This is a genomic window from Duganella sp. AC917 (assembly GCF_979258245.1).
Genome location: NZ_OZ409848.1, coordinates 4913317 through 5144002, shown reverse-complemented (window position 1 = coordinate 5144002; position 230686 = coordinate 4913317). Strand labels below are relative to the sequence as shown.

At 63.9% G+C, this 230686-nt stretch carries 186 protein-coding genes, 2 tRNA genes and 1 pseudogene (2 of these 189 running past the window's edge); 111 read left to right on the top strand and 78 right to left on the bottom strand.

The features are described 5' to 3' along the window. The 6 genes in view from bioF to ACZ0BA_RS22395 are tightly spaced (at most 42 nt apart) and all read right to left on the bottom strand, a layout consistent with a single transcriptional unit that may run on beyond the window. On the bottom strand, positions 1-403 hold the 5' end (the start) of the coding sequence (gene bioF, locus ACZ0BA_RS22420) for an 8-amino-7-oxononanoate synthase (RefSeq protein WP_463453374.1). The gene continues 836 nt to the left of window position 1, outside the view; only the first 403 of its 1239 coding nucleotides appear in the window; its start codon is at positions 401-403; its stop codon lies beyond the left edge, outside the window. Positions 404-405: 2 nt separating this feature from the next. Beyond that, the gene (gene bioA, locus ACZ0BA_RS22415; protein WP_463453373.1) at positions 406-1740 is read right to left on the bottom strand and encodes an adenosylmethionine--8-amino-7-oxononanoate transaminase; all 1335 of its coding nucleotides are present in this window, start codon (positions 1738-1740) and stop codon (positions 406-408) included. A 15-nt stretch (positions 1741-1755) separates the two neighbouring features. Beyond that, positions 1756-2544 (bottom strand): enoyl-CoA hydratase/isomerase family protein, encoded by a 789-nt coding sequence (locus ACZ0BA_RS22410; protein ID WP_463453372.1) that lies wholly within the window; start codon positions 2542-2544, stop codon positions 1756-1758. A gap of 2 nt (positions 2545-2546) precedes the next feature. Then, on the bottom strand, positions 2547-3485 hold the full coding sequence (locus ACZ0BA_RS22405) for a dienelactone hydrolase family protein (protein WP_463453371.1): 939 nt from the start codon (positions 3483-3485) through the stop codon (positions 2547-2549). Between the two features lie 8 nt (positions 3486-3493). Then, a complete protein-coding gene (locus ACZ0BA_RS22400) occupies positions 3494-5116 on the bottom strand; it encodes a carboxyl transferase domain-containing protein (protein WP_463453370.1) in 1623 nt (540 codons plus the stop codon). 42 nt (positions 5117-5158) lie between these two features. Further along, positions 5159-5617 carry a YchJ family protein gene (locus tag ACZ0BA_RS22395; RefSeq protein WP_463453369.1) on the bottom strand — a complete coding sequence of 153 codons (459 nt, stop codon included), beginning with the start codon at positions 5615-5617 and terminating at the stop codon, positions 5159-5161. A gap of 161 nt (positions 5618-5778) precedes the next feature. On the opposite strand from ACZ0BA_RS22395, the gene ACZ0BA_RS22390 reads away from it, so the two are divergent. Both ACZ0BA_RS22390 and ACZ0BA_RS22385 read left to right on the top strand, forming a co-directional pair. Further along, entirely contained in the window at positions 5779-6519 is a 741-nt protein-coding gene (locus tag ACZ0BA_RS22390; protein ID WP_463453368.1) for a GntR family transcriptional regulator, read from the top strand. Positions 6520-6581: 62 nt separating this feature from the next. Next, positions 6582-7475, top strand: coding sequence for an AraC family transcriptional regulator (locus tag ACZ0BA_RS22385; RefSeq protein WP_463453367.1), 894 nt, complete (start codon positions 6582-6584; stop codon positions 7473-7475). 31 nt (positions 7476-7506) lie between these two features. On the opposite strand, the gene ACZ0BA_RS22380 is transcribed toward ACZ0BA_RS22385, so the two are convergent. Then, positions 7507-7746, bottom strand: coding sequence for a hypothetical protein (locus tag ACZ0BA_RS22380; RefSeq protein ID WP_463453366.1), 240 nt, complete (start codon positions 7744-7746; stop codon positions 7507-7509). A 90-nt stretch (positions 7747-7836) separates the two neighbouring features. On the opposite strand from ACZ0BA_RS22380, the gene ACZ0BA_RS22375 reads away from it, so the two are divergent. From ACZ0BA_RS22375 to ACZ0BA_RS22355, 5 genes and pseudogenes are all read left to right on the top strand, one after another. Continuing rightward, complete coding sequence (locus tag ACZ0BA_RS22375) at positions 7837-9105, top strand: MFS transporter (RefSeq protein ID WP_463453365.1); 1269 nt, start codon at positions 7837-7839, stop codon at positions 9103-9105. 56 nt (positions 9106-9161) lie between these two features. Beyond that, a complete protein-coding gene (locus ACZ0BA_RS22370; RefSeq protein WP_463453364.1) occupies positions 9162-10838 on the top strand; it encodes a glycoside hydrolase family 10 protein in 1677 nt (558 codons plus the stop codon). Then, positions 10838-11770 (top strand): N-acetylglucosamine kinase, encoded by a 933-nt coding sequence (locus ACZ0BA_RS22365; RefSeq protein WP_463453363.1) that lies wholly within the window; start codon positions 10838-10840, stop codon positions 11768-11770. Before ACZ0BA_RS22370 ends, ACZ0BA_RS22365 begins: the two co-directional genes overlap by 1 nt. Before the next feature lie 19 nt (positions 11771-11789). Further along, positions 11790-12566 (top strand): annotated as a pseudogene (locus ACZ0BA_RS22360) (N-acetylmuramoyl-L-alanine amidase); the annotation flags it as partial. Between the two features lie 223 nt (positions 12567-12789). Beyond that, on the top strand, positions 12790-13401 hold the full coding sequence (locus ACZ0BA_RS22355) for a M15 family metallopeptidase (protein ID WP_463453362.1): 612 nt from the start codon (positions 12790-12792) through the stop codon (positions 13399-13401). A 93-nt stretch (positions 13402-13494) separates the two neighbouring features. On the opposite strand, the gene ACZ0BA_RS22350 is transcribed toward ACZ0BA_RS22355, so the two are convergent. Then, positions 13495-14472, bottom strand: a complete 978-nt coding sequence (locus ACZ0BA_RS22350) for an aldo/keto reductase (RefSeq protein WP_463453361.1) — start codon at positions 14470-14472, stop codon at positions 13495-13497. A 110-nt stretch (positions 14473-14582) separates the two neighbouring features. Here ACZ0BA_RS22350 and ACZ0BA_RS22345 point away from each other — a divergent pair, with 110 nt between their 5' ends. After that, positions 14583-15494, top strand: coding sequence for a LysR family transcriptional regulator (locus tag ACZ0BA_RS22345; protein WP_463453360.1), 912 nt, complete (start codon positions 14583-14585; stop codon positions 15492-15494). Here ACZ0BA_RS22345 and ACZ0BA_RS22340 read toward each other — a convergent pair. Together ACZ0BA_RS22340 and ACZ0BA_RS22335 are read right to left on the bottom strand one after the other, a co-directional pair. Then, positions 15461-17107, bottom strand: a complete 1647-nt coding sequence (locus ACZ0BA_RS22340; RefSeq protein WP_463453359.1) for a D-alanyl-D-alanine carboxypeptidase/D-alanyl-D-alanine-endopeptidase — start codon at positions 17105-17107, stop codon at positions 15461-15463. The genes ACZ0BA_RS22345 and ACZ0BA_RS22340 overlap by 34 nt on opposite strands. Before the next feature lie 28 nt (positions 17108-17135). Then, entirely contained in the window at positions 17136-18374 is a 1239-nt protein-coding gene (locus ACZ0BA_RS22335) for a nucleoside recognition domain-containing protein (RefSeq protein WP_463453358.1), read from the bottom strand. 107 nt (positions 18375-18481) lie between these two features. On the opposite strand from ACZ0BA_RS22335, the gene ACZ0BA_RS22330 reads away from it, so the two are divergent. Continuing rightward, a complete protein-coding gene (locus ACZ0BA_RS22330) occupies positions 18482-20239 on the top strand; it encodes an ABC transporter substrate-binding protein (protein ID WP_463453357.1) in 1758 nt (585 codons plus the stop codon). 21 nt (positions 20240-20260) lie between these two features. After that, entirely contained in the window at positions 20261-21178 is a 918-nt protein-coding gene (locus ACZ0BA_RS22325; RefSeq protein WP_463453356.1) for a YihY/virulence factor BrkB family protein, read from the top strand. Between the two features lie 420 nt (positions 21179-21598). Here the strand turns inward: ACZ0BA_RS22325 and ACZ0BA_RS22320 are convergent, their stop codons facing one another. The 6 genes from ACZ0BA_RS22320 to ACZ0BA_RS22295 all read right to left on the bottom strand — a co-directional run bounded on the left by ACZ0BA_RS22320 (position 21599) and on the right by ACZ0BA_RS22295 (position 28253). Then, on the bottom strand, positions 21599-22726 hold the full coding sequence (locus ACZ0BA_RS22320) for an acyl-CoA dehydrogenase family protein (RefSeq protein WP_463453355.1): 1128 nt from the start codon (positions 22724-22726) through the stop codon (positions 21599-21601). Positions 22727-22789: 63 nt separating this feature from the next. Continuing rightward, positions 22790-23458: an SDR family oxidoreductase gene (locus ACZ0BA_RS22315; RefSeq protein ID WP_463453354.1), complete on the bottom strand. Its 669-nt coding sequence runs from the start codon at positions 23456-23458 to the stop codon at positions 22790-22792. 1 nt (position 23459) lies between these two features. Continuing rightward, positions 23460-24680 carry an acetyl-CoA C-acyltransferase gene (locus ACZ0BA_RS22310; RefSeq protein WP_463453353.1) on the bottom strand — a complete coding sequence of 407 codons (1221 nt, stop codon included), beginning with the start codon at positions 24678-24680 and terminating at the stop codon, positions 23460-23462. Then, positions 24673-26508, bottom strand: coding sequence for a bifunctional isocitrate dehydrogenase kinase/phosphatase (gene aceK, locus ACZ0BA_RS22305; protein ID WP_463453352.1), 1836 nt, complete (start codon positions 26506-26508; stop codon positions 24673-24675). The genes ACZ0BA_RS22310 and aceK overlap by 8 nt, the downstream gene beginning before the upstream one ends. Positions 26509-26573: 65 nt before the next feature. After that, complete coding sequence (locus ACZ0BA_RS22300) at positions 26574-27758, bottom strand: isovaleryl-CoA dehydrogenase (protein WP_463453351.1); 1185 nt, start codon at positions 27756-27758, stop codon at positions 26574-26576. Positions 27759-27854: 96 nt separating this feature from the next. Beyond that, positions 27855-28253, bottom strand: coding sequence for a MerR family transcriptional regulator (locus ACZ0BA_RS22295; RefSeq protein WP_463453350.1), 399 nt, complete (start codon positions 28251-28253; stop codon positions 27855-27857). Positions 28254-28650: 397 nt separating this feature from the next. Between ACZ0BA_RS22295 and ACZ0BA_RS22290 the strand changes: the two genes are divergently transcribed. Together ACZ0BA_RS22290 and ACZ0BA_RS22285 are read left to right on the top strand one after the other, a co-directional pair. Continuing rightward, positions 28651-29058 carry a hypothetical protein gene (locus ACZ0BA_RS22290; RefSeq protein ID WP_463453349.1) on the top strand — a complete coding sequence of 136 codons (408 nt, stop codon included), beginning with the start codon at positions 28651-28653 and terminating at the stop codon, positions 29056-29058. A gap of 246 nt (positions 29059-29304) precedes the next feature. Next, complete coding sequence (locus ACZ0BA_RS22285) at positions 29305-29478, top strand: hypothetical protein (protein ID WP_463453348.1); 174 nt, start codon at positions 29305-29307, stop codon at positions 29476-29478. Between the two features lie 54 nt (positions 29479-29532). Here ACZ0BA_RS22285 and ACZ0BA_RS22280 read toward each other — a convergent pair whose 3' ends face one another. The 3 genes from ACZ0BA_RS22280 to ACZ0BA_RS22270 form a co-directional block, all read right to left on the bottom strand. Then, a complete protein-coding gene (locus tag ACZ0BA_RS22280) occupies positions 29533-30123 on the bottom strand; it encodes a UbiX family flavin prenyltransferase (protein ID WP_463453347.1) in 591 nt (196 codons plus the stop codon). Continuing rightward, positions 30116-30427, bottom strand: coding sequence for a Grx4 family monothiol glutaredoxin (gene grxD / locus ACZ0BA_RS22275; protein WP_463453346.1), 312 nt, complete (start codon positions 30425-30427; stop codon positions 30116-30118). The genes ACZ0BA_RS22280 and grxD overlap by 8 nt, the downstream gene beginning before the upstream one ends. Positions 30428-30646: 219 nt before the next feature. Continuing rightward, entirely contained in the window at positions 30647-32995 is a 2349-nt protein-coding gene (locus ACZ0BA_RS22270) for a Tex family protein (protein WP_463453345.1), read from the bottom strand. Between the two features lie 248 nt (positions 32996-33243). Between ACZ0BA_RS22270 and ACZ0BA_RS22265 the strand changes: the two genes are divergently transcribed. The 30 genes from ACZ0BA_RS22265 (at position 33244) to tatC (ending at position 63252) form a co-directional block, all read left to right on the top strand. Beyond that, a complete protein-coding gene (locus ACZ0BA_RS22265) occupies positions 33244-36408 on the top strand; it encodes a DEAD/DEAH box helicase (RefSeq protein WP_463453344.1) in 3165 nt (1054 codons plus the stop codon). A gap of 2 nt (positions 36409-36410) precedes the next feature. Further along, on the top strand, positions 36411-37505 hold the full coding sequence (locus ACZ0BA_RS22260; RefSeq protein ID WP_463453343.1) for a PAS domain-containing sensor histidine kinase: 1095 nt from the start codon (positions 36411-36413) through the stop codon (positions 37503-37505). An 84-nt stretch (positions 37506-37589) separates the two neighbouring features. Beyond that, positions 37590-38270 (top strand): response regulator transcription factor, encoded by a 681-nt coding sequence (locus tag ACZ0BA_RS22255; protein ID WP_463453342.1) that lies wholly within the window; start codon positions 37590-37592, stop codon positions 38268-38270. Positions 38271-38372: 102 nt separating this feature from the next. Then, positions 38373-39074, top strand: coding sequence for a transposase (locus ACZ0BA_RS22250; RefSeq protein ID WP_463453341.1), 702 nt, complete (start codon positions 38373-38375; stop codon positions 39072-39074). Positions 39075-39269: 195 nt separating this feature from the next. Then, positions 39270-43994 (top strand): glutamate synthase-related protein, encoded by a 4725-nt coding sequence (locus ACZ0BA_RS22245; protein ID WP_463453340.1) that lies wholly within the window; start codon positions 39270-39272, stop codon positions 43992-43994. Positions 43995-44040: 46 nt separating this feature from the next. Further along, positions 44041-45504 carry a glutamate synthase subunit beta gene (locus ACZ0BA_RS22240; protein WP_463453339.1) on the top strand — a complete coding sequence of 488 codons (1464 nt, stop codon included), beginning with the start codon at positions 44041-44043 and terminating at the stop codon, positions 45502-45504. 499 nt (positions 45505-46003) lie between these two features. Beyond that, positions 46004-46807, top strand: a complete 804-nt coding sequence (locus ACZ0BA_RS22235) for an ABC transporter ATP-binding protein (protein WP_463453338.1) — start codon at positions 46004-46006, stop codon at positions 46805-46807. Then, the gene (mlaE, locus tag ACZ0BA_RS22230) at positions 46804-47589 is read left to right on the top strand and encodes a lipid asymmetry maintenance ABC transporter permease subunit MlaE (protein ID WP_463453337.1); all 786 of its coding nucleotides are present in this window, start codon (positions 46804-46806) and stop codon (positions 47587-47589) included. Before ACZ0BA_RS22235 ends, mlaE begins: the two co-directional genes overlap by 4 nt. Positions 47590-47632: 43 nt before the next feature. Then, a complete protein-coding gene (gene mlaD, locus ACZ0BA_RS22225) occupies positions 47633-48103 on the top strand; it encodes an outer membrane lipid asymmetry maintenance protein MlaD (RefSeq protein WP_090324479.1) in 471 nt (156 codons plus the stop codon). Continuing rightward, the gene (locus ACZ0BA_RS22220; RefSeq protein ID WP_463453336.1) at positions 48104-49039 is read left to right on the top strand and encodes an MlaA family lipoprotein; all 936 of its coding nucleotides are present in this window, start codon (positions 48104-48106) and stop codon (positions 49037-49039) included. Positions 49040-49069: 30 nt separating this feature from the next. After that, complete coding sequence (locus tag ACZ0BA_RS22215; protein ID WP_463453335.1) at positions 49070-49711, top strand: MlaC/ttg2D family ABC transporter substrate-binding protein; 642 nt, start codon at positions 49070-49072, stop codon at positions 49709-49711. 33 nt (positions 49712-49744) lie between these two features. Then, positions 49745-50089 (top strand): STAS domain-containing protein, encoded by a 345-nt coding sequence (locus ACZ0BA_RS22210; protein WP_315216043.1) that lies wholly within the window; start codon positions 49745-49747, stop codon positions 50087-50089. Between the two features lie 221 nt (positions 50090-50310). Beyond that, the gene (locus ACZ0BA_RS22205; protein ID WP_463453334.1) at positions 50311-51225 is read left to right on the top strand and encodes an ABC transporter ATP-binding protein; all 915 of its coding nucleotides are present in this window, start codon (positions 50311-50313) and stop codon (positions 51223-51225) included. Next, positions 51222-51989, top strand: coding sequence for an ABC transporter permease (locus ACZ0BA_RS22200; protein ID WP_463453333.1), 768 nt, complete (start codon positions 51222-51224; stop codon positions 51987-51989). Before ACZ0BA_RS22205 ends, ACZ0BA_RS22200 begins: the two co-directional genes overlap by 4 nt. A 16-nt stretch (positions 51990-52005) precedes the next feature. Continuing rightward, positions 52006-52242 (top strand): BolA family protein, encoded by a 237-nt coding sequence (locus ACZ0BA_RS22195; RefSeq protein WP_090324494.1) that lies wholly within the window; start codon positions 52006-52008, stop codon positions 52240-52242. 2 nt (positions 52243-52244) lie between these two features. After that, positions 52245-53495, top strand: a complete 1251-nt coding sequence (murA, locus tag ACZ0BA_RS22190; RefSeq protein ID WP_463453332.1) for a UDP-N-acetylglucosamine 1-carboxyvinyltransferase — start codon at positions 52245-52247, stop codon at positions 53493-53495. A 17-nt stretch (positions 53496-53512) separates the two neighbouring features. Continuing rightward, positions 53513-54187, top strand: a complete 675-nt coding sequence (gene hisG, locus ACZ0BA_RS22185; RefSeq protein WP_463453331.1) for an ATP phosphoribosyltransferase — start codon at positions 53513-53515, stop codon at positions 54185-54187. Positions 54188-54201: 14 nt separating this feature from the next. Further along, positions 54202-55527: a histidinol dehydrogenase gene (gene hisD, locus ACZ0BA_RS22180; protein WP_463453330.1), complete on the top strand. Its 1326-nt coding sequence runs from the start codon at positions 54202-54204 to the stop codon at positions 55525-55527. Then, entirely contained in the window at positions 55524-56378 is an 855-nt protein-coding gene (locus ACZ0BA_RS22175; RefSeq protein ID WP_463453329.1) for a DNA-methyltransferase, read from the top strand. The genes hisD and ACZ0BA_RS22175 overlap by 4 nt, the downstream gene beginning before the upstream one ends. Positions 56379-56391: 13 nt before the next feature. Beyond that, on the top strand, positions 56392-57495 hold the full coding sequence (gene hisC, locus ACZ0BA_RS22170; protein WP_463453328.1) for a histidinol-phosphate transaminase: 1104 nt from the start codon (positions 56392-56394) through the stop codon (positions 57493-57495). Positions 57496-57515: 20 nt separating this feature from the next. Beyond that, on the top strand, positions 57516-58106 hold the full coding sequence (gene hisB, locus ACZ0BA_RS22165) for an imidazoleglycerol-phosphate dehydratase HisB (protein ID WP_090324507.1): 591 nt from the start codon (positions 57516-57518) through the stop codon (positions 58104-58106). A 19-nt stretch (positions 58107-58125) separates the two neighbouring features. Beyond that, positions 58126-58764, top strand: a complete 639-nt coding sequence (gene hisH, locus ACZ0BA_RS22160; RefSeq protein WP_463453327.1) for an imidazole glycerol phosphate synthase subunit HisH — start codon at positions 58126-58128, stop codon at positions 58762-58764. A gap of 52 nt (positions 58765-58816) precedes the next feature. Then, positions 58817-59605: a 1-(5-phosphoribosyl)-5-[(5-phosphoribosylamino)methylideneamino] imidazole-4-carboxamide isomerase gene (gene hisA, locus ACZ0BA_RS22155; protein ID WP_463453326.1), complete on the top strand. Its 789-nt coding sequence runs from the start codon at positions 58817-58819 to the stop codon at positions 59603-59605. Positions 59606-59612: 7 nt separating this feature from the next. Next, a complete protein-coding gene (gene hisF, locus ACZ0BA_RS22150) occupies positions 59613-60377 on the top strand; it encodes an imidazole glycerol phosphate synthase subunit HisF (RefSeq protein WP_463453325.1) in 765 nt (254 codons plus the stop codon). A gap of 20 nt (positions 60378-60397) precedes the next feature. Next, positions 60398-60841 (top strand): phosphoribosyl-AMP cyclohydrolase, encoded by a 444-nt coding sequence (hisI, locus tag ACZ0BA_RS22145; RefSeq protein ID WP_463453324.1) that lies wholly within the window; start codon positions 60398-60400, stop codon positions 60839-60841. Then, complete coding sequence (locus ACZ0BA_RS22140) at positions 60838-61179, top strand: phosphoribosyl-ATP diphosphatase (RefSeq protein WP_315399966.1); 342 nt, start codon at positions 60838-60840, stop codon at positions 61177-61179. The genes hisI and ACZ0BA_RS22140 overlap by 4 nt, the downstream gene beginning before the upstream one ends. Positions 61180-61212: 33 nt before the next feature. Beyond that, on the top strand, positions 61213-61584 hold the full coding sequence (locus ACZ0BA_RS22135; RefSeq protein WP_463453323.1) for a histidine triad nucleotide-binding protein: 372 nt from the start codon (positions 61213-61215) through the stop codon (positions 61582-61584). 144 nt (positions 61585-61728) lie between these two features. Continuing rightward, complete coding sequence (gene tatA / locus ACZ0BA_RS22130; RefSeq protein ID WP_463453322.1) at positions 61729-61938, top strand: Sec-independent protein translocase subunit TatA; 210 nt, start codon at positions 61729-61731, stop codon at positions 61936-61938. Positions 61939-61993: 55 nt separating this feature from the next. Then, a complete protein-coding gene (gene tatB, locus ACZ0BA_RS22125; RefSeq protein ID WP_463453321.1) occupies positions 61994-62494 on the top strand; it encodes a Sec-independent protein translocase protein TatB in 501 nt (166 codons plus the stop codon). Then, a complete protein-coding gene (tatC, locus tag ACZ0BA_RS22120) occupies positions 62494-63252 on the top strand; it encodes a twin-arginine translocase subunit TatC (protein ID WP_463453320.1) in 759 nt (252 codons plus the stop codon). The genes tatB and tatC overlap by 1 nt, the downstream gene beginning before the upstream one ends. Here the strand turns inward: tatC and ACZ0BA_RS22115 are convergent, their stop codons facing one another. The 5 genes from ACZ0BA_RS22115 to ACZ0BA_RS22095 form a co-directional block, all read right to left on the bottom strand. After that, positions 63253-63609: a CCDC90 family protein gene (locus ACZ0BA_RS22115; RefSeq protein WP_463453319.1), complete on the bottom strand. Its 357-nt coding sequence runs from the start codon at positions 63607-63609 to the stop codon at positions 63253-63255. Between the two features lie 175 nt (positions 63610-63784). Next, complete coding sequence (locus tag ACZ0BA_RS22110; RefSeq protein ID WP_463453318.1) at positions 63785-65746, bottom strand: DUF885 domain-containing protein; 1962 nt, start codon at positions 65744-65746, stop codon at positions 63785-63787. 161 nt (positions 65747-65907) lie between these two features. After that, entirely contained in the window at positions 65908-66366 is a 459-nt protein-coding gene (locus ACZ0BA_RS22105; RefSeq protein WP_463453317.1) for a CBS domain-containing protein, read from the bottom strand. A gap of 89 nt (positions 66367-66455) precedes the next feature. Next, positions 66456-70619 (bottom strand): SNF2-related protein, encoded by a 4164-nt coding sequence (locus ACZ0BA_RS22100; protein WP_463453316.1) that lies wholly within the window; start codon positions 70617-70619, stop codon positions 66456-66458. A 7-nt stretch (positions 70620-70626) separates the two neighbouring features. Continuing rightward, on the bottom strand, positions 70627-72609 hold the full coding sequence (locus ACZ0BA_RS22095) for a S9 family peptidase (protein WP_463453315.1): 1983 nt from the start codon (positions 72607-72609) through the stop codon (positions 70627-70629). 141 nt (positions 72610-72750) lie between these two features. Between ACZ0BA_RS22095 and hemE the strand changes: the two genes are divergently transcribed. Together hemE and ACZ0BA_RS22085 are read left to right on the top strand one after the other, a co-directional pair. Next, entirely contained in the window at positions 72751-73833 is a 1083-nt protein-coding gene (gene hemE, locus ACZ0BA_RS22090; protein WP_463453314.1) for a uroporphyrinogen decarboxylase, read from the top strand. A 744-nt stretch (positions 73834-74577) separates the two neighbouring features. Further along, positions 74578-76611 (top strand): primosomal protein N', encoded by a 2034-nt coding sequence (locus tag ACZ0BA_RS22085; RefSeq protein WP_463453313.1) that lies wholly within the window; start codon positions 74578-74580, stop codon positions 76609-76611. Positions 76612-76626: 15 nt separating this feature from the next. Here ACZ0BA_RS22085 and ACZ0BA_RS22080 read toward each other — a convergent pair whose 3' ends face one another. Continuing rightward, positions 76627-77520 carry an ArgP/LysG family DNA-binding transcriptional regulator gene (locus ACZ0BA_RS22080; RefSeq protein ID WP_463453312.1) on the bottom strand — a complete coding sequence of 298 codons (894 nt, stop codon included), beginning with the start codon at positions 77518-77520 and terminating at the stop codon, positions 76627-76629. 89 nt (positions 77521-77609) lie between these two features. Between ACZ0BA_RS22080 and ACZ0BA_RS22075 the strand changes: the two genes are divergently transcribed. Beyond that, the gene (locus ACZ0BA_RS22075) at positions 77610-79052 is read left to right on the top strand and encodes a dihydrolipoyl dehydrogenase (protein WP_463453311.1); all 1443 of its coding nucleotides are present in this window, start codon (positions 77610-77612) and stop codon (positions 79050-79052) included. Positions 79053-79142: 90 nt separating this feature from the next. Further along, entirely contained in the window at positions 79143-80279 is a 1137-nt protein-coding gene (locus tag ACZ0BA_RS22070; RefSeq protein WP_463453310.1) for an HD-GYP domain-containing protein, read from the top strand. 4 nt (positions 80280-80283) lie between these two features. Here the strand turns inward: ACZ0BA_RS22070 and ACZ0BA_RS22065 are convergent, their stop codons facing one another. After that, complete coding sequence (locus ACZ0BA_RS22065; protein ID WP_463453309.1) at positions 80284-80766, bottom strand: AtaL-like protein; 483 nt, start codon at positions 80764-80766, stop codon at positions 80284-80286. Positions 80767-80907: 141 nt separating this feature from the next. Here ACZ0BA_RS22065 and ACZ0BA_RS22060 point away from each other — a divergent pair, with 141 nt between their 5' ends. The 3 genes from ACZ0BA_RS22060 to ACZ0BA_RS22050 all read left to right on the top strand — a co-directional run bounded on the left by ACZ0BA_RS22060 (position 80908) and on the right by ACZ0BA_RS22050 (position 83789). Further along, entirely contained in the window at positions 80908-82980 is a 2073-nt protein-coding gene (locus tag ACZ0BA_RS22060) for a UvrD-helicase domain-containing protein (protein WP_463453308.1), read from the top strand. A gap of 89 nt (positions 82981-83069) precedes the next feature. Then, positions 83070-83525: a cache domain-containing protein gene (locus ACZ0BA_RS22055; RefSeq protein ID WP_463453307.1), complete on the top strand. Its 456-nt coding sequence runs from the start codon at positions 83070-83072 to the stop codon at positions 83523-83525. 51 nt (positions 83526-83576) lie between these two features. Beyond that, positions 83577-83789: a SlyX family protein gene (locus ACZ0BA_RS22050; protein ID WP_090324563.1), complete on the top strand. Its 213-nt coding sequence runs from the start codon at positions 83577-83579 to the stop codon at positions 83787-83789. A 2-nt stretch (positions 83790-83791) separates the two neighbouring features. Here the strand turns inward: ACZ0BA_RS22050 and ACZ0BA_RS22045 are convergent, their stop codons facing one another. Beyond that, positions 83792-84259, bottom strand: coding sequence for a heme-degrading domain-containing protein (locus ACZ0BA_RS22045; protein ID WP_463453306.1), 468 nt, complete (start codon positions 84257-84259; stop codon positions 83792-83794). 182 nt (positions 84260-84441) lie between these two features. Between ACZ0BA_RS22045 and ACZ0BA_RS22040 the strand changes: the two genes are divergently transcribed. The 6 genes from ACZ0BA_RS22040 (at position 84442) to ACZ0BA_RS22015 (ending at position 92836) form a co-directional block, all read left to right on the top strand. Next, positions 84442-85587 carry a GGDEF domain-containing protein gene (locus tag ACZ0BA_RS22040; RefSeq protein ID WP_463453305.1) on the top strand — a complete coding sequence of 382 codons (1146 nt, stop codon included), beginning with the start codon at positions 84442-84444 and terminating at the stop codon, positions 85585-85587. An 83-nt stretch (positions 85588-85670) separates the two neighbouring features. Then, positions 85671-86741, top strand: a complete 1071-nt coding sequence (locus tag ACZ0BA_RS22035; RefSeq protein ID WP_463453304.1) for an SMP-30/gluconolactonase/LRE family protein — start codon at positions 85671-85673, stop codon at positions 86739-86741. Positions 86742-86833: 92 nt separating this feature from the next. Next, positions 86834-87280 carry an SRPBCC family protein gene (locus ACZ0BA_RS22030; RefSeq protein ID WP_463453303.1) on the top strand — a complete coding sequence of 149 codons (447 nt, stop codon included), beginning with the start codon at positions 86834-86836 and terminating at the stop codon, positions 87278-87280. Between the two features lie 418 nt (positions 87281-87698). Next, positions 87699-88274: a TMEM175 family protein gene (locus ACZ0BA_RS22025; protein ID WP_463453302.1), complete on the top strand. Its 576-nt coding sequence runs from the start codon at positions 87699-87701 to the stop codon at positions 88272-88274. A 243-nt stretch (positions 88275-88517) separates the two neighbouring features. Next, positions 88518-90632 (top strand): M3 family metallopeptidase, encoded by a 2115-nt coding sequence (locus tag ACZ0BA_RS22020; RefSeq protein WP_463454809.1) that lies wholly within the window; start codon positions 88518-88520, stop codon positions 90630-90632. Positions 90633-90706: 74 nt separating this feature from the next. Continuing rightward, positions 90707-92836, top strand: coding sequence for a M3 family metallopeptidase (locus ACZ0BA_RS22015; protein WP_463453301.1), 2130 nt, complete (start codon positions 90707-90709; stop codon positions 92834-92836). 18 nt (positions 92837-92854) lie between these two features. On the opposite strand, the gene ACZ0BA_RS22010 is transcribed toward ACZ0BA_RS22015, so the two are convergent. The 8 genes from ACZ0BA_RS22010 to ACZ0BA_RS21975 all read right to left on the bottom strand — a co-directional run bounded on the left by ACZ0BA_RS22010 (position 92855) and on the right by ACZ0BA_RS21975 (position 98951). Next, positions 92855-93736 (bottom strand): hypothetical protein, encoded by an 882-nt coding sequence (locus ACZ0BA_RS22010; protein ID WP_463453300.1) that lies wholly within the window; start codon positions 93734-93736, stop codon positions 92855-92857. Continuing rightward, complete coding sequence (locus ACZ0BA_RS22005; RefSeq protein WP_463453299.1) at positions 93733-94551, bottom strand: hypothetical protein; 819 nt, start codon at positions 94549-94551, stop codon at positions 93733-93735. The genes ACZ0BA_RS22010 and ACZ0BA_RS22005 overlap by 4 nt, the downstream gene beginning before the upstream one ends. Further along, positions 94548-95426: a hypothetical protein gene (locus tag ACZ0BA_RS22000; RefSeq protein ID WP_463453298.1), complete on the bottom strand. Its 879-nt coding sequence runs from the start codon at positions 95424-95426 to the stop codon at positions 94548-94550. The genes ACZ0BA_RS22005 and ACZ0BA_RS22000 overlap by 4 nt, the downstream gene beginning before the upstream one ends. Continuing rightward, a complete protein-coding gene (locus ACZ0BA_RS21995) occupies positions 95423-95896 on the bottom strand; it encodes a hypothetical protein (RefSeq protein WP_463453297.1) in 474 nt (157 codons plus the stop codon). The genes ACZ0BA_RS22000 and ACZ0BA_RS21995 overlap by 4 nt, the downstream gene beginning before the upstream one ends. Before the next feature lie 336 nt (positions 95897-96232). Continuing rightward, positions 96233-97102, bottom strand: coding sequence for a hypothetical protein (locus tag ACZ0BA_RS21990; RefSeq protein ID WP_463453296.1), 870 nt, complete (start codon positions 97100-97102; stop codon positions 96233-96235). Continuing rightward, the gene (locus tag ACZ0BA_RS21985; RefSeq protein ID WP_463453295.1) at positions 97099-97821 is read right to left on the bottom strand and encodes a hypothetical protein; all 723 of its coding nucleotides are present in this window, start codon (positions 97819-97821) and stop codon (positions 97099-97101) included. Before ACZ0BA_RS21985 ends, ACZ0BA_RS21990 begins: the two co-directional genes overlap by 4 nt. A gap of 96 nt (positions 97822-97917) precedes the next feature. Further along, entirely contained in the window at positions 97918-98364 is a 447-nt protein-coding gene (locus ACZ0BA_RS21980) for a hypothetical protein (protein WP_463453294.1), read from the bottom strand. Continuing rightward, the gene (locus ACZ0BA_RS21975) at positions 98361-98951 is read right to left on the bottom strand and encodes a PAAR domain-containing protein (RefSeq protein ID WP_463453293.1); all 591 of its coding nucleotides are present in this window, start codon (positions 98949-98951) and stop codon (positions 98361-98363) included. The genes ACZ0BA_RS21980 and ACZ0BA_RS21975 overlap by 4 nt, the downstream gene beginning before the upstream one ends. 157 nt (positions 98952-99108) lie before the next feature. On the opposite strand from ACZ0BA_RS21975, the gene ACZ0BA_RS21970 reads away from it, so the two are divergent. The 13 genes from ACZ0BA_RS21970 to ahpF all read left to right on the top strand — a co-directional run bounded on the left by ACZ0BA_RS21970 (position 99109) and on the right by ahpF (position 115315). After that, positions 99109-99318 carry a VF530 family protein gene (locus ACZ0BA_RS21970; RefSeq protein ID WP_463453292.1) on the top strand — a complete coding sequence of 70 codons (210 nt, stop codon included), beginning with the start codon at positions 99109-99111 and terminating at the stop codon, positions 99316-99318. 19 nt (positions 99319-99337) lie between these two features. Beyond that, positions 99338-99616 (top strand): DUF4404 family protein, encoded by a 279-nt coding sequence (locus tag ACZ0BA_RS21965; RefSeq protein ID WP_463453291.1) that lies wholly within the window; start codon positions 99338-99340, stop codon positions 99614-99616. Positions 99617-99851: 235 nt separating this feature from the next. After that, positions 99852-102233, top strand: a complete 2382-nt coding sequence (locus tag ACZ0BA_RS21960) for a YgiQ family radical SAM protein (protein WP_463453290.1) — start codon at positions 99852-99854, stop codon at positions 102231-102233. Positions 102234-102454: 221 nt separating this feature from the next. Further along, positions 102455-103903 carry an RCC1 domain-containing protein gene (locus tag ACZ0BA_RS21955; protein WP_463453289.1) on the top strand — a complete coding sequence of 483 codons (1449 nt, stop codon included), beginning with the start codon at positions 102455-102457 and terminating at the stop codon, positions 103901-103903. A gap of 187 nt (positions 103904-104090) precedes the next feature. After that, positions 104091-106862 (top strand): EAL domain-containing protein, encoded by a 2772-nt coding sequence (locus ACZ0BA_RS21950; RefSeq protein WP_463453288.1) that lies wholly within the window; start codon positions 104091-104093, stop codon positions 106860-106862. 223 nt (positions 106863-107085) lie between these two features. Continuing rightward, on the top strand, positions 107086-108012 hold the full coding sequence (locus ACZ0BA_RS21945; RefSeq protein ID WP_463453287.1) for a DUF4123 domain-containing protein: 927 nt from the start codon (positions 107086-107088) through the stop codon (positions 108010-108012). 18 nt (positions 108013-108030) lie between these two features. Beyond that, positions 108031-110802, top strand: coding sequence for a T6SS effector BTH_I2691 family protein (locus ACZ0BA_RS21940; protein WP_463453286.1), 2772 nt, complete (start codon positions 108031-108033; stop codon positions 110800-110802). Further along, entirely contained in the window at positions 110799-111521 is a 723-nt protein-coding gene (locus ACZ0BA_RS21935; protein ID WP_463453285.1) for a putative type VI secretion system effector, read from the top strand. The genes ACZ0BA_RS21940 and ACZ0BA_RS21935 overlap by 4 nt, the downstream gene beginning before the upstream one ends. 46 nt (positions 111522-111567) lie before the next feature. Continuing rightward, positions 111568-112281, top strand: coding sequence for a putative type VI secretion system effector (locus ACZ0BA_RS21930; RefSeq protein WP_463453284.1), 714 nt, complete (start codon positions 111568-111570; stop codon positions 112279-112281). A 56-nt stretch (positions 112282-112337) separates the two neighbouring features. Then, complete coding sequence (locus tag ACZ0BA_RS21925) at positions 112338-112529, top strand: TreTu family toxin (protein WP_463453283.1); 192 nt, start codon at positions 112338-112340, stop codon at positions 112527-112529. Positions 112530-112542: 13 nt separating this feature from the next. Further along, entirely contained in the window at positions 112543-112854 is a 312-nt protein-coding gene (locus ACZ0BA_RS21920) for an immunity protein TriTu family protein (protein ID WP_463453282.1), read from the top strand. Between the two features lie 191 nt (positions 112855-113045). Beyond that, complete coding sequence (ahpC, locus tag ACZ0BA_RS21915) at positions 113046-113609, top strand: alkyl hydroperoxide reductase subunit C (RefSeq protein ID WP_463453281.1); 564 nt, start codon at positions 113046-113048, stop codon at positions 113607-113609. Between the two features lie 110 nt (positions 113610-113719). Continuing rightward, positions 113720-115315, top strand: a complete 1596-nt coding sequence (ahpF, locus tag ACZ0BA_RS21910; protein ID WP_463453280.1) for an alkyl hydroperoxide reductase subunit F — start codon at positions 113720-113722, stop codon at positions 115313-115315. A 63-nt stretch (positions 115316-115378) separates the two neighbouring features. Here ahpF and ACZ0BA_RS21905 read toward each other — a convergent pair whose 3' ends face one another. The 8 genes from ACZ0BA_RS21905 to ACZ0BA_RS21870 all read right to left on the bottom strand — a co-directional run bounded on the left by ACZ0BA_RS21905 (position 115379) and on the right by ACZ0BA_RS21870 (position 122928). Next, positions 115379-116680: a PepSY-associated TM helix domain-containing protein gene (locus tag ACZ0BA_RS21905; protein WP_463453279.1), complete on the bottom strand. Its 1302-nt coding sequence runs from the start codon at positions 116678-116680 to the stop codon at positions 115379-115381. A 74-nt stretch (positions 116681-116754) separates the two neighbouring features. Continuing rightward, entirely contained in the window at positions 116755-118956 is a 2202-nt protein-coding gene (gene fhuE / locus ACZ0BA_RS21900; RefSeq protein WP_463453278.1) for a ferric-rhodotorulic acid/ferric-coprogen receptor FhuE, read from the bottom strand. A 223-nt stretch (positions 118957-119179) separates the two neighbouring features. Further along, complete coding sequence (locus ACZ0BA_RS21895; RefSeq protein ID WP_463453277.1) at positions 119180-120307, bottom strand: AI-2E family transporter; 1128 nt, start codon at positions 120305-120307, stop codon at positions 119180-119182. Beyond that, on the bottom strand, positions 120304-120783 hold the full coding sequence (locus tag ACZ0BA_RS21890; protein WP_463453276.1) for a cyclic nucleotide-binding domain-containing protein: 480 nt from the start codon (positions 120781-120783) through the stop codon (positions 120304-120306). Before ACZ0BA_RS21890 ends, ACZ0BA_RS21895 begins: the two co-directional genes overlap by 4 nt. Positions 120784-120965: 182 nt before the next feature. Then, a complete protein-coding gene (locus ACZ0BA_RS21885) occupies positions 120966-121583 on the bottom strand; it encodes an ABC transporter ATP-binding protein (protein ID WP_463453275.1) in 618 nt (205 codons plus the stop codon). Next, positions 121574-122677 carry a hypothetical protein gene (locus ACZ0BA_RS21880; protein WP_463453274.1) on the bottom strand — a complete coding sequence of 368 codons (1104 nt, stop codon included), beginning with the start codon at positions 122675-122677 and terminating at the stop codon, positions 121574-121576. Before ACZ0BA_RS21880 ends, ACZ0BA_RS21885 begins: the two co-directional genes overlap by 10 nt. 76 nt (positions 122678-122753) lie before the next feature. Then, positions 122754-122830: transfer RNA gene (locus ACZ0BA_RS21875), tRNA-Asp, on the bottom strand. Positions 122831-122852: 22 nt separating this feature from the next. After that, positions 122853-122928: transfer RNA gene (locus tag ACZ0BA_RS21870), tRNA-Val, on the bottom strand. A 175-nt stretch (positions 122929-123103) separates the two neighbouring features. On the opposite strand from ACZ0BA_RS21870, the gene ACZ0BA_RS21865 reads away from it, so the two are divergent. Continuing rightward, entirely contained in the window at positions 123104-124381 is a 1278-nt protein-coding gene (locus tag ACZ0BA_RS21865; protein WP_463453273.1) for an MFS transporter, read from the top strand. Positions 124382-124414: 33 nt separating this feature from the next. On the opposite strand, the gene ACZ0BA_RS21860 is transcribed toward ACZ0BA_RS21865, so the two are convergent. After that, positions 124415-124747: a type II toxin-antitoxin system RelE/ParE family toxin gene (locus ACZ0BA_RS21860; RefSeq protein ID WP_463453272.1), complete on the bottom strand. Its 333-nt coding sequence runs from the start codon at positions 124745-124747 to the stop codon at positions 124415-124417. Next, positions 124744-125019, bottom strand: a complete 276-nt coding sequence (locus tag ACZ0BA_RS21855; protein ID WP_463453271.1) for a type II toxin-antitoxin system Phd/YefM family antitoxin — start codon at positions 125017-125019, stop codon at positions 124744-124746. Before ACZ0BA_RS21855 ends, ACZ0BA_RS21860 begins: the two co-directional genes overlap by 4 nt. Positions 125020-125202: 183 nt before the next feature. On the opposite strand from ACZ0BA_RS21855, the gene ACZ0BA_RS21850 reads away from it, so the two are divergent. From ACZ0BA_RS21850 to ACZ0BA_RS21830, 5 genes are all read left to right on the top strand, one after another. Next, entirely contained in the window at positions 125203-125589 is a 387-nt protein-coding gene (locus ACZ0BA_RS21850; RefSeq protein ID WP_463453270.1) for a hypothetical protein, read from the top strand. Between the two features lie 19 nt (positions 125590-125608). After that, positions 125609-126760, top strand: a complete 1152-nt coding sequence (gene dinB / locus ACZ0BA_RS21845) for a DNA polymerase IV (protein ID WP_463453269.1) — start codon at positions 125609-125611, stop codon at positions 126758-126760. Positions 126761-126960: 200 nt separating this feature from the next. Further along, positions 126961-128412 (top strand): NF038120 family PEP-CTERM protein, encoded by a 1452-nt coding sequence (locus ACZ0BA_RS21840; RefSeq protein ID WP_463453268.1) that lies wholly within the window; start codon positions 126961-126963, stop codon positions 128410-128412. 22 nt (positions 128413-128434) lie between these two features. Continuing rightward, positions 128435-131569 (top strand): S8 family serine peptidase, encoded by a 3135-nt coding sequence (locus ACZ0BA_RS21835; protein WP_463453267.1) that lies wholly within the window; start codon positions 128435-128437, stop codon positions 131567-131569. 105 nt (positions 131570-131674) lie between these two features. Further along, the gene (locus ACZ0BA_RS21830; protein WP_315216218.1) at positions 131675-132571 is read left to right on the top strand and encodes a recombination-associated protein RdgC; all 897 of its coding nucleotides are present in this window, start codon (positions 131675-131677) and stop codon (positions 132569-132571) included. A gap of 63 nt (positions 132572-132634) precedes the next feature. On the opposite strand, the gene ACZ0BA_RS21825 is transcribed toward ACZ0BA_RS21830, so the two are convergent. Next, a complete protein-coding gene (locus ACZ0BA_RS21825; RefSeq protein ID WP_463453266.1) occupies positions 132635-133120 on the bottom strand; it encodes an asparaginase domain-containing protein in 486 nt (161 codons plus the stop codon). Between the two features lie 141 nt (positions 133121-133261). On the opposite strand from ACZ0BA_RS21825, the gene ACZ0BA_RS21820 reads away from it, so the two are divergent. Next, complete coding sequence (locus ACZ0BA_RS21820; RefSeq protein WP_463453265.1) at positions 133262-134029, top strand: L-asparaginase; 768 nt, start codon at positions 133262-133264, stop codon at positions 134027-134029. A gap of 17 nt (positions 134030-134046) precedes the next feature. Here the strand turns inward: ACZ0BA_RS21820 and ACZ0BA_RS21815 are convergent, their stop codons facing one another. Continuing rightward, entirely contained in the window at positions 134047-135045 is a 999-nt protein-coding gene (locus ACZ0BA_RS21815) for a D-2-hydroxyacid dehydrogenase family protein (protein WP_463453264.1), read from the bottom strand. A gap of 319 nt (positions 135046-135364) precedes the next feature. Here ACZ0BA_RS21815 and ACZ0BA_RS21810 point away from each other — a divergent pair, with 319 nt between their 5' ends. Continuing rightward, positions 135365-137230: a phosphoenolpyruvate carboxykinase (GTP) gene (locus ACZ0BA_RS21810; RefSeq protein ID WP_463453263.1), complete on the top strand. Its 1866-nt coding sequence runs from the start codon at positions 135365-135367 to the stop codon at positions 137228-137230. 108 nt (positions 137231-137338) lie between these two features. Continuing rightward, positions 137339-137989 (top strand): HAD hydrolase-like protein, encoded by a 651-nt coding sequence (locus tag ACZ0BA_RS21805; RefSeq protein ID WP_463453262.1) that lies wholly within the window; start codon positions 137339-137341, stop codon positions 137987-137989. On the opposite strand, the gene ACZ0BA_RS21800 is transcribed toward ACZ0BA_RS21805, so the two are convergent. After that, positions 137955-139391, bottom strand: a complete 1437-nt coding sequence (locus ACZ0BA_RS21800) for an aldehyde dehydrogenase family protein (RefSeq protein WP_463453261.1) — start codon at positions 139389-139391, stop codon at positions 137955-137957. The two genes, ACZ0BA_RS21805 and ACZ0BA_RS21800, sit on opposite strands and share 35 nt — an antisense overlap. Before the next feature lie 219 nt (positions 139392-139610). On the opposite strand from ACZ0BA_RS21800, the gene ACZ0BA_RS21795 reads away from it, so the two are divergent. Next, positions 139611-141416 (top strand): DUF885 domain-containing protein, encoded by a 1806-nt coding sequence (locus ACZ0BA_RS21795; RefSeq protein ID WP_463453260.1) that lies wholly within the window; start codon positions 139611-139613, stop codon positions 141414-141416. On the opposite strand, the gene ACZ0BA_RS21790 is transcribed toward ACZ0BA_RS21795, so the two are convergent. Then, a complete protein-coding gene (locus tag ACZ0BA_RS21790; protein ID WP_463453259.1) occupies positions 141413-142312 on the bottom strand; it encodes an AraC family transcriptional regulator in 900 nt (299 codons plus the stop codon). The two genes, ACZ0BA_RS21795 and ACZ0BA_RS21790, sit on opposite strands and share 4 nt — an antisense overlap. Before the next feature lie 7 nt (positions 142313-142319). Next, positions 142320-145166, bottom strand: a complete 2847-nt coding sequence (gene uvrA, locus ACZ0BA_RS21785) for an excinuclease ABC subunit UvrA (RefSeq protein WP_463453258.1) — start codon at positions 145164-145166, stop codon at positions 142320-142322. 243 nt (positions 145167-145409) lie between these two features. Here uvrA and ssb point away from each other — a divergent pair, with 243 nt between their 5' ends. Then, positions 145410-145910 (top strand): single-stranded DNA-binding protein, encoded by a 501-nt coding sequence (ssb, locus tag ACZ0BA_RS21780; protein ID WP_315216250.1) that lies wholly within the window; start codon positions 145410-145412, stop codon positions 145908-145910. Between the two features lie 428 nt (positions 145911-146338). Here ssb and ACZ0BA_RS21775 read toward each other — a convergent pair whose 3' ends face one another. The 3 genes from ACZ0BA_RS21775 to ACZ0BA_RS21765 all read right to left on the bottom strand — a co-directional run bounded on the left by ACZ0BA_RS21775 (position 146339) and on the right by ACZ0BA_RS21765 (position 149685). Next, positions 146339-146533: a helix-turn-helix domain-containing protein gene (locus tag ACZ0BA_RS21775; RefSeq protein ID WP_463453257.1), complete on the bottom strand. Its 195-nt coding sequence runs from the start codon at positions 146531-146533 to the stop codon at positions 146339-146341. 358 nt (positions 146534-146891) lie between these two features. Then, the gene (locus tag ACZ0BA_RS21770) at positions 146892-148817 is read right to left on the bottom strand and encodes a hypothetical protein (RefSeq protein ID WP_463453256.1); all 1926 of its coding nucleotides are present in this window, start codon (positions 148815-148817) and stop codon (positions 146892-146894) included. Positions 148818-148869: 52 nt separating this feature from the next. After that, positions 148870-149685, bottom strand: coding sequence for an NAD-dependent epimerase/dehydratase family protein (locus tag ACZ0BA_RS21765; protein ID WP_463454808.1), 816 nt, complete (start codon positions 149683-149685; stop codon positions 148870-148872). Between the two features lie 174 nt (positions 149686-149859). Here ACZ0BA_RS21765 and ACZ0BA_RS21760 point away from each other — a divergent pair, with 174 nt between their 5' ends. From ACZ0BA_RS21760 to ACZ0BA_RS21745, 4 genes are all read left to right on the top strand, one after another. Beyond that, positions 149860-150864, top strand: coding sequence for a LacI family DNA-binding transcriptional regulator (locus ACZ0BA_RS21760; RefSeq protein ID WP_463453255.1), 1005 nt, complete (start codon positions 149860-149862; stop codon positions 150862-150864). Positions 150865-151100: 236 nt separating this feature from the next. Next, positions 151101-152321, top strand: coding sequence for a glycoside hydrolase family 88 protein (locus ACZ0BA_RS21755; RefSeq protein WP_463453254.1), 1221 nt, complete (start codon positions 151101-151103; stop codon positions 152319-152321). A 44-nt stretch (positions 152322-152365) separates the two neighbouring features. Further along, on the top strand, positions 152366-154885 hold the full coding sequence (locus ACZ0BA_RS21750) for a TonB-dependent receptor (RefSeq protein ID WP_463453253.1): 2520 nt from the start codon (positions 152366-152368) through the stop codon (positions 154883-154885). A 221-nt stretch (positions 154886-155106) separates the two neighbouring features. Next, complete coding sequence (locus tag ACZ0BA_RS21745) at positions 155107-155652, top strand: hypothetical protein (RefSeq protein ID WP_463453252.1); 546 nt, start codon at positions 155107-155109, stop codon at positions 155650-155652. A 242-nt stretch (positions 155653-155894) separates the two neighbouring features. Here ACZ0BA_RS21745 and ACZ0BA_RS21740 read toward each other — a convergent pair whose 3' ends face one another. The 5 genes from ACZ0BA_RS21740 to ACZ0BA_RS21720 form a co-directional block, all read right to left on the bottom strand. Further along, on the bottom strand, positions 155895-156308 hold the full coding sequence (locus tag ACZ0BA_RS21740) for a BLUF domain-containing protein (RefSeq protein ID WP_463453251.1): 414 nt from the start codon (positions 156306-156308) through the stop codon (positions 155895-155897). 61 nt (positions 156309-156369) lie between these two features. Next, positions 156370-157317, bottom strand: a complete 948-nt coding sequence (locus ACZ0BA_RS21735; RefSeq protein ID WP_463453250.1) for a MerR family transcriptional regulator — start codon at positions 157315-157317, stop codon at positions 156370-156372. A gap of 174 nt (positions 157318-157491) precedes the next feature. Next, positions 157492-159288 carry a YbhB/YbcL family Raf kinase inhibitor-like protein gene (locus tag ACZ0BA_RS21730; protein ID WP_463453249.1) on the bottom strand — a complete coding sequence of 599 codons (1797 nt, stop codon included), beginning with the start codon at positions 159286-159288 and terminating at the stop codon, positions 157492-157494. Positions 159289-159413: 125 nt separating this feature from the next. Continuing rightward, entirely contained in the window at positions 159414-160835 is a 1422-nt protein-coding gene (locus ACZ0BA_RS21725) for a nitrilase-related carbon-nitrogen hydrolase (RefSeq protein ID WP_463453248.1), read from the bottom strand. After that, the gene (locus ACZ0BA_RS21720) at positions 160819-161400 is read right to left on the bottom strand and encodes a TetR/AcrR family transcriptional regulator (RefSeq protein WP_463453247.1); all 582 of its coding nucleotides are present in this window, start codon (positions 161398-161400) and stop codon (positions 160819-160821) included. The genes ACZ0BA_RS21725 and ACZ0BA_RS21720 overlap by 17 nt, the downstream gene beginning before the upstream one ends. 118 nt (positions 161401-161518) lie before the next feature. Between ACZ0BA_RS21720 and ACZ0BA_RS21715 the strand changes: the two genes are divergently transcribed. From ACZ0BA_RS21715 to ACZ0BA_RS21690, 6 genes are all read left to right on the top strand, one after another. Beyond that, complete coding sequence (locus ACZ0BA_RS21715) at positions 161519-162595, top strand: hypothetical protein (protein WP_463453246.1); 1077 nt, start codon at positions 161519-161521, stop codon at positions 162593-162595. A 62-nt stretch (positions 162596-162657) separates the two neighbouring features. Continuing rightward, on the top strand, positions 162658-163827 hold the full coding sequence (locus ACZ0BA_RS21710; protein ID WP_463453245.1) for a hypothetical protein: 1170 nt from the start codon (positions 162658-162660) through the stop codon (positions 163825-163827). A gap of 188 nt (positions 163828-164015) precedes the next feature. Further along, positions 164016-164909 (top strand): glyoxalase, encoded by an 894-nt coding sequence (locus tag ACZ0BA_RS21705; RefSeq protein ID WP_463453244.1) that lies wholly within the window; start codon positions 164016-164018, stop codon positions 164907-164909. Then, complete coding sequence (locus tag ACZ0BA_RS21700; protein ID WP_463453243.1) at positions 164896-166332, top strand: alginate export family protein; 1437 nt, start codon at positions 164896-164898, stop codon at positions 166330-166332. Before ACZ0BA_RS21705 ends, ACZ0BA_RS21700 begins: the two co-directional genes overlap by 14 nt. Before the next feature lie 87 nt (positions 166333-166419). Then, entirely contained in the window at positions 166420-166995 is a 576-nt protein-coding gene (locus ACZ0BA_RS21695) for a LysR family transcriptional regulator (RefSeq protein WP_463453242.1), read from the top strand. Positions 166996-167030: 35 nt separating this feature from the next. Next, the gene (locus tag ACZ0BA_RS21690; RefSeq protein ID WP_463453241.1) at positions 167031-169169 is read left to right on the top strand and encodes a phosphocholine-specific phospholipase C; all 2139 of its coding nucleotides are present in this window, start codon (positions 167031-167033) and stop codon (positions 169167-169169) included. Here ACZ0BA_RS21690 and ACZ0BA_RS21685 read toward each other — a convergent pair. Both ACZ0BA_RS21685 and ACZ0BA_RS21680 read right to left on the bottom strand, forming a co-directional pair. Then, the gene (locus tag ACZ0BA_RS21685; protein ID WP_463453240.1) at positions 169153-169359 is read right to left on the bottom strand and encodes a hypothetical protein; all 207 of its coding nucleotides are present in this window, start codon (positions 169357-169359) and stop codon (positions 169153-169155) included. The genes ACZ0BA_RS21690 and ACZ0BA_RS21685 overlap by 17 nt on opposite strands. Before the next feature lie 225 nt (positions 169360-169584). Then, a complete protein-coding gene (locus ACZ0BA_RS21680) occupies positions 169585-173988 on the bottom strand; it encodes a DEAD/DEAH box helicase (protein ID WP_463453239.1) in 4404 nt (1467 codons plus the stop codon). Positions 173989-174188: 200 nt separating this feature from the next. On the opposite strand from ACZ0BA_RS21680, the gene ACZ0BA_RS21675 reads away from it, so the two are divergent. The 3 genes from ACZ0BA_RS21675 (at position 174189) to ACZ0BA_RS21665 (ending at position 179079) form a co-directional block, all read left to right on the top strand. Next, positions 174189-174827, top strand: a complete 639-nt coding sequence (locus ACZ0BA_RS21675; RefSeq protein ID WP_463453238.1) for a class I SAM-dependent DNA methyltransferase — start codon at positions 174189-174191, stop codon at positions 174825-174827. A gap of 114 nt (positions 174828-174941) precedes the next feature. Continuing rightward, a complete protein-coding gene (locus ACZ0BA_RS21670; RefSeq protein WP_463453237.1) occupies positions 174942-176999 on the top strand; it encodes an AsmA family protein in 2058 nt (685 codons plus the stop codon). A gap of 124 nt (positions 177000-177123) precedes the next feature. Further along, the gene (locus ACZ0BA_RS21665) at positions 177124-179079 is read left to right on the top strand and encodes an ATP-binding protein (protein ID WP_463453236.1); all 1956 of its coding nucleotides are present in this window, start codon (positions 177124-177126) and stop codon (positions 179077-179079) included. Positions 179080-179142: 63 nt separating this feature from the next. On the opposite strand, the gene ACZ0BA_RS21660 is transcribed toward ACZ0BA_RS21665, so the two are convergent. After that, positions 179143-180132, bottom strand: coding sequence for an amidohydrolase family protein (locus ACZ0BA_RS21660; RefSeq protein ID WP_463453235.1), 990 nt, complete (start codon positions 180130-180132; stop codon positions 179143-179145). Positions 180133-180304: 172 nt separating this feature from the next. Between ACZ0BA_RS21660 and ACZ0BA_RS21655 the strand changes: the two genes are divergently transcribed. Further along, positions 180305-181225 carry a LysR family transcriptional regulator gene (locus tag ACZ0BA_RS21655; RefSeq protein WP_463453234.1) on the top strand — a complete coding sequence of 307 codons (921 nt, stop codon included), beginning with the start codon at positions 180305-180307 and terminating at the stop codon, positions 181223-181225. Positions 181226-181251: 26 nt separating this feature from the next. On the opposite strand, the gene ACZ0BA_RS21650 is transcribed toward ACZ0BA_RS21655, so the two are convergent. The 3 genes from ACZ0BA_RS21650 to ACZ0BA_RS21640 are packed head-to-tail and all read right to left on the bottom strand — an operon-like array spanning position 181252 to position 186192. Further along, positions 181252-183111 carry a glycoside hydrolase family 15 protein gene (locus ACZ0BA_RS21650; RefSeq protein WP_463453233.1) on the bottom strand — a complete coding sequence of 620 codons (1860 nt, stop codon included), beginning with the start codon at positions 183109-183111 and terminating at the stop codon, positions 181252-181254. Next, positions 183108-183902: a trehalose-phosphatase gene (otsB, locus tag ACZ0BA_RS21645; protein ID WP_463453232.1), complete on the bottom strand. Its 795-nt coding sequence runs from the start codon at positions 183900-183902 to the stop codon at positions 183108-183110. The genes ACZ0BA_RS21650 and otsB overlap by 4 nt, the downstream gene beginning before the upstream one ends. Positions 183903-183909: 7 nt before the next feature. Next, positions 183910-186192 carry an alpha,alpha-trehalose-phosphate synthase (UDP-forming) gene (locus ACZ0BA_RS21640; RefSeq protein ID WP_463453231.1) on the bottom strand — a complete coding sequence of 761 codons (2283 nt, stop codon included), beginning with the start codon at positions 186190-186192 and terminating at the stop codon, positions 183910-183912. Between the two features lie 185 nt (positions 186193-186377). Between ACZ0BA_RS21640 and ACZ0BA_RS21635 the strand changes: the two genes are divergently transcribed. Continuing rightward, positions 186378-187502: a mechanosensitive ion channel family protein gene (locus tag ACZ0BA_RS21635; RefSeq protein WP_463453230.1), complete on the top strand. Its 1125-nt coding sequence runs from the start codon at positions 186378-186380 to the stop codon at positions 187500-187502. 42 nt (positions 187503-187544) lie between these two features. Here the strand turns inward: ACZ0BA_RS21635 and ACZ0BA_RS21630 are convergent, their stop codons facing one another. After that, complete coding sequence (locus ACZ0BA_RS21630; RefSeq protein ID WP_463453229.1) at positions 187545-187967, bottom strand: winged helix-turn-helix transcriptional regulator; 423 nt, start codon at positions 187965-187967, stop codon at positions 187545-187547. Positions 187968-188082: 115 nt separating this feature from the next. Here ACZ0BA_RS21630 and ACZ0BA_RS21625 point away from each other — a divergent pair, with 115 nt between their 5' ends. The 3 genes from ACZ0BA_RS21625 (at position 188083) to ACZ0BA_RS21615 (ending at position 189731) form a co-directional block, all read left to right on the top strand. Beyond that, complete coding sequence (locus ACZ0BA_RS21625; RefSeq protein WP_463453228.1) at positions 188083-188817, top strand: SDR family NAD(P)-dependent oxidoreductase; 735 nt, start codon at positions 188083-188085, stop codon at positions 188815-188817. A gap of 32 nt (positions 188818-188849) precedes the next feature. Then, positions 188850-189449 (top strand): NADPH-dependent F420 reductase, encoded by a 600-nt coding sequence (locus ACZ0BA_RS21620; protein WP_463453227.1) that lies wholly within the window; start codon positions 188850-188852, stop codon positions 189447-189449. 111 nt (positions 189450-189560) lie between these two features. Then, positions 189561-189731, top strand: a complete 171-nt coding sequence (locus tag ACZ0BA_RS21615; protein ID WP_463453226.1) for a hypothetical protein — start codon at positions 189561-189563, stop codon at positions 189729-189731. A 42-nt stretch (positions 189732-189773) separates the two neighbouring features. Here the strand turns inward: ACZ0BA_RS21615 and ACZ0BA_RS21610 are convergent, their stop codons facing one another. Then, on the bottom strand, positions 189774-190337 hold the full coding sequence (locus tag ACZ0BA_RS21610; RefSeq protein ID WP_463453225.1) for a hypothetical protein: 564 nt from the start codon (positions 190335-190337) through the stop codon (positions 189774-189776). Positions 190338-190408: 71 nt separating this feature from the next. Continuing rightward, on the bottom strand, positions 190409-192346 hold the full coding sequence (locus ACZ0BA_RS21605) for a phosphatase PAP2 family protein (RefSeq protein WP_463453224.1): 1938 nt from the start codon (positions 192344-192346) through the stop codon (positions 190409-190411). A 184-nt stretch (positions 192347-192530) separates the two neighbouring features. On the opposite strand from ACZ0BA_RS21605, the gene ACZ0BA_RS21600 reads away from it, so the two are divergent. From ACZ0BA_RS21600 to ACZ0BA_RS21575, 6 genes are all read left to right on the top strand, one after another. After that, on the top strand, positions 192531-193001 hold the full coding sequence (locus ACZ0BA_RS21600; protein WP_463453223.1) for a (2Fe-2S)-binding protein: 471 nt from the start codon (positions 192531-192533) through the stop codon (positions 192999-193001). A 1-nt stretch (position 193002) separates the two neighbouring features. Then, entirely contained in the window at positions 193003-195192 is a 2190-nt protein-coding gene (locus ACZ0BA_RS21595; RefSeq protein WP_463453222.1) for a xanthine dehydrogenase family protein molybdopterin-binding subunit, read from the top strand. 37 nt (positions 195193-195229) lie between these two features. After that, a complete protein-coding gene (locus ACZ0BA_RS21590) occupies positions 195230-195574 on the top strand; it encodes a hypothetical protein (protein ID WP_463453221.1) in 345 nt (114 codons plus the stop codon). An 86-nt stretch (positions 195575-195660) separates the two neighbouring features. Then, positions 195661-196899 carry a TolC family protein gene (locus ACZ0BA_RS21585; RefSeq protein ID WP_463453220.1) on the top strand — a complete coding sequence of 413 codons (1239 nt, stop codon included), beginning with the start codon at positions 195661-195663 and terminating at the stop codon, positions 196897-196899. Between the two features lie 22 nt (positions 196900-196921). Continuing rightward, positions 196922-198133 carry an efflux RND transporter periplasmic adaptor subunit gene (locus ACZ0BA_RS21580; RefSeq protein ID WP_463454807.1) on the top strand — a complete coding sequence of 404 codons (1212 nt, stop codon included), beginning with the start codon at positions 196922-196924 and terminating at the stop codon, positions 198131-198133. Positions 198134-198149: 16 nt separating this feature from the next. Further along, a complete protein-coding gene (locus tag ACZ0BA_RS21575; protein WP_463453219.1) occupies positions 198150-201281 on the top strand; it encodes a CusA/CzcA family heavy metal efflux RND transporter in 3132 nt (1043 codons plus the stop codon). Here the strand turns inward: ACZ0BA_RS21575 and ACZ0BA_RS21570 are convergent. Together ACZ0BA_RS21570 and ACZ0BA_RS21565 are read right to left on the bottom strand one after the other, a co-directional pair. Further along, entirely contained in the window at positions 201278-201589 is a 312-nt protein-coding gene (locus ACZ0BA_RS21570) for a cupin domain-containing protein (RefSeq protein WP_463453218.1), read from the bottom strand. The genes ACZ0BA_RS21575 and ACZ0BA_RS21570 overlap by 4 nt on opposite strands. A 10-nt stretch (positions 201590-201599) precedes the next feature. After that, a complete protein-coding gene (locus ACZ0BA_RS21565; RefSeq protein ID WP_463453217.1) occupies positions 201600-202202 on the bottom strand; it encodes a DJ-1/PfpI family protein in 603 nt (200 codons plus the stop codon). A gap of 83 nt (positions 202203-202285) precedes the next feature. On the opposite strand from ACZ0BA_RS21565, the gene ACZ0BA_RS21560 reads away from it, so the two are divergent. From ACZ0BA_RS21560 to ACZ0BA_RS21540, 5 genes are all read left to right on the top strand, one after another. Continuing rightward, a complete protein-coding gene (locus ACZ0BA_RS21560; protein WP_463453216.1) occupies positions 202286-203305 on the top strand; it encodes a GlxA family transcriptional regulator in 1020 nt (339 codons plus the stop codon). Between the two features lie 44 nt (positions 203306-203349). Further along, positions 203350-203742 (top strand): hypothetical protein, encoded by a 393-nt coding sequence (locus ACZ0BA_RS21555; protein ID WP_463453215.1) that lies wholly within the window; start codon positions 203350-203352, stop codon positions 203740-203742. Positions 203743-204543: 801 nt separating this feature from the next. Then, a complete protein-coding gene (locus tag ACZ0BA_RS21550) occupies positions 204544-215481 on the top strand; it encodes a hypothetical protein (RefSeq protein WP_463453214.1) in 10938 nt (3645 codons plus the stop codon). A 228-nt stretch (positions 215482-215709) separates the two neighbouring features. Next, positions 215710-217872, top strand: coding sequence for a peptidase domain-containing ABC transporter (locus ACZ0BA_RS21545; RefSeq protein ID WP_463453213.1), 2163 nt, complete (start codon positions 215710-215712; stop codon positions 217870-217872). Next, positions 217845-219209 carry an HlyD family type I secretion periplasmic adaptor subunit gene (locus ACZ0BA_RS21540; RefSeq protein ID WP_463453212.1) on the top strand — a complete coding sequence of 455 codons (1365 nt, stop codon included), beginning with the start codon at positions 217845-217847 and terminating at the stop codon, positions 219207-219209. The genes ACZ0BA_RS21545 and ACZ0BA_RS21540 overlap by 28 nt, the downstream gene beginning before the upstream one ends. A 76-nt stretch (positions 219210-219285) precedes the next feature. On the opposite strand, the gene ACZ0BA_RS21535 is transcribed toward ACZ0BA_RS21540, so the two are convergent. Beyond that, positions 219286-219906 (bottom strand): OmpW/AlkL family protein, encoded by a 621-nt coding sequence (locus tag ACZ0BA_RS21535; protein WP_463453211.1) that lies wholly within the window; start codon positions 219904-219906, stop codon positions 219286-219288. A gap of 312 nt (positions 219907-220218) precedes the next feature. On the opposite strand from ACZ0BA_RS21535, the gene ACZ0BA_RS21530 reads away from it, so the two are divergent. Continuing rightward, entirely contained in the window at positions 220219-220542 is a 324-nt protein-coding gene (locus ACZ0BA_RS21530; RefSeq protein ID WP_463453210.1) for a CzcE family metal-binding protein, read from the top strand. Between the two features lie 39 nt (positions 220543-220581). Next, positions 220582-221037, top strand: coding sequence for an SgcJ/EcaC family oxidoreductase (locus ACZ0BA_RS21525; protein ID WP_463453209.1), 456 nt, complete (start codon positions 220582-220584; stop codon positions 221035-221037). A gap of 68 nt (positions 221038-221105) precedes the next feature. Here the strand turns inward: ACZ0BA_RS21525 and ACZ0BA_RS21520 are convergent, their stop codons facing one another. The 8 genes from ACZ0BA_RS21520 to rfbF are packed head-to-tail and all read right to left on the bottom strand — an operon-like array spanning position 221106 to position 229727. Beyond that, on the bottom strand, positions 221106-222698 hold the full coding sequence (locus tag ACZ0BA_RS21520; RefSeq protein WP_463453208.1) for a glycosyltransferase: 1593 nt from the start codon (positions 222696-222698) through the stop codon (positions 221106-221108). Between the two features lie 45 nt (positions 222699-222743). After that, positions 222744-223676: an FkbM family methyltransferase gene (locus tag ACZ0BA_RS21515; RefSeq protein WP_463453207.1), complete on the bottom strand. Its 933-nt coding sequence runs from the start codon at positions 223674-223676 to the stop codon at positions 222744-222746. A gap of 21 nt (positions 223677-223697) precedes the next feature. After that, positions 223698-224627: a transketolase family protein gene (locus tag ACZ0BA_RS21510; RefSeq protein ID WP_463453206.1), complete on the bottom strand. Its 930-nt coding sequence runs from the start codon at positions 224625-224627 to the stop codon at positions 223698-223700. Next, entirely contained in the window at positions 224624-225472 is an 849-nt protein-coding gene (locus ACZ0BA_RS21505; protein WP_463454806.1) for a transketolase, read from the bottom strand. Before ACZ0BA_RS21505 ends, ACZ0BA_RS21510 begins: the two co-directional genes overlap by 4 nt. Beyond that, entirely contained in the window at positions 225472-226536 is a 1065-nt protein-coding gene (locus ACZ0BA_RS21500; RefSeq protein ID WP_463453205.1) for an NAD-dependent epimerase/dehydratase family protein, read from the bottom strand. Before ACZ0BA_RS21500 ends, ACZ0BA_RS21505 begins: the two co-directional genes overlap by 1 nt. An 8-nt stretch (positions 226537-226544) precedes the next feature. After that, positions 226545-227870 carry a lipopolysaccharide biosynthesis protein RfbH gene (gene rfbH / locus ACZ0BA_RS21495; protein WP_463453204.1) on the bottom strand — a complete coding sequence of 442 codons (1326 nt, stop codon included), beginning with the start codon at positions 227868-227870 and terminating at the stop codon, positions 226545-226547. A 10-nt stretch (positions 227871-227880) separates the two neighbouring features. Then, positions 227881-228957, bottom strand: coding sequence for a CDP-glucose 4,6-dehydratase (gene rfbG / locus ACZ0BA_RS21490; protein ID WP_463454805.1), 1077 nt, complete (start codon positions 228955-228957; stop codon positions 227881-227883). Then, entirely contained in the window at positions 228954-229727 is a 774-nt protein-coding gene (gene rfbF, locus ACZ0BA_RS21485; protein WP_463453203.1) for a glucose-1-phosphate cytidylyltransferase, read from the bottom strand. The genes rfbG and rfbF overlap by 4 nt, the downstream gene beginning before the upstream one ends. Positions 229728-229906: 179 nt before the next feature. On the opposite strand from rfbF, the gene ACZ0BA_RS21480 reads away from it, so the two are divergent. Continuing rightward, positions 229907-230686, top strand: the 5' portion of a protein-coding gene (locus ACZ0BA_RS21480; RefSeq protein ID WP_463453202.1) for a hypothetical protein. It continues 72 nt past the right edge of the window; only the first 780 of its 852 coding nucleotides appear in the window; the start codon lies at positions 229907-229909; its stop codon lies off the right edge, out of view.

The window sequence follows — 230686 nt, the reverse complement described above, 5'->3', positions numbered from 1 at the left end:
CGGAGAAGATCTCGGCCTCGCGGTCGCCGGCGGTCAGGCCGGTGATGATGGCGAGGTTGGCCATGTAGCCGGTGCAGAAGGTCAGCGCGCGGGCCGATTCCAGATGCGCGCCGACGAATTCGGCCAGGCGGTCCTCCAGCATGGCGTGGGCGCGGACGTGGCCACTGATCATGTGCGAGGCGCCGCTGCCGACGCCGTAGATCGCCGCGCCTTCCTGCAGCGCGAGCTTGAGCTTGGGGTGGTTGGCCAGGCCCAGATAGTCGTTGCTGCAGAAGGCCAGCAGCTCGCGGCCGTCGACCGAGACGCGGGCGCCGCACGGCGTATCGACGGTGCGGCGCTTGCGGATCAGGCTTTGTTCGTCGAGCGCGCGCAGCTGCCGCGTGAGTTGGTTGAGCAGATCCATCGTCAGCCCGCCATGGTTTTGTCGAACACGGCCAGCGTGTTGGCGGCCAGGCCGTCGATTTCGTCGTCGCTCAGGATATACGGAGGCATCATGTAGACGGTGGCGCCGATGGGGCGCATCAGCAGCTCATGCTCGACCGCCGTGGCGAAGAAGCGGCGCGAAAAGTCCGGCGTGGCGCCGATGGCGTCGAAGGCCCAGATCATGCCGCGCTGGCGGAAGTTGCGCACCTGCTTGTGCTGCGCCAGCGGTTGCAGCGCCGCCGTCAGGCGCGCGGCCTTGACCTTGTTGGCGTTGAGGACATCGTCCTCCTCGAAGATTTGCAGGGTCGCCAGCGCCGCGCGGCAGGCCAGCGGGTTGCCGGTGTACGAGTGCGAGTGCAGGAAGCCACGCGTGACGTCGCTGCTGTAGAAGGCCTGGTAGATGTCGTCGCGCGTCATCACCAGCGACAGCGGCAGGTAGCCGCCGCTGATGCCCTTGGACAGGCACAGGAAGTCCGGCCAGACGGCGGCCTGCTCGCACGCGAAGAAAGTGCCGGTGCGGCCGCAGCCGACGGCGATTTCGTCGAGGATCAGATGCACCTGGTGACGGTCGCACAGCTCGCGCACCAGCTTGAGGTACAGCGGGTCGTGCATCGCCATGCCGGTGGCGCATTGCACCAGCGGCTCGATGATGATGGCGGCGATCTTGTCGGCTTTTTCGACAAACAGGCGTTCGACGTCGGCGGCCGCGCGGCGCGCCATGTCTTCGGCCGTTTCACCTTCGGCGGCGTTGGCATTGCGGGCGTCCGGCGACATCACCGTTTGCGAGGCGCGCAGCAGCGGGCCGTAGGCGTCCTTGAACAGCGCGACGTCGGTGACGGCCAGCGCGCCGATGGTCTCGCCATGGTAGCTGCCCTTGAGGCAGACGAATTCCTGCTTGCCGGCCTTGCCGTTGTTGCGCCACGAGTGGAAGCTCATTTTAAGCGCGATTTCCACCGCCGAGGCGCCGTCGCTGGCGTAGAAGCTGTGGCCCAGCGCATGGCCGGTCAGCGCCGACAGTTTTTCCGACAGCTCGATCACCGGTTCGTGCGTGAAGCCGGCCAGCATGGCGTGTTCCAGGGTGTCCAGCTGGTCCTTGAGCGCGGCGTTGATGCGCGGGTTGGCGTGGCCGAACAGATTGACCCACCAGGAGCTGATTGCGTCGAGGTATCGGCGGCCTTCGTGGTCGTACAGCCACGCGCCCTTGCCCCGGCTGACCGGGATTAAAGGTACTGTCTCGTGGTGCTGCATTTGCGTGCATGGGTGCCATACGCTGCGCAGGCTGCGTGCCACCCATTCGCTTTGTGTTTTGTCTTGCAAGGAAACTCCGATTCTTTATTGCGTCAGCCAGTTCGGCTTGCGCTTTTCCAGGAACGAGGCCACGCCTTCGCGGCCCTGTTCCGATGCGCGGATATGCGCGATGCGTTCGGCGGTGTCGGCCAGCAGCGCGTCGTCAACCGTTTGCCCGACGACGTCGCGCACCAGCGCCTTGGCCTGGCGCACCGCGTGCGGGCTGTTGTTGACCAGCGCCTTGACGATTTCCGCCACCCTGGCGTCAAGCGCGTCGGCGGCCACCACCTCGTGGGCGAAGCCGATGCGCAGCGCTTCGCCTGCCGAAAAGCGTTCGGCCGTCAGGAAGTAGCGGCGCGAGGCGTTTTCGCCCATGGCCTTGATCACGTAGGGCGAAATGGTCGCGGGGATCAGGCCCAGTTTCACTTCGCTCAGGCAGAAGTTGGCCTCGTCGACCGCGACGATGATATCGCAGGCGGCCACCAGGCCCATGCCGCCGGCGTAGCAATCGCCCTGCACCTTGGCCACCACGGGCTTGGGACACAGGTAGATCGTGCGCAGCATCTCCGCCAGTTGCAGCGCGTCGGCATGGTTTTCGGCGTGCGTGTAGCCCGCCATTTTTTTCATCCAGTTCAAATCGGCGCCGGCGCAGAAGGCCGGGCCATTGGCGGCCAGCACGATGGCGCGCAGGTCGTCGTCCGCTCCCAGCTCGCGGAAGGCGCGCGTGATTTCGGCGATGGTCTCTTCGTTGAAGGCGTTGCGCGTGTCCGGCCGGTTCAGCGTGACGGTGGCGGTTTTGCCTTCGCGCGTAATGTTTAAAGTGCTGAAATCCATGCCTACTCCTTGATTGCGTACTTGATGGCGGTCGGCATGCCGATCGAGGTGAGAAAGCGTTCGGTCTCCGGCAGCCAGATCGGCACGCCGTCCGCGCTCAGGACCATCGTGTGCGCGTCCTTCTTGAACGGGCCGAAGGCGACCAGCTGCGCCTTGCCTCCAGCGCCGGTGTAGGCCGCGTACAGATCCTCGGCCAGCTTCGGCCCGAAGTGGACGTCGTTGGCGCCGTAGAACCAAAGCGTGGGCACCTTGCTGCGCGCGCCGTAGGCCTTGAAAGCGTCGACCAGCGCGCCCTGCCAGTCGCACTTGGAGCGGCTGTTGACGCCACCGGCGAAGTTGATCACGCCGCGCACGCCGCTGATATTGTGGCTGCCGGCGGCAATGGCCGTCAGGCCGCCGTGCGACTGCCCGGCCAGCAGCACGTGGGTTTGATCCGCCCACGGCTGCTTCATCGCGTATTGCATCGCGAAGAACAGCGAGTTGGCCTGGTCGTCGCCGTTTTTCTCGGCGCGGCAGTGCGAGTTGACGTAGATGCCGCCCGAGCCGGCAAAGCCGAGCCGCATGGGTATAACGACCGCATAGCCACGCCGGATGAACTGCTTCGACAGCACCACATAACGGGCGCGTTCCTGCTGGTGGGCGTCGGCGCCGCCCGATTTACCGTGGTTCATGAACAGCACCGGGAACGGGCCGTTGCCCGGTGGTTTGAAGATCGTCGTTTGCAGGGTGATGGTGTCGCCGCCGATGGTGGCGGGGACGTCGACCACTTGTTCTCCCATGCGCTTGTCGACCAGCGGCAGCGACTGGCCGGGTGCCGTCAGCGGCTGCAGCATCGTCACCTGCGTGTGTTCTTGCGCGCCCCCCTGCGCCCCGGCGCGGGCGCACGCCAGCACGCAAATCATTGCGGCCAGACGGTGACGGGGTGGCAGTCGATGGCGCATGGTCGTCGTTACATCCTGAAGACACCGAACTTGGTGTCGGGGATTACGGCGTTGAGCGCGGCCGACAGGCCCAGGCCCAGCACCATGCGGGTGTCGGCCGGGTCGATGACGCCGTCGTCCCACAGGCGCGCGGTGGCGTAGTACGGGTGGCCCTGGTGCTCGTACTGGTCCTTGATCGGCTGCTTGAAGGCTGCCTCTTCGTCGGCCGACCACGAACCGCCCTTGCCCTCGATTCCGTCGCGCTTGACGGTGGCCAGCACCGACGCGGCCTGGTCGCCGCCCATGACGGAGATGCGGGCGTTGGGCCACATCCACATGAAGCGCGGGGAGAACGCGCGGCCGCACATGCCGTAGTTGCCGGCGCCGAAGCTGCCGCCGATGATGACGGTGAACTTGGGCACGGCGGCGGTGGCGACGGCGGTGACCATCTTGGCGCCGTTGCGGGCGATGCCCTCGTTTTCGTATTTGCGGCCCACCATGAAGCCGGTGATATTTTGCAGGAACACCAGCGGGACCTTGCGCTGCGCGCACAGCTCGATGAAGTGCGCGCCCTTGAGCGCCGATTCCGAGAACAGGATGCCGTTGTTGGCGATGATGCCGACCTTCATGCCGAAGATGTGGGCGAAGCCGCAGATCAGCGTGGTGCCGTAGCGCGCCTTGAATTCGTCGAATTCGCTGCCGTCGACGATGCGGGCGATGACCTCGCGCACGTCGAACGGCTTGCGGGTATCGACCGGGATCACGCCGTACAGTTCTTCGGCGGCGTATTTCGGCGCTTCGGCTTCGCGCAGCGCGCCCTGTTGCGGCTTGCTGCGGTTCAGGTTGGAGACGATGGTGCGCGCCAGCGACAGCGCGTGCAGATCGTTTTGCGCCAGGTGGTCGGCCACGCCGGACAGGCGGGTATGGACGTCGCCGCCGCCCAGGTCCTCGGCCGTCACCACCTCGCCGGTGGCCGCCTTCACCAGCGGCGGGCCGCCGAGGAAGATCGTGCCCTGGTCCTTGACGATGATCGATTCGTCGCTCATGGCCGGCACGTAGGCGCCGCCGGCGGTGCATGAGCCCATAACGACGGCGATCTGCGGGATGCCCTTGGCCGACAGGTTGGCCTGGTTGTAGAAGATGCGGCCGAAGTGGTCGCGGTCTGGGAAGACGTCGTCCTGGTTGGGCAGGTTGGCGCCGCCGGAATCGACCAGGTAAATGCATGGCAGGTTGTTCTGGTCGGCGATTTCCTGCGCGCGCAGGTGCTTTTTGACCGTCATCGGGTAGTAGGTGCCGCCCTTGACGGTGGCGTCGTTGCAGACGATGACGCATTCCTGACCGGCCACGCGGCCGATGCCGGTGATGATGCCTGCCGCCGGCGCGGCGTCGACGCCGTTGGCGTCCTGGTACATGCCGTAGGCCGCCATCTGCGACAGTTCGAGGAAGGGCGTGCCGGGATCGAGCAGCATTTGCACGCGGTCGCGCGGCAGCAGTTTGCCGCGCGCGACGTGTTTGGCGGACGCCGCCTCGCCGCCGCCGGCCGCGATTTTAGCGACCTTGGCGCGCAGGTCGTCGACCACGGCCTGCATGGCGGCGGCGTTGGCCTTGAAGTCCTCGCTGCGGGGATTGAGCTTGCTGTCGATCTGCGGCATTGTTTTTCCTTTGTGCGCGTGGTCTCGCACGCGTCGTGATGGCTATTCGGGAAAACTACCGTCAACGTAGAACCAGCGCGGGCCGCCGTCGGCCGGCTCGCGCACAAAGTTGCTGATCTCGTGCAGGCGCTGCGCCTTGCCATTGACCTTGAAGCGGGCGACGAATTCGACCGTGTCGCGGTCCGGATCGGCCGGCTGCACAGTTGTAACTCCTGCAACTTCTGCTTTACGTTGACGTAAACGTAAAGCAGATTTTACCTCAAGTCCCAACCATTGCAATTTTTCTTCGTCGCTCATGATCGGCTCGGTCGGCCGGGTGCTGGCGTGCCAGGTGGCCAGCAGGTAGGGCTCGTTGCGCAGGCCGTAGGCGGTGTAACGCGAGCGCATCAGCGTTTCGGCGCTCGGCGGCAGGGCGGCGCCGTCGATATACGGGCCGCAACAGGCGGCGTACGAGGGGCCGCCGCACGGGCAGCCGGCTGGCGCGGCGGACTTCTTGGACATGGTGGCAGGACTGGCTGGTGTGACAAGTCAGCATTATCCGCCAAATGGGCCGCTTGCGCAGCGGCCCGCGTTACGCCGGCGGCACTAAATATCGCCTTTTACAGCCGTGCGGGCGCACGGGCTTGCGTATCGCTATTACACTAGGGGGTGAGGAGAAACAAATGAGCCAGAGTGGGTTTGAATTCAAGGCGGACGCCAACGACAGTTCGCCGCTGTACATGCAGATTGCGCGAAAGTTGAGCGACGATGTGCACAACGGCCGTTATCAGGTCGACCAGGCGCTGCCGTCCGAGCGGGCGCTGTCGGAGTTGCTCAACGTGTCGCGGGTGACCGCGCGCAAGGCGATCGACCAGCTGGTCGACCAGGGCCTGGTGGTGCGCCGCCGCGGCTCGGGCAATTACATCGCGCCGCGCATCGAGCAGCCGCTGTCGAACCTGACCAGTTTTTCGGAGCAGTTGCAGCAGCGCGGCCACGTGCCGGGCTCGCGCTGGCTCAAGCGCGCGATCGTCACGCCGACGCCCGAGGAACAGCTGAGCCTGGGCTTATCGCCGTATTCCAAAGTGGCCCGGCTCGAGCGTCTGCGGCTGGCCGACGACGTCGTCATGGCCTACGAGGTCAGCGTGCTGCCGCAGACCGTGCTGGCCGACCCGGATGCGGTGGGCGCGTCCCTGTACCAGTATCTCGACAGCATCGGCCAGTCGCCGGTGCGGGCGCTGCAGCACATCCGCGCGATGAACGCGTCGGCCGACCTGGCGCGCCAGCTGGGCGTGCCCGAGGGGCAGGCGGTGCTGTACATCACGCGCATCGCCTATCTGGAATCGGGCGAGGCGATGGAGTTGACGCATTCGTATTGTCATAGCGACCATTACGATTTCGTCGCCGAGATGCGCCGCGCCACCTGACCGACGCCGACGGCCGAGCCAATTCGGCTTACACCAGTGCCGGCCTACCACCCGTCATCATCATGCTTGAACCACTGACCTCCTTGATGCTGCGCCACGCGCCCGGCGACGGCATGCACGAATGCGCGCTGCCGGGCGTGACCCTGGTCCGCTCGTCGACGCCGACCACGCCGATGCCGGCCGTGTACGAACCGTCGATCTGCGTGCTGGCGCAGGGGCGCAAGCAGGTGCTGGCCGGCGAGCAGATATTGAATTACGACAGCAACCGCTATCTGATCGCGGCGGTGGACGTGCCGGTTGTCGGCGCAGTGACCGAGGCGACGGTGGAGCGGCCGTACCTGTGCGTGTATTACCGGTTCAACCGCCCCGAATTGACCAAATTGGCGCTGAAGATCGACGCCGCCGTCCGCCACGACGGCACGTCCGGCGCGTTGAGCGGCTTGGCCGTGCACGACACGACGCCGCAGCTGGTGGACGCTTTCACCCGCCTGGTGGCCTTGCTCGACACGCCGGCCGACATCGAGGTGCTGGCGCCGCTGATCGAGCAGGAAATCATCTACCGGCTGGCCAGCGGCCCGGCGCGCGCGGTGATGCGCCACATCGCCACCGGCGACCGCAGCCTGAACCAGGTGTCGCGCGCGATCGGCTGGATCAGGGACCATTACCGCGAGCCGATCACGATCGACATGCTGGCCGAGCAGGCCGGCATGAGTCCGTCGTCGCTGCACGCGCATTTCAAGTCGATCACGCATTTGAGCCCGATCCAGTACCGGGCCCGCCTGCGCCTGCAGGAGGCGCGGCGGCTAATGGTGGCCGAGGGCATGGACGCGGCGCAGGCCGCGTTCAAGGTCGGCTATGACAGCGCGTCGCAGTTCAGCCGCGAGTATGGCCGGCTGTACGGCGAGGCGCCCGCCACCGACGCCAGCCGGCTGCGCGGGCGGGCGGCGATATTGTGACGCGGGCGGCAGCCGGGTTTCCGTGGGGGGATCAGGCCTTGTAGCCGGTGGCGACGATGTAGCACTGGAACGCGAACGAGGCCGCCGCCGCCAGTAGCGCCCGCGCCGCCCACAGTCTGCCGCCAACGCCCAGCAGCGGACCTTTGGCCACCGTGCCCCGGTAGGCGCGGTAGCCCAGAACCATGTTCAGGATACCGAACAGCGGGATGGTCACCATCAGGAACATCAGCGGGTAGGACAGCAGGATCAGCAAAAAGGTCAGCAGGTACATGATTTGGCGGCGTTCGGTTGCGTTCTGTTCGTTGTGTGCGTATGGTAACTGCCGTGAGCATAACAGCAGCGGCCGCCCGCGAGAGGAAGTATGAAGTCAGCGCAACAACGCAATCCCTGGACCTGGGTGCCCAGCATTTCATTCAGCCAGGCCGTGCCCTATGTGGCGGTGATGATGCTGTCGACGGTGATGTACAAGAATCTCGGCATCTCCAACACCGATCTGGCGTTTTATACCGCCTGGCTGTACCTGCCGTGGGTGATCAAGCCGCTGTGGTCGCCCCTGGTCGAGCTGGTGGGCACCAAGCGGCGCTGGATCGTGTTGCTGCAACTGTTGACGGGCGCCGCGCTCGCGTGCGTGGCGCTGACCTTGCACCTGCCGCAGTTCTTCGCGATGAGCTTGGCGGTGCTGTGGCTGATGGCGTTCAGCTCGGCCACCCACGATATCGCTTCCGACGGTTACTACATGCTGGGCCTGCCGACCCAGGGCCAGCAGGCCGCCTTTGTCGGCGTGCGCAGCGCGTTCTACAAGCTGGCGATGATCGCCGGCCAGGGTGGCATCGTCTACCTGGCCGGTCAGCTCATTAAGTCCAGCGGCGATCCGGCCTGGGCCTGGTCGGTGGTGTTCGGCGTGATGTCGGCGCTGTTCTTGCTGCTGTGCGTTTATCACCACTTTGTGCTGCCGCGCCCGGATTCGGACCGCGCGCACGCTGGCGGCGGCGCGTTGTGGGCCGATTTCCTCGACACCTTCCGCAGCTTTTTCCAGAAACCCGGCATCGGCGCGATCCTCGGCTTCCTGCTGCTATACCGGCTGGGCGAGGCGCAATTGCTGAAAATGGCGGCGCCGTTCCTGCTCGACCCGCGCGAGCAGGGCGGGCTGGGCTTGAGCACGTCGCAGTTCGGCCTGGTCTACGGCACCATCGGCGTGTGCGCGCTGGTGCTGGGCGGCTTGGCCGGCGGCGTGGTCATCTCCCGCTTCGGCCTGAAGCGCGCGCTGTGGCCGATGGTGGTCATCATGCACGTGCCGGACCTGGTGTTCGTCTACCTGGCAACGGCGTTGCCGACCGATACCGTGCTGATTTCGGCCTGCCTGGCGGTGGAACAGTTCGGCTACGGCTTCGGTTTTGCCGCCTTCATGCTGTACATGATACTGGTGGCCGACGGCGAGCACAAAACCGCCCATTACGCGATCTGCACCGGCTTCATGGCGCTGGGCATGATGCTGCCGGGAATGGTCAGCGGTTGGATACAGGACCATCTGGGCTATCAGAAGTTTTTCATTTGGGCATGTATTTCAACGTTGCCGGCGTTTTTCATGACCGCCCGGGTCAGCATCCCCATTGAATTCGGCAAGCAATAAGAAACAGGGCATAAGCGTGCCCGGCTTTACAATACTGAGCTCAACTGTATTGGGGAATGGTTTTGGTTTTTAATGCAAAGAAACGGCTGACCCTGACCGCCGGCGTGGCCGGCGTCGTGGCCGCGCTGCTGGAAGGCTGTTCGAGCACGCCGGCGGCGCCCGGCGCCGATGCCGGCACCTCGCTGCCGCCGCCCTCACCCACGCCGCCGCGCCAGCCCGGGGCCATGGCGCCGCCGCCGGCGCCGTTCGATCCGAACCAGCCGCCGCCTGCGCCGCGCGAGTTCCGCGCCGCCTGGGTGTCGACGGTGGCCAACATCGACTGGCCCAGCCGCAGCAATCTGAGTTCCGAGAAGCAGCAGGCCGAGGCGATCGCCATCCTGGAGCGCTGCAAGGCGCTGAACCTGAACGCCGTCGTGCTGCAGGTGCGTCCGAGCGCCGACGCGATCTATCCGTCCGAGCTCGAGCCGTGGTCGGAATTCCTGACCGGCCAGCAGGGCCGCGCGCCCAAGGGCGGCTACGATCCGCTGCAGTTCTGGATCGAGCAGGCGCACGCGCGCGGGATCGAGTTGCACGCCTGGTTCAACCCCTACCGCGCCCGTCACGCGACGGCCAAGTCGCCGCTGGCGCGCAACCACATCGCCAACACCAATCCGGAGGCGGTCAAGACCTACGGCCGCTATTTGTGGATGGACCCGGGCGAGTCGGCCGCGTCGCAGCGCACGCTCGACGTCATCCTCGACGTGGTGCGCCGCTACGACATTGACGGCGTGCACATCGACGATTATTTCTATCCGTATCCGATCGACACGCCCAACGCGGCCGGCCCCGAGGGCGTGGCGCTGGACGGCGGCCTGGGCGGCAAGCAGGAACTCGAGTTTCCGGACCAGCCGTCGTGGCAGCGTTATCTGCTCGGCGGCGGCACGCTGGACCGTCCGCACTGGCGGCGCCAGAACGTCAATTCGCTGATCCAGGCCTTGTACATCGGCATCCACAAGGAAAAGAGCTGGGTGCGCTTTGGCATCAGTCCGTTCGGCATCGGCCGGCCGGACCGGCGCCCGACCGGCATCGTCGGCCTCAGCCAGTACGACAAGCTGTACGCGGATGCCGAGCTGTGGCTCAACAACGGCTGGCTCGACTATCTGGCGCCGCAGCTGTACTGGCCGGTGGCGCAGGCGCCGCAGGCGTTCGACGTGCTGCTCGACTACTGGCTGGCGCAGAACACGCGCGCGCGCCACATCTGGCCGGGGCTGTACACCAGCCGCATCGACAACAGCGCCAAGACGTTCACCCCGGAGGAAATCGTCAAGCAGATCGGCGTCACGCGCAGCCGCGCCGGCGCGCGCGGCCACCTGCACTTCTCGATCGCCGCGCTGATGGAAAACCGCAAGGGCATCACCGACCAGCTCAAGGCGCGCACCTATCAGGCACCGGCGCTGGCGCCGGCCACGCCGTGGCTGGGCGCCGAGCTTCCGGCCGCGCCGAGCGCCACCGCCAAGCGCGAATCGCAGGGCGTGGGCTTGCGCCTGGCGCCCGGCGGCGGCAAGCCGGTGACGCATTACGCGATCTGGAGCCGTTACGGTGCCGAGTGGCGTTTCGCCGTAGCGCCGGCATCGCGCGCGGTGCTGCTGCTGGCGGACGACGCGGCCGGGCAGGCGGCCGAGATGGTGGTGGTCAGCGCCGTCGACCGGCTGGGCAACGAAAGCCCGCGCATCAGCGTCTATAAGCGGAGCTGATGGTGACCGCGGGCGCCCCCGACCCACTGCTTGGCCTCGGCATCGACGCGGGCGGCACGCAAACCCGCTGGGCGCTGGCCGATACGGCCGGGGGCATCGTCGCCGAGGGTGCGGTCGGCGGCATGTCGGCCACGCAGATGAGCGATGACGCTGGCCGCGACGCCGTGCGCGCCGTCTTCGCCACCTTGGCGGCGCAGGTGCAAGCGCAGGCGCTGAGCGCCGGCCGGCCCGTGGCCGTGTGCGCCGGCCTGACCGGTTTCGACGGCGCCGCCGTCCTGCCGGCGCAATGGCTGGCCGAGCTGCTGGGCGTCTCCCCGGCCGCCGTGACCGTGCGCAACGATATCGAAATCGCCTACCTGGACGCCTTCGCGCCCGGTGACGGGTATCTGGTGTACGCCGGCACCGGCTCGATCGCGGCCTGGATCGACGCCGACGGCCAGTTCCACCGCGCCGGTGGACGCGGCGTGACCCTGGACGACGGCGGCGGCGGCTTCTGGATCGCGCGCGAGGCGATGCGCCACATCTGGCGCGTGGAGGACGAAGAGCCCGGCGCGTGGCAGCGCTCGGCCATGGCGCGCGCCGTGTTCGACCACGTCGGCGGCAGCGACTGGGCCGTGTCGCGCCAGTTCATTTACGGGCAGGAGCGGGGCGCCATCGGACGGCTGGCGCTGGCCGTCGCCGCCAGCGCGGAGGCCGATCCGGTCGCCCGCGGCATCCTCGAGCAGGCCGGCCGCGAACTGGCGCGCATCGTGCTGGCGCTGGTGCGCCGCCACGGCCCGCGTCCCGTCGCGCTGGCCGGCCGCGCCGCCGGTTTGCACCCGCTGATCGCGGAAACGATGCGTGCGGCGTTGCCGGAAGCGGTATCGCTGACACAACGGGCAACACAAGCGCACCACGCGGCGGCCTGTATTGCTCTAAACTCACTAAATTGATTCGTTGCCGAGATTGCCCATGAAGATCGTACCGCTGACCGTTTTGTCCACCATGATGGCGTTGCTGGCCGGTTGCGCCACCGTGCCGCCGAGCGAGCCGCGCATCGACCGCAGCCTGAGCGCGCGCGGGCAGAGCGACCGGGTCAAGTACATCATTGTTCACTACACGGTGTCGGACCTGCCGCGTTCGATCAAGATCTTGACGGAGCAGGACGTTAGCGCGCACTACCTGTTGACCGACACCGAGCAGCCGTTCTTCTACGCGCTGGTCGACGAGTCGCGGCAGTCGAACCACGCCGGCATCAGCAGCTGGAAGATCTACAACCAGCTCAATTCGGCGTCGATCGGCATCGAGATCGTCAATCGCGGCTTCACCGACACGCCGCAGGGACGGGTGTGGTATCCGTTCAAGCAGGCGCAGATCGACCAGCTGATTTTGCTGCTCAAGGATATCGTCAAACGCCATGGCATCAAGCCGGAAAATATTCTCGGCCACAACGACATCGCGCCGCAGCGCAAGCAGGACCCGGGGCCGCTGTTCCCGTGGAAGCAGTTGGCCGACGCCGGTTTGATCCCGTGGCCGGATGCGAGCCGCGTGGCCGGGCGGCTGCCGGGGTATCAGCAGCAGTTGCCGGATGTGCTGTGGTTCCAGCTCAAGCTGGCGCAGCATGGATATGCGGTGCCACAGACCGGCCAATTCGACCAGGCGACGCGCAATGTGCTCTCGGTGTTCCAGTCGAAGTACCGGCAGTCGTTGTTTGACGGCACGCCGGATGCGGAGACTGCTGCGATTCTGGATGTGTTGACCAGTCCGCTACCGGCGGGTGCGGCAGGCGCCGCGATCAGCAGCGCGCCGCAGGCGCCAACCCCACCGATGCCGACCGCCCCGGTATTGGTGCCGACGGCTCCGGCACCGGCGCTCACCCCGCCGACGGCTCCACCGCAGCCTGTGGTTGAACCTAAGCCGGTGGTGCCCGCCACCGAACCGGTCGAGTCGCAATAAGCCAAGGGTGCCGGCGATGACGTCTCCCATCTACTGCGAAACGATTGCCGGCCACCCCGATTTCCGTCGCCTCGACACCATCCGGGGCCTCGCCGTCGATCTGCGCTACGCCACGCCGGACAACTTTGTCGGCAGGGATCTTTACTCGCCGCTCGACTGCGCATTTCTACATAAAGATGCTGCCGCCGCACTGGAACGCGCTGTCGTCTGGCTCGCTGAACGCCGTCCGGATTACAAGTTTTTGGTGCTGGACGCCCTGCGCCCGCAACGGGTGCAGGAGCAACTCTGGCAGGCGTTGCAGGGTACCGATCTGCTGGGCTATATCGCCGAGCCGGTGCGCGGCTCGATCCACTCGTTCGGCATGGCGCTGGACGTCACGCTGCTGGACGCGCAAGGCCGCGAGTTGGACATGGGAACGGGGTTTGACGATCTCAGCGAGCGCTCGCATCCGGCCAAGGAGGCATTGTTGCTCGCGCGCGGCGAGTTGAGCGCGCAGCACATCGAAAACCGCCGCTGGCTGCGGGGCGCGATGTTCCAGGCTGGCTTCGTCGGAATCAACAGCGAATGGTGGCATTTCGATTGCGGCGATCGCTTGCAGGTGCGGCGCGACTACACGCGTGTGCTGTAGTCATTTTGCGCCGCCCGGAGGATGGTAGGCGGTTTTTGAGGTTTTACTAAAACCTACTATTTGTACCGACTGTTTAGTTGCCGATAATTCCGCTTAGCGGTCCACCATCGCCATCCGCTCCTTGCTATAGCGCGGTCCCGCGACCTGCTTTAGCGCGTGGTCGAGGATGTCCATGTCGCCGGCGCTCAGCGCGATATCGGCGGCGGCCACGTTCTGCTCCAGATAAGTGCGGCGGCGAGTGCCCGGGATCGTCACGATGTCGTCGCCTTTGTGCATCGCCCAGGCCAGCGCGATTTGCCCCGGCGTGACGCCGCGCGCCTCGGCCAGCTCGCGCACGATGGCCGCCGCCTGCATGTTGCGGTCGAAATTCTCGCCTTGCAGACGCGGGTCCAACTGGCGGAAATCGCTCGCCGGATATTCCTCCGCGCGCTTGGCGCTGCCGGCCAGGAAACCGCGCCCCAGCGGGCTGAACGCCACCAGCCCGATGCCGAGCTCGCGCAGCGCCGGGATCACGTCCGCCTCCAGGTTGCGCTCCCACAGCGAATATTCGCTCTGGACCGCGCTGATCGGATGGACCGCGTGGGCGCGGCGGATGTTGGCCACGCCCGCCTCCGACAGCCCGAGATAGCGCACCTTGCCTTCGCGAACCAGATCGGCCATCACGCCGACCACGTCCTCCACCGGCACCAGCGGATCGATGCGGTGTTGGTACAGCAAATCGATGTAGTCGGTGTTCAGCCGCCGCAGCGAGCCTTCGACCTTGGCGCGGATGCCGGCCGGGTCGCTGGTCACGCCGACGGTCTTGCCGTCGCGGATGTCGAAGCCGAATTTAGTCGCGAGGATGACTTCGGCGCGACGCCCGGCGAAGGCGCGGCCCAACAACTCTTCATTGTCGTACGGACCGTATTGCTCGGCGGTGTCGAAGAAATTGACGCCCAGGTCAATCGCCCGGTGCAAGGTGGCGACCGCCTCCGTCTGGTCGGCCGGGCCATACGTGTTGCTCATGCCCATGCAGCCTAGGCCCTGCGCCGAGACCGTCAACCCTTGCTTGCCCAAATTGCGTTGTTTCATGATGAACTCCTTGTCGATAACTTGGATTCAAGTATGCCAGCATCCAAAAAATACACAATCGGCTTAGAATGCAAAGCATTATTGATGCAGATGCAACGGTGAGGTGATTAATGGAAATGCTGAAGGAAATGGCGGTCTTCGCCCAAGTGGTTGATAGCGGCGGCTTTTCGGCTGCCGCGCGGCATATGGGCTTGACCACGTCGGCCGTCAGCCGCCACGTGTCGCGGCTGGAAACCTATATCGGCGGACGCTTGTTGCAACGGACCACGCGTTCGGTGTCGCTGACCGAGCTGGGCGAGCAGGTGCATACCGCCTGCGTTCGCATGGTGAACACGGCGCGCGAGATCCATGCGCTGGCCGGCAGCTACAGCGCGCGGCCCAACGGCGTGGTGCGCATCAGCGCGCCGGTGGTGCTGGGGCAGCTGTGGCTGGCGCCGCTGCTGCCGGCGTTTCTGGAGCGCTACCCGGAAGTCGATGTCCGCCTGTCGCTGGTGGACCGCAATGTCGATCTGATCGAGGAGGGCATCGACCTGGCGATCCGCATTTCGGCCGATCTGGCACCGGGACTGGCTGCTCGGCCGCTGGGGCCGATGCGCTATGTGCTGGTGGCGTCGCCACAGTATCTGTCCGCGCACGGGACGCCTGCCACGCCGCAGGAGTTGCCCGCGCATCGCTGTAATTATCTGGGCTATGCGCGTTTCGGCGCCGCCTGGACCATGCGCCGCGAGGGAAGCGGCGCGCCGGACATCGTCAGCATCCGCGTGCCGTCGCGCTTGACGATCAATAACAGCGCGGCGCTGATGGCGGTGGTGGAGGCCGGCGGCGGCGTCGGCCTGGTGCCGGACTTCACCGCGCGCGCCGCGCTGGCGCAGGGCCGGGCGGTGCGGATATTGGCGGACTGGACGTTCGACGAGCCGTATGCCGGCACCGTGCACGCGGTCTACACGCCCGGCCCGCACCTGGCGCTGAAGGTGCGGGCGATGATCGATTACCTGGTGGCCGAAGGCGCGCTCGGCGCGTAGGGCAGGTTGGGGACGTTCGGCACGACCGTGCCGGCAGGCACGCCGGAGCGTGCCACCCAGTCGATCAGCGCGTCGAGCACGGCGCGGCCGGCGCCGTTGGCGACGTGCTCGTCGTTGAGCATGGCGACCACGATCACAGGCTGGTTGTTGACGTCCTGCACGTAGCCGGCAATGGCGATTACGCCCTTGAGGCTGCCCGTCTTGATGCGCGCGCGCATCGCCGCCGGGCTGTCCTTGAGGCGCCGGCGCATGGTGCCGTCGGTGGCCGCGATCGGCAGGCTGGACAGAAATTCAGGCATCCACAGGCTGTTCAGGCCGGCCCGCAGCACGCCGGCCAGCTGCGCCGGCGTGGCGCGTTCGGTGCGCGACAGGCCGGAACCGTTGTCGAGCACCAGGCCGTTGGCGTCGATGGCGTGTTGTTGCAGCCAGGCGCGGATCGCCGCCTCGGCGCGGCCGGCCGTGGTGGGCTGGCCGGCGTCCGGCGGCAGCGGCCGGCTGCCGAGGACCGGATCGGCCTCCAGGCTGCCCAGGCTGAGGAAAATCGTGCGCGCCAGGGTGTTGTCGGAGTTCTTGTTGGTGTCGCGCAGCACTTCCGGCAGCGGCCGGGCGACGTGCTCGGCCAGCAGGCGCAGCACCGGCGTGGTGGCCGGCGCCGGTACGGCCGCCGGCGGCGCGACGGGCGCGGACGCGGCGGCCGTGGCGTCGGTGTCGGCGTTGGATGCATTGGATGAGGTCGCGGCCGGTTCCGGCGCGGGCAGCGGCGTCGGCGCGCTGGCTTCGCGCACCGTACCCTTCAAGCTGCCGCCCAGCTTTTGCCAGGTGCTGCGCACCAGGCGCGCCAGATAGTCGTGCGGGTCGAGCACGTTGATGCTGATCGATTTGACGCAATCCCGGGGGAAGCTGCCGTGCAGCACGACTTCGATCTTGTCGCCGCTGCGCTTGAAGTCGGGGTTGCGCCAGCCGTTTTCCCACGCCGGACAGGGCGCGTCGCTGGCGGCCATTTCCGAGCGCACACTGACCTGGTCCATGTCCGGCATCATCGCCAGCGACAACTTGCCGCCGACCGAGCGCATCTCCACCTTCAGCAAGTTGGTGTTGACCAGCAGCGCGTCCGGCACCACGTTGTAGTACGCCCATGGATATTCGTCGAACTGCGGCTGGCCGAGGTCGGGCCGCGACGGCTGGAACAGCTGCCGGTCCAGCACGATGTCGCCCTTGATGCTTTTGATGCCCTGGTTGCGCAGCGCGCGCAGCATATGTCCCAGCACGTCCTCGTTGAAGTCGGCGTCGGCGCCGCCGCGTAGGATCAGGTCGCCCTGCAGCACGCCGTTGACGACCGGCGCGCTGGAGAGCAATTCGGTGCGGCCGCGAAACACCGGCCCCAGTTGCTCGAGCGCCGCCAGGGTGGTGAACAGCTTCATCGTGGACGCCGGCTGCATGCTTTGCCCGGCGTTGTGCGAGATCAGCGTGGTGTCGCCGCGCAGCACGACGATGCCGGCCGCTTCCGGCGGGATCTGCGCCGACTGCATCAGCCGCGCGACCGGCTCCGGCAGCTCGGCGGCTTGGACCGCGCCGGTGGCAAGAAGGCTGGCAAGAATAAGACGACGCAGCATGGCGATCCTGTTCAATGTATTCAATCTGTCAATGGAAGAAGATGTAAGCCACCGCGATGGCCGCGATGACGCCGGCGAAGTCGGCGATCAGCCCGCACGAGATCGCGTAGCGCGTCTTGCGGATGCCGACCGAGCCGAAGTACAGCGCCACGATGTAGAAGGTGGTGTCGGCCGAGCCCTGGAACACGCACGCGAGCCGGCCGACGAACGAATCGACGCCATAGGTCTGCATGGCGTCGATCATCATCGCCTTGGAGCCGCTGCCGCTGAGCGGCTTCATCAGCGCGGTCGGCAGCGCCGGCACGAAGTCGGTATTGAAGCCCAGCGCGCCGAACAGCCTGCTGAAGCCGTCGACGACAAAGCCGAACAGCCCGGCGTTGCGGATCACGCTGATGGCCACCAGCATGCCCACCAGATACGGGATGACGGTCAGCGAGGTCTGGATGCCGCCCTTGGCGCCCTCGATGAAGGCTTCGTAGACGTTGACCTTCTTCCATAGCGCGCCGATGATGAAGCCGCCGATGACGCCCATCAGGACCAGGTTGCTGAAGACCTTGGAGAACAGCTCGATCTCGGGGCGCGTGAGCACCTGCGTGAAATACCAGATCAGCGCGGCAATGGCGGCGGTGCTGCAACCGAGCCAGCTCAGCACCACACGGTCGAACAGGTTGATGCGCTGGCGGATCGCCACCGCGATCAGGCCGGTGACGGTGGCGACGTAGGTGGCGATCATGCACGGAATGAAAATGTCGGACGGGTCGGCCGCGCCGAGGATCGAGCGCTGCGCCATGATCGCCACCGGGATCAGGGTCAGGCCGGACGTGTGCAGCACCAGGAACATGATCTGGGCGTCGGTCGGCTCGTCCTTGCTGGGGTTGAGCGTTTGCAGGCTTTCCATCGCCTTCAGGCCGAACGGCGTGGCCGCGTTGTCCAGGCCCAGCAGGTTGGCCGAAAAGTTCATCAGCATGTGGCCGGTGGCCGGATGCTCCTTCGGCACGCCGGGGAAAATGCGCGAGAAAAACGGCGCAATGATCCGCGCCAGCAGGTTGACGGCGCCGGCCTTTTCGCCGATGTTCATGATGCCCAGCCACAGGGTCATCACCCCGGCCAGCGGCAGCGCGATGTCCATCACGCCGCTCTTGGCCGAGTCGAAGGTGCCGTCGATGATGCGCTTGAAAATTTCCGTGTCGCCCATGAACAGGTACTGCGCCAGCGCGGCGGCGAACCCGACAAGGAAGAAGCCAGACCAGATGTAATTGAGCGACATATGTGCGGATTTTCTTGAAACAGTGGGCGACAGGCAAAGTATAGCGGGTCGGCACGCTGAAAAAGTTATAAGCTGCCGCTTTACGTATGCGATGTGAAATGAATGCCATGCTGAAAAGTTATGCAGCCGCTGTGCCGGCGCTGATGCTGGCGCTGGTGGTCGGACTCGGGTTGGGGGCCGGCGCCGGCGACGCCGCCGCGCAGGCCGCCGCGAACACGCCCGCTCCCAAAGTCCTGCGCGCCTTCCTCAGCACCGGCGAGACCGGCCTCGATCCGGCGGTCGCCTCCGACATCGCCAGCCTGAGCCTGCTGGAAAACCTGTTCGACCCGCTGCTGCGCTACGATTACCTGGCCCGCCCGGTCACATTGCAGCCCAACACCTTGACGGCCATGCCGACCGTCGGGGACAACGGCCTGAGCTACACCTTCCACCTGCGCCAGGACGTCTATTTCACCGCCGACCCGGCGTTCAAGGGCGCGCGGCGGCAGGTCACCGCGCAGGACTACGTCTACAGCCTCAAGCGGCTGTACGATCCCGCGCTCAAGTCGCCGTGGAGCTTCCTGCTGGAAGGGAAAATCGCCGGCGACGCCGCGCTCAAGACCGGTTTCAGCTACGACCGCGAAATCCCCGGCCTGCAGGCGCCGGACCGGTTCACGTTGCGCATCCGGCTCAACGCGGCCGATCCCAACTTCCTGTTCTACCTGGCGATTCCGGCCACCGGCGTGGTCGCGCGCGAAGTGGTCGAAGCGTACGGCGTGCAGGTCGGCAACCATCCGGTCGGCACCGGCCCGTTCAGGATCGGCACATGGAAGCGCAGCGACCAGATCTCGCTGCTGGCCAACCGCGACTTCCGGCCCATGCTGTTCCAGGGCCGGCGCCTGCCGCTGGTGGACCGGGTCGACATCAAGATCATGGAGGAATACCAGTCGCGCGTGCTGGGTTTCCTGAACGGCGAATTCGATTTCCTCGAGCAACTGCCCGAATCGATGAAGGAAATGGTGCTGACCGACGACGCCACGCCGACCCTGAAGCCGGAACTGGCGCGCAAGGGGCTGGTGCTGTCGCCCTTCCCCGTGCTGCAAACCTATTACATGTGGATGAACATGGAAGACCCGCTGATCGGCGGCTACGGCAAGGACAAGCTGGCGCTGCGCCGCGCCATCGCGCTCAGCTACAACAGCGCCGAGGACATCGCCCAGATGAAAAAGGGGCTGGCGCTGCGGGCCGAGTCGCCGCTGCCGCCGAACGTGCTCGGTTACGACCCCGCCTACCGCAGCCCGGTCGGCTACGATCCGGCGCTGGCCAACGCGCTGCTGGACCGCTACGGCTATAAAAAAGGGCCGGGCGGCTTCCGCACCCTGCCCGACGGCAAGCCGCTGACCCTGGTCATGCACACCGAGCCGTCGATGGTCGGCCGGCTGCGCGACGAGCTATGGCGCAAGAACCTCAACGCGATCGGCCTCAACGTCACCTTCAAAAGCGACAAGAAGACCGAGATCATCAAAGCCTCGCGCCTGGGCAACGTGATGATGTTTGAGACCAACTGGGTGGCCGACTTCCCCGATGGCGACAATTTTTATCAGTTGCTGTACGGCCCGAACAAGGCGGGGCCGAATTACGCCCGCTTTAACTTGCCCGCCTACAACCAGCGCTACGAGCAAACCCGCACAATGGGAGACGCGCCCGCGCGCACCCGATTGTATGATGAAATGGCGCAAATCATTCACGCGTACACCCCATGGGTGCTGCTGACGCATCCGATCGCCGCCGATCTGCAGCAGCCGTGGCTCAAAAATTACACACGCCACCCGGTGGAATTGACCAACTGGCGCTATCTGGACGTCGACGCACATACCCCGCGCTGAGCGGCCGCGTACAATGCATATATGAAATTTCTCAATCGCCGGGGCCTGGCCTACGTGCTCATGCACCCCATGGACTTCCTGCTGCAATGCCTCAAGGGCTTCCGCGCCAACCAGGGCCTGCTGCTGGCGGGCGCGGTCGCGTATTACTCGCTGCTGTCGATCGTCCCGCTGCTGATGCTGGTGGTGGTCGCGCTGTCGCACGTCATCGACCAGGATGTGCTGCTCGACACCGTGGGCCGCTATCTGAACTATCTGGTGCCGGGGCAATCCAAACCGATTGTCGAAGAAGTCGGGCATTTCCTCGAACACCGCGACGTCGTCGGCGGCGTGCTGCTGGTCAGCATGATCTTTTTCAGCTCGCTGGCCTTCACGGTGCTGGAAAACGCCATGTCGGTGATCTTCAAGCACCGGGTCGACATCAAGCGCCGGCGGTTTCTGATTTCCGCGATCATGCCCTACTGCTTCATCCTGTCGCTGGGCGTGGGCATGCTGCTGGTCACGTTGGTGGCCGGCAGCCTGCAAGTGATGGGCGAGGAAAGCGTGCGCCTGTTCGGCTACGACTGGTCGCTCGAGGGCGTGTCCGGCGCGCTGCTGTACATGCTGGGCCTGGGCGGCGAAGTGCTGGTGCTGACGGCCATCTATCTGGTGATGCCGGTCGGCCGGCTATCGTTGTCGCACGCGCTGATCGGCGGCGTCACGGCCGCGCTGCTGTGGGAACTGGCGCGCCACATCCTGGTCTGGTATTTCTCGACGCTGTCGCAGGTGAACGTGGTGTACGGCTCGATGACGACCGCCATCATCGTCATGTTCAGCCTGGAAATCGGCGCCACCTTGCTGCTGTTCGGCGCCCAGGTGATTTCCGAGTTCGAACGGGCATGCCGCCACAAGCCGCGCCGCAATCCCACGCCGCTGACCACGGAATCAACAGAGATGAAATAATTTGTGCGTCGCACAAACAACTGTGTTACACTACGTTCGTGGTTGAGGTTCTCTTGGTTTCCAAGCGTTCAGTCCCACGTCTGAGGCAAGCGCCGTAATCCGATATGTGTAAGAACGGATCACAGGTGGCGCTACCTGGAGTTGTAGTTTCGAATACATTGGTCGTTTTACACGTTGGAGGCACCACGCAGATAGCATGGGCGTCCGAGAAACGCTGAAGTCACTTTGCAGATAGCACTGGACGACGGCACGATTAAAGCATTGGTAATACATTGGAACGAAGCCCGTTGAGATACGGGCTTTTTTTTCGTCCGCGTTTTCGTAAATTCGGTAAATTCGGGGTCAAGTCTGTCATTCGGACACGGGCTCTGCTGCTAAATGCTCGAGCTTGTGTCCGAATGACAGACTTGACCCCGGAGTTTAGAGTGCGCGGGCGATCAGCAGCTTCTGGATGTCGCTGGTGCCTTCGTAGATCTGGCAGACGCGCACGTCGCGGTAGATGCGCTCGACCGGGAAGTCGGTGACGTAGCCGTAGCCGCCGTGTACCTGGATCGCGTCCGAGCAGACCTTTTCCGCCATCTCGGAGGCGAATAGTTTGGCCATCGCCGCTTCCTTCAGGCATGGCAGCCCGGCGTCCTTCATTGCGGCGGCGTGGCGGATCAGTTGGCGCGCCGCTTCGATTTGCGTGGCCATGTCGGCCAGCCGGAACTGCACCGCCTGGTGCTCGAAGATCGGCTTGCCGAAGCTTTCGCGGTCGCGCGCGTACACCAGCGCCGCTTCGTACGCGGCGCGCGCCATGCCGACCGCCTGCGAGGCGATGCCGATGCGGCCGCCCTCCAGCCCCGACAGCGCGATCTTGTAGCCCTGGCCTTCCTCACCGATCAGGTTCTCGGCCGGGATCCGGCAGTTTTCAAACAAAATCTGCGCCGTGTCCGACGAGTGCTGGCCCATCTTCTGCTCCAGGCCGGCCACGGTGTAGCCCGGCGTCGAGGTCGGCACCCAGAACGCGCTGATGCCCTTCTTGCCGGCGGCCTTGTCGGTGACGGCCAGCACGATGGCGACATCGGCGTATTTGCCGCTGGTGATGAACTGCTTGACGCCGTTGATGACGTAGTCGTTGCCGTCACGGGTGGCGGTGGTGCGCAATGCGGCGGCGTCGCTGCCGGTGTGCGGTTCGGTCAGGCAGAACGCGCCCAGCATGTCGCCCTGCGCCAGCGGCCGCAGCCATTGCTCCTTTTGCCGGTCGTTGGCGTACATCATGGCGATGCTGCACACCGGGCAGTTGTTGACCGAGATGATGGTCGAGGTGCCGCCGTCGCCGGCCGCGATCTCTTCGAGCACCAGCGCCAGCGAGACGTAATCCATGCCGGCGCCGCCCAGTGCCTCTGGCACGGCCACGCCGAAGGCGCCCAGCGCGGCCAGTTCCTTCAATTCCTCTTTCGGGAAATGGTGCTCCTTGTCCCAGCGGGCGGCCTGCGGCGCCAGACGCTCGCGGGCGAAGGTGCGCAGGGCGTCGCGTATCATTTCGTGTTCTTCGGTCAGTATCATGTCGTCTCTTATATTATGGTTTTTGCGGCGCCACCAGGCGGGGACGCCGGGCCCCCGCCGGTTTTACCAGCCGATCTCGCTGCCGTCGTAGTTGCGGTAGACGGCGCGCTCGGATGCCGGCAACGCGGCCAGCGTGGCACGGATGCCGCCCGCGCTTTCCTCCACCGAGATGTCGGCGCCCTCGCCGCCCATCTCGGTGCGCACCCAGCCCGGATGGAAGGCCACGCAGGTGGCGCCCTGCTTGCCGAACAGCAGCGCCGTGTCGATCAGCACCGAATTCAGCGCCGCCTTGCTGGCGCGGTACAGCGAGCCGCCGGCGCCGCTGCGCTCGCTCAGCGATCCCATCTTCGACGACAGCACCGCCAGCTTGCCGCGCGCCGCGCCCACCATCGGCGCGATGATCGGCAGCAGCCGCATCGCGGCCAGCACGTTGGTGTGCATGACGGCATCGAAATCGGTCTGCAACGGAAAGCCGTCGTGGCGCGGGCCGTACACGCCGGCGTTCAGTACGGCGACGTTGAGTTCCTCGCCGTCGAGCTTCCAGCCGATGCCGGCGCACGCCTCGACATCGGTGACGTCGAGCTGGTGCGGCTCGGCACCCAGCGCGCCGAGGGCGGCGCAGTCCTCGGCCTTGCGGGCGGTGGCGATCACGCGCCAGCCGTCGGCCAGGTATTGTTTAACGAGCTCGTGCCCGATGCCGCGCGAGGCGCCGATGATCAGTGCGGTCGCCATCTTATGCCTCCACCAGTTCGATCGCCATGGCGGTGGCCTCGCCGCCGCCGATGCACAGCGCCGCCACGCCCTTCTTGCCGCCGGTGCGCTTGAGCGCGCCGATCAGCGTGACCAGGATGCGCGCGCCCGAGGCGCCGATCGGGTGGCCCAGCGCGCAGGCGCCGCCGTGCACGTTGATCTTGCTGTGCGGGATGTCGAGGTCGCGCATCGCGGCCATCGGCACGGCGGCAAACGCTTCGTTGATCTCGAACAGGTCGACGTCCCTGCTGGCCCAGCCGATTTTCTTGTAAAGTTTTTCCACCGCGCCGATCGGGGCCGTGGTGAACAGGTTCGGTTCCTGCGCGAATGTGGCGTGGCCGTGGATTTTGGCGATGACGGTCGCCCCCAATTGCCTGGCGGTCGATTCGCGCATCATCACCAGCGCGGCGGCGCCGTCGTTGATCGACGACGACGACGCGGCCGTGATGGTGCCGTCCTTCTTGAATGCGGCGCGCAGGCTCGGGATTTTTTCGATCTTGGCCTTGAGCGGGCCTTCATCCTTGTCGATGACGGTGTCGCCGGCGCGGCTGGTGACGGTCACCGGTGCGATTTCCCATTTGAACCAGCCCTCGTTGGTGGCTGCCTGCGCGCGCTTGACCGATTCGATGGCGAAGTTGTCCTGTGCCTCGCGGGTGAATTCGTACTTGGCCGAGCATTCCTCGGCGAACGTGCCCATCGACCGGCCTTCGCCGGTTTTCTCGTTGCGCGAGTAGGCGTCCTCGAGGCCGTCGTACATCATGTGGTCGAACATCATGCCGTGGCCGATGCGGTAGCCGCCGCGCGCCTTCGGAATCAGATACGGCGCGTTGGTCATCGACTCCATGCCGCCGGCCACCACGACGTCGGCGCTGCCGGCGACCAGTTGGTCGTGGGCGAAAATGGCGGCCTGCATCGCCGAGCCGCACATCTTGGACAAGGTGACGGCGCCGGTCGACGCCGGCAAGCCGGCCTTGAGCAGGGCCTGGCGCGCGGGCGCCTGGCCCTGGCCGGCCATCAGGCAGTTGCCGAAATAGACGTGCTCGACGAGCTTGCCGTCGATGCCGGCGCGTTCGACCGCGGCGGCAATCGCCACCGCGCCCAGATCGTGCGCGGCCTTGCCGGAAAAGTCGCCCTGGAAGGCGCCCATGGGGGTGCGGGCGGCGCCGACGATGACGATGGGATCATGCGCAATAGGGTTATTCATTTTCTAGCGTCTCCATAAAGGGTGGCGGCACCGGGATCGATACCGCCGGAATATTGGACTGGTTCTCGTGGAAGAACCGTATGTGTTGCGGATACGGATAAACGTCCTCGACGACGCCGTCGAGGATGCGCTGCTTGCGCGCCTGCCAGTAGTTGCGCGTCAGCAGGTCGGCGTGATGTTTCATGAAATACTTGCGGATCTTGGCGTTGCCCAGCAGGAAGCGGCCGAACTGTTCCGGGAAGACGTCATGCTTGCCGATCGGATACCACGGCTCGGACGCCATCTCGTCTTCCTCGTTGCGCGCTTCCGGGATGTCGCGGAAATTGCAGTCGGTGATGTATTCGATCTCGTCGTAATCGTAAAACACAATGCGCTGATGCCGGGTCACGCCGAAGTTTTTATACAGCATGTCGCCCGGGAAAATGTTGGCGGCCACCAGCTCCTTGATCGCGTTGCCGTACTCGAGGATGCCATGTTCGAGCTGGTCGTCGTTGCCGTCCTTGTCGGCGTTGGCCAGCCACATGTTCAGCGGCACCATGCGGCGCTCGATGTACAGGTGCTTGATGATGATCTTGCCATCCTCCTCTTCATATAAGGACGGCGCGAACTGTTTCAACTCGGCCACAAGCTCGTCGGTGAAGCGGTGGCGCGGGAAGGCGACGTTGGAATACTCCAGCGTATCGGCCATGCGGCCGACGCGGTCGTGGTGCTTGACCAGCAGGTATTTTTCCTTGATCAGCGCGCGCGTGGTGTCCTTGGGCGGTGGATAAAAATCCTTGATAACCTTGAACACGTAGGGGAACGACGGCAGCGCGAATACCAGCATCACCAATCCCTTGATGCCGGGCGCGATGCCGAACTGGTCGGACGAATGTTTCAGGTGCTGCAGGTAGTCACGGTAGAAAAGCGTCTTGCCCTGCTTTTGCAGGCCGAGGATGGTGTAGATCTCGCTGCGCGGCTTGCGCGGCAGCAAGGTGCGCAGGAATTGCACATAGGCCGACGGCACTTCCATGTCCACCAGAAAGTACGCGCGCGTGAACGAAAACAGGATCGTGATCAGTTCCTGGTCGAACAGCACGGTGTCAAGTAGCAGCTCGGCGTCGCGGTTGTGCAGGATCGGCACGACAAACGGGTATTCCTTGTTGCCCTTGATGCCCTTGCCGACGACGTAGGCGCCCTTGTTGCGGAAGAACAGGCTCGACAGTACCTGGATCTGGGTGTTCGGCTCGGCCGTGCCGGCGCCGAGCAGTTTTTGCAGCCGCGCCTCGACCTGTTCGACGTCGCGCGTCAGGTCGGCGAATGGCGCGTCGAGCGCGAAGTCGGTCACGATGCGCTTGAGCGTCGCGTGCAGCCCGTCCGTGCCCGGGTAGTAGACGCGGTAGGTCGGCGCCGGCTCCTCGGTCTCGATGTATTCGGTCGACACCACCGGCCGCACGAAGATGAATTCGTTGTGGAAGTAGCTGCGGTGCAGGATGTTGCAGCACACCGAATTGAAAAAGGTTTCCGCCAGCTCCGGTTGCTTGTGGCCGGACAGCATGCCGATGTAGTGCAGCTTGAGCTCGCGCCACACCTCGTCGGTCAGGTCGGCCTGGCTGTATTCGTCCTCCAGCGCGTGCACGCATTCCTGCACGCGGCGGTCGTAGAAATCGATCCGCTCGCGCGCGGCCTGTTGCGCCTCGGCCCAGGCGCCGCGCTCGAAGTGCGCCTTGGCCTGGCGGCTGGTCTGGCGGAACAGGCGGTAATGCTTGTCGAAGCCGTCGCGGATCGTGCGCGCGATGTCGAACGCGATCTGCGAGCGCAGCAGTTTTGGAAATGCAGCCTGGATCATGGTCGCCCCGATGCGATGCGTTGGCTAAAACTGGTCCGCCGGGCCCGCCAACGCGGCCGTGGTGACTAGCGGGTTTCCGCGAACAGTTCGCGGCCGATCAGCATGCGGCGGATTTCGCTGGTGCCGGCGCCGATTTCATACAACTTGGCGTCGCGCCACAAGCGCCCGACCGGATACTCGTTGATGTAACCGTTGCCGCCCAGGGCCTGGATCGCCTCGCCGGCCATCCAGGTCGCCTTTTCCGCGCTGTACAGGATGGCGCCGGCCGCGTCCTTGCGCAGCTGGCGCACCGCTTCGGGCGTGGTGGCGCGGTCGCAGGCCTGGCCGACCGCGTACACATAAGCCTTGCACGCCATCATGGTCGAGTACATATCGGCGATCTTACCCTGCATCAGCTGGAATTCGCCGATCGCCTGGCCGAACTGTTTGCGGTCGTGGATGTAGGGCACGACCGCGTCCATGCACGCCTGCATGATGCCCAGCGGACCGCCCGACAGCACGGTGCGCTCGAAGTCCAGGCCCGACATCAGCACGTTGACGCCCTTGCCCAGGCCGCCGAGCACGTTCTCAACCGGCACTTCGCAATCCTCGAATACCAGTTCGCCCGTGTGCGAGCCGCGCATGCCCAGCTTGTCGAGCTTTTGCGCCACCGAAAAGCCCTTGTAGCCTTTTTCGATCAGGAAGGCGGTCATGCCCTTGGGGCCGGCCTCGAGGTCGCTCTTGGCGTAGACCACCAGCACGTCGGCGTCGGGGCCGTTGGTGATCCACATCTTGGTGCCGTTGAGCACCCAGCGGTCGCCCTTGAAATCGGCGCGCAGCTTCATGCTGACGACGTCGGAACCGGCGTTGGGTTCGGACATCGCCAGCGCGCCGACGTATTCGCCCGAGATCAGCTTCGGCAGGTATTTTTGTTTTTGCTCGTCGGTGCCGTTGCGCTTGATCTGGTTGACGCACAGGTTCGAGTGGGCGCCGTACGACAGTCCGACCGAGGCGGATGCGCGCGAGATTTCCTCCATCGCCACGATGTGGGCCAGGTAGCCCATGTTGGCGCCGCCGTATTCCTCGCCGACGGTGATGCCGAGCACGCCCAGCTCGCCCATCTTGCGCCACAGGTCCATCGGGAACTGGTCGCTGCGGTCGATCTCGGCCGCGCGCGGGGCGATCTCGGCGGCGGCGAACTGTTGCACGGCTTCGCGCAGGGCGGCGATGTCTTCGCCGTGGTCAAAGGTCAGGCCTGGGAGGTGGAGCATGTCATCCTCATTCTTCTGGTTGGATTTGAACGGCAATCATACCTTGGAGTGACGTTTACGTAAACGTAAAGCGCGTAAAGCGACGCGTTGGGCGGGTCAGGCGGGGTTGGCCTCTTGCTGGGCCGCCAGCAGGCGCTTGCATTCGTCTTCGTGCGCGGTGATCTCGGCCAGCGACATTTCGATGTCCTCGCGCTGCTGTTCCAGGGTCTGGCGGTGCTGGGCCAGCACGCCGAGGAAACGGTTCATCTGGGCGCTGGTGTCCTTCGGCGTCTCGTACATGTCGACCAGGCTCTTGATTTCGGACAGCGACAGGCCGAGGCGCTTGCCGCGCAAGGTCAGCTTCAGGCGGGTGCGGTCGCGCGGCGTGTAGACGCGGCTGCGGCCGCCGGCGCCCTCGCGGGACGGGCTCAGCAGGCCCTGGTCCTCGTAGAAGCGGATCGCGCGCGCCGTGATGTCGAATTCACGGGCCAGTTCGGTAATAGTATAGGTAGGCATCGGGCTCAGTGCGGTAGGTCGTTCGATTTCCGTTTACGTCAACGTAACATATATTGTAGCGCGCGCGGCGTCCCGTGGGCGGCGATTGGCGCGCTCTGTGGCGGATGGGTATCGTGCGACGCCGTTGCTGGGCCGGCGGCATCATACGCTTCCGCGTCAAAGTGGTCTGGTCTTCGCCGGACAAGTAGTGATAAGATTTGCAACTTCGCCTCTCTCGAAAGGAAGGGAACGATGTTGTTTCTTTTGCAGCCTCCGACCAAACATAATTTGGTGGGCTTGCCTGCCGGCATCTGCACTTACCGAGGATAGAATGCCAATTTCGACATCCCATCACGTCACCTTTAGCGCTCTTCTTCAAGAGACTGACTTTCATGACGCAACGTGAAATAGTGCACCTATGAATTCTTCCAATGAACGCGAAAGCTTTAGCCAGCGCTTGCAGCAGGCTTTAAAGAACGCACACTACTCGCCCGACAGCCCTACGCGGCTGGCCAGGGAATTTAATATTCGGTTTGATGGCAGACCGATCACAGTCCATGCGGCCCGCAAATGGCTGGTGGGCGAGGCCATCCCGACCCAGGAAAAGCTGCGCATGATCGCGCAGTGGTTGGGCGTGCCCGCCGAGTGGCTGCGCTTTGGCGGCGCCGAAGAGGGCGCCCCGGCCGGCGAGAACGGCAATGGCGCGTCCCGCTTCGAGTCGGCAGACGTCAAATTAATTGCCGATTTACAGCGTCTGGACGAGCATCACCGGCAAATCGCGCGCGAATTTATTCGCATGCTGGTACGCGTGAACTACCAAAAGTAGCCATTTTACGTACTAGCACGGAGTTATGTAGACCGTTTGTGGCAGCTTTTCCGGCATGTTGTATATGAAACTAGTTTCATGATTTCACCGGTTTTTGTTCGGAGCAATGGCAGGGCCGGGGGTGACTTTTTATTTTGAGTCCCCTTTGCGAATTGTCATCGTTTGGACATGGATTTGAGGCACAATGGGGAGTCAGCGCCGCTGAACCGTAGCATTTACTTCGGAGCCAAGCTTTTGAGCCGTCCTATGAAAAGCAACTACAGCAATGTCGCGCAGCTAAAAGATTTGATGACCGTCCCCCCGATGACCGCCGCCCAGCACGCCGAGGTGATGCGCAAACGCATCGCCCATCGCCGCATGGTGGAGGAAGCCAGGGATCTGAAAAAAGCCAGCGGATCGCAGTTCGACAAACTGCGATAACAGGCAACAAGCGCTAGGCGGGGCCGGTCGTATCGTTGTCGGTCGTATCGTTGTTCAGCGGGCTGGCTGGTTCATACCATTCCAGCGCGGGGCCAGCGTGTGCTCGATGCCGAACAGGTCGATGACCCGGCCCACGGTGTGGTCCACCATCTCCGCGATGCTTTGCGGATTATGATAAAAGCCAGGCAGCGGCGGGTAGATAATGCCGCCCATCTCCGTCACCGCCGTCATGTTGCGCAAGTGCGCCAGGTTGAACGGCGTTTCCCTCACCATCAACACCAGCCGGCGGCGCTCCTTGAGCACCACGTCGGCCGCGCGCGCGATCAGGTTGTCCGACAGGCCGTGCGCCACGGACGCCAGCGTCTTCATCGAGCAGGGCGCAACGATCATACCGTCCGACTGGAACGAGCCGCTGGCGATCGACGCGCCGACGTCGCGCACCTTGTGCACCACATGGGCGTAGGACTCGACTTCCTTGCGCTGCAGGCCGGTTTCCTGGTGCAAGGTGAGGACGGCCGCGTCGGAGACGATCAGATGCGTCTCGACGTGAGGTGTGTGTTGCAAATGTTGCAGCAGACGCACGCCATACACGGCGCCGGTGGCGCCCGTGATGGCGATAATAATCCGCTGCGGTCGATCAGGCATCCAGCAGGGCTTTCAGCTCGCCGGACTCGAACATTTCATTCATGATGTCCGAACCGCCGATGAACTCGCCTTTAACGTAGAGCTGCGGAATGGTTGGCCAGTTCGAATAGTCCTTGATGCCCTGACGCACTTCCGGATCTTCCAGCACGTTGACGGTGGCGATGTTCTCGACGCCGCAGGCTTTCAGGATCTGGATGGCGCGGCCGGAGAAGCCGCATTGCGGGAACTGGGCGGTGCCCTTCATAAACAGCACGACCGGGGTGGCGGTCACGGTTTCTTTGATCCAGTTTTGTACGTCGCTCATAGCTGCCTCAGTGTGAATGGGTGTTAGATGCCGACATTTTATAAGAAATGCGGCCCCAGCGTACCTAAGGTGGCGAAAAACCACGCCAGCCGCATTCAAGCTCAGCAACCGGGGTCAAGTCTGTCATTCGGACAAATTCCAAAGTTCAACACTTTTTTGCTCCTAAAAGCGCGCAAATGTCCGATTGACAGACTTGACCCCGAGGGTTTGGCTTGACTTTTAGCCGCGCAGTTTGGCGAAGGCTGCCGCCATGCTGCCGCCGATCGGCTCGGCGCGGGCGGTCTGCTTCTGGTGCTGGCCCATGCTCTTGCGGTCGGTGCGGTCGCTGCGCTGCTGCGGCTGGGCGCCCGCTTGCGGCGCGCTGTCGGTCAGACGCATCGTCAGGGCAATGCGCTTGCGCTTTTCGTCCACTTCCAGCACCTTGACCTTGACCACTTGGCCGGCCTTGACCACCGTGTGCGGATCTTTGACGAAGGTGTTCGACAACGCTGAAATATGCACCAGGCCGTCCTGGTGCACGCCGATGTCGACAAAGGCGCCGAACGCGGCCACGTTGGTGACCACGCCTTCGAGGATCATGTCGGGACGCAGGTCGCGGATCTCCTCGACGCCGTCCTTGAATGTGGCCGTGGTGAATTCCGGACGCGGATCGCGGCCCGGCTTTTCCAGCTCTTTCAAGATATCGGTGATGGTTGGCACGCCGAACTTGTCGTCGGCATACTTGGCCGGGCTGAGCGACTTGATCAGCGCGGTTTCGCCGATGACGGCCTTGATGTCCTTCTTGATGTCGCCCAGGATCTTTTCCACCAGCGGGTACGATTCCGGGTGCACCGCCGAGGCGTCCAGCGGATTCTCGCCGCCCATCACGCGCAGGAAGCCGGCCGCCTGTTCGAACGTCTTGTCGCCCAGCCGCGGTACCGACTTGAGCGCCGCGCGCGAGGCGAACGCGCCCTTCACGTCGCGGTACGAGACGATGGCCTGCGCCACCGACGTCGACAGTCCCGACACGCGCGCCAGCAGCGGCGCCGACGCGGTGTTGACGTCCACGCCGACCGCGTTGACGCAATCCTCGACCACGGCGTCGAGCGAGCGCGCCAGCTGGGTCTGCGAGACGTCGTGCTGGTACTGGCCGACGCCGATCGATTTCGGGTCGATCTTGACCAGCTCGGCCAGCGGGTCCTGCAACCGGCGCGCGATCGAGACGGCGCCGCGCAGCGACACGTCCATGTCGGGCAGCTCGCGCGAGGCGAATTCCGACGCCGAGTACACCGACGCGCCCGCCTCCGAGACGACGATCTTGGTCATTTTCTGGTCAGGATGCTGCTTGATCAGATCCTGCGCCAGCTTGTCGGTTTCACGCGAGGCGGTGCCGTTGCCGATCGAGATCAGCGACACGTTGTGCTTGGCCGCCAGACGGCCGAGGATGTGCAGCGAGCCGTCCCAGTCGTTCTTCGGCTGGTGCGGATAGATGACGGCGGTGTCGACCACCTTGCCGGTGGCGTCGACCACGGCCACCTTGACGCCCGTGCGCAGGCCCGGGTCCAGGCCCATGGTGGCGCGCTGGCCGGCCGGGGCCGCCAGCAGCAAGGCTTTCAAGTTGGTGGCGAAGACGTTGATGGCGTCCAGTTCCGACCGCTCGCGCAGCGCGCCCATCAATTCGGTTTCCAGGTGCATGAAGCTTTTCACGCGCCAGGTCCAGCGTGCCGTGTCGGCCAGCCATTTGTCGGCCGCGCGGCCCTGGTTCTTGATGCCGAAGCGGGCGGCGATGCGGCCTTCGCACGGATTGTGCGGCGCGTCCCACTTCGGTTTCTCGGCTTCGGTGTCGAGCCGCAGCGTGACGTCGAGGATGCCTTCGCGGCGTCCGCGCATCAGCGCCAGCGCGCGGTGCGACGGCACGGTGGCGATCGTCTCCGAATAATCGAAGTAATCTGCGAACTTTTCGCCTTCGTCTTGCTTTCCTTCAATAACTTTCGATTCAACAATGCCATGCTCTTGTACGTACTCGCGCAACGACTGCAGCAACGTGGCGTCCTCGGCAAAGCGCTCCATCAGGATTTGACGGGCGCCGTCGAGCGCGGCCTTGGTGTCGGCGACGCCTGGATTGTTGCCGTCGGCGGTGGTGAACGCTTCGCGCAGGTAGCGGGTGGCTTCCGTTTCGGGAGTCAGTTCGGGGTTGGCCAGCAGGCTGTCGGCCAGCGGCGCGAGGCCCGCTTCGATGGCGATTTGCGCTTTGGTGCGGCGTTTTTGCTTGTACGGAAGATATAAGTCTTCCAGCCGGGTCTTGTCTTCCGCATGCATGACAGCATCTAATAAGGCCGGCGTCATCTTGTTTTGTTCGGTGATGGAGGCGACGATGGCGGCGCGGCGGTCTTCCAGCTCGCGCAGGTAGCGCAGCCGCTCTTCGAGCAGCCGCAGCTGAATGTCGTCGAGGCCGCCGGTGGCCTCCTTGCGGTAACGGGCGATGAAGGGGACGGTGGCGCCTTCGTCCAGCAGGGCGATGGCGGCGGCGACCTGGACCGGTTTGGCGGCAAGTTCGAGGGCGAGGCGTTGTTCGATGGAAGGCAGCATGTGGGGTATTCCTGAGCGGTCAAGCCCGGAATGATACGCAATCGGCGCGATTGTGCCAGTCTTGACAGTCGAAATCGACGAAGATATAGCCGATCCGCAAATGTTGAACCGTGTTTGAGGTGGCTAAAGACACCAAAGGCACATAAGCGCGCGGGTTTTTCAAAAGAATCCGCAAACACGAACGCGTGTATGGCGGATAATATCGCCTGTTGCCGTTTTTGAACCATCTTTGAACAACAATGCGACCTATGGATTTTACCCGCGACGACGCCACCGACGAGGTTCCCGCCAAGCCAGCCGCCCCGGCGGCTCCGGCTGCCCAGGTTATTTCAACGCGCCTGCCGCCGCCGCCCGCGAACCAATTGTCGTACGCGGTGGCCACCTGGTTGCAGCGGGTCGATGCCGCCGCGCATCCCAAGGCCAAGCTGACCGCGCCGCCGGTCGATAGCGATCCGAAACAAACCCAGTACCGTTTGATCTATGTGATGGCGCCCACCAGCGGCGGCCGCCACGTGGCGCTGTGCCTGTACAAGGCGCGGCTGCGCTCGAACGGCGACGTCGCCGCCGCCACGCCGGTCAGCGAGGTGTTCTCGCTGCTGTCGGCGCCGCCGACCTTCCTGGCGCCCGGCGACGAGGATTTGATCCGCTTCTTTGTCGCCATGCGCAGCGGCCAGAACTCGCAGACCGGTTCGGCCACCGAGCCGCGCGGCAAAATCGGCGCGGCGCTGCTGCAAATGCTGGCCGAGCAGGATAAATTGCTGTGGGCAAATTCCTGGGCCGATGTCGGCAACGGCCTGGTGTATCCGCTCAAGGGCGGTGTGCTGCGCGAAGCCAATCTGGCCTGGCGCGAAGAGGGCAAGGGCTTGCGGCTGGGCTGGCAGGTGCAGGCGCCGCCGGGCGCGCGGCCGACCAGCAACGGCGCCGACCAGGTCGACTACATGCTGCCGACCGATCCGCCTTGGTACATCGACAACCTGTCCTGCGGCGTACTGCAACTGAACCAGGGCGGCGCCGAAATTCCGCTGGCCGACCTGCAGGCGCTGGTGGCGCAGGCGCCGCTGCTGACGGCCAACGACAAGATGCGCGTGTCGCAACTGTTGCTGGCGCACGGCCTGCAACAGCTGATGCCGCTGCCGCAGCCGCTGCCGCAGCGGGTCCGCGACGACGTCAAGCCGCGTCCGGTGCTGACGCTGGACGCGGCAATGCTGGCCGACGGCTCGCTACAGCGCTGGCATGATTTCGCCGTGCTGTCGTTCGACTACGACGGTGAGCGCGTTTCCTTCGATCCGTCGCAGCGCGTGGTGCGCCAGAAGGGCGAAGTCACCGAGATCATCCAGCGCGACGCCGCCGCCGAGGAGCAGGCGCTCGCCTTGCTCAACGAGCGGCGCTTCCAGGCGCCGACCGCGTTGCCGCTCAGCAGCGTCAAAGGCGGGTTGCTGTTGCCCAGCCAGGCCGAGTGGATACGCTTCGCCCGCGACGGCATCGCCGCGCTGAAGGACGCCGGCTGGAAAGTCGAAAAGACGACCAAGTATCGCTATGACGTCACCGAAGTCGGCGACTGGTACGCGAACGTGACCGAATACCCGGCCGACGGCGGCCGCGCCTGGTTCGAACTGGAGCTGGGCATCATGGTCGACCAGGAGCGCGTGCCGCTGCTGCCCGTGCTGGTGCAATTGATACGCAACGCGCCAAATGATTTCAATCCGAAAGCCATCGCCAGCCACGGCGACGACGACCAGATGCTGGCGACCCTGGCCGACGGCGCGCGCGTGGCGCTGCCGTGGGGCCGCATCAAGCCGATCCTGACGACCCTGGGCGAGCTGTATTTCAGCGACAAGATCAAGACTTCGCTGCGCATGGCCACGCTGGACGCGGCGCGTCTGGACGAACTGGCCCGCAATGTCGAACTGAACTGGAACGGTGGCGCCGAGCTGCGCGACATGGGCGCGCGTCTGAACCAGTTCGGCGAAGTCAAAAAAGTCGCCACGCCGGCCGGCCTCCAGGCCACCTTGCGCGATTATCAGACCGACGGCTTGTCGTGGATGCAATTCCTGCGCGAATACGGCTTTGCCGGCATCCTGGCCGATGACATGGGCCTGGGCAAGACGGTGCAAACCCTGGCCCATATCCTGGTTGAAAAAGAGGCCGGCCGCCTGACCGCGCCGGCGCTGGTGATCGCGCCGACCAGCCTGATGGGCAACTGGCAGGAGGAGGCGGCCCGTTTCGCGCCGAGCCTGCGCGTGCTGCTGCTGCAAGGCAAGGACCGCATGGGCCAGTTCGACCAGATCGACGAGGCCGACCTGGTGCTGACCACCTACGCGCTGTTGCCGCGCGACGAGGAGAAGCTGCGCGAGCACGATTTCCACCTGGTCATCCTGGACGAATCGCACTACATCAAGAACACCCGCTCCAAGGCCGCGCAAAGCGCCGGCCTGCTGCGCGCGCGCCACCGGCTGTGTCTGTCCGGCACGCCGCTGGAAAACCACCTGGGCGAATTATGGTCGCAGTTCCACTTCCTGCTGCCCGGCCTGCTGGGCGACGAGAAGGGCTTCAACAGCGTGTTCCGTCATCCGATCGAGCGCCAGGACGACCCGATGCGCCGCGCGCTGCTGAACCGCCGCATCAAGCCCTTCTTGCTGCGCCGGACCAAGGACAACGTGGCCAAGGAATTGCCGCCGAAGACCGAAATGGTGCGCAAGGTCGAACTGACCGGCGCCCAGCGCGATCTGTACGAAACCGTGCGGCTGGCGATGGACCAAAAGGTACGCGAGGAAATCGACCGCAAAGGTGTGGCGCGCAGCCAGATCGTGATCCTCGAGGCGCTGCTCAAGCTGCGTCAGGTGTGCTGCGATCCGCGCCTGGTCAAGTCGCTGCCGTCGAAGAAGCAGACGGCAGGCTCGGCCAAGCTCATCGACCTGATGCAGATGGTCGAGGATTTGCTGGAGGAAAAACGCAAGATCCTGGTGTTCTCGCAGTTCACCAGCATGCTCGAGCTGATCGAGCAGGAGCTCGAGTCGCGCAACATCCCGTACGCGCTGTTGACCGGCGACACCAAGGACCGCAGCGCGCAGGTGGCGGCGTTCCAGCAGGGCGCGGTGCCGATCTTCCTGATCAGCCTGAAAGCGGGCGGCGTCGGCCTGAACCTGACGGCGGCCGACACGGTGATCCATTACGATCCGTGGTGGAATCCTGCGGCGGAAAACCAGGCCACCGACCGCGCCTGGCGCATCGGCCAGGACAAGCCGGTGTTCGTCTATAAGCTGATCGCCAAAGGCACCTTGGAAGAAAAGATCCAGGTGCTGCAGCAGAAAAAATCCGACCTGGCGCAATCGATCCTGGCCGAGGGTGAGTCTCAGAAAATGGCGCTCACGCAAGAGGATCTGCAACAGATCTTCGCACCGCTGGTGGAGTAAGGGTGTCCTCGGTCGACGAGTTGCAGGCGGCGCTGGCGCTATCGCAGGCCAACGAGGCCCGCTACCGCCTGCTGCTCGATAACAGTACCGAAGTCAGCTGGATGGCCGATTGCGCCAGCCAGCGGCTGACCTGGCTCAGTCCGGCGGCCGAGCGCCAGTTCGGCTACACGCTGGCCACTGCCGACGCCATCGCAGCCGGCCTGCTGGGCGATCTGGCGCCGCGCCTGGCCCGTTTCGCCGGTGGTGACGGCAGCGCCCGCCGCGAGGTGCGCGAGACCGAGCTGGCGCATGCCGACGGCCGCGTCGTGCCGGTTGAAATCGATTCCACATTAATACTCGACGATGCCGGCGTGCCGGTGACCGTGGTCGGCGTGGTGCGCGACCTGACAGCGCGGCGCGAACTGGCCGAGCAGCAGAAAAAATTCGCGTCCATGCTGTCGCACGAATTCCGCACGCCGCTGTCGACCATCGACGGCGCCGTGCAGCGGCTGGAAATGACCGGCGCCCACCACGACGAAGGCACCCGCAAGCGCTACCGCAAGATCCAGACGGCGGTCGACCGCATGCTGGCGATGCTCGACGAGTACCTGTCGCCGGAGCGCATGGCCAGCATCGGCCGCGCGCGCCAGCCCGACGAGATCTCGCCGGCCGCGCTGCTGGAATCGGTCGCGCAGCAGGCGCGCAGCCGCCGCAATCGCGTCGATCTGCGCGTCGAGGCGTTGCCGCAGTGGATGCGCTGCGACCCTGCTGGCATACGCCTGTGCCTGGAAATCCTGGTCGACAATGCGGTCAAATACACGGATGAGCAGACTCCGTTAGAATTGATAGGCAAAGTGGCAAGCGAGGGCGGTGTCGAGTTCCTCGTGCGCGATGGCGGCGCCGGCGTGCCGGAAGCCGAGCTCGAACACATCTTCGCCAAGGCTTACCGGGGCGGCAATGCGGCCGGCGTGGCCGGATCGGGCCTGGGGCTGTACATGGCGCGCGCGATCGCCGACGTCCACGGCGGCACTGTCACGGCGAGAAATGTTTCTGAAAGCGGCGCGGAATTTCGTATTTGGCTGCCGGTAACTACCGTTCCCGGGAAAAGTCTTGCGTGAGCGAGTGGCAACAGTGATAATTCCCCGCATACAAGCTGAAGCAGCAGGGGCGCAAAGCTCAACAATCGATCAAATGGCGCATCAATGACGCAAATACTTATCGTGGAAGACAATCTGGACTACGCCGAAGAAATGGCGGAGTTCCTGATTGAGCTACAACACGAAGTGCACATCACCAATAACGCCAGCGATATGTGGACGGCTTTGAGTCACGGAAATGTGGGTGTGGTGGTGCTGGATCTCGGCTTGCCCGATGAAGATGGCTTTAACGTCATTCCGCGCATGCGCCAGCTTTACCCGCAGATCGGCCTGCTGGTGCTCACCGGCCGCGTCGCCTTCGACAACCGCATCCTCGGTCTGCGCCTGGGCGCCGATCACTATTTGACCAAGCCGATCAAATTCCCGGAACTGGCCGCGCATATCGAGGCACTTGATCGCCGCGTGGGTCCGCAGGAAACCATCCCGCTGCCAAGCAAGTGGACCTTGAAAGTGAGCGCGCGCCAGCTCGAGCTGCAAGGCATGGCGATCACCTTGACGGAAAAGGAATGCAATTTCCTGCATCTGTTGACGATCAACACCCGCCCGGTGCCGCGCCAGGTCATCGTGGCCGGCATTGGCGGCGACGATCCGGACGCCGGGCGCCGTGTGGACATGCTGGTGTATCGCCTGCGCAAGAAGGCGCGCACCGGCCTCGGCCAGGATCTGCCGCTGCGCAGCGCCTACGGCGAAGGCTACAGTCTGTCGGCCAGCTTTAACCTGTCCTGAACTCGGTGGCATAATTAGGGACAGAGTGGTGTAGAATTTCGTATTCGCCCACCACCGCCCGATCGACACGACATTCCACGGGCGAATTTACATTTCGCTAATATGGCCCGTCTTCCCCGCCTGATCGTTCCTTCCCAGCCGCACCACGTCATCCAGACCGGCAATAACGACCAGCTGATCTTCCACGATGCCGAGGATTACCAAGCCTTCCACGGCTGGCTGCGCACTGCCGCCAAGAACAACAAGGTGGCCGTGCACGCCTACGTGCTGATGCCCAACCACCTGCATTTGCTGGTCACTCCATCCGACGAGAACGGCCTGGGCCAGATGATGCAATGGATCGGCCGCTACTATGTCCCCTACTTTAATCAAAAATATAGCCGCAGTGGAACTTTGTGGAATGGACGCTACAAAACCTCGCTGATCGATGCCAATGAATATTTCATGCTGTGCAGCCGATATATCGAGTTCAACCCGGTCCGCAACGGCATGGTCAGCCGCGCCGAGGACTATCCGTGGTCCAGCTATTGCCACCATGCCGGCATCCGCTCGGACGGGCTGGTGGTCGACCATGCGCAGTTCTGGGCGCTCGGTAATACGCCATTCCAGCGCGAGGCCGCTTACACAGCCTTGAGCGAACCGCCGCTCACGGATGACCAGATCGCCTTGATCAGCAAGGCGCTTCTGAAGGGCTGGCCGCTGGGATCGGACCAGTTCAAGACAGCGTTGCAGAACAAGGTCAAGCGCCAGGTTTTGCCTGCTAAACGCGGCCGGCCGTTCAAAATCAAGACCGAATCGGCCTAAGCTAATTCGGCAAAACCGCAGGAAGCGAACGTTCCTGCGGTTTTTTCCAAACCGGTTTCACTCTGTCCCTAATTAAAATTTTAGGCAACTCCAAGAAAATTAATTCGACTCTGACCCTATTTCTTATGGTTGCCTTTTACGCTGCATTGCACTACTCTAGTTTCTCATTAGCCTAATTGCCAGCGGAGAAGCCCCATGAAAGCCCAAGGTCTGTACGATCCTTCCAATGAACACGATGCCTGCGGCGTCGGATTCGTCGCCCACATCAAGGGAAATAAAAGCCACTCCATCGTCGAACAGGGTCTGCTGATTCTGAAGAACCTCGATCACCGGGGCGCCGTGGGCGCCGATGCGCTGATGGGCGACGGCGCCGGTATCCTGATCCAGATCCCGGACCAGTACTACCGCGATGAGATGGCCAAGCAAGGCGTGGAACTGCCGCCGCCCGGCGAATACGGCGTCGGCATGGTGTTCCTGCCGAAGGAAAACGCTTCCCGCATCGCCTGTGAACAGGAAATCGAGCGCGCCGTGCGCGCCGAAGGCCAGGTCGTGCTGGGCTGGCGCAACGTGCCGGTCGATTGCGACATGCCAATGTCGCCGACCGTGCGCGCCAAAGAACCAGTCATCCGCCAGATCTTCATCGGCCGTGGCGCCGACATCATGGTGACCGACGCGCTGGAACGTAAGCTCTACGTGATCCGCAAATCGTCCGGCCACGCCATCCAGGCGCTCAAACTGCTGCACGGTAAGGAATTCTTCGTCGCATCGCTGTCGGCACGCACCATCGTCTACAAAGGCTTGCTGCTGGCGGACCAGGTCGGCGTGTACTACAAGGACTTGCAGGACGCGCGCTGCGTCTCGGCGCTGGCGCTGGTGCACCAGCGTTTCTCGACCAACACCTTCCCGGAATGGCCGCTGGCCCACCCTTACCGCCTGATCGCCCACAACGGCGAGATCAACACCGTCAAAGGTAACTTCAACTGGATGCGCGCGCGCGAAGGCGTGATGAAGTCCGCCGTGCTGGGCGAAGACCTGCAAAAGCTGTTCCCGCTGATCTATGAAGGCCAGTCGGACACCGCCTGCTTCGACAACGCGCTGGAACTGCTGCTGATGGCGGGCTACCCGATCGCCCAGGCGATGATGATGATGATTCCGGAAGCCTGGGAAAATCACGGCACGATGGACGACAATCGCCGTGCGTTCTACGAATATCACGCCGCGATGATGGAACCATGGGACGGCCCGGCCGCCATGGCCTTCACCGATGGCCGCTATATCGGCGGCACGCTGGACCGCAATGGTTTGCGTCCGGCACGCTACATCGTCACCGACGACGATCTGGTGGTGATGGCGTCGGAATCGGGCGTGTTGCCGATTCCAGAGTCGAAAATCATCCAGAAATGGCGTCTGCAGCCCGGCAAGATGTTCCTGATCGACCTGGAAGCTGGCCGCATCATCGACGATAAAGAGCTCAAAGACACCTACGCCAACGCCAAGCCATACAAGGCCTGGATCAACGCCGTGCGCATCAAGCTCAACGAAATCAAGCTGAGCGAAAGCCAACTGGCGCACAACCGCGTCAAGTACAGCGCCGCGCCGGGCGAAAAAGCCGTCGCGTCCGTGCTGGACCGCCAGCAGGCGTTCGGCTACACCCAGGAAGACCTGAAGTTCCTGATGGCGCCGATGGCCGCCGCCGGCGAAGAAGCGACCGGTTCGATGGGCAACGACTCGCCGCTGGCCGTCATGTCCAACAAGCTCAAGCCGCTGTACAACTACTTCAAGCAGCTGTTCGCCCAGGTGACCAACCCGCCGATCGACCCGATCCGCGAAGCGATGGTGATGTCGCTGGTGTCGTTCATCGGCCCCAAGCCTAACCTGCTGGACACCAACAACGTCAACCCGCCGATGCGCCTGGAAGTGTCGCAGCCTGTCCTCGGCTTCGACGACATGGCCCGCCTGCGCGGCATCAGCCTGCACACCGGCGGCAAGTTCAAGTCGTACGAGCTGAGCATCTGCTACCCGCTGAGCTGGGGCAAGGAAGGCATCGAAGCCTGCCTGGCGTCGCTGTGCGCCGAGGCAGTGGACGCCGTCAAGTCCGGCCACAACATCCTGATCGTGTCGGACCGCTCGATCGGCGCCGATCGTGTCGCCATCCCCGCGCTTTTGGCCACATCGACCGTGCATCAGCACCTGGTCAGCAAGGGCTTGCGCGCTTCGACCGGTCTGGTCGTCGAAACCGGCTCGGCCCGCGAAACCCACCACTTCGCGCTGCTGGCTGGCTACGGCGCCGAAGCGATCCACCCGTACCTGGCGATGGAAACCCTGGTCGAGCTGGCGCACGGCATGCCGGGCGACCTGTCGGGCGACAAGGCCGTCTACAACTACACCAAGGCCATCGGCAAGGGCTTGATGAAGGTGATGTCGAAGATGGGCATCTCCACGTATATGTCGTACTGCGGCGCGCAGATCTTTGAAGCTGTCGGTCTGAACAAGTCGCTGGTCGACAAGTACTTCAAGGGCACGGCGTCCAATGTCGAAGGTATCGGCGTGTTCGAAGTGGCCGAGGAAGCGCTGCGCCTGCACAACCTGGCCTTCGGCGACGATCCTGTGCTGGCCAACAACCTGGACGCCGGCGGCGAGTACGCCTTCCGCGTGCGCGGCGAAGACCACCTGTGGACCCCGGACGCGATCGCGAAACTGCAGCATTCGACCCGCAGCAACAACTTCTCCAGCTATAAAGAGTACGCGCAGATCATCAACGACCAGAGCAAGCGTCACCTGACCCTGCGCGGCCTGTTCGAGTTCAAACTGGACCCGACCAAGGCGATTCCGCTGGAGGAAGTCGAGCCGGCCAAGGAAATCGTCAAGCGTTTCGCCACCGGTGCGATGTCGATGGGTTCGATCTCGACCGAGGCGCACGCGACCCTGGCCGTGGCGATGAACCGCATCGGCGGCAAATCGAACACCGGCGAAGGCGGCGAGGACCCATCGCGCTACACGATGGAACTCAAAGGCATCAAGATCAAGCAGGGCGAGACCATGGCCTCGGTTATGGGCAAAGAGCAGATGGTGGTCGACATTCCTTTGCAGGAAGGCGATTCGCTGCGCTCGCGCATCAAGCAGGTCGCTTCGGGCCGTTTCGGCGTCACCGCCGCCTACCTGAACTCGGCCGACCAGATCCAGATCAAGATGGCCCAGGGCGCGAAACCTGGCGAAGGCGGCCAGCTGCCCGGCCATAAAGTGTCGGAATACATCGCCACCTTGCGCTTCTCAGTGCCGGGTGTGGGCCTGATTTCGCCGCCACCGCACCACGATATCTATTCGATCGAAGATCTGGCGCAGTTGATCCACGATTTGAAAAACGCCAACCCGCGCGCTTCGATCTCGGTCAAGCTGGTGTCGGAAGTGGGTATCGGCACCGTCGCCGCCGGCGTCACCAAGGCCAAGGCCGACCACGTCGTGGTCGCCGGCCATGACGGTGGCACGGGCGCGTCGCCATTGTCGTCGGTCAAGCACGCCGGCACCCCTTGGGAGCTGGGCCTGGCTGAAACGCAGCAGACCTTGGTGCTGAACGGCCTGCGCAGCCGCATCCGCGTGCAAGCGGACGGCCAGATGCGTACCGGCCGCGACGTTGTCATCGCCGCCATGCTGGGCGCCGACGAGATCGGCTTCGCCACCGCGCCGCTGGTGGTCGAGGGCTGCATCATGATGCGCAAATGCCATCTGAACACTTGCCCGGTCGGCGTCGCCACGCAGGACCCGGTGCTGCGCGCCAAGTTCTCCGGCAAGCCGGAATACGTGGTCAACTACTTCTTCTTCGTCGCCGAGGAAGCCCGTCAGCTGATGGCGCAACTGGGCATCCGCACCTATGACGAGCTGATCGGACGCGTCGACCTGCTGGACAAATCCAAGGCGATTTCGCACTGGAAGGCCAAGGGGCTGGACTTCAGCGCCATCTTCTACCAGCCGGAAGTACAGGACGGCCACTCGATCTATCACACGATGGAACAGGACCACGGCCTGGACAAGGCGCTCGACCACAAGCTGATCGCGCAAGCCAAGGCGGCGCTGGAGAAGGGCGAGCGCGTCTCGTTCATCTCGCCGGTGCGCAACGTCAACCGCACCGTCGGCACCATGCTGTCGGGCGAAGTGGCCAAGCGCTACGGCCATGCCGGCCTGCCGGACGACACCATCCACATCCAGCTGCAGGGCACGGCAGGCCAGTCGGCCTGCGCCTTCCTGGCGCACGGCATCACGATCGACCTGGTTGGCGAAGGCAACGATTACGTCGGCAAGGGCTTGTCGGGCGGCCGCATCATCGTGCGTCCGAACACCGAATTCCGCGGTTGGGCCGTCAACAACATCATCATCGGTAACACGGTGTTGTACGGCGCGATCAGCGGCGAAGCGTTCTTCAACGGCGTGGCCGGCGAGCGTTTCGCGGTGCGTAACTCCGGCGCCACGGCGATCGTCGAAGGCACCGGCGACCACGGTTGCGAATACATGACCGGCGGCACCGTCGTTGTGCTGGGCTGCACCGGCCGCAACTTTGCGGCGGGCATGTCGGGGGGCATCGCCTACGTGTACGACCCGGACGGCGATTTCGCCTCGCGCTGCAACACCGCGATGGTGTCGCTCGAGCCGGTCGTGACCGCCAAGCAGCAGGAAGCGGACAAGGCCACCTGGCACGTCCAGCAAAAGGACAAGGGCGCGGAAGCGGACGAGGTGATCCTGAAGCGCTTGATCGAGCGCCACTTCAAGCACACGGGCAGCACGCGCGCCCGTCTGTTGCTGGACAACTGGGCCGATGGCCGCAGCAAGTTCGTCAAGGTGTTCCCAAGCGAATACAAACGCGCCCTGGCCGAAATGGCGACGGACGTGGCGAACGAAACCGCCGTTGTACAGCCGATCGCCGCCTGAGCGCCTCCGACCGACGTCGTTGACTGAATATATTTAAGGATTTATCGTGGGTAAAATCACCGGTTTCATGGAATTCCAGCGTCAGGACGAGGGCTATCTGCCCCCAGCGGCGCGTTTGAAGAACTATTCCGAGTTCGTCATCACCCTGACCAACGAGCAGGCCAAGGTGCAGGGCGCGCGCTGCATGGATTGCGGCATCCCGTTCTGCAACACGGGCTGCCCGGTCAACAACATCATCCCGGACTGGAACGATCTGGTTTATCGCGGCAACTACCGCGAAGCGCTGGACACGCTGCACTCGACCAACAACTTCCCGGAGTTCACCGGCCGCATCTGCCCGGCGCCTTGCGAGTCGGCCTGTACCCTGGGCATCAATAATGATCCGGTCGGCATCAAGTCGATCGAGCACAAGATCATCGACGAAGGCTGGGAACACGGCTGGGTGGTGCCGCAGCCGGCCACCCAACAGAGCGGCAAAAAAGTAGCCGTGGTCGGTTCCGGCCCAGCCGGCCTGGCGGCAGCGCAGCAGCTGGCGCGTGCCGGCCACGCCGTGACCGTCTTTGAAAAGAGCGACAGGGTCGGCGGCCTGCTGCGTTACGGCATTCCAGACTTCAAGATGGAAAAGTCGCACATTGACCGCCGTATCAAGCAGATGGAAGCCGAAGGCGTCGTTTTCCGCACCAGCGTGTTGGTGGGCAAGGACTTCCCGGCCAACGTCAACAACTGGGCCAAGGAAACCATTTTCCCGGAAGATCTGGAAAAAGAATACGACGCAGTCATCCTGGCCGGCGGCGCCGAGCAGCCGCGCGACCTGCCGGTGCCGGGTCGTGAGCTGAAGGGCGTGCATTTCGCGATGGACTTCCTGCCGCTGCAAAACAAGGTCAACGCCGGCGACAAGGTCAAGGACCAGCTGAAGGCCACCGGCAAGCACGTGGTCGTCATTGGCGGCGGCGACACCGGTTCCGACTGCGTCGGCACCTCCAACCGCCACGGCGCCGCCTCGGTGACCCAGTTCGAACTGATGCCTATGCCGCCGGAGCAAGAGAACAAGCCGCTGGTGTGGCCGTACTGGCCGACCAAGCTGCGCACGTCGTCGTCGCACGAGGAAGGCTGCGAGCGCGACTGGGCGGTCGCCACCAAGCGTCTGGAAGGCAAGGGCGGCAAGGTCGAGAAGCTGATCGCCTGCCGCGTCGAGTGGAAAGACGGCAAGATGGCCGAAGTGCCGAATTCGGAATTCGAGATGAAGGCCGACCTGGTGCTGCTGGCGATGGGCTTCGTGTCGCCGGTCGCCAACGTGCTCGACGCCTTCGGCATCGACAAGGATGCGCGCGGCAACGCCAAGGCCACCACCGATGGCGAGGGTTGCTACAAGACTTCCGCGCCTAAAGTGTTTGCCGCCGGCGACGTGCGCCGCGGCCAGTCGCTGGTGGTGTGGGCGATCCGCGAAGGGCGCCAATGCGCGCGCGCGGTCGACGAGTTCCTGATGGGCTATTCCGACCTGCCACGTTAATCGGCGGCAGCGGAACGGTTTGCTTCCCAGCCGGGAGCGAGTGGGTGATCCCCGTTCGCTGCCCGGTTTTTTTGTGTCTGAATCGCGGCCAATGTGCCTGCGCGCACGCAACCCTCGGGGTCAAGTCTGTCATTCGGACACGGGCTAAGCCTTAGGAAGGAAGCAGCCGGGTTAACGCATCAGTTCGTGTCCGAATGACAGACTTGACCCCCGCAGCTGTAATCGGCGGTTTTTTGTGTCTGAATCGCGGCCAATGTGCCTGTGCGCACGGTTGATTTGTTACCCGGCAGTCAGACTCCGGTAAGTGTTTTGCAAGCATACTGGCACCGCGCCGCAGCAATGTAACATTTCATGCCTCGTGTAAATTGCTGACTTGAGATTCAGTAGTGTTGTATTATCTGCCACGCATCATAGCGCCAGCGGCCCGGAATCAGGCCGTCTCCAGCAGAGATTAACCTTTCTGCACTACAATACGGCATTAAAAATAATGAGTTCAGTCGTGCCTAATCTTGTCGAAATCCGTGATTTACACTTTTCCTATGGAAGGCGCTCGATCCTGTCGGGCCTCCACATGGACTTCCCACGCGGGAAAGTGATCGCAGTGATGGGCGGTTCGGGCAGCGGCAAGACCACGGTATTGCGACTGATTGGCGGCCAGATCCGCCCGCAAAAGGGTCAGGTGAAAGTCCAGGGCCAGGTTGTGCACAAGTTAAATACCGCCGGCTTGTATCTGCTGCGGCGCAAAATGGGCATGCTGTTCCAGCATGGCGCGCTCTTCACCGACCTTACCGTCTTTGAAAATGTCGCCTTCCCGCTGCGCGAGCATACCGATCTGCCGGAAGAGCTGATCCGCAACCTGGTGCTGATGAAACTGCACGCGGTCGGTCTGCGCAACGCCGCCAAATTGAAACCGGCCGAGATCTCCGGCGGCATGGCGCGCCGCGTCGCGCTGGCGCGCTCGATCGCGCTCGACCCGGAACTGATCATGTACGACGAGCCGTTCGCCGGCCTCGACCCGATCTCGATGGGCGTTACCGCCAACCTGATCCGCAACCTCAACACCGCGCTCGGCTCGACCACGGTGCTGGTGTCGCACGACGTCAAGGAATGCTTCGCCATCGCCGACTATGTCTACTTCCTGTCGCAGGGCAAGATCGTCGCGCACGGCACGCCGGCCGACATGATGGTGTCGACCGATCCTTACGTGCACCAGTTCGTCAACGCCGAAGCGGACGGCCCGGTGCCGTTCCACTATCCAGGCAAGTCCCTGGCCGATGATCTGGGCCTGGGGGGGAAAGCATGACTGTAAGAAATTGGTTGTCCCAGCTGGGCGCGCCGTTGCGCGACTACATCGAAAGCATCGGTTTTGGCGCGCGGCTGTTCCTCAACATGCTGCGCCTGTCGCCCGGCCTGCTGCGCCGTCCGCGCCTGGTGATCGAGCAGCTGCACTTCATCGGCAATTACTCGATGCTGATCATTACCTTGTCCGGCCTGTTCGTCGGCATGGTGCTGGGCCTGCAGGGTTATTACACGCTGAATAAATACGGCGCCGAGCAGTCGCTTGGCCTGCTGGTGGCGCTGGGCCTGACCCGCGAGCTGGGCCCGGTCATCACCGCGCTGCTGTTCGCCGGCCGCGCCGGCACCTCGCTGACGGCGGAAATCGGCCTGATGAAGGCCGGCGAGCAGTTGTCGGCAATGGAAATGATGGCCGTCAACCCGATCCAGCGCGTGCTGGCGCCCCGTTTCTGGGCCGGCGTGATCTCGGTGCCGCTGCTGGCGTCGGTGTTCAGCGCCGTTGGCGTGATGGGCGGCTGGCTGGTCGGCGTCAAGCTGATCGGGGTCGACGAGGGCGCGTTCTGGTCGCAGATGCAGGGCGGCGTGGATATCTGGAAGGATATTTTCAACGGCTTCGTCAAGAGCGTGGTGTTCGGCATTGCCATCACCTTTATCGCGCTGTACCAGGGCTATCAGACCCAACCGACGCCGGAAGACGTGGCGCGCGCCACCACCCGCACGGTCGTGATCTCATCGCTGATGATCTGGTGGCTCGATTTCATGCTGACCGCTTTGATGTTCAGCAAATAAAACGATATTAAAGAATAATTAGTAGTATTACGCGAGGATAGCTATGCAACGTAAATCACTGGATGTCTGGGTCGGTCTGTTCATCGTCATCGGCGTGGCCGCGCTGATGTTCCTGGCGCTGAAGGCCGGCAACATGGGTTCCATGTCCTTTGGCAAAACGTATCCGATCACGGCCAAGTTCGACAACATCGGCAGCCTGCGGCCACAGGCGGCGGTCAAGGCGTCGGGCGTGGTCATCGGCCGCGTCGGCGAGATCAAGTTTGATGACAAGAGTTACCAGGCGCTGGTAACCTTGAATATGGAAGAAGGTTATAAATTCCCTAAGGACAGTTCCGCCAAAATTCTGACGGCCGGTCTGCTGGGCGAGCAATACGTAGGCATCGAGGCTGGCGGGGATACCAATAATCTGGCCGCCGGCGACAAAATCGCAAGAACCCAATCGGCGGCCGTGCTGGAAGACCTGATCAATCAGTTCATCTACAGCAAGGCAGCCGAAGGAAAAAAGGAAGAATAAATGTCTAGCACCCCGAAACACTTCCGTCAGGCCGCGCTGGCGCTGGGCGTCACCTTGATGCTGGCCGGCTGCGCCGGTCCGAACCCGCGCGATCCGTACGAAAGCTACAACCGCGCCGTGTTCTCGTTCAACGACAAGGTCGATACCTACGCGCTGAAACCGGTCGCCACCGTCTACCGCGACGTCACGCCATCGTTCGTGCAGACTGGTGTCGGCAACTTCTTCGGCAACCTGGGCGACGCCTGGACCGCCGTCAATAACCTGCTGCAAGGCAAGGGCGAGGCCGGCATGACCGACATCACCCGCTTCGCGCTGAATTCGACCCTGGGTATCCTGGGCCTGTTCGACATCGCTTCCGAAGCCGGCTTGCAAAAGCACAAGGAAGACTTCGGCCAGACGCTGGGCACCTGGGGCGTGTCGTCCGGTCCGTACCTGATGCTGCCGCTGCTGGGCCCGTCGACGGTGCGTGACACCGTGGCGCTGCCGGCCGACTTCGCCGGCAATATCTGGCGCTACAAAGACCCGGTGTACGTGCGTAACATCGGTACCGGCGTCAACCTGGTCGACACTCGCGCCAGCCTGCTCGACGCCACCAGCATGCTGGAAGACGCCGCGCTGGACCGTTACGAGTTCATCCGTGACGGCTACATGCAACGCCGCGAGAGCCAGATCCACCCGGACGGCGACGGCCCGAGCAATTCCAAGAAGCAAGACCCGGCGGCCGACGAGGGCGCTCCGGCGGCCAAGCCCGACGCTGCTCCGGCCGCTGCCCCTGCTGCTCCTGCCGCCGCGCCGGCCGCGCCGGTCACGCCGCAGGCCGCCGCGCCAGCCCCCGCCGAGACGAAGTCTGCCGAAAATTCGGCAACCGTGTCATCCGAATCGGCACCTAAGGAGTTAAACTCCGGTACGCCGGCTGCGAGCGACGCCAGCCTGTGACCCCGAAGAACCCACATAGGTAGATAAAACATGAAATTATTTAAGCAACTGCTAGCCATCGCCACCGTCTCGCTGGCCTTCAACGCCCATGCCGCCGGTCCCGCCAACGAAGCGCCTGACGCGCTGGTCAAGCGCATCAGCCAGGACGTCATCGAGACCGCCAAGTCCGACAAGGCGATCCAGGCTGGCGACACCAAGAAAGTCATGCAGCTGGTCGAGACCAAAATCTTGCCGTACGTCGATTCGGACCGTATGACCTCGCTGGCGGCCGGCCGTTTCTGGCGCGACGCCACCCCAGAGCAGAAAAAGCAGCTGTCGGAACAGTTCCGCACCCTGCTGATCTACACCTACTCGGGCGCGCTGTCGCAGATCAAGAATGAAACCGTGGACTTCCAGCCGCTGCGCGCCGATGCGTCGGACACCGAGGTGGAAGTGCGCTCGAAGGTCAACATGACCCGTGGCGAGCCGATCACGCTGAACTACCGCGTCGCCAAGGGCGCCGCCGGCTGGAAGATTTATGACATCAACGTCATGGGCGCCTGGCTGGTGGAAACCTACAAAGGCACGTTCGCGTCCGAGATCAGCAAGGGCGGCGTTGACGGCCTGATCAAGACCCTGACCGCGAAAAACCAGTCGCTGGCCAGCAAACCTTTGAAAACTACGGCAAAATAACGCCACCGCGACGTTTATTAGAAAATAACGACCATGTCCGAACCGACCGACAACCTGCAATCGCTCACGTCCCTGACCGTGCTCAACGCCACTGCGGCGCTGGAGCGCGGCCTGGCCGCCATCAAGGCCGGCCAGACGGTGTTCGATCTGCGCCACGTGTTGACGGTCGATTCGGTGGCCGTTTCGGTCTTGCTGGCGTGGCAACGCGCCGCCAGCGAGGCCGGTCTCAAGCTCGAACTGAAGAACCTGCCGCCTGCGCTGCAAAGCCTGACCAAGCTGTACGGCGTCTGCGCGCTGGTGTTCCCCGAGCAAAGCGACCCCGCGCAAGCTTGCGCCGGCCAGGCGGACGTGCCTGCCGACCTGCACCACCATCATTGACCCCCGCCCCACCCCGCCGCGTAGTACCCCGTTCGTACCCATAGTTGTAGCCAGAGTCACCACCAGTTATCGCCGGTCCGGCTCTGCCGAACCGGATTTCCAATATAATTGAACGTTGCCGCCGCCTAAGAGCCGTGGCGCCTGGTTATACCTTCCGCCATTAGGCATCAATACGCATCCCGCGCCGGTCCACCCCGCCGCACACAACTGATAAGTCAAGCATGACAGCGATCCAAATAACGAATGTCGAGAAGCGCTACAAGTCGCTCCAGGCACTGGGCGGCGTCTCCCTCTCGATCGAGGAGGGGGAATTTTTCGGCCTGCTGGGCCCCAACGGCGCCGGCAAAACCACGCTGATCTCCATCATCGCCGGCTTGATCCGGCCCGATGCCGGCAGCGTTTCCATCCACGGCCACGACGTCACCGGCGACTTCCGCGCGGCGCGCCGCAAGCTGGGCGTGGTGCCGCAGGAACTGGTGTTCGATCCCTTTTTCACGGTGCGCGAAACCTTGCGCCTGCAGTCCGGCTACTTCGGCCTGCCCAACAACGACGCCTGGATCGACGAGGTGATGCACAACCTCGACCTGACCAACAAGGCCGACACCAATATGCGCGCGCTGTCGGGCGGCATGAAGCGCCGCGTGCTGGTGGCGCAGGCGCTGGTGCACAAGCCGCCCGTCATCGTGCTCGACGAGCCGACCGCCGGCGTCGACGTCGAACTGCGCCAGACCTTGTGGAAGTTCATCTCGCGCCTGAACCGCGAAGGCCACACCGTGGTGCTGACCACCCACTATCTGGAAGAGGCCCAGGCCATGTGCAAGCGCGTGGCCATGCTCAAAAGCGGCAAGGTCGTCGCGCTCGACACGATGGCGGCGCTGATCCGTCGCATCTCCGGCTCGCAACTGATCGTCAACATGACGCACGGCGAGCTGCCGGCGGATCTGCAGCATCTGGTCACGCATCCGGAGACCTCGGACCATGGCCGCAAATACAGCCTGCGCATCAACGAATACTCGGAAGTCGAGGGCATCCTGGCGCGCCTGCGCGAATCCGGCGCCGTCATCGACGACATGCAGCTGCAACAGGCAGACCTGGAAGACATCTTCCTGCAGATCATGGACAAGGGGACCGTATGAACTTCATCTCGAGCGGTTTCCGCACCCTGGTCTACAAGGAGACCCTGCGCTTCTGGAAGGTGGCCACGCAAACCGTCGCAGCGCCGATCCTGACGGCCATGCTGTACCTGCTGATCTTCGGCCACGTGCTGGAAGGTAGGGTGCAGGTATATGAAGGCGTCAGCTACACCTCGTTCCTGATCCCCGGCCTGGTGATGATGAGCGTCCTGCAGAACGCCTTCGCCAACTCGTCGTCGTCGCTGATCCAGTCCAAGATCACCGGCAACCTGGTATTCGTGCTGCTCACGCCTTTGTCGCACTGGGAGATCTTCTCCGCCTATGTGCTGGCGGCGATGGTGCGCGGCCTCGCGGTCGGCCTGGGCGTGTTCGCCGCCACCGCTTACTTTGCGCACATGTCGTTCACCGCGCCGCTGTGGATCATCGTGTTCGCGCTGCTGGGTGCCGCCATCCTCGGCACCATGGGCCTGATCGCCGGAATCTGGGCCGAGAAATTCGACCAGCTGGCCGCGTTCCAGAACTTCCTGATCATGCCGCTGACGTTCCTGTCCGGCGTGTTCTACTCGATCCACTCGCTGCCGCCGTTCTGGCTGACGGTGTCGCATCTGAACCCGTTCTTCTACATGATCGACGGCTTCCGCTACGGTTTCTTCGGCCAGTCCGACACCAATCCATGGACCAGCGTTGCAATCGTCTCCGGCTTCCTGGTGGTGCTGTCGCTGGCCGCCATTCGTCTTCTGCGCAGCGGATACAGGTTGCGCCACTAATATTGAAGGACTCATCATGACCACCACTCCAGAACTGATCCACGGCTACATCTCGGCCGGCCTCGAATGCACCCACCTCGAAGTGGAGGGCGACGGCCAGCACTTCCAGGCCGTTATCGTCTCGCCGGCGTTCGCGGGCAAGCGTCCGATCCAGCGCCACCAGATCGTCTACGCCGCGCTGGGCGACCGCATGCGCGAAGAGATCCACGCGTTGTCGATGAAAACCCTCACCCCTGAAGAATACAAAGGATAAGCATGGACAAGCTCCTCATCCAAGGCGGCAACCGCCTGCACGGCGACATCAACATCTCGGGCGCCAAGAACGCGGCGCTGCCCATCCTGTGCGCGGGTCTGCTGACCGCCGGCGATCTGGAACTGACCAACGTGCCGCACCTGCACGACGTCGCCACCATGCTCAAGCTGCTGAAGGAAACCGGTCTGCAGGTCGCGCAGGACGGCGACGCCGTCACGCTCAACGGCGCCAACATCAGCAAGCTGGAAGCGCCGTATGAGCTGGTGAAAACCATGCGCGCCTCGATCCTGGTACTCGGCCCGTTGCTGGCGCGCTTCGGCGAAGCCAAGGTCTCGCTGCCGGGCGGCTGCGCGATCGGCTCGCGCCCGGTCGACCAGCACATCAAGGGTCTGCAGGCGCTGGGCGCCGAGATCACCATCGACGCCGGCTACATCTACGCCAAGTGCGCAAAGCTCAAGGGCGCGCGCATCGTCACCGACATGATTACCGTGACCGGCACCGAGAACCTGCTGATGGCCGCCACCCTGGCCGAAGGCGAGACGATCCTCGAAAACGCCGCGCGCGAGCCGGAAGTGACCGATCTGGCCAACCTGCTGGTTGCCATGGGCGCCAAGATCGAAGGCATCGGCACCGACCGTCTGGTGATCCAGGGCGTGCCCGAACTGCACGGCGCCAAGCACGCCGTCATCTCCGACCGTATCGAGGCGGCGACCTTCCTGTGCGCCGTCGCGGCCACCGGCGGCGACATCACGATCCGTAACACCCGCGTCGACATCATGGACGCGGCGCTCGACAAGCTGCGCGAAGTCGGCCTGAAGATGACCATCGGCGACAACTGGATCCGCGCGCAGATGGAACAGCGCCCGGAGCCGGTCACCTTCCGCACCACCGAATATCCCGGCTTCCCGACCGATATGCAGGCGCAGTTCATGGCGGTTAACACCATCGCCTCCGGCGCCAGCCGCGTGACCGAGACGATTTTCGAGAACCGTTTCATGCACGTGCAGGAGATGAACCGCCTGGGCGCGTCCATCGAGACCGACGGCAACACGGCGTTCATCAAGGGCGTCGCGCAACTGGTCGGCGCGCCGGTGATGGCGACCGACTTGCGCGCATCGGCCTCGCTGGTGATCGCGGCGCTGGCTGCGCGCGGCGAGACCTTGATCGACCGTATCTATCACCTCGATCGCGGTTACGACCAGATGGAAGTGAAGCTGTCCGCCGTCGGCGCCGATATAAAACGCATCAAGTAACCCGGATTAAGTAAAACATGAGTGCATTCCAAGCCCAAGCCCCGGCCAACCAGCAGCTGATCCTGGCGCTGTCGAAGGGACGTATTTTCGAGGACACGCTGCCGCTGCTGGAAGCGGCCGGCATCACCGTCACCGAAAACCCCGAGACGTCGCGCAAGTTGATCCTGTCGACCAACGATCCCGACGTGCGCGTCATCATCGTGCGCGCCACCGACGTGCCGACCTACGTGCAGCACGGCGCGGCGGACTTCGGCGTGGCCGGTAAGGACGTGCTGCTGGAGCACGGCGGCGAAGGCTTGTACCAGCCGATCGACTTGAACATCGCGGCCTGCCGCATGTCGGTCGCCGTCAAGAATGGTTTCGACTACGAGACCGCCGTGCGCCAGGGCGCGCGCCTGCGCGTGGCCACCAAGTTCGTGCAGACCGCCCGTGAGCACTTCGCCAAGAAGGGCGTGCACGTCGATCTGATCAAACTTTACGGTTCGATGGAACTGGCGCCGCTGGTCGGCCTGTCGGACGCCATCGTCGACGTGGTCAGCACCGGCAACACCTTGCGCGCCAACGACCTGGTCGAAGTCGAAGCCATCATGGAGATTTCGTCGCGGCTGATCGTCAACCAGGCCGCGTTGAAGCTCAAGCGCGAGCGTCTGCAACCGATCATCGAGGCGTTCGAACGCGCTTCCAAGAAGTAATCACGGATTCCATCATGCCGATTCAAATCACCAAGCTCGATTCCACCCAAGCCGATTTCAAAAAGTCACTGGACACCCTGCTGGCGTTTGAAGCGGGCACCGACGACGCCATCGAGCGCGCCGTCGCCGGCATCCTGGCCGACGTCAAGGCGCGCGGCGACGCCGCCGTGCTGGAATACACCAACCGCTTCGACCGCATCCCCGACGGCGGCGCCGCCAGCATGGCCGCCTTCGACATTCCCGAAAGCGAATTGCAGGCCGCGCTGGCCGCGATTCCCGCCGCGCAGCGCGAGGCGCTGCAAGTGGCCGCGCAACGCATCCGCGTGTTCCACGAGCGCCAGAAACAGGAGCTGCAAGGCTTCACCTACACCGAGCCCGATGGCACGGTGCTGGGCCAGAAAATCACGCCGCTCGACCGCGTCGGCATCTACGTCCCGGGTGGCAAGGCCGCCTATCCGTCGTCGGTGCTGATGAACGCGATCCCGGCGCACGTCGCCGGCGTCGGGGAAATCATCATGGTGGTGCCGACCCCGGACGGCGTGAAGAACCAGATGGTGCTGGCCGCCGCCGCCATCGCCGGCGTCACCCGCGTGATCACCATCGGTGGCGCGCAGGCCGTCGGCGCGCTGGCGCACGGCACCGAAACGATACAACCGGTCGACAAGATCGTCGGTCCCGGCAACGCCTACGTGGCCGCCGCCAAGCGCCGCGTGTTCGGCATCGTCGGCATCGACATGATCGCCGGTCCGTCCGAGATCCTGATCGTCTGCGACGGCACCACCGATCCCGACTGGGTGGCGATGGACCTGTTCTCGCAGGCGGAACACGACGAGCTGGCGCAGGCCATCATGTTGTGCCCCGACGCCGACTACATCGCCCGCGTGGAAGAGAGCATCAACAAGCTGCTGCCGACGATGCCGCGCCACGAAACCATCCGCACCTCGCTGACCGACCGCGGCGCGCTGGTCAAGGTGCGCGACATGGACGAGGCCTGCGCCATCGCCAACAGCATCGCCGCCGAGCACCTGGAGATCTCCGCCGAGAATCCGCAACAGTGGGCCGACAAGATACGCCACGCTGGCGCCATGTTCCTGGGACGCTTCTCGTCGGAGTCGCTGGGCGACTACTGCTGCGGCCCGAACCACGTGCTGCCGACGTCGCGCACCGCGCGTTTCTCGTCGCCGCTGGGTGTGTACGATTTCCAGAAGCGCTCTTCGGTGATCATGGTCAGCGAAGCGGGCGCGCAAACGCTGGGCAAGATCGCCGCCGAACTGGCCTACGGCGAGGGCTTGCAGGCCCACGCCCGCAGCGCCGAACTGCGTTTGAAGACGCCGCGATGACCGTACCAGGCAACGAGGCCTGGATCAACCAGGTCTTCTGCGAGGATGCGCTGGCCGGTTTGGCGCGCATCCCGGACGGTTCCATCGACTTGATCCTGACCGACCCGCCGTACAACCTGGGCAAGGACTACGGAAACGATTCGGACTCGCAGACGGTGGAGGAATATCTGCGCTGGACCGAGCAATGGATCGACGCCGCGCTGCCCAAGCTGAAACCCAACGGCAGCCTGTATATCTTCCTGACCTGGCGCTTCTCGCCGGAGATCTTCGTGCTGCTGAAAAAGCGCATGACGATGATGAACGAGATTATCTGGGACCGCCGGGTGCCGTCGATGGGCGGCAGCGTGCGCAGTTATTCGTCGGTGCACGACACCATCGGCTTCTTCGTGCGCCGCAAGGACTACTATTTCGATCTGGACGCGGTGCGCATTCCCTACGACGCCGAGACCAAGAAAGCCCGTTCGCGTTCGATCTTCGTCGGCGCCAAGTGGCTGGAAGTGGGCTACAACCCCAAGGATTTGTGGAGCGTGTCGCGTCTGCACCGCGAGCATCCCGAGCGCGCCGACCATCCGACGCAAAAACCGCTGGAGATCATCGAGCGCATGGTCAAGGCCTCGTGCCCGGCCGACGGCGTGGTGCTGGACCTGTTCATGGGCAGCGGCACGACGGCGATCGCCGCCAAGCACTGCGGACGCAATTTCGTCGGCTTCGAACTGAATCCCGACTATTGCGCCATCATCGCCGAACGACTCGCGGCGGCGGATTTACCGCCGCCACCCGAAAAGAAAAAGCCCGTCCCCCGCAGCAGTAAAAAACCCGCGGTCAAACGCACCGCCACCACCACAACCTAGGAGCCCACGTAAGATGTCTTCCATCGACACCCTGATCAACACCACCATCCGTTCCGATGTGCGCGCCGTCAATGGCTACCATGTCGCCGACGCGAGCGGTTTTATCAAGCTGGATGCGATGGAGAACCCTTACCACCTGCCGGAGCATCTGACGCGCGAACTGGCGCAGCGTCTGGCCGAGGTGACGTTGAACCGCTACCCGGTCGCCTCCTACGAAAGCACCAAGGAGCGCATCCGCGCCAAGCTGGGCATCCCGGCCGGCTACGACGTCATGCTGGGCAACGGCTCCGACGAACTGATTTCGATCCTGTGCATGGCCTGCGCCCACCAGGACCGCCGCGCCGTGGCGATCTCGCCGACGCCGTCGTTCGTCATGTATTCGCGCTCGACCAAATTCGCCGGCATGGACTACGTCGGCGTGTCGGTCAAGGCCGACCTGACGCTCGACATGCCGGCCATGCTGGCGGCGATCGAACAGCACAAACCGGCGCTGGTGTTCCTGTCCTACCCGAACAACCCGACCGGCAACCTGTTCTCGGACGACGATATCGTCACCATCATCAACGCGTTGGATGGTTTTGGCCTGGCCGTGGTCGACGAGGCCTACGAGCCGTTCGCCCAGCAAACCTTTATGCACCGGCTGCCGGAGTTCGACAATCTGATCGTCATGCGCACGGTGTCCAAGCTCGGTTTGGCCGGCATCCGCCTCGGCTACATGTCCGCCGCGCCGAAATTGCTCGAGCAATTCGACAAAGTGCGGCCTCCTTACAACATCAACGTGCTGACGCAGACGGCGGCCGAATTCGCGCTCGACCATCTGGACGTGCTGAACCAGCAGGCGGCCGCGTTGCGCGCCGCACGGACCGATCTGATGGCCGCGCTGGCCGCCATGCCGGGGGTCGAGGTGTTTCCCTCGGCGGCGAATTTTATCTTGATTCGGGTGCCAAATGCCGATGATGCCCATGTGAAACTACTGTCCCACAAGGTATTAATTAAAAATATGAGTAAAATGGATACCGTGATGGCCAATTGTCTACGCGTCACGGTCAGTACACCGGAAGAGAATGCCGCCTTCCTGGATGCCCTGTCGGCATCGCTTGCATCGCCTGTAGCTTAATCACCGCCACCGAGCCCTTCATGAATCGCACCGCAGAAATCATCCGCAACACCAACGAGACGCAAGTCCGCGTTTCCATCAATCTCGACGGCACCGGCAAGCAAAAGCTGAACACCGGCGTGCCCTTCCTCGACCATATGCTGGACCAGATCGCCCGCCACGGCCTGTTCGACCTCGACGTCGAAGCCACCGGCGACATCCACATCGACAACCACCACACGGTCGAGGATGTCGGCATCACGCTGGGTATGGCGGTGGCCAAGGCCATCGGAGACCGCAAGGGCATCGTGCGCTACGGCCACTCCTACGTGCCGCTGGACGAGGCGCTGTCGCGCGTGGTGTTGGATTTCTCCGGCCGGCCAGGCATCGAATACCATATTCCGTTCACGCGCGCGATGATCGGCACCTTCGACGTCGACCTGACCCTGGAATTTTTCCGCGGCTTCGTCAACCACGCATTAGTGACCTTGCACATCGATAACTTGCGCGGCACCAACGCGCACCATCAGTGCGAAACCGTGTTCAAGGCCTTCGGCCGCGCGCTGCGCATGGCGTCCGAGTTGGACCCGCGTGCCGCCGGCACCATTCCGTCGACCAAAGGCAGCCTGTAAGGCTTAGCGAACCATCATTATGAATAAAATTGTCGTAGTTGATTACGGTATGGGTAATCTGCGTTCGGTCGCGCAAGCGCTGCGCGCGGTCGCCCCCGAGGCCAACGTGCTCATTTCGGGCGAAGTGGCCGATATCGAAAGCGCCGACCGCATCGTGCTGCCGGGCCAGGGCGCGATGCCGGACTGCATGCGCAGCCTGCGCGAATCCGGCGTGCAGGACGCGCTGATGGTGGCCGCCCGCAACAAGCCGCTGCTGGGCGTGTGCATCGGCGAGCAGATGCTGTTCGACGCCAGCGAGGAAGGCGCCGCCGCCGGCCTGGGCCTGCTGCCGGGCAAGGTGGTGCGCTTCCAGCTCGACGGCCAGTTGCAGGAGGACGGTTCGCGCTTCAAGGTGCCGCAGATGGGCTGGAACCAAGTCCAGCAAAACGCGTCCCACCCAATGTGGCAGGACATCGCCGACAACAGCTATTTTTACTTTGTACACAGTTACTTCGCGCAGCCGGAGCAGGGCGCGCACACCGTCGGCGTGACCGTCTACGGTGCGCCGTTCAGTTGCGCCGTCGCTCGTGATAATATTTTTGCCACACAGTTCCATCCGGAGAAAAGCGCCGCGACCGGACTGCAGTTGTACAAGAATTTCGTTCACTGGAACCCTTGATCTGCTCATTGATTCTTTTCCGAACCCTTTCACCTCTCACACTTAAACCATCATGCTGCTCATTCCTGCCATCGACCTCAAAGACGGTCACTGCGTTCGCTTGAAACAAGGCGATATGGAACTCGCCACCGTATTTTCCGAAGATCCGGCCGATATGGCTTTGCATTGGCTGAAGCAGGGCGCGCGCCGCCTGCATCTGGTCGATCTGAACGGCGCCTTCGCGGGCAAGCCGAAGAACGAGGGCGCCGTCAAGGCGATCCTGAAGGTGGTGCAGGAATACGCCGAGGAAAACGGCTTGGACGAGATCCCGGTCCAGCTGGGCGGCGGCATCCGCGACCTCGACACCATCGAGCGCTACCTGGACGCCGGCATCAGCTACGTCATCATCGGCACGGCCGCCGTCAAGGAGCCGGGCTTCCTGCACGACGCCTGCGGCGCCTTTCCGGGCCACATCATCGTCGGGCTTGACGCCAAGGACGGCAAGGTCGCCACCGACGGCTGGAGCAAGATGTCCGGCCACGAGGTCATCGACCTGGCCAAGAAGTTCGAGGCCTACGGCGTTGAATCGATCATCTACACCGACATCGGCCGCGACGGCATGATGGGCGGCGTCAACATCGACGCCACCGTCAAGCTGGCGCAGGCGGTCAAGATCCCGGTCATCGCCTCGGGCGGCCTGCACAACCTGGCCGACGTCGAAGCGCTGTGCGCGGTGCAGGACGAAGGCATCGAAGGCGTCATCTGCGGCCGCTCGATCTACGAAGGCACGATCGACCTGGCCTCGGCGCAACTGCGCGCCGACGAGCTCAGCGGCGACCTGATCGACGACGAAGAAGAATAAGGTTCCCATGCTCGCTAAACGCATCATTCCCTGCCTCGACGTGACCGATGGCCGCGTCGTCAAAGGCGTCAACTTCACCGAGCTGCGCGACGCCGGCGATCCGGTCGAGATCGCCCGCCGCTACGACGAGCAGGGCGCCGACGAACTCACTTTCCTCGACATCACCGCCACCAGCGACAACCGCGGCCTGATCCTGCACATCATCGAGGCCGTGGCTTCGCAGGTGTTCATACCGCTGACGGTCGGCGGCGGCGTGCGCGAGGTGGCCGACGTGCGCCGCCTGCTCAACGCCGGCGCGGACAAGGTCAGCATGAACTCGTCGGCCGTCAGCAATCCGCAACTGGTGTTCGACGCTTCGCAAAAGCACGGTTCGCAGTGCATCGTGGTGGCGATCGACGCCAAGCAGGTCTCACCCGGCAAGTGGGAAGTGTTCACCCACGGCGGCCGCAAGGCCACCGGCATCGACGCCATCGAGTGGGCCGTCAAAATGGAAAAACTGGGCGCCGGCGAAATCCTGCTCACCAGCATGGACCGCGACGGCACCAAGTCCGGCTTCGACCTGGGCCTGACGCGCGGCGTGTCCGACGCCATCGGCATCCCGGTGATCGCCTCGGGCGGCGTCGGCGGCCTGCAGGACCTGGCCGACGGCGTCAAGCTGGGCAAGGCGGACGCGGTGCTGGCGGCCAGCATCTTCCACTACGGCCAGCACACGGTGCAGGAAGCCAAACGTTTTATGGCACAACAGGGCATTCCGATGCGCCTGACCAATTGATCACAGCACTGGATAGCATGATGTCGACTCCCCCGAGCAGCCTTGCCAAGGCCAAATGGCTGAAAAAAATCCAATGGGACGAAAACGGCCTGGTGCCGGTCATCGCCCAGGAAGCCGGCAGCAATGACGTGCTGATGTTCGCCTGGATGAACCGCGACGCCCTGGCCAAAACGGTCGAGCTGGGCGAGGCGGTGTACTGGAGCCGTTCGCGCAAGAAACTGTGGCACAAGGGCGAGGAGTCCGGCCACACGCAAAAGGTGCTGGAAATCCGCCTCGACTGCGACGAGGACGTGGTGCTGCTCAAGATCGAGCAGGCCGGCGGCATCGCCTGCCACACCGGCCGGCATTCGTGCTTCTTCCAGAAATTCGAGGGCGACGCGCTCGAGGGCGACTGGCACAACAGCGAGCCGGTGCTGAAAGATCCATCCGATATTTACGCGGCAAAGCCGAAGAAGACCCCATGAGCACACAACTGGACCGCTTGGCCGAGCTGATCGAGTCACGCAAGCCGGCCAACGGCGGCGATCCCGCCGCTTCGTACGTGGCCAAGCTGTTCGCCAAGGGCGACGACGCCATCCTGAAAAAAATCGGCGAGGAGGCCACCGAGACCGTGATGGCCGCCAAAGACGCGCGCCACGCCGGCGGCGACGGCGCCAAGGTGTTGTACGAAGTGGCCGACCTGTGGTTCCATACGCTGGTGCTGCTGGCCCAGTTCGACCTGAAGCCGCAGCAGGTGCTCGACGAGCTGGCGCGCCGCGAAGGCGTCTCCGGCATCGCCGAAAAAGCCGCCCGCAAGGAATAACACCGTACTAACCGACCAATTGATGGAGTCGCCGTGGAAAACTGTTTATTTTGCAAGATAGCCGAAAAGAAAATTCCCTCGACGGCGGTGTACGAGGATGACGAGTTGCTTGCGTTCAAGGATATCCATCCGGCCGCGCCTGTGCATCTGCTGGTGATCCCCAAAAAACACATCGCGACCCTGTCCGACTGCAGCGCCAACGAGGCGCCGTTGCTGGGCAAGATGCTGGCGCTTGCCCCCCGTCTGGCAGAGGAATTCGGTTGTGCAGTGAGCTATGATGCGGACGGCACGCCGGGTGGCGGTTACAAGACGGTGATCAACAGTGGGCCGGACGGCGGGCAGGAGGTGTACCATCTGCATTTGCACGTGATCGGCGGCGCGCACCCCTGGCGCGGCGAGCGGTAAAAACCGTTCTCCGGACGGCATGGCGGTGGTTATATCGCTTGCCACATGACATCTACATGACACGCCGCTGTTCGCTTATACTGTCGCACGCGGTTCTCGAATCAACGGATAATCTGGGCGCATGCGCCTTGCAAGGGGAATATGATGGGTTCATTTAGTATTTGGCACTGGCTGATCGTTCTGGTGATTGTGATGCTGGTCTTCGGCACCAAGAAACTGAGCAATATGGGTTCCGACATCGGCAAGGCCGTCAAGGGCTTCAAGGATGGCGTCAAGGGCGACGACGACAAGCCGGTCACGCCGGCCGCGCCGGGCACCATCGACGTCGACGCCAAAGAGAAAAACAAGCTGTAAGCCGGTGCGGGTCCGCGAGTTATCGTCGGACCCGGCTTGCTGACGCGCATATCCTATGATCGATCTCGGTCTTACCAAACTTGCTGTGATCGGCGTGGTTGCGCTGATCGTCATCGGTCCCGAAAAGCTGCCCCGCGTGGCGCGCATGGCCGGGACCTTGTACGGGCGCGCCCAGCGCTACCTGAACGACGTCAAATCCGAGGTCACGCGCGAAATCGAGCTTGAGGAACTGAAAAACCTCCACAAGACGGTGCAGGACGCCGCCCAGAGCATCAAGAGCGATGTGGAAAACTCGATTTCGCAGAATATCTCCGAGGTTGAAAACGCCTGGCACGATACGCCGGCGTCGACCCCGGACACGTCCTCGTACGGCAGCGTCAGCACCGACGACCTGGCGCGCAAGGCGCGCGAGTTCCGCCGCAAGAAGGTGGTGCGCAGCGCCGCCATTCCGGCCTGGTACAAGCAGCGCCACGGCGGCAAGCTGCATGTGACCTCCGGCGCGGCGCGTGTCGCCCGTTTCCGCCCACGCGGCAATACCAACGCTAGCTTCTACTAATGACTACACCGAACCCCGGCGAAGAAACCTTCATCTCCCACCTGATCGAACTGCGCGACCGTCTGGTCAAGGCGTCGATCGGCGTGGCGCTGGTGTGCCTGGGGTTGATGATCTGGCCGGGGCCGGCGCAAATCTACGATTTCATCGCGCAGCCGATGATCGCGTCCTTGCCGGTCGGCTCGAAGATGATCGCCACCGGCGTCATTTCGCCGTTCCTGGTGCCGATGAAGGTGACCCTGGTGATTTCGATTATCCTGTCGCTGCCGTGGGTGCTGTACCAGCTGTGGGCGTTCGTCGCGCCCGGCCTTTACGCGCATGAAAAGCGCCTGATCGCGCCGCTGGTCATTTCGTCGTCGTTCCTGTTCATGTCGGGCGTGGCGTTCTGCTACTTCCTGGTGTTCGGCCGGGTGTTCCAGTTCATCGCCGAGTTCTCGCCGCAGTCCATCGCGGTGACGCCGGACATCGAGAACTATCTCGACTTCGTCATGTCGATGTGCCTGGCCTTCGGCGCGACCTTCGAGGTGCCGGTGGTGGTGGTGATCCTGGTGCGCATGGGATTTGTGACCGTGGCCAAGCTCAAGGAAATCCGTCCCTACGCCATCGTCGGCGCGTTTGTCATCGCCGCGATCGTTACGCCGCCGGATGCGGTCAGCATGTTCTCGCTGGCTATTCCGATGTGCCTGCTGTTCGAGTTGGGCTTGCTGGTGGCGCCGATGTTCGTGCGCATGTCGACGGCGCCGGAAGAGAAGCAGTCCTGATCAGCCCGGCAGCTTGGCAAAGAGCATGCCGACCAGCCCGAGCGTGACCACTTGCACCGCTAGCGTGACGCCAAGCAACCAGCGCACCGGGCGCAGTTTGGACTCGAGACGGGCGTCGATATACGCATAAAGCTCACCTTTCAGTAGGTCGATGCGCGAATACACCTCGCTTTTCAGCATGTCCATTCTCGACAGAAGCTCGCTTCTCACCAGCACCAGTTCGGCCGGCGTGACGCTGGCTGTCGCCAGCGCGTCGCTCAGCGCCTGCGCATGGGCATCGGCCTGATCGGTCGGGATGCCAGCTTCCGCCAACCTTCTGGCGTACTCAAGGGTATCGAATTTGATCGGCATGGTCATGATCACTCCCGGTATTTATCGTAGCAGAACCGGCCCTGCATGGGCTAAGCGACCATCGTATCGAATCGGTGGATGAGGCCTTTGCGCACTCGCAAGCGACCAATCGGCGGCCTAATGAAAACGGGGCGCCAACGTCTCCGCCAGCGCCCCGCTTCGCACGACCATTGCCGCGCAACTACTTCGTCATCAAGCCCTTGATCACCCGTACCGGCGCGCTGCCGTAGCTGAGGAATTGCTCGTGGAATTCCTTCAGGTTGAACTTGTCCCCCAAGGCTTGCTTGCGTTCCTCGCGCAATTCCATGATCTCGCTGTAGCCACTGAAATAGCTGGTCAGCTGCACCGACGACACCTGCACCCGGTGCCACTTCTCGACCGCTTCGGTGCGCGTCTGGAAGGCCTGGCGCGTCAGCAGGTCGACCGCCTGCTCCTCCGTCATGCCCAGCACGTGCACGCTGTAGTCGAGGATGGTGTTGGTCACGCTGCGCAGGTTCCACTTCGAATACATCAGCCACATTTCCGGCGCGTTGTCGCCGTAGCCGGACTCCAGCATCATGCGCTCGCCGTAGACGGCCCAGCCCTCGACCATCGCGCCGTTGCCGAAGATCGACTTGACGATCGACGGCGACTTGTTGGCATACACCAGCTGCGCGTAGTGGCCCGGAATCGCCTCGTGGATATTGAGGATCTGCAGTATCCAGTGGTTGTACTCGCGCAGGCTGCTCTCGGCCGCCTCCGCCGTCGCGCCGTCGAGCGGCGTGACGTTGTAGTAGGTGCGGTCCTGCGGCCGGTACGGTCCCGGCGCGTCGATGCTGGCGCCGGCCACACCCGCCTGATAGGCCGGCGTGGCGCGCACTTCAAGTTGCTTGTTGCGGTCCAGGGTCAGCAGGTTCTTGCTGATCACCCAGTCCTGCAGCACCGGGATCTGGCGTTTGATTTCGTTGACGAAATCCTCGCGCCGCACGTGGTTGGCCGACAGCTTGTCGATCATCATGCCGATCTTGGCGAACCGGTCCGCAGGCTTGGCCACGCCCGGCAGATACTTGTCCCACATTTCGTCGGAGAGGCGCTCCATGTTGGTCAGCAGTTCCTCGCGCGCGGTCAGCGCCTTCTGGTAGGTCTGCTCGGCGGTGCTGCCGGACTGGATGTCGTAGGCAAACTTCTGCTCGTACATCGCCTTGCCGATGCGGAAGGTGCGACGGCCACGCGTGTCCATCAGCTTGTCGATCTCGATCAGGAAGGTCACGTAGTTATCGACCGCCGTCAGCGCCGCGTTGACCCGCTGCGCGAACTGCTGCTTCTCGATCGGCGTCAGGATCGACGCCTGCGCCGCCTTGCCGATCTCGAGCAGCACTGTCTGCACGCCGGGCGCCTGCTTGATCGCCAGGCGCGTGTGTTCGCGGGTCGGGTTGACGATGTTGTTGCGCGCCGCCTCGTAATAGGCCGGAATACTGGCGATGCGCTTGAGCAGGGTGCGCAGGCGCTGCGGCTGGGCCGCGTATTCGGTGCTCAGGATCAGGTCCAGCGGACCGGCGACGTTGTAGCTGGCCGGGTTCCACTCGAACTCGCGCAAGGTGGTCAGGCGGAAGCGGTCGCTATCGAGCTTGTTGATCAGCAGCGCCAGATCGGTGCGCTGTTTGGGCGACAGCTGGCTGGCGTTGACCTTGCCGAAGCGCTGTTTCCAGTCGTCGATGAACGCCAGTTCCTTGGTTTGCGTGGCCGCGTCCGGAATGGTCAGCGTGGCGGCGGTGTCGTACTTGCCGGCGTAGATCGCGCTTTCCGAGTCGATGCGCCACAATGCGTTGAGGAATTGGTTACTGAGGGTGTCGAACGAGCGATCCTGGCGCCGTTCGGACACGGCGGCGGCGACGGGCCTGGTGGCGACCACTGCGGTTGTCGCCGCAGCGGCAGCCACGGCCTTGCCTTTGCCGCTCTTGCCACTCTTGCTGGTGCCGCCGCCCTTGCTGGCGGTGCCACTTTTAGTACCGGTTTTAACGGCGCTTTTGCCACCGCTTTTGTTACTCTTGGCGTTCTTGTTTTTACTGCTGGTGCTGGCGTCCTTGTTGGTGGGCGCCGCGCCGGCCGGGGCGAAAGCGAGTGCCGCCATCACCACAGCCAGTGCAATTTTTGTCTTGATCATCGTCTGCAGCCTTGTGTTGATTTTGACAAGGCACGCGTGTCCACATCATGCTGCGGCAAGCGGGCCAAGTCGAAGCGTTGGAGATTATCACTAATCGGCCCACTTGAGAGCGCTTGATACAAGACAAACCAGCCGAACAGAAAGATTTCGCCGCCATCTTCCTATGCTTGCGCGGACTGTTGCCCGCCGCCGATCGGCGCCGAAATATCGCGCAGCGTTTCCGCGGTTTCCTCGGGATCGGTGTCGGCTTCCGGATCGGTCAGGTCGGCCAGCGCGACGATGCCGATCAGCGTGTGGGTGTCGCGGCTGACCACGGGCACCCGGCGCACTTGCAGATCGCGCATGTCCTGCATCACCTCATCGATGGTCTGGTCCTCGTAGCAATGGCAGACATCCTCGGTCATCACTTCGTTCACCTGGGTCTCGTCGGGGCCGAGGCCGGCGGCGGTGGCGCGGATGGTGATGTCGCGATCGGTGATCATGCCGAGCAGACGGTTGCCTTCGGTGACCGGCAGCGCGCCGACATCCAGATCGTCCATCATCTCCGCCGCCTGGCGGATCGAATCCTCCGGTGAGACGCTGCTGACTTCCCTGCTCATAACTTCCGCAATGGTTTTCATCGTGTTTCTCCTTTACATGAACGTGGCGCCGGGCGGCGCCATGGACGTAAGATAGGACAGGCACAATGAAGTTCAAGGCGGTCTTCGTGTTATTTTTTTAAGCCTTCCTGCAGCATGTTGAGCATCTCGCCGGCCGACATGCGGCCCGACACATCACTACCCTCGAGCAGGCTGTCGGCCAGGTCGCGCTTGTGCTGGTGCAGGTCGACAATGCCTTCCTCGATCGTGTGGCGCGCCACGAGCCGGTAGATGGTCACCGGGCGCAACTGGCCCATGCGGTGCGCGCGGTCCGAGGCCTGGTCCTCCACTGCCGGGTTCCACCACGGGTCCATGTGGATCACGTAGTCGGCGGCGGTCAGGTTGATGCCGACCCCGCCCGCTTTCAAACTGATGAGGAAAACGTCGCCGGTGCCGGCCTGGAAGGCGTCCACGCGCTTCTTGCGGTCGGCCATCGAAGTCGAACCGTCGAGGTACTGGTAGCTGATGTCGTTGGCGTCCAGGTGCGCACGGATCAGCGACAGATGATCGACGAACTGGCTGAACACCAGCACCTTGTGGCGGTTCTCCAGCAGCCCTTCGAGCAGATGCGCGAACGCCGCCAGCTTGCTGCTGGCCAGCCCCAGCTCCGGCGCGATCAGGTTCGGATTGCAGCAGGCGCGCCGCAGCCGCATGATCTCGGCCAGGATCTGGATCGACTTCTTCTCGGCCGGGCCTTCGACGGCGGCCAGGTTTTCCAGCGCCGTGCGGCGCAGCGATTCGTACAGCGCCGTTTCCTCTTTCGACAGATCGACTTCCAGCGTGATCTCGGTGCGCGACGGCAGCTCGGTCAGCACCTGGGCCTTGGTCCGGCGCAGCATGAACGGCTGGATCAGGCGCCGCAAGCGGTTGCGCGCGCCCAGCTCCGCGCGGTGGTCCTGCGGTTTCTCGATCGGCGCGGCGAAGCGCAGGTTGAACTGCTCGATGCTGCCCAGCAGACCCGGGTTGATGAAGCGGAACAGGTTCCACAACTCGCCCAGATGGTTCTCCAGCGGCGTGCCGGTGGCGATCATGCGGAAGTCGCCCTTGAGCGCCATGACAGCCTGCGAGCGCTTCGTGGCGCCGTTCTTGATCGCCTGTGCCTCGTCAAGCACGATGGTGTTCCACTGCACGCCGGCGAATAGCGCCGACTCCAGCTGCAGCAGGCCGTAGCTGGCCACCACCACGTCGTACGGCTGCAAGGTCGACATGGTCCCGGCGCGGTCGCCGGCGCCGAACAGCTTGACGTTGAGGGTCGGCGCAAAGCGCGCCGTTTCGCTGATCCAGTTCATGCACACGGAGGTCGGCGCGATCACCAGGGTCGGGCCCTGCGGCGCGCGCGACAGGATCAGCGCGATCGCCTGCAAGGTTTTGCCGAGGCCCATATCGTCGGCCAGGCAGGCACCCACGCCCCAATGGGCAAGGCGCGACAGCCAGTTGTAGCCTTCGACCTGATAGTCGCGCAACTCGGCCTGCAAAGTGCTTGGCAGATGCGGCTCGAACGCCGCCTGCGACGCCATGCGCTGCAAGTGCTCCTTCCACAGCTTGTCCGCCTTCAGGCCACCGACATCGTCGGCCAGCTCCTCGAGCGCGAATGCGGCCAGCGGATGCAGGCGCACGCCGTCGGCGGTCAATTCGCCATACGCCGATACTTCGCGCAGGCGGCGGTGCAGTTCCTCGGTCAGCGCCAGGTAACGGTTCTCGCCCAGTTCCACGAAGCGGCTCTGGTTTTTCTGCATCAGCTCCAGCAGGGTGCGCAGGTCCATTACCTTGTCTTCGTCGATCTGCACTTCGCCGCTGGCCGCGAACCAGTCCTTGTTGCTCTTGATGGACAGGCGCACCTGCTTGGTCTCGACCTTGGCGGTGACGCGGAATTTTTCGCCCTCCGGCCAGGCCAGCACGATGCTGCCCGCCTTCATCTCCTGCAGCTCCACCAGCAACTGCAGGCACAGCGCCGGTTGCCCGAGCAGCCATTCGCCGTGATCCTGTTCGGCCGATTCCAGCACCGGACACTTGGCGATCAGCTCACGTTCCGCGTCACGCTCGTCGATCAGCTGGCGGCGCGCCTGTACCGGCTTGCCGCCGACATCGGCGATCACGCTGTCGGCGCCGGCGCCGGGCGCGTAATAGGCGCCGTTGGCCAGCGGCCGCACCAGGATCTGCATTTTCAGGCCGTGCTGGTACGGCAGCAGGTGCACGTGCAGGCGCGTGTCGGCCTCCACCTGCTGCATGTCCGGCGCGGCACCGCCGATGTCCGACTGCACCGTCACCAGCGACGAGATGGAACTGATCGCGTGCAGTACCTGCTGCTCGGCGTGCGCCGGCACGGTCAGGCTGTCGCCGACGATGGCGGCGATGCGGCGGTGCTCGTCGAGGATGTTGACCACGCGCAGGCGGGTCGGCGTCTCCTTGCTGACGATGACGAAGGAATTGTCGTCCGGGATGCGCGGCTGCAGGCGGATCTCCAGGTTGCCCGGGCTTTTCTTGATCAGCAGTTCCGGCTCGCCGGCCAGCATCTCCACCCGCGTGTCGGGCGCGTCGGCCCAGAACAGCAGCGGATGGCCGATCAGCGATACGGCCGCGCGCTGTGGATCGATCTCGTAGGCCAGCCCGGTGGAATGGTAGCTGCGGTGCGCCACCGAGATGGCCTCCGACACGCGCACGTCCTGCGGCGTCAGGAAGGAGAATTGCTCCGGCTCGAAGCGCAGCCGCTTCAGTCCCACCGCGCGGCCTTTGCTCCACAAACCGCGCGCATCGCGCTTTTGCTCGACCGGCGCGACGTCGGTCAGGCCGTGGCGGTTGTCGTAGGTCAGCTGCCACACCAGGCGCGAAGCGCCGGCCGCTTCGGCCGTGACGGGCTGCTGAAGATTGATCAACGCCGACAACTGCCGCTGCCACGCTTCCTCACGCTCGAACCACACCGTCATGTCCGGAATGCCGAGGCTTGTGCGCAGGGCGCCGGCGTGGCGCTGCTGCTCGACATCGCCCAGGTGGCCGAGCAGGGTCGCCGCTTGCGCCGCGATGAACAGGTAGCCGGCGCGTTCGGCGTTGTCGCGCAGCTCCTGCAGTTCCAGGCGCCGCTCTGCCAACTGGGGCAGCGACAGCCAAAAATACAGCAGGCACTGGAACAACTGCGTCTGTGGGGCTGGGTCCCAAGGCAGCGCGGAGACGACATCCGTTTGCATGGTGCCGGCGCGTATCTGGCGCAGCATGTCGATCTGCTGGTGGATGGCGGTGTCGTAATTGGCTGGCAGCCGTACCGCGATCTCCAGGTAGGCGTCCGCCGCCTTTTGATGTTTGGGGTCTTCACTGCGCAGCAGCGACAGCAGATAAAGGTAAGCACCGATACCGGCGAACAGGTGTTTGCGCTTGCCCGTTTCGCGCCGCAGCAGCTTGAGCGCCGCCTCGTAGCCGGCAAGGGCCGCGCCGGTGGCGCCGCGCAGCAGCACGATGGTGCTGGCCAGGAACTGGCTTTGGGGGCCGGCCGTGCGTTCTAGATAACGCTTGGCGTCGTCCAGGCGGCCGCACAGGATGGCGTCCTCCGCCAGCACCAGGCGCAGTTCCGGGCCGATGTCGTCCTTGGCGGCCAGCCGGCGTTGCAGGTGCTGTTCGCAAAACTCCCGAATCGTCGGCACGGTCGGCAATTCGCGTTTGGCGTTTGCCAGCAGCACCGCCAGCACATCGTCCTGTAGAAGCGGATGGACGCGCGCGATCATGCCCGGCTCGAACGGCCGGCCGAAGATGTCGATGATCGGGTGCAGCTGCGCGGCCTCGTAGCTGCCCAGGCAGAAAGCCTGGATCGGCTGGACTTGCTGCGGCGCCTGGCCGCGCAAAAGACCCATGCGCAGGCGCGCCATGCCGGCGCGGTAGCTGCGCGGCTCGACGCTATTCCAGGTCTGGCGCATCGGCACCAGTTCGTCGTAGGCATCGCACAGGTCGTCCAGCGCGTGGGTGCCGATCGAAGCGCGCATGGCCGGCCAGCGCAGCTTGGGATTGCAGGCGAAGCCGCGCCCGGTGACGACGCTGATGAAGGCCAGCCGTTCCAGCTTACGCATCGATTCGTCCAGCGTGGCGACGTTGTAGCGGTGGCCGTCCTTGTCCTCGATGCGCGCCTTGTTCAGGTGATCGAGGATGGCGGTGCGCCCGACCGGCTCGCCAATCAGGGCGAGCAGCGCCAGTATCATTTTTTCGTTGAATTCAAGCGCGTCAAATTCGGCAAGCAGCTTCGGGTCGGCCATGCGTCAATCAGTCTTTCAGGTTATCGATGTGAACAGGCGCTGCCGCCGACGGATCGCGCAAGCCGGGGTTCAGCTTCAGTACGCGCTGGTAGAAGTACAGCTCCGCCTCCAGCGTGCGCACGATGTTCTCGCCCCTGCGGAAGCCGTGGCCTTCGCCCTCCAGCGGCACATAGGCCACCGGCACGCCGCGCGCCTTGAGCGCGTCGACCATCATCTCCGATTGCTGCGGCGGCACGACCTTGTCGTCCAGGCCCTGGAAAAAGATCATCGGGCGCGCCAGCTTGTCGGTGTGGTTGATCGGCGAGCGTTCCTGGTACAGCGCTTGCGCCTGCGGTTGCGGCGCGATCAGGTAGGCGGTGTAGCGCGATTCGAATTTGTGCGAGTCGTCGTCCAGCCCTTGCAGGTCGGAGACGCCGTAGTAGCTGGCGCCGACCTTGAAGACATCGTGGAAGGTCAGCGCGCACAGCGTCGTCAGGCCGCCGGCGCTGCCGCCACGGATGATCAGGCGATCGTTGTCGGCCAGGCCGCGTTCCACCAGCGCGCGGGCGCCGGCCACGCAGTCCTCGACATCGACGATGCCCCACTGGCCCTTGAGCAGGTCGCGGTAGGCGCGCCCGAAGCCGGTGCTGCCGCCGTAGTTCACATCCAGCACGCCGAAGCCCCGGCTGGTCCAGTACTGGGTCGCCAGCTTGAGCGTGTTGACGGTCATGCCGGTCGGGCCGCCGTGGCTGATAACGATCACCGGCGGCTTGGTGCCGTCGGGCGCACGCACGTCGCGGTTGCGCGGCGCGTAGAAGAACGCGTGCGATGTACGCCCGTTGGCGCTCGGGTAGCTGATATTGGCGGGGATCGACAGGTTGTCCTCGTCGGGCAGGTCGGCGATCGACTGCGCCAGGATCTCCACACCTTCCTCGGTAAAGTCGATGCGCGCCAGTTCCAGCGGGATCGACGGGCCGCCCGCCAGCATGGCGATGTAGCCGGGCGCCACGCGCAGCTCGCGGATTTCCTCGTACGGGTTGGCGATCGCTTCGAGCTTGCCGCTGCCCGGCAGCAGGCGCGCCAGCCGGCTCACGCCCTTGTCGATATAGGTGCAGATGATTTCGGAAGCCGAGCGGAAGCCGTACATCGAATTGCCGAAGGTCCAGTGGGGCGAGCCGAATTCCGCGTCCATCGGGCACAGCGCCTCGATGCGCAGGTCGGCGCACCGGCGGTACAGGTTCCACCAGCCGCTGCGATCGGAGACGAAGTGCAGCAGGCCGTCGGGCGACCATTCCGGCTGGCAGATCGATTCCTCGGCGCCGCCGGCCACACGCACCGGCGTTGCCAGCGTGCCGTCGGCCTGGAACTCGGCCAGCCAAAGGGTCGTGCCTTCCCAAGGCATGCGCGGGTGGTCCCAGGTCAGCCACGCCAGCGTGCGACCGTCCGGCGACAGCCTTGGCGACGAATAGAAATCGGCGCCTTGCGCCAGGACCGTTTCGGCGCCGTCGGCGATGCCGATCGCACAAATGGTGTTCGATGGCTCGCCGTGGCCATCCTCGGCGTGCAGTTCGCGCACGCCGATCAGCCGCGCGCGTGGGCGGTCGACCACCAAATCGGCGAAGCGCTGCTTGCCGGCCGTCGTCAGCGCCACCGGGGCGGCCTGGGACTCGTCATCGGCGGCGAAATCGAGCCGGTGGACACGGTTGTCTGCGAAATGGGAGAAATAGACCGTCTCGCCATCGACCGCGTAGGCGCCGCCGCCGTATTCGTGCACGCGGCTGCGCACATTGAACGGCGCCGGCGTCAGTTCGTCGGTGGCGGCGCCATGGTGGCGCAGCAGCGTGTTGCGGCCCGCCTCGGCGGCGCGTCCGGCCAGCCAGAAGATATCGCCGCCGTCGGCGCCGCCCAGCATCAGCGATGACAGCGGCGTGGCGCCGGCCGCCACCCGTTCGGCGCTGATGGTCGATGGCCAGGTGCCGTATTCGGCGATGGTCAATGCTTCTGATGTCATGGTGGCTCCGTGGGCGTTGGTTGGGCTGTAGGGCGGGGTGCTAGGATGATAGAGAAAGGCGGGGCATTGTTCCAGCCTGCGCGCAAAAAAATCGGCGCGGAGTGCGATAATAGTCCTTTCCCCGCTTTTTGATTGCCTTTCATGCCACAATTTGCTCCGCTTCAGAATGACACCTTCTTGCGTGCGTTGTTGCGCCAGCCGACCGAACATACCCCGGTGTGGCTGATGCGTCAGGCGGGGCGCTACCTTCCCGAATACCGCGCCACGCGCGCCAAGGCCGGCTCCTTCATGGGCCTGGCCACCAATCCCGATTACGCCACCGAAGTCACCTTGCAGCCATTGGACCGCTTCCCGCTGGACGCCGCCATCCTGTTCTCCGACATCCTGACCGTGCCCGACGCCATGGGCCTGGGTCTGTATTTCGTCGAAGGCGAGGGCCCGAAGTTCGAGCGCCCGCTGAAAACCGAGGCCGACGTGCTGGCGCTGCGCGCGCCGGAACTGGGGTCGCTGGACTACGTCTTCAAGGCGGTCACGCAGATCCGCACCGAGTTGAACGGCCGCGTGCCGCTGATCGGTTTTTCCGGCAGCCCGTGGACCCTGGCGTGCTACATGGTCGAGGGCCAGGGCTCGCGCGAGTTCCACACCATCAAAAAGATGCTGTACAACCGCCCGGACCTGATGCACCACATCCTGGCGACCAACGCCAGGGCGGTGGCCGAGTACCTGAACGCCCAGATCGATGCCGGCGCCCAGGCGGTGATGATCTTCGATTCGTGGGGCGGCGCGCTGGCCGACGGCGCCTATCAGACGTTCTCGCTCGATTACATGCGCCAGGTGGTGTCGTTGTTGAAAAGGGATAAGGACGGCGTCAAGATCCCGGCCATCGTCTTCACCAAGGGCGGCGGCCAATGGATCGAACAGATCGCCGACATCGGCGCCGACGGGGTCGGCCTGGACTGGACCGTGAACCTGACGCAGGCGCGCAGACTGGTGGGCGACAAGGTCGGCCTGCAGGGCAATCTGGACCCGGCGATCCTGTTCGCCAGCCCGGAACAAATTCGCGCCGAAGTGCACAAGGTGCTCGACGCCTTCGGCAAGCCGGAAAACGGCCATGGGCACGTATTTAATTTGGGCCATGGCATCTCGCAGTTCACGCCGCCCGAGAATGTCGCCGCCATGGTGGAAGCTGTTCACACCTATAGTAAGGCCCAGCGCGCGTCTTGATCTGTCGCAAACCCGTGGGGCACGTTCCGATGGAGCGTGCCCCATTTTCATTGGTGCGTAGAGGAAAGCAAACCGACTTATGCACAATTTTTTTCGGTGCAAGAATAACAGGCAGCACTATTTTCGTCGCCCCGGAAGATAAGCTAAGTTATTGATTTATAAGTAGTATTTTTGACCCTCAGGATGAGGGTGTGTACTGGTTGTAAACCCATAAGTCGGGCTTCCGCTGATTTATTTCTTCATTGTCCACAAAGTTATCCACAAAAACTGTGGATAAAAAATAAAAGTACTTAGTAAACCGTGACTTAGCCATAATGTTGTTGTTTTGCATGAGGTTTATGTTGCGCTGCACGATTTATAGGCAGCGTGGCTGGCTTGATAACGAAGTTATGAGCGCGCAAACCGTTTGTACGCCGGCTGTATAAAATTTGTTGTTATCGGCCGAACGTTGTACTTTCCAGTGGCCATTAAAAAGCCCCGGAAAGTGGCGGAAATCGTTAAAAAATAATCTGAAATACTTCACTTATGCACAGCTGGAGAGAAAAAAACGCTTTTCTTCCGCTCCTAGGAGGGATTTTCCAAGTACTTGATTTTTAAGGAAAATAATTTCGGATATTTGCCGTGTGCCGGGTGCTATCAACTGTTAAGTGATTGGTTTCCGCAAATTAAGATTCTCTTGTCCACAAAGTTATCCACAAAAGCTGTGGAGTATTCCGCAACTCCGAATTTCATGTGATTGGAACTATGCAGGGCCTCTTTCACCATTGCATTCTTCAGGTGGTGCTCGACACGCCGCTGAATGCCATTTTCGATTACCGCTGGTACTGCGACGCGGCGGAGCAGCCGCAAGTCGGCCAGCTGGCGTTCGTCCCCTTCGGTCCGCGCGAGGTGATGGGGCTGATCGTCGGCGTCGTGGCCGAGACCGACGTGCCGGACGGGAAATTGAAGGATGCGCTGGCGATTCGCAGCCAGCTGGCGCCGCTGTCGGCGCAATGGCTGGCGCTGGCCGGCTTTGCGGCCGACTACTATCAGCGCCCGCTGGGCGAGGTGGCGCTGCCGGGATTGCCGAAGAACCTGCGCGCGCCCACGCCGCTGACCTTGGACAAGGCGATCAAGAAGCTGGCCAAGCTCGACGCGCCGCACGACGGCACGCCGCTCAACATGCCGCTGCTCAATCCATCGCAACAGGAGGCGGCCGACGCCATCGGCGGCGCGGCGGGCTTTACGCCCATCTTGCTGTACGGCGTGACCGGCAGCGGCAAGACCGAGGTGTACCTGCAGGCGTGCGCCCAGGTGCTGGCGCGCGAGGCGGATGCGCAGATCCTGATCCTGGTCCCCGAGATCAACCTGACGCCCCAATTGGAGGGCAATATCCGCGCGCGCTTCCCCGGCGTGATGCTGGCCACCTTGCACAGCAGCCTGTCCGAGGGCGAACGCATGCTGCATTGGCTGGCCGCGCACCAGGGCCGGGCGCGCATCGTGCTCGGCACCCGGCTGGCGATCCTGGCGTCGCTGCCGAACCTGAGGCTGATCGTCATCGACGAGGAGCACGACCCGTCGTACAAGCAGCAGGAAGGCTTGCGTTATTCCGCGCGCGACCTGGCCGTGTGGCGCGCCTGGCAGCTGGGTATTCCGATCGTGCTCGGCTCGGCCACGCCGTCGCTGGAGAGCTGGCACCACGCGCAGTCGGGCCGCTACCGCAAGCTCGAACTGCGCGAGCGCGCCGTCAAGAACGCGGTGCTGCCGCAAGTGAAACTGATCGACATGGAGCGCGACAAGCCGAAGGACGGCCTGACGTCCGGCCTGATCGCCGCCATCAAGCAGCGCATGGAGCGCGGCGAACAATCGCTGTTGTTCCTCAACCGCCGTGGCTACGCGCCGGTGATCTGCTGCGAATCGTGCGGCTGGATCAGCGAATGCACGCGCTGCACGTCGTTCATGGTGCTGCACCGTCCCGAGCACCGGCTGCGCTGCCACCACTGCAGCCTGGAGCTGCGCATTCCGCGCCACTGCCCGACCTGCGGCAACGTCGACCTGCAACCGCTGGGACGTGGCACCCAGCGCGTCGAGGAGGGCCTGCAGGCGCTGTTCCCGGAAGCGCGCGTGCTGCGCATCGACGCCGACTCGACCCGCAAGAAGGGCAGCGCGCAGGCGGCCTTCGACACCGTGCACCGGGGCGAGGTCGATATCCTGATCGGCACGCAGATGGTCGCCAAGGGGCACGACTTCAAGAAGCTCACGCTGGTCGGCATCCTTAACCCGGACACGGCGCTGTTTTCGCAGGATTACCGCGCCAGCGAGCGGCTGTTCGCGCAGCTGATGCAGGTGGCTGGACGCGCCGGCCGCGCCGGCCGGACCGAGGGCGGCAGCGTCAGCGAGGTGCTGATCCAGACCCGCTATCCGCAGCATCCGCTGTACGGCGCGGTGGTGCACCACGACTACGATCACTTCGCGTCGGCGCTGCTGGAGGAGCGCGAGCAGGCCGCACTGCCGCCGTACCTGTTCCAGGCGCTGTTGCGGGCCGAGGCGCCCGAGCTGGCGACCGCCATCGAATTCCTGACCCTCGCGCGCGACTGCGTCGACCATCCGGGCATCACCATCAACGATCCGATCCCGATGAGCATGACCCGGGTGCACAATGTCGACCGCGCGCAGTTGCTGGTCGAATCGGCGTCGCGGCCCATGCTGCAGGCGTTTTTAAAGGATTGGCTGTGGACCTTGCGCGAGATGAAAAGCCGCGTGAAATGGTCGCTGGAAGTCGATCCGCTGGATATTTAACTGTTATTGCAGCAGCTACTGCAGCAAGAAGCGGCGCGCGGTGGCGATGATTTGCTCGCTGAGCGCGCGCGTGAACGGCGTATCGAGGTTCCAGGCGTGCCAATTGAGCGCCACATCCACGTACTTGCCCGGCGCCAGATCGACCAAGCGGCCGTCGGCCAGCGGCCGGGTGGCCTGCGACAGCGGCATCAGCCCGTAAGCCAGGCCGCCGTGGATGCATTCGGCGCTGGCCGGCGACAGCGGCACCGTGTGGTGCGGATACGGACCGTCGAGGTCGAGCACGTCGCGCAGGAAGCCGGCCATCAGCTCGCGGTCGCACACCACCGCCGGCGCCAGGCGCGCCGCCTCGTCCGAGAAGCCGTCGCCGAACCAATGGCCGGCGAACACCGGCGTGGCGACGCACGCATAGCGCAGCTTGCCCAGCGGCGTGACCGCCGGACCGTTGGCCGGATGATCGCCGTGCGGCTGGGCCGCCGCGATGCTGCCGAATACGCTACCCTCCCGCACCAGATGCAGGGCCATGTCGCGCGTGGCCTGCTGGATGTTGAGTTGGCAACGCGGCGGCGACAGCAGCGGTTGCAAGCTCAGCGGAAACCAGGTGGCCAGACTGGCGGCATCTATCGCCAAGGAAATCTCCGGCATGCTAACCTTATTGCCGAGATCGATATCGAGCGACGCTTCCATCAACTTGACGTTGCGGTGGTGCGAGACCAGCCGCTGGCCCAGTCCGGTCGGCACGGCAGGCTGGCCGCGCACGATCAGCAGCCGGCCGGCCGCGTCTTCCAGCGCCTTGATGCGCTGGGAGACGGCCGATTGGCTGATGCCGAGCGCGGTGGCGGCCTTTTCAAAGCTGCCATGGCTGGCAACAGCGTCCAGTACGGCAAGTGCGCGATAGTCCAGTGGAGCCATAAGTGATGCTTATAAGATTTGAGTTCAATAAGCAATACTAATGCTCTTTTGCTTCAAAGTAAAATTAGAAAATCAAACGGAACAGCGTAATGAAGACTATCAAAACTGAAGTTGCCGTCATTGGCGCCGGCACCGCCGGCATGACCGCCTACCGCGCGGCCACCGCCGGCGGCAAAAAGGCTGTGCTGATCGAGAGCGGCGCCTACGGCACCACCTGTGCCCGGGTCGGCTGCATGCCCAGCAAGCTGCTGATCGCAGCGGCCGAGGCGGCGCACGCGGCGAAGGCGGCGCCTGCCTTCGGCGTCCATCCGGGGCCGGTGCGCATCGACGGCAAGGCCGTGATGGCGCGCGTGCGTGCCGAGCGCGACCGGTTTGTCGGCTTTGTTGTCGAAGCGGTCGACGGCTATCCGGCCGCCGACAAGCTCCACGGCCACGCGCGCTTCGTCAGTGAAAACACGCTGCAGGTGGACGACCACACCGTGGTCGAGGCCGAGCGTTTCGTCATCGCCACCGGTTCGACCCCGATCGTGCCGGAGGAGTGGGCCGCCGCCGGTCCGCGCGTCATCAACAGCGACGCCGTGTTCGACTGGACCGATTTGCCGGAATCGATCGCCATCGCCGGCACCGGCATCATCGGACTGGAACTGGGGCAGGCGCTGCACCGGCTGGGCGTGCGCGTGACTATTTTCGCGCGCGGCGAAAGCATCGCCCAGCTGAGCGACCCGGACGTGCTGACGGTGGCGCGGCGCGCGATGAGCCAGGAACTCGATATCCGCTATGAAACCAAGGTCACCAACGTCGAGCTCGACGGCGAGCAGCTGATCGTCACCAGCACCCGCCTGGACGGTGAGCAGCGCACCGAGCGCTTCAGCCATCTGCTGTCGGCGGTTGGCCGGCGCCCGAACGTGCACGAGTTGGGTCTGGAGCACACCGGCCTCAAGCGCGACCATCACGGCATCCCGCTGTACGACAAATACACGATGCAATGCCAGGACAGTCCGATTTTCATTGCCGGCGACGCCGACAACGAGCGCCCGCAATTGCCGGAGGCGGCCGACCAGGGCCGTATCGCCGGCGACAACGCGGCCCGCTTTCCGGACGTCAAGCCGGGCCTGCGCCGCACGCCGCTGACGATCGCCTTCACCGAGCCGCAGATCGCCACGGCCGGCACCAGCCACGAGGAACTGTGCGCAACGCACAAGGGCCGATTCGCGGTGGGCCAGGTATCGTTCGAGAACCAGGGCCGCAGCCGCGTGATGTTGCAAAACAAGGGCATGTTGCGCGTGTACGGCGAGTTCCGCAGCGGCCGCTTCCTGGGCGCCGAGATGATCGGCCCGCGCGCCGAGCACATCGGCCACCTGCTGTCGTGGGCGGCCCAGGCCGGGCTGAGCGTGGCTGCCATGCTGGACATGCCGTTTTACCATCCGGTGGTGGAGGAGGGCGTGCGCACCGCCTTGCGCGACCTGGCGCATCAGCTGGCGAACGAGCCCAAGCACGACGATCCCTGCGTCGATTGCACGCCTGCGCCATGAGTGCTGAATGTCACATAACGATACAAAAAAAGTCACACTTTGCCATCAGGAACCTTTATGCTGCAATTTTGATAGTTTGGTAATGGTTTGATGAAGATACGTAAGGTCACGGCGGCGGATTTGAAGTTGGGAATGCTGATTCCGTGGAATGTTTATAGCGACACCGGCGCCTTGCTGGTTCGTAAGGGACATATGATCGCCAGCGCCAACCAGATCGCCTATCTGATCGAGCGCGGCAACTTCGAAGACTATAGCGACCAGCCGCCCGGCGCCACCGAGCCGGAGTCCGTGCTGCGCAAGCTCAACTGGGCGTGCCTGGAACTGCAGGGGCTGCAGCAGGCCATCGCCGGCCGCGTGGCGCCGCCTGGCGTGCGCCGAAAGCTCGAAGAGATCGCGACCCTGGTGGGCGACGCGATCTCGCTCAACGTCGATATCGCCACCGCCAGCATCCTGCACAACCAGCGGCAGTCGCCTTATCCGGTGCGCCACTGCATCGACACCGCCATCGTCGCCCAAGTGCTGGCGCGCGCCCGCGAGCGTTCGGCTGACGACATCATGGCCGTGACCGTGGCCGCGCTGACGATGAACCTGGGCATGCTGGAGCATCACCAGCGCTGGCATGACGGCGCGGCGCCGTTCGACGCGGTCGAGCGCGCCCGCATGCTGGCCCACCCGGAGCTGACCGCGCGCCTGCTGGGCGAGGCCGGTGTCACCGAGCCGGCCTGGCTCGACTGCGTGCTGCACCACCATGAAAACGAGGACGGCACCGGCTACCCGTACGGCAAGGCCGGCGCGCAGATTCCGCCGCTGGCCAAGCTGGTCACGCTGGCCGACCGCTACTGCGCCCGCGTGTCCGAACGCGGCTACCGTGCGCCGATGGCGGCCAACGCGGCGTTGCGCGAGATGCTGCTGGAAGCCCGGACCACCTTGCACACCAATCTGGCGGCGCTGCTGATCCGCGAGCTGGGCATCTATCCCATCGGCAGTTATGTCCGGTTGATCAACGGCGAGGTGGCGGTGGTGTCGCGCCGCGGGCTGCAATCGACGACGCCGCATGTGGAGTCGGTGCTGGGCCCGCGCGGCGCGCCGCTGGAGGTGTTTCTCGAGCGCGACACGCGCGTGCCGCTGCACGCGATCCGCGAGGTGCTGAGCAATGCCCAGGTGGCCGCGCTGAACGCGCCGCCGCTGCGCATGGAACAGGTGTGGGGCCGCGCGGCGGCTTTCTAACGGATTAGTTCAAAGTGGCGCCGAGCCTGCCTTGCGAAGCGAGGTCGCGCAGCACCCGGATCATGTCGATGTCGGACTCCTGATAAGCCGATTTACGGAACTCGTCGTACATGGCGTTGGCCGCGTCGGTGGCCGCGTCGTGGTCGTCCTGGTACTGGAAGCGCACGTACAGGGTGTCGGCGGTCGGGGTTTCGATGGTCACCGTCAGGCTCTGGCGGCTGATCTCCGGCTGCGGCGCGACCTCGTAGCGCAGCTGGCGCATCGGTTCGAGCACCACGCGGTCCTCGACCACCAGCTCGCCGAAGCGGCGGCGGCGGCGGAAACCGTTGTCGGTGCGCTCGTCGACGACGCAATCGTCCAGATGCGGCACGAACAATTTCGGCGATTCGGCGCTCAGCACCAGGCCGGCCCACAACTGCTCGACGGTCAGGGCGTCGATCAAAGGATTCAGCGGGTCGTTAATTTCAATTAAATGTTCGAATTTCATAGCTCAGCCGTGTAAAAGCGGGCGCGTTTGCGCTCCAGGCCAATATGGTAACGCAAATGTCATCAAGGCCCGCGCCGGGCCTGCCGGCCGGGGCCAGCGCTGCTACAATGGCTGGCTATTTCCCCGTCAGATCGTCCCCCGATGTCCAAAGCACCACAATTCGGCCTCAACGTCCCGCAAAGCGAAGCCGTGACCTATCTGGACGGCCCCTGCCTGGTGCTGGCCGGCGCCGGCTCGGGCAAGACGCGCGTGATCACGCAGAAAATCGCCCACCTGATCGAGGACCGGGGCTACGATCCGCGCACCATTGCCGCGCTGACCTTCACCAACAAGGCGGCGCTGGAAATGCAGGAGCGCATCGCCAAGCTGCTCAAGCAGCCCAAGCAGGCCAAGCAGCTGACGGTGTCGACTTTCCATTCGCTGGGCGTCAAGATCCTGCGCCAGGAAGCCAACGGTGTCGGCCTCAAGGACCGCTTTTCGATCATGGACAGCGACGATTGCGGCTCGCTGATCCAGGATCTGGCCATCACCACCGACAAGCAGGTGATCCGCCGCATCCAGACCGACATTTCGCTGTGGAAAAATGGCCTTATCGATCCGGCCATCGCGTTGCAGCAGGCCAAGGACGAGGACGAGGCGCAGTCGGCGCGCATCTACGCCAGCTACGTGGCGACCTTGTCGGCCTACCAGGCGGTCGATTTCGACGATTTGATCCGGCTGCCGGTGGAACTGTTCCGCAGCAACGAGCCGGTGCGCGACAAGTGGCAGCGCCGCCTGCGCTACCTGCTGATGGACGAGTACCAGGACACCAATACCTGCCAGTACGAGCTGGTCAAGCTGATGGTGACGGGTGTCGGCAAGAAGCCGATGTTCACCGCCGTGGGCGACGACGACCAGGCCATCTACGCCTGGCGCGGGGCCTCGGTGGAAAACCTGAAGACCCTGCAGACCGACTTCCCCGACCTGCAGGTGATCAAGCTGGAGCAGAACTACCGCTCCACCACGCGCATCCTGCAGGCCGCCAACGCGGTGATCGGCAACAACCCCAAGCTGTTCGAGAAGTCGCTGTGGTCGGAGCACGGCCTGGGCGAGCCGATCAACGTGCTTGGCATGGCCAACGACGACCAGGAGGCCGAGCAGGTGGCCATCATGATCTCGGCCGACCATTTCCAGCGCAAGAACAAGTGGTCCGACTACGCCATCCTGTATCGCGGCAACCACCAGGCGCGCATCATCGAGCAAAGCCTGCGCAAGGAGCGCATTCCGTACACGATCTCCGGCGGCCAGAGCTTCTTCGACAAGGCCGAGATCAAGGACATCATCAGCTACCTGCGCCTGCTGGCCAACACCGACGACGATCCGGCCTTCATCCGCGCCGTGACCACGCCCCGGCGCGGCGTCGGCCAGTCGACCATGGAAACGCTGGGCACCTTCTCCGGCCAGTGGCAATGCTCGCTGTTCGAGGCGGTGTTCAAGGGGGGCATCGAAGCGCTGCTCAACGATCGCCAACTGGGTCCGCTGCGCGACTTTTGCAACTTCATCAACAATCTCGAATCGCGCGCCAGCCGTCCCGGCCCGAGCGGCAGCGGCGACAACGCCGCCCAGGTGCTCGACGACCTGCTGGAGGCGATCAACTACGAGTCCTATCTGTACGACATGTTCGACGAGCGCGCGGCGCAGGGCAAGTGGCAGAACGTGCTGGAGTTCACCAACTGGCTCAAGGAGCGCGGCCGCGGCGGCAAGGACCGCGACGGCGACGAGAAGAACGTGCTGGAACTGACGCAGATGGTGGCGCTGATGTCGATGCTGGAGGGCCAGGACGAAGACCCGGACGCGGTGCGCATGTCGACCCTGCACGCCTCCAAGGGACTTGAGTATCCGCACGTGTTCCTGGTGGGTGTCGAGGAGGGCATCCTGCCGCACAAGGGCGACCCGGACGCGCCGGCCGAGACCATCGCCGCCCGGGTGCAGGAGGAGCGGCGCCTGATGTATGTCGGCATCACGCGCGCCCAGCGCACCTTGCAGATCACATGGTGCAAAAAGCGCAAGCGCGCCGGCGAACAGGTCCATTGCGACCCGTCGCGCTTCATCAAGGAAATGGAACTCGACGTCGGCACGGCCGCGCCGGTCGAGTCCGAAATCATCACGCCCAAAGAGCGGCTGGCAAGGATGAAGGAACTTTTAGCCACACCCAAGCCGGAAGCGAAGCCCTGAGCGGTCGATAAGCGCGCGTTGTCGGCAAGCAATGTGCTAGCATCGACTGCCGACCGCTGTGGTCGCTTATGCTTTCCGGAGGTGACATCTTGCGTACCCGACTTATCGCTGCATTGCTGCTGTCCTGCGCGCTGCTGCCCGCCGCCCATGGCGCCGAATTCGCCACCAAGCCGGAGGCCGAGGCCATGGTCGGCAAGGCCCTCAAATACTGGAAGGCCAACGGCAACGAGAAAACCTACGCCGAAATCGGCAAGAAGGACGGCCCGTTCGTCGACCGCGACCTGTACGTGGTGATCTACGGCCTGGACGGCACGGTGCGCGCGCATGGCGCCAACCCCAAGATGATCGGCAAGAACCTGATGGAGATCCGCGACGTCGACGGCAAGTTCTTCGTCAAGGAGCGGGTCGAGATGGCCAAAAAGAAAAAGCCGTTCTGGCAGGATTACAAGTTCACCAATCCCACCAACGGCAAGATCGAGCCCAAGACCATGTATTGCGTGCCGGAAGACGATATGGTGCTGTGCGGCGGCGTCTACGTAAAGTAAGCGTGGAGTGAATGGCGGTTAGAATGCATGCTTTCCAGCAGGGAGCATGCCGTGGGCAACACCGAAGACCGCTTCATCGATATTGAAATCAAACTGGCGCACCAGGAACACATCGTCGAGTCGCTGAACCAGCGCGTCTACGAGCAGCAGCAGCAGATCGACAAGCTCGAGCAGATGTGCGCCGCGCTGGTCCAGCACGTGCGCGACCAGGCGCAAGGCAACAGCGGCGGCGCGCTCGCGCACGAGCCGCCACCGCATTACTGACCTTACACCAGCACCGCGCGCAGCGCCTCGACGGCGATCGCGTGGTCTTCCGCCTGGCGCAGGCCGGACACCGTCACCGTGCCGATCATGCCGACGTTCCGGATCGTGATCGGGAACGCGCCGCCGTGGGCCGCATAGTCGGCCGGATCGAGATAGCTGATTTCCTCGAACGCCACGCCCCGATGCTTGTGGTCGATGCCGATGAAGAACGAGCAGCGGCCGAAGCGCGCCACCACATTGTTCTTGCGGCGTATCCAGTCGGCCTGGTCGGCCGAGGCGCCCTGCATCGCGTGGTGGAACAGCACCTTGCCGTTGACGGTGATGTTGACCGTGACGCTCTTTTGCCGGTGCTTGGCCAGCTCGATCACCTTCAAGCCCAGCGCCAGCGCGGTATCGCTGCCGAAAGCGGTAAATTGCAGCTCGTGCTCCTGCTGCGTCAACGTCTCGAGCAACTCCGGGAAATTTTCCATCGATAGTCCTTTGTGGGTAAGCGGTAGGTAAAGCGGTAGATAAGCGCAGGCCGCAGTGTAGCCGATATCGTCCTGGCAACGCGTTGTGGCATTGCTTACAAAGTTGTCCGATGGAACAGATGGTTGTAAGTTATACTATCGATCCGCGTGCCGCGCCCAGCCACGCCCTCCCGTGGTATTTCATGCACATCGACGTTTCCACCCTGCTCATCGCCATGACGCTCAACATGTTGACGATGGCGGTAGCGTTGCCGTATTTCATGGGACACGTCAACCGGCCGGCGCGCCGGGCCCAGGTTGGCGTCGCCCTGCAAACGGCCGGCTGGGTGCTGTTGTTGCTGTCGAGCGTGTGCGCGCCGGGTGGCTCGCTGGACCGCGTGCTGTCGACCTTGTCGATGGGCTGCATCGCCGGCGGCCTGGCGTTCAACGCGGTCGCCTTCGACCTGTGGTGCGGCCGCCAGGCCACCGCCCGTGCGCCGACCATCATCGCGGTACTGCTGACGCTCGGCTACGGCGCCGGCTTTTCGAGTTACGCGTTTCGCGTCGGCTGGGCCAACGGCCTGCTGGCCTTGCAGATGGCAATGGTGGCGATGGCGCTGTGCCGCCGGCCGCAGGCGCCGGTCGGCCGCTGGCGCTGGTTGCTGGTGATCTCGCTGCTGGCGCAGATGGTGGTGACGGCCTGGCGCGGCGCGCTGGGCGCCTTTTACACCGCCGACTTTCCCCATTTCTTCGCGCCGCACGTCGTCAACCTGGTGTTCGCGCTGGTGGCCAACGTCACGGTGGTGCTGTCGCTGGCGGCCATCCTGCTGGCCCACCGCGACGAGGCCGCGCGCGAGCTGGAGCGCCTGGCCACGGTCGACGGCCTGACCGGCGCCCTCAATCGCCGCGCCTGGCTGGCGCAGGCCGGCATCGACCTGGCGATCAGCGTGCGCTATCAGCAGCCGATGGGCGTGCTGATGCTCGACCTCGACCACTTCAAGCAACTGAACGACACGCGCGGCCACGCCGCCGGCGACCGCGCGCTGCAGCGCTTCGCGGCGGCGCTGCGGGCGGTCAGCCGCACCGGCGACGTCTTTTGCCGTTACGGCGGCGAGGAATTCTGCGTGCTGCTCAACTGCGCCGACATCGCCGCCGTCCGCGCCTACGACCGTCGCCTGCGCGACTGGCTGACCGACTATGTGCTGCCGACACTCGATTTCGACCTGTCTTACAGCGCCGGCATCGCCATGCGCCTGTCGGAGTCGGACAGCATCGAGGCCATGCTGCGCCGCGCCGATGCCGGGCTGTACCTCGCCAAGGCGCAGGGCCGGGCCGTGACGCTGGGCTAACGCCGTCCGCTGGCCGCCATTGCACCGGCGTGGTTTAATCCCAACTATTTGGGCCTCATGTGCACACTAGAACCCGGGTCACCATGTTTAGCATCCTGATCATCGCCGCTTACCTGGCGTTTTGGCCGGTACCTATTCAAGCCGTCAGCTGGAGCGCGCCTGCCGCGCCGGGTTACCAGGGCGCTTACGCGGTCAACAGCAAGCTGACGCACCAGCGGACGATTTCCCTCGGCGCGGAACGAGGACCCGAGCACGTGGTCGTTGGCCGGGATGGCTGGCTGTACACCGCTGTCGCCAGCGGCCATATTCTGCGGATGGACCGCGACGGCGGCGGACAGGCGGTGTTGGCCTACACCGCCGGCCGGCCGCTGGGACTGGACTTCGACGCCGGCGGCAATCTGATCGTAGCCGACGCCATCAAGGGTTTGCTGTCGGTTACGGCGGACGGCAACGTCACTTCGCTGACCGAGGCGGTCGACGGCATGGCGATTGGTTTTGCCAACGCGGTCGTCGTCGCAAGCAATGGCAGGATTTATTTCACCGACGCCTCTGGGCGCTTCACCACAACACGCTGGGGCGGCACGGAGGAGGCGGCGATGCTGGACGTGATGGAGCAATCGGCGACCGGACGCGTGCTGGAATACGATCCGGCCACCAAGGCCACCCGCGTGGTCGCCACCGGCCTGAGCTTCGCCAACGGGATTGTGCTTAGCACCGACGAGCGGCACTTGTTTGTCGCTGAAAGCGGCAGATATCGCGTGTGGAAAATCGCCGTGGATGCCGACCGGCTCGATATCGCGCTGCCGTCGCCGCAGGCGCAGCTGCTGGTCGACAATTTGCCCGGCTATCCGGACAATTTGACGCGTGGAATGAACGGCAAAATCTGGCTGGGGCTGGCCGGCCAGCGCAACGATCTTGACTTGATGGCCCAGCGGCCCTACATGCGCGAGATGGCGCTGCGGATTCCGCGCTTCATGTGGTCCATGCCAAAGCCTTACGGGCACGTGGTCGCGCTGAGCGAAGACGGACAGGTGCTGGATGACTTGCAAGACCCGAGCGGTGCTTCGCCGCTCACCACGGGCGCGACCGAAACTGCCGATCGTCTCTACATTCATAATGCCAACGGCGGCAGCCTGGGATGGCTGGAAAAATAGCTGCGAAAAAATATCGGAAAAGATGTCGAATCGCCCACCGCCTATTCGTCGTATGATCTGAGGGCCTTCCTCTACTTCTTCAGGAGACAAACATGACAACGAATACCGTGCAACTGCATCGCGTCCTCAAGTCCACGCCGGACCGGGTGTACCGCGCCTTCCTGAACGCCGACGCCATGGCCAAATGGCTGCCGCCGTTCGGCTTCACCGGCAAGGTGCACCAGATGGATGCGCAGGTCGGCGGTACCTATAGCATGTCGTTCACCAACTTCACCACCGGCGACAGCCACTCGTTCGGCGGCGAGTATCTCGAGCTGGTGCCCAACGAGCGGCTGCGCTACACGGCGACATTCGACGATCCCAATCTGCCGGGCCAGATGCAAACGACGGTGACCTTGCGCGCGGTGTTCTGCGGCGTGGAGATCAAAGTGGTACAGGAAGGCATCCCGGAGGTGATCCCGGCCGAGGCCTGCTATCTGGGCTGGCAGGAGTCGCTGGTGCTGCTGGCGCAACTGGTCGAGCCGGAGATCCGCCAGTAACCGGGCAAGCAGGGCCCGAAACCGCAAAGTCGGCTGCCATCCGGTAAAACCCCAAGAATGCCGTTCTTTCCTGCTCCGAGAATCCAGCAGTCATCTTGCCGAGCAGTTGATGACCAGTCCCGGTGATGCCTTGGCCTACAGTAGCTGGACCGAGGTGGAGTTACTTTCCGCAGTGGGCATACAGGTTCGGCGCAAGCTATTGACAAAGCGTGCAGCAAAGCAGGCGACGCACTGCTTTTGGCTTTGGTCCAAGAGTATCGAGCGGAACTGTGGACTTTCGATCGCGTTATGTCGAAGGCAGCCTCGCATTTCGGCCTCCGATGCCACCTTATGCGCACCTAACCAATGGGGGAGGGCTTGACGCCGCCATGCCCCCTGCCATCCTGTAAAATCAGCCCATAAAACTCAGGGGAATCAGATGGGCAAAGGCAGGCTTGAAGCATTCAGCGATGGCGTCATCGCGATCATCATTACCATCATGGTGCTGGAACTAAAGGTTCCGCACGGCGCCGATCTGGCGGCGTTGCAGCCGCTGGTGCCGGTGTTTCTCAGCTATGTGCTCAGTTTCGTCTATGTCGGCATTTACTGGAACAACCACCACCACATGCTGCACGCCTCGACCGTGGTCAACGGCACCGTGCTGTGGGCCAATCTGCACCTGATGTTCTGGCTGTCGCTGGTGCCGTTCGCCACCGGCTGGATGGGCGAGAACCATTTCGCGCCGCTGCCCGTCGCGCTGTACGCGGCCACGCTGTTCCTGTCATCGGTGGCCTATTTCATTCTCGAACGCAGGCTGATCTCCTGCAATCCGAAAGATCACGTGCTGGCCAAGGCCGTCGGCCAGGACCGCAAAAGCATGGCGTCGATGGTGCTCTATTTGCTCTCCGTGCCGCTGGCGTTCGTGTCGGTGTGGGTGTCGTTTACGCTGCTGGTGCTGGTGGCGGTCCTGTGGTTCCTGCCCGACCGCCGCATCGAAGCCGCGATGCATTCGTAAGAGGTGCTTCCTTTTCTACGGCCTAAATTGCCACCTGCGGTTTGTTCTGTGAACTAAAGCGGGCCTTGACAAAGCATTCTTCGGAAAAACGTGCCGGTTTCCGATCAAGTGCAGTGCAGCATTTTTTGCGGATGACGGTCTGTGCGCCGCCCTGATATGATCTTGCGCTTCCGTGCCGCGCTTTGCCGCGCCGGCATTTTTCTTGGCGCTTATTGAAAGATCCAGATCATGTCCCGTCCTCAGATGCTTGTTGTCGCCGCCGCCCTCGGCCTGGCCTTTTCCCAGACGGTATTGGCCGCGCCGGCCGCCTCGCTGGCCGGCAACCCGCTGGCCACCGCCAGCACCTTGCCGTTCCACTATCCGGCCTTCGACAAAATCAAGGATGAACATTTCCTGCCGGCCTACGCCGAAGGCATGCGCCAGCAATTGAAGGAAATCGACGCCATCGCCAACAACAAGAAGCCGGCGACGTTCGACAACACCATCGTCGCGATGGAGAAATCCGGCGCGCTGCTGACGCGCGTGCAAACCACCTTCGGCAACCTGCAAGGCGCCAACACCAACGACAAGCTCGACGCCATCGACAGCGAAATGTCGCCCAAGCTGGCCGCCCATGGCGACGCCATCTATCTGAACCCTAAATTGTTCGCGCGCGTCAAAGCGCTGTACGACAAGCGCGACAGCCTGAAACTGGACGCGGAATCGAAGCACCTGCTGGAACGCTACCACACCGATTTCGTCCGTGCCGGCGCCAACCTGTCGGCCGCCGACAAGGACAAACTGCGCGAGCTCAACGGCGTCATCGCCACGCTGCAAACCACCTTCACGCAGAACGTGCTCAAGGAAACGAACGCCTCGGCGCTGCTGGTCGATACCCGTGAGGAGCTGGCCGGCATGAGCGACGCCGAGATCGACGCCGCAGCAGCCGCCGCCAAGGCCAAGGGCAAGGACGGCAAGTTCCTGATCGCGCTGGTCAACACCAGCGGTCAGCCGCCGCTGGCCGTGCTCAAAAGCCGCGCCGTGCGCGACCGGCTGATGGCCGTGTCGCTGTCGCGCGGCGCCAATGGCGGCGAGTTCGACAACCGCCAGGTGGTGCTCAAGATCGCCAAGGCGCGCGCCGAGAAGGCCACCTTGCTGGGTTACGCCAACTACGCCGCCTACTCGCTGGAAGACCAGACCGCGCACGACACCGCAGCCGTCAACAAGCTGCTGGGCGAGCTGGCGCCGCCGGCCGTCACCAACGCGAAGAAGGAAGCGGCCGACCTGCAAGCGGTGGTCGATGCGGACAAGGGCGGCTTCAAGATCGGCGCGGCCGACTGGGCCTACTACACCGACAAAGTGCGCGCGCAGCGCTTCGCCTTCGACGAGAACCAGCTCAAGCCGTACTTCGAACTCGACAACGTGCTGATCAACGGCGTCTTCTTTGCCGCCACCAAGCTGTACGGCATCACCTTCAAGGAACGCAAGGATCTGCCGGTGTACAACCCGGACGTGCGCGTGTTCGACGTGTTCGACGCCGACGGCAAGCAGCTGGCCATCTTCCTGGCCGACATGTACGCCCGTGGCAACAAGCAGGGCGGCGCGTGGATGAACGAGTACATCTCGCAATCGTCGCTGCTGGGCACCAAGTCGGTGGTGGCGAACCACCTCAACATTCCCAAGCCGCCTGCCGGCGAGCCGACCTTGCTGACGTACGACGAGGTCAAGACCGCGTTCCACGAGTTCGGCCACGCGCTGCACGGCATGTTCTCGAACGTGAAGTATCCCCGCTTCTCCGGCACCAGCGTGCCGCGCGACTTCGTCGAGTATCCGTCGCAAGTGAACGAGATGTGGGCCGTGTGGCCGGAAGTGCTGGCCAACTACGCCAAGCACTACAAGACCGGCGCGCCGATGCCGAAGGAATTGCTCGACAAGGTGGTCGCTTCCAAGAAATTCAATCAGGGCTTCATGACCACCGAGTACCTGGCCGCGTCGCTGCTGGACCAGCGCTGGCACCAGCTGACGCCGGCACAAGTGCCGACCGACGTGCTGGCGTTCGAGGCGAACTCGTTGAAGGACATGGGCGTCGACTTCGCGCCGGTGCCGCCGCGCTATCGCACCACGTATTTCTCGCATAGCTTCTCGGGCGGCTACTCGTCCGGCTACTACGCCTACCTGTGGTCGGAGAAGCTGGACGCCGACACCGTCGAATGGTTCAAGGAGAAGGGCGGCCTGAAGCGCGAGAACGGCGACTGGTTCCGCGCCAAGCTGCTGTCGCGCGGCGGCACGGACGATGCGATGAATTTGTTCCACAATTTCCGTGGTCGCGATCCGGTCATCGAGCCGCTGCTGGAACGCCGTGGCCTGACGGGCAAGTAAGAACGAACGTCAAACCCGTACCGCGCAGCGCAGCGGGTTGCGGGTTTAAAGCAATTTATATATCAAGGGATACCATGAATCGCACTAATTTGATCATCACCGCCGGCATCGCCGCGATTTGCGGCGTTGCCCACGCCGCGCAGCCGGCCTCGCTGCTGGCGGCGAGCAACCCGTTCGCCAAAGTGAGCCCGCTGCAATACGGCTACCCGCAATTCGACAAGATCAAGGACGACGACTACGCGCCGGCGTTCACCGAAGGCATGCGCCAGCAGGCGGCCGAGATCGAAGCGATCGCCAACAATAAAAAGCCGGCAACCTTTGACAACACCATCGTCGCGATGGAAAAATCGGGCCAGCTGCTGTCGCGCGTGTCCAGCGTGTTCGGCAACCTGTCCGGCGCCAACACCAACGACACCTTCAAGGCGCTGGAGCGCGAGCTGTCGCCGAAACTGGCCGCTCACAGCGACGCGATCCGCCTCAACGGCAAGCTGTACGCGCGCATCAAGTCGCTGTACGACAAACGCGACAAGCTGCACCTGGACGCCGAATCGAAATACCTGCTGGAACGCTACAACACCGACTTTGTGCGCGCCGGCGCCAAGCTGTCGGCCGCCGACAAGGACAAGCTCAAGGCGATGAACGCGGAGCTGGCCAAGCTGCAAACCACCTTCGCGCAGAACGTGCTGGAAGAGGCCAACGCCTCGGCGCTGATCGTCGACACCCGCGAGGAACTGGCCGGCATGAGTGACAAGGCGATCGACGCTGCCGCCATCGTCGCCAACAAACGCGGCCTGGAAGGCAAGTTCGCCATCCCGGTCGTCAACACCTCCGGCCAGGCCAACCTGTCCGTGCTGACCAACCGCGCCACGCGCGAACGCCTGATGGCCGCGTCGCTGACGCGCGGCAGCCATGGCGGCAAGTTCGACAACACGCAAGTGGTGCTGCAACTGGCCAAATTGCGTGCCGACAAGGCCGCGCTGCTGGGCTACCCGAGTTTTGCCGCGTACGCGCTGGAAGACCAGACCGCGCACGATCCGGAAGCGGTCAACAAGATGCTGTCCGAATTCGCCCGTCCGGCCGTCGCCAACGCGAAGAAGGAAGGCGCCGAGATCCAGCAGGTGATCGACAAGGAAAAAGGCGGCTTCCAGCTGGCCGCGCACGACTGGTCGTTCTACAGCGACAAGGTGCGCGCCGAGCGCTTTGCCTTCGACCAGAGCCAGCTCAAGCCGTATTTCGAGTTGAACAGCGTGCTGACCAACGGCGTGTTCTTCGCCGCAGGCAAGGTCTACGGCCTGACCTTTAAGGAGCGCAAGGATCTGCCGGTGTACAACCCGGACGTGCGCGTGTTCGACGTGTTCGACGCCGACGGCAAGCAACTGGCCATCTTCATCGCCGACTTCTACGCCCGCAGCAACAAGCGCGGCGGCGCCTGGATGAATGCCTACGTGTCGCAATCGTCGCTGATGGGCACGCAGCCGGTGGTCGCCAACCACCTCAACATTCCTAAGCCGAACGACGGCGAGCCGACGCTGCTGACCTACGACGAAACGCGTACGCTGTTCCACGAGTTCGGGCACGCGCTGCACGGCATGTTCTCGAACGTCAAGTACCCGCGCTTTGCCGGCACCCGCGTGCCGCGCGACTTCGTTGAGTTCCCGTCGCAGGTCAACGAGATGTGGTCGACCCAGCCGGAAGTGCTGGCCAACTACGCCAAGCACTACCAGACCGGCGCCGCGATGCCGCAGGAACTGCTCGACAAGGTGATCGCCTCGAAGAAATTCAACGAAGGCTTCCGCACCACCGAGTACCTGGCCGCATCGATCCTGGACCAGAAATGGCACCAGCTGGGCGCGTCGCAGATCCCGACCGACGTGCTGGGCTTTGAAGCGGCCTCGTTGAAGGCGGCCGGCGTCGATTACGCGCCGGTGCCGCCGCGCTACCGCACCACGTACTTCTCGCACGTGTTCTCGGGCGGCTATTCGGCTGGTTACTACGGCTACCTGTGGTCGGAGAAGCTGGACGCCGACACCGTCGAATGGTTCAACGAAAACGGCGGCATGCTGCGCAAAAACGGCGACTACTTCCGCAAGATGCTGCTGTCGAAAGGCGGCACGATGGACGCGATGGACATGTTCCGCGCCTTCCGTGGCCGCGACGCCAAGATCGAGCCGTTGCTGGAACGTCGTGGTTTGACCGAGAAGTAATACGGGCGGCAAGGCGGTTTATTCGCCTTGCCAGAACTCGTTGAGGTCGTCCTTGTAGTTCGCGTTAGGATAAACGGGCTGGCGTGCCGGGCGTTCGGGCATGGGGAAGTTGTGCTTACTCGTCCAGGCTCGGATGTCGGGGATCACGCCGGGTTTTTCACCGGCGGGGCATTCGTGCAGGCACAGCCACTGTTTGCCTTGCATGCCGATGACGGGCCTCGGACGGTCTTCGAACCGGGCCCAGCCCACCAGCTCGCCGATGAAGTTGCCGTGCTTGGAATAGGTGGTGACATCGATATAAGGTTGCTCCCGGCGATACAGCTGGGCAGTCCACTCGCGACAGCCGACGTTGCCGCGAGAGTCGTTTTTGTGCCAATACTTCTCGTATCGGTGCGAATCGATCGTTATGCATAGGGCAGGCGAGAAGCTAACATCACCCGGAATGCCTTGGTCCCATTCTCCAAAACTGTATGGTTTTGCATCGGGCTTGGCAGGTTGAATAAGAACGAACCTCAGGATGCCTGAGAGCTTACCAATGAATCGAGAAAATACCGCATCGTCGTTCAGTACGCGGCCCGTCCGATCGAAGGAAACCAGAGCGATTGCAACTGCGTTCGTTTTTGTAGGGACGATTTGTCTGATGTCGATGAATAGTTCTTCAACGTCATGATAAATGTAGTCTTTTCCTTGCTGCCCGTCCAAAGCATTGAAACGCTTCGACACCCCTATGCCTTCTGCCATGGACTTCTCGGAATCGATAAACAGGATATATCGCATGTCCCAAGGAATATCGAGCCATTCACGCGATGGGTTTCGTTGGTTTTCGGCTGGACTGGCTGCGAACGCCTTTGCCGCAAACGTCAATATCGCCAATGTGTAGGCTAATTTGTGCCGCTTCATAGGATTTTAGGTTCTTTCACAGTGAGGTGAAGATGATTTGCGTGCAGTTTTTCATTCGAGGTACTTTGCTCGTTCGCTTCTGGTAGGCGCTGATCTTCAGTGCTCATCTCCATGTACCAAGGATCGAACACCTGTTTTATCGAATGGTGTTTGTAAAGTCTGGTCCTAAGAGCACTCATCAATTCCGGTTCATTATTGTCGCGCTCGTTATCCCATACGCCTTTTGCCTCGGCTTGTACTTTCGCATTCTTTTTCTTATCCCCCGGTTCTTCGCCATTGGAATCCGCAGTCCCCCGCGTTTTCTGTTTCACGGCAAGGTACTCGGCGTATAGCTTCTTTTCGGCGTCGCTGACGTTTTCGTTCTTGCCCATACCAGTCAGCCCGACGCGGTTGATGCGCACCTTTTGAGTGGGGTTGGCGATGTGGATGACGTCGATTCCCAGCCCGGCCCGGTGCGCGATCGAGCCGAGCATCGGCCGCCAGCACGACGTCACCAGCATGTCGGTGATGCCCGCGTTGCAGGCCTCGGTGTACAGTGAAGCAAACGCACAAGGATGAGTGCGCGGCAGCACGTCGTCGAGCAGTGAACAAGCGGTGACATTGGCCCTGGCGTTTTCCGCATCGGCAAAGCGGACCCGCAGTTCCAGCCCCGGCGCGGAGTCGCTGGCGGGGATTTTGACCAGAACGCTGTTCTCCCGCAGTCCCGTGTAGATGGCGCGCACGGCTTGCCGCACAGCCGGTATCGTTTCCGGCGGCAGGGACGATAACGATGGTGGCCGACCAAAAAATAAATGCAAGCGGCGCTGAGGGCTCATTCGCCCTGCCAAAACTCGTTGAGGTCATCCTTGAAGTTCGCGTTCGGATAGACGGGCTGGCGTGCCGGGCGTTCCGGCATGGGGAAGTTGTGCTGGCGCGTCCAAGCGCGGATGTCGGGGATCACGCCGGGTTTTTCGCCTGCTGGGCACTCGTGCAGGCACAGCCACTGTTTGCCTTGCATGCCGATGACGGGCCTGGGACGGTCTTCGAACCGCGCCCAGCCCACCAGTTCGCCAATGAAGTTGCCGCGTTTGGAATAGGTGGTGATATCGATATAGGGCTGTTCCGGGCGATACAGTTGGGCGGTCCATTCGCGACAGCCAACGTTGCCGCGGTAGTCGTCTCTGCGCCAATCGGAGTCATACCGATGGGAATCCAACGCGCCGCATAAAGCCGGCGAGAAGCTGACATCGCCAGGAATTCCTTGATCCCAATCTGCGAACGCATAGGGTTTCGGCCCGGGCCTTTCGCTTTGGATGAGCACGAAAGTGTTGATTGCAGAGAGCTTTCCGATGAACCGTGAAAGGGCAATTGGGCCTAAAACTCTCCCGGTTTGATCGAACGAGATCAGAGCTGTCGCTATCGAGAAGGTTTTTGACGAAAGCACCTGTTTTGTCTCTGCAAACAACTCTTCGACATCATAGTAGACGTGATTGTTACCTTGCTTACCGTCCAAGAGATTGAAGTCCTTTGAAGCCGAGATACTTGCTTCCATATTCTTTTTGGTATTGATGAAGAGGACGTAGCGCACATCCCAAGGACGATCAAGCCATTCGCGTGAGGGTTGTCGCTCTTGTGAAGTCGTCGCAGCTAGAATTATGCATGGCGCGTATCCAATCGCCGAGAAGAGCATGAGTAGTTTAAAAATCTTCATAGGATCTTCGGTTCTTTAACAGTGACGTGGAGATGATTTGCATGCAGCGTTTCGTTTTTGCTGTGCTGCTCGTTTGGGGCTGGCGGGCTCCGGTCCCCCGTGTTTGCTTCCATGTACCACGGATCGAAAACCTGTTTTATTGAGCAGTGTTGCTGCAATCGACGGCGGAATGCATTAATGAGTTGTGGTTCGCTTTTCTCAAGCTCCTCTTGCCATTTTCTCTTCGCTTCTTTCTCGGTTTTTCTTTCCAGCGCCTTTTCTTTTTCTTGTTGGTCCGTGCCTAGTATTCCAGCGTCCATCGGTTTCGCAGCAACATACTCAGCGTATAGTTTTTTCTCTATGTCGCTGACGTTTTCGTTCTTGCCCGTGCCAGTCAACCCGACTCGGTTGATGCGCACCTTTTGAGTGGGGTTGGCGATGTGGATGACGTCGATTCCCAGCCCGGCCCGGTGCGCGATCGAGCCGAGCATCGGCCGCCAGCACTAGGTCACCAGCATGTCGGTGATGCCAGCGTTGCAGGCTTCCGTGAACAGCGACGCAAACGCGCAGGGATGGGTGCGTGGCAGCACGTCATCGAGTAGTGAACAAGCAATGATGTTCGCGCTGGCGTTTTCCGCCTCGGCAAAGCGGACCCGCAGTTCCAGCTCGGCGCGGAGTCGCTCGCGGCAATTTGACCAGAACGCTTTTCTCGCGCAGCCCCGCGTAGATGGCGCACACGGCCTGCCGCACAGCCGCTATAGTCTCCAGCTGCAGGGACGATAGCGATGGTGGCCGACCAAAAAATAGATGCAAGCGGCGCTGTGGGCTCATTCGCCCTGCCAAAACTCGTTGAGGTCGTCCTTGTAGTTCGCGTTAGGATAAACGGGCTGGCGTGCCGGGCGTTCGGGCATGGGGAAGTTGTGCTTACTCGTCCAGGCTCGGATGTCGGGGATCACGCCGGGTTTTTCACCGGCGGGACATTCGTGCAGGCACAGCCACTGTTTGCCTTGCATGCCGATGACGGGTTTGGGGCGGTCTTCAAAGCGTGCCCAACCTGCGATTTCGCCGATGAAATTGCCGCGTCTGGAGTAGGTCGTGATATCGATAAACGGCTGTTCGCTACGGTATAGCTGCGCCGTCCATTCGCGGCAACCGACATTGCCGCGATAGTCATTCCGGTTCCAGTCCGCGCCGTAGCGATGCGAGTCCAGAGTTGTGCAAAACGCCGGAGAGAAGCTGGCATCGCCCGGTATGCCTTGATCCCAGTCTCCGAATCTAAAGGGCTTTGCCGCAGGTCGATCAGGACGAATAAATACAAAACGGTCGATACTGGACAGCTTGGCAGCGAACTGGCTCATATTTAGAACACGACCCGTTTCATCGAATGTCATCAGTGCCGTTGCAATCGATACTGGGCGGGATGGAAAGACTTTTTTGGTTTGGGAGAACAGCTCCCTGCCGTTTAGATATACATAGTCATTCCCCTCCATACCGTCCGCTGCGTTAAAGCGTTTGGCGAAGTCAATATGCTCCGCCATATGCTTTGCAGTGTTGACGAACAGCACGTAGCGAATGCCCCAATCAAGATCGCGCCATTCACGCGAAGGCCGGCGCACTTCTGGCGTTGAAGCTTCAAGTGCCTCGCTTATAGTGCTCAGTAGTGCAAGAGATAAGAAGCAGAAGTAGTTGAACGTCATAGGATTTTGGGTTCTTTAACGGTGACATGCAGGTGATTGGCATGAAGCTTCTCATTTGGGCTACGCTGTTCGTTAGGGGTATGAAGATGATGATCGCGCGTGTTCACGTCCATATACCATGGATCGAAAACTTGTTTTACTGTTTGATGTTTCTCCAGTCGGGTGCGAAATTCATTCAATAGCGCCGGTTCGGTTTTCTTTCGTTCCTCGTTCCACATGTCCTTTGCTTCTTCCTCGTTGCCTGTTTTCTTAGACTCGTGATCCCGCTCTGGCTCATTGTCAGAGAGGGCATGCAGGTCTCGCTTCGCCGCAAGATACTCGCGGTATAGTTTTTTCTCCGCCACTCTTACGTTTTCGTTCTGGCCGGCACCGGTCAATCCCACCCGGTTGATCCGCACCTTTTGAGTGGGGTTGGCGATGTGGACGACGTCGATTCCCAGCCCGGCCCGGTGCGCGATCGAGCCGAGCATCGGCCGCCAGCACGACGTCACCAGCATGTCGGTGATGCCCGCGTTGCAGGCCTCGGTGAACAGTGACGCAAACGCACAAGGATGAGTGCGCGGCAGCACGTCGTCGAGCAGTGAACAAGCGGTGACATTGGCCCTGGCGTTTTCCGCATCGGCAAAGCGGACCCGCAGTTCCAGCCCCGGCGCGGAGTCGCTGGCGGGGATTTTGACCAGAACGCTGTTCTCCCGCAGTCCCGCGTAGATGGCGCGCACGGCTTGCCGCACAGCCGGTATCGTTTCCGGCGGCAGGAAGGCATTCGCTTCCGCCTCGCTATATTTGTGCGAGATCAGCTTCCAGATATCGCCCGTCTAACCCGCTGAATAGAAGTCGACCGGAGGACCGCCCGGCCGGTTGGGCGGGCGGTAGGCCGCCCTGCCAATCTCTGCGCGCACCTGGTGCTTTTGGCCGGGTTGTTCAACGATCTTGACCAGCACATCGTTGTCGCCCACTTGCACGGCGTAGACGGGGTGGCGGCGGAAATCGGGATGCACGTCGCTGTTGAGAAACAGGGCGATCTTGTCACCGGGGGCGGCCAGCAACGTGATTTTGCGGGTGGCGGCGGTCAGGCCGCCGGAAGCGCCCGCAGCCTCCTGCACTTTTCCATTGAGCGATACGCGGTAGGGCAGCGCCAGGTCGGCCTTGGTGGCGCTGGTATCGAATTCGTAGCAGACCTTGCGGCAGCCGCCGAGCGCGACTGTGGTGACAGTGCCCTTGACATCGAGTGCGCAGGTAGCTGCGGAAGCCGCTTCGGTCATTGCTTGCCTCCGCCTTTGTCAACGTCGCCGACGTCCTCCACTTCCCAGAAGAGTTGAACGGTTGCCGGATCGTGGCCCTTGATGGTCCTGGTACGGCCATCGCCGTCGGTGACGCCGCGCACGGTGCGCCCGTCGGACGTCACCATGCGGTAGGGTCTGTCCGCGACGGGTTGACCGGTTCGCTCGTCGACCGCGCGGAAGGTCGCGCTGTAGACAGCCGGTGGCGGTTCGGGCGCCGACACCGGCGCGGCGGCCTTCGAACCGTCCGGCGCCACGGCGGTTTGGCCATTCGCGCCACCATCACCGCCGCCACTGCCACTGCCGCCGTCGTCGATCACCATCTGGTTCTGCGTGGCGATCAGCTTCGCGCCGCAGGCGGTTTTCATGCCGTCCACCGCCGTGCCGATGCCGGCGTAGGTGTGGAAGTCGAGCCCCTCGGCAATGGGGAAGCTGCCTTTGCACTGGGGGCAGAACGTCATGTGGCCTTTTTGAGCGACCGCGCGACCGTTGGTTGTCACCAGCTCATTGCCTTCCAGGACCTTGCCGCCATGGCTGGTGGGATCGCCTTTGCAAATCACGGCGCGCATCATGATGATTCCTCCAAAAATGAAGGATTCACTGTAGACATGGCGCGGCGGGAGCGTCTTGACACGGCACAACTTAGCCGCAGACGGTATGTACGGGGGAAGCGAGAAATTTATGTCAAAATCGAGTCTGCACAGTTTTTACGAGTTAGACCGAACCATGAGTAATGAATTAAACGGCGTTACGCTGGAAGCCATCGTCACCCGTTTGCACAAGCATTACGGCTGGGAACAGCTGGCCCAGCGGATCGACATTAATTGCTTCATCAGCGATCCAAGCGTTAAATCCAGCCTGAAGTTTTTGCGCAAGACACCGTGGGCAAGGACCAAGGTCGAAGAGTTATACGTGACCACCAAATTTGCCGATTGAACAACGAGGGATACGCATCATGGACAGTAATCTGAAAACATCGCTCAAAACCCTGCAGGCCAACCTGGCCAACGCCGGCCCGGTCGACGCCGAATTGCAGGAATTGCTGGTGCAGCTCGATGGCGACATCCAGGCGCTGATCGAGCGCGGCAAGGAGGAGCAGCCGGACGGCGGCACCACCACTTACGGCCTGGCCGAGCGCTCGCAGGAAATCTCGGCCAAATTCGCCGCCGAACATCCGAAACTGGAGCCGGCGCTGCGCGAACTGGGCCGGATGCTGTCCAATATCGGCGTTTAACGCCGCTCAACCCTTGGCGCCGCCCGCCCGGGCGGTGCGCAAGCGCCATCGTTTATCGTCCGGTAATACTGGCGCTTTCGTCACAAGTTGTTGAATACTAAAAGAATTTTCCGCGCCCCGTGAGCGGAGGGATGGCATTTCCGGTACAATGCTGTCCGATATGATCTCCCCTACCAATTTATTTGCGACCGTCCCGAAGCGGTCTGCCCGCGCTGCTGCCGCGCCTTTCCTGCCGATGTCCCGCGCCGAGATGGACGCGCTCGGCTGGGACGAGTGCGACGTGATCCTGGTCACCGGCGACGCCTACATCGACCATCCGAGCTTCGGCATGGCGCTGGTCGGCCGCCTGCTGGAGGCGCAAGGCTTCCGCGTCGGCATCATCAGCCAGCCCGACTGGACCTCGGCCGAGGCGTTCCGCGCGCTTGGCAAGCCGCGCCTGTACTACGGCATCACCGCCGGCAACATGGATTCGATGGTCAACCGCTACACGGCCGACCGCAAAATCCGCTCGGACGACGCCTACACCGCCAACGGCGAGCCGAACAAGCGGCCCGACCGCGCCGTCACCGTCTACGCCCAGCGCGTGCGCGAAGCCTTCCCCGGCACGCCGGTCGTGATCGGCTCGATCGAGGCGTCGCTGCGCCGCATCGCCCATTACGACTACTGGTCCGACAAGGTGCGCCGCTCGGTGCTGACCGATTCCAAGGCCGATCTGCTGATCTTCGGCAATGCCGAGCGCGCGCTGGTCGATCTGACCCACCGCATGGCCGCCGGCGAGGACATCAAGACCATCCGCGACCTGCGCGGCACCGCCTTCATGGTGCCGGCCGGCTGGCTGCCGAGCGAGGAATGGGGCGTCAACAACAGCACCCGCATGGATACGCCTGGCAAGGTCGACCCGCATGTCGATCCTTATATGATGGTGCAGCAGAACACGTCGTCGTGCGCCACCGAGAACGGCGGCGCCAAGGCGGCAGGTGCCGAGGCCGAAGTCAACGAGGCCATGGTCGAACCCAAGCCTCAGCCGGCCGCACCGGTCGAGGTGGTCAAGACCATCCGCATCATGAGCCGCGAAGAGCGCCAGGCGATGGAAAAGGAAAAGCACCACAAGACCGTGGTGCGGCTGCCGTCGTACGAGACCGTCAGCGCCGATCCGGTGATGTACGCGCACGCCTCGCGCGTGTTCCACCTGGAATCGAATCCAGGCAACGCCCGCGCCATGGTGCAGGCGCACGGCGAGCGCGACGTGTGGATCAATCCGCCGCCGCTGCCGCTGCGCATGGACGAGATGGACGGCGTCTACGACATGAACTACGCGCGCGCGCCGCATCCGTCGTACGGCAAGGCGCGCATCCCGGCGTGGGAAATGATCCGTTTCTCGGTCAACATCATGCGCGGCTGCTTCGGCGGTTGCACGTTCTGTTCGATCACCGAGCACGAGGGCCGCATCATCCAGAGCCGCTCGGAGCCGTCGATCCTGCGCGAGATCGAACATATCCGCGACAAGACCAAAGGCTTCACCGGCACCATTTCCGACCTGGGCGGGCCGACCGCCAATATGTACCGCCTGGCTTGCAAGGACCCGAAGATCGAGGAGTCGTGCCGCCGCCTGTCGTGTGTGTACCCGTCGATCTGCGTCAACCTCGGCACCGACCACAGCAAGCTGATCTCGCTGTACCGCAAGGCGCGCGCCATTCCAGGCGTCAAGAAGATCCTGATCTCGTCGGGCCTGCGCTACGACATCGCCGTGCGTTCGCCGGAATACGTCAAGGAACTGGTCACGCACCACGTCGGCGGCTTGCTGAAGATCGCGCCCGAGCACACCGAAGAAAATACGCTGTCGAAGATGATGAAGCCGGGCATCGGCGCCTACGACGAGTTCAAGGAAATGTTCGACCGTTTCTCCCTGGAGGCCGGCAAGAAGCAGTACCTGATTCCGTACTTCATCGCCGCTCACCCGGGCACGACCGATCTGGACATGCTGAACCTGGCATTGTGGCTGAAGAAGAACAACTTCAAGCTCGACCAGGTGCAGACCTTCATGCCGACGCCGATGGCGATGGCCACCACTATGTATCACACGCGCAAGAATCCGTTGCGCAAGGTGACGGCCGATTCGGAAAACGTCGAGACGGCGCGCAGCGGCAAGATCCGCCGCACGCACAAGGCCTTCCTGCGCTACCAGGACCCGGAGAACTGGCCGATCCTGCGCGAGGCGCTGGTGGCCATGGGCCGGGGCGACTTGATCGGCAACGGCGACAAGCACCTGATTCCGAGCTGGTCGGCAGGCGAGGCGACCAGCAACCCGAGCACCGACGGCCGCCGTGGCCCGGCCTCTGCGCTGCCGCTGCCCGGCGCTGCCGCCAAGGGCAAGGGTGGCAACGCGGGCGCCAAGTCGGGCATCGTGGCGTCGGCCTCGGCCCAGGCGCAACAGCGCGGCCAGGGCCAGCGCGCCAATGCGCTGACCGGTTCGCTCACGGCGCGCCAGTCGCTCGAAACCAAGGTGCGCGCGTCGATCCTCGACACCATCAAGGTCAAGAAGCCGGCGGCATCGGCCCCGGTCAAGGGCGGAAAACCGGCGCGTGCACCCGTCGGCGCCCCGCGCGGTCGCAAGTAGGCCGCATCAGCGCTTCGAAAAGCAGATACATCGGATGTGTCTGCTTTTTTTTCGCCTGTTCGTAGCGGAAATGTTGCTAACAAGTTGAATCGGTCAAATTGCACGGCTAATTCGGTCCTGCTCCAGCGATGCGGCCGATGCGCATACGACTACACTGGTTGAGGATGGCTGTCATCTCCGGCGGCCGGCAACGCAGACTTTCACTGTGAAACTGGAACATCATGAAAAATTTTAAATTCTCGTCCCTGCTGCACGTACCGATGGTCGCCCTGCTGGCGGTATTGGCAGCCTGCGGCGGCGGTGGTGGCGGTGGCGACTCGGCGGCCACGCCACCGGCGTCCAGCACGCCGACCTTGCGCAGCATCGCCATCACGGTGCCCGGCAACGCCACCACGATCGCGGTGGGCACCGCGCCCAAGACGCTGGTCGCGACCGGCAGCTATTCGGACGGCACCACCAAGCCGCTGACGGCAGCAGGCGGCCTGATCTGGGCGCCGACCAGCGGCAAGGTGCTGGCGGTCGCGACCAACGGCGCGCTGACGGCCAAGGCGGTGGGTACCGAAAACGTCACGGCCACGGTCGACACCGTGGTCGGCACCCTGGCCATCACGGTCACGGCGCCCTGGATGAACGTCGCCGCCGGCGGCTACCAGACCATCGCCCGCAAGGCCGACGGCAACCTCTACAGCTGGGGCTCGAACATCAAGGCGCAGTTGGGCGACAGCACCACGATCGACCGCAACGCGCCGGTACTGGTGGCCGGCGCCAGCCCGACCTGGAAACAAGTGGCCGTCGGCGACCAGTTCGCCGTGGCGATCCGCAATGACGGCACCCTGTGGGCGTGGGGCTACAACCAGGACGGCCAGCTGGGCGACGGCACCCAGATCAACCGCACCGTGCCGACCCAGATCGGCAGCGCCAAGGATTGGGCGGTGGTGGCGGCCGGCAAGGCCCACGTGCTGGCGCTGAAGGTCAACGGTAACCTGTACGCATGGGGCCGCAACGATAAGGGCCAGCTCGGCGACGTCACCCTGACCGGCAATCGCACCGCGCCGGCCAAGATCGGCGTGTTGTTGTGGGCGTCCATCGCCGCCGGTGATACCCATTCGCTGGCGATCCAGCGCGATACCAACGACTTGTACGGCTGGGGCGGCAATGCGAGCGGCCAGGTCGGCAACGCCAGCCGCACCGACGTGACCGCGCCGGCCAAGATCGGCACGCTCAAGTACACCTCGGTGGCGGCCGGCGCATTGCACTCGACGGCCATCACCACCTCCGGCACGCTGTATGCGTGGGGCCAGAATACCTATGGCCAGCTGGGCACTGGCACGCTGACCGACGTCACGGCGCCGGTGCAGATCGGCACCGACGGCAACTGGTCGCAGATGTCGGCGGGCGCGCAGCATACCGTCGGCCTGCGCAACGATGGCACCCTGTGGAGCTGGGGCGCGAACACCGAAGGCCAGCTGGGCACCGGCGGCGCCGATTCGCTGGTGCCGCTGCAACTTGGCACCGGCGCCAACTGGAAATCCGTCACCTCCGGCATGGCGCACAGCTTCGCGCTGAAATCGGACGATACGCTGTGGGGCTGGGGCCGCAACGTGGAAGGCCAGCTGGGCAACGGCAAGAACGCCCCGTACGCGGCTGTGCCGGTCAACGTGCCAAACTAGGCGGCAAACCAGGCTGCAACGCAGCTTATAACGTCCGGCGCCGCCATCGGTTGGCGCCGGCGGACGACGGACGGCAGGCGCAAGCCTGGCCGTCCGTTGCTTTTTTGTACTGAAAACATGTCATAAAGCACGAAGAAGGGTGCGGAGCGGCTACAATTTGCCTAGCTCTTTCGCTCCAGGACCCCTAGTGCCATCCCGCTCACGCGCCATCCTTTGCGCCATCCTCTCTTTCGTTGTGTTGTTATCGGCCGCCGCGCCGGCCGTCGCGCAGGACAAGGTCACGCTGCGGCTCAAGTATCTGCACCAATTCCAGTTCGCCGGCTATTACGCAGCGCTCGAGCAGGGCTATTACCGCGACGCCGGACTCGACGTGCGCATCCTCGAGGCTGCGGACGGCAACGAAGCCGAGCGCGACGTCTTGTCCGGCAAGGCCGAGTACGGCGTGGCCGGCAGCAGCCTGTTGCTGGCGCGGTTGGCCGGCAAGCCGGTGGTGGTGCTGGGCGTGGTGTTCCAGCATTCACCATACGGGCTGGCGATGCGCCAGTCCGGCGGCGAGCCCGACATCCGCCGCGTGATCGGCAAGCGGGCGATGATCGGCTCGCTCACCGACGAAGCCGGCAACGCCGACGAATTGCTGGCCTACCTGGCCAAGGAGGGCGTGCCGGTCGGCAGCGTGCAGCGTCTCGCGCCGAGCTTCGATCCGCGCGACCTGATCGAGGGCCGGGTCGACGCCATGGCCGTCTACACCACCAACGAACCCGACATGTTCGACCGGGTCGGCTTTCCGTACGATATCTACAGCCCGCGCGCGGTCGGCATCGACTTCTACGGCGACAACCTGTTCACCAGCGAGCGCGAGATCGCCAGCCACCCGGAGCGGGTGCGCGCCTTCCGCGCCGCCAGCATGCGCGGCTGGCAATGGGCGATGAGCCATCAGGAGGAGACGGTCGACCTGATCCTGAGCAAGTACACGCGCCGCAACGACCGCCAGCATCTGCTGTACGAGGCGCGCCAGATGGTCGGGCTGGTGCAGCCGGTAATGGTCGAGATCGGCTACATGAACCCGGAGCGCTGGCGCCACATCGCCGACGTCTACGCCGGGCTTGGCATGCTGCCCAAGGCGGTCAGCTTCGACGGTTTCCTGTACGACGGCGACGGCAAGCGCGGCAGTCTGGTGTGGTTGTACCGGGTGCTGGGCGCGGTCGCGCTGGCGCTGGTGCTGGCGGCGGCCATCCACTTCAGCCTGCTGGCGCGCGAACGCAAGCGCGCGCTCGACGCCATCCGCAAGGGCGAGCAGCGCTTTCGCACCATGTTCGAGGCCTCGCCGCTGGGCATCGCGCTGATCGATTCGGTCAGTTACGAATACCGCGACCTCAATCTGCGCTACCTCGACATCGTCGGCCGCTCGCAGCAGGAACTGCGCGCCGGCAAGTGGCTCGACATCGCCGACCCGGACGACGCCGCCCACATCAAGGCGCAGATGGCGCAGCTGATGGCGGGGCAATCGACCGGCTTCAAGGCCACCAGCCGCCTGCTGCGGCCGAACGGTGACCTCACCTGGGTCGACATGTCGATCACCGTGATCGAGACCGAGGCCGCCAGCCAGCCGCATCACCTGTGCATGATCGAGGACGTCACGGCCAAGAAGCAGAGCGAGACGCTGATCTGGCAGCAGGCCAACTTCGACGCCTTGACGCAGCTGCCCAACCGCCGCATGTTCCACGACCGGTTGGCGCACGACATTGTGGTCTGCCAGCGCGAGCGCTCCAGCCTGGCCGTGCTGTTCATCGACCTCGACCACTTCAAGGAGGTCAACGACACGCTGGGCCACCATCAGGGCGACATATTGCTGGTGGACGCGGCGCGCCGCATCAGCGCCTGCGTGCGCAAGTCCGACACCGTGGCCCGGCTCGGCGGCGACGAGTTCACCGTGATCCTGTCGACCTTGGGCCAGACCGACGGCGTCGAGCGCATCGCGCAGCAGATCCTCGACAGCCTGCGGGCGCCGTTCGCGCTGGGGCAGGAGCAGGCGTTCGTGTCGGCCAGCATCGGCATCACCTTGTACCCGGACGATGCGCTCGACATCGGCGACCTGCTCAAGCACGCCGACCAGGCCATGTACGCGGCCAAGGACGCCGGACGCAACCGCTACAGCTTCTTCACGCCGGCCCTGCAGGTGGCCGCGCTGAACCGCATGCGCCTGACCAACGACCTGCGCGCCGCGCTCGCCGGCGAGCAGTTCGCGCTGTATTTCCAGCCGATCGTGCACCTCGAGAGCGGGCGTATCCACAAGGCCGAAGCGCTGATCCGCTGGAACCACCCGCAGCGCGGCATCGTCAGTCCGCTCGAGTTCATCCCGCTGGCCGAGGCGAGCGGCTTGATCTGCGGCATCGGCGATTGGGTGTTCCGCGAATCGGCGCAATGGGTACGACGCTGGCGGCGCGAGCATGATCCGGATTTCCAGGTCAGCATCAATCAGTCGCCGCTGGAGTTCCAGCGCGAGGACGGCTGCTACGGAGGCTGGCTCGACCATCTGCGGGCGCTGGATCTGCCGGGGCAGTCGGTGGTGGTGGAAATCACCGAAGGCCTGCTGCTCGACGCCAATGCCGCTGTCAGCGACAAGCTGCTGCAGTTGCGCGACGCCGGCATCCAGGTCGCGCTCGACGATTTCGGCACCGGCTATTCGTCGCTGTCGTACCTGAAGAAATTCGACATCGATTATCTGAAGATCGACCGCTCCTTCACGCGCAACCTGGCGGCCGACTCGAGCGACATGGCCTTGTCGGGCGCCATCATCGTCATGGCGCACAAGCTGGGGCTGAAGGTAATCGCCGAAGGCGTCGAGACGCCCGAGCAGCGCGACCTGCTGGCCGCCGCCGGCTGTGATTACGGGCAGGGCTACCTCTTCGCCAAGCCGATGCCGGCCGAGCAGTTCGGCCGGTTTTTGCGAAATGGGTGAGCCGATTTCAATCGGATCGGTCTTGCCTCGTTCAGCTAACTGAGGTGTAATGCCGGGATTCATGGTAATTTATCAATTTCCACAACGTTACAACTCTTGAGGCCCGAGTCATGGTTGCCGTGTTCGACAGTTTGAATCAGGGGCGCATCCGGTGCGCTGACCGCGATGCGGTGCAGGTCAGCTTGGACGCGCACGCCGTCCGGGCCGGCGTGCGGGTGCCGTAATGGAAGATTGGGAGCTGTCTTTACAGGCTCTGCACAAGTTGTTGCTGGAGGTGTCGGACGACACCTGCCTGTTGTGGGTCAATCCGGCCCAGGGCGATCCGTTCAAGGACGATGCGCTGGCGCGCGAGCGGCGCGTGGTGGTGCCGATCTCCCATCCGCGCTTCGACCTGCGTTTTGCAACGTATCTTTTGCCGCTGACTTTGCATCGCTACGCGGACGCCGATATTTTCAAGCGCAGCGTGCAACTGGCGTGGCAATCGTGGAGTATCGACAGCCTCAATTTCGCCAATGGGCAAGCGATCGGCGGCTGGGTGGTGACACCGCGCCCGGCGGCGGAACTGGCGCGGCACTGGGCCGATCATTGCCATCTCCATCTGCGTGGCGGCCTGTCAAAACTGTTGCGCTTTCACGATCCCGGCGTGCGCGAATGGCTGTGGCCGACCCTGAGCACGGCGCAACGGCGGCAGTTGCTGGGCCCGGCGACGACTTTGATAGGCTTCGACCGCCAGCAACGCTTGATGTTTCACGAGATCGACGGCGGCGACCCCGCCGCGGATGCCACCGCCCGGCTGACGCTCGATGCGCAGCAATGGGCCCAGGTCGACGATTACGCGGCACTGCATGCCGCCTGGCTGCAATGGCGTCAGACGGCGTCACCGGGACCGGCGGATGAGTCGCCCGCATGGCGCGCACCGGCGGTTTTCGGCGCGCTCGGCCACGCAAGCGGCCACGGCATCCACGATCCGCAGGACCGGGAGCTGTTCGCCCTGCACGCATTGCAGCTGGGCGCCGATTTCCACACCGACGAGCGCTTGCAGCCGGTGTGGAAGCTGACCTCCGCCGGCGAATTCTACGGTGGCGCCGTCGAGAGTGTCACCCAGCATGCGGCCGACCAGCTGCACCGGTACTTATCGCACCAATCATAGATAGCGTCTTTTACACTTATGGCTTGCTCCAACCCTCAGAATCCGAACTGCCCCAATTGCAACAAGAACGGATTGGCGATATTGCCGGTCCGCTACGCGGTGGTGGCCAACACGGTCGCGGCGGAATTGCCCGCGGGCTTAGGCAACAAGGTCACCGACGTCAAACTGGCGCATCACAAATACGCGCTGCGCACGCTGCGCGAGGGCTTTTTGTACGTGCTGCACGAAAAACATCCGCGTGGCAGCCAGGTGAAGTGGGAGGTGTACGCGGTCTCGCCGGCGGGCACGTTGTGGAAGCAGTTGTCGCCGGCCGCGCTGGCGTCGGTAACGGAAGAACCGACCTGCTCGCGCAACGGCCACAATATTCCCGCCTCCGTGTTTAGCCTTGAAAAGCCTGAGAAATGCGCCAAGGTCTGGCTGGCTTTCTCGGAACACGCCTGGAGCGAAGAGACGTTCAAATTGTACGAGACCGACAACACCGCGCGCGAGCGGCGCATGCAAACCTTCCTGCCGGCTACCTGGATCAAGGCACGCGGTTACCGTCACGGCCTTGAGGCCACCAAGGAAAATGTGGAGAAGGTGATCGAATACGATCCCAAATTCGCGCCGTCGACGCTGGCGGGGAAACCCGTCGGCGCGATCAGTAAAGAGAACGGCGGCCACGACGAGCAACTATTGTTGATGCAGACTTCGCGCTATCCCATGCACGTCCGGCGCGGACTAAGCCAGCCAGTGTGCGATGTGATGGCGCAAACCGGCATGGTCGACGGCCAGCAGAAAAACGCACCGCTGGTCATCGCGCTGTGGGATTCGGTCGGCATCGCCCACGAACTGAACGGCTACCGCAACGATGCCGCAGGCTGGGTCGAGCAATACGGCAAGGAGCGCGAGCTGGAGATTACCACCCTCAACAACATCGAGGGCGTGAAGACAGCGCTGGAAAAGCGTGCGACCGACAGCGAGCTGGCGCGGCAGAAACGCATCCGGTCCATCATGCCGATCGAGGGCACCGCCGGCAGACGGGCCAGGGCGCTCACCTTGGCCGAGCCGCTGCGCAGCCAGGAGCTCGAAGTGTGCGATATCCTGGATGACTGGCGGGCGCGCGAGATTCCCTCGGACTACGCGACCAAGCTCAATGCGACTGGCCGCTATAAAGGCGTGGAACGCGCCGCTCAAATCCGCAGCTTGCGCGCTGAGGTCGATGCTTTTGCGGCGCAACGCGAACAGAACGGCAAGAACCTGGTCGATAAGCGCACCAGCGGCGCCTGGCCGAAGTATGAGGAAAAATTTAAAGACGGCGCGTATAAGGCCTTCAAGAACAAATACGACACCTTCAGCGCCAGCGCGGATAAGCTCATCGATCAGCGCACCGACGACCTGCTGGCCTGGCTCGAATCCAAGTACCTGTTGAATGCGCTGAGCGAATATAGTCCGAAAAACCTCGACGACGGCTTAAGGTTCGAGGACGCCGTCGGCGATATGATCTTTGGTATCAACTCCAGCAAGAACGGCGTGAAGAAAATCGCAGCCTGGGTCGCCGATGCGAAGGTGACCGAGGAAAACCTGGTGTGGCGCACGATCGCCTCGAATCAGGACATGGGCAAGGACGACCTCAACAACGCGTTGGCGGCGGCCATGTCGTACAAGGACGTGCCGCTGACGGAAGCGGCGCTCAAGTCGGCCAACGACAATCTGAAGTACGTGGCGAAGTTCTCGGACTTCGCCAAGAAAAGCCTGGGACTGCATAACACGTTGCGTAAAGAAGGCGTGAAACCGGTTAGAACGGCGGGCATCGAGAAATTGTTCATGACCGTCGGGAACATTTTTTACAAGCCCTTTCTGGCGAAAGCGGCCGATACGTTGGGCGAGAAATTCGTTCAAAGCCTGTTGTTTGCCAAAGTGGGCAAGGATTACTCAGTCATTGCCAATTTGTTGGTCGCGGAGGCAAGACACGGCGGTGCTGCCCGGACAGAGATGCTGTTTCTCATGGGCGCCGCGAACTCGGCCGTCTCGAAGCGCTACACGGCGCTGAGCGACGCCTGGAAAAAACTGGCCGAGAACGCCGAGATACCGAAGACCAATAAACTGCCCGAATTGGCCGGGGGCTTTAATGAAGCGCTGGATATCCGATTTGCCATGGTGGCCACAGTCTTGCAGGGCTTGTTGGTGCTAAAACTTTCGCACGATGCCAGCAAGGATCCGAACAACCATAAGCTGAAATCGGAACTGTTGGGCGCTCAGTTCTCGTTGGGCGCAGCGGTGCTGGATCTGGGGGCGACTGTTATCAAAGGCTTGCACACTGCCAAGGACACCGCGTTCAGCTTCCAGGCGCTCAAGGTCGCCGGCGGCGGGCTCAGCGTCGTTGCAGGCTTCATCGCCGCTAGCAATGATTTCGCTTCCGCCGACAAGGCCACGGATACGCAAGTCGCCAGCATGTACAAAGCCAAAGCGTATGCCAACATCATCTCCGCTACCTGCTCCGGATTCGCAACGCTGTCTTACGCTCAGCCGGCGTTTAAGTTGCTGGGCGAGCGGTTCCCCGCCTCGATGGTGGCACGTTTCGCAGCAGGCCGGATGACATCCCTGCTTGCGTGGCGTGCGCTATTGATGCTGGGCGGTCTGGGCTTCGGCGTGGCCGTGCTGGCGATTCAATTGGCGATCTGGTACTACACCGACGACGAGCTGCAGAAGTGGTGCGAGGAGACGCCGTTCGGAACCCGACCGCAGAAACATACGGCGGAGGTGCAGATGAAGAACTTCCAACATGCCCTGACCCAGGTATTGCAATGAGCCAATTGAAGAAAATCATCGGCGTGGTCGAGAACCTTCGCATCGAAAAAGGCTATCAGGACCTCGTTTTGAGCGAAGCGGACACGCAATTTGCCGGGGCGGCTGCGGTGGGGGCGGCGGCCATGGGCCAGGTCGCCAGTGCGACGGTTTTGAGCACCGCCAGCGGCGGCGCCGAGGTCGGCATGGATTTCTTCGCCTGCACCGTCGATGGCATGGCCCTGCGCGGCGCCTTCCATAAGGTGGAATTCGCCAACGGCGACCAGATTGAATTCGTCGTGGAACCAGAGGCCGATTTTTATGCGGTGCATGCCGCCAGAAGTCCCACCGCGCGCATGCTGTGGATGCAGCCGCACCAGATACGCGGCATCAGCGCGCAGAAAGCTTGCGATATCAGGTGGAGCCTGATGTATCCCTCGCTGGCGGTGGTCGGGATTGCCATCGCGGAGTTTTTCCGCAACGGCGGCCTTAGCACTGGAAAATTTGATGTCGACCTGATGCTCTACGCGATCATGTTTTTTATCACCCTTGTGATCACCGTCTGGATACGCTGGCGTTTCCGAGGGTTTGCGCACCAGGCCACGGAGGTCCTGCGCGCTTTCGGCTATGAACATCCGGAAGATGTAGATCTGAACCGAGTACACAAGCAGGCTCAGAAAGCTTTGGCTGCCGCCACCGGTAAATTGCCGCCGCTGGTCAGTGCATGGAGCTACCGTTATTAACCGTCCCTCGGCGAGGATTGTTGATGGTATGGCAATACATCATCACATGGAAAAAATCAGCGGCGTGGTTGAAAATCTACGCATCGAAAAAGGTTATCAAGACTTGATTTTCAACAAAACCGATAGTCAGGTTGCCGGCGTCGCCGCCGTCGGTGCCGCAGCGCTGGGCCAGGCCGCCAGCGCAACAGTATTGGGCAACGCCAGCGCGGGCGCCGAGGTCAGCATGGATTTCTTCGCCTGCACGGTCAATGGCATGTCCCTGCGCGGCGCATTCCACAAGGTTGAATTCCTCAATGGAGACCAGATCGAATTTGTGATCGAACCCGAAGGCGATTTTTTTATCGTGCATGCCGCCAGAAGTCCGGCCGCGCGCATGATTTGGATGTCGCAGCATCAGATACGCGGCATCAACGCGCAAAAAGCTTGCGATATCAGGTGGTGCATTGTGTATCCGTTGCTGTCCATGCCGGCCTCGATCGTTGTGCTGTTTTTGCTCGCCGGCGATTCGGACATGCCCCCTCTTTCGCTCCAGTTGGCGAACTGCGCGGGAATGTTTTTGATTACCTTCGGCATCACAGTCTGGATTCGTTGGCGTTTCCGCGGCTTCGCCCACCAAGCCACCGAGGTCCTGCGCGCTTTAGGCTATGAAAATCCGGAAGATGTAGACCTGAACCAGGTACACAAGCAGGCTCAAAAAGCCTTGGCTGCCGCCACCGGCACTTTGCCGCCGCTGGTCAGCGCGTGGAGCTACCGCTACTGACTCCTGATGAGTGACTGGACTGGGAACAAGTCTATGTCAGGTCAGAGACCTGATCCGTGGGGCGGACCGGCGACGTTTACGTCGAGTTCGACGTGCCAGAGGAATGTGTGCGGGTCACCGGTTCCGGCTGGGCCAAGATAATCGGGCCGCAGTCGCTTGAAGGCCGGAGAGCCGCTCGCAATGGTTTGCCGCCTCGCAAAATGCCACATGCCAGCAATATTCGGCACCTGGCTAGCAAACCTCTTTGACGGAGGTACTCAAATGTTGAATACTTTTCACTATTGCGCAAAGGAAACTATCCCCAGTCTGCCTGCCGGAGTGGTGGCCTACTTCACCCCGGGCACTGCGTCAGGAAACACGTCCGCCAGAATCGATTTCGACGCTCCTGTACGCATGGGACGTATTACTTGCTGGGACAGCGGTGATTTCTATGCCGAAATCCTGGATACGGAGTCCGGACAGAACATCCTGGAGCGGCACGGAAAGGTTGACTCTATTGCTGGCCTCAGCGCTTTGTTGGGATCATTTCTTGAAGCGCTAAATCCATCGCATGACCAGACGGTCGCGATGTAGGACGCCAAATCGCCTTCTACGTTAGGCGCCCGCTACGCGCGTCGCCCCGCCGGAACGACGATAATAGCTATCCCATATGCCTGCGTCATAGTTAAAACAAATTGAAACTATTGGAACAATCAATTTTGCATATGGGCCAAAAAGCCGTACACTGGCGTCTCAATGATTCACAACCCAACGAGGAAACCACAATGTCCCTGATCAATAGCCAAATCAAACCATTCAAAGCAACCGCTTACGCGAACGGCAAGTTCATCGACGTGAGCGATGAATCCCTGAAGGGCAAATGGGCCGTTCTGATGTTCTACCCAGCCGACTTCACCTTCGTGTGCCCAACCGAACTGGAAGACCTGGCCGATCACCAGCCTGAATTCGCCAAACTGGGCGTGGACGTCTACGGCGTGTCGACCGACACCCACTTCGCGCACAAAGCATGGCACGACACCTCGGACGCGATCAAGAAAGTGAACTACCCGCTGATCGGCGACCCGACCGGCACCCTGTCGCGCAACTTCGAAGTCATGATCGAAGAAGAAGGCCTGGCACTGCGCGGTACCTTCGTCATCAATCCGGAAGGCCAGATCAAAGTGATGGAAGTGCACGACAACGGCATCGGCCGCGACGCGTCGGAACTGCTGCGCAAAGTCAAAGCCGCCCTGTACGTCGCTTCCCACCCAGGCGAAGTGTGCCCAGCGAAATGGACCGAAGGCGCAGCGACCCTGACCCCATCGCTGGACCTGGTCGGCAAGATCTAAGTTGTAAAGCTGAGCGCTTGAAGCACGCAGCACACAAGTAGTTACCGCGATGCCGGACCGGGCGTCCGGCCCGGCATACGCCTAAATATTTGTAAAAAAGGAATAAAATCATGTTGGATGCAAATCTCAAAGCCCAGTTGAAGACCTACCTGGAAAAAGTGGTGCAACCGATTGAGATCGTCGCATCGCTCGATGACAGCGCCAAGGCCCGCGAGATGGAAGAACTGCTCCAGGAAATCGTCCTGTTGAGCGACAAGATCACGCTGGTCAAACGCACCGACGACGCCGAGCGCAAGCCGTCGTTCAGCATCAACCGCCCCGGCACCGATATCGGCGTACGCTTCGCCGGCATCCCGATGGGCCACGAATTCACCTCGCTGGTGTTGGCACTGCTGCAAGTGGGCGGCCACACCATCAAGTTCGACGACGCCGTCATCGAACAGATCCGCAACCTCGACGGCGATTACGCCTTCGAAACCTTCATCTCGCTGACCTGCCACAATTGCCCGGAAGTGGTGCAGGCGCTCAACGCGATGTCGGTGATTAACCCACGCATCAAGGTCACCACCATCGACGGCGGCGTGTTCCCGAAAGAAGTGGAACAACGCCAGATCATGGCGGTGCCGATGATGTTCCTCAACGGCGAGCATTTCGGCCAGGGCCGCACCAACGTCGAAGAGATTTTGGCCAAGCTCGACACCAACGCCGGCGCCCGTCAGGCAGCCGAGCTGAGCAAGAAGGACGTGTTTGACGTGCTGATCGTCGGCGGCGGTCCCGCCGGTGCAGCAGCGGCCGTCTACGCCGCCCGCAAAGGGATCAAGACCGGCGTGCTGGCCGAGCGTTTTGGCGGCCAGGTGCTCGACACGCTGGCCATTGAGAACTTTATCTCGGTCAAGGAAACCGACGGTCCGAAGTTTGCCGTGGCGCTGGAACAGCACGTCAAGGAATACGAAGTCGACATCATGAATACCCAGCGCGCCGCCAAGCTGGTGCCGGGCAAGCTGATCGAGATCACCACCGCCACCGGCGCGACCTTGAAGGCCAAGTCGGTGATCCTGGCGACGGGCGCCCGCTGGCGCGAAATCAACGTGCCGGGCGAGAAGGAATACCGCAACCACGGTGTCGCCTACTGCCCGCACTGCGACGGTCCGCTGTTCAAGGGCAAGCGCGTGGCGGTCATCGGCGGCGGTAATTCCGGCGTCGAGGCGGCGATCGACCTGGCCGGCATCGTCAAGCATGTGACGTTGATCGAGTTCGGCGCCGAGCTGCGCGCTGACGCGGTGCTGCAACGCAAGCTGCGCAGCCTGGCCAACGTCACCGTGATCACGTCGGCGCAGACCACCGAGATCCACGGCGACGGCAAGATCGTCAACGGCCTGAGCTACAACGACCGCGTGTCGGGCGAAGCGAAGAAAGTTGAGCTGGAAGGCGTGTTCGTGCAGATCGGCCTGGTGCCGAACACGGAGTGGCTGAAAGGCACGCTGGCGCTGTCGCGCCATGGCGAGATCGAAGTCGACGCCCGTGGCCAGACCTCGATTCCGGGTGTGTTCGCCGCCGGCGACGTCACCACGGTGCCGTACAAGCAGATCATTATCGCCACCGGCGAAGGCGCGAAGGCGGCATTGTCGGCCTTCGATCACCTGATCCGCTCGGACGACGAGGAGGTGGTCGAGGAATCGGCTGAGAAACACGCGATGACCGCGTAATCGGCCACCGCCTCAAATGAAAACCGGGAGCTGGCTCCCGGTTTTTTTTCGCCCGCTTAAAGTTTATTCAGCAACCAGCACGCCGCGCTGGCGCTTTTGCGCTACCGTCACACGCGAGGCGCGTTTGCGCCACCAGATGATCACGCCGGTCACGCTGAGCATGGCGACCACCACGCCCATGAACGAAATCAGGATGCGGCCCGGCAGGCCGAGGATGCGGCCCGAGTGCAGCGGGAACTGCGCCTGCAGGAAAATGTCGGCGGCGGTGCCGGTCCATGGCAGACGCTCGCCCAGCAGAGCGCCCGCGCCGTCGTAATACAGCACGGCCGTGCCAACGCCGCCGGTGCCGTGGTCGTTGCCGGGCGTGAAGAAGCTGACGCCGTAGACGCCGAACTCCTGCGAATAGAACACGCCGCCGGCCGGCTCGGCCCACTTGCGGTTGATCGCCTCGTTGCTGGCCCGCTCGAGCACTTCCGCATAGCCCAGGCGCGGCTCGATCGGATGATGCTTGTCGGCCATCGGGCGGGTGTCGAACGGCGTCGGCGTCACTTGCGAGAACGTCTTCATGACCGGTGCGAACACTTCGTTGTACAGGTTGAGCGAAAACGCGGTGAAGGCGAGGATGAACAGCAGGGCCCAGGTCCACAAGCTAAACGCGCGGTGCAGGTCGAAGTTGAGCTTGTTGCTGCCGCCGCGCCAGCGCACTTTCCACGCCGGCTGCCAGCGCTGCCACCATGATTTGCCGGCCGGTAGCGGCTTGTCGGCGGCGATGTCGTCGCTGGCGACGGCGCGCGCGGCATTGGTGCCGTTACGACGGCGCACCGGCAACGTCAGGTAGAAGCCGACGAAGCAGTCCACGGTCCAGATAATGGCGATGCCGCCCAGCAGCCAGATGCCCCAGCGGTCGATGCCCCACATTTCGGGGATGTGCAAGGTGTAATGCAGGCGGTACAGGAAGGAGACGAAGGTTTCCTTGGTGATCGGCCAGACGGCGCCCCATTCGCGCTTGCCCAGTTCGGCGCCGCTGACGGGATCGACGAAGACCTGGTTGAATCCCGGCTCGGCCAGTTTCGCCGTGGCGGGGTCGACGCGTGGACTGACGCCCAGCGCGATCGATTCGCCCTTTTGCGCGTGCAGCGGGATATACGACACGCGCACGTCCGGATAGCGCGCCTCGACTTGTCGCGCCAGCGCCAGTGACGCCTGCGCCGGGCCCTCGGTGTGGGCTTCCATCAGGTGCGGGTTGAGCACGTCGTCGAGCTCGTGGTCCCACGAGATGATGGCGCCCGTGACGCCGCTGATAAACAAAAAGCCGGCCATGAGCAGGCCGGCGTAGCGATGAACCAAAGTCCAGAAGGCGCGCAAGATTACCTCCAACAATTAGACAACTATAAAGGACTGCGAAGGGACCGCTGCGCGATCGCTGTGGCCCCTGCCGATCAGAAGCGGTACTTCAGCGTCAGCGACGCGGTGCGCGGCGCGGCGTAGGTGATGGCGCCGTACGCGGCGAACATGCCGAAGTGTTTCTTGTCGAGCGCGTTGTTGACGTTAAATTGCACCGACAGCTGCTTGGTGATGTCGTAACGCGCCATCAGGTTGACCAGGCTGAACGCATCCTGCTCGATCAAGCCGTTGGTGCCGGCCGGCGCCGATGGATCGACCGTGTAGGTGCGGCCTTCCCAGTTGACGCCGCCGCCGACCGTCAAGCCGCTCAGCTGGCCCGGCACCTGGTAGGTGGTGTAGACGCGGAACAATTTGCGCGGATAGATGCTGTTGACGTCGGCGCCGGTGGCGTCTTCCGCCTTGAACTGCGTGTAGCCGACGGTGGCGTTCCAGCCGCGCGCCAGTTCGCCCGACGCTTCCAGTTCGAAGCCGGTGCTGGTGGCGCCCTCGGCGCCGCGGTAGTAGGCCTCCGGCGCGCTCTGTCCCGGACGGGTGACCAAGTCGACTTCCTGCGCCAGGTTGTCCTGCTTGATGCGGAACACGGCCAGCGACGTGTTCAGGCGGCCACCGAAGTGCTCGCCCTTGATGCCGCCCTCGTAGTTCTTGCCGACCACCGGATCGAGCGTGTTGCCAACGAAGTCCTTCTGGCTTTGCGGCTGGAAGATGTCGGTGTAGCTGACGTAGGCCGAGTAGGTGTCGTTGAGGTCGTAGACCAGGCCGGCGTACGGCGTGACTTCCTTGTCGTACTTCATCGTGTACGGCGCGCTATAGCTGAGCGTGACGTCCTTCTGGTAGTTGGTCAGGCGCGCGCCGAGGATCAGCTTGAGCGGATCGGCCAGCGAGAAGCGCGCCACGCCATACAAGCCTTCCTGCTTGGTGACGCCGCCCTCGTAGAAGGTTTGCGCGCCCCAGGTCGGGGTTGGATATGCTGCCGGGTTCCAGTTGTTGAAGTCACCGACGTCCGACGCCTGCCCGCCAAAATCGGCGGCGCGGCTGTTGGCGTTGAACTTTTGCTTCGAGTGCATATAGCCGAAGGCCGCCTCGTGCTTGCGTCCGCCCAGCTCGAATGGACCGCTGGCATGCAGGCCGGCGTCGTCCTGCCTGGTGTGGGTGGCGTACGAGCCGGAGAAGGCGAACATGCCCTCGCCGGTCGCGCGGTCGGGCACGCCGGACAGGTACAGCAGGTGCGAGTCGCTCTTGCGGTCGCCGTGGCTGTAGGTGGCGCGCACCTTCCAGCCGTTGTCGAAGCTGTGCTCGAGGTTGACGAAGCCGTTGTTGTACGAGGTCGGCCAGCCGGCCCATTCGGCGGCCGTGGTTTTCGACACGCCCCAGTTGGTGCGCGAACCGTCGGTGTACCAGTAAGGCAAGCCACCCCACATCGGCGCCTTCGGATCGGTCTCCTGGCGGCTGAAGCCGGCCGACAACAGGGTGTTGGGCGCTAGGTCCGCCTCGACGGTGGCGTAGATGGTCTTTTTCTTGTCGCTGGCGTAGTCGATCCAGCTGTCCGCTTCCTGGTATTCGCCGACCACGCGCGCGCGCACGTTGCCCGCCTGGGTCAGCGGCGTCGACACGTCGACCAGCACGCGGCGCTCGTCAAAGCGGCCGACGCCGATCTCGGCCGATCCGGTCAACTCCTTGCTGGTGGCGCGCTTGCGCACCAGGTTGATCGCGGCCGACGGGTTGCCGGCGCCGGTCATCAGGCCGGTGGCGCCGCGCACCACTTCCACGCGGTCGTAGATGGCTAGGCTGCCGGCCACTTCGCCCGAGCTCCACGGTTGCTCCCAGGTGGTCGGAATGCCGTCGATTTGCAGGTTGGTGATATCGAAGCCGCGCGCGGTGAAGCCGGCGCGGTTGGTTTCGTACTGGTTGACCGAGACGCCGGTGACGTTGTTGATGACATCGGTGATCGAGACCAGGCCCTGGTCTTCAATGCGCTGCTGGGTGACCACGGAGATCGACTGCGGCGTGTCGCGCAAGGACATGCTCAGCGGCAGGGCGGTTCGGGCCCGGCCGGTGGTGTAGGAGCCGGTGCCTTCGGTGGTGTCGCCCATCTTGTTGGCGGTCACTTCGACTTGCGGCAGCACGGCGGTGTTCTGGTCGGCGATCTGTGCCTGGGCGATGAACGGCATCGCCAGTCCCACGCAGACGGCGAGTTTGTTCAGTTTGAGACGCTGGGGGGCGCGGGCGTGCGTATTCATTGATTCCTGTGTCAGTTTTGGCGAACGTGGGGAGATGGCAGAATTGTAATTACTGGTATTTTGACCAGAAAGTGGAATGATAACGATTCTCATTCAAAAGTCAATAGAATTCAATGGGCGCGGGGGCGCCGTCGGCGTGGTTTGTCGCCTGATGGTTGGCTGCTGGGTCTTGTGGGCCGCGTACCGCTGTGGTCGTGTCCGAAAGACAGACTTGACCCCGGGGTTATATGACGAGGTCGATGCTGGCTTGCTTGTTGCGCAGGTGGATGGCGTTGCGGTGGCGCGCGCGCAGGCGGGCGTCCGTGATCAGGCGCCCCAGCGTTTCGCCGACGACCATCACTACGCCCAGCAGCGGCAGCACCAGCATCAGCCCGGCCACGCCGGCCACGTAGCCGCCGATGAAGATCATCAGCACCGTGATCAGCGGGTGGATGTGCAGGCTGCGCCCCAGGGTCAGCGGCATGAAGACGAAGTCGTCCAGCAGGCGCACCAGGATGAACACGCCAATGGCCAGGTAGGCCACCATCGGATCGCCGGGCGCGTCGGTCGAGGCGACCATCACCACCAGCATGCAGCCGAGGATGGAACCGACGTACGGCACCCACGCCAGCACCGCCGCGATCAGCCCCAGCACCAGCGGCGACGAGACGCCGATCGCCCACAGGCCCAGCGCCAGCACCGCCGTGTCGAGCAAGGTCAGCTTGACCAGGCCCTGGAAGTAGCGGTGCGCGGTCTGGTCGACTTCATGCAGCAGGCACAGCGTCTTTTCAAAGAAGGCGTTGGGTACCGCGCGGGCGAGGAATTTCTTGAAGCGCAGGCCGTCGCGCAGGAAGAAGAAGGTCAGGAACGGCGCCAGCAGCAGCGACGGCAGCCAGGCCGCCACCGACACCAGGATCTCGGTCAGGTGTTTTTGCACGAAGGTGCCGGTGAACGAATTGACCCGGCTGTTGACGGTGCGCGCCAGCTTGATCTGCTTGAGGATGGGGAACTCGCGCTCCAGCGACAGCATCGTCTGGCGCACGAACTCGAGCCCGCCGGTGATGTACCTGCCCAGCATGTCTTGCCACGGCTCGGACGGCCCGGAATCCCATTGGATGGCGATCACGATAACGATCAGCAGGGCCAGCAGGAACACCGCGCCCACCGTCAGGATGGCCGCGTTGACGCTGACGCCCAGGCGGATCAGGCGCTGCATCGGCGGTTGCAGGATGTAGTACAGCACGATGCCGAACAGGAAGGGGATCGCCAGGAACAGCATTTGCTGCAACAGGAACAGCAGCGCGCAGGTGGCGGCGATGATGCCGCTCCAGACGACCGGACCGGCCCGCTGTTGGGTGGGCATGAACGTCATAAGGCCTCGAAATGCGGCGCCGCGCTCATCCATTCGCGCAGGCGGGTGCCGATGTGGCGGGCCAGCGCCAGCGCGATCTTGTAGCCGATGACGGCGTCGGTTTCCATCAGTCCCATGAAGTCGGCGCGGAAGAACACGGCCAGCTCGCAGTTTTCCAGCGCGCGCGTTTGGGCGTTGCGTGGCGCGTCGTCCAGCAGCGCCATGTCGCCGAAGAACGAGCCGGCCGACAGCTCGGCCACCACTTCGCGTCCGGCGCCAACCTCGCGGCTGACCAGCACCCGCCCCGACATCACCACATACAGCGCCTGGCCGTCCTCGCCTTCGTCGAAGATGATTTCGTCGGCGAGATAGCGGCGCTCGTGCATGAGGCCATCGACGATTTTCAGTTCGAGGGGTGTCAAGGTGGCGAACAGCGCCGAATCCTTCAGCCGCAACAAGCGCGGCGACAACGTGGGGGACCTGAAAAAGCCGAACATCTGCGGGGAAACTCCATAGTGGTGACAAAGCTGAATGCGCAGCCGCGATAGGGCGTGATCGCAGCATATAGCCGACATTGTCGCCTGTTTTCTCTCGTCAAATCCTTCCGGCGCGGAAATTTTTTGCAAATAGAACAAATCTCGTATTTTCTGGTACGCGTGATTGGCTACTGGGTCATACGCTATAACTGGACTGTCTGCGCCAGCGGCAGCATCGGGTCCAGATGGCTGGTTAGCACGATGCACTGGCGCGCCAGCCGCGCCGGCACCGACAGTTGCGCCCGCAGGTAGCCGACGGCGTCGACATCCAGACCGTTGAACGGCTCGTCGATCAGCAGCAGGCGCACCGGCAGCGCCAGCGCCAACGCCAGCTGCATCTTCTTGTGCTGGCCCAGCGACAGCGTGGTGACCGGCTGGTCCAGTGTCGGCATCAGGTGGAAGGCGCCCAGCTCGGCGTTGAGCAGCGCCGCGTCGGTGGCGGGGTAGAGCGACAGGTGCAGATCGAGGATCTCGCGCACGGTCAGCCATGGCAGTTGCGGCGTGTCGCCGCCGCAGTAGTGGCATTGCAGGCGATACGCCAACGGTTGCGCGTGGATTTCGATGCCGTCGAGCTGGATGATGCCGCCGTGCGGCGTCAGCGCGCCACCGGCCAGCTTCAGCAATGTGGTCTTACCGGCGCCGTTTTCGCCGCGCAGCCAGGTGATGCCCGTGCCCAGCCGCAGCGAGAACTGGCGGAACAGCGGATGGCTGGCGAATTCAAAGTTCAGCTGGTCGATGTGCAGCACGGCGTTTAATTCCATAGTTCACTTCCAATCGCGGTCAGGATGAGGATGGCGCCGATCACCAGCGCGGTGCGGCCGCGCGCGCTCAGCCCGCGCAGCGCGACGATGGCGATTTGCGCGATGGCGGCAAAGCACAGCCAGACGACGGCGACGGTGGTGCTGTAGCCGGCGGCGGCGCGGCCCAATGTCAGCGCGGCGAACCACGCCAGCACGCACAGTCCGGGCAGCAGCGACAACACCATCGCGGCGCGGAACAGGCGCTCAGCATCGACCGGCCATCCGGCGGCGGCAGGACGCAGCCGCGCGATCTGCTCGGCCACGGCCTTGTCGCCGCGATCGGTCAACAGCATCAAGGCCAGCGCGCTGCACGCGGCCCACAGCGCGGGCGGCACCAGCGGCGGATGCCACATCCAGGCAGTAACGCCAAGCGCGGCGCCGATCAACAGCAAGGTCTGCTGGATGCCGACGACATCGTCCGCGCGCCAGAACGGCAGCCAGAACAGTTGACGCCATTGGTACAGCGGCTTCGGCATGCGCGGCGCGCCGGATACATAACTGGTCGGCGCGGACCGCGCGCGGCCGGGCTTGCGCGCGGCCGGCATGCGGACGCGTTGTGCGAGCACGAACGTCGACAGCATCCACCCCAGCAGCAACGACAGTACCGTCAGCGACACGGCAGCCGGCGCGACCGGGCGCAGCCAGTCGGGCCACTGATAAAGCCAGATGGTGGTGGAGATCGCAAAGGCGAGCGCCACCGGTCCGACGATGATGGCGGCGGCCATCGCGTCCGCGCCCCAGCGCAATCGCGGGCTGATCGGCAGCGTGCGGCTCCACAGCGTCACCTCCGCCGGATGCAGATGCTTGCGCATCAGCCAGACCGGCGCGGTGGCCACCAGCACTTGCGCGGCCAGCAACGCGAGCGCCTGCGGCCAGGCCAGCGTGGCGGCGAACAATCCCGGCAAGGCGATGCAGGCCAGCAGTCCGATCACCACCGGGGCGAAACCGAGAAAAATGATTTCCAGCGAACTGGACAAGCTGGGGATGACGCGCCGCAGCGCCTGATGCGTCATGCGGGCGCGGAAGCGGAGATAGGGATGGAGAGTGGGAATCATTGCGCATAAGCATACGCAATATTTCTGAAGCTGAAATGAATAAGGGCCCGATCAAGATCGGACCCTTAAGGAATGTTGGCGGAGTGGACGGGACTCGAACCCGCGACCCCCGGCGTGACAGGCCGGTATTCTAACCAACTGAACTACCACTCCTAATTCGTTTTATCGTTTTCTCTGGTGGGTGCTGAGAGGGTCGAACTCCCGACCTACGCCTTGTAAGGGCGCCGCTCTACCAACTGAGCTAAGCACCCAGAAAACTTATCAGCGTTGTTTCATTTAACTGCTACAACCGCTGAACGAGGCCGTATTCTACAAGCTCGTTTATTGGTTCCGCAAGGGGTTTTGTAAATAATTTAGAAAATTTGCTCGCAAGCTTGTTTGGGGGTGGCAAGATAGGGCCGCGACGAACCGATAAGAAAGCGACCCATGCGGCGCAATGACAGCAACAACGATCCCCTCGACAGCTTGTATCGCCGCGTCAGCTGGCGGCTGATGCCGTTCCTGTTCCTGTGTTACGTGGCCGCTTACCTGGACCGCGTCAACGTCGGCTTCGCCAAGTTGCAGATGCTGTCGGACCTGCGCTTCAGCGACACCGTGTACGGCATCGGCGCCGGCATCTTCTTCGTCGGCTACTTCCTGTTCGAGGTGCCGTCCAATCTGTTGATGACGCGCACCGGCGCGCGCATCTGGATCGCCCGCATCATGATCAGCTGGGGCGTGATCTCGTCGGCGATGATGTTTGTCGACAGCGCCGCCAGTTTCTATGTGCTGCGGTTTTTGCTCGGCGCGGCGGAGGCGGGCTTCTTCCCCGGCATCATCCTGTACCTGACCTATTGGTATCCGGCGCACCGGCGCGCGCGCATGGTCGCCGTGTTCATGAGCGGCGTGGCGGTGGCCGGCGTTGTCGGCGGTCCGCTGTCGGGTTGGATCATGAAGGCCTTTGCCGGCCTGCACGGCCTGAGCGGCTGGCAGTGGCTGTTCGTGCTTGAAGGCGTACCGTCGATGCTGCTCGGCGTGTGGACGCTGTTCTATCTGGACGACGGCATCCGCTCGGCCAAGTGGTTGAGTGAAGGCGACAAGCGGACGCTGGAACAAGCCATCGCCGAGGACGGCAAACAACAACAGCACATGCCGCTCGCGCAGATGTTCAGCAACGGCAAGGTATGGCTGCTGGCGCTGGTGTACTTCCTGTTCGTCATGGGATTGTACGGCGTCAGTTTCTGGCTGCCGCAGCTGGTCAAGAACAGCGGCGTCGACGATGTCTTCACGATCGGGCTGCTGACGGCGATCCCGTATTTCGTCGCGGCGGTTGTCATGGTGCTGGCCGCGCGGCACTCGGACCGCAGCGGCGAGCGGCGCTGGCACGCGGCGGTGGCGGCCGTGGCCGGAGCGCTCGGCCTGATCGTCGCCACCGTCTACAGCGACAACACCGTCATCGCGATGGCCGCGCTGAGCGTGGCGACCGCCGGCATCCTGAGCACGTTTCCGATTTTCTGGAGCCTGCCGACGGCCATGCTGGGCGGCGCGGCGGCGGCGGCCGGCATCGCGCTGATCAACTCGGTCGGTAACCTGGCCGGCTTCGTCAGCCCGTATCTGGTCGGCGCCATCAAAGACGCCACGCACACCACGGCCAACGGCATTTATTTGCTCGCGGCCAGCTTGGTGGCCGGCGCGGTGCTGGTGGTCGCAGCCGTGAGGCGCTAGCCGGGACTTGCGGAGAACGGCGCCTGTCTGCGCTTAAGAACCAAGCAAGCGACGGCGAATCAAAGCTTCAAGGTCGCGGCTCGTATGAGCAATCATATGAATATAAACGGTATCGTCATCCGCACGCTCGATGATGATACGGTTCTGACCGGCCAAGAGTTGACGGTGGGTCGTCAAATTAAGGTCTTCCAGCTCGGGCACAAAGGTGCCTTTGGTTTTACACTCTTTAAGAGAATTGACCTCAGCCAAAATCTCTTGCGTCATTTTCTTAACGAAGGCAGGGGATTCGCCTTGCGTCAAATAAGAGCGAATGTCATGCAGGTCGTTCAGGGCGTATTGCGTCCAAATGATCTTCATTTGTGTCATGAGCTTTCATTGTCTTCAGCTTTCAGAAGAGCGACAACATCATCATGATCAATTACTTTACCTTCTTCAATCTGCTTTCTGCCGAGCGCCAGAATCCGAAGCATAGCAAGCTGGTCTTGAGTCTTTTGGTAGCTGACGGGGTCTTGAACAACGGCCTGCACTCTGCCATTAACGGTAATCGCCACTGGATCGCGCGTCTCTAGCACTTGCTTGACCACGTCGCTGGTGTTCGTCTTCAAGTAGCTAATGGGCTGAATATTCGAAAAATTCATACCGTCCTCCGTCAAAGTTGTCAGGCGATGATACCACCAAACACCAAATTAAGTACTGAATTTAGTCATTTCCTTCTGGCTTGATTTTCGACATGCCGATGACCCGGGAGGTAATCGCCGCGCCATCGCTGTTTCCGGAGTATGGATTCTGTCGATTCGACACAACCACTCAAGGAGATCATCATGACGACCCATACCGCTACCCCAGCTGACATCGCCACCCAATACCTGGCCGTCTGGAACGAACGCGATGCCGCCGCGCGTCGCGCCCTGGTGGCGCGCGCCTTCAGCGTCGACGCCAGCTATGTCGATCCGATGATGCGCGGCGCCGGCCACGACGGCATCGAGCGTCACATCAGCTTTCTCGAAAGCGGCCGATCCCAGCCCAGCAAGGAGTTGATCCTCAAGCTGGGCATGGTGCTGCAGATCCCTTTGCGACAACGAAACGTCATGCTGCTGGCGGCCGGCTTCGCGCCCGCCTACCAGGAGCGCAAGCTGTCCGATCTGAAACTGGACGCCCGGACTTGCAGTGGGAGCAATTTCCGTGGATACTGTATGGATTCACAGTAATTAGCTTCAAATCCGGCACATGACTGACGATACCCGGCGCATCGCCCACCTCGACATGGATGCGTTCTACGCCTCCGTGGAGCTGCTGCGCTACCCGGACCTGCGCGGCCAGCCGGTGGTGATCGGCGGCGGCCGCGACGCCCAGCCGGTGTTGCAGGAGGACGGCACGCACCGCTACGCCCGCCTGCGCGACTATGTCGGCCGTGGCGTCATCACCACCGCCACCTACGAGGCGCGCGCGCTCGGCGTCGGTTCGGCCATGGGCATGATGAAGGCGGCCAAGCTGGCGCCAGACGCCATCCTGCTGCCGGTCAACTTCGACGCCTACCGCCATTTTTCCCGTCTATTCAAAGCCGCCGTGGCGTCGATCGCGCCGGATTTCGAAGACCGTGGCATCGACGAGATCTACATCGACCTGACTCGCGTCGAGGGCGAAACGCTGGAACTGGCGCAGCGCATCAAGCAGGCCGTGCGCGACGCCACCGGCCTGTCTTGCTCGATCGGCATCACGCCCAACAAATTACTGTCGAAGATTTGCTCCGACCTGGAAAAACCCAACGGCCTGACCATCCTCGGCTACGACGACATCCCGGCGCGCATCTGGCCTCTCGGCGTGCGCAAGATCAACGGCATCGGCCCCAAGGCCACCGAAAAGCTGGCCGCGCTGGGCATAGACACCATCGGCCAGCTGGCCGCCGCCGACGCCGGCCTGTTGCAAGACCACTTCGGCGCCCACTACGCCGGCTGGCTGGCCACGGCCGCGCGCGGCATCGACCACCGTGAAATCTCCACTAGCTCCGAGAGCAAGTCGATCAGCCGCGAGACCACCTTCGAGCGCGACTTGCACGCACGCCAGGACCGGGGCGCCTTGTCCGGCATCCTGACGTCGCTGTGCGACCGGCTGGCGGACGACCTCAAGCGCAAGGGCTATGTCAGCCGCACGATCAGCATCAAATTGCGCTTCGACGATTTCCAGATCGTCAGCCGCAACGTCACCCTGCCGCACCCGGTGGCCGACCCGACCGCCATCCTGCACGCGGCGCGCGAATGCCTCAAGCGCGTGCCGCTGGAACGGCGCCTGCGGCTGCTGGGCGTACGGGCCAGCACGCTCGAACCGCCGCCGCCCGCCGGCCAGACCAAGCGCGCGATCCAGGGTGATTTGTTCGCATAATTGCGACACCACCCTCCCGCTTAAGGCAGAGGTGCGGACTGCGCCGGCGCACCACGATCGCCGTCATCCATACCCCATATGAATACTTGCCGCTAGTTAATGACAAATGCATTTAGCTACGTAACTTATTGTTACATATTTGATTTTCGTATATCGCTACCATCAAAACTCCTGTCAATTAATACAACTATGGGGTGATGATGGTTAATAGTAAATTGCAATTGCGTTCCTGGCTGGCTGCCGCCGGGTGCGGTTTGGCGCTGCTGGCGTCGGCCAGTGTCCAAGCGGGCGTCACGACCTATTCCGCGCTGAACGGCTGGGTCAGCAGTGCCGGCGGCAGTGATGAGGCCAACCCGCTCAACAACACCTTCACCGGCAGCGAAAACGGCCAGCGCTTCAACAGCTGGGCGGCGTTTTTCATTCCTGCCGGCAGCTACGCCAGCGCGACCATTAGTATGACGCCGGGCAGCTACGGCGACGGCGGTCCCGCCGTGCTCGGCCTGTTCGACGTCAGCACGCCATTTTCATCCTTCCTCAACACGTTCCATCCGGGCACCGAGGTCTACGACGATCTGGGCTCGGGGCGCGAATACGCATCGGGCACCTTCTACAACGACCCGCTGAGCCTGACGTTGAACGGGCGCGCGATGGCCGATATCAATGCCGCCTCCGGCGCCTACTTCCTGGTCGGCTTCACCAACAAGACCACCAACGCGCAGCCGATCCGCAGCGAGGCCGTGCTGGGCAGCGGCATCTACATTTCGGGCAATGGCCGCGACGCCACGCAACTGCGATTGGACCTGGTGCCGATGGCGGCGCCGGTGCCGGAACCGGCCGAGTGGCTGATGCTCGGCGCCGGCTTGTTGCTGGTGGGCGCGATGGTGCGCCGCCGCTTCGCACCGGCGAGCGCCGGCACGGTGTCCCGCCGCCTTGCGCTGGCGCTGGCGGCCGGTGCCACCTTGCTGGCGCTGCCGGCCGCGCACGCCGCCACCGTCGACTTCGACGCCGCCGATCCAGCCTTCCTGTTCGACGGCGAGACGTTCACGCACGGCGGCTACGCCTTCACCGGCGCCTACGTGGGCGACCCCGCCGACGGAGGCGGCCTGGTCGGCGCGGTGATCGACGGCGCCGATCCTTTCTTGTGCGTCAACATGACCTGCCCGTCCAACAACGCCACGCACTACCTGGCCGGGTTGAACGACGGACGCCTGAGCATGAGCGCGGAATCGGGCGGCGTGTTCCACCTGTCGAGCTTTGACGCCAGCGCCATCGGCCACGACCTGCGCGGCGATCCGTTTGTCTCCGGCGTGCTGTGGCTCACCGGCACCCGCGCCGATGGCAGCGTCATGGAGGAATTCTACGAGCTGGCCAGTCCCGCCTACGGCTTCCAGCACTACGTCACCAGCAGCGCCTTCGCCGGCAGCGGCTTCATCGCCATCAGCGTGGCCAGCTACAGCTGCGACTTCGAGGGCGACTGCAACGCCTTCAACTCCAACAAGGGCCAGTTCGCGCTCGATAACCTGTCCGACGCGGTCTCGCCGGTGCCGGAACCGGCCACTTACGCCATGCTCGGCCTCGGCCTGGCGCTGGTCGGCGCGACCGCGCGCCGCCGCGCCGCCGCCATGTCCACCGCCGCCACCACCCCGGCCTGATCCCACTCATTCAAGGAATTCCATGAAACGTCATCCCCTCTATCTGGCGGTGCTGCTGCTGTGCGCCGCCCATGGCGCCGGCGCCGAGGAAGCGCGCCGCAGCTATCTGGTCAAACTGGCCGACAAGCCTGTTGCCGGCTACACCGGCGGCGTCGCCGGCATGCGCGCCACGCGCCCGGCCGGCGGCGCCCACCTCGACCTGAACGCGCCCGAAGTGCATATTTACAGCGCCTACCTCGACCAGCGCCGCGCCAAGGTCCGCGCCACCGTCGCCGCCGCGCCCGTGATCTACGACTACAAGGTGGTCTTCAACGGCTTCAACGCCTTGCTGACCGACGCCGAGGTGCGCCAGTTGGCCGCCAGCCCAGATGTCGCCGCCGTCTACGCCGACGAGCGCCGCACGCCGGTCACCAGCTACACGCCCGCTTTCCTCGGCCTGGACCAGCCGGGCGGCCTGTGGAGCCAGCTCGGCGGCAAGGAACATGCCGGCGAGGACATCATCGTCGGCGTGCTCGACGGCGGCGTCTGGCCCGAGAGCCTGTCGTACGCCGACCGCGTCGACGGCGCCGGCCGTCCGACCTTCGACGCCAGCGGCACGCCGGCCTACGACGCGCCGCCGGCTGCGTGGAAGGGCGAATGCACGCCCGGCGAAGGCTTCGAGACCCGCCACTGCAACAACAAGCTGATCGGCGCGCAATACTTCGACGCCGACTACCGCGAACAGGGCCTGACGCCGCATTGGAGCGACTTCCGCTCGGCGCGCGATTCGCTCGGCGGGCGCGTCGGCCACGGCGGCCACGGCACCCACACCTCCACCACCGCCGCCGGCAACGGCGGCGTCGAGTCCAGCGTCGACGGCGTGCCGATGGGCGCGACCTCCGGCATGGCGCCGCGCGCGCGCGTCGCCATGTACAAGGTGTGCTGGTCCTACCAGGACGACGCCGATCCGACCGGCGCCACCTCGAGCTGCTTCACCGGCGACAGCGTGGCGGCGGTCGAAAAGGCCGTGCTCGATGGCGTGCACGTGATTAACTACTCGATCAGCGGCGGCGACCGGGTCGACGATCCGGTCGAGCAGGCCTTCCTGCACGCGGCCAGCGCCGGCGTGTTCGTTGCCGCCGCCGCCGGCAACGCCGGGCCGGGGCCGTCGGTCAACCACGTCAGCCCGTGGCTGGCGACGGTGGCCGCGTCCACCCACGACCGTACGCTGGCCGCGCCGCTGACCCTGGCCAACGGCGTCAAGTACAACGGCGCCTCGCTGAACCAGACCGCGCTGCCGCGCAGCCCGCTGATCCGCGCCGAAGACGCCGGCGTTGCCGGGGCCGACGCCGAGGCGCTGTCGCTGTGCTACAGCGCCGCCTCCAACAGCGGCGCGCCGGTGCTCGATCCGGCCAAGGTGCGCGGCAAGATCGTCACCTGCACGCGCGGCGCCATCGACCGCGTCGAGAAAAGCCGCGCCGTGCTGGAAGCGGGAGGCGTTGGGATGGTCATGGTCGACGACGGCGCCGGTCCGGTGGCCGACGTGCACTCGGTGCCGACCGTGCACGTGACGGTGGACGACGGCCACCTGATCCAGCAGTACGCCAAAACGGCCGGCGCAGCCGGCGCGATCGGCAAGTTTGCCGCCACGCGCGGCCTGGTCAAGTCGCCGGTGGTGGCGGGCTTTTCATCGCGCGGCCCCAATCCGACCGACCCCAACCTGCTCAAGCCGGACCTGGCCGCGCCCGGCGTCGACATCCTCGCCAGCGTCACGCCCGGCCTGACGACCGACCAGCGCGACGCCGTCGCCGCCGGCGCCCTGACGCCGCCGACCGCCTTCGCGTTCTACCAGGGCACGTCGATGGCCTCGCCGCACGTGGCCGGCCTGGCCGCGCTGCTGCGCCAGCGCCATCCGGACTGGAGCCCGGCGGCGATCAAGTCGGCGCTGATGACCTCGGCCACCGACACGCTGCCCGACGCCCAGACCGGCGCCGCGCGCGGCGTGCTGCCGTGGGGGCAGGGCGCCGGCCACGTCGCGCCCAACGCCGCCGCCGATCCCGGCCTGGTGTACGACGCCGCGCTGCCCGACTACCGCAAATATATGTGTGGCCTGGGCATCAGCGAGGAGTGCGGCGCCGGCACCATCCAGAGCTACAACCTGAACCAGGCGTCGATCACCGTCAACAACGTCATGGGCAGCCAGAGCGTCACACGCGCCGTCACCAACGTCGGCCCGGCGCGGACCACCTACACGGCCAAGGCCGCCCTGAGCGGCTACAGCGTGGCGGTAACGCCGGCCGCGCTGACCCTGGCGCCGGGCGAGAGCCAGTCGTTCACCGTCACGCTGACCCGCAACGGCGCGCCGGACAACGTCTGGCAATTCGGCGCGCTGACCTGGAGCGACGGCGCGCATACGGTGCGCAGTCCACTGCAGGCGCGCTCCGGCCCGCCGCTGGTGACGGCGCCGCTGGTCACGGCCGCGCGCGCCAGCGGCATGCGCCTGCTGAGCGTGGACACGGGCTTCAGCGGCAAGCTCGCCACCGTGGTGGCCGGCATGAAGGAAGTCACGCGCACCGCGCTGAGCGTGGCGCAGGCGCCGTCCGGCAGCGCCGACACGGTGGCGCAGGCGGTGGCTGCCTGCAAGGCCGGCGGCGGCGGCGTGCGCCTGGTGCCGGTGACGGTGCCTTCGGGCACGGTGGCGGCTCGCTTCGAGCTGTTCGACCGTGACGTGGAGGGCGGCGCCGGCGGCGCGCAGGACCTGGACCTGGTGCTGCTGCAAAACGGCGCGCTGGTTAACTTCAGCATGCACGTGGGCGCCAACGAGACGATCTCGCTGGCCAGTCCGCCTGCCGGCGCCTACCAGCTGTGCGTGATCGGCTATGCGCTGTCCGGCCGGTCGACGGCGGCGTTCACCTTGTCTTCGGGCATGGTCAACCGTAGCGACGCCGGCGGCAACCTGAAGGCGGCCGTACCGGGCCGCATCGTGGCCGGCAGCACGGCCACCGTTGGACTAAGCTGGGCCGGCCTTGGCGAGGGCAAACGCTACCTGGGTGGCGTGCAACTGCTCGACGCCAACGGTGGCGTGGCAACAACAACCCTGGTCAGCATCGGCACCGACGGCACGCCGCCTGCGGCGCGCGGGGAGGTGCGCACCAGCAAGCGCGCGCCGTCGTTGTAAGCGCGGTTGAAAGACTGGCGGCCGGCGCGGATACCAGCCTGCGCCGGCCGCCACCGTGTAAAATGTCGTTCCCTGGCATTTTCACTTTAGGACAAGGCAACACTCATGTGGTTTAAGAATCTTCAGATTTACCGTCTGCCGGCCCCTTGGGCCTATACCCCTGAACAACTGGAAGCCGCCCTCGCTCCCCACTCCTTCGTACCAGCCAGCAGCAACGAATTGCTGCGCCAGGGTTGGGACACGCCGCGCCCGAACGGCGGCCTGGTGCATGTGGTGAACAAGCAAATGCTGATACTGCTGGGCACGGAGAAAAAACTGCTGCCGTCGACCGTCATCAACCAGGTCGCCAAGGCCCGCGCCGCCGAGATGGAAGAAGCGCAAGGTTTCGCTCCTGGCAAGAAAGCCATGAAAGAGCTGAAAGAGCGCGTCGCCGACGAACTGTTGCCGCGCGCGTTCTCGATCCGCAGCAACGTCTGGACCTGGATCGACCCGGTCAACGGTTGGCTGGTGGTCGACGCGGCCAGCCCGGCCAAGGCCGACGAAGTGATCAAGCTGCTGCTCAAGGCAGTCGATAAACTGCCGCTGGAAAGCCTGCGCGTGCAGCGCTCGCCGGTCGGCGTGATGACCGAATGGCTGCAGGCGGACGACGCGCCGGCCGGTTTCACGGTCGACATGGACACCGAACTGCGCGCCACCGGCGAGAGCAAGGCCGCCGTGCGCTACGTGCGCCACACGCTGGAAGCGGACGAGGTGCGCCGCCACATCGCCGCCGGCAAGCAGTGCACACGCCTGGCGATGACGTGGGACAGCAAAATTTCGTTCGTGCTGACCGAATCGCTGGCGATCAAGGGCATCAAGCCGCTGGACGTGATCGCCGAAAAGGAATCGAGCACCAAGAACGACGAAGAGCGTTTCGACGGCGACTTCATGCTGATGACGGGCGAGCTGAACAAGCTGATGGCCGACGTGGTCGAAGCACTGGGCGGCGAAGCGAAAGCCTAAGTTTTTTGGCGTAAAAAAAGCCGCGACATCGCTGGATGCCGCGGCTTTTTTTTGTCCGGATTTTTACAGCGGCTGGAACACGCCGGCCGCTTTGTTCTTCTGCACGTTATCCCACGCGAAAATCTTGCCGTTCATCGCCACATACACGCCGGCCGGCAAGGTTTGCGCCACGCCGCAGGCAAAGCCGAGGTTGAACAACGCGTCCGAATTGGCGATCTCGTAAGGGATCATGGCGCCGGTCAGCACGATCGTCTGGCCGAGCTCGGCCGGCCCGAGCACCATCGCCGTTTGCGGCATGGTGTCTGTGCCGTGGATGATCACGATCGCCTTCTCGCTCGCGGCGCGGCACGAGGCCAGGATGCGCTCGCGGTCGGCGTCTACCATGTCGAGCGAGTCCATTAACGGCAATGTTTCAAGGGCCACATCGACGGTCAGGCGGCAGCGTTCCAGCAGCGCCGGCACGTGGCTTTCGGCGAAGCCCAGGGTGCCGTTCAGTTCGTTGTAATGTTTGTCGAAGGTGCCGCCGGTGGCGAGAATGCGCAAGGTCATATTAAAAGCTCAAGCTGGTGAAAATGACCTGCATCATAACCCAAACTCCGCAATACCCTTGAGCGCAAAAAAGACGACGCGGCGGGCTGGAAACTTGAGCGTACTAGGTCTACACTGGTTTCTTTTGTCCGCCTCCGCACCATGAAAGCCCTTGCCCCCGGAACTGTTATTTTTCATCGCCATCGCGGCTACGGCGTCATCACGACGGTCAATCTGCTGACCGGCTGGATCTCGGCCCGCTTTGGCAGCGAGTCGCGCACGCTCGACCTGAACCTGTCCACCGACGAGGTGCAGTTCGCCGATGGCGAGGCGATCCTGTTTCGCCGCGCGCCGCCCGACCGCATGCCCCACGCGCGGCTGATGGCGGTGGTGCGCGCGTTGCACAAGGCGGGTTATCAAAGGCTCTATTTGTATTCCTGGCCCAAGCCGTCGGGCTTGCACTGGCGCTGGCATTTGTTCACCGGCCGGCGCGACTGGATGCAGCGCTCGTGGCGCGAGGGCTGGTATGGCTCCGGCGCCGACTACAATGTCAATCCGGTGATGGGCTGGGGCGACTCGCCCGGCGCCACCACCGAGGAGCTGATCCACGCGCTGGCCAAATTCGATCCGCAGGGCCTGGCGCAGGCGCTGGGCCGCGACGAGGACCACACCGCGTGGTTCGACAGCGTCTGCGAAGCGTTGTTGCCAGGGTATATGTACAGTCTGGACATGCAGCGTCCCGACGGCGGACCGCTGGCGGACATGCCGGCGGTGCCGGTGATACCGGTGCGCGCCACCTTGCCGCCGTACGCCGGGCCGGAGATCGGCTGGCCGCCCGGCTGGGCCGGCCTGTGGAACAAGGTGCATGTGATGCCGACGCCGCGCATTAACCTGACCGGTCTGCCGGAAGTGCCGGAGCAGACGGATTAGGCTGGGTCATGCACGCGTCACCGGCGTGCGTTTGTCTTGTATTCCGGGTTATTGATCTTGTCGCAAGTGCCGTTCGCAAAATCCACGATGTTCTGGAACGCGTGGCGGAAGTACAGCTCGTAGCTGTCCTGTTCCACGTAACCGAGGTGCGGCGTCGCCAGCACGGTCGGGATGCGCAGCAGCGGGGAGGTCGCCTCCAGCGGCTCGGTCTCGAACACATCGATCGCCGCGTAGCCGGGCCGGCCCTGGTTCAGCGCCTGCTCCAGCGCGCCGGGTGCGACCAGCTCGGCGCGGCTGGTGTTGACGAACAGCGCGGTCGGTTTCATGCGCGCCAGATCGTCCGCCGTGACGATGCCGCGCGTGTCCGGATGCAGCCTCAAGTGCAAGCTCAGCACATCCGCCTCGCCGAAGAACGCCTCGCGCGACGCCGCCGCCGCGTAGCCATCGGCCACCGCCTTGTCGCGGCTGGCCTGGCTGCCCCACACCACCACCTGCATGCCGAACGCCCGGCCGTAGCCGGCGATCAATTGGCCGATCTTGCCGTAGCCCCAAAGCCCCAGCGTACGGCCCTTGAGCACCACGCCCAGGCCGTTCAGCTGCGGATTAACCGAAGCGGTCTGCCACAGCCCATCCTTCAGATTGGTGGCGTAGGGCACGATCTTGCGCGCGGCGGCCATGATCAGCGCCCACGTCAGCTCGGCTGGCGCGGTCGGCGAGCCAACTCCTTCCGCGATGGCGATGCCCAGTTCGGTCGCCGCTGCCACATCGACATGCCCGGCCAGCTTGCCCGTTTGCGAAATTAGCTTGAGGTTGGGCAGCTTGTTCAGCAGCGCCGCACTAAATGTAGTGCGCTCGCGGATCAAGACCAACGCATCGAACGGCGCCAGCCGGATCGCGAGCTGTCCCAGCCCTTTTGTAGTGTTATTGAACACTTTCACCTCGTGCCCGCGCAACAGATCATAGCAAGCGAGCGTGACGGTTGCGTTCTGGTAATCGTCGAGAATAGCGATTTTCATGGGAGTTAGCCGATCTTATGATGAAATTCGTAGCGAAATAACAGTGTCAGGAAGAACCGGAATAGCTTACTACTTTAGTCAACAATTTCTCCTACATTTTTGATTGAATCGCCTATTGACGGGTGTACAATCGCTCAAAAAATGAACAACTCCCCACCAAAAAGAGTTGCGCGCCTGTGCATACACCAGGCGCTTTCGACAAGACCGCCGTAACCCGCCGACCCATTTCGAATGGGCTTCCGAGCGCAAGCCACAAGCTGACGACGATCCTGCCGCGTAGCGCGTATGGCCAAGAATTCTTAATTGTATTGGAGGTACTATGAATCAGCCCGTCATGGGTGGCGTTGCCACATTGAACGTCCCAGCTTACATCAAACAACAAAAACTGATCAATTGGGTGGCGGAAATCGCCGCGTTGACCAAACCGGACCGTATCTACTGGTGCGACGGCTCGCAGGCAGAGTACGACCGCCTGTGCGCCGAAATGGTTGCCGCCGGCACCATGAAAAAGCTGAACCAGGAAAAGCGTCCGAATTCCTACCTCGCCTGCTCGGACCCGACCGACGTCGCCCGTGTTGAAGACCGCACCTACATCTGCTCGACCACCAAGGAAGAAGCCGGCCCGACCAACAACTGGATGGACCCGGCCGAAATGCGCGCCACGCTGAACCCGCTGTTCGACGGTTGCATGGTCGGCCGCACGATGTATGTCGTGCCGTTCTCGATGGGTCCGCTGGGCTCGCCGATCGCGCACATCGGCGTCGAACTGTCCGACTCGCCTTATGTTGCCGTCAACATGCGCATCATGACGCGCATGGGCAAGGCCGTCTATGACGTGCTGGGCACCGACGGCGAGTTCGTGCCTTGCGTGCACACCGTTGGCGCGCCGCTTACGGCTGGTCAAAAAGACGTGGCATGGCCATGCAACCCGACCAAGTACATCGTTCACTACCCGGAAACCCGCGAAATCTGGTCCTACGGTTCGGGCTACGGCGGCAACGCGCTGCTGGGCAAGAAATGCTTCGCGCTGCGCATCGCCTCCAACATGGGCCACCAGGACGCGGCCAAGGACGGCATGGGCTGGCTGGCCGAACATATGCTGATCCTCGGCGTCGAATCGCCGGAAGGCAAGAAGCACTACGTCGCGGCAGCCTTCCCATCGGCCTGCGGCAAGACCAACTTCGCGATGCTGATCCCGCCGGCAAGCTTCGACGGCTGGAAAGTGACCACCATTGGCGACGACATCGCCTGGATCAAGCCGGGCGCCGACGGCCGCCTGTACGCGATCAATCCGGAAGCGGGTTACTTCGGCGTTGCCCCTGGCACCAACGAAAAGACCAACTTCAACTGCATGGCCTCGATGCGTGAAAACACCATCTTCACCAACGTCGCGCTGACCGACGACGGCGACGTCTGGTGGGAAGGTCTGACCAAGGAAGCGCCGTCGCACCTGATCGACTGGCAGGGCAAGGACTGGACGCCAGCGTCCGGCACCAAAGCCGCGCACCCGAACGCCCGCTTCACCGTGGCCGCCACGCAAAACCCGGTGATCGACGCAGCCTGGGACGACCCGGCCGGCGTGCCGATCTCGGCCTTCATCTTCGGCGGCCGCCGCTCGACCACCGTGCCGCTCGTCACCGAAGCGCGCAACTGGGTTGAAGGCGTCTACATGGCCGCGACGATGGGTTCGGAAACGACCGCCGCCGCAGCCGGACAGATGGGCATCGTGCGCCGCGACCCGTTCGCGATGCTGCCGTTCATGGGCTACAACATGAGCGACTACTTCCAGCACTGGCTGAACCTGGGCGAAAAGCTGGGCAAGGTCAACGCCGAGACGCTGCCGAAGATCTACTGCGTCAACTGGTTCCGCACCGACGACCAGGGCCACTTCGTCTGGCCTGGCTTCGGCGACAACATGCGCGTGCTGAAGTGGATGCTGGAACGCATCGAAGGCAGCGCCGGCGGTATTGAAAACATCTTCGGCACCACGCCGCGCTTTGGCGACCTGAAGTGGGACGGCATCCCGTTCTCGCCGGAAGAGTTCGAAACGATCACCTCGATCGACAAGGACGCATGGCGTGAAGAGTTGAAACTGCACGAAGAACTGTTCACCAAGCTGGCTTACCACCTGCCGAAGGAACTGACCGCAGTGAAAGCCGAGCTCGAGCAGCGTCTGGCCAACTAAGTAACACGCAAGTAACAACTCCGGGGTCAGGTCCACCATTTCTACACGAGCAGAGCATTAACTTTGTTCAGCTCGTGTAGCATTGGTGGACCTGACCCCGGATTTTTTATGCCCAGCAAGCTCATCATCTTCGATTTCGACGGCACGCTGGCCGATACCTTCCCCAGCTTCGTGCGCGTGTTCGACCAGGCCGCCGACAAGTACCGCTTCAAACGCCTCGACCGCGAACGCCAGAGTGTTTTACGTGGACTGGATGCCCGACAGATCATGGCGCATCACGATATCCCGCTATGGAAAGTGCCGGCCATCGCGCGCTTCATGCGCGCCCGCATGGCCGACGATATTGCCAATATCAAACTCTTCGCCGGCATCGACGGTATGTTGCGCGCCTTGCAGGCCCAAGGCGTGACGCTCACCATCGTCACCTCCAACTCGCCGGGTAATGTGCGCGCCATCCTCGGGCCGGAGCTCATGGCGCTGTTCAGCCATGTGGAATGCGGCGCCGCGCTGTTCGGCAAGCCGTCCAAAATACGCAAGGTGCTCGCCGCCACAGGCGTCGCGCCGGAGCAATCGATGCTGATCGGCGACGAGATCCGCGACGCCAAGGCGGCCGCCGACGCCGGCATCGGCTTCGGCGCCGTGGCGTGGGGCTTTAACCATGTCGATGCGCTGGCCGCCGAACGTCCACGGCGCGTCTTCCGGCACGTGGACGACCTGCTCGACCTCAGTCCGGATACTGCGCTGCTTCGCCAAGGATGACTTTCGGCTCCAGATACGCATCGAGTCCATATGGGCCGAACTCGCGGCCGATGCCCGACTGCTTGAAGCCACCGAACGGCGCGATCAAATCGTCGTGCATGCCGTTGATATGTACCCGGCCCGCGATCAATCGCCCGGCCACTTGATTCGCGCGCCCCAGATCGGTCGAGCTGACATAGGCCTGCAACCCATACGGCGTATCGTTGGCGATGGCGACCGCCTCGTCCTCGGTCCCGTAGGTGAGTATCGACAGCACCGGCCCGAAGATCTCCTCCCTGGCGATGGTCATCGACGGCGTGACGTTGGCAAACACGGTCGGCTTGACGAAGTAGCCCGCCTCCAGCCCTTGCGGCTTGCCAGGACCGCCGGTCAGCAGCTCCGCGCCTTCCTCGATGCCGACGCGGATGTAGTGCTGCACGCGCTCATACTGCTTGCTGGTGACGATGGGACCCAGCGTCACGCCGGCGTCGCGCGGATCGCCCACCGTCACCGCCTCCGCCGCCGCCTTGGCCAGTCGCTTGACCTGATCCAGCCGGTGCACCGGCACCAGCAGGCGCGTGCCGGCGATGCACGCCTGGCCGTTGTTCACGAAGCAGGCCTGGATCGCGGCCGGTATCGCTTTTTCGAAGTCGGCGTCGTCGAGCAGCAAGTTGGCGCCTTTGCCACCCAGCTCCAGGGTCAAGCGCTTCATCGTATCGACCGCCGCCCGCGCGATGGTTTTGCCGACCAGCGTGGAGCCGGTGAACGAGATCTTGTCGATGCCGGGGTTTGCGCTGATCTCAGCGCCGACCACGTCGCCGCGTCCATTGACGATGTTGACCACCCCCGGCGGCAGCCCGGCCGCGTGGAAGCACTCGGTCAGGATCTGGTTCTGCACCGCGCTCAATTCGCTCGGCTTGACCACCACCGTGCAGCCGGCCGCGATGGCGGTGGCGACTTTGTTGGCGATGAACCAGGCGCTCGAGTTCCACGGCGTGATGATGCCGACCACGCCGACCGGTTCCAGCACCACCTTCGAGACGCCGACGGTCTTGACGAAAGCGTGATCCTCCATCACCTTTTTCACATCTAAAAACATCTTGGCGGTGTAGCGCGACCGTCCGACGCTGGTCTTGAGCGGCCCGCCGTACTCCTCGACGAGCGCCTGCGCCGCGTCGTCCGCACGCGCCGCCACGGCGTCGTGCAGCTTTTGCAGATACGCGCCGCGTTCCTCCTTCGTAGTACGAGAAAACGCCGGGAAGGCCGCCCTGGCGGCGGCGATGGCGCGGCGCGTGTCCTCGACATCGCCCAGGCGCACCTGGCCGGTCAGCTGGCCGGTGCTAGGGTCGACGAGATCGGCCATCTCCGTCCCGTGGGGGATGACGAATTGTCCGTTGATGTAAATATGTTCGATGTTGCGCATGGCTAGGCTCCTGTTTCGACTTGGTGGAATAGGTGCGTCCATTCTAGAAAGCGCGACGCCTGCGCGTTAGTGGGGTTCCTGCACGATCTTTGCCTGATTCTGCCTGTCGCGCGAAAATGCGTTTCGTCGCCGCGTTTTCGCCATCCGTCACAAAAGCCCGCCGCCGCGCCGTCGCTTCATTTACAGTGCATGCTCGACCCTTTTTATGGATAGTCCTACATGAAGCTGACCACCACCCGCCTTGGCGTTGCCAGCGCGCTGCTGTTTTCCCTGCTGCTTGGCCCGGCCCACGCCCAATCCGCGAACGCCGCGCCGGACCTCGAGGGCCGCCGCGCCGCACTCAATAGCCTGATCAAGGAGCAGTGGGAGTACACGATGCGCAATAGCCCCGAGTGGGCCTCGCTACTTGGCGACAAGCGCTATAACGACAAGTGGTCCGATTTTTCGCAGGCGAACATCGACGCCGACATCAAGACCAGCGGCGAATTCCTCAAGCGCTTCGAGGCGGTCGACACCAGCGGCTTCCCGCTGCAGGAGCAATTGAACCGTGAACTGATGCTGCGCCAATTGCGCCAGAACGTCGATGGTGCCCGCTTCAAGGATTGGGAGATGCCGCTGGCGCAGAACTCCGGCATCCACATCGACGCGCCGATGATCGTCTCTGCGCTGCCATTCGACACCGTCAAGGATTACGAGGACTACGTCAAACGCCTGCAATCGCTGCCCAAGCTGTTCGACGAAACGCGTGTGCAGATGGAGAAGGGCGTCAGCGACCGCCTGATGCCGCCGCAGTTCCTGATTCCGAAGATCGTCAAGCAGTGCGAGGACGTGGCGGCGATGGCGCCCGCCAAGTCGCCGTTCGCCGAGCCGTTGAAGAAATTCCCGAAGGATTTCTCGGCCGCCGATAAGGCGCGCCTGAGCAAGGAGGTGCTGGCGGCCGTGCGCACCCACGTCAATCCAGCGTATAAAAAGCTGGCCGTCTACACCAAGACCAAATATCTGCCGCACGGCCGCAAGGAAGTGGGCATGTGGTCGCTGCCGGACGGCGCGGCGCGCTACGCCTTCAAGGCGAAGAATTCAACCACCACCGACATGTCGCCGGAAGAGATCCACCAACTCGGCCTGTCCGAGGTTGCGCGCATCGAAGGGCAGATGCTGGAGACGGCGAAGAAGCTGGGCTTCAAGGATCTGAAGACCTTCAACAAGGCGCTGGCGGCCAATCCGGCTACGCATCCGAAATCGCGCCAGGAGATCATCGACCTGTATCAGAAATACACGGACCAGATGTACGCGCAATTGCCGCAGCAGTTTGGCGTGCTGCCAAAGGCGAAGGTGGAGATCATCAAGGTCGAGGAATTCCGTGAGAAGGGCGCCTCCGCCGCCGCCTACATGACAGGTTCGCCGGACGGCAAGCGTCCTGGCCGCGTGATGGTCAACACCGGTGAATTCAAGGACCGTTCCACCATCAGCATCGAGACGACGGCGCTGCACGAGGGCGTGCCAGGCCACCACATGCAGCTGTCGATCGCCCAGGAGATCGACGGTCTGCCGATGTTCCGCCAGCAGGGCAACTATACCGCCTACACCGAAGGCTGGGCGTTGTACTCGGAGCGTCTGGGCGAGGAGCTGGGCTTCTTCAAGGACCCGTACAGCTACTACGGCCACCTGCAGGATGAAATGCTGCGCGCGATCCGCCTGGTGGTGGACACGGGCCTGCACTACAAGCAGTGGAACCGCCAGCAGGTGGTGGACTTCTTCCACGACCATTCCGGCATCGAGGAAGTCGATGTGCAGAGCGAGACCGATCGCTATATCGTGTGGCCGGGCCAGGCGCTGGGCTACAAGATCGGCCAGTTGAAGATCCTCGAGCTGCGCGACTATGCGCGCAAGGAGCTGGGCGCCGGTTTCGACATCCGCAAGTTCCACGACCAGGTGCTGGGCGCGGGCGCGCTGCCGATGGATGTACTGGAAAAGCACATCAAGGATTGGGTGGCGGACGAGAAGCGCACCGTGACGACCAGCTAAGCGCGCAGCTTCTTCACGTCCGTCATGGGCGGGGCGCCGAACAGGCGCCGGTACTCGCGGCTGAACTGGGACTGGCTTTCGTAGCCAACCTTGTAGGCGGCGGTGCTGGCGTCGATATCGCCACTGAGCAGCAGCGTGCGCGCCGCCTGCAGGCGCAGCTGCTTCTGATACTGCATGGGCCCCATCATCGTCACCGCCTTGAAACGGTGGTGCAGGCTGGAGACGCTCATATTGGTCGCCTGCGCCAGCTCCTCCACCTTGACCGGCTGGTCGAAACGGTCCTTGAGCCACGCGATCGCCTTGCTGATGCCGCGATCCTGCTGGTCGAGCACCACGTTTTGATACAGCTGCCGTCCGTATGCGCCCGTCAGCAGACGGTAGATGATTTCCCGCTTCAATCCCACCGCCAGAAAGGCCGCTTCCGCCGCCGGCGCGTGCAGCAGGTGAACCAGTTTATTCAACGCCTCCAGCAGGCCGGCGTCGGACTTGCCGACGAACGCGCCACGCACCGGTTGCGCGCCTTCGTCCATTGCGATGCGCGCCTCGGCCACGATGGCGGCGATTTCCTGCGGATCGAACTCGATGTTCAGCAGCAGATAGGGCTGCCCGGGCGTGGCGTTGAGCACCTGGCCGGACGCCGGCAGGTCGACAGATACCACAAGATATTCGCCGGGACCGTAATCGAGAACGTCGGCGCCAAGGTGCACGCGCTTGCCGCCTTGAAGAATCACGCAGCACGAAGGCTTGAGTACCCCGCGCGTGACAGCTGTCGGCTGCGAGGAACGCAGCAACGACAAAAACGGGATCGCCGTCTCGTACCGCTCGTCGCCGCGCGCAAAATTGCCGACGATGTCGATCATCTGATCGAGCGGTGCGAGAGGCAGCTCCCTTTTCATAGCTGGACTACTTCAGCAGCGGAACCAGATATTTTCCGGTGACGCTGGCCGGATTCTTGGCCACATCCTCCGGCGTGCCGGCGGCGATGATCTTGCCGCCGCCCGCGCCGCCCTCAGGACCAAGATCGACCACCCAGTCGGCGGTCTTGATCACATCGAGATTGTGCTCGATGATGACCAGCGTGTTGCCCTGGTCGCGCAGACGGTGGATCACCTTCATCAGCAAATCGATATCGTGGAAGTGCAGACCGGTGGTCGGCTCGTCCAGGATGTACAGCGTGCGGCCGGTGTCGCGCTTGGACAGTTCCAGCGACAGCTTGACGCGCTGCGCCTCGCCGCCCGACAGGGTGGTAGCGCTCTGACCGAGCTTGATGTAGCCCAGGCCCACATCCAGCAACGTGTGCAGCTTGCGCGCGATCAGCGGCACCGGCTTGAAGAACTCGTGCGCATCTTCGACCGTCATGTCGAGGATCTCGGTGATGTTCTTGCCCTTGTACTGCACTTCCAGCGTCTCGCGGTTATAGCGCTTGCCGTGGCAAACGTCGCACGGCACATACACGTCCGGCAGGAAGTGCATTTCCACCTTGATCACGCCATCGCCCTGGCAAGCCTCGCAGCGGCCGCCCTTGACGTTGAATGAGAATCGCCCGGCACTGTAGCCGCGCTCTTTCGCCACCGGCACCGTCGAGAACAGATCGCGGATCGGCGTGAACAAACCGGTGTACGTGGCCGGGTTGGAGCGTGGCGTGCGGCCGATCGGCGCCTGGTCGACGGCGATCACCTTGTCAAAGTGTTCCAGGCCGCTGATGCTGTCGTGCGGCGAAGGCTCCGTCTGCGAACCATACAGATGGCGCGACAGCGCCGGATACAGCGTATCGTTGATCAGTGACGATTTGCCGGAGCCCGAAACACCGGTCACGCACGTCATCAGGCCGACCGGCAGATGCAGGTCCACCTTCTTCAGATTATTCCCGGTGGCGCCGGTGATGACCAGCTGCTTGTCCGGATCTGCCGCATGGCGCTTCTTCGGCACTGCGATCTTCAGCGTGCCGTTCAAGTACTGCGCCGTCAGCGACTGCTTGTTCTTCAGGATGTCCTTCAGCGTGCCCTGGGCGATGATGTCGCCGCCATGCACGCCGGCGCCCTTGCCCATGTCGACGATGAAGTCGGCGGTGCGGATCGCGTCTTCGTCGTGCTCCACCACCAGCACGCTGTTGCCGATGTCGCGCAGGTGTTTGAGCGTCTCGATCAGGCGATCGTTGTCGCGCTGGTGCAGGCCGATCGACGGCTCATCGAGCACGTACATCACGCCGGTCAGGCCGGAGCCGATCTGCGAAGCCAGGCGGATACGCTGCGCCTCGCCGCCGGACAGCGTGTCCGCGCTGCGGTCCAGCGACAGATAATCCAGGCCGACGTTGTTGAGGAACTTCAGACGCGAAATGATCTCCTTGACCACGCGGTCGGCGATCTCCTTTTTCGAGCCTTTCAATTTCAACTGCTCGAAGAACGACAGCGTCTCGCGCAGCGGCTTTTCGGCGATCTCGTAGATGGCCTTTTCCTGCTTGCCGGTGCCGACCTTGACGTAGCGCGCCTCGATGCGCAGGCGCGCGCCTTCGCACGCCGGGCACTTCTTCTCGTTGATGAACTTCGCCAGTTCCTCCTTGACGGCCATCGAATCGGTTTCGCGGTAGCGGCGCGCCAGATTGGTCACCACGCCTTCGAACGCATGCTCCTTGACGACGGTGCGGCCACGCTCATTCACATACGTGAACGGGATGTGCGTCTTGCCCGAGCCGTGCAGGATCACTTCCTGCGCGGTCTTCGGCAGCTGCTCGTACGGCAGGTCCAGATCGAACTCGTAGTACGCCGCCAGGTTGGACAGCATCTGGAAGTAAAACTGGTTGCGGCGGTCCCACCCCTTGACGGCGCCGGAAGCCAGCGACAGGTTGGGGAAGGCGACGATGCGCTTCGGATCGAAGAACTCGATGTGACCGAGACCGTCGCACTCCGGGCAGGCGCCCATCGGGTTATTGAACGAGAACAGGCGCGGCTCCAACTCCTGCAGCGAATAGCCGCAGGTGTTGCAGGCGAACTTGTTGGAGTAGACGTGCTCCGTGCCGCTGTCCATTTCCAGCGCCACGGCGCGGCCATCGGCCAGGCGCAGCGCGGTCTCGAAGCTCTCGGCCAGGCGCTGTTTGATCTCGGCGGTCACCTTCACGCGGTCGATCACCACGTCGATGGTGTGCTTCTCGGTTTTCTTCAGCTTGGGCAGGTCGTCGACTTCATAGATCTTCGCGGCGGCGGTGCCGCTCTGCACGCGGAAGCGCACGAAGCCCTGCGCCTGCATTTGCTCGAACAGGTCGGAGTGCTCGCCCTTGCGGTTGGCCACCACCGGCGCCAGGATCATCAACTTGGTATCGTCGGGCATGGCCAGCACGGCGTCCACCATCTGCGACACCGTCTGCGCGGCCAGCGCCTGGTCGGGGTGGTTGATGCAGTAAGGCGTGCCGACCCGCGCGTACAACAGACGCAGGTAATCGTGGATCTCGGTCACGGTGCCGACGGTCGAACGCGGATTGTGCGAGGTGGCTTTCTGCTCGATCGAAATAGCCGGCGACAGGCCCTCGATCAGATCGACGTCCGGCTTTTCCATCAGCTGCAAGAACTGGCGGGCGTAAGCCGACAGCGACTCCACATAGCGGCGCTGGCCCTCGGCATACAGCGTATCGAAGGCGAGCGACGACTTGCCGGAACCGGACAGCCCGGTGATCACGATCAGCTTGTTGCGCGGGAGGTCGAGATTGATGTTTTTGAGGTTGTGCGTGCGTGCGCCGCGGATGCGGATCTGTTCCATGTAATGGCCTTTAGAGTCAACCCGTAACTATAGCCGGGTTTGGGTATATATGCGCCGGGCTTGATCTGCATCGCGCGCTCGGGGCTTGACACTGTATATAATACCAGTATTTTCTTGCGTCGTTTCAAGTTGCGGCGTGAAATGGACACTGATTTCCGGCGGGTGGGCGATGCTATAATCCCTGTCTAGATTTTCTATACACAGCCCGCCCTGCGCGGCCGTCGTTACTCAGGAGTTTTATAAATGGCATCAGTCAACAAAGTCATCATCGTCGGCAATCTGGGTCGCGATCCGGAAATTCGCTACATGCCTAGCGGTGACGCGATCGCCAACATTGCCGTGGCGACATCGTACAAATCCAAGGACCGCAACACCGGCGAGCAGAAAGAGCAGACCGAATGGCACCGCATCTCGTTCTTCGGTCGCCTGGCGGAAATCGTCGGCCAGTACCTGAAGAAGGGTTCGTCTGTCTACGTTGAAGGTCGCCTGCAGACCCGCAAGTATACCGACAAAGACGGCGTAGAGAAATACGCGACTGACATCATCGCCGAGCAAATGCAGATGCTGGGTGGCCGTCAAGGCATGGGTGATGGCGGCGGCATGGACGACGGCGGCGGCTACGAATCGGCCCCACCGCAGCGTCAGGCTCCGGCCCCGCGTCCGCAAATGGCTGCCCCGGCGCCACGTCCGGCACCGAAGCCGGCGCCGAACTTCTCGGACATGGATGACGACATCCCGTTCTAGAGCCTACTTAGTTGCGTTTTTGTTGATAAGGCCTGCGTTCCTCCTTGGACGCAGGCTTTTTTATTCCCCCACACTTCGTTTTGTGATGTACTAGAGCGTACGCTGAGCTACTACTTAACAAATATGGTGGGTAGATGACTACATTCGTTGCAAAGCGCGTCAGGTTTCGGAATGGAGAGCGCTGTTCCGTTCTGAGCCGGCCCGGTGGATTACCTGTCCACGAAGCGCAGTTGTACTTGTCGAGGTGCCGTAAGTGCGGTTTAGCTGCCAATACGATTCATGGCGTATGCAGGGTATTGGCTTTGCTGTTCGTTTGCTGGCCGGATTGACCCTCTCAGATTGACCCTCCCTCCAGGTCCTCGCGAACGCCGCGACCCTGTCGTAAGACCCCTCGAACCCCAATTCTTTTAGGTCCTCATGAATCTGTTTCAGCGTGCGCCGCTGCTTGCGCGACTTGGCCGCCTCGGTCTTGAGGAGCGCTGCTCAGCGTAAGCTGGCTCAATGGTTTCCGAGCGCAGGTAGCGTCGGACCGTATTTCTGGATATGCCAAGCCGCCTGGCTATCTCTCTCAATGGTATCTGCTCGCGAATGTGCCAGCGTCGAATAATGCCTAGTAATGTCACGTCGCACTGAACGGATCAGGATTGTAGCGATTCATCGTGCGTAACTGGCCAAGTGTTGGCATGGGCAGTGCAGCGCCGCGCACCGGTGATGAGTGCAGCGTGTGTAATGATGGCGTTCCGCAGCAACTGCGCAGCGTCTAATACCCCTACCCATTTTAACGACCAGCCGTTCAGGCCTGGCCGACTCCGCTAGGCTGTCGGCTTTCACGCAGAGGCGCGCAGCAAGGACATCGATATGGACGAGGTCGCTAGCTGTGGCCGACGTGGCGGTGCGCGGCGATGCACTGTTTCGCACGCATCAAGCCCGAACGCGGCGGTGAAGGTGATGAGGGCGGCGGACTGTGTCCGCGCGGCTTAATTAGCGGTACTTCAAGGTCCACCGGATTGTCAGTGGCCTGGCCAAAGTGAAGTTGGTGGTCGCGCAGCTCACGAGCGAACGCATCGCCCCGGCCGGCGAGCGGAACGGTTCGGCCCCGGTGGTCGGCGTGACCGTGCAGGCCTCCAACCCTTCCACTTCGAAGGAGGTAGCGTCGCCTTGCGCGAAGCTGACCTTTTTGCCTCGCACCGTCGCGCCTTCGGAGAACGAAGCGAACTCCAGGCTGGCGCGCGTAACCTCGATCGGGGTCGTCGGCGTGTAAGTGTCGGTGCGCACGATGACGCCAGGCGCCATCTTGTACGTGGTTTCGAGCCGGATACGGCCATCGGGCGTCGGCGCTTTGCCGCCGAGCCTGGCCAGTTCGTCCTGCCGATAGCTGACGCTGGCCTGGTCGCCTTCGCTGGTGGCGCCGATATCCTTGATGTAGCTGGTGCCAATCAGCTCAGTGCCGTCGGCCAGCCTGAACTTGGGTAGCAGTTGCGGATGCTCGGCGCCACTGTCCGGCGTGCCGGCGACGATGCCGGTGGCGAACGGCAACGGGTAGTAGGGGCTGTTGTCGTACTGGCCGCCGCCGCCGTTGACCATCAGCAGACTGAAGGTGTGGCGCCGGTCGCGGTAAATGGCGAGCGCGCGGTCGTACTCGCCTTGCGCGAAGCGCACCAGGCTGAAGCGGGGCCGGGTCCGGTCCAGCCATGCCTGCAAATCGGCGGCGGGTTCGGCGCCCTTCATCCCGGCCTTGTTCCAGAACTCGGTGGTGAAGATCAACTGGTGTGCCAGTGAAAAGTTCTCGCCGAGGATGCGGTGCTTGGCGCGGTAGGCGTCCGTGCGACGGCCTTGGCCCCACATGTCGACCGAGCGCATCGCCGGGTTGTACCAGAAGTCCACGTACCTGGCGACGATGCGGTTCGAGTAGGCGTAAGCGTACTGCTTTTCCTCGGGCGTGAGCACGCCGAGGTAGGCCGATACCGACAGGATCTCCAGCGCCGCCGTCTCGCCATAGGGACCCAGGCTGCGGCCGAAGGTGAAGCCGTCGCCCGATGTGTTTGCGATGTTTAGGGCCACGTCGGCCGCCTTGCGCAGCAGCGCCTTGAGTTCCGGCGTCACCGTCAGGCCGGTCTCGATGAAGCGCTCGCAAATTTCGGCGATCAGCAGGATGCTGTAGCGGTCGAAACGGCCTTCGCCGGCGGTCTCGTCGGAAAAGCCGAACTTGCCCGAGTAGGTGTTGTAATGCTCGAGCATCTTGTCGAGGAGGATCTTGCCGGCGCTGTCATCCTCCCAGCCTAGCAGCATGCGCAGGCGGGCCACGCTAAAGGCCACGCCGTAGTAATTGGTGGGCAGGCGTATCAGCTGGAAGTCGGGCTGGGTCACGAAGTGGCGCCAGTCGAGCTTGGCGCGCAGCGCCGCCAGCGTGGCCGGCGAGACCGCCTGCTCCAGCAAGCCGGCCTGCTTGAGCTGGTACAGGGCGGTCAGGTAGTAGTGGATGCCCCAGGTCTGGTTGTCCATGCCGATCGTCATGTCGGCGATGGCGCGGAATTGGCGCAAGCGCTCGGGCAGGCGCGGGTCGTCCTTGCGCATGTTCAGCACCACATGGGCCAGGCCGACAGCGATTTTGCCCTGCAAGAATTTGTCGTTGCTCTGCAGTGCCGCGACGCCGTCAAGCGTGAAGCGGTCCTTCTCGGCCACCATTTTATCGAACAGATACTCCAGTTGCGGGTACAACCGTCGCTGGATGATCTGGTTCATCGGGACGGACGCTAGCGGCGCCTGGTAGCTCGACGATGGCGGCGGTGGCAGCTTGTCGGCGGCATCGGCGTTCACCGAAAGCGCACCGGTGAGCGCGGCGGTGAGCAGGCGGGCGTTGATCGATTTTGGCGTCGGTTCCGTTGATGGTTTTATCGCGCTGCGCATGCGTCTGTCTCCGTTCATGTTCTCTGATGGTTGATATCGGTGCCTGGCGTCGTCAGTACAACGGGCCTGCCGTCACGAACGGGCCACCCTGGAAGATGGTGGCCGGATCGTCGCCGGGGCGCTGAGCCGTATCCGGGAAAAGGTGCTTGAACCGGCGCGAACTGTCCTTCGGCCGGAAGCCCAGGTGGCTGGCCTTGCGGTTGTCCCACCAGCTGGCGTCGTTGTCGGATGTGCCGAAGACGATGGTGTGCCCGACGCGCGGGGTGAACAGCGCGCAGCGTAGCAGTTCGACCAGGTCATCGTAGCCGAGGTAGGTGGTCATCATGCGGGCGTTCTTCGGTTGCGCGAACGACGAACCGATGCGCAGACAAACGGTTTCGATCCCAAGGCGGTCGTAGTAGTAACGCGACAGCGATTCGCCGAAGCACTTGCTCAGGCCGTAGAAGCCGTCCGGGCGCGGTGGCATGTCGGCATCGACGATTTCAGTGTTGCGGTAGAAGCCGGTGACGTGGTTTGAGCTGGCGTAGACCACCCGCTTGACGCCGGCCTTGTGCACCGCCTCGTACAGGTTGTACAGGCCGAGGATGTTCGCTTGCATGATGGGCTCGAACCGGTCCTCGACCGAAATGCCGCCGAAATGCAGCACCGCATCGACCCCCTCCGCCAGCGTCAGGACCGCGGGCTTGTCGGCCAGATCGCAACGGACGATCTCCTCGCCCTCGGCCGCCTCGCCCAAGTCGGCGCGGTCGCTCAGGCGCACGATGCGTGCCCAAGGCTTGATCCGCTCCCGTAAAACCTGGCCCAGCCCGCCGGCGGCACCGGTCAGCAACAGTCGATGAAAGGGTTTTTCGGCGGCGCTGTCGTTCATCATGTCGTCCAGGAAGTGCGGCGGTTGAGAAAGGTTCTTGAAAAACGTTTAACTGAAGTATATATTAGTCGTTTTGGACGTCAACAGCTTCTCGAATGGCAAATGATCGGGCCGGGGTGGGGATAAACTGTGCGATCATCTGCGCTTTCCGGACAGCCGTTCCCGCCACACATAATGAAAATCAAGGTACCCACCATCCGCGATGTCGCCAACGCCGCCGGCGTGTCGACGACCACCGTTTCGAAGTATGTGAACCAGGCGCAGCGGTTTTCGCCGGCGGTCGAGGCCACCATCAAGTCGGTGATCGAGGACCTCGGCTACCGCTCCAATCCGCTGGCGCAATCGATGATCACCGGGCGCACCAACACCATCGGCCTGTCGGTGCTGGATGTGAGCAACCCCCATTTCACCAGCATCGTCAAGGGCGCCAACCGGGTGGCCGCCGAACATGGCTACACCATGCTGCTCGTCGACATCGACGAGAACCCCGGCCGCGAGCGCATGTTGCTGGAGTCGCTGAGCCGCCGGGTCGATGGCTTGCTGGTGTACTCGCGGCTGGCCGAGGAGGACATGGACTGGATGGCCCGCCTTGACAAGCCGCTGGTATTCTTTGGCCGCCTGTCCCGCATGACGCTGCCCACCGTCACCAGCGACGACCGGCGGGGCGGCTACATGATCGCGCAGCACCTGGTGACGATGGGGCATAAGCGCATCGCCTACCTGGGATTCCCGAAGTCGCACCGCGACCATGACCGCATGGCCGGTGTGCGCGGCTGCCTGGAAAAACACGGCCTGCCATTGCAGGTGTTCAGCGGCGCCGCCCCCACCGCGCCCGAGGGCGAGCGCCGGAGTTCGGCCATCATGTTAGGCGAGCAGCGGCCGGACGCTATCGTCTGCTACAACGATCTGTTGGCGCTCGGTTTCATGAAGGCCACCCAAGCGCTCGGCTTCCAGGTGCCGGAGGATATTTCCGTGGCGGGATTCGACAATATCCAGTTCGGCCGCTACGCGTCGCCAGCGCTGACCACGGTCGACCTGCGCAGCGAGGAGATGGGCGTGGTGGGCATGAATACCTTGCTTTCCACCATAGGCGACGACGCCAACATCGACCTGACCCTTCTCGAGCCGCAGCTCATTCTCCGGTCGTCCATCATGCGGCGGACCCCGCACGGCGGCTGAGCCCGTTACGGCGGCACTCTGCGGCAGGGGTAATCGATTTTTCTGCTGGCGCCCCGCGGCGATGTTTTCCGTGTATCTGCGCCGCCCCGGCACTAAAAAACCACAGCTTATCCCTAAAGGCAGGCACTTTTTCAATCAAGAAGAAAAACGTTTTACTAAGCAGTTTTTGCGTGTATATTTGCTCTGAAATCGGCGATTGACCGATTGTCGCGGCCACGCGCCGATACGGAGACTGAATGAAAATCAAACGATGGCTGCTCGGCCTCGGGCTGGGTATTTCAATGGCCGCGAGTTCGCTGCGCGCGGCCGAAACGATGGATGACATCATCGCGCGCGACATCGCGGTGGCGGCGCGTCAGTACGGGGCCATGCTTGACAAGATCTCCGGCAAGCCCGGCTTCCCGCGCACGGTGGAGAACGGCGAAGTCAAAATGATCCCCACGCGCGACTGGACCAGCGGCTTTTTCCCCGGCGCTCTGTGGTATCTGGCCGAGGCGACCGGTGACGCCAAATGGCGTGCGGCGGCGGCGCGCTACACGGCCGCCACCGCCTCCGCCAAATTCGACAAATCCCAGCATGACGTCGGCTTCATCCTGAACTGCGGGTATGGCAACGGTCTGCGGCTGGGCGAGGACGGCGCTGGCGGGATTGGGTACCGGGACGCGCTGCTGGCCGGCGCCACGACGCTGGTGACGAGGTTCAACCCGGCGGTCGGCAGCATCCAGTCCTGGAACCTGCGTCCCGATCAGGACTGGAAGTTTCCCGTCATCGTCGACAACATGATGAACCTGGAGCTGTTGATGTGGGCTGCGCGCGCCTCGGGCGACAACTATTACCGCGACGTCGCGGTCGCCCATGCGGATACCACGTTGCGCGAGCATTTCCGGCCCGACGGCTCGAGCTACCACCTGGTCGACTACGATCCGGCCAACGGCAAAGTCCGTGCGCGCGTCACGCAGCAGGGCAACGCCGACGGCTCGGCCTGGGCGCGCGGGCAGGCGTGGGGGCTGTACGGCTACACGATGATGTACCGCGAGACCCGCAAGCCCGAGTATCTGGCCCAGGCCAGCAAAATCGCCTCGTTCATCATGAACCATCCGCGCCTGCCGGCCGACAAGGTGCCGTACTGGGACTTCGACGATCCGGCGATTCCGCACGCGCCGCGCGACTCGTCGGCAGCCGCCATCATGGCGTCGGCCTTGTTGGAACTCTCCGGTTTCGTCGAGCCGCCGCTGGCGCAACGCTATCTCGCGCTGGCCGAACAGCAGCTACGCAGCCTCTCGTCGCCGGCCTACCTGGCGGCGCCGGGCGAGAACGGCGGTTTCCTGCTCAAGCATGCCACCGGCCACAAGCCCGCCGGCAAGGAAATCGACGTCCCGCTCAACTATGGCGACTACTACTTTCTTGAAGCGCTGCTGCGCTTCAAGGGGCTTGCCCGTCCGACGAAATCGCCTTAACGGGCCGCAGGTTTTGGTGTTTGATGATAAGAGGGGAGACAATCGTGGCATTGAATAACTATAGCGAAAATCAACACGGCCGCATCCGCATGAAACCACTGGCGGCGCTGGTCGGCGCGGCGGTGCTGGGCATGGCGAACGGCGCCATCGCCCAGGAAGGGCCGAACGACGGCACCCGGCTCGAGACCGTGGTCGTCACCGCCAACAAGCGTGTGGAAAAACTAGAGTCGGTGCCGATGGCCATCTCGGTGCTGACCGAGGCGGAGATCGCCCGCACCAACATTCGCGAAATCGAGGACGTGGTGGCACTGACGCCTTCGCTGACGATGGCCTCGGGCACGACGGCGGCCAACAACGCCATCTTCATGCGCGGTATCGGCACCGTCTCGGTGGGCATCGGCGTCGAATCGGACGTCTCGGTCATCATCGACGACATTCCGATCGCCACGCAATTCCAGGCCTTTCGCGACTTGGCGGACGTGGCCCGCATCGAAGTGTTGAAGGGACCGCAAAGCACGCTGTTCGGCAAATCCGCCGTCGCCGGCGCGATCAACATCGTCACCAAGCCCATCAGTGGACCGATGGTCTATCGTGGCAGCTCGCTGTACACCAACGACGGCGAATGGCGCCTGGGTCTGTCGGCCGGCGGCATGGTCTCGGATACCTTTGGCGTGCGCGTGGCCGCCAACCGCAGCCGCATGCCGGGCAATTTCACCAACCTGACGACCGGCGACGATGTCAACGGCTCGGGCGGCACGACCCTGATGGCCAAGTTCAGTTGGCGTCCGACCAGTTCGCTCGACGTTGACCTGATGCCGAGCTATAACAAGCAGCAGAACACGCGCGGCGTCACCGCCGTCAACGGCTTTTACCGGACAACGGGTACGCCCGGCAACCAGGTGCGCACGCCGGCCGACCTATCGACCGCCTACTTGAACGGCAATCCATTGCTGCCCGCCACGGCCACGATGGCCGGCATCGATCCGACCGACCGCAATAACCGCAACGTGCGGCGCGACTTCCCGACCGGCATCTCGTCCAAGACCAACGGTCTGGGCCTGAAGCTGGCCTACACGCTGCCCAACGACGCCCAATTGATGTCGATCTCCTCGTACAGCAAGTACAAGGCCAACGACTCGCGCGACCAGGACTTCGTCGACGTGCCGACCCTGGCGCGCCCAGGCGTTCCCGGCCTTACTGTAGGCAACAACCAGTTCGGCACCTACGACATCCGTTCCAAAACGCAGGAACTGCGCCTGGTGTCGCCCGACAGTGGAACGGTGCGCTACGTGGCTGGCTTGTGGTGGGCGCGCAACGAGATCGACCGCCATTTCATCCGGGGCTTCTGCGTGGCGCCGAGCAACTGCGCCGCCAACTCACCGTCAAGCCCGACAAATTACTATACCGATATCTACAACGTCAACAAGGCCGCGTTCGGCCAGGCGACATGGGAATTCGTGCCGACCTGGACGCTGGTCGCGGGCGCGCGGCGCAACATGGAGGAATCGGGCTTCCACTACAGCCGAAGCTTCTACACGGACCAGCTGGACCGCTCGACCTTCGTTCCCGGCCCGGTTGGCGTGGACCAGTTCGCCAGCACCGGCAACAAGGATTACGCCACCACGGGCAAGCTCAGTATCCAGAAGCAGATCACGCCCGACCTCATGGCCTATGTGATGACGGCCACCGGCCACAAGGGCCGCGCCTACGATGTCACCAGCGGCCTGACGGCGTCGGCCGCGTTCCCGGTCGCTCCGGAAAAGAGCCGCACCATCGAGCTCGGAGCGAAGGCCAACCTGTTCGACAATCGCATGTCGGTCGCGGCCACCGTGTTCAGGACCCGGTTCCGCGGCTACCAGCAGAATGTGTCGTTCGTGCTGCCTGACGACCCGACCATCTACACGCAGCTCAATTCGATTCCACTGATCCAGACCCGTGGCATTGAACTCGACACCCATATGCTGGTACGTCCAGGCTTTACCGTGAACGCCTCGCTGGCCTACACCCGTCCGACCATCGAGGACTGGAAGAACGGCCCCTGCTACAACGATGCGACCAACGTCGCCGTCACCCCGGGCGGACCGGGAGCGAACGGATCTATCCCCGGTCGCAACAGCGCCTGCTTCCCGATCAAGCCCGGCTCGACCACCGGCATCCAGGATCTGAGCGGCGGTGTGTTCCCGGGTACTTCCAAGCTAAAGGTCAATATCGGCGCCAACGCGGACTTCAAGCTTCCGGGCATGACGTGGGGCGGTTTCGTCGACGGCAATGTGCGATACCAGAGCGAGTACAGTAACAACATCAACAACGATCCGCGCGCGATCAACGCTGGCTACACCATTGCCGATCTCGGTTTTGGCGTACGGGCGCCGAGCGATCGGTACAAACTCAGCTTCCGTATCAATAATTTGTTCGATCGCTTCTACATTCCGAACGCTAACGCCAGCGGGCCGACTTACCGCGCCGGGCCGACGGCCACGTCGCCCTTGATCACAGTCGACAGCTGGGTGCCGCCGCGCGATGTATTTCGCTACTTCAGCGTCAAGCTTGACGTGAAGTTCTGAACAATTGGAACGCGACGAGGCGCGCATGGGAGGGGAAAGCGACGTACCGTGGACCATGGCGATGTAGCGGTGGCGGTGCGCGGTGGTGTGGCCGGTCATGGATTTCGACGTTGTCATGAGACACTCAGAGAGTGTCGTCAACTGGCATCGAGAAATTGTAGCGCAACTTGTGCCGGTGCCCCCATCTACCAAGGTTTTCTAGTCAGCGTATGCAAGTTGCAATGCTGATTATTATCGGTTCCATTAATACATGGCGCTATCGGGCGGTGCCCTCGGCACAGACTATCGAGTCGTTGATAAACGTCGATTTATCCGGATTGGAAATACGCTGCGCAAATCTTCAATTTGCCAAGATGCAACATATTCGTTGTCAGCTCTTACTCTGTGCCCATCATCATCAACACAGGAAAAAACAGATGACAAAAGTGCTGACCCGAGATTTCCGCGTGACGTTTGCTCGTATGGCCGATCAGGCGATCATCAATCACCACGAGCCCGCCGCGCTGCTCTCAACGTCGCCCGAGGCTGTCAGCCAGATGGGCTACCGCGGCGAGTTACCGATCACGGCGTTCCCGGAGAAACGCAAGGCGTGTTGGTTTGCGGCAGACATCCGCACTTGGCTCGACGCTGCGGCCGTACGCCGGCAGCTGGCCGCCCCCAGGACAGCCGGTGCAAACCTGGAGCGGCCTGGCCGGGCACGGTTGCCCGTTCTTTCGGATGCGGAACGAGGCGGAGATCTATCGGGTTGGTCGAAATCGTCGAACTGAACTCAGTTACTTCAAGGTGTAGAGATGGCCAGGTTGTTTACGGAGCGCCGACAAATTGCCCAGCGAAATGTGCGCAGGGAGCCCGAAGCTACGGGCGTGGCGCAGTTGTTGACATCTTTGTTTACGTGCGCAGGTAGGTACAACCGTTCTAAGCTAATCAGCCAGCTTGGTTGTAAAAAAAGCCCGTCACTATTGTGGCGGGCTTTTTTCTTGGCAAACGGTTTTTGTATTGCAGATGACGTTTATTCCTTGAACATTTTCAGCAAGGTCACCGCTGGCGACGCCGAGCCGATCTTGCGGTCGGTTTGTGCGGCATCGATGACTTCGACCAACTGGTCATATTTGTCTGCCTGGCGATTCTCCAGATTGGTCATGTTCATGCTCCAGCGCGTAAAGGTGCGGAACTTGGCCGGCTCGTTATACAGAACGCGGGAATTCTTGTGACGCGGATCTTTCTCGATTTTCTTGTACAGTGCATTCAAAGTTTCCAACGGGCCTTCCAGCACCTGCAAGAACCATCCGCCGTTGTAGAACAGGCTGCCAGTTACATCGATGTGCTGGTTGTTATCCTTGGCGGTGCGGAGGATCGCGTTCAGGTCCTCGGTGGACATTTTGCGGGTTGCTTGGCTGACGTACACGAGCTGGTTGATAGACATTTAAACACCTCAATAATTAAGTTTTCGTTCGGTAGATGCAAGTAGGGCTGAAGACAGGCAGTTAATCGATATGCACTCCTTCTTGTGCGACCGGGCGATCCCGCTGCGGGTGCCTCGGCCGGCCATAGCGTGTGACCGCATCGACCAAATCCTGTAGGGTCAGCAGAACCTTGATGCCTCTCGGCGAACGGTCCAAGCCGAATGCACCAGCGCCGCCTATCCAAATTTCCACATGCGGCGGCACCACACTGCGCAGTTCTTTCAGATACGGCAGGATTCGGCGTTTGGGAAACGCTGCGCTAAAGCAAAGGCAAACAATGTCGGCAGCGCATTCGCTGGCGGCGAGCGGTACTTCTTCAATAGGCGTCTGGGCGCCCAGCGAAACGCAACACGCACCATGCAGCGAAGCCAACGCCTCGACCATCAGGATGCCGAGCGTATGCTGTTCGCCCGACGGTGTGGTGATGAGCATGCGGGGCTGGCCTTCGGGCTTGCGGACTCGCAAGATTTCTTCTCGGATCAAGCTCTGTATCATTTCCGAATACATATGCTCATCTCGAATACCGATGCTGCCTTGTTCCCATGCGGTGCCGACAGCGCTGTTCAGCACGCACATCACTTCCGTGAGGAATTTTTCCAAACCCAGGCGTTGAACTTCCTGCTTCAGCCTGGCATCGAGGGCGACACGGTTACGCAAATGAAGCAGAGTCATCAACTCCGTGACAACGCTGACATCTGCATCTGGCGTTGGACTGGTGTGTTCCTGTTCCTGCAAAAGTGATTGCAACGCCAACTCGCTCAGCGGAACAACTTTGGCGGGACGCATGCCACTGTCGATCAAACGCTTTATCAGTTGGAGGCGCGCGGTTTGGTGCACGGCGTAGGTCCGGTGCCCACTCTTGTCCCGCTGTGGGACGGGAAAACCATAGCGTTCTTCCCACTTGCGCAGCACTTCCTTGGAAATGCCGGTATTCGTCGCGATGGTTGCAATTGTGCAAATATCCGCCATGTCTTCCTCTGTCTTTAGCGAAATGTCTTAGACAAAGTATGAATCATGTGGAGATTTGAAGCAACTAAAATTTCTACAAGGATATATTCTTTATAAAATTATACTGTTCGCTGGACTAATTGAGCATGGAGGCGCTCGCCACGTGGGGCGAGCGTCAGGAGGTGTACGGCTTGGTTACTTCGGGGGTTGTTGCGACTGTGCGTAACGGCCCACCACTTCGCCCTTGGCCAGCACGTGGCCCTGGATCGCTTGCAGCAACTTGTCGCGATCGGCGCCGAACGGCAGCGTCAGTGTCGTATCGAGGGCGAATACCTGGAAGTGGTAGTGGTGCGCCGGATCGCCCACCGGCGGACGCGGCCCGTAGTACCCGAACGAACCGCGCGTGTTCCGGCCTTGCAGCACGCCCTCCGGCTCGGTCAGGCGCGGCTGCTCCTGCAATCCTTCAGGCAGACTGGTGACCGACGCGGGAATATTCCACGCCAGCCAATGCACGAACGGCTTTTGCGGCGCGTCCGGGTCTTCGGCGATGACGACAAACGATTTGGCGCCCTCCACAGCGGACCACGACAACGGCGGCGACACGCCATCGGCGTATTCGCTGTACTTGGCGGACATCGAGGCGCCGCCGGCAAACGCCGCACTGCGCACCGACAGCTTGGCGTCGCCCTTGGACTGCGTCCGGACCAGCGCAAGCGGCACATTGTTACCCCGCTGCGCCTGCTGTTGCATCGGACCGGCGGGCGCCGGCGCAAGTTCGCTTGATTTCTTGTCCTGGCCCGAATAGGCGATGCGGTAGAGCACGCCGTTGCCGTCGTCAGCCATCAGCAGCGAACCATCCTTGGCCATCGCCAAGCCGACCGGACGCGCGATGTGCGTCTTGCCGCCGTCGGTCAGGAACCCGGTGACAAACGGTTCGATCGACTTGGCCTGACCATCGGCGAACTTGATCCGGACCACTTCGTAACCGGACGGGGAGCTGCGATTCCATGAGCCACGCATGGTGACAAAGGCGTCGCCTTGGTATTCCGATGGGAAATTGCTGCCGCGATAGAACAGCATTTGCATCGGCGCCGCATGGGCGGTATAGCCGAGCGTCATCGGCTCGCTCTGCGCCTTCCACTGTTGTTTGGTGATATCGCCGACGGGAGTGCTTTGCGGATAGATCTTGCCGTCGGCATACACGTGCGGCCAGCCGTACTGTTTCCCCAGCTCCAGCTTGTTCAGTTCTTCGGGCTGGTCGTCGTCACCGAGAAAATCGATGCCGTGGTCGACGCTCCACAGTTCGCCGGTGCGCGGATGCCAGTCGAAGCCGATGGTGTTGCGCAGCCCGGACGCGAAGATGGTGCGCTGCTTGCCGTCCGGCGTGGCGCGCAGCAAGGTGGCGTTTTCCGGATTGCTCTCGTTGCAGACGTTGCAGGTCGATCCGGCGCTGATATACAGCATGCCGTCCGGTCCGAACGCCAGCGTGCGGTTCGGGTGCTGGCCCGAGTCCGGCAGATCGCCGATGATCAGCTTGAATGGAGAAAGCTTGCCGTCGCCGAGGATGTCGGCGACGAAGACCTCCTTCACGGTGGCCAGGTAGAGCTTGCCATCGCGGATCGCCAGGCCGTGCGCGCCGGCGCGGTTGGCTACGGTGACTGGCGGCCCGTCGGCACGGCCGTCGCCGTTGGCGTCCTTAAACATCAGCACGTCGCCCTGGTCGCGTCGGCTGACGTAGATGGTGCCGTCGGGGGCGACGGCGATGATGCGGATGTTTTTGAGCCCGGTGGCGAAGGCCGTTACCGTGAAGCCGGCCGGCGCCTTGATGGCGGCGATGCGCTCGGGCGTCGCCTCGACCTTGTCGGGCTTGACGATGGCGGCGGCGATCGCTACGCGCGTGCCGTCTCCTTGTTGTGCATAGGAAAAGCTAGAGTTGACCAACAGCATGCCGCCGAAGATCGCAGTTGCCGCGCCGGCAAACTTTTGTCGCATTTTTCGCCCCTTGTCGTGAAGTTCAAGGTCGAGTTTGCGACGGGACGACTAGCTGTTCTGTACGCTACGTCACTGTCGAGCTGTGGTGTATTGCGTTCGCGTTGAATGGATGGGCGCTTGTGGATTTAAAGCCTCTTTCCGCGCAAAGCCAGCAGGGCCGCACCGAGCATGGCGACGGCCAGCCACGCAAACCAATCCCCCCAGCGCGCGTACAAAGTGCGGGAATTACGCAACGGTACCTCGCCTATCAAGGTGGCATCGCCAAGCGCATCCGAGGTTTCAGCGATGATGCGGCCCCGATCGTCGGACAAGGTCAGGTTGCCCCGTAGCGCCGCGCGCGCGACCGCGAAGCCGTTCTCGATGCCGCGCATGACGGCCATGCGGCTGTGCATGCGGCCGTCCGCCGCGAAGTCCCACGCCGGCACCAGCAACAAGTTGGCGCCCCGGTCCGAGTAGGCGCGGGCGGTGTCGTGGAAGTCCATATCCTTGCACACCGCCAGGCCCGTACGCGTTCCCGGCAGCATGGCGTAGTCCGCACCCGGCTGGTATTGGTCTTCGAACCCCGGAATGAGGTGGTGCTTGGCGTAGACCACCGGCGCCGTCGCACTAAGCGCGAATGCCAACGCGCTATTGCGCTGCGTCCGCGCGCCGTCCCGGACGGTGAGGGCGACGCCGACGTTGATTGTCACCTTGTTACGCGCCGCGGCGGCGGCAAATTCCGGAATCGTCGCCTGGTCCGTGGCGAGCACGCTTTCAGGCAGCACCACCACTTGCGCGCCCTGCGCCGCCAGGGTATCGATGGCGGCGAGATAGCGCCCGAGCATGGCTCGCCCTTCAACCGAATCCACCGCCGGATGCAATTGTCCCGGCATCGAAGCGAGTCCGATGCTCACGCTGCCGGACGCTGGCGCCTGAAGGCGCGCGAAGCCGAAGGCGAACACCGCTGCCAATAGCAAGAGCGCCGCGCCTGGTACCAGCAGCCGCTGACGCCGCTCGGGACCCGGCATCAGCCCGATGGCGATTGACGCGGGCGCCAGCAGCAGGAAAAAGGAGACACCCCAAATACCGGTCAGGCTGGCCAGCTGCACGAAGGGCAGCACGTCCAGTTGACTGTACGCCAGGCTGCCGAAGGTGCCGTGCGGCGACCCGCGAAACGACACGTAATCCAGCGCCACCCACAACGACGGAAATGCCACCACTGCAGCCGCATACCGGCGCAACAGCCAAAGCCGTCGAAACAACAGCAGGGCCAGCGCAAAGGTTACGGCGGGCGCGAGTGCGGCGAGCACGCCCACCGGCAACGGCAGTCCGATGACATGGATCAGGTAGTGCCACAGGTTGAGACCGGCACAAGCGCCCGCGACCAGTGCGGCCAGCGCGGTGTATTGCCAGCGCATCCGGGGCGCGAGCAGCAACAGCGGCAACGGCGCAAGCCAGGTGAGCCACGCCTGCGGATGCAGGCCGGTGCCAAACCACCAGGCGGCGCCGGACAGGATAGTCGCGGCGGCGCCCGCCATGACGACAAAACGGTTAGCGGACGAGTCCATCAAAGAGCGTTCCTATCGATTGCAGGTAGAAGGCGCGGAACCGTTGCTCGTCATAGCTGAAGCGGCCGGCGCGGTACAGGGCGATCAGGCCATGCGCCTGCGCCCACAAGGTCATGGCGATGTCCCAGGGATCGTTTTCGCGCAGCAGACCCTGCCTCATTGCTTCGGTCAGCATGTCCGCCACCACGTTGAGCGTGGGCGAACAGCGCGCACGGAAATCTTCCGGGAAGCGGCGGGCGTCGTCGCGCGCCACCGAGAAGTTGTAGTCGAACATATGCGGATGGCGTAGCGCGTAGTCGAGGTAGTTCTCCATGGAATGCCGCAACGCCTGCATCAGATCGGGATGCCGGGCGCGCGTGGACCATTCCTGCGCCACCTCCAGAAACGCGGCGTCGGCGACGGCTTTCAGCAGCGTTTCGCGATTGGCGAAGTGGCGGTAGATCGCCATCGGCGTGATGCCGACGGCGTCGGCGACGCGGCGCATGCTCACCTCGTCGGCGCCTTCCCGTTCCAGCAGCGCGCGCGCGGCGGCCAGAATCTTGTTTGATGTGTTTTGCTCAGCCATGTATACAGCGTATACTTCGACGAATCGCTTGTCAATTGGCTACCTGAACAGGGCTTCTTGCCTGATTGTCATGCGATGCTGGTAAGCTTGCCGCTATCAAACAACACACGGAGCATGCTTGCGTCACGAATCCATCCTGCGCCTGGTCGCATTGGTCAGCTACGGCACCCGATTCCTGCGCAACGAGATTGAGCTGGAGGATTGGTATCGTCACGGCGTCTTTTTCGACGCGCCCCTGCAGTTTCGCGATCTGGACAACGCACTGCTCGCGGATGACTTCACGCTGTGGTTGGAAATACTCAAGGCATCCGGGGCGACGCGGCTATCGCTGCATCTGGCCGGGCAATTTGACATCGACCTGCCTCGCGCGTCGCCTGACGAAGGTCATGCCGTGATCGCGCACTTTACTGATCGTTACGAGATTTGGAGCGTTGGCAGCGAACTGCCGGGGTGGTTGACACATCCGCTGTGGCCCACAGAGCGTTACATACCGGACGCGACATCGTGGGGCGGCGCTATCGACACTTGCTGGCGCGTAGCAGACCTGCTGGGGAAACTGGAGGTCGCCGACACCAACTGGCCGGAGCTGACGGCCGCCATCGCGCTGGATCTGGCGCTCGATATCCCATCGCTCCCGCACACGGGGGAGGCGGCGCCGTTTTGTGTCAACGTATCCGGCAATCCGCCATGGGCAAAGTTCCCGCTATTTCCCGTCACCAAAGTGTCTGCCCAAGCCCATTGGTTGCTGACGATCCTGGACTCGGAGGAGGCGACCTTTGCCAACGACACGCATCCAAAGAACGAGAACAGCGATTATCGTCAAATGAGCGACGCGGACGCGGCGGAAATGATGGCGCGGGGGATGCGCCTGCGCGCCTGGCTGACCGAAGTGCTGCTGCGTAGCGCCAACGAGTATCGCTCATCGGCCCGGTTGCAGCAAGGCGCGCCGCTGGTGCGCCTTCAAAAGCCACCGCCAGGTTTTGAGCGTGGCCCCACGTCTTCTCCGCAGCCGGCGGACATCGATGCGGAACCACGGCAAGCAAAATGGATAAGCCGCATCGGATCGGTCGTCGGATTTGCGGTGCTGTGCCTGTTGGTGCTGGCCATCGCCAACATCATCGCGCGCTTCCCGTGGCTGTCCGTGCTGATTGCCCTGCCGTGGGTACTCTATTTGAAATTCAGGAGAGATTTTTAGTGGCCAGCGAACCCGGCTGGGATACTGGTAAGCTCTCCCTCTACCTTTATTGAGGAGCAAGCTTGCGTCAAGAATCCATCCTGCGCCTGGTCGCATTGGTCAGCTACGGCACCAAGCATTTGCGCAAGGAGATCGCGCTGGAGGATTGGTACGAACACGCCATCTTCTGGAACGCCCGCCTGCAGTTCCGCCAGCCCGACCACGCCGTGCTGGCGAGTGATTTTACGCTCTGGCTCGCTGTTCTTGGGCGATCGGGCGCCACGCGCTTGTCGCTTCACATGTTTTCGCAGTTTGAAATCCCTGTCCCGGATGCGCTGGTGCGCGTCGACTATGCGGTGGTTGTTCATTACCCGGACCGCCACGAGATCTGGGCGGTGGGCCGGGAGCGCGCAGCATGGATAACGCATCCATTGCTTCCGACCGACCTAAGTGAGGCGCACCGTGCTGCGCCTGATGCCGCCCGGTACGGTGGCGCCATCGATAGCTTCTTGCATGTCGAAACGCGGACAGGTGAATTGTCAGTGCCTGACACCAATTGGAAACAATTGGCGGCGGCCATCGCCCGCGATCTTGATACTAATGTTCCGTCCAGCGAAGTGCGCGCAGGACCATATTACGGTCCCGTGTCGGAGCAGCACCGGGCTAGAATGCCTCTGTTCCCGAAGTCCGCCGCCGCTACGCAGGCGTACTGGATATTGTCGTCGCTCGATTGGCAGCAGTCGCGATTTGACAACGACATGAATCCGAAAAACGACAACGGCTCCTACGCTCGCGCGAACCAGGAGGAGCTCGACGCAGTGGAGGATTGGGGTGAGCGGCTGTACTGTTGGTTGGTCGAGGTGCTGATACGTTCGGCGAACGAGACGGGCGCGAACGAGAAGGTTACCGCAAGCCTGTTTAGCGGCGAAGCGCCGCTGGTGCGCGTCTACACCCCTGCCATGCGCGCCGCAAGCACGGCCGGTACGTCGCCTCGCGTTGAGCGGGAACTCCCCGATGCGTCGGCGGATCGAGCCCCGCCGGCGCAGGGGCAAACGGCACCGCAGACCGATCCAGCCGATGCGGGCGTGGACGCGCCGTCATTTTCATGGCGGCGCCTCATCGGCTGGGCGATCACGGCGGTGATGCTCGGCGTGATCGTCCTGGCAGGTGCCCGGATCGTCGCCGATCATCCATGGGCTGCGGCGGTGGTGGGAGCGTCATGGGCGCTGTACCTGAAATTCCGCAGAAAATAGCAGCCGGCCGCGACGCCGGGCGCAGTTCCCAATCCTGTTCACTACATCCGCTACACAAATAGCATAGCGCCTACCTGATCCGAAGGAGGGTGGAATCCGTGCGCACCATGCGTATAGTCGGTTGACAGCAGTCGCGCAGCCGCGCCACTTCCGATCCCGCACTTCGATCCACTTTTCTGGAGTCAGATATGAGCACGCATTCCATCCGCACCCGCATCGCCTCCTATGCCGTGGCCTTCTCGCTGGCGCTGCCGGCGCTGGCCATGGCCGCGCCGGACGTCGCCGTCGCGCCGCAATACGACACCACCCACGTCTATGTGCAAAACGCCGACATCGATGCCTTCGTCACCAGCTTCGTCAACACTTTCGGCGGCAAGGCGTCGCCGCGCGCGGTGTTCACCGTCACGCCAACGCCGAGCAAGACCGCGTCGCAATATGTGCAAACGCCGGTCGGCATGCTGTCGGTGTTCGCTTTCCAGACGCCGATCCCGTACGGCTTCGGCGACGAGCGCACCGGCTACCTGGTCACCGACATCAACGACGCCACCAAGGCGGCGGTGGAAGCGGGCGCCGACGTCACGGTCGAACCGTTCGACGACCCGATCGGCAAGGATGTGCTGATCCAGTGGGCCGGCGGCGTCAATATGCAGCTGTACTGGCATACCAAGGCGCCGTCGTACGCGCCGCTGCATTCGGTGCCGGACAATCGCGTGTACGTCTCGCGCGTGTCTGCCGACAAATTCATCGGCCAGTTCAAGCAGTTCGCGCACGCGAAGATCGAGACCGACGAAAAAGTCGATGGTGGTGAGATCGGCCGCTCGGGCGAGCAGATTCGCCGCGTGCACCTGACCTCCAAATTCGGCAAGATGACGGTTTTCGTCAGCGACGGCAAACTGCCATTCCCATTCGGCCGTGAGACCACCGGCTATCAAGTCGACGACATGGCCGCCACCCTGGCCAAGGCGGCCGCCAATGGCGTGACTGTTTTGTCGCCGCCTTATAAAACCAGCAAGGGCAACGCCAGCGCCATGCTGCAATTCCCGGGCGGTTATATCAGCGAGATCCACGATGCGCCGAACTAGCCGTCTGGCGCGGCGCTGCGGCGGCGTGCTGGCGCTGGTCGTCGGCGGCGCAGCCGGTGCGCAGGCGTTGGCGCCGGCCGCCGATGCTGCGACGCCCGTCGCCTGCGACGTCAAGCGGCCATCGATCAACTTCAACCGCTGGAACGAGAACTGGGGCGTGCTGGCCGATCCCTGCCTGCCGCGCCAACCGCTCGACGGTTTGAAGTACATTCCGCTCGGTGACGACGGCGTCTCCTATTTGTCGCTCGGCGGCGGCCTGCGCGAGCGCTATGAACACATCGCCACGCCGCAATTCGGCGCCGGCAGCGCGCCGGCCGACGGCTACGTGATCCAGCGCGCCAATGTGCACGCGGATTTGCGGCTCGGACCATATGTGCAGGTGTTCGGCCAACTGGTCGACGCGCGCGCGTTTCAAAAACAATCGATCGCGCCGCCGGACAAGGACAAGCTCGATGTCGAGCAGCTGTTCATGACCGTGGCCGTGCCGACCGCCGACGGCGCCGTCAAGGTGCGCGCGGGGCGGCAGGAGATGGCCTTCGACCTGCAACGCTTCATCGCCGCGCGCGATGGACCGAATGTGCGGCAGGCGTTCGATGGCGTCTGGGCCGATTGGGAGCACGGTCCGTGGCGCTTGATCGGCTATGTCACGCAGCCGGTGCAGAACCGCAGCGTCGACAGCTTCGACGATTACTCCAACGGCCATCTGACCTTGAACGGTATCCGGCTGGAACGCCAGGGCCTGGGGCCGGGCGACCTCTCTGGCTACTACTCGCGCTACCGGCGCGACGGCGCCCGCTTCCTCGACGCGCAGGGCGATGAGCGCAGGGATGTCTACGATATGCGCTACAGCGGCAAGAGCGGCAACGCCGATTTCGATGTGGAAGGCATGCTGCAGCACGGCGAGGTTGGCGCCAAGCGCGTCTCGGCGTGGGCCATCGGCTCGATCGCCGGCTACACCTTCGCGAAATCGGCCTGGACGCCGCGCGTGGGCGTGCAGTTCGACATGGCCTCCGGCGACAGGCACGCAGGCGACGGCAAGCTCGGTACCTTCAATCCGCTGTTCGCCAACGGCTATTACTTTTCGCTGGCCGGCCTGACCGGCTACAGCAATTTGATACACCTGAAACCGACGATAACGGTCAAACCGGTGAAGGCCCTGAGCGTGACGACGGCCATCGGCATGCAGTGGCGCCAGACCACCGGCGATGCGGTATACGTGCAAAGCATGGCCGGCGTGCCGCGCACGGCGGGGCGGGGAAGTCGCTGGACGGGAGCCTACGCGCAGTTGCGCACCGACTGGGTGGTCAGCCCGAACGTGACGGCGTCGCTGGAGGCGGTGCACTTCAAAGCGGGTGATTCGCTGCGCGACGCCGGTGGCGGCAGCGCCAACTATCTGGGCATGGAGCTGAAGTTCGGCTGGTGACCGCAGCCATTGCGGTGGCATGTTTGACGCGTTTGCCGGAGCCCCGTATGCTCGCAAGACCGTCACCTATGCTTGTATCGAATATTTGTGGACCTGATCAACACCATGCGCTCGTACGTGCGTGTCCACGAGACGCGCTCGTTCAGCGCCGCCGCCAAGGATCTGCGCGTGAGCCAGCCGTCGATCTCCAAGGCCGTGGCGCAGCTCAAGCAGGAGCTGGGCGTGCAGCTTTTCCTGCGTTCGACCCGTGGCCTGGCGCCCACCGACGCCGGGCAGAAGTTCTACGAGCACGCGATCCGCACGCTGGAAGAAGCCGACCTGGCGCTGAACAGCGTCAAAGGCGCGGATGCCTCGCTGACCGGCCGGCTGCGCGTGATCGGCACCGTCACGTTTATGCGGCAGCACATCATCCCGAAGCTGCCTGTTTTTCTGGAAAAGCATCCGCGCCTATCCATCGACTTTCTGCTCGATGACGGCAATATCGGCCTGGTGGAGGAGGGCGCGGAAGTCGCCCTACGAATGGGGAAGCTAAACAGCGGGGTCAAGTCTGACATTCGGACACGAGCTAAGCCATGGCGTGGACCGGCTCGTGTCCGAATGACAGACTTGACCCCGGGGGGCCATGCAATAAGCCTGTCATATTTGGTGGCTATGATCTTGTGATCGGCACGTCCTTGCCGTGCACCAGAAAGCTCCCGATGTCCCTCAGCCGCCGTAAATTTCTCCGCCTCGCCGCCGCCGGCGCGGGCGTGAGCGCCACCTCCGCATTCCCCGACCTGATTCGCCAGGCGCTGGCGGTCCCCGCCAACAACGCCACCGGCTCCCTCGCCGACGTCGAGCACGTGGTCATCTTCATGCAGGAGAACCGCTCCTTCGACCACTACTTCGGCACCTTGTCGGGCGTGCGCGGGTTCAACGATCCGCGCGCCATCGCGCTGCCGGACGGACGCCCGGTGTGGTATCAGCCGGACGGCAAGGGCGGCCACGTGCTGCCGTTCCATTTCGACGCCGAAAACACCAGCGCGCTGTCGCTCGGTACCGATCATTCGTGGAAGGGATCGCAAAGCAGCTGGCAGGGCTGGGACGCGTGGGTCCAGAAAAAGACGCCGCAGTCGATGGGCTACTTCGACCGCGGCGACCTGCCGTTTTACTACGCGCTGGCCGACGCCTTCACCATCTGCGACGCCTATCGCTGCTCGGTGTTCGGCGCCACCGATCCGAACCGCCTGTATTCGCTCACCGGCAGCAACCAGGGCTGGATCGACAACATGGGCAAGCTGTATAACGTCGACAAGGCGCAGCGCTTCAACGGCGATCCGGCGCTGGACGACATCTCGCCCGGCGTTACCGCCGCCGCGCCCAATTGGCGCACCTACGCCGAGGTGCTGGAGGCGAACCAGGTCAGTTGGAAGGTCTACCAGGAGTGGGACAACTACGGCGACAACTACCTGGCCTACTTCAAGCATTTCCGCGTCAACGCCGACGGCAGCCGCCTCGATGCCGACTCGCCGCTGTACCGCAAGGGCCGCGCGTTGGCTCCCGGGTCCACGGCGGCCAACGCCGCCGGCACCACCGGCGACTGGCTGGTGAACTCCTTCGCAGACGACGTGCGTAACAACCGCCTGCCGCAGGTGTCGTGGATCTGTTCTCCCAACGACTACACCGAGCATTCGCCCAATTCGCCCAACGCCGGCGAGCACATCACCGCCCGCCTGCTGGCCGCGCTGGTGGCCAATCCGCAGGTGTGGTCCAAGACGGTGTTTCTGCTGATGTACGATGAAAATGACGGCTTCTTCGACCACGTGCCCTCCGACCTGGCGCCGCTCAACGCCGCCATGGGCAAGACCACCTTGCCCGCCATCGGCGTGCACGAGACCTATCGCGGCGAGCCGGTGGGACTGGGGCCGCGCGTGCCGATGCTGGTGATTTCGCCGTGGAGCAAAGGCGGACGCGTCTGCTCGCAGCTGTTCGACCACACCTCCAAACTGCGCTTCCTCGAAGAGTGGCTGGTGGCGCGCGGCCAAGCCCGCGACAAGGTGCGGTGCGACCTGATCTCGCCGTGGCGCCGCGCGGTCTGCGGCGACCTCACGTCCGCCTTCGACTTCCGCACGCCGAACAGCGTCTGGCCTGCCAGCGTGCCCGGTACGGCGGCCGACCGTCGCGTCGCCGGCAAGCCGTATCCGATGCCGCCGGCCGAGCAAACCTTGCCCCGGCAGGAGTGCGACGCGCAGGTCGGCGGACCGCGCACCGCCTGCGCGTTGCCGTACGAATTGTCGGTGCAGGGGCGTCTGGCCGGCGCCGGCCAGTTCGAGCTTAGTTTCGCCAACAGCGGCAAGGCCGGCGCGGCCTTCATCGTGTATTCCAGCTTGCGCAAGGACGGCCCCTGGTATTACACAGTCGAAGCGGGCAAGGAAATCGACCGTGAAATGTGGAGCTGGACCGGCGCCGCCTATGACCTCGGCGCGCACGGCGCCAATGGCTACCTGCGCCAGTTCAAGGGCCGGTGCGCCATCCCCGGCGGCGCGCGTCCGGAATTGTTGACGCGCTACGACAGCGGCAACGGCGACATCAGCCTGGTGCTGTCCAACCTGGAAGGCCGCAAAGCCTGCCGCTTCACCATTACCGACAACGCCTATGGCGCGCCGGTCGCCAGCCATCGCGTGACGGCCGGCCAGACCTTGCTGGTGCCGTGCGGCCTGTCGGGTAGTTTTGGCTGGTACGACTTCAGCGTCACCTGCGACGCCGATCCGCAATGGCTGCGGCGCGTCGCCGGCCACGTGGAAACGGGCCGGGCCAGCCGCACCGACCCGATGCTGGCGCTTAATATTCCTTCTTGACAATCTCGGTGATCTGGCGGAGTTCCTGGATGACCTGCGGAACGAAGGTCATCAGATCATTTTCCTCCAGCCATTTCCTGGCGTCGACGCTGTCCAGCGCGAAGTTTCCGCGCGCACGCAGCGTTTCGATCTGGCGACTCGCGGCGAGCGTGCGGATCTGGATCGCAATGCTGAGGTCCGAATAGTCCATCTATATTTCCTTCGTCGTTGCAGGTGGCGATCTGCCATCGTATCGAAACCGTCCGTTACAACCGGGCACAATTCGCAGCGGAAACTAAAACGTTGGCGTGGTACAACAGCAGCGCTGTCAACGTGCTCAACCCCACAGACGCGGCAGTGCGGTAATGCGTATGGTTAGGCGCCACAGGCGGCCAGCGGTGTTCGGCGCCGTGCGCGCGGAGCTGGCCGTGCCGCGCTAGCGGCGCGCGACCAGCTGCGCGTGCAGCAGCTCGCGCTCGGCGGGGTCGGGCGCGTGGAGGTAGCGGAATTTGCCGGCGACGATGGCGGCCACCGGCAGGCCGTCGCGGAACAACACCCGGTTGCCGGCCAGCGCTGGGACTTTGTCGCCGGGGAGAAGGGTGCCGCACAGGTTGAGCGGATCGACGCCGGAAATGCAGACAAAGCCGCCGTCGTGCGTCCGGCGGCGCATCTCGCGCAGCAGCGGAATCGCCTCGGGCAGCGCGAACTGCTCGCCCGACAGGCCGGCGACGAAACGGCCGCCGCGAATCTCGCCGCGCGCCTCCAGCCGGTGGTAGACCGGCAGCAGCTCGCGCCATGCCGGCAGCCACGCGGCCTCGCGTTCGAGCAGGCGCCAGAACATCACGCCGTAGCGGCGCAGCAGCGTCATGGCGATGTGTTCCAGCGTCTGCGGATCGGTGCGCGGCCTGCGCACGGGTGCTGGCGGGCGTGCCGGCGCGGGCGCCTGGGCCGGTGGCGCCATGCCCTCGGCGTCGACCGCCATCCCGGTGTAACGCTCGGTGATGGTGACGCCATCGGCCCGCCGCACCAGCGCCCAGCGGCCGGCTTCCTCCATGGTGGGGCCGGCGCCGCGCCGGCGCCGTTTGTCCATCGTCGCACGTTTATTCGCCGGCATCAGCATGGCGCGCAGGCCGGCGTAGCTGTCGGCGTTGACCAGCCCCGTGGCCACCAGCTCGCCCAGTGTGGTTTCCAGCTCCACCGGCAGCAGTTTGGCGTCGCGCGACAGCTCGTCGAAAAACATCGCGCCTTCGCGCCGCAACGCCTCCAGTACCCGCGCCGCGCGCGACGACACCTCCACCTCGGCGGCGACGGCCGGCAGCGCGTGCCACAGGCCGAGCTGGCGGCGCGGCAGCAGCACCAGCGGCGTGGCGCGCACCGGACCGCCGACGGCGCTGGCCGGCGCGCCGACCCGCGTCCAGACCACTTTGCCGGCGCGGCACAAGTCGTCGAGCCACAGCATTGAGTAGTCCTGCATGCGCAGCGCCAGCAGGTCGCTTTCCCAGGCGCCGGCGGCCGCCTCGTAGCCCTCCAGCTGCGCCAGGATGGTCGGCAGCGTGTCCTCGCCGCGCAGGCGCGCACCCTCGGCAAGGTGCTGCCACTCGAACAGGAAGCGCATGAAGTCCTGCCGTTCGACAGGTTCGATTTCGCGTCGCAGGCTTTTGATGGTGTAGCGGTGGATGCGCGCCAGCAGGTGGCGTTCGCACCATTCCTCCTGGTTGGCGCCGGGCGTGAAGCGGCCGCGCATCACATAGCCTTCGGTTTCAAGCCGGGTCAGGGCGATGGTGGCGTCGCTTTCGGACAGTCCGAGCGGACCGGCGATGGCCGTCAGGGGACGCGGGCCGAAGCCGCTCAGGCGCGCACGCAGGATCTCGACTAGCGCCGTGTCGCGCGTCCATGGCTCGTCGCCGTCACCGACTGCCAGGCGCTCGGGGATTGTCAGCGCCGGCGTGGCAACGGCGTCAGGGTAGGCCGCCTGCAGGCACGCCAGCCGTTCCAGCGCCACCCACAGGTCGGCGCCGCCAGTCTGCAAACGGGTGGCGCGGCCGCCGGCGGCCAGCGCGGCCAGCAGCGCGGTCCAGCCATCGGCGGCCGCCGCCTCTTGTTGCGTCACACAGGCCAGCGACATCAGCGCCTCGTGCATCTCGTCGCCGTTGCGCGGTTCCGGCCATGCCTCGGCGGCCACGGCGTCGATGGCGCCAGTGTCGAGCGCGCCCAGGTCGTCGCCGGAGGCCGGATCGGTCCAGCGGCGGTTGATGACCGCCTGCGTGCGGCGTTCCTCCAGCGGGGCGTCGTCGAGGAAGGCGTAGGGTCTCGCGTTGAGGATTTCCATGGCCAGCGGCGACGGCGCCGGCAGGTCGCGCGCCAGCAGCCGCACCTCGCCGGCCTCCATGCGGCGCAACAGGGCCAGCCAGCCCTCGCTGTCCATCGCGTCGTGCAGGCAGTCGTCGAGCGTCTGGTCGACCAGCGGATGGCCGGGCAGCTCGCGTTCGCCGACGATGTTTTCCAGGCACGCCGCCTGGTCGGGGAAGACGGCGGCCAGCAGGTCGTCGCTGCGCATGCGCTGCAGCTGCGGCGCGACCTTGCGCCCGCCCGCGTAACGCGGCAGGGCCAGCGCGGTGGTGGCGTTCCAGCGCCACCGCACGTTGAACAGCGGCGCGTCGAGCAGCGCCTGGATCAGCACATGCTCGGCGCTGGCCGAGCGCAGGTAGCGCCATACTTCGTCCAGCGGGAAGCTGTGCGTGTCCGACAGCGACAGCACGATGGCGTCCTCGGTGGCGGCGGCCTGCAGCTCGAAGTTGAAGGTACGGCAGAAGCGTTTGCGCAGCGCCAGTCCCCAGGCGCGGTTGATGCGGCTGCCGTACGGCGAATGCACCACCAGCTGCATGCCGCCGGAGGCGTCGAAGAAGCGCTCCATTATCAGCGTGTCGCGGGTCGGCAGCGCGCCCAGCGCGGCGCGGGCGCGGGCCAGGTAATCGACGATCTGGCTGGCCGCGTCGTCATTCAGGCCAAGGTGCTCGAACAGCCAGTCGGTGGCGTGGTCGATGGCGGCGGCGCCGTCCTTTTCGCCCAGCAGGCGGTCGATCTCGCCGCGCAGGCGCGCCACGCCGGCCGACAGTTCGTCGGTGCGGCCGGGCGCTTCGCCCAGCCAGAACGGAATGTTGGGCGCGGCGCCGTGCGCATCTTCGACGCGCACCTTGCCCGCCTCCACGCGCTGGATGCGGTAGGAGGTGTTCCCGAGCTGGAAGACATCGCCGGCCAGGCTCTCGACGGCGAAGTCCTCGTGCACGGTGCCGATGTTGTGGCCCTGCGGCTCGAGCACCACGGTGAAATCGGCGTTGTCCGGGATGGTGCCGCCGGAGGTGACGGCGGTGAGTTTGCCGCCGCGCCGCGCGCGCACGGTGCCGCTGACGGCGTCGCGATGCAGGTAGGCCCCGCGCACGCCCTGGCGGCCGCTGTAGCCTTCCGTGAGCATGCGCAGCACGGCGTCGAAGCGTGCCCGCTCCAGCGTGGCGTATGGCGCGGCGCCGCGCACCAGGTCGAACAGCGCGTCCTCGGCCCATTCGCGGTTGCCCACTTCGGCGACGATCTGCTGCGCCAGCACGTCGAGCGGCGCGACCGGGATGCGCAGCGCGTCCAGTTCATCGCGGCGCACGCAATCGAGCAGCGCGGCGCATTCGATCAAGTCGTCGCGCGACGTGGGGAACAGGCGCCCCTTGGGCAGGCCCCCAACGTGGTGGCCGGAGCGCCCGACCCGTTGCAGGAACGAGGCGATGCCGCGCGGGGAGCCGATCTGGCAAACCAGATCGACGTCGCCGATGTCGATGCCCAGCTCCAGCGAGGCGGTGGCGATCAGCACCCGCAGCTCGCCGCGTTTGAGGCGCTGTTCGGCGTCGAGCCGGTATTCCTTGGCCAGGCTGCCGTGGTGCGCGGCCACGTGTTCGGCGCCGAGCCGGTCGGCCAGGTGGCGGGCCATGCGTTCGGCCATGCGCCGGGTATTGACGAACACCAGCGTGGTGCGGTGCAGGGAGGTCAACTCCGCCAGCCGGTCGTACACGCGCTCCCACACTTCGTTGGGCATGACCGCCTCCAGCGGCACCGGTGGCAGCTCCAGGCCCAGATCCCGCGCGCGCACGTGGCCCACATCGACCACCGCGCAATCGCGGTCCGTGCCGGCGAGGAAACGCGCCACCGCCGACAAGGGCTTTTGGGTGGCCGACAAGCCGATACGCACCGGCGCGCGCTCGCACAAGGCGTCGAGCCGCTCGAGGCTCAGGGACAAATGGCTGCCACGCTTGCCGCCGGCGACGGCGTGGATCTCGTCGACGATTACGGTGCGCACGCCGGCCAGCATGGCGCGGCCGCTGTCGGAGCCGAGCAGCACGTACAGCGATTCCGGTGTCGAGACGAGAATGTGCGGCGCCTTGCGGCGCATGGCGTTGCGCTCGGCCTGGGTGGTGTCGCCGGTGCGCACGGCGGCGCGGATGCCGTGCGGCGGCAGCTTCATGGCCGCCAGCTCGCGGTCGATGCCCTCCAGGGGCGCCAGCAGGTTGACGCTGATATCGTTCGACAGCGCCTTGAGCGGCGACACGTACAGCACCCGCGTTTGATCGGGCAGCGGCGTCTCGACGCTCTCGCGCACCAGCGCGTCGATGGCGGCCAGAAAGGCGGTCAGGGTCTTGCCGGAACCGGTCGGCGCTGCGATCAACGTCGGGCGCCCGCTCTGGATCAGCGGCCACGCGCGCTGTTGCGCTTCGGTGGCGGCGGCAAAGCTGGCGCGAAACCATGCCGCGACGGCGGGATGGAATTCTTGCCAAATGCCAATAGTCGAACGCGGATTCATAGGGATGACGCCAAACAGGGCCGGCTCAGGTGACGAGGGCCTTTTATTCTACCCGTCGCGGCGCAGATCGGCTTGTCTGTAGGAAGTTGATTCGCGGCCACGGTGTATAAGCGAACATACAGCTCCGCAGTGCCGCCGCATGATGGCTACATCTCTCAATGTCCCGAATGGCCGGACGGCGACTACAAAATCTACTTCACATGACGACTTCACTTTCTGCCGACTTCGATCCGTTCGCCCACTTCCAGCAGTTGTACCAGCAGGATGCGGACCCGTGGAAAGTGCGCCAGCGCTGGTATGAGCAGCGCAAGCGCGCCATCCTGCTGGCATGTCTGCCGCAACAGCGCTATCGCAACGCGTTCGAGCCGGCGTGCGGCAATGGCGAGTTGACCGCCGCGCTGGCGCAACGCGCCGAGCGGCTGCTGGCGAGCGACCTGTCTCCCGAGGCGGTGGCGCTGACGCGCCGGCGCATGCAGCGCGAGGCGCCCAGCGATGCGGCGCGCGTGACGATCCGCCAGCAGCGCATGCCGCAGGAGTGGCCCGCCGACGAAGCGTTCGATCTGATCGTCATCAGCGAAATGGCCTACTACCTCGACGAGCAGGATTTACTGCGCTTGCGCCAGTGCTGCGTCGAGGCACTGGCCGACGGCGGCACGCTGCTGATGTGCCACTGGCGCCTGCCGTTCGCCGACCGCCGTCTGAACACCGACAGCGTGCACACCGTGTTCGACGCGACGCCGGGCCTGAACCGGCTGCTGCGCCATAGCGAGGACGATTTCCTGCTCGATGTCTGGTGTGCCAGCGCAAGCTCGGTGGCGCAGCGGGAAGGCATGGCCTGATGATCGGTGCTATGCGGTCAGCGCACGCCGCCCTGCCGTCCGAGCCGCCGGTTTTGCTCGGTTTTGTTGAATAGCTCACACACCGCCGCCTGATCGAGGCGTAGCATGGACCGCATGAGAAGATCTCGCGCACTCACTATTTTCTATTATTTCCTCGCAGCACTGCTGGTGCTGCTGGTGGCGCTCGTCATTTTTTTGCTGACGTTCGACTGGAACCGTGCCCGGCCCTATATCAACGACAAGGTGTCGCAAACGATCGGGCGGGAGTTCGCCATCAAGGGCGACCTGGACGTGCGGTTCCGCCAGGGCGACCCGGCCGAGCCGGGATGGCGGCGCTATGTGCCGCGCCCGCAGATCAGCGCCGCGGACGTGTATGTTGTCAATCCGCCGTGGACCAGCACCGGCCCACGCCTGGCCAGCGTGGGCAATATCGTGGTGTCGATGCACGCGCTGCCGCTGCTGCACAAGGAAGTGGTCATCACCAATCTCGAACTGGACAAGCTCGAAGTTGCGGCCCAGCGCCGCGCCGACGGCAGCAACACCTGGACCTTCAAGGACAACGGCCCGTCGCAATGGGAGGTCGATATCCGCCGCCTGGCGTTCCGCGAGGGCAGCCTGCGTTATCTGGACGAAGCCATCAAGCTGGACCTGCACGCCAAGGCCACCACCATCGTTCAGGACGACCCCGAGGGCGCCGATGCCGAACCGGCCGACCGGCCAACCGGCCAGGCGAGCGCCAACAAATATGGCATGCGCTTTGAACTGGGCGGTACGTATCGCGGCGCCCCGGTGACCGGCGGCGGCAAAACCGGCGCCGTGCTGTCGCTGCAGGACGAGCACAACACCTTCCCGTTGCAGGTCAACGCCATGCTGGGCAAGAACAAGGTCGCTGTCGAGGGCACGCTGACCGATCCGCGCTCGCTGTCCGGCATCGACCTGAAGCTGTCGCTCGCCGGCGCCAGCATGGCCGACCTGTATCCGCTAACCGGCGTGTTGTTGCCGGAAACGCCGGCCTACGCCACCACCGGCCGCCTCGGCGGAAAAAAAGAAGGCGGCGTCTGGAACTGGACTTACCGCAACTTTACCGGCACGGTCGGTGGTAGCGATCTGTACGGCACAATGGCCTACAGCCCGCGCAAGCCGCGTCCGTTGCTGACCGGCACGTTGACCTCGAACCAGTTGCGCCTGGCGGACCTGGGGCCGGCCATCGGCGCGGAAAGCAACGCCGACAAGGCCGCGCGCGACAAAAAACCCAACCAGCCTAACGGCAAGGCGCTACCGGTGGAACAGTTCAACACCGCCAAGTGGGACGCGCTCGACGCCGACGTCAAGTTCACCGGCAAGAAACTGGTGCGCACGCACGATATTCCGCTGGAAGATGTCGAAACCCATATCCGTATGAAGAACAAGGTGCTGACCCTGGCGCCGTTTAACTTCGGCATGGCCGGCGGCCGGGTCACCTCTAATATCACCCTCGACGGCGGCAAGCAGCCGATCCAGGCGCAGATCAAGATGGCCGCGCGCCACCTGAAGATCCGCCAGCTGTTCCCCAAATTGCAGGCGATGCAGGCCAGCGTGGGTGAGGTCAACGGCGACGTCGCGCTGGCCGGCACCGGCAATTCGGTGTCGGCAATGATGGGAACCGCCAGCGGCGAGCTGGGCGCCACCGTCAGCGAAGGGTCGGTCAGCAAGTTCGTGCTGGAAGCGGCCGGGCTGAACATCGCCAACGCAGTCTTCGTCAAGATGTTCGGCGACAAGCAGGTGCAGCTCAATTGCGTGGCCAGCGATTTCGTGGTGGAAAAGGGCCAGGCGCAGACCCGGCGTTTCGTTGTCGACACCACGGAAGCCGTGATTGACGTCACCGGCAACATCGACCTGGCCAGCGAACGGCTGAACCTCGATGTCAAACCGCACACCAAGGGCGTGCGCATCATTTCCCTGCGCACGCCGTTGTATGCTCGCGGCACGTTCGCCAATCCGGACGTCGGCGTGGCCAAGGGCCCGCTGGCGCTCAAGGCCGGCGCGGCCGTGGCGCTGGGCATCCTTAATCCGCTGGCGGCGGTGGTGCCGCTGATCAATCCCGGCAATGTGCAGCCGGTCGATTGCGCCGCCGCGCTCAAGCAGGCGACCCAGGTCCGCTTTGGGTCGAAGGCGGAGCCCGTCAAAAAATAGTCGGCAAACGTTTGCGCTGGCGCAAGGGTCGGTGATGGAAATTTGAGCTATAGGCCTCAACGGGCCGACCGTGTTACTGGTCGAGGTTGTCACTTGGTATGATAGGAAAAACCAAGGAACCACGATGCTGTTTTCCGCAAAAAAACTTTCGCCCGCCCTGCGCTATGTCGTCGGCGCGGGCTTGTCGCTGTTTGCGTTGCTGCTGCAGCTGGGTGTCGCCCAGTTCGTCGGCACCCGCGTGCCTTTTCTGTTGTTCATTCCACTGGTGGCGCTGGCGGCGGCCGTGCTTGGCAGCGGCCCGGCCGCCATCGTCCTGTTCACCGGCTTCCTGTACGGGTGTTCGATTTTTCTGCCGCTCGGCACCTTCTATGTTGGCAGCGTGCGCGACCAGATCTCGCTGGCGCTGTTCGTGGTGGTCGGGATTTTCTTCATTTACGTGGGCAAGAAGGTGCGGGCGGTGGTCAACCGCGCCGTCGACGCCGAGCTGGCGCTGCTGAACGAGAAGCTCACGCGCGGGCGCGCCGATGACGAGCAACTGCGCGAACTATATCGGCAGGTGCGTATCAGCGAGGAGCGCTACCGCAACCTGTTCGATTCGATGGACCAGGGGTTTTGTGTGATCGAGGTCATCTTCGACGATGCCGGCGCGGCGGTCGACTACAAGGTGCTCGAGATGAATCCAGCGGGCATCGCGATCTATGGCCTGGGCGACGTCGTCGGCAAGACGATCAAGGAGGTGGTTCCCCACATCGGCGCGTATTGGATCGACACGTATGCGCAGGTGGCGGTGACGGGGCGACCGGTGCGCTTTGAAAACCAGGCGCAGTCGAGCGGGCGCTGGTTCGAAGGCTACGCCAGCCGGGTTGGCGGCGCCGACAGCCGCAAGGTGGCGCTGCTGTTCACCGACGTCACTGTGCGGATGGAGAACGAGGCGCGTTTGCGCCGGCTCGCGGCCGACTTGTCCGAGGTGGACCGCCGCAAGACCGAGTTCCTGGCGGTGCTCGCGCACGAGCTGCGCAATCCGCTGGCGCCGATCCGCAGCGGCCTCGATATCCTCAAGCTCAGCGGCGCCAACCCGCAAATGGTCGAGCGCATGCGCGACATGATGGACCGGCAGGTCACGCACATGGTGCGGCTGGTCGACGATCTGCTCGATATCGCCCGCATCAACGGCGGCAAGATCGATCTGAAGAAGGAGCGCGTGACGCTGCAAAGCATCGTCTCGGCGGCGGTGGAGGCCAACGCGCCGATGATTGAGAACGCCCGCCATCGCTTGTATGTCGTCATGCCCGACGAGGATATCGGGGTGCTGGTCGATCCGACCCGCATGGTGCAGGTGCTGGGCAACCTGCTCAACAACGCCGCCAAGTACACGCCGCCCGGCGGCAGGATCGATCTGAGCGCGGTGCAGGACGGCGGGCAGATCGTTATTTCGGTTGAGGACAACGGCGTCGGCATTCCGGAGGCGTCGCAGCCGTTGATTTTCGATATGTTCAACCAGGTCGGCCGGAACATGGATCTGTCGCACGGCGGCCTGGGGATCGGCCTGTCGCTGGTCAAGCGGCTGCTGGAAATGCATGACGGTAGCATCAGCGTCAAGAGCGGCGGCACGCATAGTGGCGGCACTACCTTTACCATCCGTTTGCCGTTGAGCGTGCCGGCGGGGGACGACGTGCAGCTGGCCGGCGGCGTGTCGGCGCCGCTGCGCACCGACATGCTGAAGATACTGGTGGTCGACGATAACGCCGACGCGGCGCAGACCCTGGCGAGTTTGCTGGAGTTCAAAGGGCACAGCATCCGGGTGGCCAATGACGGCGTCGAGGCGCTGGAGGTGGTGCAGGATTGGATACCGGAGGTCGGATTGATCGATATCGGCATGCCGAACTTGAACGGCTACGAACTGGCGCAGGCGCTGCGGAAAAATCCGGCGCTCGACCGCATGGCGCTGGTGGCGCTGACCGGCTGGGGCGCGGAGAACGATCGCACCTTGTCCAGGGAAGCCGGCTTTGTCGAGCATTTGACCAAGCCGGTGGATTTCGATGCGATCGAGGCGGTGCTGGGGCGTATTGTTAAAACGTAGGATAAGAATCGTCAGTAACCGCCGTATTGGCGAGACGCTGCCGATATCTATAGCCGCTAAGCACTAAGTCGTTGCCCCCGCCGCACGCGTCAATCTCTCCCAGTTTGCGCTGGCGAACCCCACCTGAGCTTCTCTGTCCAGCCCGCACTCACCAAGGAAACGACGCGCATCCCCTCCCTGCCGGTACTGGTAGGGATAGTCGGTCGAGAACAGCAGCCGCTCCGGCCCGACAACGTCCAGTGCACGCTGCAGGTAGTGTGGCATAAACATGCCGCTTGAAGTGACGAAAAGGTTGCGCCTGAAATAGGATGTGATTGGCTGCCGTAGTTTTGCAAAACGATCCATCGCCGACAGGCGCTCGGCGAAAAACAATACCATTTCGCCCCAGTGGCCGAGGATAACTTGCAAATCCGGATGGCGATCGAACGTGCCGCCGAGGATCAGACGCACGAATTGCACGCCAGCGTCGTAGTGCCAACCCATACCGAAGTTAGCGAATGCTGTGTCAAGCTCGGGACTGAAGCCCGAATAATAGGCATTGCGCACTGCTTCGTCCGGCGTGCGCGGATGCAGCAGAATGGGCACCTGCAATGTCGCCGCCGCAGCAAGGATGGGGGAAAGCTCTGGATGGTCGAGATTTCGGCTGCCGACCCGGCCGCATAACATCGTTCCCTTGAAGCCGAGCGTCTTGACGCAGCGCTCAAGTTCTTGTGCTGCCGCCTCCGGCACCGATACCGGCAGCGTGGCGAATGCCTGGAAGCGGTGTGGATGTCGGGCGATGACTTCGGCGATCGTGTCGTTCACCCTGCGGGCGAGCTCGACACTTTCCGGGCCCAGCTCGTGCAGCCCCGGTGTGGTGAGCGACAGCACCTGCACGTCGAGCCCGGTCTCGTTCATCGAGGCGATGCGCTGGTCCGACATGTCCATCAGCCGCTGTGCCATCGGTCCCAGATCATGCGCGACCATGGGGCTTGATGCGTCCAGACCTAGAGCCCGCCAGGCGTTCCCGACGTCGTGGGTCAAGTAGTGTTCTTCAATGCCGATCAGTTTCATTTTTTCTCCGCGAAACAGGATTGTGTATAGTGTTGGTGCATGAGTTTGTGTTCATGACCCCATGAAACGAATATACCGGCGCCTGGTTGCGGGCGGAAGGCGCGTGCCATGCAAGGTATCGTTGCACGGCGCGCATAGAGCAACATTGTCTGCACAAAATGCGATGTCCAAAATGGATCTGAATTTGCTGTCGGCGCTTGATGTGCTGATCGCCGAACGCAGCATCACGCGCGCCGCCAAAATTCTTGGTTTGAGCGCGTCAGCGATGAGCCGCACGCTGACCCGCCTGCGCGATGTCATCGGCGATCCGCTGCTTGTGCGCGCGGGCCGTGACATGGTGTTGACGCCGCATGCCGAAGCCCTGCGTACGCGTACGCGCTCCGCCGTCCTGGAAGTGCAGGCGCTGCTGTCTATGGCGCCTTCTGCCATTGATTTGCTGACGGTACGGCGCACTTTCCGTATCCGGGCGAACGAGGCATTCGTGGAAGTGTTCGGCGCAACCTTGATTGCCGAAGTGGCGGCGCAAGCGCCGCTGGCGCGCTTGCATTTTTCCGGCAAGCCCGACCGGAAGTCGGCCTATCTGCGCGACGGCGACGCCGATCTTGAGATCGGCGTGGTTGAGAATATGGGACCCGAGGTAAGGGTGCGCGCGCTGTTTCGCGACAACTACGTCGGCGTAGTGCGCGGCGGTCACCCGCTGTCAATGAATGGGGCAGTCTCTGCGGCACGCTACGTCGCTTTTCCGCATGTGAGCACGCCCCATGTTGAGCGCATCGCCTATATGCTCGACGCAGGCCTCCACGATCAGGGCCTGCAGCGCACCGTCGCCGCCGTCGTGCAGGGTTTTCCGGCGGCGCTAGCAGTGGCATGCGCCTCGGATCTGGTAGCGCTATTGCCGGCTTCATTCATGCTGGCATTTCAGCGGCCGGTGACGGCCGCGGCAACAGCTGGCCCGCACATCTTCGAACTTCCCGTGCCGATAGAAGGCTTTTCAATCTCACTGATGTGGCACCCGCGCGGCGACGCTGATCCAGCACACCGCTGGCTGCGCGAACTCATCGTCGCGGCATGTCGAAAGCTCATGCCGCTGTGAGCCAACAGGTGCTTATCGCGCCGCGCTTACACCACGCTGTCCCACGGCGCCGACAGGCGCATGGCGCAATTGATCAGGCCCACCATCGAATACGTCTGCGGGAAATTACCCCACATTTCGCCGGTGTCCGGGTGCGTGTCCTCCGACAGCAATCCCAGATGGTTGCGTGCCTTGAGCATGGTCTCGAAGATCTCGCGCGCCTCTTCCTTGCGGCCGATGCGCGCCAGCGCGTCGATGCGCCAGAAGGTGCAGATGTTGAAGGCCGTCTCCGGCTTGCCGAAATCGTCCGGCGCCTCGTAGCGGCGCATGTACGGTCCGTCGCACAGCGATTTCTCCAGCGCCTCGACCGTCTTGACGAAGCGCGGGTCTTTCGGATCGATGAAGTTGACCTCGGCCATCAGCAGCACGCTGGCGTCCAGATCCTCGCCGCCCAGGCTCTCGCAGAAGGCCTGGCGCTTCTCGCTCCACGAATCGCGCAGCAGCGGTACGCGGATCTGCTCGGCGCGCGCCTGCCAGTGCGCGGCGCGTTCCGGCAGCTCCAGCACATGGGCGATCTTGGCCAGCCGGTCGCAGGCGGCCCAGCTCATCAGCATCGACGAAGTGTGCACGCGGGCGCGGGTGCGCAGCTCCCACATGCCGGCATCCGGCTGGTCGTGGACGCGGAAGGCTTGCTCGCCGACCGCCTCCAGATGTGCGAACTCGGCCACGCCGGCGCGGTTCAGCAAACGGTGGTCGAGGAAGGCCTGCGCCGCACCCAGCACCACGTTGCCGTACACGTCATGCTGGAAGTGCTCCTGCGCCTGGTTGCCGACGCGTACCGGCTGGTGGCCGCGATAGCCCGGCAAGTGGTCCAACGTCGACTCCGGCAGGGATTCCTCCAGTCCGATGCCGTACAGCGGCTGGATGTGGCCGCCTTTGGAACTGGCGACGATATTGCTCAGCCAGCGCAGATACTCCTCCATCGTGCCGACCTCGGAAATACTGTTGAGCGCGCGCACCACGAAGAAGGCGTCGCGCAGCCAGCAGAAGCGGTAGTCCCAGTTGCGCGCGCTGCCGGGCGCTTCCGGAATACTGGTGGTCATGGCGGCGATGATGGCGCCGGTGTCCTCGTACAGCGACATCTTGAGCGTGATGGCCGCGCGGATCACCACGTCCTGCCATTCGTACGGCAGCGCCAGCCGGCGGCTCCAGTTGCGCCAGTAGTTGATGGTTTCCTTTTCGAAGCGGCGGCACACGTCCTCGATGCCGTCGTTCAGGGTTTCATCCGGCCCCAGCATGAAGTTCAGCGAGCTGTTGGCGAGGAACCAGGTCTCCGACAGCAGGTGGCTGAGCGAGGCGTCGGTGTTCAGGCGCAAGGTCTGGTCCGGGCCGACATAGCGGATGTGGTGGCTGCCGCGCGTGATCTCGGGCGTTTCGCGGCCCCAGTCGAAGCGCGGACGCAGCCGCACGCGGATGCGCACCGCGCTGTTGAGGATGCGGATGCGGCGGATCAGCATCAGCGGCCGGAACATGCGGTCGCGGCTGGTGAAGCGCGGCGCGAAGTCGGTGATCTCGATGCCGTGGTTGTCGGCGTCCAGCAGGCGCGTGCGCAGCACGGCGGTGTTGGGGTCGTAGAACTGCTCGGTCTTGACGCAGTTTTCCAGCTCGATACTCCAGACGCTGCCGTTTTCGGAATTGTCCAGCAGGGCATTGAAGACCGGATCGCCGTCAAAGCGCGGCAGGCAGCACCAGACGATGTTGCCGCTGCGGTCGACCAGCGCGTTGTACGAACAGTTGCCGATGACGCCGCAGTTGAGCGACGCTTGCGGCGTCACCGGTTTGCCGGGCGCGGCCTCGTTGGGATTGGTGTGTGCTGCGGCATTGGTGTCGCTTGCTGTGCTCGTCATTGTTTGTCTCCGTGAGGCAGGGTGGTGGCCGCTTGCACCAGCTGTGCGCGCAGTTCTTGCGGCGAGGCGAGGCGGCGCAGCGCGGCGCTCGGGCCGGGGCCGATCTTGACGCCCATGCCGCCGATTTGCTGGGCGTAGGCGATGCCGGCTTCGTCTGTGGTGTCGTCGCCGGCAAACACCGGCTTGTGATCTTTGAAAGGCGCTTCCTGCATGAACGCGGCCAGCGCGCTGCCCTTGGTGCTCGATCCGGGCTTGAGCTCCAGCACCATCTTGCCATGCAGCAGGACCATGCCGGGGCTGTCGTCGAGCGCGGCCTGCATGGCCTGCTCGCACTGCGCCTTGAGCTCCGGCGCCAGGCGGTAGTGCAGGGCCAGCGCGCCGCGCTTTTCCTCCAGCAGCAAGGCGGGATATTGGTCGACCAGCGGTTGCAGGCGCAGCCGCGCGTTGTCGAGCGGCAGTACTGTCAGATAGTGCAGCTCGCCGTCGGCCGCGCGCCGCTCGGCGCCGTGCACGCCGGCAGCCGGCAACTTGAGCGGCGCCAGCATGGCGTCGATCTGCTCGATCGGGCGGCCGCTGACGATGGCCAGGCGGCCGCCCAGCTTGTCGCGCAACGCGGCCAGCGCCTCGACCAGGCCGGGCACGACCACCACGGTATCGGGCGTTTCGGCCAGGTCGACCAGCGTGCCGTCGAAGTCGAGGAACAGACTGCAATCGGGCCAGTCGGTGAGCAGGAAGGGCTGGTTGTCGGCGGACAATGTTTCGTCCGCCGGGTTCGGTTCGAGATTCATCATCTTTATTTTAGCTTACCCGGCGCAGATTGCCGCGGCTGTGTGAACGGATTTTCTGCATCACTTTTTCGCGTTTGCGCAGACGGGCGGCGTCAAGCAGCATGTGGCCTGCCCAACGGTAGACGTTGAAGCGGCGCACGCGGTCGCGCATGCTGCGCATCCGTTCGCGCTGCTCGACCGGCGGCATGGTCAGGCCGCGGTACAACGCCTCGGCGCCCTGCTCGATGTGGTACGGGTTGATGATCAGCGCCTCGTGCAACTCGCGGGCGGCGCCGGTGAACTGGCTCAGCACCAGCGCGCCGCGTTCGTCGTCGCGGGCGGCGATGAACTCCTTGGCCACCAAATTCATACCGTCGTGCAGACTGGTCACCATGCAAACTTCGCTGGCGCGGAAGTAGCGCTGCAGCTCGGCCTGATCGTGGTGCTCGATCTTCAGGATGATCGGCAGGTAGCCGTCGCTGCCGAAGCGGTCGTTGACCCGCGCGGCCAGTTTGCGCACGCGCTGCTCGAAGTTCATGTACTCCTCCAGGTCCGAACGGCTCGGCGCGGCGATCTGCACGAAGCTGAACTTGCCGATCATGGCCGGATGGCGCTCCAGCATGCTTTCGACGGCCTGGAAGCGCTCCAGGATGCCCTTGGTGTAGTCGAGGCGGTCGACGCCGAAGGCCAGCAGGTGGTCTTCCGGCACACCCAGGATCTGGCGGATTTCGGTGCGGCATTGCTCCACCGGCAGCGTGTCCGGATAGTCGGGCCAGGCGATCGAGATCGGATAGTCCTCGACCTGGGTCAGCTCGTTGCCGTAGGAAATGGTCGACGCTTCCGGCTCGATACGGGTTTCCAGGTAACGGTCGACCGTGTCGAGGAAGTTCTTGCGGTGGAACGGCGTGTGGAAGCCCAGGATAGTGCTACCCAGCATGCCTTCAAGGATTTCTTCACGCCATGGGCAAATACCGAACGATTCCGAGTTAGGCCATGGGATGTGCCAGAACGTGATAATCGTTGCCTTCGGCAGCGCCTCGCGCACCATGCGCGGCAGCAGGGCGAAGTGGTAATCCTGCACCAGCACCACCGGGTTGTCGGTGCGCGCTTCCTTGATCACGGCGTCGGCGAAACGGCGGTTGACCTTGACGTACTCTTCCCAGTCGGACGAGCGGAACACCGGACGCACGTGGGCGATATGGCACAGCGGCCACAGGCCTTCGTTGGCGAAGCCGTAGTAGTAACCTTTTTCTTCTTCTTCCGTCAGCCAGACGCGGCGCAGCGTGTAGCTCGGGTTTTTCGGCGGCACCGGCACGTGGTCGTTGCGGTCGACCGTTTCGCGGTCGGCGCTGCCGGCGCCATGGGCGATCCAGGTGCCGGAGCAGGCGCGCATCACGGCCTCGACGGCGGTCACCAGGCCGCTGGCCGGACGGCGCACGCGGATCGTGCCGTCCTCGTTTTTTTCGTGGATGTAGGGCTCGCGGTTGGACACCACCAGCACCTGGTCGCCGGCCAGATCCTGTTGCAGCAGGGCTTTGAGTTTTTCCGGCGCCCACTCGGCGCTGTTGTTGCTGCTGCTGCTCTGGCGTTCCTCGTGGTATTCCTCGAGCAGGCTGCGCAGCTCGCCGATCAGCGGCTCCATCTCTGGCGGCGGCGGTGGCGGCGTCGCCCCCGGCGCGGTCGACTTGACGTCGCGCGGCAGCAGTTGGCCGCGCAGCACGTCGTTCAGGCTGGCCAGCCAGCCGCGCCAGCTCAGGTGCGACACCAGCAGGGTCAGGAAGGCGATCGCGACGCCCAGCAGCGCGAAGAAGATCAGCACGTACTTGGTGGTCTCGGCGCTGCGGCGCTCGATGAAGCTCATGTCGTGCACCAGGATCAGACGGCCCAGGCCGGTGCCGTTGTCTTCGATCGCGGTGTCGGCCACGTGTACCGGACCGCGTGGCAGTTGCACCAGCGACTTTTGCTTGCTGCCGTCGGTCGGCTTTTCCCAGCAACCCAGCGATTGCGGGTAGGTAGAGGTTTTGTACAGCAGCTTGCCCGAAGGATCGCAGAAGCCGAGCGCGAACAGGCGTTCGTCTTCAATGGCGCCGTCGAACAGCTTTTTGATGTGCGCCTTGTCATTGAGCAGCACATCCTCGCGCAGCGGCACCTGCAAGGTGGCGGCAAGCAATTGCGAACGGTTATCCAGATCGCGCACCGACCAGCGCAAGGTCAGGTTGTCCATCAGCGGGACGACGATATAGGCGAACAGACCCAGCAGTATTGCCAGGGGCAGCATGAAACGTAATGATAGTTTTACAGAGCGTGAAAGCATTGGAGGAGTCCTCAGGTGTGATTGCAGGATAGAAAAACAACCGCTGCATCAATTTTTCGGGATGCGTGGCAATCGACCTCAGCTCCGCTATTGTTTCATTTCTGGGGGAAAAACCTTTGTTCGCTAGCGCACGCATGCGGGCAAATGGCGCGCCGCAACATGGCAGACTCCCCTAGAATCGGGCCATGGAACTCGACTATTTCTCAGATATGCACGACGGCCCCTGGCGGGCTGCCGCAGTGGTGGGCGTCAGCGCCCTGGTGTTTGTTGCCGTGGCTCTACTGTTGCATCGGGCGGGCATTATGCTGCTGCGCCGCATAGCGCGTAATCGCCCGTACACCACCAACGCCATCAAGTACGGCTACCGGCCGAGTCAGCTGTGCATGGCGCTGTTCGCGCTGCGTCTGGTGCTGACGGGTGCGCCGGAAAACATGCCGCTGCTGCTGCCGATCTCGCGCATCAACAGCGTGCTGCTGATCATCTGCCTGACCTGGCTGGCGATTGCCTGCACCAACTCGATCAAACGCACGATCACCGACGTCAATCCGGTCGATTCCGCCGACAACCTGCGCGCGCGCCGATTGCTGACGCAAACGGCGGTGCTGACCCGCAGCGCCAACTTCATCATCGGGCTGGTCGGACTCGGGTTTGTGTTGCTGACCTTGCCGGGGGCGCGGCAGTTCGGCGCCAGTCTGCTGGCCTCGGCCGGCGTGGCGGGCCTGGTCGCCGGTATCGCGGCGCGGCCGGTGCTGGGCAATTTCATTGCTGGTTTGCAAATTGCGTTTTCGCAGCCTATCCGCCTGGACGACGTGCTGATCGTCAAGGGCGAATGGGGCCGGGTCGAGCGCATCACCGGCACCTATGTCGTGGTGCGGATCTGGGACGAGCGGCGGCTGATCGTGCCGCTGCAATGGTTTATCGAAAATCCGTTCGAAAACTGGACGCATACGTCGTCGTCGATCCTCGGCACGGTGTTTTTGTGGCTGGACTTCAGCGTGCCGGTGCCGGCGATACGCGCCGAGTTCGAGCGCATCACGCACGCGTCGTCGCGCTGGGACCAGCGGGTCTGCGTGCTGCACGTAACGGATGCCGACGACCGCGGCATGCAACTGCGCTTGCTGATCAGCGCGCAGGATTCCGGCACCGCGTTCGACCTGCGCTGCGAAATCCGCGAAGCGATCATCGCCTTTGTGGCGGCCAACTATCCGGATTCGCTGCCGCGCCTGCGCCCGGTGCTCGACGCGCCCGGCCCGCAAGAGGAAAGCCTGGGCAAGCGGGCCACGCACGTGGCCGACAGCCCGGCGCCTTGACGCCGCTGGCGGCCGCCAGCGGCCGCTGAGGGCGCGAACCGGCTAGCTGTCTGTCGTTGCCGATCGCGGCGCGCCGGCCGCTTGCTCCATCTCCTGCGAAAGCTGGCTGCGGCGGTTGGCGAAGATATTCGCCATTTCCGCCATGTGCTCGCTTCCCCACGTGCACAGCGGAACGATCGCCTCGGCCAAGCTGCGGCCCAGCGGCGTCAACGTGTAGTCCACGCGCGGCGGCACCTCGCGGTAGTCGTTGCGTGCCAGCACGTGATCAGCCTCCAAATCCTTCAATTGCTGGATCAGCACCTTGTCGCTGACGCCTTGCGTCAGGCGCTTGAGCTCGCCATAGCGCTTGGGGCCGTCGCGCAGGAAAAACAGGATCAGCGGCTTCCATTTGCCCGAGATGATGCGGAGCGTGGCGTCTAGTCCGCAGGAAAAACCACCGGTGCCACAAGTTTCATGTGTCGTCATAGTTGGGGTACTTACCAAAAAGTGCATACTTGTCCTCAGGTTAGCAGCTGGGTATATTGGCGTCAAGGAGGCAAATGTCTGCCTCCTTAAACCTGCAAGGAAAAGGACACCTATCATGACCAGACTGAATGGAAAAACGGCCGTCGTCACCGGCGGCGCCACCGGCATCGGCCGGGCTGCGGCAAAACGCTTTGTCGAGGAGGGCGCTTTCGTCTTCATCTATGGCCGCCGTCAGGAAGCGCTCGACGCCGCCCTGGCCGAGCTCGGCCCGAACGCCCGCGCCGTGCAGGGCTCGGTGTCCGACGAGGCCGACCTCGACCGGCTGTACGCGGCCGTCAAGGCCGAGCGCGGCAGCCTCGACATCGTCTTCGCCAACGCCGGGGCGGGCAGCCAGGGCCGGCTCGGCGAAATCACCGCCGACCACATCGACGACACCTTCAACACCAACGTGAAGGGCACGATTTTCACGGTCCAGAAAGCATTGCCGCTGCTGGGCAAGGGGGCCTCGATCATTCTGACCGGCTCGAGCGCCGGCACCACCGGCGCGCCGACCATGAGCGCCTACAGCGCGAGCAAGGCGGCGGTGCGCAACCTGGCGCGCACCTGGGCGGAGGACCTCAAGGGCAGCGGCATCCGCGTCAACGTGCTCTCGCCCGGCGCGACCGCGACCGAATTGGCGAAGGCCGCGTTGGGCGAGGAGGGCCAGCGGGCCTACGCCGCGATGACGCCGCTGCAGCGCATGGCCGACCCGGCCGAGATCGGCGCCGTGGCGGCGTTTCTGGCGTCCGACGACAGCAGCTTCATGACCGCCAGCGAGGTCGCCGTCGACGGCGGCCTGGCGCAGCTGTGAGCCGCGACTCCACTTCACTGAAAGGACTAGCAATGAGTTACGCAATTATCGGCTTTGGCAACATCGGCAAGGCGCTGGCCAAGGCGTTCGCCCGCAAGGGCATCGACGTCTCCGTCGCCACCCGGCATGACCCGCAAAGCTTTGCGGCCGCCGCAGCAGCGATCGGACCGGGGATCGTCGCCACCACGCTGGCGCAAGCGGTCGAGGCGGACGTCATCTTTCTGGCGGTCCGTTTCGAGTCGCACGGCGAAGTCGCCAAGGCGCTGCCGCGCTGGCACGGAAAGACCATCGTCGACGTGACCAACGCCTATGGCGTGCCGCCCGAGCAACTGGAAGGACAGCCATCGGCCAAGGTGGTCGCGCAAGCGTTCGGCGGGGCGAAACTGGTGAAGGGCTTCAACCATCTGGTCGCCGCCGTGCTCGAGCAGGACCCGGCCGTGCATGGCGGCAAGCGCGTCGTGTTCCTGGCCAGCGATGACGACGGCGCGGCGGCCGAGATCGGCGCGCTGGCCGACAAGCTCGGATTCTCGCCCGTCAAGCTGGGCGCTCTGTCGGAGGGCGGGCTGCTGGTGCACGCGCGCGGCAATCGCTGGGGGCAGTTGATCTTCAAGGATCTGGTCAAGTTCGACTGACGCTGCGGTCGGCCTGGTTTCGATCGTGTCCGATCGTTCGGACACGATCCAATGTAAGCCCAACGGAGGCATCATCATGCGCACCGAAGACAATGTTCAGATTGTGAAGGAATGTTTGCCGCGCTCGGCCGCGGCGATCTGCAAAGCCTGCTGGCGTCGACCGTCGACGATATCGAATGGATCGTGCCGGGCGAGTGGCCGCTGGCCGGCACCGACACACTGGCGCTGGCGCGCGCCTTAGGCTTGGCCGCCGGCGCGCATGCCGCCCGCGCGGCCGGATAGGCAGGGCGCCGGTCCGGTCACCTCTGCGCCGGGTATGTATCGCTACTTGACGCTACCGGATTTCGGCTTGCGGGCAATGATCTCGTTGATCAGCTTGCGTTCCTTGTCGGTGGCCTTGCGCAGCAGGGCTTCGTGCTTTTCGCCCTGCGCGATCGACTCGGTGATGTCAGGGGTGATGGCCGATGACTTGGCGATGCGTTGCGTAATCCACGCCGTGAGCAGGCACATCGTCAAGGTGCAGGCGATGTAGAAGGCGATCCACAAGCCGGTCTGGCCACGGCTGCGGTTGATCGCCTGGACGACCTGTTCGGCCTCCTTGGTCACGGCTGCCATCTTGCCCATCATATCGGCCACGGCGACACTGGCCGATTCGGCCGCCACCCTGCCCGCCTCCTTCGCGGTGGCGTCGACGATGGCGGCGGCCTTGGCCTCGATCTTGGCGGCCTCGGCGATGCGCGCGTCGATCTGGTTCAGGCTGATATTGGCCATGCGCACCAGCTTGTCGCAGCCGGCGATCTGCTTGGAGAAATTCTGCAAGTCGTTGTGAAAGCGGTCGGCGTTGAAGAAGTCGCCTTGCGGGTGCGCTGTCGGGTCGTTGTCGTTCATCGGGACTCCGCGTTATCCAATAAAAAAGGGCATGACGAATCATGCCCCATGATACCGGTAGAGCGGAAGACTTAGCTACCGATCGTCAACGTCAGCGTGGTGGCGCTGTACACCGGCGTGACGTTGGCGAAGCCGTCGACCACGATGCTTGTGAACCGACCCGTGAGGCTGCCGGCGCTCAGCACGATGATGCTGTCACCTGCCTTCGGCTTGTAGCTGCCCGGGAACTTGACGCGCAGGGTGCCGCCGGCGATGGTGGCGGTGCCGGCCACTGTCATGGCGCCCTTGGCGCCGCCCAGCGCGTTCAATTCCAGCGTGGTGGCGCCGGCCAGTTGCTTATACGCGCGCGCCAGTTTCAGCTGGGAAGCGGCGTTGGCCACGAGCGTGCCGCCGCTGACGTAGACGTCGCCGCTGCCGAACGCGGTCGGCGACACGCCTTCGAGGGTGCCGGCCGTCAATTCGGTGCCGCCGGTCCAGGAGTTGTTACCGGCCAGCTTCAGCGCGCCGCTGCCTTGCTTGACCAGCTTGCCTGTGCCGCCGATGTCGTTGCGCCAGCGGTCGGCCGCATGGAAGCCGCCCTTGGCCGCGTCCATGACGAGCATCACGTTGCCGGTGAAGGCGCCGTAGCCGTCGGCCGCCGCGAACAGATTCAAACGGCCCCAGCCTTCCGGATCGTCCATCACCGGGTAGCCGGAGGCGACCGCCGTGGTTTTCAGCACCACGCGGCGCTGGGCGTCGCTCAGATAGGGCAGACGGGTTTCCAGCAGCACTTCGGCGCCTTTCGGCACCGAGGCCGGCGCGTTGGTCGGCGCGATCGGCGCGAAGCCGTAGGTCATGCGGCGCAGGTAGTTGGCCTTGTTGGTGGCGTAGTCCGAGAAGCGGTCGCTGCCCGAATGCGCGAACGCGGTGAAAGTGGTCGGCGTGGTCGAGGTCGCGGCCATCAGCGTGCTGTGCGCCTGGGCGTAGCCGGCCGCCTTCTTGGCGGCGTTGGCCGGGTCGACCATGGCGGCGGCGACCACCGCCTGGGCGTGGATACGGCCGCTGAGCACGTCAAGCGGCGAATGCATGCCGGCCAGGATGCGCGACTCGCCCAATTCCAGGCCGCGGCTGATGATTTCCTGATAGCGCTCCGGCACCGCGTAGGCCATCGCCAGCGCGTTGCGCACCGATTCGGCCGAGTGGCCGCTGGTAAAGCCGCCGTCGGTGGTCGGCGTCGTGCTCTTGGCCGGGTTCAGCGCCGGCAACACCTGCACCGCGCTGCTCCAGCGGTAAGGACGGGCATATTTATAGAAGCGCTTGGCCGGCTCGGTCGAACCGTTGGCGCCGACCATGTTGACCAAATCGACGACAGCGCCGAAGGTCGGGTTGGCGCTGCCGCCGACGCCGTTGTTGTTGCCGCCGTCGTTGTACAGCACGGTGGTGGCGTCGGGCGCGATCGCGGTGATGGTGGTGGTCTGCTGGGCTGCGGTGCGCCAGGCGCTGGTCAGCGGGCCCATGCCGTCGCTGACGCTATAGCCCTTGTTGCGGCGGTCGTCCAGATAAGCGGCCAGCGCCTGTTCCGGCGTGCGGTTGGCGGTGGCTTTGACCACGTAATCGATATTGGCGTTGTGGACGGCCTGGTTGACGATGGTGCCGCCGTTGCTGCCGTCGTTCGGCACGCCGGTCCAGGCGGACGTCACCACGGCCGGGAAATTGTCCACGGCCGGCGCGGTGACGCCGGCGTCGACGATTTCGGTCAAGGGTTTCCAGATTTGCAGCATGCCGGCGAGCACGCGCACGCCGGCGTTGGTGTCGAGGGTCGCGTAGCGGGCGTCGCCGCGCTGGTTGGTGGCGGCGGTGTCGACAAAGGCGGTGACGGCCGGCACCGGCGCTACCTCGGCCGCGCCCTGGTCGGCCGGCGCCGCCGGAACGGCAACGACCTGATCGTCATTGCTGGAGCCGCCGCAGGCGCTCAGGGCGACGGCGATGCTGATGGCGAGGATAAGGGGGCGCGACGGAACGAGATGCATGGGAAGTCCAATGGTCAGATGTAAAAAGGCCATAGAGTAATGTCGTCATATGACATGGCTGTTACGCGACGGCGGTGGAACCGCTCCCATCTAAAAATATACCGGGCGGTGTATCACCTTTGGGTAGTATTGTTCGGAGGACATATGTGTTTATAGTGTGGCTTTATCCGTTCAGGAGCCGCACATGGTCAAGTTGGAAATCAATGGCAAGAGCCGGGAGTTCGATGTCGCGGGCGATATGCCGCTGTTATGGGTGCTGCGCGACGAGGCGCATATGATGGGCACCAAATTCGGCTGCGGCATGGCGCTGTGCGGCGCCTGCACCGTGCATGTCGACGGCGAGGCCACCCGGTCCTGCGTGCTGCCGGTGTCGGCGGTCGCGGGCAAGAAGATCACCACCATCGAGGGCGTGGCCGCCACGCCGGCCGGCAAGGCCGCGCAGCAGGCCTGGATCGCCGCCGAGGTGGTGCAGTGCGGTTACTGTCAGTCGGGCCAAATTATGTCGGCCGCCGCGCTGCTGGCCAAAAACAAGCAGCCGACCGACGCCGATATCGACGACGCCATGTCCGGAAATATCTGCCGCTGCGGCACCTATACGCGCATACGCGAGGCGATCAAGGATGCCGCCAAGTCGCCGCTGCTGAAGGGAGCCTGAGATGAGCGCTCCTTTTAATCCCGGCGCCATCGAGCAATCGCGCCGTGGCTTCCTGAAAATCGCCGCGGCCGCGGGCGGTGGCTTGGTGGTGGGCTTCTGGTCTTTGCCGGGCGAGGCTTTTGCCGCCACCGCCACCTCGGCGGCCAAACCCGCCGTCGCGCCGGCCGACCTGAACGCCTTCATCGCCATCGGCGCCGACGACACCATCACGCTCACCATGCCCAAGGTGGAAATGGGGCAGGGTACCTATACTTCCATTCCGATGCTGATCGCCGAGGAGCTGGAAGTCGACATGGACAAGATCACCTTGCGCCATGCGCCGCCCAATGCCAAGGTCTATGGCGCGCCGTTCGGCGACCAGTTCACCGGCGGCTCGACCTCCATCCGCCTGATGTGGGAACCGATGCGCCAGACCGGCGCCGCCGCGCGCATGGTGCTGATCCAGGCCGCCGCAGACCAGTGGCAAGTGGCGCCGGACAGCTGCCACGCCGAACATGGTGAAGTGGTGCACAAGGCCAGTGGCCGCCGCATCAAGTACGGCCAGCTGGTGGCTGCCGCCGCGAAGCTGCCGCTGCCCGAAAAAATCGCGCTGAAGGACGCGAAGGACTTCAAATTGATCGGCAAGCCGGTCAAGCGCCTTGACGCCAGGGGGAAAACCGACGGTACCGCGTTGTTCGGTATCGATACCGTGGTGCCGGGCATGAAGGTGGCCGTGGTGGCAGCCAGCCCGGTGGTCGGCGGCAAGCTCAAAGCCGTCAAGGATGCAAAGGCGCGAAAGATGCGCGGCGTGCGCAATGTCGTCAAGCTCGATAACGCGGTGGCCGTGGTGGCCGATAACTATTGGTACGCCAAGCAGGCCCTGGCCGCGCTGGAGATCACGTGGGACGAGGGCCGATACGCCAAGCTGTCCACCGACGATGTCCGCACCATCATGCTCGATGCGCTGAAAAAGCCCGGCAAGGTGGCGCGCAACGACGGCGACGCGCTCAAGGCGCTTGCCGCCGACGGCAAGCGGGTGGAGGCGGTGTATGTCAATCCAATGCTGGCGCATGCCACGATGGAGCCGATGAATTGCACCGTCCATTACGACGTCAAGGCCGGCACTGCCGAGATCTGGGTCGGTTCGCAAGTACCGGCCCGCGCGCGCGACGATGCGGCCAAGGTGCTGGGACTGGCGCCGGAGAAGGTCACGCTGCACAACCACCTGATCGGCGGCGGTTTCGGGCGGCGCCTGTACACCGATTACGTGGTGCAGGCGGCCGCGCTGGCCAAACAGGTCAAGGCGCCGCTGAAGGTGGTGTGGAGCCGCGAGGAGGATATCCAGCACGATCTGGTGCGCGGCCTGTACGCGCATTCGGTGTCCGCCTCGCTCGACGCCAAGGGCATGCCGGTGGCGTTTTCGCACAAGATCGCGGGGCCGTCGAACCTGGCCACGTTCGCGCCGTCGTTCCTGCAAAATGGACTGGACACCGATAACGTCGAGGGTTCCGATACCTTTTCCTACGATATCCCGAACATGCGCGTCGAGTACACCCGCGAGGATGGTCCGGTGCCGAGCGGCTTCTGGCGCGGCGTCGGCCCGACCCGCAACATGGCGGTGCTGGAGAGCTTCATCGACGAGCTGGCGGAGAAATCCGGCCAGGATCCGCTGGCCTATCGCCTGGCGATGCTCGACAAGCAGCCGCGCGCGGCCCATGTGCTCAAGTTGGCGGCGCAGCGTGCCGGGTGGGGTGGCAAGCTGCCGGCACGTTCCGGTCGTGGCATCGCGTTGATGCGGGCCTGGGGCACCTACCTGGCGCAGGTGGTCGATGTCAGCGTCAACGACGATGGCGAGGTGGCCGTCAAGCGGGTGGTGTGCGTGGTCGATTGCGGCCATGTCGTCAATCCGGATACCGTGGTCGCGCAGATCCAGAGCGGCATCAATTACGGTCTGACCGCAGGCCTGTTCGGCGCGATCACGTTCAAGGATGGACGCATCGAGCAGTCCAACTTCCACGACTACCGCATCCTGCGCCTGAGCGAGGCGCCGGTGATCGAGGTGGAAATCGTCAAGAGCAGCGAGGCGCCGGGCGGCATCGGCGAGCCGGGAACCGCCGGCGTGGGTGCGGCGCTGACCAACGCGGTGTTCGCGGCCACCGGTAAGCGCGTGCGCGAGATGCCATTGCGTGCCGAGCTGCTGAAAAAGGCGTAAAGGAGCAGCGGCGGCGGCAGGCTGCTACAATAGTCTGGTGAAAAAGCTATTGCTCATCCTGCTGCTGACCATACTGCCGATCCAGTACGCCTGGTCGATGGCGGCCGTCTATTGCCAGCACGAGCCGGCCAAGGTGTCGCATTTCGGCCATCACGGCCACCAGCACCAGGCGCAGTCCGATGAGGATCCCGATCACGGCAAACCAGTCAAAGTGCACAGCGATTGCGAAGTCTGTCACCACGCGGTGCAGGCTTCGGTGCCTGAAGATGGCGCGCTGATGGCGCGGCCGGCCGCGCAGGCGCACGCCGCGCCGCTGCTGATTGATTATCTTTCTTATATCTCCGATGGGCCCCTGCGGCCCAACTGGCTGCTCGTCGCCTAGCGCGACGAGACCTCTCCTCCTCATATTTTTCTGTCGGACGACGGTGACGTCTCGTCGAATTCTTTTCCATTCATTCGGAGAATTCGATGTTCAAGTATTTTTTGTCGCTTTATATGGCGGCATGGCCGGCGTTCGCCCTGGCCGGCGCATTGGCGCCATCGCCCGTGCCCGAACCCACCGGCCCACTGACCCTGGAGGCGGCGCTGGCGCTGGCCGCCGACGCCAATGCCGACCTGTCGGCCGCGCGCCACGAGCTTCTGGCGGTGGACGGCGCGGTCCAGCAGGCCGGTTTGCTGCCCAATCCCTCGCTGTCGGTCGAACGGGTGGACACGCGCCACGATACGCGTGAGACCACCTTCCTGTTAAGTCAACCGCTGGAGCTGGGCGGCAAACGGCAGGCGCGCTTGCAGGCGGCGCAGCGCGAACGCGATAGCGCCTCGGCGCAGCTGGGCGCGCGCAAGTCCGGCATCCGCGCCGATGTCATCGACGGCTGGTTCGCCGTGCTGGCCGCGCAGGAGCAATTGCGGCTGGCGCAGGAGGCGTCCGAGCTGGCCGAGCGCGCGGCCGCCGCCACAGGACGGCGCGTGGTCGCCGGCAAGGTGTCGCCGGTGGAGGAGACGCGCGCGCGGGTCGCCGCGTCGACCGTGCAACTGGATCTGCTGCGCGCGCGCAGCACCCTGGCGATCGCTCGCAAGCGGCTGGCGGCGATGTGGGGCAATCCGGCGCCGCGCTTCGAGAAGGCCGACGGCGATCTCGATACGCTGCCGTCGCTGCCCGACCAGGCCTTGCTGCACCATCGTCTGACGCAGGCGCCGGGCATGGCGCTGGCGCGCTCGGAACTGGACAAGCGGCAGGCGCTGGCCAAGGTGGAGCTGACCCGCCGCATACCCGATGTCACGCTCAACGTCGGCAGCAAGCGCTCGGAGGAACTGGGGCGCTCGCAGGCGGTGTTCGGCATCTCGGTGCCGCTGCCATTTTTCGACCGCAACCAGGGCAATGTGCTGGAGAGCGCGCGCCGCGTGGACAAGGCGCGCGACGAGTTGAGCGCCACCGCGCTGTGGCTGGATGCCGAACTGGCGCAGGCGCGCGAGGATTTCGACGTCGCCCGCCAACAGGCGCTGGCGCTGCGCAGCGAAATCGTGCCCGGTGCACAAAGCGCTTACGAGGCGGCCAGCACCGGCTTCGATTACGGCAAATTCGGCTTCCTCGACGTGCTCGATGCCCAGCGCACGCTGTTGCAGGCGAAATCCCAATACCTGAATGCCCTGGCGGAGGCGCATCGCGCCAAGGCCGCCATCGGCCGCATCCTCGGCGAGGACCAATGAGATGAACAATAAGATGAACATGATGACTACAAAGCAGAAAATCACGATCGCCGTCATGGCGGTCATCGGCGTGTTGCTGGCTGCCTGGATGCTGATGCCAAAACGCGGCGCGGAATCGTCGGAATCGGCCCCAAATCACGGTGACCATGGTTCCGAAGCGGTAGCGCCGCGCAAGGACGAACATGGCGCCGGCGAAAAACCGCAAACCATCGCGCTCGACGATGCGCGTATCAAGGCGGCCGGCATCGCCATCGCCACCGCCGCGCCGGCCGACATCAGCATCGCCATCACCCTGCCCGGCGAGATACGCTTCAACGAGGACCGCACCGCGCACGTGGTGCCCAAGCTGTCCAGCGTGGTCACCGCCGTGAGGGCGGATCTCGGCCAGGTCGTCAAGCAAGGGCAGGTGCTGGCGGTGGTCGCCAGCAGCGGCTTGTCCGAACAGCGCAGCGAGCTGCTGTCGGCGCAGCGGCGGCTGGCGCTGGCCGGCACCACGCTCGATCGCGAACGCCGGCTGTGGCAGGACAAGATCTCGGCCGAGCAGGATTATCTGCAGGCCAAACAGGCGATGAGCGAAGCGGAGATCGCGGTGCAGAACGCGCGCCAGAAGTTGAGCGCTTTCGGCACCGGGGCCGCCACCGGTTCGGACTTGAACCGGCTGGAGCTGCGCGCGCCGTTTGACGGCATCGTCATGGAAAAACACCTGGCGCTCGGCGAGGCGGTCAAGGAGGACGCCAACGTCTTCACCATCTCCGACCTGTCGACTGTGTGGGCGGAAATCGCCGTTCCGCCGAAGGACCTGAATCTGGTGCGGGTGGGCGAGACGGTGACCGTCAAGGCGTCGGCGTTCGAGGCCCAGGCCACCGGCAAGATTACCTACGTCGGTTCGCTGCTGGGCGAGCAGACGCGCACCGCCAAGGCCCGCGTCGCGCTGGCCAATCCCGACCGCGCCTGGCGTCCCGGTCTGTTCGTCAACGTCGACGTGCTGTCCGGGCAGACCGGCGCGGCAGCCGTCACCGTCGCCACCGAGGCGATCCAGACGCTCGAGGACAAGCCGGTGGTGTTCGTCAAGGTGGCAGGCGGCTTCCGTCCACAACCGGTGGTGACGGGGCGCGGCGACGCCAGGACCACCGAGATCCTGCAAGGCCTGACGGCCGGCACGCAGTACGCGGCCGCCGGCAGTTTCGTCCTCAAGGCGGAACTGGGCAAGGGCAGCGCGGAACACGCGCACTGAGACGGGGGACGACACCATGTTTGAACGCATCATACGATTTGCCATCGTCCAGCGCTGGCTGGTCATGCTCGCGGTGGCGGGGATGGCCGGTTTCGGCATCTACAGCTATCAAAAGCTGCCCATCGACGCGGTACCCGACATCACCAATGTACAGGTGCAGATCAACACGGCGGCGCCGGGCTACTCGCCGCTGGAAACCGAGCAGCGCGTGACGTTCCCGATCGAGACCGTTATGTCCGGCCTGCCGAACCTGGAGCAGACACGTTCCCTGTCGCGCTATGGGCTGTCGCAGATCACCGTCATCTTCAAGGACGGCACCGACATCTTCTTCGCGCGCCAGATGGTCAACGAGCGCATACAGGAGGCCAAGGCGCAGCTGCCGGCCGGGATCGCGCCGGCCATGGGACCGATTTCGACCGGCCTGGGTGAAATCTACCTGTGGACGGTGGAAGCCAAGCCGGGCGCGAAGAAGGCCGACGGTACGCCCTACACGCCGACCGACCTGCGCGAGATCCAGGACTGGATCATCAAGCCGCAGCTGCGCAACGTCGCCGGTGTCACCGAGATCAACTCCATCGGCGGCTACGCCAAGGAATACCAGGTGGCGCCCAACCCGCAGCGCCTGGCCTCCTACGGCCTGACCTTGCAGGACGTGGTGACGGCGCTGGACCGCAACAACGGCAACGCCAGCGCCGGGTATATCGAAAAACGCGGCGAACAACTGCTGGTGCGCGCGCCGGGACAGGTGCGGTCGCTGGAGGACATCCGCAATATCATCCTCAGTAACGTCGACAGCGTGCCGGTACGGATACGGGATGTGGCCGAGGTGCAGATCGGCCGCGAGCTGCGCACCGGCGCCGCCACCGACAATGGCCGCGAGGTGGTGCTGGGCACCGTCTTCATGCTGATCGGCCAGAATAGCCGCGCCGTCTCGCAGGCGGTGGACAAGAAGATGGTTGACATCAATCGCAGCCTGCCGGCCGGCGTGCAGGCCATCACCGTTTACGATCGCACGGTGTTGGTCGACAAGGCCATCGCCACGGTGAAGAAAAACCTGCTCGAGGGCGCGGTGCTGGTGATCGCGGTGCTGTTCCTGTTCCTCGGGAATATCCGCGCGGCGCTGATCACGGCGATGGTGATACCGCTGTCGATGCTGTTCACCTTTACCGGCATGGTCACCTACAAGGTCAGCGCCAACCTGCTCAGTCTTGGCGCGCTGGACTTCGGCATCATCGTCGACGGCGCGGTGGTCATCGTCGAGAACTGTGTGCGGCGGCTGGCGCATGCGCAGCAAACGCTGGGACGCAAGCTGACCCGCGCCGAGCGCTGCGACGAGGTCCATGCGGCGGCCAGGGAGTCGCGCCGTCCGCTGCTGTTCGGCCAGTTGATCATCATGGTGGTCTACCTGCCGATCTTCGCGCTGACCGGCGTCGAGGGCCGCATGTTCCATCCGATGGCGCTGACCGTGGTCATCGCGCTGCTGGGCGCGATGCTGTTGTCGATCACCTTCATTCCGGCTGCCGTGGCGCTGTTCATCGGCGATAACGTGGTCGAGAAGGAGCACCGCAAGATCACCGCGTGGTACAGCGCCATCCTGGAACGGGTACTTGCCAACACCCCGGTCGTGCTGACATTCGCCGGCATTTCGGTGGCGCTGTCGCTGCTGCTGGCGACGCGCCTCGGCAGCGAGTTCGTGCCGAACCTGAACGAGGGCGACATTGCGATCCAGGCCTTGCGCATCCCCGGCACCAGCCTGACGCAATCGGTGGAGATGCAGCAGCGGATCGAGCTGACGCTCAAGCAGGCATTCCCCGAGATCGAACGGGTGTTCGCGCGCACCGGCACGGCGGAAATCGCCTCCGATCCGATGCCGCCGAATATCTCGGATGGCTACATCATGCTCAAGCCGGAAGCCGACTGGCCCCAGCCGCGCAAATCGCGCGACGAGCTGCTGGTGGCGATCCGGGAGACGGTGGAAAAGCTGCCGGGGAACGCGTTCGAGTTCTCGCAGCCGATCCAGCTGCGCTTCAACGAGCTGATATCGGGCGTGCGCAGCGACGTCGCCGTCAAGCTGTTCGGCGACGACACGGCGGTGCTCAACGACACGGCCACGAAAATCGCCGCCGCGCTGGGCAAGGTCGCGGGCGCGACCGAGGTCAAGATCGAGCAGACCACTGGCCTGCCGATGCTGACGGTGGACATCGACCGCAGCAAAACCGCGCGCTACGGCCTGAATGTGGGCGACGTCCAGGAGACCATCGCGACGGCCATCGGCGGCAAGGAGGCCGGCACCATGTTCGAGGGCGATCGCCGCTTCGATATCGTGGTGCGGCTGCCGGACGCGCTGCGCGAAGATCTCGACGCGATGCGGCGCCTGCCGGTGCCGCTGCCCGTGAAATCCGGCGGTGGCGCCAACTTCATTCCGCTGGGCGAGGTGGCCGGCTTCAGCGTGGCGCCGGGGCCGAACCAGATCAGCCGCGAGGACGGCAAGCGCCGGGTCGTCATCAGCGCCAATGTGCGCGGGCGCGATATCGGCTCTTTCGTGGCCGAGGCGGAGCAAGCGTTGCAAAGCCAGGTCAAGGTGCCGGCCGGGTACTGGACCGCGTGGGGCGGGCAGTTCGAGCAGCTGCAGTCGGCCACGCGCCGCCTGCAGATCGTCGTGCCGGTGGCGCTGCTGCTGGTGATGGTGCTGCTGCTGGCGATGTTCGGCAACCTGCGCGACGGACTGCTGGTGTTCAGCGGGATTCCGTTCGCGCTCACCGGCGGGATCGCCGCGCTGGCGCTGCGCGGCATACCGCTGTCGATATCGGCGGCGGTGGGCTTCATCGCGCTGTCCGGCGTGGCGGTGCTCAACGGCCTGGTGCTCATTTCGTTCATCCGCTCCCTGCGCGAGCAGGGGCGCACGGTGGAGCAGGCGATACGCGAGGGCGCGCTGGGCCGATTGCGTCCGGTGTTGATGACGGCGCTGGTGGCGTCGCTGGGCTTTATCCCGATGGCGATCGCCACCGGCACCGGAGCCGAGGTGCAGCGGCCGCTGGCGACGGTGGTTATCGGCGGGATCTTGTCGTCGACGGCGCTGACGTTGCTGGTGCTGCCGCTGCTCTATAGACTGGCGCACCGCGATCGACAAGCGCTCAAGCCCGGTTAAACGCTGCCGGCACGCTCAATGACCAGAATACGCGCCTGTCCGAGCGGATGGGCGCAGTGGGCGTCGCCGACGCCGGCGTGGAAGATATCGCCGGCGCGCAGGTGGGCCACCAGTTCGCGGCCGTCCTCGCGGTAGTACATCGCCACCTCGCCATCGAGGACCGCAAACACCTCGTCGCCGTCGTTGACGTGCCAGCGGTATGGCTGGTCGGTCCAGTGCAGCCGCACGGTGGCGTTGTCGATCGCGGCGATCGATAGCGCCTCCCAAGCGCGTGTGCCGGTGTACTCGCTTGCGCGAACGATTTTCATGCGCGCTCCCTCATCCCTGGTTCCAGTCGTATTCCATCTGGCGCGCCGTGCGCAGCGCCAGCTCGCGGCCGGCCAGCCGCTCGACCAGATGCAGCGACATGTCGATGCCGGCCGAGATGCCGCCGGAGGTGACGGTGGCGCCGTTGTCGATCCAGCGCCGGTTCTCCTCCACCTGCAAGGCCGGGAAGGCGGCGCGCAGGCCGGCCATGTCGTCCCAGTGCGTGGTCACCCGCTGGCCATCGAGCAGTCCGGCTTTGGCCAGCAGGAAGGCGCCGGTGCACACCGACGCCACTAGTTCGCAGGCGCCCGCGCTGGCGGCGATCCAATCGATGACCTCCGGCTTGGTCAGTTCGGCATCGACCACGCCACCGGGGACGATCAATATGTCGAATAGATCGCCGCCGGCGAAATCGGTCTCCGGCAGCACGCTCAAGCCGGCGCGCGCGCGCAGCATGGACAGGGTGGCGCCGACGGTGCGGACCTGGAACGGCGGCGGCGCGCCTGGCGCCAGCTTGCCGGCCACGCGCGTGGCACAGGTGAATACCTCGTACGGTCCGGCGAAGTCGAGTACCTCGACGTTATTGAAAACATAAATGCCGATGGTGCGTGTCATGGGAGCCTCCTGGGTTGGGATGGAGACATCATCCCACTTCGCCGGTTGACACAAATGACATCGATGGTGGAATATGTGCCAATATGAGATCCCACCCGTCACCCGTCCGGAAGCACCTGGCCGCAGCCACCGACATCTGGCTGCTGGTGTTCCCCGGCTTCGTGCTGCTCGACGCCACCGGCCCGGCCCAGGTGTTCGCCACCGCCAATGACGAGGCGCGGGACGCCGGCCTGCCGGAACCCTACCGTATCCACATGGTGTCGGCGGACGGCGGCGCCATCGCTTCGACCGCCGGCGTGACCGTGTTGACCGCGCCGCTGCCGACGGCGGGCCTGGCCGGCTCGACCCTGGTGGTGTCCGGCGGCAGAGGGCTGGAAACGGGCGACAGCGTCGCGTTGGCGCCGGCCACGGTGCGCTGGGTGGCCGGCGCCGCCGTGGGCGGGCGGGCGGTGGCGCGCTGCTGCGCGGTGTGCAGCGGCGCCTTCGTGCTGGCGCGCGCCGGACTGCTGGACGGCCGGCGCGCTGTCACGCACTGGCAAGACGCGGCGCTGCTGCAGGCGCAATATCCCGCTATTACCGTGCAGGAGGACGCCATCCATATCAAGGACGGCACTATATATACATCGGCCGGCATCACCGCCGGCATCGATCTGGCGCTCAGCCTGGTCGGCGAGGATCAGGGGCGCAACTTCGCGCTAAGCGTGGCCAAGCGGCTGGTGGTGTTCTTCAAGCGCCCCGGCGGCCAGCGCCAGTTCAGCTCCGAATTGTTGGCCCAGGCCGATCCGGAAGGCTTGCACGGTCAACTGACGGCCTGGTTGCGTCCGCGCCTGAAGCGGCCGATCGATGTCAACCAGATGGCGGCCGCGTTCGCGTTGTCGGTGCGCTCGCTGCACCGCAAGCTGCAACAGGAGGCGGGCGTGTCGCCGGCGCAACTGTTGCTGCGGTTGCGCATGGAGTGCGCCTGCGCGCTGCTCGAGCAGCCGGGCATGACCGTCAAGCGGGCCGCCGACCAGAGCGGCTTCGGCAGCGAGTACAATCTGCGCCGCGCCTTCGCCGCGCATCTGGGCGTGGTGCCGAGCGATTATCAGGCGCGCTTTGGCTGACCTTGCCAACTTTGGGCGACAGCCGGTAAAAACAGGAAAATTGCATGCAGGGATTTGAAACATGGATGGCGCGCGTGCTGTTGCTCAACAGCGCGCTGACACTGGGCGTGAGCCTGGGTCTGCTCGGCGCGCCGCAGGAGGCGGACGCGCTGGCGCTGTTGTTCGGCGTCGGGCTGTTCGGTTTTCTTGCCGCCGTGCTGGCGCTTAAACGCTGGAAAAGCGGGCTGCGGGGCGGCATGCTGTACTACGCGGTACAGCTGATCAGTTATTTCCCGGACCACGGCGGCTGGCAATACAGCGTCAAGGCCGGCGTCAGCATCGGCCTGGTCATGCGCTTCCCAAGCGCCACCCTGGTGCTGAACATGGTCGCGCTGGCGCTGCTGGTCGCCACTGTTGCCGTGCTCGTCTGGCGCGCGCGCGGCGCTGACGCCCGTTAAGCCGGCGTCATTTCTTTCTTTAGCTACTCCATCTTCCGCGCCGCCGGCGGCGACCGCCATCGGCCTGCGCCTCGCTGTTGACTAATGGTTGTTGAACGTCATGTGCACGTCATGAAGTCACAGTAACATCTTTAACAAAATTTCCTCTGCGAATTAATGTAGCGCGCGATTTTCACGCGTAGCCGCGCGCCAACTCTATCTTCTCAGCAATACAACATGATCTAAAGAACATGATTGCCGCGCTAGGAATATTGCCTTGAAGCAGGTTGCGGACAAGATACATTCGGTCAAATAAATTCTTGATGGAAATTAACTCGGCTATACTTGCTGTTAATACGCTTGCGTCCGGTGCCCCCCAAGCACTGTTCCGGGTCTAAAAAAGCCAATGATTTCAAGTGCTTGGGGCACTTTTGATACATGGCGAAGAAGGCCAGGTTTTTTATTCCCAGCAGCAACAAGTTTGTTTAGTGAAAGATCCGCTCTGGTCGCCTTGTACTCGAGTGGAGCAGAATTGTCGTCCGCCCTGTCCGCCTAACGGTGTCGCGAACGATGCACCAAACAATTTGTGATGAAATTTAAGTTGAAATGCAGCAAATCGCCACCGTTTGCTAAAGTTGACACTTTTGTTGACGTTAAGAATGTGTGTGCGGGATTTTTTGCGCCTGTAGTAACGAATTAGCAGCAAATACATAGTTATAAAACGGCAAATGTGCCACTGACGGAAGCTAAGGATTCGACGGGTAGGGCCGTCGATCCCGCTTTTTCGGACAGATCGAATGAGCGCCCTTTAGGAGAAATGCAATGAGCGTCGTAACCAGTTTTACCACGGACCAGATCGCTAGTCTGACTACCCAGCAACTCGCAGCGCTTTCGACAGCTGAGGTTGCTTCGCTCAATTCCGATCAGATCGGTGCGTTGACGACGTTGCATGCTTCCGTACTGACTTCCACGCAATTGGGCGCGATCACCACCAGCGCAGTGACCTCGCTGAACACCGAAGACATCGCCGCATTGAGCACCAACGCGGTGGCCGGTTTGACCAGCGCGCAGATCAAGGCGCTGGCGACCGACCAGATTGTCGCGCTGACCACCAACCAGGCCGGCGCCCTGTTGACCCAGCAGGTCGGCGCGCTGTCGACCGACGGCATCGTCGCCCTGGAAACGTCCGATTTCGCCGCGCTCAAGACCGCCGCGGTCGCCAGCCTGACCAGCGTCCAGATCCGCGCGTTGACCACGGACCAAGTCGTCGCGCTGACGACCGCCGGCGCCAACGCGCTGACTAGCGCTCAAGTATCGAACCTGGGCACCGACGCCATCGCCGCCATGCAAACGGCCGATATCGCGGCCCTCAAGACCAGCGTGATCGCCTCGCTGTCGTCGGTCCAGGTCGGCGCGCTGACCACCGACCAGGTCAAGGCCCTGACCACCGCCACCTTGGTGGCGCTGAGCACCTCCAACGTCGCCAATGGCCTGACGACCGATCAGATCGTCGCGATGACGTCGGCCCAGTTCGCCAGCCTGAGCACCGCCCAGATCAGTGCGCTGTCGAGCAATAGCATCGCCGCCATCGAAACGGCCGACATCGTCGGCATCAGCACCGCCGGCATCGCCGCGCTGAAATCGAACCAGATCGCAGGATTGAGCACCGAGCAAGTCGCCACGTTGTCGAGCAACCAGATCGTTGCCCTGACCACGGCCGGCATCAAAGCGCTGAGCACCGACCAGGTCGTCGCGCTGACCACCGCCCAGGCCGCCGCACTGACCACCCAGCAAGTCGCCTCGCTCGGCACCGACGCCACCGCCGCGCTCGAAACGGCCGACTTCGCCGCACTGAAGACCGCCGCCATCGCCGGCCTGGCCACCAGCCAGATCCGCGTGCTGACCACCGACCAGATCGTCGCGCTGACCACCGCCGGCGCCAACGCGCTGACCAGCGCGCAAGTGGCCGCCCTGAGCACCGATTCTGTGGCCGCCATGCAGACGGCCGACCTGGCCGCGCTCAAGACCGCCTCGTTTGCCGCGCTGAATTCCAACCAGGTCGCCGCGCTGACCACCGACCAGGTCAAAGGCCTGTCGAGCGCCCAGTTCGCCGCGATGAGCACCGCTAACATCGCCACCGGCCTGACGACCGACCAGATCGTCGCCATGACCTCGGCGCAATTCTCCGGCCTGAGCACCGGCCAGATCAGCGCCCTGTCGAGCAACAGCATCGCTGCCATCGAAACGGCCGACATCGTCGGTATCAGCACCGCCGGCATCGCCGCGCTGAAATCGTCGCAGATCGCCGCCCTGGCCACCGAACAGGTCGCCACGTTGTCGACCAACCAGATCGTCGCACTGACTACCGCCGGCGCGGCCGGCCTGACCACCGACCAGATCGTCGCACTGACCACCGCCCAGGCTTCGGCACTGACCACGCAACAAGTTGTTGCGTTGAGCACCAACGCGGTTGCCGCGCTGGAAACGGCCGACTTCGCCGCACTGAAGACCGCCGCCATCGCCGGCCTGACCACCAACCAGGTGCGCGCCCTGACGACCGACCAGGTCGTCGCACTGACCACCGCCGAAGCCAACGCCCTGAGCAGCGCGCAAGTTGCCGCCCTGAGCACCGACTCGGTAGCCGCCCTGCAAACCGCCGATCTGGCCGCTTTGAAGACGGCGTCGTTCGCCGGTCTGAATTCGGCACAAGTCGCCGCGCTGACCACCGACCAGGTCAAAGGCCTGGCAACGGCCCAGCTGAGCGCGCTGAGCACCGCCAACATCGCCACCGGCCTGACGACCGACCAGATCGTCGCCATGACGTCGGCGCAATTCGCCAGCCTGAGCACCGCCCAGATCGGCGCGCTGTCGAGCAACAGCATCGCTGCGATTGAAACGGCCGACATCGTCGGTATCAGCACCGCTGGCATCGCCGCGCTGAAATCGTCGCAGATCGCCGCACTGGCCACCGAACAGGTCGCCACGTTGTCGACCAACCAGATCGTCGCGCTGACCACCGCCGGCGTCGCCGGTCTGACCACCGACCAGGTTGTCGCACTGACCACCGCCCAGGCTTCGGCACTGAGCACGCAGCAAGTTGTGGCGTTGAGCACCAACGCGGTCGCCGCGCTGGAAACGGCCGACTTCGCCGCACTGAAGACCGCCGCCATCGCCGGCCTGACCACCAACCAGGTGCGCGCGCTGACGACCGACCAGGTTGTCGCGCTGACCACCGCCGAAGCCAACGCCCTGAGCAGCGCGCAAGTCGCCGCCCTGAGCACCGACTCGGTAGCCGCCCTGCAAACCGCCGATCTGGCCGCTTTGAAGACGGCGTCGTTCGCCGGTCTGAATTCGGCACAAGTCGCCGCGCTGACGACCGACCAGGTCAAAGGCCTGGCAACGGCCCAGTTGAGCGCACTGAGCACCGCCAACATCGCCACCGGCCTGACGACCGACCAGATCGTCGCCATGACGTCGGCGCAATTCGCCAGCCTGAGCACCGCCCAGATCGGCGCGCTGTCGAGCAACAGCATCGCCGCCATCGAAACGGCCGACATCGTCGGTATCAGCACCGCCGGTATCGCCGCGCTGAAATCGTCGCAGATCGCCGCCTTGGCCACTGAACAAGTCGCCACGTTGTCGACCAACCAGATCGTCGCGCTGACCACCGCCGGCGTCGCCGGTCTGACCACCGACCAGGTTGTGGCGCTGACCACCGCCCAGGCTTCGGCACTGAGCACGCAGCAAGTTGTTGCGCTGAGCACCAACGCGGTCGCCGCGCTGGAAACGGCCGACTTCGCCGCACTGAAGACCGCCGCCATCGCCGGCCTGTCGACCAACCAGATCCGTGCCCTGACGACCGACCAGGTTGTCGCGCTGACGACCGCCGAAGCCAACGCCCTGAGCAGCGCCCAAGTCGCCGCCCTGAGCACCGACTCGGTCGCCGCCCTGCAAACCGCCGATCTGGCCGCTTTGAAGACGGCGTCGTTCGCCGGTCTGAATTCGGCACAAGTCGCCGCGCTGACGACCGATCAAGTCAAAGGCCTGGCAACGGCCCAGTTGAGCGCACTGAGCACCGCCAACATCGCCACCGGCCTGACGACCGACCAGATCGTCGCCATGACGTCGGCGCAGTTCGCCAGCCTGAGCACTGCCCAGATCGGCGCGTTGTCGAGCAACAGCATCGCTGCCATCGAAACGGCCGACATCGTCGGTATCAGCACCGCTGGCATCGCCGCGCTGAAATCGTCGCAGATCGCCGCCTTGGCCACTGAACAAGTCGCCACGTTGTCGACCAACCAGATCGTCGCGCTGACCACCGCCGGTGTCGCCGGCCTGACCACCGACCAGGTTGTCGCGCTGACCACCGCCCAGGCTTCGGCGCTGAGCACCCAGCAAGTTGTTGCGCTGAGCACCAACGCGGTCGCCGCGCTGGAAACGGCCGACTTCGCCGCACTGAAGACCGCCGCCATCGCCGGCTTGACCACCAACCAGGTGCGCGCGCTGACGACCGACCAGGTCGTCGCACTGACCACCGCCGAAGCCAACGCCCTGAGCAGCGCCCAAGTTGCCGCCCTGAGCACCGACTCGGTAGCCGCCCTGCAAACCGCCGATCTGGCCGCTTTGAAGACGGCGTCGTTCGCCGGTCTGAATTCGGCACAAGTCGCCGCGCTGACGACCGACCAGGTCAAAGGCCTGGCAACGGCCCAGCTGAGCGCGCTGAGCACCGCCAACATCGCCACCGGCCTGACGACCGACCAGATCGTCGCCATGACGTCGGCGCAGTTCGCCAGCCTGAGCACTGCCCAGATCGGCGCGTTGTCGAGCAACAGCATCGCTGCCATCGAAACGGCCGACATCGTCGGTATCAGCACCGCTGGCATCGCCGCGCTGAAATCGTCGCAGATCGCCGCCTTGGCCACTGAACAAGTCGCCACGTTGTCGACCAACCAGATCGTCGCGCTGACCACCGCCGGTGTCGCCGGCATGACCACCGACCAGGTTGTCGCGCTGACCACCGCCCAGGCTTCGGCGCTGAGCACCCAGCAAGTTGTTGCGCTGAGCACCAACGCGGTCGCCGCGCTGGAAACGGCCGACTTCGCCGCACTGAAGACCGCCGCCATCGCCGGCTTGACCACCAACCAGGTGCGCGCCCTGACGACCGACCAGGTCGTCGCGCTGACCACCGCCGAAGCCAATGCCCTGAGCAGCGCCCAAGTTGCCGCCCTGAGCACCGACTCGGTAGCCGCCCTGCAAACCGCCGACCTGGCTGCCTTGAAGACGGCGTCGTTCGCCGGCCTCAATTCGAGCCAGGTTGCCGCGCTGACGACCGATCAGGTCAAAGGCCTGGCAACGGCCCAGTTGAGCGCACTGAGCACCGCCAACGTCGCCAACGGCCTGACGACCGATCAGATCGTTGCCCTGACGTCGGCGCAATTCGCCAGCCTGAGCACCGCCCAGATCAGCGCCCTGTCGAGCAACAGCATCGGCGCGATTGAAACGGCCGACATCGTCGGTATTAGCACCGCCGGTATCGCCGCGCTGAAATCGTCGCAGATCGCCGCCCTCGGCACCGACCAGGTCGCCACGTTGTCGACCAACCAGGTTGTCGCGCTGACCACCGCCGGTGTCGCCGGCCTGACCACCGACCAGGTCGTCGCGTTGACCACCGCCCAGGCTTCGGCACTGAGCACGCAGCAGGTCGCCGCATTCAGCACCAACGCCATCGCCGCGCTGGAAACGGCCGACTTCGCCGCGCTGAAGACCGCCGCCATCGCCGGCCTGTCGACCAACCAGATCCGCGCCCTGACGACCGACCAGGTTGTCGCGCTGACGACCACCGAAGCCAATGCCCTGAGCAGCGCGCAAGTGGCCGCCCTGAGCACCGACGCTGTCGCCGCCCTGCAGACGGCCGATCTGGCCGCGCTGAAGACGGCGTCGTTCGCCGGTCTGAACTCGAGCCAGGTCGCCGCGCTGACGACCGACCAGGTCAAAGGCCTGTCGAGCGCCCAGTTCGCCGCGATGAGCACCGCCAACATCGCCAACGGCCTGACGACCGACCAGATCGTCGCCATGACGTCGAGCCAATTCGCCGGCCTGAGCACCAGCCAGATCGGTGCCCTGTCGAGCAACAGCATCGGCGCCATCGAGACCGCTGACATCGTCGGTATCAGCACCGCCGGTATCGCCGCGCTGAAATCGTCGCAAATCGCCGCCCTCGGCACCGACCAGGTCGCCACGTTGTCGACCAACCAGGTTGTCGCGCTGACCACCGCCGGTGTCGCCGGCCTGACCACCGACCAGGTTGTCGCACTGACCACCGCCCAGGCTTCGGCACTGAGCACCCAGCAAGTTGTTGCGCTGAGCACCAACGCGATCGCTGCGCTGGAAACGGCCGACTTCGCCGCGCTGAAGACCGCCGCTGTCGCCGGCCTGACCACCAACCAGGTCCGTGCACTGACGACCGACCAGGTCGTTGCGCTGACCACCGCCGAAGCCAATGCCCTGAGCAGCGCGCAAGTTGCCGCCCTGAGCACCGACTCGGTAGCCGCCCTGCAAACCGCCGATCTGGCTGCCCTGAAGACGGCGTCGTTCGCCGGCCTCAATTCGGCACAGGTTGCCGCGCTGACGACCGACCAGGTCAACGGCCTGGCAACGGCCCAGTTCGCAGCAATGAGCACCGCCAACATCGCCGCCGGCTTGACCACCGACCAGATCGTTGCGATGAAATCCGGGCAGTTCGCCAGCCTGAGCACCGCCCAGATCGGCGCTCTGTCGAGCAACAGCATCGGCGCCATCGAGACCGCCGACATCGTCGGTATCAGCACCGCCGGTATCGCCGCGCTGAAATCGTCGCAGATCGCCGCCCTCGGCACCGATCAAGTCGCTACGCTGTCGACCAACCAGGTTGTCGCGCTGACCACCGCCGGTGTCGCCGGCCTGACCACCGACCAGGTTGTCGCGCTGACCACGGCCCAGGCTTCGGCACTGAGCACGCAGCAGGTTGCCGCCTTCAGCACCAACGCGATTGCCGCGCTGGAAACGGCCGACTTCGCCGCGCTGAAGACCGCCGCCATCGCCGGCCTGTCGACCAACCAGATCCGCGCCCTGACGACCGACCAGGTTGTCGCGCTGACGACCACCGAAGCCGGTGCCCTGAGCAGCGCGCAAGTGGCTGCCCTGAGCACCGATTCCGTGGCCGCCATGCAGACCGCCGATCTGGCCGCACTCAAAACGGCGTCGTTCGCCGCGTTGAACTCGAGCCAGGTCGCCGCGCTGACGACCGACCAGGTCAAAGGCCTGTCGAGCGCCCAGTTCGCCGCGATGAGCACCGCCAACATCGCCAACGGCCTGACGACCGACCAGATCGTCGCCATGTCGTCGAGCCAGTTCTCGGGCCTGAGCACCGGCCAGATCGCTGCCCTGTCGAGCAACAGCATCGGCGCCATCGAGACCGCTGACATCGTCGGTATCAGCACCGCCGGTATCGCCGCGCTGAAATCGTCGCAGATCGCCGCCCTCGGCACCGACCAGGTCGCCACGTTGTCGACCAACCAGGTCGCCGCGCTGACCACCGCCGGTGTCGCCGGCCTGACCACCGACCAGGTTGTCGCGCTGACCACCGCCCAGGCTTCGGCACTGAGCACCCAGCAAGTTGTTGCGCTGAGCACCAACGCGATCGCCGCACTGGAAACGGCCGACTTCGCCGCGCTGAAGACCGCCGCCATCGCCGGTCTGACGACCAACCAGATCCGCGCCTTGACGACCGATCAGGTTGTCGCGCTGACGACCACCGAAGCTGGTGCCCTGAGCAGCGCGCAAGTGGCCGCCCTGAGCACCGATTCCGTGGCCGCCATGCAGACCGCCGATTTGGCCGCGCTGAAGACCGGCTCGTTCGCCGCGTTGAACTCGACCCAGGTCGCCGCGCTGACGACCGACCAGATCAAAGGCCTGTCGAGCGCGCAGTTCGCTGCAATGAGCACCGCCAACATCGCCAACGGCCTGACGACCGACCAGATCGTCGCCATGTCGTCGAGTCAGTTCTCGGGCCTGAGCACCAGCCAGATCGGTGCCCTGTCGAGCAACAGCATCGGCGCCATCGAGACCGCTGACATCGTCGGTATCAGCACCGCCGGCATCGCCGCGCTCAAATCGTCACAGATCGCCGCCCTCGGCACCGACCAGGTCGCTACGCTGTCGACCAACCAGGTTGTCGCGCTGACCACCGCCGGTGTCGCAGGCCTGACCACCGACCAGGTTGTCGCGCTGACCACGGCCCAGGCTTCGGCACTGAGCACGCAGCAGGTTGCCGCCTTCAGCACCAACGCCATCGCCGCGCTGGAAACGGCCGACTTCGCCGCGCTGAAGACCGCCGCCATCGCCGGCCTGTCGACCAACCAGATCCGCGCCTTGACGACCGACCAGGTTGTCGCGCTGACGACCACCGAAGCCGGTGCCCTGAGCAGCGCGCAAGTGGCTGCCCTGAGCACCGATTCCGTGGCCGCCATGCAGACCGCCGATCTGGCCGCGCTCAAGACGTCGTCGTTCGCCGGCTTGAACTCGAGCCAGGTCGCCGCGCTGACGACCGACCAGGTCAAAGGCCTGTCAAGCGCCCAGTTCGCCGCGATGAGCACCGCCAACATCGCCAACGGCCTGACGACCGACCAGATCGTCGCCATGTCGTCGAGCCAGTTCTCGGGCCTGAGCACCGGCCAGATCGCTGCCCTGTCGAGCAACAGCATCGGCGCCATCGAGACTGCCGACATCGTCGGTATCAGCACCGCCGGTATCGCCGCGCTGAAATCGTCGCAGATCGCCGCGCTGGGCACCGCCCAGGTATCGACCCTGTCGACCAACCAGGTGGTCGCCCTGACCACCGCCGGCGTCCGCGGTCTGACCACCGACCAGGTTGTCGCGCTGACCACGGCCCAGGCCGCGGCACTGAGCACCCAGCAGGTCGCCGCCTTCGGTACCGACGCCGTCGCCGCGCTGGAAACGGCCGACTTCGCCGCGCTGAAGACCGCCGCTGTCGCCGGGCTGTCGACCAGCCAGGTGCGTGCGTTGACGACCGACCAGGTCGTCGCGCTGACCACCGCCGAAGCCAACGCCCTGAGCAGCGCGCAAGTCGCCGCCCTGAGCACCGACGCCGTGGCCGCCCTGCAAACCGCCGATCTGGCCGCACTCAAGACGGCTTCGTTCGCCGGCTTGAACGCCAGCCAGGTCGCCGCGCTGACGACCGACCAGGTCAAAGGCCTGGCAACGGCCCAGTTGTCCGCGTTGACCACCGCCAACGTCGCCAACGGCTTGACCACCGACCAGATCGTGGCCCTGTCGTCGAGCCAGTTCGCCAGCCTGAGCACCGCCCAGGTCAACGCACTGTCGACCAACAGCATCGCCGCCATCGAAACGGCTGACATCGTCGGCATCAGCACCGCCGGCATCGGCGCGCTGAAATCGAGCCAGATTGCCGCCTTGTCGACCGAGAATGTGGCTGCCTTGTCGACCAACCAGGTTGTCGCGCTGACCACCGGCGGCATCCGGGCGATGAGCACGGACCAGGTCGTGGCGCTGACGACGGCCCAGGCTTCGGCACTGAGCACCCAGCAGGTCGCCGCCTTCGGTACCGACGCCGTCGCCGCGCTGGAAACGGCCGACTTCGCCGCACTGAAGACCGCCGCCGTCGCCGGTCTGTCGACCAACCAGGTCCGCGCCCTGACGACCGACCAGGTCGTGGCGCTGACCACCGCAGAAGCCAACGCCCTGAGCAGCGGCCAAGTCGCCGCCCTGAGCACCGACGCCGTGGCCGCCCTGCAAACGGCCGACCTGGCTGCGTTGCGGACCGCCTCGTTCGCCGGCCTGACCTCGGCGCAGGTCACCGCGCTGACGACCGACCAGGTCAAAGGTCTGGCAACGGCCCAACTGGTGGCGCTGAGCACCGCCAACGTCGCCAACGGCCTGTCGACCGACCAGGTCGTCGCGTTGACGTCGAGCCAGTTCGCCGTCCTGAGCACCGCCCAGGTCAGCGCGCTGTCGAGCAACAACCTCGGCGCCATCGAGACGGCTGACATCGCCGCCATCAGCACGGCCGCCATCGCCGGTCTGAAATCGTCGCAAATCGCCGGGCTGACCACCGCCCAGGTGGCCACGCTGACGACCGCCCAGATCGTGGCGCTGAGCACCGCGGCGTTCCGTACCCTCGGTTCGGACCAGGTCGCAGCGCTGACCACGGCCCAGGCCGCGACGTTGAGCACCCAGCAAGTGGTGGCGCTGACGGTCGACGGGATCGCCGCGATTGAAACGGCCGACCTGGCCGCGCTGAAATCGAGCGCCCTGAGCGGCCTGTCGAGCGCCCAGATCCGCGCGCTGACCACCGACCAGGTGGCCAGCCTGTCGACCGCCGGCATCACCGCGCTGACCACCGCACAGGTGGGCAACGCCCTGACCACCGACCAGATCGTGGCGCTGACGTCCAACCAGATTGGTGCGCTGAGCTCGCTGCAAACGGCAGCGCTGAGCACCAGCAACCTGGCGGCGATCGAAACGCAGGACATCGTCGGACTGAAATCGTCCGCGATCACCGCGCTGCGCACCGTGCAGGTCGCCGCGTTGACGACCGACCAGATCACCGCGCTGAGCACCGCGCAGGTGGCCGCGCTGAGCACGTCGGCATTCGGCTTCGGTCTGACCACCGACCAGACCGTGGCGCTGTCGAGCAACCAGCTCAACGCGCTGAGCACCGCGCAAGTGCGGGCGCTGTCGACCAACAACATCCAGGCGCTCGAAACGGCCGATCTGGGTGCGCTCAAGACCGCCTCGTTCGTGGCCCTGAGCACGGCGCAACTGGTGCGTCTGACCACCGATCAGGTGAAAGCCCTGACGACCGGCCAGATCTACTCGCTGAGCTCGTCGCAAGCGAACGCCATGACGTCGGCTCAGATCGACGCCATGAGCACCGCCCAGGGTAGCGCCCTGTTCAACGCGGCCCACGGCATCTCGCCGCTGGTGCTCGATTTGAACGGTGACGGCATCAGCACCCTGAGCGCGTCGGCCGGCGTCAGCTTCGACCTGACCGCCTCCGGCACCAAGGTCAACGCTGGCTGGGTTGGCGGCGGCGACGGTCTGCTGGTGCGCGATGTCAACGGCGACGGCACCATCAACGACGGTAGCGAGCTGTTCGGTGTAGGCACCACGCTGGCCAACGGCACCAAGGCCACCAACGGCTACGATGCGCTGGCGCAGCTGGACAGCAACGGCGACGGCGTGATCGATGCCAAGGACGGCGCCTTCTCGAGTCTGCAGGTATGGGTCGACGGCAATGCCGACGGCGTCAGCCAGGCCGACGAGCTGAAATCGCTGGCGTCGCTGAACATCACCAAGCTGAACCTCGATGTCAAAGTGGACGGCACCCGCAACAACGGCAACATCATCGGTCTGACCTCGACCTTTGAGACCGCCGACGGCGCCACCCACGCAGCGGCCGACGTCTGGTTCGCGGCCGGTGCGGCCAGCACCAACCTGACCAGCTCGGTCAGCGGACTGGCTTCGGCGATGTCGAGCTTCGGCGCGGCAACGGCGGCCTCCACCGTGACCAAGCTGGAGATGCCTTCCAGCGCGAACACGGCGGTGGCGGCGATGGCCAGTGCGATCAGCAACTACGACAACAAGCTGACCGCCGCAAGCAACTCGGTCTCGACCGAAGAAACGCTGCGACTGAAAGCGCTGCAAGGCGCCCATCACCAGGGTATCCTGGCTGCCAAGTAAGCTGCGGTAATCAGCTGTACCAGTCGCTCGATGAAGACGGCAAGACCTCAGGGTCTTGCCGTTTTTTTTTGAACCGTCGAATAGCGGGGTAAACCTGCTTGTGCTTCTAAACAACAAAAGCCGTTTGCGGGCTCTGCGCTGGGTTAGAATCCGAAGGCTGGTTCGATAGTGCGCGAAGGCAAGCTTTGCCCGGCGGCGCGCCCCAGTTCCTTCCCACACATCAGGCCTATGCACGATAAATTTCCCCATACCGCGATCCAGTGTCTGACCGCCATCGCGCAACACCATGGTCTGCAGATCAATCCGGAGCGACTGATCGACGACTACGCGCTGCGCGCGGAGGAACCTGGCGACGGCGCGCTGCTGCGCATCGCCTCGGATATCGGTTTGAAAGCCAAGGCGGACAAGCTCACCTGGTCGCGGCTGATGGCGCAGGGCGGCGTGTTCCCGCTGATGGCGCGCCTGATCGATGGCAATATGATCATCGTGGTCGGCGTTAAGCCGGCCGACGCGGTCGGCCATCCGGGCGCCGAGGACCAGGTCGCCGTGCTCAACCCGGCCAACGCCAACGCCACCGTGGTCATGGTCGCGCGCGGCGAGTTCGAGAAGCGCTGGGCCGGCGACGTGCTGTTCATCAAACGCCAGCACAAGCTGACCGACCCGAACCAGCCGTTCGGGCTGCGCTGGTTCATCCCCGAGATCCTCAAGCAGAAGGCCGCCTTCCGCGACATCTTCATCGCCGCCATCGCCATGCAGCTGCTGGCGCTGGCCTCGCCGATCTTCTTCCAGCTGGTGATCGACAAGGTGCTCACGCACCAGAGCGTGACGACCTTGCAGGTGCTGGCCGTGGGCATCATCATGGCGCTGGTGTTCGACGCCACCTTCGGCTTCCTGCGCCAGACGCTGACCCTGGCCGCGTCCAACAAGATCGACATGCGCCTGACGCGGCGCGTGTTCGCCCACCTGCTGTCGCTGCCGATCGACTTCTTCGAGACCACCAGCGCCGGCGTGGTCACGCGCCACATGCAGCAGCTGGAAAAAATCCGCAGCTTCCTGACCGGGCGCCTGTTCTTCACCGCGCTCGACCTGATCGCGCTGCTGGTGTTCGTGCCTATCCTGTTCAGCTATTCGTTCAAGCTGGCGATGATCGTGCTGCTGTTCGCGGCCATGATCGGCGGCGTGGTGCTGGCCATGGTGCCGACCTTCCAGCGCCGCCTCAACGCGCTGTACTCGGCCGAGGGACAGCGCCAGGGCATGCTGGTCGAAACCATCCACGGCATGCGCACGGTCAAGGCGCTGGCGATCGAGCCGTCGCAGCGCCGCATCTGGGATCAGCGCTCGGCCGAAGCGATCACCATGCACTTCCGGGTCGGCCAGATCTCCATCGCCGGCAACGCCGTCACCGATTTCCTCGGCAAGCTGCTGCCTGTCACCCTGATCGTGGTCGGCGCCGCCGATGTGTTCGACCAGACCTTGTCGGTCGGCGGCCTGATCGCCTTCCAGATGCTGGCCGGGCGCGTGACCGGTCCGCTGATCTCGCTGGTCGGCCTGGTCAACGAGTACCAGGAGACGGCGCTGTCGGTCAAGATGCTGGGCGAGGTGATGAACCGCGCGCCGGAAGGCCGCGCCGGCGCCAACGGCTTGCGTCCGGTGCTTGATGGCGAAATCAAATTCGACGCCGTCACCTTCCGCTATCCCGGCGCGCAGGCGATGGCGCTCAACAAGGCCAGCTTCACGATCGAGCAGGGCACCGTGGTCGGCATCGTCGGCCGCAGCGGCTCGGGCAAGACCACGTTGACCAAGTTGATCCAGGGCTTGTACCCGGTCCAGGAAGGCATCGTGCGCTTCGACGGCATCGACGCCCGCGAGATCGAGCTGTCGCACCTGCGCCGCCAGATTGGCGTGGTCCTGCAGGAGAACTTCCTGTTCCGCGGCACCGTCCGCGAGAACCTGTCCGTCACCAAGCCCGACGCCACGTTCGAGGAGCTGGTCGAAGCGGCGGTGGCCGCCGGCGCCGACGAATTCATCGAGCGCCTGCCGATGGGCTACGACACCGTACTGGAAGAGAACGCGTCGAACCTGTCGGGCGGCCAAAAGCAGCGCCTGTCGATCGCCCGTACGCTGGTGGCGCGCCCGCGCATCCTGATCCTCGACGAGGCGGCCAGCGCGCTGGACCCCGAGAGCGAAGCCATTTTCATCAGCAACCTGTCGCGCATCGCCGTCGGCCGCACCGTGGTGATGATTTCGCACCGCCTGTCGACCCTCGTCAACGCCGACAAAATCATGGTCATGCAGCAGGGCAGCCTGATGGATGCGGGCCGTCACGAAGAACTGCTTACACGTAGCGAAACTTACCAGCACCTATGGAACCAGCAAACAAGTCACCTCTAAGCTTCAAGCGCCGCAAGGACGAAACCGAAATCGAGTTTCTGCCCGATGCGGACGCCATCGAGCGCGGTCCGCTGCCCAGGTTCGTGCGCGTCACGCTGCACGTGCTGCTGCTGGCGTTCGCGTCGTTCATCCTCTGGGCCTGCTTCTCGCCGGTCGAGAAGATCGTCGTCGCCCACGGCCGCCTGGTCAACCCGCTGCCCAACATCGTGGTGCAGCCGCTCGACACGTCTATCATCCAGAGCATCGACGTGCGCGTCGGCCAGATCGTCAAGAAGGGCCAGGTGCTGGCCACGCTGGACCCGACCTTCAGCGCCGCCGACGAGTCGCAACTGCGCATCCGCCTGCAAAGCCTGGACACCCAGGCCGCCGGCCTGCGCGCCGAACTGTCGGGCACACCCGGCGCGGCCGTGACCAGCGGTTCGAGCGCGGACGCCCAGCTGCAATCGCAGTTGTCCAGCGAGCGCAAGGCCAACTTCGAAGCGCAAAAGACCAAGATGGACCAGAACATCGCGCGCCTGCGCGCCGGCCTGGAAACCAACAAGCACGATCAGGTGATCCTGGCCCAGCGCGTCAAGGCCTTGCGCGAGGTCGAGGCGATGCAGGAGCAGCTGATGGCCGAGCAGTTCGGCGCCAAGATGCACCTGCTGGAGGCGCGCGACCGCCGCCTGGGCGTCGAACGCGACATGGACATGCAGCGTAACAAGGCGATCGAGATGGCCAGCGAGCTCGCTTCGGCCCAGGCCGAGCGGTCGGCTTTCGACAAGAGCTGGCGCCAGAAGGCGATGGAAGACTTGCTGACCGCCTCGCGCGACCGCGACGGCATCAACGAACAGCTGGCCAAGGCCGACAAGCGCCTGAAGATGATCCAGATGGTGGCGCCGGCCGACGGCGTGGTGCTGGAGATCGGCAAGCTGTCGGTCGGCTCCATCGTGCGCGAGGCCGAAACCTTGTTCACGCTGGTGCCGCTGGGCGCCGAACTGGAGGCCGAAGTGCAGATCGACTCGCTCGACATCGGCTACATCAAGCCCGGCGCCGTCAGCCATCTGAAGGTGGATGCGTTCTCGTTCATGAAGCACGGCATGCTGGAAGGCAAAGTACGCACGATCAGCCAGGACTCGTTCAAGCGCGACGCCGCCGACAAGAACGGCGGCGGCATGGACGCCTATTACCTGAGCCGCATTCCGTACAAGGGCGATCTGAAGAATATGACCGACGGCACGCGCCTGCTGCCCGGCATGACCGTCTCGGCCGAGATCGTCGTTGGCCACCGCACGGTGATGTCGTATCTGCTGTATCCGCTGACCCGGGCGCTGGACGAATCGATCCGCGAGCCCTGAGGCGCGCTTACTGTCAATGAAAACGGGCGGCAATTGCCGCCCGTTTTCATTGCGCGCGCACTTTCCGCGCGCGGCATCAGAAACGGTAACCGACGCCGGCGCCCAGCATCAGCGGATCGGCCTTGACACGGCTGGCCTTGGCGCCGCCGATGTAGACGTCGCTGCGGATCTGCACCTTCTTGATGTCGAAGTTGAGCGACCATTGCTTGTTGATCGCGTAGTCGACGCCGGCCTGCAGCGCCAGGCCGACGCTGTCGTGTTCCAGGCTGGCGCCGCCGTCGAGCAGTTTGACCTTCGAGAACACCGTGTAGTTCAAGCCGGCGCCCAGGTACGGCTTGAACGGCGAGTCCAGCACGAAGTGGTACTGCACCATCAGCGTCGGCGGCAGGTGCTTGAAGCTGCCGATGTTGCGCCCGTCAAGCATGACGTCGTGCTTTTGCGGATACGTCAGCACCAGTTCCGCCGCCCAGTTCGGCGTGAAGAAATAGGAGACGTCGACTTCCGGTATGGTCTTGTCGCTGATGGTGAGGCGATCCGACGCGCCGGCGCCGGCGACCGGATCGGACTTGCTGGCCATGTCCAGGTTGACCGCGCGGGCGCGTACCAGCCACGGCGATTCCTGCGCGACGGCGTTGCCGGCGATGGCGCCGATTGCTGCGATTGCTGCGATGATCAATGCTGCCAGGGGTTTCTTCATTTTCACTTCCTTGTGTCGTTGTCCCGGATGTCTGCGAATTGTCTCGGCGCTGGGGGAGGACGCGAGGTGCGCAAGTGTGCCTTGGCGCGCCGGCGGCTGCTATCGGGAGAACTTGATTGTTTGGTAGGGCAATCCCTACCGGCAGATGGCGCAACGCGGGGAAGGGCGACGGCGGCGGCTTGCCTGACGGACGTTTCAGGATTTCCTGATGGTTAACAGCATGCTTTCCTGATGGTGCGGTTGACTGTTAGCAATGATACTTCGGCCCATCGCCATATTTCCTGGCGTCCCATTTCTCTACTGGACTACGCAATGAAAAAATTCCTGACCCTCGCCGCACTGGTGATCTGCATGCCCCTGACCACCCTGGCCGCCAACAAGAACAACGTCAACGGCACCCCGGCCACCGCCGACGCCGGCACCCGCGTCATCAAGATCCTGCCTAAGACCAAGCACGTCAACGTCACCCAGGGTGAAACCGTGCAGTTCGTCGTCGGCGACAAATCGTTCGCATGGCATTTCGACACGCTGCGCGGCAGCACCAGCTTCGCGCTGTCGAAAATCGCCCCGAAAGAGATCGATACCCACCGCGTGCGCGTGTTCGTCGCACCGAACCCGCTGTACCACGGCGGCTAAGCTTAGCGTCGTCCGATCCATCCCATACCAAGGAATACCATGCGCAACTGGACCATCCTCCCACTCGCCTGCATTTTGTTAGCTTGCAATGCCCACGCCGCCGGCAGCGAAGCCTGCCACCCATCGTCGGAAAAAGAAATCGCCGGCCTGTTCGACCGCTGGAACGGCTCGCTGCAAACCGGCGATCCGGACAAGGTCGTGGCCAACTACGCGGAGGGCTCGGTGCTGCTGCCGACCGTGTCGAACACGCCGCGCATGACGGTGGAAGAAAAGAAGGACTACTTCGAGCACTTCCTGAAGAACAAGCCGGTCGGCACCATCAACAGCCGCACCATCAAGATCAAGTGCAACAGCGCGGTCGATGCGGGCCTGTACACGTTCAAATTTGCGGATGGCAAGCAAGTCAAGGCGCGTTACACCTATACCTATAAATGGTACGGTACCGAGTGGCTGATCACCAGCCACCACTCGTCGGCCATGCCTGAAAAAGAATAAGCGCAAAGCAAGCCTGCGCCAAAAGCCGACCCGCGGATCCGGGGTCGGCTTTTTTATATTCGTGATGCTTAACCGCCCATCAGGTTGGCGATCACGGTATCGACGTTATCTACCGTCAGCGGCTGGTACAAGGTTTCGCGATGCCGCACGATGGCCGCGTCGGTCACTTTGAAATAGTCGAGATGGACCATTTTCGCCACCACTTCCGGTGCGTAGCGCTGCTTGATCACCCGCGCCGGATTGCCGCCGACGATGGTGTACGGCGCCACATCCTTGGTCACCACGCTGCCGGCCGCGATCACAGCGCCCTGGCCGATGGTGATGCCCGACATGATCAGCACCTGCATGCCGATCCAGACGTCGTCGCCGACCACGATCGCGCCCTTGGTGGTCGATTCCAGCCCCTCGCCGAAGAACTTGACCCGGAACGGGAAGGTGGAAACGCCTTCGTACGGATGGTTGCCGCCCATCATGAAGGTGACCTCGTCGGCCAGCGACACGAAGCTGCCGATGGTCAGGCGCTCGTCCGGGTGGCCGTAGGCGATTACGCGCAGCGGACCGTAGCTGTGGCGTCCCACCGTCACGCGGCTGAAGTCGAACGGCCCGGCGGACAGGGTCAGGTCGGTGTGGTTGTGGGCGTTGAGCGCGCGCCAGTAGGCCCGCTTCTGCTCCTCGTAGGAGGGCGCCGGCGCGGGCGGCGCGGCTGGTGCGGGGTGCGGCGCTGGCGCCGGCGTCGGCAGCACGCGTGGCGGCACATCGTGCGGCACGTCCCGTATCGCCTCGTAGAAGTAGTCGTCGTCGACGTAGTCCTGCATGTGCTCGAAGAAGCCGGTCTTCTGGTAATCGTTCTCGGGGTCGAAGTAGTAGGGAATGATGTGCTGGATCAGCAGCGCCTTCTTTTCGTGCTCGTAGACCATGCGGTCGAGCTGGCCGGCGACAACGTAGGGCTTGAGCAGGGTCAGGTAATTCTTGCCGAAGACTTCGGCGATGTTGTAGCCGCCCTTTTTGTAGCCGCCCTTGCGGCCGGTGGGCACGCCGCTGAAATACGGCTGGAACAGCACGATGGCGCGCTTGCCCGTGCTCAGCAATCGCAGCAGCACGTCGGTCTGCACCAGCCGCAGGTGCTGGTTGCGGGCGAAGTCCGGCAGCGCCAGGAATTCGGCGCGCCACATGCCGAAGCCGCCGATCCAGGTCGAGATGAACGACACGCGGCGCACGAAGTCGCTCATGCTGGTGATCACCTCGAGCGCGTTGCCCTGGAAGTGGTTGCCGTTGGTGAAGAACACGATCGGCATCTCGGCGGCGGTGGCGCGGTAGACCTTGAGCATCTCCGGCAGGCTGCCGGGGTTGAACATCAGGTTATCGTTGTGCAGCTTGAGGTACAGCCCGCGCCCCTGTTCCATGACGAACTTGAAGTTCATGTCCGGCGAAATGGTCTCGGCGTGGCGGTGGTAGCGGATCTTGCCCGGGTGGGCGGCGACGAAGCCGGCCGCGACCTGCTCGGTGTCGTCCTCCGAGCCGTTGTCCGAGATGACGATTTCGACCTCGCCGCCCTCGATGAAGGTCGGCTGGCCGACGATGCTTTCCAGCGTCTGGCGCAGGAACGGCGCGCGGTTGTAGGTCGGGATGCAGATCGACAGGATGACCTGGTTGGATTCCATAGGCGTGGGTGGCTCCGTGTTGCGCTATTCGTGAATACCGCCGGCTCAGGCGCGGCGGTAGCGGCGCAGCTGTTCGGCGTGCGCCTCCGGGTGCAGGAAGAAGTAGTTGGTCGGGATGGTGTTCTCGTCCATGTCGCCGAATTCCACCAGGCGTCCTTCCTCGGCCGTGTAGACCTGGTAGCCGACGCCACGGAACAGCGCGAAGATCTCGTTCGGGTTGTAGCCGAACTTGGCCGACCACTTGCGCAGGATTTCCGACAGCACGATCGGCTTGTCGCGGGCGATGGTCTCGATGCCGCCCTTGAACACCAGCAGCTCGGCGCCCTCGACGTCGCATTTGATGAAGTCCACCCGCACGCCGGTGTCGGCGGTGTAGGCGTCCAGCGTGCGCACTTCGCACTGCGCGGTGCGCACGTCGTCGCGGCCGGTCAGGTTGACCGCCGAAGCGTTGCCCGAGCCCTCGGGCGGGTAGTAGAAGGTGAACTCGCCGGCCTGTTCGGACAGGCCGAAGTTGTGCGGCTTGATGTTGGCGCTGGCGTTGAGGGCCAGGTTGGTCGTCAGGTGGCCGTAGGTGGTCGGAATCGGCTCGAAGGCGTAGACGGTGGCGGCGCGGCGCGAGGCGGCGATATTGAGCGCGTACCAGCCGATGTTGGCGCCGATGTCGAAGAAGTTGTCGCCGTCGGCCACCAGGTTTTCCATCATGGTCGCCTCTTCCTTCTCGTAGTCGAAGAAGTTGAGCGTCTCCATCGGCGCCACGCGGTAGTCGCCGGGCGTGCAGGCGATGCGGATGCCGCGGTCGCGCGAGGTCATGACGACCTTGCCGTCCTCGATTTCGATCTTGCGCACATTGGTGCGGCCGATGTAGGCGGCGTAGTCGAACAGCACCGCGTGGTGCTGCTCGTACATGGTCTTGATGAAGTTTGGCTTGTCGATCGCGCCCTGCTCGAATTGCGCCAGCGTCGTTTGGATGGAAATCATGTCAGCACTTTCGGTAAGGTTTCAGGACAGGGTGGCGTGCCAGTCGTCGAGTCGCAGGCCCATTTTCTCGCGCAGGAATTCCTGCGAGCCGGCGCTGCTGACGAAAGCATTGGGGATGGCGATGCGGCGCACCGCCGGCAAGCGCGCCAGCGCGCCGTCCGACAGCAGGTCGTGCAGGCGCTCGAGGATGGCCGAGCCGAAGCCGCCATTGGCCTGGTGTTCCTCGATCGTGGCGATGTGGCCGTAGCGCGCAGCCAGCGCCGCCAGCTGCGCGCTGTCGATCGGATTGACGAACGGGAAGCTGTATAAATCGATGTGCGGCGCCGCCTGTTCCAGGTAGCGCGCCGCGTAGCCGACCATGTCGCCGGTGGCGAAGACGGCGGCAGTGGCGGCGGCGGAGTCGCTATTGACGCGCACCGGCACGATGCCGCCCAGGGTCAGCGCCGGCAACTGCGCGTGCAGGCGCGGTTCGCCGGCCTTGTTCAGGCGCATATAGCACGGGCCGCGGTGCTGCGCGATGAAGGCGGTCATGGCGTCCACTTCGGCCGGATCGCCGGGCGCGGTGACCACCATGCCCGGAATGGTGCGCAGCATGCCCAGTTCCTCGGTGGTGTGGTGCGAGGTGCTCAGTGGACCGTAGGCGTAGCCGCCGCCGACGGCGATGATCTTGACGTTGGCGTCGTGGTAGGCGACGTCGTAGCGGATCTGTTCCATCGCCCGCAGGGTCGGGAAATTGCCGATCGAGTAGCAGAACACCGTGTAGCCTTCGAGGCTCAGGCCAGCCGCCAGGCCGACCATGTTTTGTTCGGCGATGCCGACGTTGATGAAGCGGTCCGGGAAAGCCTCGGCGAACGGCTCCAGCACCGAGTAGCCCAGGTCTCCGCACAGCAGGAAGATGCGCTCGTCCTGGCGCGCCTGCTCCATCAGGGTCTTGATAAAACTGTTTCTCATGCTTGATCCTTGGATTCTTGCAGCAGTTCGGCGCGCGCGGCGGCAAATTGCGCGGCGTCCGGCGACTTGTAGTGCCAGGCCAGCTGGTTTTCCATGAAGCTCACGCCCTTGCCCTTGACGGTGTGGGCGATCACCACGCGCGGCTTGCCGTTGCGGCCTTGCTTGGACAGCGCCGCCGCCAATGCGGCGTGGTCGTGGCCATCGACTTCGATGGTCTCCCAGTTGAAGGCCTTGAACTTGTCGGCCAGCGGATCGAGATTGAGCACGTCGGCGGTGCTGCCGAAGCTCTGGATCTTGTTGTAGTCGACCACCAGCGTCAGGTTGTCGAGGCGGTGGTGCGGCGCGAACAGGATCGCCTCCCAGTTGGAGCCTTCGTCAAGCTCGCCGTCGCTGACGATGGCGTAGGTGTGCCAGGCGGCCTGGCGGCGCTTGCCGGCAAGCGCGACGCCGGCGGCCACCGACAGCGCGTGTCCCAGGCTGCCGGTCGACAGTTCGACGCCGGGCACCTTGTGATTGACGTGCGAGGTGAAGTCGCTGCCGTTGTCGGTGAAGGTGTCGAGCGCGGCGAGCGGGTAGTAGCCGGTTTCGGCCAGGGTCGCGTACAGCGCGGTGCAGGCGTGGCCCTTGCTGTAGAACAGGCGGTCGCGCTCGGGCGACTTCGGTTGCGCCGGGTCGGTCGTCATCAGGCCGCCGTACAGCACCGCCAGCACGTCGGCCACGGAGAAGGCGCCGCCCAGGTGCGAGGCGCGCTTGGTGTGGCACATGTGCAGGCATTGCAGCCGGATGCGGCGCGCCAGCGCGGTGGTGGAGGCGGCGTCGAAGGTGTCGGCGTTTTTTTCGATCATCACAAATAGCTTTCTATGGTGCGGCGGAAGCCGTCGGCCAGCGAGGTGGCCGGGGCCCAGCCCAGCGCGCGGACCTTGGCGATGTCGGGAGCGCCGCGCTGGACGGCGCTGGCCAGGTAGTTGTCGCCCTGCGGACGCTCGACGTAGCTCAGGGTCAGGCCTTTTTCCGGATACAGTCCGACCAGCAGCTGGCCCAGGCCGCGCATGCTGATCTCCCCGTCCGGATTGCCGATGTTGTAGGCCTGGCCGTCGGCGCCGTCGAACAGCACCTTCCAGAAGCCGGCGACGGCGTCGGCCGAATAGCAGAACGAGCGCGTGGCCAGGCCGTCGCTTTTCAGGGCGATCGGCTCGCCGCGCAGGATGCAGGCGACGAAGTCGGCGTACACGCGGCCATCGTCGAGCAGCATGCGCGGGCCGTAGGTGTGGAACGGCCGAACGATCTTGACCGGCACGCCGTGCTGGTGGCTCCACGATACGCACATGTTCTCGCCCATGCGTTTGCTCTCGGCGTAGCAGGCGCGCACGGAGGTCGGATCGACCACGCCGTAGTCGCCCTCGGCGGTCGGCACCTTGGCGGCGGCGCCATATACTTCGCTGCTGCTGAAGTACAGGAAACCGAGACTGCCGCTGGCGCGCGCCAGTTGCAGCAGCGCGGCCGTGCCCAGCGTGTTGGCGCTGAGCGTGCCCACCGGATCGGTCGCGTAGTATTTAGGGCTGGCCTGGCTGGCGGCGTGGATGATGTAATGCGGCCGCTCGGCCAGCGTGAACGGCTCGCTGATGTCCTGTTCGATGCAGACCAGGTCGGGCCGGCCGCCGTCGCCCAGATGGTGGGCGTAGCGGCGCTCGAAGCCGGCGCGGTTGCGCACCATCGCCAGCACGCGGATATCCAGGCCGCGCGTCTCGTTCAGGTACAGCATGGTCTCGACCATGTACGACGGCAGGAAGCCGGAGGCGCCGGTGATGCACACGGTGCGTCCGCGCAGCAGCTCCCAGTCCAGCCCCGGCGTGGCCACGATCGCCGCCATGTCGGCGGTTTCGATCGGGTGGCGTGTTGCGTGGGTCATGGCGGTCCTTAGAAACCGACGCCGAAGAATTCCTCCAGCTTGGTGATGGTGAAGTCCAGCATCTCGCGGCTCAGGCCCGGGAACACGCCGATCCAGAAGGTGTCGTTCATGACGCGGTCGGTGTTGGTCAACTCGCCGGAGACACGGTAGTTACGGCCGATCATGTACGGCTGGCGCGTCAGGTTACCGGCGAACAGCAGGCGGGTGCCGATCTTGTTCTGGTCCAGATACGTGAGCAGGTCGACGCGGGCGACGTTGGCCTCCGGCTTGAGCGTCATCGGGAAGCCGAACCACGACGGGTCGGAGTTTTCGGTCGCTTCCGGCAGGATCAGGAACTCGGCGCACGACTGCAGGCGCTCTTTCAGATACGCGAAGTTGTCCTTGCGGGCCTGGATGAAACCGGCCGCGCGGTCGATTTGCGCCAGGCCGCAGGCGGCCTGCATGTCGGTGATCTTGAGGTTGTAGCCCAGGTGGCTGTACGTGTACTTGTGGTCATAGCCGGCCGGCAGGGTGCCGAAGCACTGGCAGAAACGCTTGCCGCAGGTGTTGTCCTTGCCCGGCGGGCAGTAGCAATCGCGGCCCCAGTCGCGGAACGACTCGGCGATCATTTTCAGTTCGGCGTTGTTGGTGAAGACGGCGCCGCCTTCGCCCATCGTGATGTGGTGGGCCGGGTAGAACGACATGGTGCCGATGTCGCCGAAGGTGCCGACCATCTTGCCGTCGTAGGTCGAGCCCAGCGCGTCGCAGCAGTCCTCGATCAGCCACAGATTGTACTTTTTGCAGATCGCGACGATCACGTCCAGGTTGTACGGATTGCCCAGCGTGTGGGCCAGCATGATGGCTTTGGTCTTGGGCGAGATCGCCGCTTCCAGTTGGGTCACGTCGATGTTGTAGGTGCCCAGTTCGACGTCGACGAACACCGGGATCGCGCCGAACTGGATGATCGGGTTGACGGTGGTGGGGAAGCCGGCGGCCACGCCGATGACTTCATCGCCCGGCTGGATCGCGCGCGGTCCCAGCTTTGGCGAGGTCAGCGTGTTGAACGCGACCAGGTTGGCCGACGAGCCGGAATTGACGGTGATGAGGAAGTCCACGCCGATCATCTTGGCCAGCTTGGCCTCGAACTGGTCGTTGAAGCGGCCGGTGGTGAGCCAGGCGTCGAGCGAAGCCTCCACCATCAGTTCCATCTCCGGCGCGCCGACCACCTTGCCGGCCGGCGGGATCACCGTGACGCCGGGTTCGAAGGCCTTCGGCACGCTGGCCAGCGCGCCGTACTCGGCCACCAGCTTGTTGATCTCCGCGCGGAGTTGTTCTTTGGTTTTTGCTTCGCTCATGGTTGCTGCCTTAGATGTTTTCGGTGTTTTGGTAGGTGTCGATTTGCGCCAGCGTGAAGGCGCGCATGTCGGCTTTGGCCGCATGGGCCTTGTGCCAGCCGACGATCATGTCGATGGTGTGGCCCAAATGCCAGCGCGGTTGCCAGTGCAGACGGCCGCGCGCCTTGGAACAATCGAGCTTGAGGTAGTGTGCCTCGTGCGGTTGCGGCGCCTGGTCCAGTTCCCAGCCGGCGCCGTCGCCCCAGCTTTCGCACAGGCGCGTGATGATCCATTCGACCGGGCGGGCGTCGATGTCGTGCGGGCCGAAGTTGAAGCCCTCGGCGTAGTTCGCGCCATGCGTGTAAAGGTGCTCGGCCAGGGTCAGGTAGCCCGACAGCGGTTCGAGCACGTGCTGCCACGGACGGATCGCGTGCGGGCTGCGGATGCGCACCGGCTTGCCGGAGGCGATGGCGCGCACCATGTCGGGTATCAGACGGTCCTCGGCCCAGTCGCCGCCGCCGATCACATTGCCGGCGCGGCCCGAGGCCAGCGCCACGCCATGCTCGGCGTATTTTTCAGGATTGAAGAACGACGAGCGGTAGCCGGCCGTCACCAGTTCTGCGCAGGCCTTGCTGTTGCTGTATGGGTCGTAGCCGCCGAAGGCTTCGTTCTCGCGGTAGCCCCAGGCCCATTCCTTGTTTTCGTAGCACTTGTCGCTGGTGACGTTGACCACCGCCTTGACGCCGGGCGTGTTGCGCACCGCCTCGAAGAAGTTCACCAGGCCCATGACGTTGGTAGCGTAGGTCTCGACCGGATTGGCGTACGAGTAGCGCACCAGCGCCTGCGCCGCCATGTGGATGACAATCTCCGGCCGCGCCTCGAGCATGGCGTCGCGCAGCGCCGCGCCGTCGCGGATGTCGCCGATGATGGAGGTCATGCCGTCGGCCACGCGGGCGCTGGCGAACAGGCTCGGTTGGCTCGGCGCTTCGAGCGCGAAGCCGGTGACGTGCGCGCCCAGCTGCTGCAACCACAGGCTTAGCCAGCTGCCCTTGAAGCCGGTGTGGCCGGTCAGGAAAACCCGTTTGCCCTTCCAGAAGGACGGCGTCATGGCCATCGCTTCCACGGCGCCTTGCCGCTTTCCCACAGGTCCTCGAGCAGCACCTTGTCGCGCAGCGTGTCCATCGGCTGCCAGAAGCCGTGGTGGTGGAAGGCGTCCAGCTGGCCTTCGCCGGCCAGCTGTTCCATCGGCTCTTTTTCCCAGGTGGTGCTGTCGCCGTCGATGTAGTCGATCACCTTCGGCGAGAGCACGAAGTAGCCGCCGTTGATCCAGGCGCCGTCGCCCTGCGGCTTTTCCTTGAAGCTGACGATGCGCTGGCCGTCGATGTCGATGGCGCCGAAGCGTCCCGGCGGTTGCACCGCCGTCATGGTGGCCAGCTTGCCGTGCTTTTTGTGGAAGGCGATCGAGGCGCCGATGTCGATGTCGGACACGCCGTCGCCGTAGGTGAAGCAGAAGGCTTCGTCGTTTTCGACGTGCTGGCGCACGCGCCGCAGACGGCCGCCGGTCAGGGTGTCGGCGCCGGTGTCGATCAGCGTGACCTTCCATGGTTCGGCGTGGCGCTCGTGCACCTCCATGCTGTTTTTTTGCAGATCGAAAGTGACATCCGACGTGTGCAGGAAGTAGTTGGCGAAGAACTCCTTGATCACGTAGCCGCGGTAGCCGCAGCAGATGACGAAGTCGTTGATGCCGTGCGCGGAATAGCTTTTGAGGATGTGCCAGAGGATCGGCTTGCCGCCCACCTCGACCATCGGCTTCGGCTTGACAGTGGTCTCTTCGCTGAGCCGTGTACCCAGCCCGCCTGCCAGTATGACTGCCTTCATGCGTTCTCCGGAGTGTAAGGATGTCCAGACTGCATTATCCACCGGAACCGCCGAATTCTAAACGAAAAGCAAGACTGGTTTTGCCCCCTGTTTACCTACAGCCACAGAGGGCGGCTTCGCCGTCCGGCGGCGGGCGCTCTTTGCTATACTCTGCTGACTATATCTCAGGAGTAACAGTCATGGCGATTGAAAGAGTGCTGCTGCTGCACGGACCGACCCAGCTGCCGTTTCGTCCGCCGTTTCCGAGCGAACTGTTCTACCCTAACGTGCCTTACGACAGCCGCCCCGGCATCGTCCTGATGGCGCGCGTGTACCGCGCGATCGGTTTCAAGATCGCCTTCAGCGGCTGGGAAGAGGACGGCGAGTGGCTGCGCGAAAACGCCGAACTGTTCGACTTCGTGACCGTATCCGACCAGCATATCTTGCACACTGAAAGTAATTATTACGGCAAGGTTATCGGGAATAACAAGGAAAAGCTGTACTACGCGGCGCTGGCCGGCATCCGCGCGGTGCGCGCCGCGCTGGGCGACGACGCCATCGTGTTCCGGCTGCGCGCCGACGTCACCGTGCACCAGGCCCATGTCGCCATGCAGGTGGTGCAGGTACGGCGCGGTTCGGGCGACATCATGATCGAATACATGGACGTCAATAAGATCCACTCGACGCCGGACTTCATGCTGCTCGGCGAAGTGGCGGTGCTCGACGCGATCTACACCGGCCTGTATGAGCGCAGCCGCGCCGGCGAGGCTTATCACGTCTCGTCGCACGTCGACCACACGATGACCTATCTGGCGCTGCAGGAGCAGGGCGTGGTCGGCCGCATCATCAGCATGAACAAGGCCATTCACGACTCGGTGATCTGGCGCGGCATACCGCGCCATTTCCAGGAAGTTGATCCGTCGCTGCACGCCACGCGCGCCTTCGGCACCGAACTTGCGCTGAGCGGCGGCTTGACGGTG

Coding starts and splice junctions, on each gene's coding strand:
- ACZ0BA_RS22410 (WP_463453372.1), bottom strand. CDS start 2,544: ATGGATTTCAGCACTTTAAACATTACGCGCGAAGGCAAAACCGCCACC.
- ACZ0BA_RS22405 (WP_463453371.1), bottom strand. CDS start 3,485: ATGCGCCATCGACTGCCACCCCGTCACCGTCTGGCCGCAATGATTTGC.
- ACZ0BA_RS22400 (WP_463453370.1), bottom strand. CDS start 5,116: ATGCCGCAGATCGACAGCAAGCTCAATCCCCGCAGCGAGGACTTCAAG.
- ACZ0BA_RS22395 (WP_463453369.1), bottom strand. CDS start 5,617: ATGTCCAAGAAGTCCGCCGCGCCAGCCGGCTGCCCGTGCGGCGGCCCC.
- ACZ0BA_RS22390 (WP_463453368.1), top strand. CDS start 5,779: ATGAGCCAGAGTGGGTTTGAATTCAAGGCGGACGCCAACGACAGTTCG.
- ACZ0BA_RS22385 (WP_463453367.1), top strand. CDS start 6,582: ATGCTTGAACCACTGACCTCCTTGATGCTGCGCCACGCGCCCGGCGAC.
- ACZ0BA_RS22380 (WP_463453366.1), bottom strand. CDS start 7,746: ATGTACCTGCTGACCTTTTTGCTGATCCTGCTGTCCTACCCGCTGATG.
- ACZ0BA_RS22375 (WP_463453365.1), top strand. CDS start 7,837: ATGAAGTCAGCGCAACAACGCAATCCCTGGACCTGGGTGCCCAGCATT.
- ACZ0BA_RS22370 (WP_463453364.1), top strand. CDS start 9,162: ATGGTTTTGGTTTTTAATGCAAAGAAACGGCTGACCCTGACCGCCGGC.
- ACZ0BA_RS22365 (WP_463453363.1), top strand. CDS start 10,838: ATGGTGACCGCGGGCGCCCCCGACCCACTGCTTGGCCTCGGCATCGAC.
- ACZ0BA_RS22355 (WP_463453362.1), top strand. CDS start 12,790: ATGACGTCTCCCATCTACTGCGAAACGATTGCCGGCCACCCCGATTTC.
- ACZ0BA_RS22350 (WP_463453361.1), bottom strand. CDS start 14,472: ATGAAACAACGCAATTTGGGCAAGCAAGGGTTGACGGTCTCGGCGCAG.
- ACZ0BA_RS22345 (WP_463453360.1), top strand. CDS start 14,583: ATGGAAATGCTGAAGGAAATGGCGGTCTTCGCCCAAGTGGTTGATAGC.
- ACZ0BA_RS22340 (WP_463453359.1), bottom strand. CDS start 17,107: ATGCTGCGTCGTCTTATTCTTGCCAGCCTTCTTGCCACCGGCGCGGTC.
- ACZ0BA_RS22335 (WP_463453358.1), bottom strand. CDS start 18,374: ATGTCGCTCAATTACATCTGGTCTGGCTTCTTCCTTGTCGGGTTCGCC.
- ACZ0BA_RS22330 (WP_463453357.1), top strand. CDS start 18,482: ATGCTGAAAAGTTATGCAGCCGCTGTGCCGGCGCTGATGCTGGCGCTG.
- ACZ0BA_RS22325 (WP_463453356.1), top strand. CDS start 20,261: ATGAAATTTCTCAATCGCCGGGGCCTGGCCTACGTGCTCATGCACCCC.
- ACZ0BA_RS22320 (WP_463453355.1), bottom strand. CDS start 22,726: ATGATACTGACCGAAGAACACGAAATGATACGCGACGCCCTGCGCACC.
- ACZ0BA_RS22315 (WP_463453354.1), bottom strand. CDS start 23,458: ATGGCGACCGCACTGATCATCGGCGCCTCGCGCGGCATCGGGCACGAG.
- ACZ0BA_RS22310 (WP_463453353.1), bottom strand. CDS start 24,680: ATGAATAACCCTATTGCGCATGATCCCATCGTCATCGTCGGCGCCGCC.
- aceK (WP_463453352.1), bottom strand. CDS start 26,508: ATGATCCAGGCTGCATTTCCAAAACTGCTGCGCTCGCAGATCGCGTTC.
- ACZ0BA_RS22300 (WP_463453351.1), bottom strand. CDS start 27,758: ATGCTCCACCTCCCAGGCCTGACCTTTGACCACGGCGAAGACATCGCC.
- ACZ0BA_RS22295 (WP_463453350.1), bottom strand. CDS start 28,253: ATGCCTACCTATACTATTACCGAACTGGCCCGTGAATTCGACATCACG.
- ACZ0BA_RS22290 (WP_463453349.1), top strand. CDS start 28,651: ATGAATTCTTCCAATGAACGCGAAAGCTTTAGCCAGCGCTTGCAGCAG.
- ACZ0BA_RS22285 (WP_463453348.1), top strand. CDS start 29,305: ATGAAAAGCAACTACAGCAATGTCGCGCAGCTAAAAGATTTGATGACC.
- ACZ0BA_RS22280 (WP_463453347.1), bottom strand. CDS start 30,123: ATGCCTGATCGACCGCAGCGGATTATTATCGCCATCACGGGCGCCACC.
- grxD (WP_463453346.1), bottom strand. CDS start 30,427: ATGAGCGACGTACAAAACTGGATCAAAGAAACCGTGACCGCCACCCCG.
- ACZ0BA_RS22270 (WP_463453345.1), bottom strand. CDS start 32,995: ATGCTGCCTTCCATCGAACAACGCCTCGCCCTCGAACTTGCCGCCAAA.
- ACZ0BA_RS22265 (WP_463453344.1), top strand. CDS start 33,244: ATGGATTTTACCCGCGACGACGCCACCGACGAGGTTCCCGCCAAGCCA.
- ACZ0BA_RS22255 (WP_463453342.1), top strand. CDS start 37,590: ATGACGCAAATACTTATCGTGGAAGACAATCTGGACTACGCCGAAGAA.
- ACZ0BA_RS22250 (WP_463453341.1), top strand. CDS start 38,373: ATGGCCCGTCTTCCCCGCCTGATCGTTCCTTCCCAGCCGCACCACGTC.
- ACZ0BA_RS22245 (WP_463453340.1), top strand. CDS start 39,270: ATGAAAGCCCAAGGTCTGTACGATCCTTCCAATGAACACGATGCCTGC.
- mlaE (WP_463453337.1), top strand. CDS start 46,804: ATGACTGTAAGAAATTGGTTGTCCCAGCTGGGCGCGCCGTTGCGCGAC.
- mlaD (WP_090324479.1), top strand. CDS start 47,633: ATGCAACGTAAATCACTGGATGTCTGGGTCGGTCTGTTCATCGTCATC.
- ACZ0BA_RS22220 (WP_463453336.1), top strand. CDS start 48,104: ATGTCTAGCACCCCGAAACACTTCCGTCAGGCCGCGCTGGCGCTGGGC.
- ACZ0BA_RS22215 (WP_463453335.1), top strand. CDS start 49,070: ATGAAATTATTTAAGCAACTGCTAGCCATCGCCACCGTCTCGCTGGCC.
- ACZ0BA_RS22210 (WP_315216043.1), top strand. CDS start 49,745: ATGTCCGAACCGACCGACAACCTGCAATCGCTCACGTCCCTGACCGTG.
- ACZ0BA_RS22205 (WP_463453334.1), top strand. CDS start 50,311: ATGACAGCGATCCAAATAACGAATGTCGAGAAGCGCTACAAGTCGCTC.
- ACZ0BA_RS22200 (WP_463453333.1), top strand. CDS start 51,222: ATGAACTTCATCTCGAGCGGTTTCCGCACCCTGGTCTACAAGGAGACC.
- ACZ0BA_RS22195 (WP_090324494.1), top strand. CDS start 52,006: ATGACCACCACTCCAGAACTGATCCACGGCTACATCTCGGCCGGCCTC.
- murA (WP_463453332.1), top strand. CDS start 52,245: ATGGACAAGCTCCTCATCCAAGGCGGCAACCGCCTGCACGGCGACATC.
- hisG (WP_463453331.1), top strand. CDS start 53,513: ATGAGTGCATTCCAAGCCCAAGCCCCGGCCAACCAGCAGCTGATCCTG.
- hisD (WP_463453330.1), top strand. CDS start 54,202: ATGCCGATTCAAATCACCAAGCTCGATTCCACCCAAGCCGATTTCAAA.
- ACZ0BA_RS22175 (WP_463453329.1), top strand. CDS start 55,524: ATGACCGTACCAGGCAACGAGGCCTGGATCAACCAGGTCTTCTGCGAG.
- hisC (WP_463453328.1), top strand. CDS start 56,392: ATGTCTTCCATCGACACCCTGATCAACACCACCATCCGTTCCGATGTG.
- hisB (WP_090324507.1), top strand. CDS start 57,516: ATGAATCGCACCGCAGAAATCATCCGCAACACCAACGAGACGCAAGTC.
- hisH (WP_463453327.1), top strand. CDS start 58,126: ATGAATAAAATTGTCGTAGTTGATTACGGTATGGGTAATCTGCGTTCG.
- hisA (WP_463453326.1), top strand. CDS start 58,817: ATGCTGCTCATTCCTGCCATCGACCTCAAAGACGGTCACTGCGTTCGC.
- hisF (WP_463453325.1), top strand. CDS start 59,613: ATGCTCGCTAAACGCATCATTCCCTGCCTCGACGTGACCGATGGCCGC.
- hisI (WP_463453324.1), top strand. CDS start 60,398: ATGTCGACTCCCCCGAGCAGCCTTGCCAAGGCCAAATGGCTGAAAAAA.
- ACZ0BA_RS22140 (WP_315399966.1), top strand. CDS start 60,838: ATGAGCACACAACTGGACCGCTTGGCCGAGCTGATCGAGTCACGCAAG.
- tatA (WP_463453322.1), top strand. CDS start 61,729: ATGGGTTCATTTAGTATTTGGCACTGGCTGATCGTTCTGGTGATTGTG.
- tatB (WP_463453321.1), top strand. CDS start 61,994: ATGATCGATCTCGGTCTTACCAAACTTGCTGTGATCGGCGTGGTTGCG.
- tatC (WP_463453320.1), top strand. CDS start 62,494: ATGACTACACCGAACCCCGGCGAAGAAACCTTCATCTCCCACCTGATC.
- ACZ0BA_RS22115 (WP_463453319.1), bottom strand. CDS start 63,609: ATGACCATGCCGATCAAATTCGATACCCTTGAGTACGCCAGAAGGTTG.
- ACZ0BA_RS22110 (WP_463453318.1), bottom strand. CDS start 65,746: ATGATCAAGACAAAAATTGCACTGGCTGTGGTGATGGCGGCACTCGCT.
- ACZ0BA_RS22105 (WP_463453317.1), bottom strand. CDS start 66,366: ATGAAAACCATTGCGGAAGTTATGAGCAGGGAAGTCAGCAGCGTCTCA.
- ACZ0BA_RS22100 (WP_463453316.1), bottom strand. CDS start 70,619: ATGGCCGACCCGAAGCTGCTTGCCGAATTTGACGCGCTTGAATTCAAC.
- ACZ0BA_RS22095 (WP_463453315.1), bottom strand. CDS start 72,609: ATGACATCAGAAGCATTGACCATCGCCGAATACGGCACCTGGCCATCG.
- hemE (WP_463453314.1), top strand. CDS start 72,751: ATGCCACAATTTGCTCCGCTTCAGAATGACACCTTCTTGCGTGCGTTG.
- ACZ0BA_RS22085 (WP_463453313.1), top strand. CDS start 74,578: ATGCAGGGCCTCTTTCACCATTGCATTCTTCAGGTGGTGCTCGACACG.
- ACZ0BA_RS22080 (WP_463453312.1), bottom strand. CDS start 77,520: ATGGCTCCACTGGACTATCGCGCACTTGCCGTACTGGACGCTGTTGCC.
- ACZ0BA_RS22075 (WP_463453311.1), top strand. CDS start 77,610: ATGAAGACTATCAAAACTGAAGTTGCCGTCATTGGCGCCGGCACCGCC.
- ACZ0BA_RS22070 (WP_463453310.1), top strand. CDS start 79,143: ATGAAGATACGTAAGGTCACGGCGGCGGATTTGAAGTTGGGAATGCTG.
- ACZ0BA_RS22065 (WP_463453309.1), bottom strand. CDS start 80,766: ATGAAATTCGAACATTTAATTGAAATTAACGACCCGCTGAATCCTTTG.
- ACZ0BA_RS22060 (WP_463453308.1), top strand. CDS start 80,908: ATGTCCAAAGCACCACAATTCGGCCTCAACGTCCCGCAAAGCGAAGCC.
- ACZ0BA_RS22045 (WP_463453306.1), bottom strand. CDS start 84,259: ATGGAAAATTTCCCGGAGTTGCTCGAGACGTTGACGCAGCAGGAGCAC.
- ACZ0BA_RS22040 (WP_463453305.1), top strand. CDS start 84,442: ATGCACATCGACGTTTCCACCCTGCTCATCGCCATGACGCTCAACATG.
- ACZ0BA_RS22035 (WP_463453304.1), top strand. CDS start 85,671: ATGTTTAGCATCCTGATCATCGCCGCTTACCTGGCGTTTTGGCCGGTA.
- ACZ0BA_RS22030 (WP_463453303.1), top strand. CDS start 86,834: ATGACAACGAATACCGTGCAACTGCATCGCGTCCTCAAGTCCACGCCG.
- ACZ0BA_RS22025 (WP_463453302.1), top strand. CDS start 87,699: ATGGGCAAAGGCAGGCTTGAAGCATTCAGCGATGGCGTCATCGCGATC.
- ACZ0BA_RS22020 (WP_463454809.1), top strand. CDS start 88,518: ATGCTTGTTGTCGCCGCCGCCCTCGGCCTGGCCTTTTCCCAGACGGTA.
- ACZ0BA_RS22015 (WP_463453301.1), top strand. CDS start 90,707: ATGAATCGCACTAATTTGATCATCACCGCCGGCATCGCCGCGATTTGC.
- ACZ0BA_RS22010 (WP_463453300.1), bottom strand. CDS start 93,736: ATGAAGCGGCACAAATTAGCCTACACATTGGCGATATTGACGTTTGCG.
- ACZ0BA_RS22005 (WP_463453299.1), bottom strand. CDS start 94,551: ATGAGCCCTCAGCGCCGCTTGCATTTATTTTTTGGTCGGCCACCATCG.
- ACZ0BA_RS22000 (WP_463453298.1), bottom strand. CDS start 95,426: ATGAAGATTTTTAAACTACTCATGCTCTTCTCGGCGATTGGATACGCG.
- ACZ0BA_RS21995 (WP_463453297.1), bottom strand. CDS start 95,896: ATGCTCGGCTCGATCGCGCACCGGGCCGGGCTGGGAATCGACGTCATC.
- ACZ0BA_RS21990 (WP_463453296.1), bottom strand. CDS start 97,102: ATGACGTTCAACTACTTCTGCTTCTTATCTCTTGCACTACTGAGCACT.
- ACZ0BA_RS21980 (WP_463453294.1), bottom strand. CDS start 98,364: ATGACCGAAGCGGCTTCCGCAGCTACCTGCGCACTCGATGTCAAGGGC.
- ACZ0BA_RS21975 (WP_463453293.1), bottom strand. CDS start 98,951: ATGCGCGCCGTGATTTGCAAAGGCGATCCCACCAGCCATGGCGGCAAG.
- ACZ0BA_RS21970 (WP_463453292.1), top strand. CDS start 99,109: ATGAGTAATGAATTAAACGGCGTTACGCTGGAAGCCATCGTCACCCGT.
- ACZ0BA_RS21965 (WP_463453291.1), top strand. CDS start 99,338: ATGGACAGTAATCTGAAAACATCGCTCAAAACCCTGCAGGCCAACCTG.
- ACZ0BA_RS21960 (WP_463453290.1), top strand. CDS start 99,852: ATGTCCCGCGCCGAGATGGACGCGCTCGGCTGGGACGAGTGCGACGTG.
- ACZ0BA_RS21955 (WP_463453289.1), top strand. CDS start 102,455: ATGAAAAATTTTAAATTCTCGTCCCTGCTGCACGTACCGATGGTCGCC.
- ACZ0BA_RS21945 (WP_463453287.1), top strand. CDS start 107,086: ATGGAAGATTGGGAGCTGTCTTTACAGGCTCTGCACAAGTTGTTGCTG.
- ACZ0BA_RS21940 (WP_463453286.1), top strand. CDS start 108,031: ATGGCTTGCTCCAACCCTCAGAATCCGAACTGCCCCAATTGCAACAAG.
- ACZ0BA_RS21935 (WP_463453285.1), top strand. CDS start 110,799: ATGAGCCAATTGAAGAAAATCATCGGCGTGGTCGAGAACCTTCGCATC.
- ACZ0BA_RS21930 (WP_463453284.1), top strand. CDS start 111,568: ATGGAAAAAATCAGCGGCGTGGTTGAAAATCTACGCATCGAAAAAGGT.
- ACZ0BA_RS21920 (WP_463453282.1), top strand. CDS start 112,543: ATGTTGAATACTTTTCACTATTGCGCAAAGGAAACTATCCCCAGTCTG.
- ahpC (WP_463453281.1), top strand. CDS start 113,046: ATGTCCCTGATCAATAGCCAAATCAAACCATTCAAAGCAACCGCTTAC.
- ahpF (WP_463453280.1), top strand. CDS start 113,720: ATGTTGGATGCAAATCTCAAAGCCCAGTTGAAGACCTACCTGGAAAAA.
- fhuE (WP_463453278.1), bottom strand. CDS start 118,956: ATGAATACGCACGCCCGCGCCCCCCAGCGTCTCAAACTGAACAAACTC.
- ACZ0BA_RS21895 (WP_463453277.1), bottom strand. CDS start 120,307: ATGACGTTCATGCCCACCCAACAGCGGGCCGGTCCGGTCGTCTGGAGC.
- ACZ0BA_RS21890 (WP_463453276.1), bottom strand. CDS start 120,783: ATGTTCGGCTTTTTCAGGTCCCCCACGTTGTCGCCGCGCTTGTTGCGG.
- ACZ0BA_RS21885 (WP_463453275.1), bottom strand. CDS start 121,583: ATGGAATTAAACGCCGTGCTGCACATCGACCAGCTGAACTTTGAATTC.
- ACZ0BA_RS21880 (WP_463453274.1), bottom strand. CDS start 122,677: ATGATTCCCACTCTCCATCCCTATCTCCGCTTCCGCGCCCGCATGACG.
- ACZ0BA_RS21865 (WP_463453273.1), top strand. CDS start 123,104: ATGCGGCGCAATGACAGCAACAACGATCCCCTCGACAGCTTGTATCGC.
- ACZ0BA_RS21860 (WP_463453272.1), bottom strand. CDS start 124,747: ATGACACAAATGAAGATCATTTGGACGCAATACGCCCTGAACGACCTG.
- ACZ0BA_RS21855 (WP_463453271.1), bottom strand. CDS start 125,019: ATGAATTTTTCGAATATTCAGCCCATTAGCTACTTGAAGACGAACACC.
- ACZ0BA_RS21850 (WP_463453270.1), top strand. CDS start 125,203: ATGACGACCCATACCGCTACCCCAGCTGACATCGCCACCCAATACCTG.
- dinB (WP_463453269.1), top strand. CDS start 125,609: ATGACTGACGATACCCGGCGCATCGCCCACCTCGACATGGATGCGTTC.
- ACZ0BA_RS21840 (WP_463453268.1), top strand. CDS start 126,961: ATGGTTAATAGTAAATTGCAATTGCGTTCCTGGCTGGCTGCCGCCGGG.
- ACZ0BA_RS21835 (WP_463453267.1), top strand. CDS start 128,435: ATGAAACGTCATCCCCTCTATCTGGCGGTGCTGCTGCTGTGCGCCGCC.
- ACZ0BA_RS21830 (WP_315216218.1), top strand. CDS start 131,675: ATGTGGTTTAAGAATCTTCAGATTTACCGTCTGCCGGCCCCTTGGGCC.
- ACZ0BA_RS21825 (WP_463453266.1), bottom strand. CDS start 133,120: ATGACCTTGCGCATTCTCGCCACCGGCGGCACCTTCGACAAACATTAC.
- ACZ0BA_RS21820 (WP_463453265.1), top strand. CDS start 133,262: ATGAAAGCCCTTGCCCCCGGAACTGTTATTTTTCATCGCCATCGCGGC.
- ACZ0BA_RS21815 (WP_463453264.1), bottom strand. CDS start 135,045: ATGAAAATCGCTATTCTCGACGATTACCAGAACGCAACCGTCACGCTC.
- ACZ0BA_RS21810 (WP_463453263.1), top strand. CDS start 135,365: ATGAATCAGCCCGTCATGGGTGGCGTTGCCACATTGAACGTCCCAGCT.
- ACZ0BA_RS21805 (WP_463453262.1), top strand. CDS start 137,339: ATGCCCAGCAAGCTCATCATCTTCGATTTCGACGGCACGCTGGCCGAT.
- ACZ0BA_RS21800 (WP_463453261.1), bottom strand. CDS start 139,391: ATGCGCAACATCGAACATATTTACATCAACGGACAATTCGTCATCCCC.
- ACZ0BA_RS21795 (WP_463453260.1), top strand. CDS start 139,611: ATGAAGCTGACCACCACCCGCCTTGGCGTTGCCAGCGCGCTGCTGTTT.
- ACZ0BA_RS21790 (WP_463453259.1), bottom strand. CDS start 142,312: ATGAAAAGGGAGCTGCCTCTCGCACCGCTCGATCAGATGATCGACATC.
- uvrA (WP_463453258.1), bottom strand. CDS start 145,166: ATGGAACAGATCCGCATCCGCGGCGCACGCACGCACAACCTCAAAAAC.
- ssb (WP_315216250.1), top strand. CDS start 145,410: ATGGCATCAGTCAACAAAGTCATCATCGTCGGCAATCTGGGTCGCGAT.
- ACZ0BA_RS21770 (WP_463453256.1), bottom strand. CDS start 148,817: ATGCGCAGCGCGATAAAACCATCAACGGAACCGACGCCAAAATCGATC.
- ACZ0BA_RS21765 (WP_463454808.1), bottom strand. CDS start 149,685: ATGAACGACAGCGCCGCCGAAAAACCCTTTCATCGACTGTTGCTGACC.
- ACZ0BA_RS21760 (WP_463453255.1), top strand. CDS start 149,860: ATGAAAATCAAGGTACCCACCATCCGCGATGTCGCCAACGCCGCCGGC.
- ACZ0BA_RS21755 (WP_463453254.1), top strand. CDS start 151,101: ATGAAAATCAAACGATGGCTGCTCGGCCTCGGGCTGGGTATTTCAATG.
- ACZ0BA_RS21745 (WP_463453252.1), top strand. CDS start 155,107: ATGCTGATTATTATCGGTTCCATTAATACATGGCGCTATCGGGCGGTG.
- ACZ0BA_RS21740 (WP_463453251.1), bottom strand. CDS start 156,308: ATGTCTATCAACCAGCTCGTGTACGTCAGCCAAGCAACCCGCAAAATG.
- ACZ0BA_RS21735 (WP_463453250.1), bottom strand. CDS start 157,317: ATGGCGGATATTTGCACAATTGCAACCATCGCGACGAATACCGGCATT.
- ACZ0BA_RS21730 (WP_463453249.1), bottom strand. CDS start 159,288: ATGCGACAAAAGTTTGCCGGCGCGGCAACTGCGATCTTCGGCGGCATG.
- ACZ0BA_RS21725 (WP_463453248.1), bottom strand. CDS start 160,835: ATGGACTCGTCCGCTAACCGTTTTGTCGTCATGGCGGGCGCCGCCGCG.
- ACZ0BA_RS21720 (WP_463453247.1), bottom strand. CDS start 161,400: ATGGCTGAGCAAAACACATCAAACAAGATTCTGGCCGCCGCGCGCGCG.
- ACZ0BA_RS21705 (WP_463453244.1), top strand. CDS start 164,016: ATGAGCACGCATTCCATCCGCACCCGCATCGCCTCCTATGCCGTGGCC.
- ACZ0BA_RS21700 (WP_463453243.1), top strand. CDS start 164,896: ATGCGCCGAACTAGCCGTCTGGCGCGGCGCTGCGGCGGCGTGCTGGCG.
- ACZ0BA_RS21690 (WP_463453241.1), top strand. CDS start 167,031: ATGTCCCTCAGCCGCCGTAAATTTCTCCGCCTCGCCGCCGCCGGCGCG.
- ACZ0BA_RS21685 (WP_463453240.1), bottom strand. CDS start 169,359: ATGGACTATTCGGACCTCAGCATTGCGATCCAGATCCGCACGCTCGCC.
- ACZ0BA_RS21680 (WP_463453239.1), bottom strand. CDS start 173,988: ATGAATCCGCGTTCGACTATTGGCATTTGGCAAGAATTCCATCCCGCC.
- ACZ0BA_RS21675 (WP_463453238.1), top strand. CDS start 174,189: ATGACGACTTCACTTTCTGCCGACTTCGATCCGTTCGCCCACTTCCAG.
- ACZ0BA_RS21670 (WP_463453237.1), top strand. CDS start 174,942: ATGAGAAGATCTCGCGCACTCACTATTTTCTATTATTTCCTCGCAGCA.
- ACZ0BA_RS21665 (WP_463453236.1), top strand. CDS start 177,124: ATGCTGTTTTCCGCAAAAAAACTTTCGCCCGCCCTGCGCTATGTCGTC.
- ACZ0BA_RS21660 (WP_463453235.1), bottom strand. CDS start 180,132: ATGAAACTGATCGGCATTGAAGAACACTACTTGACCCACGACGTCGGG.
- ACZ0BA_RS21655 (WP_463453234.1), top strand. CDS start 180,305: ATGGATCTGAATTTGCTGTCGGCGCTTGATGTGCTGATCGCCGAACGC.
- ACZ0BA_RS21650 (WP_463453233.1), bottom strand. CDS start 183,111: ATGACGAGCACAGCAAGCGACACCAATGCCGCAGCACACACCAATCCC.
- otsB (WP_463453232.1), bottom strand. CDS start 183,902: ATGATGAATCTCGAACCGAACCCGGCGGACGAAACATTGTCCGCCGAC.
- ACZ0BA_RS21640 (WP_463453231.1), bottom strand. CDS start 186,192: ATGCTTTCACGCTCTGTAAAACTATCATTACGTTTCATGCTGCCCCTG.
- ACZ0BA_RS21635 (WP_463453230.1), top strand. CDS start 186,378: ATGGAACTCGACTATTTCTCAGATATGCACGACGGCCCCTGGCGGGCT.
- ACZ0BA_RS21630 (WP_463453229.1), bottom strand. CDS start 187,967: ATGACGACACATGAAACTTGTGGCACCGGTGGTTTTTCCTGCGGACTA.
- ACZ0BA_RS21625 (WP_463453228.1), top strand. CDS start 188,083: ATGACCAGACTGAATGGAAAAACGGCCGTCGTCACCGGCGGCGCCACC.
- ACZ0BA_RS21620 (WP_463453227.1), top strand. CDS start 188,850: ATGAGTTACGCAATTATCGGCTTTGGCAACATCGGCAAGGCGCTGGCC.
- ACZ0BA_RS21615 (WP_463453226.1), top strand. CDS start 189,561: ATGTTTGCCGCGCTCGGCCGCGGCGATCTGCAAAGCCTGCTGGCGTCG.
- ACZ0BA_RS21610 (WP_463453225.1), bottom strand. CDS start 190,337: ATGAACGACAACGACCCGACAGCGCACCCGCAAGGCGACTTCTTCAAC.
- ACZ0BA_RS21605 (WP_463453224.1), bottom strand. CDS start 192,346: ATGCATCTCGTTCCGTCGCGCCCCCTTATCCTCGCCATCAGCATCGCC.
- ACZ0BA_RS21600 (WP_463453223.1), top strand. CDS start 192,531: ATGGTCAAGTTGGAAATCAATGGCAAGAGCCGGGAGTTCGATGTCGCG.
- ACZ0BA_RS21595 (WP_463453222.1), top strand. CDS start 193,003: ATGAGCGCTCCTTTTAATCCCGGCGCCATCGAGCAATCGCGCCGTGGC.
- ACZ0BA_RS21585 (WP_463453220.1), top strand. CDS start 195,661: ATGTTCAAGTATTTTTTGTCGCTTTATATGGCGGCATGGCCGGCGTTC.
- ACZ0BA_RS21580 (WP_463454807.1), top strand. CDS start 196,922: ATGACTACAAAGCAGAAAATCACGATCGCCGTCATGGCGGTCATCGGC.
- ACZ0BA_RS21575 (WP_463453219.1), top strand. CDS start 198,150: ATGTTTGAACGCATCATACGATTTGCCATCGTCCAGCGCTGGCTGGTC.
- ACZ0BA_RS21570 (WP_463453218.1), bottom strand. CDS start 201,589: ATGAAAATCGTTCGCGCAAGCGAGTACACCGGCACACGCGCTTGGGAG.
- ACZ0BA_RS21565 (WP_463453217.1), bottom strand. CDS start 202,202: ATGACACGCACCATCGGCATTTATGTTTTCAATAACGTCGAGGTACTC.
- ACZ0BA_RS21560 (WP_463453216.1), top strand. CDS start 202,286: ATGAGATCCCACCCGTCACCCGTCCGGAAGCACCTGGCCGCAGCCACC.
- ACZ0BA_RS21555 (WP_463453215.1), top strand. CDS start 203,350: ATGCAGGGATTTGAAACATGGATGGCGCGCGTGCTGTTGCTCAACAGC.
- ACZ0BA_RS21550 (WP_463453214.1), top strand. CDS start 204,544: ATGAGCGTCGTAACCAGTTTTACCACGGACCAGATCGCTAGTCTGACT.
- ACZ0BA_RS21545 (WP_463453213.1), top strand. CDS start 215,710: ATGCACGATAAATTTCCCCATACCGCGATCCAGTGTCTGACCGCCATC.
- ACZ0BA_RS21540 (WP_463453212.1), top strand. CDS start 217,845: ATGGAACCAGCAAACAAGTCACCTCTAAGCTTCAAGCGCCGCAAGGAC.
- ACZ0BA_RS21535 (WP_463453211.1), bottom strand. CDS start 219,906: ATGAAGAAACCCCTGGCAGCATTGATCATCGCAGCAATCGCAGCAATC.
- ACZ0BA_RS21530 (WP_463453210.1), top strand. CDS start 220,219: ATGAAAAAATTCCTGACCCTCGCCGCACTGGTGATCTGCATGCCCCTG.
- ACZ0BA_RS21525 (WP_463453209.1), top strand. CDS start 220,582: ATGCGCAACTGGACCATCCTCCCACTCGCCTGCATTTTGTTAGCTTGC.
- ACZ0BA_RS21520 (WP_463453208.1), bottom strand. CDS start 222,698: ATGGAATCCAACCAGGTCATCCTGTCGATCTGCATCCCGACCTACAAC.
- ACZ0BA_RS21515 (WP_463453207.1), bottom strand. CDS start 223,676: ATGATTTCCATCCAAACGACGCTGGCGCAATTCGAGCAGGGCGCGATC.
- ACZ0BA_RS21510 (WP_463453206.1), bottom strand. CDS start 224,627: ATGAGAAACAGTTTTATCAAGACCCTGATGGAGCAGGCGCGCCAGGAC.
- ACZ0BA_RS21505 (WP_463454806.1), bottom strand. CDS start 225,472: ATGATCGAAAAAAACGCCGACACCTTCGACGCCGCCTCCACCACCGCG.
- ACZ0BA_RS21500 (WP_463453205.1), bottom strand. CDS start 226,536: ATGACCCACGCAACACGCCACCCGATCGAAACCGCCGACATGGCGGCG.
- rfbH (WP_463453204.1), bottom strand. CDS start 227,870: ATGAGCGAAGCAAAAACCAAAGAACAACTCCGCGCGGAGATCAACAAG.
- rfbG (WP_463454805.1), bottom strand. CDS start 228,957: ATGACGCCGTCCTTCTGGAAGGGCAAACGGGTTTTCCTGACCGGCCAC.
- rfbF (WP_463453203.1), bottom strand. CDS start 229,727: ATGAAGGCAGTCATACTGGCAGGCGGGCTGGGTACACGGCTCAGCGAA.